Genomic DNA, 182,772 nt, shown 5'->3' with positions numbered 1-182,772 from the left:
GTCTGAATTAGTACAGCTTATGCATTTATGATACTAACTCTATTGTTTAGCTCTATAAGTTTATAGTTAAAAGATAATGCAGAAACGTGCTAATTCAAATATTAGTCTTCGTCACAGTAATATATCCAATCGTATAAGCCTGATGGTTTACCTTCTTCAAAAAATACCTTTGTAATGGAAACTAAATCATTCCAATTCCTACAAATTTGAAAATCGGACCAATACTCACCAGCTATATCAACCTTTGAACCATTTACTTCGGAGGCTTTAAATATATATTCTTCATCTTCATCGATAAAGATCCCGACATGGTAATTTCCCGGCTTCGCTAAAATAGCCATATGGGTAGATTCATTTTCGGGCCCAATTAAAGAAAGAAACTCAACTTTTCCCTCTTCTATATTTTTAAGATGTGTGAAGACCTCATCCCAACTAGGTGCATCAAAATACTGTTTTTTGGAATCTCCAATCATCCTGACTGATATTGCGTCCACATAAGAAACTAATTCGGCCATCTCAGCCCCCCTTTTTTTGTAGGTTTAAAGTCTTCAGGACCATCAAATACAACAGTATTTGATGGCTGACGAACTTCTAGACGTTGTAGCTCGAGCTGCTTTGACATCTTTTTCAAATCTGACTGACAAAATGAGCATGCATCCTTACCATGAATTGTAAGTACAGCTTCTCCTCCACGATTTCCTTCTGAGTATGATTGGGCAAGAGCTCCAATCTCTGCATGAGCATCTGAAGTGGTATTATTCGGCTTACCAGCTAATGCTCTTTTTTCACTATATATAGGTAAAGGTACGTTTGTTGCATTTGCAACATTCCTAGCTGTTTGGTTAGTATCGTAGAATACCTTTCCATTGTGCTCTAACACTGCTTCAACTTGTAAATTGGATTCGTTTACTTCGTGGGTTCTCCTTAACTTAGCCAAACCTTCTGGAGTATTCGGGTTTGTAACACTTTCAGTTAGCTTTTCAAGCTTATCTAACTTAGGTGTAACATTCAATGCTACATCCGTTGTTTTTGCAGTAGAAACAATACCTTTAGTATCACTGGCTGTATCAGCTAAATCTATAGCTTTATTAGCATATTTAGCCGCAGTTGCACCTTGCCCTACTATTGGAATCGCTGAAGTTAATGATAAGCCAGCGTTAAGTTTGTCTCCTTGAAGAGCATATAACCCAGCATTTAACCCATCAGCAAAAATCCCCACTGCTGGAATAAGTCCGAGACCATCAAGGGCAATATGAATAGCTTCTATCGCTGCATCAGTATTGGCATGTGAGTTTGTTGTATGAAGCTGATATGTTGGATTGTTTACCTTAGAAGTTGAAAGCAGATTACCCGACCCCATAGCATACACGACTCGTTTTTCTGGCTGTGAATCCGCTTCCCCAGCTTTTACTGCCGCATCTGGCTCTTCGCAACACAAACCTGATGGGTCTATCCACATGACTGGGTTGGGAGCATATTGGTAGTGATTGATTCCGCCAAGCAAGCCGATTGGGTCGGGTTGGATAAAGCGACCTGTGAGTGGGTCGTAGTATCTAGCTAGGTTGTAATGTAGCCCAGATTCTTGGTCGAAGTATTGCCCTTGGAAGCGGATTGGGTTCGCGACCTCTTCTACCTCAATGGATGCCTGCCCTTGTGGATTGTAGCTGGCTTGCCATACCACTTTGCCATTTAAATCGACCATTCGGATTGGGGTGCCTAAGTGGTCGTTTTGGTAGAAGTAGCATTGTTCATCCATCACCAGCATTAACGGCGCGTGGCTATTGGGTTGATAGAGGTACCAACGGTAGCTGCTCTGTGTGACTTCACCAATCAGTTTACTGCCTTGCCAGATAAACTGGGTGACGCCCGTTTCTGTCGTCTTTTTGCTTCGGCGACCTAGCGCATCGTATTCGTAGTGGGCAAGCTTCCCATTGTGGTTGACGGTCACCAGTTGATTCAGCGCGTTAAACTCACGCCTTTGCAAGTGGTCGCCACCTGCTACTTTTATTTGATTTCCTTGGTCGTCGTAGTGATAACGCAGACCTTCGAATTCCAGTATGCGGTCTTGCTCCACAGCGATGTCATCGCCCACAGGATTGCCAAAACTATCGAATTGATACTTATATACATCGTCGGGTGTTTTAACACGGGTCAGTTGAGTCAGCTTGTCGTAATGAAAATGGGTATGCCCTAGTTCATTGTCGACATAGCTAGCGAGGTTATGAGCTACATCGTAGCGGTATTGTCGGCTACGAGTGCCCCACTCCTGAGATTTAAGCCGCCCGATGCCATCGTACGCTCTGGTCTCGTTGAGATTATCGCCATAATTGAGAGAAGCCAACCGACCCATTTGGTCATATTGAATTTCGATGTTTGACGAGAACGCTACATCTCGGCTTTGGGCAGCACGAGCAATTGTGGTTAAGCGACCAAACTCATCGTAGCCAAAGTGCAGAAACTCACCGCTCGGTAACTCAAGCGCTTCACAAAGCCCTTTGCCATTGTATTGATACCTTACACAGGCAGTCGATTGCCATTCAGCGGTAAGGAGACCTCGCTCGTTATATTCAAAAGCTAGGCTCGTCGATTCATTTGATGCATGAAGAAGTTTACCTCCATGGCTATGCTGAAAATGACACTCATTGAAAGTATGCCCTGCTTTGGCTTTGAGCGACGCAATGTCACCATGGGCATTGTAGGTGATTTTTACAGCTCGATTGCCCGATTGTAATTCACTGATGCGACCAGAAACATCGTACTGGTAGTGCTGCTTTATCCCATCAAACCCTTGCGCTTGAGTTAACAATCCATCCGGTGACAACTCTAAGCGATAGTCTAGGTTATCACTTCGATGAATGGATTTGAGGTTGCGCTCTCCATCGTATTGAAAGTACAGCCCACTGCCATCACTGCGGTTTAGCCCTTCTGGTTGAGAAAGCTCTCCCCATTCAAACCCTGTTAAGCCACTTGGCGTTTGAATGGCTGTAATACGTCCTGCATTGTCGTAAGAATACGAATGTTCACGGCATACGCTTTTATCAAAATCGTGAAAAGTGCGCTGACGAATTAACTGACCTTTGTCATTCTGTTCTAAAGTGACAAACATCCCATCAGGGTATGCCATCCCGTTGATTTGATTAGATTGGTTGTGGCTGTATCGAATTAACGTGCCGTTCGTTTGTAAGCCCTGAAGTTGATTCTGTTCGTTCCACCACCAGCGCTCACGATTTCCATTTGATTGTGTTCGCTCTATCAAGCGACCTTTTTTGTCATAGTGATATTGGCTGGAGGTTTGGCTTTCATCAGCACTAGAAACGAGCTGACCAAGGCTGTTGAACTTGCGACGACTTGTTTGCCCGTCTGGCGTAACTATCGCTTCTGGTCTGCCTGATTCGTCGTAACGATACTGGGTAACAGCACCACTGCTACGTCGCTTCACTGCTAGCTGACCAAACTTGTTGTAAAAATGCTCAGTGAAGGTTCCATCAGGTTGAATTTCTTTGGCGAGCCGCCCTAACTCATCGTATTGCCATTCTTGAATACGCCCTTCTGGGCTGGTTTTCTTTAACAACTTACCATTATTATCGTGATTGAAAAGCCAGCGATTGCCTAAAGTATCGATGTAGCTGGATTCGCCATCGCCAAAGACAAAACGGTAGTCATAGGTATTATTGTCTCCGTAGTTTCGAATGCACTTGGCATTTTTCCCATCACCTTGCCATTCAAAGTAATGAGTGAACCCACTTGAACGCTTTCTTGTGAGAAGCAATGCATCATTACGGTAAGTATAGGTTTCAACTAGCCCAGACTGATTGCTAGCGGACGTTAGCTCCCCTTCTTCGACAGTATATTCTACAACGAGAACTTCGGTATTCGGACACCTTAGACCAATAAGCTGCCCTTCTTTATCGTATTGACAATACAAAGCAAGAACACTGTTTGAATGCAATTCAATCAGCCTCCCATTAGAAGAATACTTTAGATCAATTTGCTTAAGCGTAATATCCCGTATTTGAATCAGTTTCCATACGTCATTCAATAGGAAGAACTTGTATTGCGTTCCATCTGATAGCGTGACAATTCTGTAACCATTCGCATGATGTAAGCAAGAGGCACCTGCTCGTATCTGGTAACTGATAGCCCCTTTGCCTACAGGTAAGAACTCGATGGTATCGCCAAGATCATCGACAAAGCGCCAGCTTTCTACATTTTCTTCTTCATCTCTAATTTCTAAGAAGTCAAAACAATAACTATGCCGCCAACCAAGCCCCATCCCCTGGTCTTGCGGGCAAAGTGAAGAACGGTAATGGCGTACCCATTTCAAACCTTCTAGGTTTGTAAAGTCCTCAAGAGATAAGAGCTCTTCACCTGTCACCATTGAAACTGGGTCACCGCCCGTTTCGTGTTCTTTGGCACTCACAGGCGTCTCACTGTCGGATGAAGCACTTTCATTTTCTTGTGCCTCTTCCGATTTTCCATCTGAAGGCGCTTTTTCTTCTTTTGCTGCCTCTTCATATACGACTTCTTCAAGCTCAGGGCTAGAAAGAGAAGGGCTCGACACTTCGACGAAGCAAAACAGCTTTCCGTTAGCCAATGAGTTGGCTAACGCTTGAATTTGGGCATTTTGGCGCTCAAACACCTTAAGTGGTGCTGAAGTGTTCGTCGCACTAAAGGTAGATAATTGACTAAGCAAAGCCAAAGACTGTGAATCTGATTTTGCAAACAAGAAATGTGCAAAATTTAACGCTTCACGTTCGTCTTGGAACGACTTTAATTTCCCTTTTCCTTGCTTGGAGTTGGAAAAAGTATAAAGCTCAGATCCGCGTCGAATCGATTTACTGAAGTTATCCTTAATCATTAATTGCTAGCTCTTTATACACGCCATGTAAGTGCTGCTGCCGCCCTAAACTTGTTGTTAGACACATCAAGTTGAAAACAGTGAAAGCCATCCACCGGATTTGTTCTTTGCTCACGCTCTAGTTGGAGAATTTTCCAAAGACCGCTATTAGCCCCTAAATCACCGACTTCTGTTTCAGTGAAAGAATACTCGCTCTGTTCGTTCACATATTTGTGAATATGATGAATTTCGTTACTCCATTCTTCGACGACATTCTCTGGTGCACCAAACGGGAGGCAGATCTTTGTAAACGAAGTGCGAGCCGACTTTGCTCCAGCTCTCATGAGAAAACGAATACTGTCGCCACATTGTTTATCCAACGTCGATGCATCAATTTGTCCCCATTCAAAAACAAGGCCGTCTTTTGAGCTAACGGCTTTGACGAGGAAAAAACTGTCATTAATCGAGATTTCCGGCTCTGCCACTTCATCTTGAGTACAAAACGCCGAAGATGAATCTATGCCTAGCAACCAAACCCCTGAATCAGAGTACTGCTGAATTAACTTATCGAGTTTGACCAATGACATCAGAAACGAAGCTCGTCCATACGTATAAATCAACTTAGGCATAGAACTTCTTAATGGGTAAAAGTACTTTTTCAGTTCCTGATACAAAGGAGTGAAATCATCTGACGTTTGTTTTTCTGGCAAAAAAATAATACAAGGAGCAGGTTCAGATACCTTCTCCAAGTCTGTACGACACCTGTTAACAATACCGCAAAGCCGAGAAACTAAGCTTTCTGATTGACTTGAGATCATTCGGTTCGCAGGACCCGAAACATGCTGCGAACTCTCCATATTCATTTCGTACTTCGATGTTTTCATCAAAACACTGTTTAAATTTTGGTGACCAGCTTTCAGTGATGCCGGTCTAAGCGTAAAAGGCATTCGTATTCCAATTAAAATGAAGCCTTCACTCTCTTGCTAAACTAGTTGAGAGCGATCTTCCCTGCTTTTAAATCAATAGCCGACCCATTTATTGCAATTTGATTGCCTTTAATATTGATTTCGCCAGAGCTAGACATCGTTATCGATGCACCTCCAACTTTAATCTCAATATTCTTACCTGCGCTCAGGGATAATACCTCTCCTACGTCGATACTGAGGTTTTTCCCTACGTTATGCGCTTCATTGTTATTCACCGTTTCAACTTTGTCTTTTTCCACCAAGATATCGGCACTGTCTTCAACAACAGACTGAAAGTCTTTTTGTGAATGTAGGTAAACCAACTCTTTTCCTGGCTTATCATCAAATCTCAATTCATTAAAATCACTCGCACCACCTTTTACACTTCGGCTCTTAATGCCACTTTGCGTTTTTTTATCTGGAAGTGCATATGGGGTTGCATTGGCACCGTTATACAGCGCCCCCATAACAATAGGTTGGTCAGGATCTCCGTTAATAAATTCAACGATTACCTCCTGCCCTACACGAGGAATAAATGTACTGCCCCAACCGTTTCCGGCACTTTGCTGGGCAACACGGATCCAACAAGAGCTTTGTGCATCTCGCTTACCTTCACGATCCCAATGAAACTGAACCTTGATTCGACCATGTTTATCTACATGAATATCGCCTTCAGAAGGTCCTGTAACTATGGCCGTCTGGATACCTTGAACTCTCGGCTTTCCTAGAGGAATGGATGGTCTAAAGAGCTTTTTAACATCCATACAATAGAACTGAATTTCAACGCCCTGTGCAGAGTTACCATGGCTGCCAGTCTGATTAAAAACAGAAGCATTTATGGACACATGAGAAAGAACAAACTCTTTACCAACAAAGGCTTTATCTTCGTGATCTTCAAATTTGAATGTTTGCCCTGTAGTAAATGTGCGACAACTTGAGTTACCAGAAAAGACTTGGCTTTCTCTTTGCAACGACTCAAGGATATGTTGATTGCGAAACGCATACTTATCGGCAGTTTCTTCTTCACCCATGTACTCGTAATATTCACTCATGGGGGGAGTGTAAGACACAGGCTTCATTAATACATTGTGGCTCGGTAAACTATTTGGTTTGAGCATATCGAAGCCAGATAAACAGCTTGCTTTAGTCGTAATGGTTTGTGTTTCTTGCCAAGAAGATATGTGAGCTTGTTCTGAGCTCCCTGTAGTATGAATAACTTCAGCTTCGGTACTCGGTTGGTAAAAGCTCAAGTCATCAAATAGCTCTAACTTGTGACCCGATTCCTCATGAAGAAAGCTAAAACCAATCCCCTCTTCAGCCAAAAGTCTTAATATAAAATCGAGATCAGTTTCGTTATATTGAACTTTAAATGTGTACTTCGAGTATGACTTATTGAGCTTTAAATTAAACTCAACAGCATGTTCCCCCAATAATAAAGATACAATTTCTTTAATATCTTTATTTTGGAAAATTCGGTTATTTTTCCGATAAGAACAAAGTGCTAACCTAGGCTGAATTGTCAGCTCAATGTCTTTATAATTTTCACCGTCATTACTCGAAGATACTCGGCTACCTAAAATACGGGCACTAGTAACAACACCGTGGAAATATCTAGGCGTATCTGTTACTGCTATAGAGTTGTCCATAAGAATGACAGCTGGCTTACCAATTATTTGGCTAAGTTCACCTTGAGTGCCGTTAAAATAGGCTAAAGCTTGTAGTGAGAAAAGTTCTGAAAGCCCTTCATAATATTGAAAGCTATTCAGAATTATTGTGTCATACCCAAATGCGGTGGATATTTTTATAAAATTATTACTTTGTGTCGCTTTTTTCATTACAAACTTCTTACTAAGTTAAACAAGTGCGGGACAATAATGCCCCGCAACATGAATTACATTTGCTGACCTTTAACGCCGCTGTAACCGTAAACAAGAGGAGCAACAACGTTGTTCTTGTCATCAGTTGGAGTAACAGTCATCATCATTTCTGTGTAAGAAATAGTGATAGTCTCAACTGGACGGTCGTCTTGGATAGAAACAGCGTAGTTTGAAATCATTGCATCAGTAAGTTCGATCTTCATGATTTCTTCCACTTTTTCACCTTGCTTAGTGATGTGGAATACAGCTGGTTTACCTTTACCGATTGTCGCTTCTTTGAATAGATCTGGAGAAGCGCGGTCTTGCAGTTTAGTGATCGTCAAGTCGTACAAACGAGTAGAACTTGCTTCACGATCTTGAGCAGTACCTGTGTAAGAAGTAATTTCACGACCTACGCTCCAATCAACAGAAAGTAGAGTGATCAGATCCTTGTACTGCTCAGCAGTAGCTTCACCTTTAATATCCGCGTATTTAAGGTATGTATTTGCCTGCATGCTAATCTCCTATAGCATTGATAAATTCAACTCATATTTATGAGCAAGTAATTGCCCTCAACCAAATAAATTGGTGAAGGGTTGTTAATTATAAATTAGTCATTTACGACTGATTAAATACGCGTTTTTATAACTTATATTCAATCAATTTAATAGCTTAAATTAATAAAAAAGCACTTAATTTGAATTGCACCGCAATTAAATTTGCTATTGATAGTTCGCTTATTCGACATTTATAGAAATAGTATTTACATCACCTAAAACCGCCACTTTATTAATAGCTTTATCGTTAGAAATTGCTTTTAAAACTTCATCAGATATTTTTGGTAATAGGCTATTTTGAATAATGGTTTGGATTGCCCTAGCACCACTACCTTCTTCATTACAATTATCAATTAAGCTAGAAATCAACTCATCAGAATAATCAAATTCTGCGTTGTAGTTTGATGAAATACGCTTTCCAATTTTATTCAATTGAATTCCCGCAATACCTTGCAACACTTCTCGGTTAAGTGGGATATATGGAATCACATTAACGCGACCTAAGAAGGCTGGTTTAAAGCTTTCCAGCAAATCGTCTCGTAGTGCCGTCTTTAAACCATCAATGTCGGGGGCTAATTCAGGGTCTTGGAATAGCTCCATTGTTGTATCTGTTCCAGCATTGGACGTCATGATGATAATGGTATTTCTAAAATCAATATCACGCCCCTCTCCGTCTTTGATGGTTCCTTTATCAAACACTTGATAAAACACATCTTGGACGCCTGGGTGAGCTTTTTCCATTTCATCTAGAAGTATAACGCTATATGGTTTTCTTCTGACAGCTTCCGTGAGTACTCCGCCTTCACCATAGCCAACATACCCTGGAGGTGACCCCAGTAGTAATGAGACTTTGTGCTCTTCTTTAAACTCAGACATGTTGATGACAGTGACATTTTCCTCACTACCATAAACCTGTTCAGCAATTGCTAGCGCGGATTCGGTTTTACCTACGCCACTTGGTCCCGTAAGAAAAAATATACCATTAGGCTTAGTTTCTTCGTTAAGCTGAGCGCGTGCGGTTTTGATGACTTCAGACATCGTATGTAATGCATGATCTTGGCCAACCACACGTTCACACAACTTGTCTTTTAGTGATAAAAGGCTATTAATCTCATCGTTTTGAAGCTTTCCTAGCGGGATTCCCGTCCAGTCAGATACTATCTCAGAGACCAGCGCTTCGTTAACGTGTGAAAAGACCATTGGCGTCTTGTTTTCTGCCAGAGTTGCTTCGACTTCGACTAACCTTTCTAAAGCACCTTCTTTTTTCTCTTCAAGAACTTCAAGTTTCAACTGCTTGGATTCGTCTACCAAGTTGGACTCTGTTTCCCAGACCGTTTTCAGTTCAGCGATTTCGTTCGTTAGAGCGTCGCTTTCTTCGTTTAGCGCAGCCAAAACTTCGGTGTGTGCATGACCAAGCGCCTGCTCTTTTTCGAGCTGGGCGATTTGTGCTGTTTTTTGCTCTAATGTCTTCTCAAGAGACTCAAGCTGCCCCGGTGTCGCAGACTGGCTTAGTGCCACTCTTGAACACGCTGTATCGAGAACTGAAACGGCTTTGTCCGGTAGTTGACGTCCATTAATATAGCGATTAGATAAATACACTGCCGCTTTTAAGGCTTCATTTGTAATATGTACGCCGTGGTGTTCTTCCATAACAGGTACGAGTCCGCGCAACATTTCTACTGCGAGTTCAGGAGCGGGCTCATCCACTTGAACAACTTGGAATCGTCGGGTTAACGCGGCATCTTTCTCTACATATTTCTTGTATTCAGCCCACGTCGTCGCAGCAATGGTTCTCAATTCTCCTCGAGCCAAAGCTGGCTTAAGAATATTTGCAGCGTCGCTTTGACCTGCTTGCCCGCCACTTCCTATTAACCCGTGTGCTTCATCGATAAACATGATAATTGGTGTCGGTGATTCATTGACTTCTTTAACAACCGATTTCAGGCGATTCTCAAACTCACCCTTCATTCCTGCACCAGCTTGGAGTAATGCTAGGTCAAGTGACTTAATCGAAACACCTTGAAGCGCTGGAGGAACATCTCCTTGCACAACTTTGAGCGCAAGACCCTCAACTACCGCAGTTTTACCAACACCGGCTTCACCCGTTAAGATTGGGTTGTTTTGACGGCGTCTGAGTAAAATATCTATCATCAGTCGGATTTCGTTATCTCGACCTACGACAGGATCTATGTCTCCCTTCTTTGCCTGCTCAGTTAAATCAATGGTAAATTGGTCCAAAGATTTTGTAGATGCTTTCTGCGTTGGCGCTTTTTCTACAACACTTCGCTCTTCGCTTTTCCAAAACTGCAGTAACGTTTCTGGAGTAACTTTATCTAACTCATTGCCAAAGGCGGATGAAACCGCAAATAATGTATCGTCATTCAACAATGCATAAACTAGGTGCACAATATCGATCTGCTCATCTGAGAAGTCGATACTTGAAGCCATCCACGCACTTTTTAAGATAGTCACCGTGTGTGCAGATAAGCCTGGTACGGTTTGGCAGCCTGTTTTGAGTTTTTCCAAACTTTTTTGAATATCATCTTCTAACTTGAATACATTTAAGTTGAAATGATCAGATAGAGTCTGAATTGTAGAGCCTTGTTGTTGAAGTATCGAAACTAGCCAGTGTGTCATTTCAATACTATGGTGAGTTCGGCTGCTCGCTAGCGCTGCCGCTTGTTCTAATGAAGATTTCGCATCACTAGAAAGCCTCTCTACTAACGCGGTTAGAGATAAAGATGTCATTGATATTTCCTTATATATCGCCTAACTGATATTGCTTAAATTCGAATTGTGATGGTGCCGCTTTCTGAACGTTTGTGAGGTGCCAGTACGCTTCCCAATGCTAGCCTTCCTCCACCTTTTTTCAGTTGCACTTTAGGAAGGTGTTTGTATTGAGCGGTGAGGCTCCATTCAACCGAAGCGGTATTCCCAAGTAAGTCTTTGCACAACGCCTTAATTTCACGAATTCGTTCGCCATTGGGCATCATGCCGTGCACTTGTTCTTGCCCTTTAGCAACAAACTCAACCATGAATCCTGCATTGACATTCCATGCTTTTCTTCCGAGGCTCGCCCCACGCCCAAGTTCTGAATACTGCCCCTCAGGTAGGCGCTTAGAACACAAACGTGTTTGCTCACATTCCGTTAGATGCATCCACTTACCCTTAAAGTCGCGAATGATCACATCACAACCGGAAAGAGATTCCATGCATGCTTGGATAGATCCTCGGCTTTTCACCGGCTGGCTGAATAAGCCTCCCCAATGAATTGCTCTCTCTCCCAAGCCTCCTGTTAAGGATTCCAATATTTGATTCCATGAAGAAAATTCATTCACAGAAACTTTCCGGTGCTGCACCGCAGGTTGGAAGCTTTGCCAAGTTCGATAGAAAAGAGACAGAATTCGGTGGTTAAAGATGTCTAGAAAATCCTGAAGCGTAGGATCGCTATCCTTGAGCCTTTGTAAGATCAATTCACTGTAATGCTTAGGCAAAACACCATTTTCACCCGTTAAGCCAATCAGATTCGTCATTACGACTAAGCTTTGATTGCGCTTTGATTCCACTGTTGTGAATTCACCAACTTCGTATCCCAATTGTTGAGCAACTTTCAGCTCTATGGTTTCTTGGCTTGGTAAATGATCGGTCCCTAAATTCGCATTAGACTTCAGCAGAAACTGCTCAATTAAGTGTAAAGATTCAAAAAGCTGCTCTTTGTCTAGGGCCTCTATAAAGTTCTCTCGCTTCATAGCAGTACCTTTTCACCGCATAATGCTGGCCAGCAATGAAATACATCGCCCGACCCTTTCAAGGTAATACGCAGTTTTGTAAATGTGTTAATTTCTGCGAATTGAGCAAAGTATGTCGACAGAACATTTCCTAGAAGGAATATCTGCTCTTTTGATTGTGCACTTTCAGAAACTTCGAGCGTAATTTCGGTCCCGTGGCAAAAACCCACTCGCCCCTTTTGATTCACCCGACCGGTTGCTGGCTCTACTTTCATCGACACAATTGAGTCGATCATAGACTTAGACTCTGGCGACGCTTTGAAAGCGTACAGATTCAAAGTCTCTCTTAACGTTTGGAGCCCGCCTTCATCTGAAAAGTGTGACAACGTAAGTAACTTTGCGAATTGCCACCTTGAGCTTGAATCCATTGAAGGTCTTATGGTTTCTGTCGGGGCAACTAAACATCGTAGGCTGTCAAAATTATCTTTAACATCAGGCATATTGACGGTCGGCATGCCACCACCGAAAGGCAGTTTTTTTGGGAGATTTCGGTTACAACACCAAGCCTGAGCCGACATGACCCAATTATCACTCCCTTCAGGCGCGAAAATTTTATGATCTTTATCTATAAATGAAACGTAAACATCGCGCCCAGGTTCATCAAAGCCGCCCGCCCAACTTTTGTCTTCTCTTCGCATGGTCCAAAAAATCTCATGCTCAGAAAGGTAGTTTGTATGCTCACCGGCATAAAATGGTGGAAGACTTTGGTATTTCATTTGCCAACTTCGCACACCGATTTCTTGAATACTGACCACTTCTGTCGTGTCAGGTTCTAAATGTTCAGGGTGCAACGGAAACTCGTATTCCGACGCCACAACTCTTGTCGGCTCCATAGCATGGCTGAACATGTTGATGACAGGTGTACAGCCCAATAGAACGCTGTCTTTTGTGACCTGCTTTTCAAGCCAATCGCAGCTTTGATCGAAGTAAATCCAAACCTCAGCTTCATCATTGCTACCAAACCAAGCTGGATCGAGGCTAATAAGATCAGAAAAAAGAAACTTTTCAGGAAATAAGAAATATTCAACCAACAACCTACTTCCAACAAAGCTTCTCTTACTGTAAGGCACCACAGAAAATTCATCGGTATACCCGACAGGGCTAACGTGCCTCGGTGTAAGCTGACGCGTTGTTTCATCATCAACGACAACAGCCATACCAATCGAAGATTGTAGTAATAATTGCAGAAGGCGGTAGGAAACTTGAGGCTGACCATTAAAGAAAAGCCGTAATGAATCAAAACCCAACTGGTTCAATTCAATTTCTTTGCTCGCACCTTTTATAGTGAGTTTTAAAACTGACTTTGCTTCTTTTTCGATGTCTAATAGCTGCCCACGGAAAGGGGCATTTTCAAACGATGCTTCACTGATGTTTATTGGTAGCACATCTGTTTTGTAGCACGTCTTAAACTGACAGGACTTAAAACCTGGCGCTTCAAGTGATACAGCCTCACCTTGTTCGACAGTTACTTTTGACGTCGCCGATTCGTCGCTGTCAATTTTGATCACACTCATCGAAGGAATAGGTGCATGAAAATCGGGGAATAGCTGCCCGATCAAAGCTTCTGTCAACTGAGGAAAACTGTTATCTAAACTTTGCCTAATTTGGGCAGTCAGAAAGGCGCAACCTTCCAAAATCCTAGCTACATGTGGATCTTCTACTTGTTCTTCACTAAGTTTAAGTCTTGCTGCAATTTTGGGATAAGTGCTTCCAAACTCCTGACCTTTATGACGCAAGTAAGCAAGTTCGCGATTGTAATACTTGAGAAACTCATCACTCATGCTGTTTCACTCACTTTAATTCCTAAGCTCACTGGTTCTACTTCTGAATCCAGTACCAATTCATGATGTTTTTGACCGAGCTCAGAAACAGCACTTATTCGTAATCGCAACACTCGATCAACATCATCTTTGTCATTGATTATCGACACAGAAACATCCTTAAACCTTGGCTCAAACTCCAACAGCGTATCTTTTACAATTTTGCAGAGGTGCTGCTGCCCATCTTTGCTACTAAACGGCATAGATGAAAAGTCTGGTAGACCATAAGTAAGTAGAGATTGTCTAAGTTCGGGTAAAGAGTTATCCACTTTTACCCAACTTAGCCTTGTGTTTAATAACGCTTCCACATCTCTAATTAAGCCACGAACAATCTGCTGATTGTTAAGCGGAAAATGCACATCAGCGGTATTCCTCGGGTCATGATCAATGAGCTTGTCTAATAGAGAAACACCACTACTAACGTGAGCACGCTTTTCCATGATGCTTTACTACGCTTCAGTAGTTTGTGGTTCAGATTCAATTGACGTAACCGTCGCTAGCGGTAACGCTCCTTCTCCGGCTAACCAAACTTTTTGACCTAAGCCAGCAAATACCGACTCTCCTGACACAGGTTTCCAATCAGTTTCTTTTCCGAGTTTATTGCCGTCAGTTTCGCTACGAGCGTAGGTCAACGGAATGTGAGCTTCGCCTTCAATCACGCCCTTAATTTCAAACTCAACAGGACGCCAAACTGTCTCTAATAGGTTGGTAGCTGGTTTGATATTGAGGTAAACCAATTGATCTAGTGGTGCTAGGTAGTAGTTGCCTGTTGAGCTGAATAATTCAATAAAGCCGTTAAGAGAGTCATCTATATCGCGGACATCTTCGTACTGCGTGCCATTGATTAGCAGTGCGGTACTAGGGCGCAGCTCTTCAAGCGCCTTACTAATAGATTCAACGTCCTCTTCTTTTTGTTCATGGATCGCTAAATTCAGTTCAGTCAACTTTGCGTATTGCTCTTCATTAGAACCAAGGAAGTTCGCCGTCGCACCACCTTGGAAGAAATCTACTCGCGCCTGAGCCGCTTTAACTAAATGCCTAATCTGGCTAGCACCAGCCAAAAACTCTGGGAATAGCTTTATCGCTTGCATTAACTGCTCATCGGCTCTCTCTAACTGCCCGTCTATACATAAAAGCTCAATGAAATAGCTACGAAGGGCTGCATCTTTTGGATTTGATTTAATAGACTGAATTACAGAATCAATCGTTTCTTGTAACTTTGCTTGACGTAGTAGTTGCTGCCAATCTGACATGTGACTTTCCTTATTTATAACGCTTTATCTGGAGAGAGCTCTGTTATTAACCGAACACTTGAGACCATTTGATCAAGTTGAAAGTGCGGTCTTAAATGTAAAATTGAATAATAGTGTCCGGGACTGCCTTGTTTTTCTTTTACTTGAATTCGAGCCTCGTTGAGTGGGTACTTAGCCCTTAATTCATCTGACGCTTCATCTGACGCTGTTGTGTACTGATGCAGCCAACGTTGAAAATCACTTTCAATTGACACTGCATTTTGATAACTCCCGACTTTATCTCTTCCCATTACTTTTACGTAATGAGCAATGCGCGAAACACAAAGAGTGTATTGCAGCATTGAGGAAAGTCGCGAGTTGACGGTAATTCCTTTTTCTTCGAATAACTTGGGTTTATGCAAGGATGAATTCGAAGTAAATGCAATAAGTGGGCTATCTGATACGGGAGACAATGGTATAAAGCCACAATCTGAAAGTGCCAACTCTCTCGATTCAGAAACCTGATAATTGACTGGAGAACGATATCGCTTAGCCTTTCCTGGAAATTGAGTTTGACTATTTACAGGAGGCATAATGACGCCTTGCCCATAACTTCCCGCCTTAAGCCCCCGTATATGAGCAAACCAGCCTGATTCGCTATAAGCTCTTAAAACCGTAGCGGCAAAACAAAAAGAAGCACTTCCCCAAAGGAAGTCATTTTCTGAATCACTTACTTTTTCTTTGAATGCGAAAGCTTCCAATCGACTTCCATCATATTTATATGGCTGCCTCATCAAAACATAAGGTACGGTAACGGCGACAAATTTGGCATCTTCACTTGCCCTTACTGCGCGCCAGTTCTCATATTCCAACTGGTCGAATTGAGCTTGCACATCCAAGATCGTTGCCAGCTCGGAAAACGTGTCGACACCGAATAAACTCGGCGTTGCAGACACTAAAAATGGACAAAACGCAGCAGCCGCCGTTTGAGCAATCTTGCGGACTAATGTCATGTCTCTATCAAGTTTGTTTGTTCCCGCTTGATGTGAAATGCAATAGTCCCCAACAATCAACCCAAAAGGTTCTCCGCCGGGAGTAGAAAACTCGTTCTGATAGATAAGTTTGAACAGGCTACTTTGATCAAATTCAATTGCGCGCTGGCTATCACGCCGTAATTCTTCCCAACTGCATGACAATACTTTGATTTTTGATTCTTGCTCGGAACCAAAGCTTTCTTTTTGATTAACCAAATACTGCACGCCACGCCAACTTGATTCCAATTGCTGAAAACAATCATGGTGGAGAATCGCGTTTAATTGCTCATTCAAAATTTCATCGATTAAATCAATAACGCTCACTAGGCTTTGATTCATATCTTCAGAATTAGAAATATTGTTAGCATCACACCAAAAACGCAGCGAGTGCGAGTCGGACTGAATATCTAAGAATCGATCTATCCAAAGGGCATCTAACGTTGGTTCATTTGGCTTCTGTACGTCATGAACAAGCTGATCTGGATCTGCAAATTGAAATTCTGTCATAATTATTGTGGCTGACCCGAAGGTCAGCCATTTTCATCATTAGCTTCCTGACTCAGGAATTTTCGCAACTAAGCGCAATGATGCTGTCAGTTCTTCCATTTGCAGCCAAGGCTTCAACCATGCTACGGCATTGTATGAACCTGGACTTCCTGGAATTTCTTTCACTTCCACTTTTGCGTCTGCCAAAGGATATCTCGCGCGAATTTCCTGGCCACCACCTTCCGATGCATTCACATAAGTGAGGATCCAGCGGTTTAGCCAAGTTTCAACATCTTCAGCTTCCATAAAGCTACCAATCTTGTCTCGAGCCATCACCTTCAAGTAATGGGCAAAACGAGATGTCGCCATCATATATGGAAGACGTGCGGAGATAGCTGCGTTAGCCGTCGCATCTGGGTTATCGTATTTGGCAGGTTTTTGACAAGTTTGCGCCCCAAAGAATACCGCGTAGTTCGTATTCTTATAGTGACAAAGAGGCAAGAAACCCAATTTACCAAGTTCTGATTCACGGCGGTCTGTTATCCCAATTTCTGTTGGGCACTTCATGTCTGGATCGCCATCATCACTCTGGAAGAAGTGTGTCGGTAAGTTTTCAACACGACCACCACCTTCAGCACCACGAATAGCAGTACAGAATCCATATTTAGCGAAAGCATCGGTTAGTTTTGCGCCCATTACATACGAGGAATTCATCCAGCAGTAATCATTGTGCTGAGCGTTGATTGCAATACCGGATACTGGGTCTACATCAAACTCTTCGTAACCAAACTCTTCAACAGGTGCTGTTGCTTCACCATATGGAAGACGAGCAAGTACTTTAGGCATTGTTAGAGAAACAAAACGAGAATCATCACTTTCACGGAATGAACGCCACTGTGCATACTCTAAAGATTCAAATACTTTCTCTAGATCTCGCGGCTTAGACAGTTCTGTCCACTCATCAAAACCAAACAACGCTGGTGACGCGGCGGATAGGAAAGGCGCAAAACCTGCTGCAGCTACATTAGACATTAAGCCCAATGTCTCAATATCTTCAGGATGGTTAGTGAATTCGTAATCACCTATAATTGCACCATAAGGTTCACCACCAGCACTGCCAAACTCAGATTCATAAACTTTCTTGAAAATCTGGCTTTGATCGAACTCTACCGCTTTACTCAGATCTTTGTGCAGCTCTTTTTTAGTTAGACTCATCAATCGAATCTTAAGCGTTGAACTGGTTTCTGAGTTAGACGTAAGGTAATGCAAACCTCGCCAAGTACCTTCAAGCTTTTGAAGTTCAGGGTGATGCATCACTTCAGCAAGCTGTTTAGAAATCTTAGCATCTAATGCTGAAATGGCTTCACGGAACGTTACCGTTAAGTTCTTGTTCCATGTAACTGTACCTTTCATCGCTTCTTCAGTTAATGTTTTGATTAACTCTTCAGCGCGAGAAGCTTCGGTTTGCTTAGTTGCACCGATGGCTTGGTCTAAGAAAGATACGCTCTGTTCACCAGTAGTAGGATCTAACTGCTGCTCAGTTTGAGTGCTCATTTACTCACCTCCTTCTTTCTTATCACCAGAACCATCTTCGTTCAGGCTCAATTCACCCGCCAACTGGCTCAAGTTGTCGGTATTATTCAGAACAGACTCAAGGACATTTTCAAGCTCCTCTGAACGGTCCACTTTTGTCATAAGATCACGAAGCTTATTACGCGTTTCCATTAACTTACGTAGTGGGTCAACTTGGTTAACAATCGAAGCTGGCTCGAAATCCTTCATCGATTTGAACTGTAAATCAACAGTGAATGTTGAATCATCATCAGCTAACTTATTGTCAACCTTGAAAGAAAGGCTCGGGCTCATCTTTTTCAAAACATCATCAAAGTTGTCTCGATCAATTTGAATAAAGCGACGATCTTTCAGAGGCTTCAGAGCTTCTGTGTTATGACCTGCGAAATCACCCATAACACCTAGAACAAAAGGCAGCTCTTTTTTTAGTGAAGCATTTTCAGTTTCTACGTCGTACGTAATATGGACACGAGGCTTCCTTACTCGTGACAGTTTCGAGTGGATACTCGTCATAGGACTCTCCCTTTTTTGTTATTCACCATTTTGGTCTACTATGCCAACCAAACGGAAGTAGCCATTCTTGGCTTCTCCATCAGAAATAAGCTCTGCCAGTAGCTCCGGCAAAGGCATATCACACCACCTCACCACCTGTTCGATTGAGTACGAAACGGGAGAGTGTGGTTCAGTTTCTTTAAAAAATTCCGCTATCTTTTGTAGCTGTTCAATTGCGTGTTCCCTAGACGCTAAATTGGCAGCAAGTAGCTGCCCTGCTTGAACTGGAGCACTTGCTTCAACGGTGTTAGATTCTTCTGTATCCGTCGGTAAGTCTTCCAATACGGGGTCAGCTTCCGCCTTTAGCTTGTCGCCCGCCAAGTGATTAAGCGCAGATTGAATAGCTTCAAGCTTCTTTTGGATATGAGAGCTCGGCATAACCTCACCACAAGCCTCATCCATGGAATGGCTGTATCGATCAAATGCAGCAATTGCCTGCTCTAATTCACTGCCCAGCTGTAGGTAAAACTCTTTTGATGTTTGCGCTACGGCATCTTGAATTGATTTGAGATCAACGGCGCCTGAATCAATTTTTTGACGTTTCTTGTCTTCATCTAATCGCTCTAAATCGATGGCTTGCTGATATTCCCAGTAAGCATAGGACTGACCGGTATAAGTTTCTGTTAATGGAATGGATGAAATAGGAAACAGTAGCGTCCCTTCCTTTTCCATACCATTCAGACCAATAATTGGCGTAACACGTGTTTCTATTCCATCTTCGTCGGGCATTGGATGCAGTGTTTCCCAAAACCCTTCAATCAAACCTGCTGCCAGAGAATAACCTTCGGCAAAACCTTTGAATCCATACGCTCGGGTCATCGCTTCGATTAACCATGCTACGAGTTCTAAGTCTTTGGATTGCCCAGTAAGCTGTTCAGGTACTGTCTCTAAGAAACCGCTCCATAAATTTACATAACTCGACAAAGGCTCTTCTGAAATGACCGCATTTCGCTCTTCATTTCGGGCAACCATTCTCAAGTCTTTCAAGCGAAAATAGGCAGACTGAGGGCTGATATCTGACCTTGGATCATTACCTGATGGAAGCTCTGTTGAAATAGGCAAAAGTGCCTGCTCTATCCATTCAAAATCTGACGCTTCATACACCATGGTTAGCGACCTCTTGCAAAAATAGGAACGGTTGCATCATTCGATTGTGCGACTTCTGCGGAATACTCGGCTGCCATCGCCTTGATAAGCGCACATGTCACGTTATCTTGCGCACCGCGAACTAAAGCGGAATGCATTAAGGCTAACCCTGACTGGCTTACCGCATCAGCTTGTAACGTTCGTGATATTTCTGAGTTGTTAAGCTCTTTGGTTAATCCATCGCTACACAATAGAAACTGATCGCCCGGCACCAACTGACCTGATACTTGATCTATAACGACATCAGGTTCAACGCCGATAGCTCTCGTTATCACATTGGCAAGCGGGTGGCTCTCTGCATCATCGAAGTTCAATAACCCTTGATCAACCAAATCCATAACTTGGCTGTGATCACGCGTTTTTTGTACAAGTTGGTTGTCTCTCATCAAGTAAATTCGACTGTCTCCTACCCATAGGCAGTGATAGAAGCCATCTTGTATGTATAACAAAACCAATGTTGTTCCCATGGTTTTGCCGTCAAGGTTTGATTTCGCGTATTCATAAATTGACTGGTTAGCTTGAAGTACTGCACGTCTTAGATCGTCAATTGCAAAGTCTTGATGCTCATTTGCATACTTTTCAATTGTATCGACCAACATTTGACTCGCGATGTCACCAGCTTCATGCCCTCCCATACCATCTGCTACTACCCAAACCCTTTTAGCAGACAAATCAAGAAGTGAGTCTTCATTGTAAGGTCTCACTTTCCCCGGGTGGGTTTTTGAAAAGGTAAAGATATTCCAATTCATAACGTTTTACTCCTTACCAATTCCATTGGTCCCAATTGCCATCCAACATGGCTGAAAACTGCCCAACGGCTGGCAAGCCATCGGTAAAGGTCGAAATAGCCGGAATACTTTCCGATCCTTCCGTCCACCAGAAACACGTTCTTGGAAGTTGCGTTTTCAATAAATGCTGAAGGAGATGATCTCCTTCTAACGGAATTTGTTCTTCGTAAATGAGGTTTTGAAATTCACCACTCATTGGCGTCGCTTTTAAAACCGGATCGCGAGTTAGAACCGCTTCCCACGCTTCATTTAGCAACTGAGTATTCCATTGCTCTATCTGGAAATTATCCTCAAGCACAGCTAGCGCCTGTTCTTCAGCCCTCTCACTCCAAGCTCTATCCAACCAGTATGAAATTGCCGTTCCGTCTACAGGTCGTGCTAACGTAAAAAAGTAATAGCGACCTACCGAATCTACGCTGGGAATCATCGTGCCAATCATGGCTTTTTCACCACAAACATTGGCGGGTAATGCAAAATTCCAAATCGGCGCATTCATGTAATGGTTTGTCCAGCTTTCTTCTAACTGTTCACGACTAACCGCTAAAATCGCTTGCTGCCAATCTTGCCAAGTTTTTAGAAAATCCAATGGCAGGGACTCTTGGATAAAGTCCCCTTTTGCTGGAATTTTCCCAAAGTAGCCCCATTGCTCTGTTATAAGGTTTGAGGGCATGAGAAACGCTCCATATCGTTCGACCAAAATGGATTTATTGTGCTGGTTGGGATCAACTCCAACTGAACTTTATTGCCTTTAAGATCAATCATTACGATGTTGTCTTTTCTTGTTTCAGGACGTGCTTTTAGAGATTGATCTAGCATTTTATAAAGCCCCCACTGTCCTTCGTAGGTATGAGATATTTCTCGCGAGGAGTTCGGCGGTATAAATATAATGCGCGTTTCTGAACTGCTTGAAGGCCACGACAAACTTTGTGTCCTTTCAGGTCCATGGCTATAAACCAACTTTTGAGAACCCAGCTCAAGCTTAAATTTTGAAATGTGTTGATCGAGGTATTTCGGTCTCAACCCAAAGTCGATCTTGACTGAGTTATCTGATTCGAAAAACGTTTGGCGTATCTTTTCTGCGCGCTGGAATACAACAAGTGTTTCTTGGCTAACGCCGATTTCTTTCTCAAAACGCCAATTACGCCCAGATGTATCAACAAATGGTTCTAAGTAATCAGTGAAGAAACTGTCTAACGTTCCGCCGTAACCAAAGAAGCGTTTGAAGTCTTTCAGGTTCACTTCTCTTTTAGCCGCTGGGCTAAATGGATAGCGTCCCTTTATACTTCGCTCGTACGCCTTCACGACTTGTGATTTCCAAATCTGATTCAGGTGTACCTGCGAACCTTTTTCCGCCAAGCGTGTTGATTCATGAGACAAGCCCACTAACCATCGGTTGAATGGTGAAGGTAAGATGGCATTTGTGCGTTTAAGAGAGCGAGCGACGTCTTCAGTCACCGTGCCATCTAAAATGCTCTTGTAGGCTAATTTTTGATTGTTACCAGAACTGGAAAGATCAGCTAAGTACTCACGTAGACCAACTAAAGACTGGTTGATAAGCTCAAAGTCTTGCTGCTCAATCTTTACAATGCCTTCAAATGCCCTTTCTACTTCTTTACCCGGAAGCGAAATAGCAAGATTAGTATTCTCTGTAGGCATAAAGCGCCCAATGGCATTCTTCTTATTATGAAGAGCGACATCTGCAGCTTTCGTCGCGACTTCCGCGGCAACTTTCTCATTCTGGCTCAGTGAAACTTTTGTAAGCGATACTTCTTTTTGTACCGCTTTCAAGAAGGACTCAATGGGTCTTTCTGAGCTTGAAAGTATGCGGCTTTGAATCAGGCTTAACTCTAAGCTTGGGGTCGCTTTAAGAGAGATGTCATTAATTAGGGATTCCCACTCATAAATGTAATCTCGGTAGTATCTCTCGCGTACGCCCTTAACTGCCAAATCATGATCGACAGTATGAATATTAATGTTGTCTCCATACACCCAGTTGTCTTCCATTAAGTTCTTCACCGTACGGCTTATTTGCATTTGGAAAATACTGTGGAAACCATTGAACGTGTAGAAACCAGGAACACCTGCAGATAGGGGCTTTCCACTCTTTCTTTCAAATTGACTCAGACTCTGAGATCCCAATACATCGGTAAGTCTGAAAGATGGAACGTGGCTTTTAATAAACTGTAATTTCATACGCTGATAGGCGCGCTCTGCCAAAGGCAGCTGTGTAAGAACATTCCGCGCATCTCTTACCGCATCGTGGTTAACGTACAGCCCTATATCGTCATTTAGAAGTAGGTTTTTGGTGTGCTGCATGAGCGAAGCTCGCTTTTCTTCATTGAACTCCCCAGGGAAATTCTTTTCGAAATAAAGCTCAAACCAACTCTCTACATGAACAAGATCAAATCTCTCTGTATTGAACAGCATCAAATAGGTTTTTAGGGTTTCATACAGGTATTCACGGTGCGCTTGATTTTCATTCATTTCTTCAATCAACGCAGATTCTAAAAGCTTAGAAAAGTACCCCTTTAACGCTTGGTGATACGCCGCTTTTGCAGGCTGACCAATCTTGTCGCCTTGGTACAAACCAAACTTCTTGATTCCATCGACATCTTCGTAGTAACCCGCGTAACCCATTGGTAACTGCATGACTTTATCGAGTAATGCCAATGACTCAATTAGATTGTCTTCAAAGTTAAAATCAATGCGTTTCACTTGACTGTCGATTTCTGCAATCCTGCTGTCCGACTCATCAATAAGCTGCTGATTCCATTGGAAGCTTTGGAACCAAATCGCACCAAATGCCGCAACACTGGTCAGGCTCAGTGCCAACGCGCCATGTTTCACCCAACGGTTTTGTTTTTGGTGATGACGGTTAACACTGCCAAGGTACTGCTCTTTAAAAATGATGTCTTCAAACAGAGAGCGAATAAAGTAGCTTACCGACTCTTTAGAGCTTGTTTTAAGAGATAGCTGAGACAGTCCAAGACCCGATGAAGTTTCATTCATCACACGGTCTATAGGCATCCCCTCTTGCACCGAACTAACGACAAACACACCACGGATCATCGTGGACTCTTCAAATGCATTTTTGGCAAAAATGTCACCTAAAAACTCATCAGCATTGGCTTGAAGCATACGAAGTTGTTTGGGGAACTCAAAAATCAGCGCACGTTTATCTAGATCGGTTTCTTGCTCAAGACGCTTGTTCATGCGCTTATCTAGACTCTCGAGCATGTGGTGGAATTCTTTGTTGAAAAGAGAGATGACACCTTTTTCGTCATCACAAGATTCTGGGAACATGAACCCAAGTAACTGATCTCTTTCCTCATCTTCTAAATCGGCAAAGTACTCATTAAAGCCTGCAATTAAATCCGCTTTAGTAAATACAATGTAAATAGGAAATTGCATTCCTAACTGATTTTTTAGTTCCTGAATACGTGCTTTGATTGCTCGAGCATGCATTCCTCGCTCAGTACGAGTTTGACTCATCAAACTAACCAAACTAACGGCTACTATCGCTCCGTTGATCGGACGCTTGGTTCTGTACTTCTTAAGTAAACCTAAAAAGCCTAACCATGCTTTAGAGTCTTTTTCTGAATGACTGTCTTGAGTTGTATAACGACCCGCAGTGTCGATAAGTACCGCTTTGTTAGTAAACCACCAATCACAATGTCTCGTTCCGCCAATTCCAGAAAGAGGGTCTTGCCCTAAACTGTCAGACAGTGGAAACTCCAAACCAGAATTTGCTAACGCCGTAGTCTTACCCGTTCCTGGAGGGCCGATTAAAACGTACCACGGGAGCTTGTATATACTTTGTTTTCCGCGCTTGCCGGATTTGTTTAATACTTGGATCGCTTGGTCAATTCGACCTTTTAACAGATCAATCTCCGCGGCCGATTCTTCATCTTCTTGTGCGTTAACTTCAAGTAGCGACTGTATGCTTTCGTCTTCTTCTTTTTTCTCTTTCTTTTGTTGACGAATATTAACCACACCCCAGATGAACATAAGGCCAAGTAGGACTAGAAATCTCGATGTTTCACTCTTTAGAGGCTCATGACCCGCTACCGCGATCAGAGGTCCAACTAGCCAGATCATTAAAGAAAGGGCGATCAAACCGATTAAGCCAACAAACCACTTTTGGCTGACAAATTTACCTACCGCTTTCAAACTCACTGTTCTTCTCCTGCTGCTCTTTGAACCACCATTAAGTCAATCTCGACTCGTCGGTTTTTCGCACGATTTGCCTCTGTATCGTTCTCAACAAGAGGTCTTGCATCCCCCATTCCTTCAGGAATCAATCGGCCAACCAAGTTACTGCTCGACGCAAGGTGATTTGTAACTGATGTCGCTCGTGCAAGAGATAAATGCCAATTAGATGGGAATTTACTGGTAAAGATGGGTTTGTTGTCGGTATGCCCCACAATCATGATTCGACCCTTGGTCCCTTCAAGTGAGCGCCCTACTTTGGACAATACTGGGCGGATGTGCTGCACGAGTTCCGCGCTTCCAGAATCAAACAATTCATTGGCTGAGAAAGAAATTCTCACTCGATCTGGCAATTGTTGAATTTCAACCATCCCACGTTCTGTTTCTGTCGCTAAATAGTCTTGAATACGCTTAGCTACAGGCGCAACATCTGCCAAGGGTGTTGATTCAGTTATCTCTACTGAAGGGATAAGGTTAAGTAGGTTTGCAAATGTTTGATTCGACTCTTCGTTGATTTTGTAATTAAACCCCATATACGTTGCTGCCAATAGTGCGCCCGCAATTGATAAGGTTACCCATACAGGTGTGCTTTCCGTCGTCTCTTCACCGATACGAACCTTATCTTGCCAACCGTCACTAAGTACTTTTGGTGGGCGCTCGCTTACAGCAGTAATAACATCATGCACTCTTAGCCTAAGACTGCGGTGAGATTCGATTCCATTCTTTTCAAGACGGTAACGCCCAACGAACCCTAAGGACATACAAATATATTGAAGCTGAAGAATATCTAAACTTTCCGTAGGAGCAGACATGGCTTTGTCGAGGAAGTCATAGAATTGTTCTCCACCTTGCGTATTAGAGTAAAAAGTAGAGAGTAGTGAATTGTCCACCCAGATAGATTGACCACCCCAAACCGTATTCAAAACGGTTTCATCAATAAGGCAGCACAAACAAAATCGTGCCGTATCAATATCTTGGTTACGAGCATTTTGTAATCTTAAGCGCGTTTCATAATCACGGACTTTTTGCACAAATGCATCACGTAGTTGTTGCACATCACCATATTGAGCCGTCGCACGAATTTGCCCCACTAAAGACAACACAACATTGGCTTCAGCAAGGAGCAAGTTCTTTCCAAATGCAATTACGCTTGATGATTTTTCTTCACGAATTACCTTTGTAAGTAATACTGTGCTGTCGCCTTCTTGTGGAGTAGGCGGTGTTGGCGCTGCTGGTGCAGGTTTCGCACCACCTCTTCGCCCTGGAGTGGGCTTCATTACAGTGTCTTCCATCTCTCTACTTCAACTTTATTGGTTAATTGTCCACAACTCGATATCAATACCTGGGTAATTGCCAGATATATGAATAGCAAGACCACCGCTTTCTTTTAGGCGTTGCCAGTAAGGACCTTTCTTAGTCACTTCAAAATACTGGTACCCTGCTTGATAAGGAATTTGCCTAGGCACGACGGTTAACGGTGAAATGGCGATACCGTGTAGTTGGTTGTTGATGAGATCTCGAATATTCTCGACAGGGCCCAACTTAATTTGTGATGGTAGTTTTGCTCGCAATTCTTCACTAGCAACATCCGCTTTTATCGCCAAAACAAACTGACACTTAGACAAGATGTTTTTATCTGGAATACTGGATACACGGATACCATATTGTCTGATTTCAAGTGGTAACTTAGTTGCCGTTTGCTCCAGTACCACACTTAAATACTGGCTGAGCATTTGGTGAACCACGTGGAAGAGTTCAGCCATATCACCATGCTTGTATTTTGGGAGTACAGGAGGACGTTTTGACTTAGTGGAAAATGTCGCGAGTTCGCCAATCAAGCCATACAACGCGGTCGTCAATTGAAAAGGATGCAAGTCAGCACACTGGCTGAAATGTCGTAACGTTGTTTCGTGGCGATTTAGCATTTGTAACATGACAAAATCAACCGCAGATGCCGATGCCGATTTACCTTGCCCTAGTCTCTGGGCTAAAGCATCCGCACGTATCTTTATCATCGCGACAATATTGTTTAGATATTTATGAATAGTCTCGTTTTTATTAGCATTCAAAGAAGGCGGAATAAAATCTTGATCGAGAACAATTGCTCCTTCCGTCGTTACTTCCTTGATCTTTGCTACCCGAATAGAGTGATAGCCAGGTAACTTATCGTTAGTAACTTTTAGCTGGATGCGCAGAGATGCAAGCTGCAATATTTCTTCATCTTGCCCTGTGACTACATCAGTAACCGACTGATCCGCATAAATATAACGAGTGACCAGCTCCTCAGTATCAGAAGCAATGTTTTGTCCGCGCACTTTATCCGCTGGGATCGCAAGAACAATGAACACATCCTTCGCTTCCTGATCAACGTTTAGCGGATTAGGTGAATTATCCTTAACTGGAACGTTCACTAAAGTCATGTCTTGCATGATTGCCTGACAATGCTCTAAATGAAGTTGACCTTCTTTCAATAAGGCATGGTTAAATTTTATAGAAGAGACACCCCAAGAATAAGGGGAAAGCAATTGTTGAATTTCTTTCGCCTCAAAATTGATGGCTCTTTCTTGCTGCTGGAAGTGTTGAGGGCGCAAAAACATGCCCTCACACCACGCGATGGGAGAAAAATCACTCATTAAATTAGAAAACCTATTTGTACTTCAGAAATTACTCAACAGCGATTGAAAGTTCACCAATAATTAATTTGTGTTTGTCGTATCCCGTCTTATCTACAGGGATAATCTTACGCCAGTTTGCATTTTCAATATCGCGGTATGCTGCAATAACACCTACGTATTCAACTTCAGCATTCATGCTTACTTCATACTGCTCTACGCTTCCTGGTGCGAATGTAAATTCTTGCTTGTTAATTAAATCTGGACCAAGAACAACTTCAGGTTCTTCGTAAAGAGAAAAGAAATCTTGGCTTTCAAAAAGTGTATTTGAAGTCAGTTCATATACATGAATAACAACGGGAGAAGGACGCCCATTTAGATCTGGGTTCGCTTTATTACTCACTTCAAACTCTAACGTCGCATAAGCCGGAACAACATAATTTGCTACTGAGCAACCCGTAAGCAGAAATGCAAAAAATAAACTTACTATTGATAATTTTGTTTTAATATTCATGTCCTCACCCTTTTTTCAAAGCCATTTCGTATGATTTCGCAAAGTCTTCTAAATAAAATGGAATTGAATTTCCTTCCAGCTCATTTGTTAGATCTAAATACTGTTTTTCGTAATTCTTCCAAAAATTTGCTTGAGTCTTTCCTGGAATTATTTTTTCTAATACGCCATCACCGGCATTCATAGATGAAATGTAATCTGGATTAAGCAACCCCATAACACCTTTAACAGCGCCATCTACCCCTTGCATTAACGCTTTCTCGTGCTTTTCTATATCATCAAACGCTTCTTGTATTGCATTTTGTGGGCCGAGAAAACTTGAAGAGTTGCGGTTATATAAATTATGTATTGCGTCTTCTAAATTTGCGGAAAACTTAAGTGGGTTATTTTCATGACGCTGAAATGCAGTATGGTTCAATCGATTAGTTTGCTTAAATTCAGCACGATGATGAAGCGTGTCCATTAAGCCACCTAATAGCAATGAAAAGGACTCTCCTAATTGCTTGAACCACTCATCAGAATGCTGAGATGGAACCATATTTCGAGATATTCCAAGACCACTTAAAAATGCATCCAATTCATTGGAATTGGCTTGCGTGTTTGCTTGAATAGGTGAATCTGGCGCTCTCTGAGGCTGGCTTGGACGAGGAGCCGATCTACCCGGCATTGGTCGCTCAATTTCATTTCTCGGTGCTTGAGAAAGAGGCTGCGGATTTGATGGAGCTTGTAATACCGCCTCTTCTTTTTCAATGACCTTGTTCTGTACGGGTGAACTTTGAAGAGATGAACGGGCTTGCGTAGACTGCGCTTGCTGCACATTTTCAGCTACGGGCGTGTCTCCCACTAGTTCATTGGTTACATGAGTTTCAGACAAATTGAAGAAATCGTCTGTAAGACCAATATCACTTTCGAAAACTGGCTCATTAGACAAGCTATTTACAAAGTCATCTTGAAATTTGTTATTTGTCATCTCAGACTCGAATGGTTTTGATTGTTCAAAACTGCTTATGTCTGATTGACCAAAAATATCGTGGTTATCGGTGTCATTATGAAAATGAAGGGTATCTTGAGCGCTGGATTTAAGTTCTACTAATATTTCATATTCGCCAAACGTAATGATATCGTTATCATTAAGTTTTATTTCATTACCACTACCAACTGGAGTTACTGACCTATTAATAAATAAACCATTTGTTGATAGATCCCTTATTAAATAATCCTCACCAAATCGAATTAATTCGGCGTGAACACTAGAAACCACTCTTTCTGGGTCAGGTAATATCCAATCACAACTTTCTGCTCGCCCAAGCTTAATTGAATCTTTGACATTATTATCACTAAATTCAAATTCGCTCTGTATTTCAGATGTGAATTTATGAAAGCTGTTTATAGACAGCACTATTCCCATAATAACCTCAAACCAACATTCTATAAATTTTAGTTTTATAAAAAAGAATAAACAGTTACTCTCATTATCAATGATAGATATAACAATAACATGCCAATTAAATTAGCCTGAACTATGATTAAAATAACTATTAATTTGAAATATATTTTGCAACGGAAAATGATTTATACAGCGCAGTTCAAATTTTAAAAAATATTTCCTTCACCAATTTTCTTTTGACTGTTATCTAAGCCGAAACTTTCGTTCGTAGTAATTGTTTCGAAATTCTGGGTGCCTAACCTTACTGACATTCAACTTGGAGTTCGCTAGATGTCAAAAGATAAACTTCCCCCTAAAGAGCCGACAAAACCACAAGATGGTGATCGCACTCAAATTGTTAAAATGGACCGTAAACCTAATACTCCTTCGCCAAAAGCGAAAGAACCTTCAAAAACGTCGAGCAAGCCGGATCCGAAAAGCAAGGTAGAACCAACACCCAAACCTTCAGAAACAAAGACTACCCCTGCAGTCTCTAAACCAACTGATAAAGACGTAACAGTAAGCCCTGTATCCTCAAAATCACCAACTAAGCCACCGCAAAAAAAAGCAACAAACACCCAAAACGTTTCAAACGCTGAAAGCCTCGTTGGCACTCTAGTTAAAGGGCGCTACAAGCTAGAAGCCTTGATTGGTCATGGCGGGTTGTGTGATGTGTACCGTGCTAAAGACAAAGTATTGGAATCTTCGGGTTCTGAATCTCCTTACGTGGCTTTAAAGATTTTACAAAAAGAGTACACAAGCCAACCTGAAACGGCTCGAATGCTGATTCGAGAAGCACAAAATACGCAGAAATTAAGCCATCCCAATATCATCCGAGTGTTCGATTTTGGTGTCGATCAACAAATTTACTATCTCGTAATGGAATACCTTGATGGGGAAACATTAGAGCAGCTTATTCAGCGCTCTCGCCCATCGGGATTGCAATATGGAAAAGCGCTCGCGTTATTAGATCAAATTCTGGATGCACTTCATTACGCACATCACCAAGACATAGTGCATGCCGATCTTAAGCCGGCAAACATCATGCTTAACTCTGATGGTCAGATTAAAATATTTGATTTTGGCGTATCCAAAACATTTAAACTAAAGCAAGACCAATATGCCGCAGCTCGTAAAGAGACTAACGATAACGTCGGTGGATACACACCTAACTATGCTTCCATTAATCTTATAGATGGCAAAGATCCTAAGCATACTGATGATCTATTCGCTTTTGCCTGCATCGCCTACGAACTTCTAAGTTGCAAACACCCTTATGGTCGTAAACCTGCGAACGTTGCTTTGAAAGAAAACTTAAAAGCAAAAAAACCGGACAATATGCCGGTCACAAAGTGGAAAGCGATCAACGATTACCTTGATCTAGAGAGCGCTCCAAAACTCGACTCAGCTGAGAAAATAAAAAGTTTCTTGCATAAAAACCACACCCCAGCAATTGCAGCTGGAGTGGCAATAATCGGGCTCATTGGAATACTAGGCTATGGTTACGGTCAATTGACAACCGAAATCGAACTTCATAAAGCTCGTATTGGCCAATTAGAAACGAGTATCCAAGACCATAATAACCTGCTTGAAACATCGCATAGCGAAGTCATAAAACTGATAGACAGTAAGCCAAGCCATCATGACGTAATATCGCAAGGACTTTTGCGTCACCATAAAGACGCAATTATCTCTGAGTTTGAAACACAGATAGACGAAATATTAAACGATAGAGAAAGCTCGTATCCGAACTACTACTCCATAGAAAAGGTTTTGGTCGAGGCTAAAAAGTACTATCCAGACTCTCACGAACTGGAAACCATTGTCGCTGATATTCGCTCCAGCAAATTATCGACCCTCTCTGTATTGGCACAGCGAATTAATACTCACCTTGAAAAAGGCCGCTATAGTAAAGCGGATAAAAAAGACAATGTTTTCACCTTGTACCTAGATCTACAAACCATTAACTCGGATTACCAGTTCAAACCATCTTCACTCGCTAACGACGTTTACGGTTCAAAATTTGAGACCGCACTAAAAGATAAAGACACTGTCACCCTTTCCGAACTGATCGCGGTTGGCAACACTCTTTTTGAAAGTGTTGAACAACACAAACCGTTGCTTCAAAAAGGCAATGAAATGTCTGCTGCCATCGAAGCTCTAAGCGCCTATCAACTGAGTTTAGACTCGGGTAATACACTGCCGTATCCATACGAAGCAGCTCGTGTTCTATACGTAGAAGAATTAAGCACATTGCGTTCTTCACTTGATGCGTCCAACACCATTAAAGAATTGGATAACCTCGTCGGAAGCATCGACAACTTTGCAACCAAAGTGCCTAATGACTTTAGAGACGTTTCGAAGCTAAGATCCGATACAGCGAATCGCTACTTGGAGCTGTCTGATTTATTGCTGAATAAGAGGAAGGCTTCGCAGGCAAGAGCTGCAATGAAAAAGGCCAATGAATTATTGCAGAAAGTTGAGCAGTCTAAGCAAGGCGGTTAATTTTGGAAAACTTATTCAAATTAATCAACGAAGCAAAGCAGGCCAACACATTGGTAACGGATAGATACGGAAACCACTTTCTATTGCTTCCAAAAGAAGTAGTTCCTAGCGATGCTTCAGAATTTGCGGATAGAGTGAACTCGAAACAGTGGTTAAATCTGTCATCGATCAGGCGAGTTAACTATCACGCTCTGTTTAATCAGGTATCCACTTCAAACCAATTAACGGTCGGTGTTTTCGACTTGGAGTCTTCACTCAATCAACTGCACCTTAAATTGGACAGAGGCGATATTGTCGCTCTCAACTTAGGTAGAAATCACTAGGTCAATTCTCTTTCTTAACGTATGAGCCAGATGGTAAATCTGGCTCATTTTTCTTAGGCTTTTAATTCGCGTCCAATTTCTTCCACAGAAATGGCTAAGACAAAAGCTCTATATTCCCCTCGAAATTCTCAATAAAAGAACAGACTTTTATAAACCAGTGTCAAAAACCTGTTGCTCACCTGTATCAGTTCAAAAAATTGACCTTTCAAAATCCTCAGTTCTGTAATTTGTCATTATTTCTGAAATATTATCGACTAAAGTTAAGCCCTATCCTTAGGAAGAGGATGTCTTTGGCATGTAATTGCTCATTTTGTTTGTATCATTTTTAAGATCGATATATCTTACTGATGATCTAGTAAGCTAATCTTGAGCTAATAGAGTAATTTTTTATGACTTTCTAGATAATTCAATATTATTATAACTATCAATAAAATTTAACAACATAACGTAGTACAATAAAAGTCAATACTGTTGTGTTGTTTTTCTAAGCGAATTATGGAACGAGGAAAGCACTTGTTACGTGCTATTGCATTTCAATGATAAAAATAAAACCAAGGATGTTAGCGCGATTTTTAAGCATCTTCGCAATAGCTATGTTGCAATTATTACTTTCAGCTGGTGCATCCGCATCTGTATTCCCTATCGAAGTTACTGGGGAAGAAAATGGCAAACGCCTTACCGGCCGATACCTTCTTTGGCACGATGCTTCGGGCAAAGCGGACATTAAAGACGCTATTCAATCTTTTGAGAATCAAGAATTCAAGCCCCTTAGTACTAAGGGGTCTACTGGTTTGCAGCCAGGTGCCTTTTGGAGTATTTTTGCGCTGACCAATACAAGTGATAAAAAAGTCACTCTCAATTTAGAGTATATAGACCACCAACTCATCTACTTAGAAGCTTACCAACGCTCTGTTTCCAGTAATCATTACTCTATGATTGCAAACCAATTTTTAGGTAACTCATTCTCTGAACGATTAGTTCCGCACCTAAGGTTTGTCGTTCCCGTTACTTTGGAACCTAACCAAACATATCAATATATGTTCCGTTACGGATCCGATGGTCAAGGGTATGTTTTTCCAGATATGCGAATCTGGTCTTCAGATAACCTAAACTATAGTCAATCGGTTGAAATTGCGCTTATTTCAGTTGGTATTGGTAGCCTACTTCTTATGGCATTAACGTCATTTGTTGTTGGTGGCGCCTCTGGCGACAAAGTTTATATGGCGTATGGTATTTATGCCATCGCCAAAATATTAACTTGGCCAACCATTCTGGGCTTCACCCACATGTTCATCTTGCAAGACAATTTTCATTGGAGCTTGATGTCGTTAGGTGGCGCAATTTCAATCATGACTGGTATTATCTTTGTCCGTTCAATGCTTCAAACGAAAGAAAAAACCCCAAAGCTGGATTGGGTGCTTCGTTTTATGATTTTGAACGCATTCCTACTGGCTTTAGCAGCATTATTTAGGGAAACAACCTACTCCATAGTCCTTATTACTATCGCATTACTGCTCTACCCTTTTATGGCTGTTGCCGGCATTATTCGCTGGATCCAAGGGTCTCTAGTCTCTGCCATCTACACCGTTGCATGGGGTATTTTAGTTGCCGGGCTTTTTGCTCAGGCCATGAGAGATTTAGGGTACGTAGAGCATAACTTTGCGACGTATTATTGGCCCGTAATTGCCTCTTTCAGTGAAATGGGTGTCATCCTCGTTGCGATGGGTATTCGCTTACTACAACTCCGTAAACGAAAAGACAACGCTGAAACCTTATATCGTCGTCAGTTGGAGCGAGCTAAATATGAGCTGGAAATGCTGGTCTCTGAACGCACACAAGCATTAGAGCAAGAAAAGCAAAGAGCAGAAATTGAAGCTAGAACCGATCCTCTTACTGGTATTAGTAACCGTCGTAGCTTTATGAAACTCGCAGAAGAGTCATTTGATCGAAGTATGTTAGAATCGAAACCTTTGGCAGTCGTCATGTTTGATTTAGACCACTTCAAAGAAATCAATGATCGCTTTGGTCACTCTACGGGCGATAAAGCGCTCAAGCTTTTTGCCAGCACAATTTCAGGCAATATTCCCGACAACGCCATTTTTGGTCGATTGGGCGGCGAAGAATTTTGCATGGTATTCCATGGAGATCAAATGATGGCGATGGATATTTCAGAGTTTCTACGTAGTACGATTGAAAACATATCCATAGACAACGGTGAAAGACAAGTTCGCTTTACCACCAGCGTCGGTATTTCTGTTTTGGATAACGAAAAACACATCGATCAACTGATTACAAATGCAGATAAGGCGTTGTACAGGGCGAAATACTCAGGAAGGAATAAGGTCGTCGTTGATTAGAGTCTGTTAATCTAACGTTACTCAGCGCTCAAACCTCTACACATGCCCAAGCCCCTACACATATCAAATGCGTAGGGGCTATTTTTTTAAGCTCAGATTGAATCACTCATCTCTCTAATAGAAATCTTTATTTCCATCCAGTGGCTTGGCGAGGTAGTCAAAATCTCGCTTCCATGACCAGTCTGGCGTAGACGATATGATTCTTTCCATTTTACATTTCTCGGTTTGATTTTCTTTTAAGCACCACGATGTGGGTTCTGGCACGGTTGCCTTGTTCATCATATGACGGTAATCAGAAACCGCTTTGTAAACCAATCTTCGTGCTTTGTTTAAACTTCCAAGCGGCTCCCATTCACCCACGGCTCTCCAAGGATTCATAGAAACGTTTTCGCAAAACTCCGTTTGTTCTGGGCTGTTTATCAACTGAGGCGGAATATAAACCGTCGCAATTGGAATAAAGGGAGATGCCTTTTCAGACCAAATTACCGTCGCATCATCAATCGGCATGTAGTGGCCAGTAAGCTTCTCTTGCACCATGAATTCAAAGCACGCGTCTCCATTTAAAAGTTGATTTTGGAGTTGAGTGTTCAAATAGTTTTCAGGCGATTTATCCACCTTTGATGGAAACTCCATTCCTTGACACGGCCTTGTAGAAAACTTGATCGCATTACTTCCCAGTTGGTAAGGAAGCATAGAGAAATACTGAGCATCTAACGGGGTGTTAATTACCGTAGTTACGGTTTGAACGGCGCGATAAAACTGTTTGGGATGAAACCTAGGAGGGAAGAAACTGATAAACCACTTCGTACGCTCAAACTTCGCTAAAAAGAGCATGTCCTCTGCGTAATCAAATATATTGCGGTTAAAAAAAGCAGGAACGTTGGTCATAATAAAATCTTGATTCCCAGAATGCCCCAACTCTGGAGCAATTGGATCGCCTTCAACATTCATGACCTTGATTGCCATGCCTCGAGCATCGCCCTTTTTATCTGCCTGAACGAGCATGTCACCGTTAGAAAAACGGATCCAGCTTGGGTACTCGTGCCCTACCTTGCTAAATAAGCTTTGCTGGAATCTTTCTGGAATATCTGGGTTCACAGTAAATGTGGCTCGCACACACCCCGTCGCTTTCGCGTGAGCATCTCGCCTGTACGGCCTTCCATTATACTCTTCAGCACGGCGCGAAATCTCGCGCGCACTGATGATGGAGGATTGCACCGCATCAAATTCAGGTTGCGACATTCCCATTTCAGCCGACACTTCATCCATCGAAAAAGAGGAATAAGAAACCAAAGCCGCCGCCACACCTAAGTAAATTGACGTTAATTTAACCATTTAGTGCACCTCCAAAGGATGGCTTTTAGCCGATTCGAATCGCGCTTCACAGGCTCTTTGTTCAGATTCGAAATAAGGCGCTTCTACATACTGATTCCAATTTTGAGGATCGCCCTCTAACGCCAGATCATAATCCGGATTTCCAAGTACCTTTAAGTACTCAATCAGTTCCATTCTTTCTTTAACACTCAGTAATGTACCTATCCGACCAGTGACATCTGCATCGGTAAACAAGTGCCCCTTATTGCCATTACCATCGATTTTTGTGTCGTGTAAGAAGGCGCCTTGTTTGTTGTCTGTCACGTAACCTAAATGAATAGGATCGTACTCTCGGTTTCCAACATAGAACGCTTGAGGTCGTTCACTTTGCGGAGAAAGTAAGTGGTAAATAGACGGAACCGAACCATTATGCAGGAACGGAGGCGTTGCCCAAACACCATGAAGCGGTCTCGATTTATAGGCTCGCTTGTTCATTATTCGGAAAGGGATGTTTAAACCGTCGTACTCGGGGATCAGAGACTTATCAATATGGTCGTCTTGGTACAATTTCGGAATCAATTGATTCAGTAAAATCTGCAAGCCATCTCCTGCATTGACTGGGGCTGAATCAGGAATAATCTTACTCGCATCGTATTTGTGATCCATGTAGTTATTCGCCGCTGTAGCGTCTGTACCGATGATTTTGGTATCAATCCACGGTAACGCCCACACAACCTCACGCCAGTCCTGACGGATCGCTCTGCCCGCTTCATAGGTAATGTCGCCATCCATATCCCATTGCCAGTTCACATCATTTTGGTGAGCTGGATTCGCTCCTTCATGAGATGCTACTGGCCACTGATAGGATTCTGAACGGTGAGGGCCATGGCAAAACTCACAGCGCTCACTAAACAAATTCTTTCCTTGTGTCGCCATAGCAATATCGATATCGCCGAGGATCTCTTCTGGCCACCTAGGCGGTTCCAACGTTCTTAATTTACCTTCTATACAATGCATTCCCGGTAAATCAATGACCGTTTCGCCAAACTCGTCTGATGTAAGGAGTTCACCATTGTCATTCACCAATTTGATTGGCGCTAAAACCCCCAAACTCTCGCCAATATTTCGAGCCATCGGCTGGTTGGTAAATCCTGTGTATTGCACCCAATCAAATCGCCACATATCCCAGAGGAAAGGGTAACTTACGGGGGCATCTGCGATTCGTAGGTTGCTGGGTTCATCTAGGTCGTAACCAAACACAACATTCCCGATTCGGCCTACCGCATCTGTTCTTCCTCGGCCTTCTTCAACGGGATAGAACTTAGGGTTACCTGCTGTTTTAGCAAAACCATACCCTTTCACGAGAAAGGCTTTTAGATCCTTTCTTAGCTTCATTCGCTTATCCATATCTTCCCCGACAACGCGGTCGGCAAAGCGGTTAAACTTAAAAGGGTCGGCATAAGTAAGAAAGGCAGAAGCGCCCAAAGACAAGATAAACTCGCCTTGCTTTACATTTGAAATACTGTGAAGTGCTTGTCCACCATCGACACGAAGCGCCTTTCCTTGGTAATGCAACTCACCGGTGTGGCAAGCCGCACACGTAATGTCCAGTTTTTCACGCTGCGTTTTTGGATCGATGTGCCGCCCGAAACCGATGGGTAAATTTCCGGGGTTCATAACACTAGGCTGCTGACCAGGGTCCACGATAAACCCCCAACCTCTCATGTTATCGGTACTTGCTAGCATCCCTCTCGATAAAGGCATTTCGAGGTTCACTAACCAACTGTATTCTAAGCCAAGAAGTTCCGTTCCTTGAGGAGTAAAATAATAGGTTTCTCTATCATTTTCAGTCCACCCTTTGTTCAAATAATGAACTTCATTCACGGTCTCCACCGTCAAGTTAGGTGCTAAATACGCTTTAACCTGAAAATAGATAACAGCCAAAACGAAGATTGAAAATATCGAAACTCTTACCCATTTGGGGCCAATGGAAAGCCAGAGGTTCCATAACGCCTTTATAACCCCCAGCCCCCATTTGTATACTTTTAGTAAGAGCCTTAACACAACTCGGAACATCGCCTTTAGTGCTGTTAGTAGCGCTTTAAAAAGCCATTTGAACGGCAGAATAAGCCACTGAACTGTTTTTTCTAATTGCACATTGTCTTCCTGACATTGATAAATTGTCTGAAACAACAATGTTAATAAACATTAACAAAACACGCAGTAATTTAGCGCCAAAAGGAGATCTCACTATCGCTTTATGCCTTCTAATGCCTAATATTTACACATTTAGCTCAACCCTTTACCTCCCTAGCCAATCAATCCCAAAACACCCACTAGTAAAAGAAGAATCCATTGAGGAAGAGAAAATAGAAGGTTAGGCAAATGTAAACGCCACGCCACCCAGAGAAAAAGAAGCGCAAACAGAATGTATTGAACGGAAATAAACATAACGCCAATATCCATGTTGGGCTTGTACGCCGAGAAAATTAACCAGACACCGGATGAAAAGAGCACAATCGTCACCATGTGCCAACACGCATACATTGTACTTTTAACACTGGTTTTCATGTCTGTAAGTAGAAATGGACGTACTGGATCGTAATGCCCTGCTATTAAATGTACGAAAGCGCAAAAAATAGCCATGACTCCCGCCCCTAACCACCAGTAATTTGCAATATTCATATTCTTTCCCTTCTAAAGACTAAACCGAACCTTTGCTTGTGCCACTTGGCAAATTTGTAGGTAGCCATACAAAACTCGCTCATAAAACAGCACGTCCGCCCGAGGGTTAAACGGCATTTTTTCATTGTGATGCGCCTTGTATGCGATCTCGAAACCTTGCTCCATATAGTGGTCATGTTCAGCAAAATCGAACCCTTGCTCCGAGAAAATTTTAGATTTCCAGTTAACAAAATCTGGGAATAACGCATTAAACGCATCCAGTTCTGTTGGGCATGCATGCTGAACATAAAAATGGGCGCCTAGCGTTTTCACCATAGCGATGTCTTTATCACGGTAAGCTTTGAGTAACCGAAGAAAGTTATCTGCCACTTCCCTTTCTATTGGGTAGGTGCTGCCAAAATCGATCACGTGTACGGTGAGATCTTTCGAGATGAGGAAATTGCCAATGTTCGGATCGGCATGAAAACGTTGCCCGTTCTTTAAACTATGGATAAGCAAATCCGCCAGTTTTTGGCATACAACGTCCCTATCCGCTTTAGAGGGATCGGATTCCAACCACTTATCTAAATGAATGCCTTCAACATAATGGGTGGTAAACACTTTGGATGTACACAAATGCTCAACTGGCTTCGCGGTTTCTACACCTTCAATGTCGTCGGCTGAAAAAGCCTGTGTTTGTTCCAATTCATGTAAATAGTCCACCTCTTCAAGCAAACTCGCTTCAATGTGAGGCAAAAGCTCGCGAAAATCGTATTCCTTAGGCAGAAGTTTAATGAGGTGTTTGAGCGTAGCCATATCAGAGCGGATCGTTTCATCAATCCCAGGGTACTGTATTTTTACCGCAAGCTGATTCCCCTCTTTATCCGAAGCAAGGTGCACTTGCCCAAGGCTAGCAGCGGCAAAAGGAGCGGTAGAAAAGCTGGAGAAGATCTTTTCCGGATAGTCACCAAACTGGTCCTTAATCACCTTTCTCACCAAGGCTCTATTAATACCCGGCACTTGATAACAGGCTTTGGAAAGCTCCTTTCTGATCGATTCAGGAATATAGACCTGATTCATACAAAGCATTTGCGCCACTTTTAAGCCAGTACCGCGTAATTTCGTTAACGCACCAAACAGTATCTTCGCGACTTCTTCATCGACTATCTCTACGTCTTCACTAGACCTAGCCGATGCCAACCCCGCGAATTTCTTGGCTTTCTGTGTGAGCTTTTTGGCTCCTGCTTTCACAGCGGCTTCGACAACAACAGAGCTACGGCTCAATTTTCCAGTTGGAATATCTGTCATGTGGTTACCTCCGCTTAATGGTGCGAACGGTATTCATCGCTTTGGTTAAATAATCAAACCCAGAGAATAAGTGATGTCGGAATAGAAACGAGACCATGTCGCTCGCTTTACTCATCATGCCACTCTCTAGAACAGACATGGCAAGCGCGAGGCTCAAATCAATCAACTGTGTGGTTTGAGTAAACTCCTCGGAGTCATCTTTAAGCCAATAGACAAGAACACCTACGTAGTAGTCCCAGAATAAAGATGAAAGAAAGCTGCTGCCTGGCTGGGGAACCAACTCCTCATTTTCATAAGCAGCATGCAGATACCCTTCAAATGTTTCTGAAATTTGATTTTTAACTGGGGACATAGCGCCAAATTTGGCTAACGGAGAAAGAAACGCCAGCTCAAATGCTTCTTCCACAAACTCGCGATTAGAAAGCAGCAGGCTTAAATGGGTTTCAAGAAATAGCTGAACTTTTTCGTTTAGCTTGTACTCATGAAAATCAGGGGTTTGATTCAATTCTTCTATCGTGTCTTCCACGATGCATTCAAAGTACCCATATAGGATTTTTTCTTTATTGGGGAAGTAATTGTAAATAGTGGCGTCACCCACTTCTGCCGCCTTAGCAATTTTACGCATCGACACATTTTTAAAGCCATCGTCCGACATTAGCTCTACCGCTGCGTTGATGATCTTTCTTCTCACCTCAGCTTTCTTTTCTTTCATTTTCATCACAATCACCACAAAACCGAAAACACTATGGATAAAATATGATCAATAAGTAATTTTGTCTATAGTGTTTTCATTTTATTGTTTGTGACTTAAAAAAGAAAATGACACCGGCTTTAATTTACAACCCATAAACATTTGATTTTAAGACCTAACATAATGATGACATTAGACATTTGTCCCTATGCAACAATTCACACCATCACCAAACAGTTTGAATTAGTCACAAACTGTATTCATCCCTAATTGAGACTCAGAGCCCTTTGCTCTAGCCCGCTTTATGCGGGCTTTTCTTTATCTCCCCATTCCGCTTCTTCTTCTTTATCACGAATCCAAATCGAAAGCTGAAAACGCTCTAATTATTCCGCTCTGGTTTACCAGCCGCATTGCAATGGACTAACAAAAAAGAAATGCAACGTGTAAGAAACAAACCGGAACCATTAATGCCTATAGATATCCAGCCCTCTCTGCATTTCTTCGATAACAAACAGTAAAAGATAACCTATTGAATAATTTATAAATAACCAGAATGATACTTTTTGCAAATATAAATTGAATGCAGTGAGTCTTGTGGCATAATCACGTACATTTAAAAGGGTTTAAGAATTGAGTATTGGCACGTTAGGTGAATGCGAGCTGCAGAGATAGGTGAATTGTAGCGGTCTAATAAGTTGTTATGTCTCGTGAGGAATGATTGTATGGAATGGGAAACAGTTAATGGCATTACAGGATTAGTAAGTGCTATTTGCTCGATTCTTGGACTGGGATATTTTGGCACTAAAAGTAAATCTGAAATTGAAACTAATGATCACATCATTACACTTCCCAAATTTATGGCTTTCATTCTAGTTAGTGGAGCTTGGTCACTATTATGCCTTTGTGCTCTCTGGATATTTAACCCTTTTGGCGGCTATATGTATCGTGAAGACTTCCTCCTATTTTATGGCATAGTGCTAACTTTACCTTCTCTAATAATTTTTGGTTTTGGAGTAAGCGCACTGCGAGCACAACAACAAACGTAACAAGCTTCAAACTGATAACCAATGAGTGGCAGTTTTGGTTTACGGTGATTTTAGTGTGTAAGGCGTAATGCAGCGGCTTGTTTTATGCATTGTCAGCGTTTTATTCTGGCGTTAGCTATTTAAGGAAAGTTCGTGGAAAAACTGGGAATAACATTTTTTGATATAGCTCTTCTTATTCTTTGTCCGATCGGTGGAGTTATCGGAAGTTTTGCATATGCAATTATGGATTCTATAGACCCACTAAATTCACCAAAAGACGAGAGCAAAACAAAAGTAGCATCCGAAGCACTCCAAGAAAAAAGGGGGATTTGGTTGGGATTACGCTGTACGCTGGGTCTCATATTGGGGTTAGTTGTGTCTTTATATTTCATTGGTTCTATCCAAGAAAATATATCAACCGTGGCCAAAATAGTCGCTCTATCAATTGTTTCTGGCTATGCGGCACCAAAAATATGGGCTGCACAAGAAATTATTGTTGAAGCAAAAATGAAGAAATTAAGCAGCGATATAGAGAAAAGCTAGCAAAAGCTTCAATCCGACATCCAACGCATGGCATTTCGGGCATTATATTGCCCGAGAAGTCCATCCTAGAGAGCGTGATTTAATCGATTCACTGAATAAAGCGTTCTATGTCGCGGTCCAGACTCGAAAGGGATTAAAGTTGAAATTGAGTGAACTGAGAATTGACTCATAACATACACCTCAGGTTTTAATGCACTTTTTAAGTCTTCTACATGCGGCAGAGCAAGCCGCCTAACTCACTTACGTCCATAAGTAACTCACAAAGTCACAGTTGCTTTGTCCAAAAAGCTACTAGATAATCAGCAACGCTAAATTCTTTCTGCTACCCATGATCTGGTTCTGGTTTACCAGCCGCTTCCAATGTGTAGATACAGGAAGAAATACGAAGCGTAAGCAACAACAAATCGGAACTGCTAATACCTATAGATATCCAGCCCTCTCTGCATCTCTTCGATAACGAACTGTAAAACATAACCTGCTGAATACTTTATAAATAATCAAACTGATACTTTTTTGTACAAACGTGCTTAAGCCCGATAATTTTCGCATTTTTAAATTGAATGCAGTGTGCCCTGTGTCATAATCACACACATTCAGAAGGGTTTAAAAATTGAGTGCTAGCTCGTTAGGTAGATACGATCTTTAGAGATAGACGGAATGTATCGATCTATTAAGTTGTTATGTAAAAGGAGGTAGCTTTGGCACAAGAAGTAGATGAAAAGAGTTTTACAGAAAGGTTTGATTCTGACGACAAATTGATAGCTAAAGGAAAAGTACTAACAACGGTTTCGTTAGTTTTGTTAGCGCTTGAAGCTTCAGGTGCGACAATGAAAGAAGCCAATACATTTATATTCAAAATTGAATTTGCACACCAAGATCATATTGCATACCTGCTATTGACAGCAGTAGTTTATTTGACGGTAAGGTATCGAAACTATGCCAAGCTTTATCACAATGAACTGTTTCTTCTTTGGTCAGATCGCATGATGAAAAATAAAGATGTATTTCATTACAGTCATCGGGAGGAAGTAGTAAAAGGATTGTTAGGTGACGCCTTCGATGTCTGGGAAGGGGATGAACCAGGAATTCAACATTCAACGTATGCAATCAGTGGTTTCTTACGCAGAGGCATTAACTACCCAGCAGTTTGGCGCGGTGAAAGCGGGGATGGTGAATGGTTAGAAGAATATTACGATGAGTATTTCAGTTTACTATCTTTCAATAAGAACTGGACTGCTTTCAAGTATCTACGTTTATTGTTTACTGAATTTAAGTATCGTCTTAGTGCCTTTATAAATGACCGTGAGCATTTGGATGTTCTTAGTCCTTATATGTTTGCTGGATTAGCCGTTTTATCAATCCTCATCCCATGGGAGGTTTTTACATAACAAGCAATTCAATCAGACCCTCAACGCGTGGCATTTTCGGTTTGCAGGTATATCAGTGGTTATGGCGCTTTGCAGAAACTATCGTTGTGCGTTTGGGGTTATTTAATCGGGCGTTATACAAATAGAGGAACTGTATGGATTTTTACACATATTCGTTAGAAGAAAGCATCTCAAAAATAGAAAATAAACAAAGTCAGCGTCATTTTGAAGAAGTCATAAAATGCTACTCAACCGGCTGCTATAGATCGGCAACAGTTATGCTTTGGTCTGTTGTTGTTACAGATGCTCTATTTAAGTTACGTAAGCTATCAGATGTTTATGGCGACAAAAATGCAGAAAAGATCCTGTTAGAAATAGAGAAAGAGCAGCAAGATGAGCCCACTTCATCAAAGTGGGAAAAGAACATTCTAAAAATGTTATTCGAGCGAACTAAGCTCCTAAGTACAGCTGATCTACAAAAACTAGAAACGATACAAAAACATAGACACCTTTCTGCTCATCCAATTTTAACCGAAGAGTCTATTTTATTTGAGCCTACCCCAGAAATGGTTAGGAGTGACATTCGAAATGCACTCGATACACTATTGACTCGTACCGCTTTGCTCAACAAAAACATCGTTGGAAAAGTCTTGGAGGACCTAGAGTCAGTAAAGGAGCTTTTACCAAAGAAACGAGAACTAAGAACCTATTTAGATAGCAAATACTTGAAGTCAACGTCTGAGCCCATTATGGACCACATATTTAGGTCGCTTTGGAAATTCGTTTTTATAACAAAAGATGATCGTGCAATGGACAATCTAGATATCAACTTTCGGGCACTAGAAATTGTTTATGAAACAAACCCTAAACAGTTTTGTGAAAACATTAAGTCTGAGAATGACTATTACTCAAACTTAAATAATGATGTTGAACCTCTTGAAAAGCTGGTGCTTTTCTTATCAACGAAGAAAGTTGTTTATAGCTCGTTGAAAAAGGCAGCTAGATTACTGATAGATAAAACGATTGAAAAAGAGTTTTCATTAAAAGCAATCAGCTTTTTCAAGGCTGAGTCACCAGAAGAGCATATTGAAAAACTTGTCGAACTCATTGAGAGCGAGCACAAACACAACTACGGTGTTGAAGGTAACTATGTTACTAACTCTCACTATTTGATAATCAGAAAATACTTAAGGGATACTGATAATAAGGAACTGCATCACAGGTTCTGTATAGCTTGCTATGGGAATAGTGCTGACTTTGACAGAGCGGACATTTATTACGATAGATATATAAAGAAACAACTCAACTCATTCACTTTAGATGAAATTAAGGTACTGCTCGATAAATGTAATCAAAATAGCCAACTACATTGGTATCGAAAGCGAGCTGACAGAGAAATGTTGTCCATTATGCAGGCTGCTTACGAAATTGACTCTGACTTTGATTTTTCAGGCTTTGATAACCTTCCTAAAAAGAAATTTGAAGAGCAGTTTGAGTAATTTGTACAACAAACTGTTTAAGAATGATTCGTAACGCGTGACACTTTTACTATGCGTTGCTTTTAGTATTTAAGGTGTTATGCGGTGGCTTTTGTATTGCGTTGCCACCAGCTTCAGTGGGCGTTATTCAAATGAAGAAGTACAGAGAATGACTTTAGAAAGAAAAATTGAACGTCTAGAAGAAGATGTCAGCCTCTTGAGAAAAGAAGGTACAAAAGTGTCTGAAGACACACGAAAAGCTTTGATATTAGATATTAAAGAAAAAACTCAAGATGGAAGTTATAAAAGCTTGAGTCTGTTTGTTGGTCTAGCTGTTGCTATTTTATCTCTCGTTGGTTACATCGGATTTGAATCAGTAAAAAGTGAAGCCGCAGAGTATGTGGTTAAATCAGAGCTGAAAAAGCAAATTTCTAACGAATTTGAAACTAATAAAGATGAATCTGAAAAAATTCTTGCTAGTGCCAGAAAAGTACTGGAAGACATAAAAGAGGAAAAAAGAACACTTGAAGCTAAGCTCGCTTCATTGGTGAAAGCTATAGACGAGAAAGAATCAAATCTGCAAAAAATATCAAATGTAATCGCCAAGTATGGTGTTATGAATAAAGATATTAGCTTGATCGTGCCTGAGCAAATAATCAATGTAATTGATAATTCGGGGTTATTCTCTTTCCTAAAATCATTTGGTATCACAGAGTATTCAGTATTGAAGCTCCTTGCAACTGAAACTGAAGATTTCAATTTCCATAAAATTGATCGGAATTCTATTGAACATAGTGTAACTCAGATTCAAGAGCGTTATTCTCTTTCAGTAGATGGTCAGCTGGGTCCGTGCTCGTCTTTAGTCACTGGAGCTTTATTGCTCGAAATCTATGAAATGGAAACACGTAAGGAGCTACAACGTTCATCCTATGGCACCACAGATTGGTTAATTAAGTCATTTCAAACGTGTACAAACGAAGACAAAGATTATATAGCAAGAGCACTTGAATATCCCGAGTTACCATTACATGGTCAACTTAATCGCTTTATTTCAGCAGCACGTATACCCCGTAAAGATCTATTGGAAAGTTTGCGTGTTTCTAGCCCTCTTCCTGAGGCGTACAAGGCATTAGATTGGATAGGTTATGACAGCGAATAAAATTTTTTATAACAAATACTTAAAATTGATTCCAAAAACACTTGGTATTTTCAGTTCAAGGTAAGATTTCGTGTTTACGGAGCAAAAATTTAGGTCAGGTGGAAGTATTGCTCACTCCATAATAGGACGTTAGTTGTTTTTTAGTAAGGGGACATTTTGAAAGTAACAGTAGACCCGAAGTGGAGTTTTTTAACAACGTTAGAAAAAGCTAGAGAAGCATATATTGGCTGGGGGAAAACCAGCACAGGTTACAGAAACAGTGTTTTGAAGGTTTGGGGAAATACTGTCGGAAAAACTAGAGCTCTGAATGAGCTCAATGAACTAATCGAAATTTCCGGCTCAAAAAATCAGTTCGCAGAAGAACACTACCTTAGCCTGTATTCTCTAAAATCAATCGAAAAGTATTTCCGCTCATTATCTGATGACTTAGAGTTAACAAACCGTGCCGTCAAATACGACTTCACGGAAGGTTGCGTCTGTGGATTAGAAGAGGATCTCACAACAGAATTCAAAGAGGTTAAGGGGCTTAATCCCACTAAGTCGATTCAAAATCTTGTGGATGAATACATTCTAGCTTTTCTAAACAGTGAGGGTGGAAGTATATTTTGGGGCATCAATGATGCTGGTGTAGTGAAGAGCTTAAAGTTAACAGCAGAGTTAAGAGATGACATTAATAAAGTAATCAATCTAAAAATTAATACTATTCAACCTTCAATAGATCCTACTCAGATAAAAGTGATCTTTCACGATGTTATTAACTCTAACAATGGGTACGTGTTAGAGGTTAACATACCAAAATCAAACTCACTTGGTCTTCATTTCAATACGTCAGGTAATACATGGGTGCGCCTAAATGGATGTAAACAAAAACTTCAGGGTGTAGCATTACAACAATACATAATTCAGCGGGTGCAACAGAACAACTTACAAGTATTTTAAGTTTCAAGGCACCTTTTAAGTCTTCTACAGGCGACAGAGCAAGCTGCCTAATCCACTTATATCCAAAAGTAACTCACAACGTCACAGCCGCTTTGTGATACCCATGTGCTGGTTCCAGTGCAAGATTGTTGTGGTTATTCGCTCGATACGTTGTCACTAAGAATCAATTATTGAGACAAGACAGATGTTTACTCTAGCCCGCTTCATGCGGGCTTTTCTTTGTCTTTCCATTCCCTTTTGTTTCTTCTTTAACCGGATATTGGATTGAAATCCCCCATCTGCTTAACCGTGAATCCAAATCGCAGGGTGAAAATGCGCTAATTATGCGGTTCTGGTTTACCAGCCCGCTTTGCAATGGTCTAATACAGAAAGAAATACAATGCGTAAGCAACAACAAATCGGAACCATTAATGCCTCAAGATAATCAGCCCTCTCTGTTTTTCTTCGATTACGAAACCTGGGGAACCAGTCCAGCCAAAGATCGACCAAGTCAATTTGCAGGCGTAAGAACGGATATGGATTTAAATATCATTGGCGAGCCTTTGGTTATTTACTGCCAGCCACCCTCTGATTACCTCCCCTCTCCAGAAGCGGCGCTTATCACCGGCATCACTCCACAAACCGCAGTGTCTAAAGGGCTTCCTGAACCTGAATTTATTCGAAAAATTCATGATGAGCTCTCTACTCCAAACACAACGAGCCTTGGCTACAACAGCATTCGATTTGATGATGAAGTTTCTAGGTACACTCTTTACCGGAATTTCTTCGACCCTTACGCATGGAGTTGGCAAAATGGTAACTCTCGTTGGGATTTACTCGATGTGATGCGTGCTTGTCATGCCCTTAGACCTGAAGGCGTCAATTGGCCAAAACGCGAAGATGGGCACACCAGCTTTAAACTGGAGCATTTGTCTGTCGAAAATGGGATAGAACACGAAAATGCCCACGATGCGATGGCAGACGTTATCGCAACCATTGAAATGGCGAGAAAAGTTAAAGAAGCGCAGCCTAAGCTGTTTGATTACCTCTTTAGCATGCGCCACAAACGTAAACTCAATGAGTTGGTCGACATCGTTAACATGACACCACTAATGCATGTTTCTGGCATGTTTGGGGCGGAATGTGCTTATACCTCTTGGGTTGTTCCTTTGGCTTGGCACCCAACCAATCAAAACGCCGTAGCAATGGTTAACCTTGCCATGGACCCTACCCCACTTATTGAACTCAGTTCCGATGAATTAAGAACAAGGCTATACACACGCCGAGATCAACTGGAAGAAGGGCAATTGCCTGTTCCCGTTAAGCTTGTTCACCTGAATAAATGCCCTGTTCTCGCACCGGCGAAAACGTTAACGGCAGAAAATGCCCAATTTATCGGAATCGACAGAGAACAGTGCTTGAAAAATCTGGCTCTCATTAAACAACACCCAGAAATTAGAGAAAAGCTTATCGAGCTATACCAAAACAAAGATGAGTACGATGTCGATCCAAACGTGGATACTCAGCTTTATAATGGATTCTTTTCTCCGGCAGACAAAGCCACCATGGACATCATTCGAGAAAAAGCCCCAGAGCAATTAGCGGGGATGGAAATCAATGTTAAAGATGAACGTATTGCGCCACTTCTGTTCCGTTATCGTGCTAGGCACTACCCATGGACGCTCGATGAATCAGAGCAAGCTAAATGGGCTGCGCATTGTCGAGATTATTTCGAAAGTAATTTGCCCGACTACATGCAGAACCTTGAAAACTTAGTTCACGAACATGATGGTGATGAAAGAAAGGTATCGCTGTTAAAATCCGTATATCAATACGTAGAAAAACTGGTCTCATAAGGTTCGTTTGTAGATGTTGCAACGTGTTCTTGGTTACGTAATTTCCTTTCTTGTCATTATGGCTTGTCTGCTTGTTGGTTTGACTATCCAACACTTATTGGGGCTCGCGATACCCGGCAGTATTTTTGGAATGTTGATTCTCTTTACGTTGCTTGTACTTGGGCTCATTCCGGTTGAATGGGTGCGCCCTACTTCACAGCTGTTTATTCGCTATATGGTGCTGCTCTTTGTGCCCATCAGCGTTGGGTTAATGAACCACTTTGACATGCTTGTCGATAACGCGCTCCCGATTTTAGCGAGTGCAGTCGGCGGTACAGCCATTGTTCTTGTTTTACTCGGACTTGGATTAGACAAACTATTGAAGGAGCCAAAATGATGTGGGTGCTCCTGACTTTAGCGGCTTTTTTCTTTGCTCGTGCAGTTGCAAGAAAACTCAATAGCCCAATTGCGAACCCGCTTGTTATTAGCGTTTCAATCATCATCCCGACACTGGTATTCCTAGATGTTGATTTTGACACTTACTACTCGCAAAACGAATGGTTTAGCTTCTTACTACAACCTGCTGTTGTTGCCCTTGCTTACCCTCTTTACGAACAGCTACCAGAAATACGCGCTCGCTGGCGTATCATATTATTGGCTTGCGGAGTGGGTAGTATTATGTCGATGTTTTCGTCGGCTATGATCGCCTATTACTTAGGAACCGAATTGCACCTTATCGCCAGTTTACTTGGCAAATCGGTCACTACTCCCATCGCTATGGAAGTCTCCAGTTACTTAGGTGGCGAGCCCGCCGTTGCCGCTATACTCGTTTTGCTTGTTGGTGTATTTGGGGCAGTTTTCGCGTATCCGATTTATAACTTGATTGGTGTTAAACACCCAATAGCACGAGGTCTTACCATGGGTACTGTTTCTCATGCCCTTGGAACCGCTGCTTGCGCAGAGAAACACCCAAAAGACGCGGCATTTAGCTCGCTCGCGCTCGTTGCTTGTGGGGTGATCACGTCAATTCTCGCTCCGGCATTTTTTGCGTTGGTCGTGTGGTTAGGGTAATCAGCCCCTAACTTCACGCCTCCCCCTCCTATCTCCCCTTATCTCCCCTTATCTCCACTTATCTCCACTTATCTCTCCCTATATCGCCCTTTTCGCTAACTGCCACTTACTCCAATTCACTTTCACTTGCTCTCACTTTTGCTCAAATAACCGCTTAAAAAGTAATCTATTAATAAATTTGATGTCGGTCGCACGAAATTTCTATGTAATCAATTACAAGTTAGATGTCACTCACATAGTGAAACCAAATGACCTATTGCAGACATTTGTGTGATTTACATCACTGCGATGGCGTGTATATTTTCTAGAATGAAATTGAACGTACACCCAAAAGGACAAGAAATGAACGCTAGGATTTTAAAGGCGATTAAAGAGTTACCGACTCCACTCGCGGCTGCGATGGAGGCAATTGTTTCTAATCCGGATTTTAACGCGACCATATCACCGCAAGATTTTGATGAGCTTCTCACGGTTTCTGGCTTGAGCGATGAAGAATTGAGAGTCGCCCTGTTGCCTGTTGCTGCAACCTATTCTCACGCCCCAATATCCAACTTTTACGTTGGCGCTATTGCTCGCGGGGTTTCTGGGCGACTGTATTTTGGTGCAAATATTGAATTTCTAGATGTACAGCTAGGGCAAACCATCCACGCTGAACAATGTGCCATTTCCCGTGCTTGGATGATGCAAGAGCGTGGGATTAAAGATGTGACGGTGAATTTCAGCCCTTGTGGTCACTGCCGTCAGTTCATGAATGAATTAAACACCGCTTCTGAGCTGTCGGTTCAACTTCCAAATCGAAAAGCAAAGACTCTCCACGACTATCTGCCAGAAGCCTTTGGCCCTCAAGATATTGGAATCGAGTCTGCGTTGATGACCGAAGTCGACCATGGTAAAACCCTCGATTCTGATAACGATCTCGTCATCAGTGCGCTGGCGGCTCTAAATATTAGCCATGCTCCTTACTCTCATAACCTAAGTGGCGTAGCTTTACGCACCAAGTCTGGGTTCGTGTTTACGGGCGCATACGCAGAAAACGCGGCGTTCAACCCTAGCCTTCCTCCTCTGCAGGTCGCCATTATTCAGATGATGATGTTGGATATTTCACTGGATCAACTTGAAGAAGCCGTTTTGATCGAAATGCGTGATGCGACATCAAGCCACTTAGCGAATACTCAAGCAACTCTGGAAGCAATCAACCCAGACATTCCACTTGAATACATTTCACTATAAACCGTAACAACTTATACACATTAAGACCTTGAATTTACAAGGTCTTAATGTACTTGGTTGAGAATAACACAAAGCCTTAGCAAACGATTGCGCGCCAATGAAAAATGAGTATGATCCGCCTCATATCACTCAAGATAAGGTTGAACAATGTTTGGTACAGCAACAGGTAAAAAGGCAACACGCGTTCTTCTACTGGGATCAGGAGAGTTGGGTAAAGAAGTGGCTATCGAGTGCCAAAGACTTGGATTAGAGGTCATTGCTTGCGATCGTTATCCGAACGCCCCTGCAATGCAAGTCGCCCACCGTTTTCACGTTCTGGATATGCTTGATGGCGACGCTCTAGCGAATGTCATCGCCCAAGAACAGCCTGATTTTGTTGTTCCAGAAATAGAAGCTATTGCGACAGACAAACTGGTTGAGCTTGAGTCTCAGGGGTTAAATGTTGTTCCAACAGCGAATGCGACCAAGCTGACGATGAACCGTGAAGGCATTCGCCGTTTAGCGGCTGAAGAATTACACGTAAAAACGTCGCCTTATCGTTTTGCAGACAACTTTGCAGATTTCGTTAGTGCGGTTGAATTTGTCGGCACACCTTGTGTTGTAAAACCCATTATGAGTTCATCTGGTAAGGGTCAAAGTGTTATCAAATCCGAATCGGACATTCAGAAAGCATGGGACTACGCTCAAGAAGGCGGTCGCGCTGGCGCTGGTAGAGTGATTGTTGAAGGGTTCATTGATTTTGATTACGAAATTACTCAGCTTACCGTCAGAGCGATTGATGGCGTTCATTTTTGCGAACCCATTGGTCACAGGCAAGAAGATGGCGACTATCGCGAATCGTGGCAACCTCAACAGATGTCGGACACTGCCAAAGCCAATGCACAGGAAGTTGCAAGCAAGGTAGTCAATGCATTAGGTGGGCACGGAATCTTTGGTGTGGAGCTTTTTGTAAAAGGTGACGACATCATATTTAACGAAGTTTCCCCTCGCCCTCATGATACTGGGTTGGTTACGTTAATCTCGCAGGAGATGTCTGAATTCGCATTGCACGTAAGAGCGTTTACAGGTATGCCAATCAATCACATAACCCAATACGGTGCGTCTGCTTCAGCCGTGATCCTTGGTCAGGGTACATCGACTGATATTCAATTTAGTGGCATTGGTGATGCATTAAGCAGTGCTCAAACACAGTTGCGTCTTTTCGGTAAACCCGATATTGATGGACGTCGCAGGCTGGGCGTGACTTTGACTCGTCGTGATACTATCGAGCAAGCGGTTCAAGATGCAGTAGAAGCGGCTTCTAAGATAAAAATCGAATACTAAAAGTAAGACTTTGTGACTGCTCGATTTGGCTAGCTCAACTGAAAAGCCAGCATACAATTATGCTGGCTTTCTCTTAATTTGAATTTGGGCGAAGCCGACTCACTCTAGGCTTCCGGTTCTATCACCCAAACCTCTTCTGCAAATCGAGTCAATCCCTTTTGAATTCTAGGGTGGCTTTCATCAGCATCTTCACGAGATACTCGTGTGACTTTAAACCCAGAGAACAATTCATGTATTTCGGTTGCGGGAACGCTGAATGGTGGCCCTGTCATTTCTTTTTGGTCATAGTCCAATGAAACCAAAAGAATTTTGCCACCTGGAAGCAGTAGCGATTTCAGCCTTTCTACATAGTCGCGTCGTATTTCTTTAGGTAAAGCAATCAACGCAGCGCGATCATAAACCAAATCAACAGGTTGTATCGGCGCTGTAAAATAATCGCCCGTGTAAATACTTAGCTCATCAAATTGATAGAGTTCATGCTGACCAGAAATTGTTGTGACGGTGGGTGTATAAAACTGTTCGGCAAAAAAGGCTCTCACCGCAATATCACTAAGCTCTACACCTTGAACGTCTTCGTGGAATTTGGCTAACCACACAAGATCTTCAGACTTTCCACATAAAGGGACAAATACTTTCTTTTCACGGCTAGGTTCGAGTAATTTCCAATGTTCAATTAATACGGGGTTTACATCGGTTAAGTGAAACCCTATTTGGTTAGATGCCCATTTCTGATGCCAAATTTCTTGGTCTTGCATTACCATTCCTCAAGCTAATACCGTTTTGTAGAGAATATAGGATCGCCTCTTAAACGGAAAGAGATGATGCTGATTGGCGAAGAAATGATATACCCGAGTCACCTCAAGATACTAGGTTCAGCGAGAGTTAACTTGGGTATACAAGCTAATTGGAACTAAAGTGCTAATTATTTGTTTCACTCCCCACCAAGGCTAGCTACTCAAATTGGGTGAACATCACACTTTCATAAAGTTTTGCGTTAAACCTTAGTTTCTGTCATGGATTTAATGCACTAATCACCGTAATTTGTGCCGCATAAAACTACAAATACAAACGTCAGGTTTAAAAATGGCTAATCGCACACTTATATTTGGCAATATAGGCGCGGGAAAGTCTGCTTTAGCAATAAAAGTTTCGTCTATCACCGGGCAAAAACACATCGAGCTCGATGAATTAGCATGGCACGACGAACAGCATTCTATTGCAGAAAAAATGCAGTTTCTTTCTAGTGAGCTTCAACATCTAAACACTTCGGGTAACTGGGTAGCAGAGGGCGTATTCGGACAGTCGCTTTCAAAGCTTATGGTAAAAACCACACAAGTTATATTTCTGGATATGCCTTTGCTTGTTTGTCTGAATCAATTAGATAAACGATATAGAAATAAACTGCACGTTTCCGATCTAGAACGTCAAAAGCTATGGGCAAGATCATACTACCAAAGGGAAACTGCTAACTCTTATGCCTACCATAATGAGCTTTTCGATCGTTTTTCAGGGCATAAAATAAGGATATCCGACGCAAAATCGCTGAAGGAATTCTGCACCAAACTCGATCGCACAAAAAATGCGCACAACCTCACACTAATCGACTAAATATACCGCTAGGGGTTGGAACTTAACCCTTTCATCCCTATCTAATCTATATCTGCCAAATGCAGACTATTCAACTTCTTAACGCGTTTAGTACCCTTTTTGTACACAATTTACTGCGCTTAAACTAGGAGTATGAATGAACCTGTTTCTGAAAACTACGGCTTTGATGCTATTGCTTCTGAGTAAAGCACCTTTTGCTGCCGTAAACTCTCCAACGTATAACTCCGACTCTGCACGCTCTTCTGGCACTTCTCAAAACCAGCCAAATGCCAATGTATTTCGACGTAGCTTGAGCGGTCTGTATAGCATTCCTTCAACTAACGCTAAACCCATTCAACCTTATTCAGACTTTGATGTGTTGTATTCCAAAGCTCATCAAGCGCAATTTGAATTGGAGAACCTTTGTAAAACGGCTGGAATGTTGAGCGGAACGACCCCTTATTTCGCAGGTGTTAAGAGTGAATCCAGAGCAAAAGACAAAATTGAAAAAGAGTTAGATGGAAACGTATCAAGGATTACCGATTTAGCGCGAGCAACCTTAGTTGCTAAAGACATCCCAAGTTTGGTTACTGCCTACGAAATGCTTCATAAAAACGCAAAAATTCTGAAAGTGAAGAATCGCTTCAAATCCCCTACACCTTCCGGTTACAGAGATCTTAATGTCTTGTTGGAATTGCCCGGTACTAAGCTCATTGCAGAAGTACAGTTGCATTTAAGTGATATTGCAGAAGTGAAGAGTGGTGCAGAGCATAAAATTTATCAGAAGATTCAGTTTATTGAACGTACGGCTGCGATTGAATCTAGAGAAATGAATGATATTGAAATTCAAAACATAAAACAGTTAAGGTCGAAAGCCAAAACCTTGTATCAAAACGCTTGGCAACCTTACATTGCGCCTCAGGCTGCTTAAGGTCTGTTGATTGGAGTATTGGAGAACTAGCTGCGAAAAAGTAACGAACCGTAAAGCTAGAAACCAAGAGGCTACTAGAAGCCGAGAAGCTACTAGAAACCAAAAAGATGCTAGAAACCAAGAAGCTGCCAGACTTAAGATTTATACCTTAAGTCAAGCAGCTTCAAGCAGTTGAGTTTCCCACGCAGCAAAACGAATACGTCTAAAACCACCATAAACCAAAATGACCGCAAGCGAATGCGGTCAATTTGCTTAGGCTACTTTTCAACCTTGATGTTTTCGACCCGGGCTTTTAATTTTTGACCTGGACGGAACGTAACAACACGTCGAGCAGTAATTGGAATGTCTTCGCCCGTTTTAGGGTTACGACCCGGTCTCTGATTTTTATCGCGAAGATCGAAATTCCCGAAGCCTGACAGTTTTACCTGTTCGCCACTTTCTAGGGCTTTTCGAACTTCCTCGAAAAACACTTCAACCGTTTCCTTGGCATCCCGTTTACTGTATCCGAGCTTTTCAAACAGGTTCTCAGCCAAATCGGCCTTTGTGAGCGCCATAAAACTTCCCTCAAAGCTGTGTTAAACAATAGCTACAAAAACTGTAGCGCCAAAGCACTTTGTGGGACCTTTAAGGTAGCTGAAGACCCCACAAACAAAAGTGTATGCCAAGCTTATGATTTTCGCCAATTTTTTTCTAATGCCATATTAAGCACAAACTGTAAGTAGCTGATAATTTACTCAACAGAAGTAATGTTTTAAGGACAAATAAACCAACAAAACCACAAAACACAACATACAAACCCACTAAACATCGAAATAAAAGTGAATTAGACTAATGTAAATTTTGTGTACTTTTTACATGTTTTATTAGGTAATTCATAAAGTTGAGACAATATTTCCGAACTTTTGCGATTAGAGACACATCATTTATGAAACCAAAATCAGATGGTTCAAGTGCATAGCAACAAACAACCATCGGAGCCTGTTATAACTTTTAATGGATTAATTTAAACACCCAATACCACTATTCGCTTTCTGGCTCTGGTCGGCACACCCCAACTCAGAAACTCCACTTAATTTGAGCATAAATGGCAGTAGCGGATGTTTTACCGAATACGCTATTTTCTCTTCCATCAAAGCGCTGAATCACTCCGATCAGTTGCGCCTCATCTGAGATCGAGTAACTCGTGTTCGCGCCTAAAAAGAGGGAACCATCACCATATAATGTAGAACTGAATGTTAATCGCATGAGCGGGGATACATCGAACCCTAAGTCAACATAAGCGGTATGCTCATCGAAGCTCATGGTTCTCGGTGAAATTGGCTTGTTAAGATAATTAGAGCCGCTATTTGGCTCTTGTGGTTCAGAGATATAAAGCGTAGCGACTCTTCCCAACCAGTTTCTTCTCCCACCAAAGCTATAATCCACTTCGACACTGGCTATGATAGTGGCGGTGAGCTCTATCTCTTTCCATTTTTCTTTAGTTGGTGAAAAATAGCTTACCTCGCCTCTTACGCCAGCGCCTTTAATATCGCCTGCAAAACCCGCCCCTATTACCGAATCCAGTTTGGCTTTGCCTACCATTAATTGGTAATCCCAACCCGAGTCATTTCCTAGATACCGAGCCGAGTAACTGCTTTGGTCATCGTCTTCGCTGGGTGAATACACCACGTCAAAACTGCTCGCGTAACCCAAACTTCGGCTGAGTTGTAATGCGTCTGCTCCACCTTTCTCTTCATAATCAAAATCATAGATAGAATAGGTGTTGTAGATATCATTTGGGTTCCATATTGTGGTCATCGCCCAGTTAATGCGAAACCGCCCAGCTCTGGCTCGCCATTCACGTCCGGAATAGTCTAGATAGGCTCGGTCAAATTGTGTTGTTCCAATTTGCCTGCCGTTGTCATGCCAGTTGCTCGTTAAATCAAAGAACCCATCATCCTGACCGACTGCGCTTCCGTAATTGGGGTTGTTAGTGACGGAATCTCCCCAAATATAGCGGTTTCTCATGCTAACGTTGGCTCGGAGTGCCGAGCTAAAGCGATATTCAAAGTTAAACCGTTGGTGTAAGAGATGATCCGTTAAGTGAGTACTTGAAGAATCGGCTGCATTAAAAGTCGCCATATACTTAATATAGCCACCCAGATCCCAATTTTTTTCGGGTACTAACCCTGGAATCTGGGCAAAGCTAGAAAACGAAGCACAAGTTGCAATCAGATAACTCGCTGAAAACAGATAACTTATCGATTTCATACCAGTTCCACGTCAACTCGTTCGTTTTGTTGCTTGTCTTCTGTCAATTGACCGTCTTCAAAAACAATCACGCGCTTAGCGCGTTTGATGACCCTTGGGTCGTGAGTGGAGAATATGAATGTTGTTCCCTCTTCATTGTTCAAACGCTCCATAATATCTAACAGCTCCGCCGTGCTTTTTGCATCCAAATTTGCCGTTGGTTCATCTGCCATTACAAAACGAGGTCCGGGAGCAAGCGCTCTCGCCACCGCAACCCGTTGCTGCTGCCCACCGGATAGTTTGGCAGGTACTTTGTGCATTTGATCTTTCAAGCCAACGTTTTCGAGTAGTGCTGACGCTCTGCTTTCACACTCCTGAGTTGTTCGACCTTGCAACTGCATGACAAATTCAACATTTTCTAGAGCGGTCAATACTGGAAGTAAACTGTAGTCTTGGAAGATAAACCCAATATGATCCCGACGAAACGCTATCAGTTCTTTTTCTGGTAAATCACAAATATCGCAACCATCAATGCTGACCTTTCCTGCGGAAGGTGTATCGATTCCACCGAGCATGTTCAAGAGCGTGGTTTTTCCAGAGCCGGATGGCCCCATAACCGCGACGAATTCTCCTTGTTCAATCGTCAAATCTAGCGCTTTAACCGCATGCACGGGAAAGTCACTGTCTTGGTTATAGGTTTTGCGTAGCCCATTTATTTGAATAGTCATATTTAATGCTTCTCCGACATAGCTTGCACTGGTTGTTGCTTAAGAATTTGCCTTGCCGGATACAGTGCAGCAATGACACTGGCAAGAACGACCGTAAACACAATAAGTTGATACTCTGATAGCTGGATGCGCGGATACAACACAGTGTCTACACCATAAGCACCTAACGCATCTGACATGATGCGGAGATCAAGCCCTGTATGATTCAAAATGAGAATCAAGGTTACGCTGGCTAGCACACCCAAACATGCTCCTAATGCGCCTAAGAACGTTGCTTCGCATAGAATGAGCGTGAATATTCGATGTTTTTGCATCCCTACTGCCATGAGCACACCAAACTCTCGTGTACGCTCAAAAACAGACATTAGCAGAATATTGACAATCCCGAAGCCCATCGCGATAACAAACACACCCAAAATTAAGCCGTTACTCGTGGCCATTGAACTTTGCGCAGACGCAAGCATCGGCTGAATTTGACGCCAACCTCGCGCTTCACTGTCATTAGGCAATATGGTGTTTATTGATTCTAAAAATGCTTCTATTGATTCGACCGACGGATCTTTTAGTAGGATGGCCACTTCATGTGAACCTTCAATGCCTGCTAACTTCGTTAAATCGGATTTCCTTACATAGATATTGCCGTCGTCAAAACTGCTTGAAGGCGTTTTGAACACACCTCTTACTCGGAACGCTGCACCAGCAACCTCATTATTGGTGTCTGAAAAAGTGAGCACTACTTTTGATCCGACCCTCAAGTTAAGCCTTTGTGCTGTTTTTTCAGAAACGAGAACGGGGTTCCGACCTTCCTTGCTTAACCAGTCCCCTTTAACGATGTGAGATGACAATGGCGTTATTTTCCGCTCTGAGTCCAAATCCACTCCATTGATTTTTATGCCTCTATTGCTTCTCGCAGACGCAACCATTCCGTGGACAAGGAACCGGGCTGACATTTGCACCACATCGGAACGACTTTCGATTGCCTTCAACATCGCCTCCGAATCTGGAATAATCGCATTGAGATCTGGGTTGTCAGAATAAGATTTGTGATGAATTTGAACGTGGCTAGTTTGCCACGAGATGGCGTTACTCAGCATGCTATCCATTAAGCCATTCATAAAGCCCATGATGGAAACCACCCCAAGTAACCCAAATACCATGGCGCCTAGCATGATCCCTGTGCGAATTTTATTTCTCCACAAGTTGCGCCAAGCCAGTTTAATCAGCATGTGCGCCCCCTTTTAGTGCATTCACTAAATCCATCCGATACACCCTAAACATTGGGTAAAGCAGGCATAAAACTAACAGACCAATAATGATGGAAACCTGATTCACATATAGGCTTGCAGATAATGCAAAGGGAAGAATGGGCTCCATACCCGCTTCTAGCATAAGCGTTGCAGTGTCACCGGTTAGCTGGATAGGATTGAAGTAAAAGTAAATTAAGATTGGTGTTGCTAATAACATTCCAATAAAAGCGCCAAGCGCACCAATGAAAATAGACTCTATGCCAATCAATGCGAGTAAGCGGCTTCTGAGTAACCCTGTCGCTAGCATGACACCAAACTCACGTTGTCGCTCTAACGTCATCATGAGAATGGTGGCAAATAGCCCAAAGCCAACAACACCATAAAGCACTAACATCATAAAGATGCCCCCTGCTTTATCCATTTGAATGTTCTGGGCGGTTTCAGGAGAAAGGTCTCGCCAATCCCTCACTCGCACATCTGAACCAAAAGCGTCTTTTAACTCTTTTACCTTTCGGTCTAAGTCATTAAGATCTTCAACGTGTATAACCCAATTGGTGATTTGGTTATCTGTGCTGAACATTAGCTTTGCTTGCTCAAGCGGAATGTAAACCAGCTGGTTTTCCAATTGGGGAATAGGAAACGAAATTAGCCCTGCCACCTTAAACAACCCTGCCGCGGTTTGTCCTCTATAACCTTGCCCATAGAGCACCAACTCATCACCGACAGACAAATTCATATGGCGTGCTAGCGATTCACCCACCAGCACTTCCTGATCTTCTGGATTCAGATAGTGACCTTGAATTACCTTTTCACTTAGCTTTGCGTAGCTGTCTTCAAGCTCTGGGGCGATGCCAATAACCATGACACCTTTGGATTTTTCTTTCGCTGCTGCCAACGCAAATGATTCAATACGAGGGAGTATGTGAGTAAATTCAGGGTCTTTTGTTACAGGGGAAATAAACTCAGGGGATGCCGGAATCAAATCATCAATACTGTTGCTCTCACCAAAATTTGGATGCTGTAACTGAATTAACCCTGTAGAAAAGCGCGCGCTGTTTTCGATACTGTTGCTGTAGGTCCCTTCTTGTAACGAGCGCATAACGAGCGAAAGAAACAACGCTAATGCTAATGCAGAAGCTGTGAGTAGCGTTCTGCGCTTTTGCCGCCATAAGTTACGCCAAGCTAACGTAAATAGCATGATATGTCCTTAACGGAGTAAAGGCTGCCGATTCTGAGTTTAGGGTCTGTTGACCCTAGTCACGTAATGTTTTCATTTGTGATTGTGAGAAAAAGTCGTCACCTATCTCAAAATCAAACTGGGCTTCATGTGTGATCATTTCTGTTTTCTGACCCGGCTTATCTGCCGGAATCATTTCCATTCGGGTCGCGATATTTCGCCCACCGAGTTCTTTCACTTCGTAGGTACTAAGCGTGTTCACTAACTCATCAAATTCGTCATAAAACTCCACCTTTCTTTGGAGGTAGGTGCCTTGTGAAATCCACAATGTTACTTTGCTCCAGACAACAGGCGCATCTGGTTTGGCGGTTGCTTCAATCTTCCATGTTGATACCGAGTCAAACGTATCTTCTCCCACCAGTTCATGGGTATAGTCGACAACAATGGAAGACTGATTAATGAGATCATCATTGGTGAAGTCAGACCCCATCCAAGATTGTCCTAACATGGAAGGCGCAATTTTAATCACCCTCTCGATTCCGGGTATCCAGTTCCACATTTCTCGATATCTTTTTAATGAAGTAGAACCTTTATCCTTTGCAGGCGCCGTGACCAAAACCAAAGAAAGGTCTTGCCCTTTACTCCAAGATTTCATGCTCATGGAACGAGTCCAATCAGGACGGACAATGTTCATTGTAGAAACGGTGTAACTAGAGTCTCCACGCATTTGCTTATCTGACTTGATTATGATGTCTTTAGCGGTGAGAGACGATGCCGAGGCATCCCCCAAAAAAGGTAGAGCGATGATAAGAATTAGTAGCCAACGTTTCATGTTTTCTCCAAAACCTAAGTTATATGAACATGATGATATATTTTGGATTAACGATGCGTTAAGGAAGATCAAATTGCCAGACGATTTACAACTCTCTGAATAAAAGCGGGATGACAGGTACAAAAAAAGCAGGCTAATTCGCCTGCTTTTTGTCTATTTGGTAAGAATCAACTAGTCACGTAGTGAAGCACCAAACTTCTCAGAGACGTGAGCGACGATCGCATCAACCGCACCCGCGATGTCTGCATCTTCTAGCGTGCGCTCTACTGATTGTAATGTTAGCGCGATAGCTAGGCTCTTCTTGCCTTCTTCAACGCCTTTACCTACGTAAACGTCAAATAGCTTGGCACCTTTCAAGAACTCACCACCTTGTGCTAAACATGCAGCAACGATGTCGCCAGAAGCGACAGCTTCATCAACAACAACGGCAATGTCACGACGGTTTGATGGGAACTTAGAAAGCTGTACTGCTTCAGGAATCACTTTCGTGTTGATCGCTGACCATTCAACTTCGAATACGATAGTACGACCGTTTAGACCGAACTTACGCTCAAGTTCTGGGTGTACCGTACCGATTACACCTACCTGCTTCCCACTGACAATTAGTGCTGCAGATTGACCAGGGTGAAGCGCTGGGTTCGCTGCTTTATCTTCAGCAGAAAGCGCTGCGAAAGAGTAAGCAACTTCGTTTGCAGTTAACTCAAGAACGGCTTCTAGATCGCCTTTAAGGTCGAAGAAGTCCACTGTGTTTGTCTCGATATCCCAGTGCTCTTCACCGCGAGTACCTGCGATAACACCTGCAAGCATCGGCTCTTGACGCATACCGTTTTCGGCTGATTCACACGGAATGAAACGTAAACCGTATTCGAATAGACGAACACGTGGCTGTTGACGTTTCTGGTTATGAACTACTGTGTTTAATAGACCTTGGATAAGACCTAAACGCATCGCTGACATATCCGCAGAAATTGGGAATGGCAGGATTAGCGGTTCAACACTTGGAACAACGAGCTTTTGCTGCTCTGGTTCAACGAAGCTGTACGTAATCGCTTCTTGGTAACCGCGGTCAACAAGTAGGTTACGAACGCGTTTTAGCGGGATATTCGCTTCAACGTGGTTGTGCATCTGAAGTGCAGCAACTGGACGTTGGTTAGGAATATTATCGTAACCGTAGATACGACCCACTTCTTCAATTAAGTCTTGCTCGATAGCTATATCGAAACGCCAAGTTGGGGCTGTTGCTGTCCAACCTTCGTTCGTGCTTTCTACCGATAGACCAAGACGCTCTAGGATTTCAGCCACATCGCTATCTGCAATATGGTGACCTAGTAAGCTATCTAGTTTAGTGCGACGCAGTGCAACTGTGTTTGCTTTTGGCAGGTCTGCTTCGGACTCAGCACCCACTACTGGCGCAACTTCACCACCACAGATCTCAACGAGAAGTTCTGTCGCGCGTTCCATTGCGTTTGCTTGTAGTGCGAAGTCCACACCACGCTCAAAACGCATTGAAGAATCAGTGTGCAAGCCATAACTACGAGCGCGACCACGGATGTGATCCGGTGCGAAGAACGCACACTCAAGTAGAACGTCTTTAGTCTCAGTCGTTACACCAGACTCTTCACCACCAAAAATACCCGCGATTGCTAGCGCTTTGCTGTGGTCTGCGACAACCAAAGTGTCGGAGTTTAGTTCAGCTTCATTGCCATCTAGAAGAGTCAGCTTCTCGCCCTGCTCTGCTAGACGAACCACGATACCACCTTCGATCTTCGCGAGATCGAATGCATGCATTGGTTGGCCTTGCTCTAGAAGAATAAAGTTGGTGATGTCTACCACTGGATCGATAGAACGAATACCACAACGGCGAAGTTTCTCTTGCATCCAAAGTGGTGTTTCAGCTTGAACGTTAACGTTCTTAACTACACGACCAAGGTAACGAGGACATGCATCTGTCGCTTTTACGTCGATAGAAATCGTGTCATCGATAGAAGGTGCAACTGCATTTACTGCTGGCTCTGTAACGTCTGCACGGTTCAAAACACCAACTTCACGTGCCATACCACGAATGCTGAAACAGTCAGCACGGTTAGCCGTTAGGTCTACGTCTACTGTTACGTCATCAAGACCTAGGAATTCGCGGAAATCAGTACCGATAACAGCGTCTTCAGATAACTCTAGAATGCCATCAGATTCTACATCGATACCTAGCTCAGAGAATGAACAAAGCATGCCGTGAGATGGTTGACCACGCAGTTTTGCTTTTTTGATTTTGAAATCGCCTGGTAGCACAGCACCAACTGTTGCTACAGCAACTTTGATACCTAAGCGACAGTTAGATGCGCCACAAACGATGTCGAGTAGTTCTTCAGCGCCAACATCTACTTTTGTTACACGTAGCTTGTCTGCATCTGGGTGTTGACCACACTCAACCACTTTACCTACTTTAACGCCAGTGAAGGAACCAGCAACAGGCAGTACGTCGTCTACTTCTAGACCCGCCATCGTAATTTGGTGTGTAAGTTCGTCAGTCGATACCGCAGGGTTTACCCACTCACGAAGCCATGATTCGCTAAATTTCATAGTGATGTATCCCCTGGATTACTTGAACTGTTTTAGGAAACGAAGGTCGTTCTCGAAGAACGCACGAAGATCGTTTACGCCGTAACGAAGCATTGTTAGACGCTCAACGCCCATACCAAATGCAAAGCCAGAGTACTTCTCAGGGTCGATGCCTACGGCACGCAATACGTTCGGGTGAACCATGCCACAACCTAGAACTTCAAGCCATTTGCCATTCTTACCTTTCACGTCAACTTCTGCTGAAGGCTCTGTAAATGGGAAGTAAGAAGGACGGAAGCGAACTTCTACTTCTTCTTCAAAGAAGTTACATAGGAAATCATGCAGGATGCCTTTTAGCTGTGCGAAGTTTACGTTCTCGTCGACTAGCATGCCTTCCACTTGGTGGAACATTGGCGTATGCGTTTGGTCGTAATCGTTACGGTAAACACGGCCCGGTGCGATGAAACGGAATGGTGGTTTACCATTTTCCATCGTACGGATCTGAACGCCAGACGTGTGAGTACGTAGCATAAGATCTGGGTTAAAGAAGAACGTATCGTGGTCAGTACGCGCTGGGTGATCTTCTGCGATGTTTAGTGCATCAAAGTTATGGAATGCATCTTCAATCTCAGGACCAGACTCAGTGTTAAAGCCTAGCTCACCAAAAAACTGCTCAATACGCTCAACTGTACGCGTAACTGGGTGCAAACCACCGTTCTCGATACGGCGACCTGGTAGCGTTACATCAATAGTTTCAGCAGCCAGCTTTGCTTCAAGTTCTGCACGTTGTAGTGCATCTTTACGTGCTGCGATAGCTTGTTGAACTACGCCTTTCGCTTTGTTGATTTCTTGACCAGCAGTACGGCGCTCTTCTGGTGGTAGTTTACCTAGGCTTTGAAGCTGAGCGGTAAGCTCACCTTTTTTGCCTAGATACTGAACACGCACTTCATCAAGTGCAACTAACGAATCCGCCGCTTCAATCGCTGCGTTCGCATTAGCAATGATCTCTTCTAGATGTTGCATCGTTTCCTCATCTACCTATGTAAAGAACATAAGTGGTAGTGTCTATAAGGTTTCCCTGATGGGATTCTTGGGTATTTTTAAATAGCTTTACATAGTAATCAAAGCGATGGGTAAATCCAAACCCAATTCCACTTTCATGCGCTTTACGGGTGAAAAAACATCAAAAAATTGCGTTTGATACCCATTGTTAGCAAAAAGCGCTGCTTTCACAGGTTTGATCTACTTTATTTGGGTTTGTGAAATCCATATCACCTCATCCCAAAAATCAAGGCGATCAAATATGAGAAAGCACGACATCGGAAACAAATAAACTTTAATATGCTCACAAAATAATGAATAAAAATTAAGTCTTTATTTAGGGGCTCAGGAATGAAGGAAAATTTACTTATTTTTGTTTGAAATACTGAGGGTTTAAACTAGGATTACTTATGTGGCGCAAGCTACAGTCTTACTCGCAAAACACTTTAAAGCCGGGCATTGCCCGGCTTTGTTTTTTAGGTCGATTTACGTATTTACAGCATGGAAGCGACTTTTCTGAATTACTGGGTTTTAGCTCTAAAAATAATACTCCAATGACAGCTCTACAAAGTCATCTTGCCGACCAAAATACAGCAAGTCTGTCGGTGTATCATTTTGCAGTAACCAAGCATCTACTCGCCACTTCCATTGATTATTGATTCGGCTAGATGCTTCCACTCTTCCGTTAAAAACATCGCTGTTATCTAAGTCTTGCGTTACTCCAACAAGAAACTCTGTTCCTTCTGCGTCATTAGCGACAAGACGAGCACCAAAAAACACATCATTTTGCCCTATATTTTGTGCATTGTTTCCTCGGGAATCGTAAAGATACTCGGCAATCATTCCTACGTCCCAATCGGATTCAGCAAAGCCCACGAGGGTATATTCAAACCCAGCGACAACCCCTGTGTGGTTATCAAAACTGTCACGGTAAATCGTTTCGAGTTTCCATAACCAGTCGCCTACAATCCCTTGAAGGTCGAAACCAACTTGAGACATCTGGGCGTAATACGGTTTTACTTCACCATTGTCCATTCGAAAGTATGGATCACGGTTTGTGCCATTAAAGTAAGAAAGCCCGACATCCCAATCCCCAAGCATTTGGCTGTATCGAAAAGCGAAATCAACGTGTTGTTCTTCTTGCGACGACTCATACAACGCATCATCAGAAACGGGGAGTCTCAGCCTTCCATCTTCCCCAGCAAACGTTCGTTCACGGAAATACGGCAGAACCAATGCATCAACAATGCCCCATTCACGATCCATTGTTACCTGCACCATGGGCTGACCCAGCTTTTGCTCCCCATCCAAAGACTCAACCGAATCTGATTGGTTTACCACATCCACTAAGTGCGCCGATTCTGTTACTCCCCAGAACACTTTGCCAATACCTGCGCGCACTTCGTAGCTGTCAAACACATGCAAATATTGAAGCTCTCGAATGTCTGCGTGTGTTCTTTCTTTATCTAAGCTGTCTAACCGAGCAAATGGCATAAAGCTCCACTCACCATTGCCAGACTCAGTCGTCCAATACCATTGAGGCTTTAGAACCAAAGAAGATTGCTCTTTCCCTTGTCCATCCAAACCGGATTGAAAAAACTGCCTGTGTTCCAAATTTACCTGACCACTAAATTCTGCTGCTGCAGGCAGTGCAATTAAAGCCGCTAAAGCAGTTGCTATTCGTAATGTCATCGCACTTCCCTATCGCACTCGTTTCAACGTGTTTTTGCTAAAATCACTGTCGCTTAACCCATTTTTGAAAGCGAGTTCTTCGGTGCTTAGAACCGTACTTTTTCCTGATTGGTGATTCACCATTTTCATTGTGTGAGCACGCCAGTATTTATCCTCGTATACGCGATAGTCTGAAAATGTCAGTGTTTTTAATAGAGAACGCTTTCTATCGTAAAACTCGACTTTCAATGGGCGGTAATGCATTTGGTCAAGCCAGACAAGCTGTTTGGTGTAACCCGAGTTTTTGTCCGTCGGGATTTGCTCAAGCAGGAAGACAGGTTCTCCTTCTACGACATCATCTTGGATATAACTAAATTGATACTTTTCTATTTCAAACGAACTTAGGTCTTCATAAGCGAACTCACTGCCCATAAAGGGACCAGATTTGTTACGCGAAGATATGCGCTTCACTCGTTTTAACGCAGGGAGGTAAAGCCATTGGTCATCCGGTTCAGTTGCGTGTGAATGGTTAAGAAACGCCGTTCCTTTTACATCGCGGGGCTCGTCAAAAATCGTTAACCCTTTATCACCATCCCCATCGATTTCTAAAGATTTCAATCGCATTAGTCTTGAGCTGCTTTCACCCTGCGCATTTTGTAATACCATGCTCATGGTCGCGATTGAATCTTGCCAGCCTGTATCTCTGGCTTTTCTTTCACTTGCAATTTCAAGCCCTTTGGCACTATCAGCAAAGACCTGTCCAGAGAACAAAGCACTAGCCAGTAAAACAGAGGTATATTTAAATTTCATGGTGTAATCCTTTAATTCAAAGCAGGCGGCATCACCACCTGCACAAATGTTATTGAGAGACGGTTCCAGGTTTGTTCAAGGAAACAGTGCGTTCGGTTTTTTCTTCTTCCACTTTGTCTTTATCAAACAGCATCAAAAGCGTCGGCAAGAATAAGAAATCGACAACCAACGCTAGGAATATGACAAGTGCACTCAACTGCCCCATATCTGAGTTCAGACGGAAACTCGACATTGCCAAAATTGAAAATCCAACAACTAAAACGACAGTAGTAATACCTAACGCTCTTCCAACGGTGTTAAACGCATATCGAACCGCTTGCTCAGCGTCCTTACCTTCCTTACGGGCACGTTGATACTTGCTGAGGAAATGAACCGCATCATCCACGACGATTCCCAACGTTAAAGTAACCACAACAGACAAGCCTAAGTTGATCTCGCCTGAATACAGCGCCCACATTCCAAATCCAATAACTGCTGGAGCCATATTAGGCACGATGCTGATCACCCCTAATCGAACCGAACGGAGTGCGAATATCATCAGTGCTGAAATCAAAATCAAAGTGATTGGAAGCGTTGCCAGCATGCTTGCCATGTTCGTTTCCCCAATATGGGCAAACATTAAGGTCGGGCTAGAGGCAGAAATTTCATATTGTGGCGCATTCGTTGCGAACCAGTTGTAGATACGGTTTTCGATATCAACCAGCTCTTTACTTCCAAGGTTCTGAGTAGTAAGAACCAACTTCACTGAAGATTTGTCCACATTGACTTGGTTGTTGAGATCTAAGCCATAAGGCAACGACATTTCATACATCAACAAATACTGAGCCGCGAGTTCTCTGTCTTGAGGAAGCGTGTAATAGAACTCATCGTCGCCATGCATGTTTTTATTCAATCGCTTGTAAACGTCTGCAAGAGAAGCAACATGATCGGTTTCTGGCTGAGCACGAAGCCAATCGGTGAAGCTTCCTAACGTTTCTAAGAAGGCTGGTGCTGCGATACCCTGAGATTCTCCGGTTTTAATCGCAATGTTGATGTTCGTCATACCTGAAACATTGGCTTCCATGAAATCTGCCGCTTGGCGAAACTCACTGGTATGGTCGAAATACTTCACGGATTCATCGTTGATTTCGTTTTGAGGAATCAATACTGCAGAAACAACAATCACAACGACAGATAGTGGGAGTAGGATTTTTCTTTGGTTTACAACGAAGCTACCAAAACGATCCATGTAGCTCGTTTTGCCTTCTTCTTGTGGCTTAACTTTAATTGGCAGTACTTTTAAGAGAGCAGGAAGAAGCGTTACTGAAAGCACGCACGCAATCATGACACCTAAAGCCGCAAGGTTACCGAAATCTCTCAGTACTGGAGAGTCGGACATGTTCATCATCAGGAAGCCAAGAGCGGTTGTTACTGACGTGATCAAAATAGGTGTAAAATTCAGCCAGACACTATGCGAAATTGCTTCATTTTTGCTTTTTCCTTCAAGCATGGACTGGCGCATGGTTGCAATAACGTGAACACAATCCGCAACGGCCAGTGTCAAAACCAATGTAGGAATATTGACGGTAGCAGTACTAAGGAACATACCCGCCCAACCTGATAACCCCATGGTTGCGGCGACAGAACCAATGATAACGACGAGAGTTGCAACAACGCTTAAGAATGAACGTAACATGATGGTTAAGAAAACCAAGATGGCACCCAGCATTGCAGGTACGAGGGTTGAACTGTCTTTCTGAGCAGAGACCATAAAGGCATCATTCAGCGCCACAATCCCCGCTTTATAGAAATCTACATTTGGGTATTGGGCTTCATATTTTGCAATTAACTCGTCTGCAAACGCCACAACTTCAATGAGCTCTGCCGTTTCATCTTTTTTAGGCAGTTGAAGCGTTACGTTAACAATCGTTACGTGACCATTATCTGAAACAGCAGACTTTACGAGTACTGGCTCTGAAAGTGCTATCTCTTTAATTTTATTAATTCTTGCTGGTGTTAGTTCATAATCTTCGAACAGAAGATCTTCCACCAAGAGGTCGTCTTCAAACGCTTCAGTATGTTGATAATTTGAAAGTGAATCCACGCGGCTTGAGAAAGGAACTTGCCATGCGTCTTCAGTCAGCGCTTTAACTAATCCTAAGGTCTCTTTGCTAAAGACATTTCCATCGTCAGGGGCTAGAACAATAGCGAGATTGTCGGTTTTATTGAATGTGGCTTGAATTTCTTCAAAAGCCTGAAGTTGTGGGTTACTACCATCAAAGAAAATGTTGTAGTCGCCACGGAAATAAAGATTTTTACCGCCTATAATCGCTGCAATCAATAAGACGGTGGTTATCAGTAGAACCCATGGCGTATGGCTAATAGGGCTTCTCAATAACCTAGTGAAAAGGTTTTGTTCAACTTTCATCACACTCTCCGTTTGTGACGTTTCGTCATTTATATGCAATTTAAAACCAGCTCATGCTGGTTAAAATTACTCTACTAGATCGATCCGAGGTATTATCCCTCGATATCATGTAAAATATGACGAATCGTCACCGAAGAGCCTAAATAATCCCGCCTAAGCGGGTTTATTAGAAAGCTTATCTTAGCGCCCTACAGACTCAAGGTAAGCAATTTCTTCAGCAAATATCTCTTGCTCAACCTTTTGACAGGTCTTGCGATAATCCCATTCCGTAGACAGCGGCTTCCATTGAAGCCCATCCAAAACAATATTGGAGTTTTGTAACACTGAGAAAGGGTCTTGCAAGCGATTTATACAGTAGCTGTTTGTCGAGTTTTTAGCGAGTGCGTTTGAACCAAACGCAACAGACCAATTTGCAAATACGATGGCATCAGAGCTTAGACCTGGGCTGTACTTTAAGTCCCCAACTTCAACCGCTTGTTGCACCAACTTGTCTGCTTGATCAATGACTTGTTCTTCTAAGTCATTCAACTCTTTTACTCTTTCAGGAGAAGCCTTCTCCAAAACCCAAGGCGTTTTCGACGTTATCACACAATCAGATAAAACAGGCTCTAACCGTACATAAATTCTATACGCGGTATGCATTGCCATGACTTTCTCGCGTGTTGTACCTTCGTAAGCCATTGAACGCCCGAACATCATGGCTTCTTTTTTCAAAGAATGAATACAAAGTGCAAGTACAACGTCTTCTTTACTGCAAAAGTGGTTATAGATAGTACCTTTAGAGTATGGGCTGCGAGACGTTAGCTTATCCATAGTGAAATTGGCAAAACCTTGCTCTTTCACTAATTCTTGAGCTAGCTCAATCAGTTCCATTTCTCTGTTTGCAATAGCTTGCTGCTTCTTAGTCATCGATAAAGAGCACTTTTGCTTTGCGTACCTACTGTCTTTGCTACAACCAAATCCAAACATGGGTCGATCACCGTATAAATATAAACTTGCTCCTATCTCATTGTAACACGTCCACTATTTCTGTATAGGATGATACTTTAGTGACGATGCGTCATTTTTGACACTTCGTCATAATAGATGATCAATTGAACATATCAAGCAGTTTTTGTGATTTAATGATATTTAGTATCAATACTGTGAATGTAAGAGGTCTGCGTAATGTTTGGAAAAACCAATTTACTTATGTTGTTTTTGTTGGCGACGATCAGCTCTCACTCCTTTGCTCAAACCTCTTATTCTCTTGAGAAAGTAGGTGAAGTAAAAGGTGTGCCTTGGGGGCTGACATTTGTTGACGACGGTTTAGCGTTTGTGACAACCCGTGAAGGGAATGGCTATCTATTGAATGTTAAAACGAGCGACTTAACCCGTGTATCTGGGCTACCCGACGTTTATGCGCGGGGACAAGGGGGATTAATGGATGTCGCAATTTCCCCACAAAGCCTTGAGTCAGATAACTCGGCTATAACAAACAAGAATGGCAAACAGCTCTATTTCACCTACAGCAAACCTGCTAAAGGAGGCTCTGCAACTGCGTTGGCAACCGCAAAGTTGGTGGGCGCAACTCTAAAAGATTGGAAAGATCTTATCGTCACCCAATCAATCACTGACACAAGCCGCCACTATGGAAGCAGAATCGCGTTTGATGATAATGAGCATCTGTTTTTCAGTATTGGCGATCGAGGTGAAAGACCCAATGGTCAGGATTTGACGACACATGCGGGTTCCATACTTCGATTAACCCTCAATGGAGCACAACCAGCCAGTAACCCAGATTTAGGTGGGCATGCACTTCCAGAGATTTGGAGCTACGGTCACCGTAACCCTCAAGGCCTATTTTTTGATAAACAATCTCAGCAACTTTGGTCTGTCGAGCATGGGCCTCGCGGCGGAGATGAAATCAACCTCATTTTGAAAGGCAAAAACTACGGTTGGCCTATCACCTCTCATGGAAAAGAGTATTGGGGACCAATTTCTGTCGGTGAGTCTGCAGAAAAAGCCGGAATAGAATCGCCGAAGAAAGTTTATGTACCTTCGATTGCACCGAGTAGCTTAGTGCTTTATCGAGGAAAGCATTACCCAGAGCTCAACGGAAAAATTCTTATCGGTGCTTTGAAGCTGACTCACATAAACGTGGTCGACCCACAGTCGTTTGCTGAAACTCGATTGTTTGCCGATCTGGGTGAGCGAATCCGCTCAATAGCGATATCACCGAGCGAACACCTTTACTTCAGTACAGATAATGGAAATATCTACCAAATTTCAACAGCTAAAATTGAATAGAGAGTTGATGCGACAAATACTGCCAAACTATCTTGAGGTGCAGGCTTTATGTAGACTGGCTTGTAACCTCAAGAAAGGAACATGATGTAAATGAAACAACTGATAGAATTTATTCCTCTCATTATTTTCTTCGTGCTTTACAAAATGTACGACATCTATGTGGCTACTGGCGCGCTTATTGTCGCGACTGCCATTCAAATTGTGTTGACCTTCATCGTCTATAGAAAATTTGAGAAAATGCAGTTGATCACATTTGTTATGGTCGCGGTATTTGGCGGTATGACGTTGTTTCTGCAAGATGAAAGTTTCATCAAATGGAAAGTCACTATTGTCTATTTGGTGTTTGCGATTGGTTTGTTTGTCACTCAACTAATGGGTAAACCTCTTATTAAAGGTATGCTAGCCAAAGAAATCAGCCTACCTGATTCTGCATGGAGCAAAATCAATTACGCTTGGATTGTTTTTTTCTCATTTTGTGCCGCTTTAAATGTATATGTTGCCTTTACAATGTCTTTAGATATTTGGGTAAACTTCAAAGTATTCGGCTTACTAGCAGCCACCTTTGGATTTATGATCCTTACCGGCATCTACATCTATAAACAGATGCCTAAAGACCAGCAGAAAGATAGCCAAGATTAATTTATACACTCAAGCGATTTAGAAAGCCTCAAACGTTGTTTGAGGTCTTTTGTCTTGGTAGTATCCCCTCCCCCTAATTAACCCGACTTCTTTATGAGGCAATTTGCCTCTGCTGTTTTGGAAAAATAGATGCGTTATTACCTAACAAAAATAATGGGTGGCTATATATGAGCACACCAAAAGGGCAACTCCTTACTCGAACTTTGGCAATGCCAGGCGACTGCAATGCCAATGGCGATATTTTTGGCGGCTGGATTATGTCTCAGCTGGATTTGGCCGGTGGGATTTTAGCTAAAGAAATTTCAGGAGGACGAATTGTTACGGTCTCCGTCTCCAGTATTACATTCAAGAAACCAGTAAAGGTAGGCGATGTGGTGTGCTGTTATGGGGAATGTACCAAAATCGGGCGCACCTCAATGAGCATTGAGCTGGAGGTATGGGTAAAACCCGTCAAAGAAGATGGTGTTAAAGACCGATTTCAAGTATGTGAGGCGACGTTCAATTATGTAGCCATCGACAGTGATGGAAAACCACGACCAATCCCAACGAACTAACGAAGCAAGGTGTCAGATGATTCATTTTCGACAAGGACAGTCTCGATTCAACTTCAGGAGTGCAGCCATCATTATTGATGAAGGGCATATCCTCCTGCATACCAGCAAGAACGACGATTTTTGGTCTTTACCTGGTGGTAGGGTCGAATTTTTTGAACACTCTGACGACACCCTTGTTAGGGAAATTGAAGAGGAAACAGGTCTCAAAGCTGCAGTACAAAGGCACCTGTGGTACATCGAAAATTTCTTTGAATACGACGGAAGTAAATACCACGAAATATCCAACTGCTTTCTCATGAACTTGGACACACCGCAAGCAATACCCAAAGATAAAGAGTTCTTTGGCGTTGAGGAAGACAGCCCATTAATTTTCAAATGGTTTCCAATAGAAGATGCCAAACAGCTCTCTATCTATCTAGAGTTTCTGAAAGAACGCTTGAGTGACCTTCCAAATCACTTAGAGTTCATCAAAGAAGATAAACTACAAAAGTGATAAAGCTTTTCTAGTTGAAACTCACATTTTTAAGCCATTTAAAAGTAAATATCTTTTGCAGAACAAGATCTTTGCTTTGAATCGGTTTAGTATCTCTCTAACTAATCAATTTGAACAGGAAGTCTTATCTATGTGGTACGTGATTTTTTCTCAGGATGTTGAGAATTCCCTAGAAAAACGCCTAAGTGTTCGTGAGCGACACCTTGCTCGATTGCAAACACTCCAAGATGAAGGTCGTTTACTTACAGCAGGACCAATGCCAGCAGTAGACAGTAACGACCCTGGTGCAGCGGGCTTCACAGGTTCAACCGTGATTGCAGAATTTGATTCTCTAGAAGATGCAAAAAGCTGGGCAGACGCAGACCCATATATAGAAGCTGGTGTATACGAAAACGTCATCGTAAAACCTTTCAAGAAAGTGTTCTAACTTTATGTCGAAATATTCTTTAGCCAAAGTGATTGGCACCACGTTGCTGTCTGTTGGGCTACTTGCAGGGTGTGCTTCTTCTGACAGCAAGCAAAAGCAAATAGAGCTTATTGCGCAGCATAGAGCAAGTGTTCTTTCTGCTGGTCTACCAACTGAAGTTGGTGCACTCAATATCATGAAAGCAAGAGCCAAGTCTGGCGTGGTTGAACTGCTCATGATTTACAATCAAGATCAGGGAAAAATTGCTCCACAGGAGCTTATGCATAACGCCATCAAATATTACTGTTCAAGCAATGAAGTGAAAGCTGCCTTAGAACAAGGCGTGCGCTATCGCTTAATGTTGCGAAATACTCGAGGGCAGTTAATCGTCGATCAGGCAGTTGCTATTGAGCACTGCGACAAAAAATAGATTAGGGTCTGTGAATTGGCTTAGACATATCGCTCTATCCGTTCACTTGGCACTGCTCGTATACACGACACTGCTCCTATAAACGCGCCTAACTCGGCGCGTTTTTTATTACTATGACTAGGCTTCACACCTTGCGGCGCGATTACAAGGCATAGAACTCGAACAAAATTCGACCACGAAAGTTCAACAGAATCTAAAGAACTTTAGAGAAAGTCCTCCGCATTAGACGATTAATTCACCCAATCAATCAAAAATGACCCTCTTTCATGGTCTTAAAGTTAAATTTTTGAAAAATTAAGCCATAATTGAAAGGAAACAAGCGTGAATGAGGTCTGATATTGCGATGGAATAATTCACTGTCTCGATGTTGTTTTCACTTTTCAGGGGATTCGTTTTACAACGAAATTGGATGTTCGCAGTCACTGCTTTCTTGAAGACGTTTAAGGATTAAAGTCAAATCAGGAACTAAGTGATTGCGCATTGTATTTATACATTTAAAAGGATAATCATGAAAAAGCTCATTTCTTCATTGTGTATTGCATTGCTTTCACTGCCAGCAGCGGCTGCAGAGCAATGGAAAGACATTGAATTAAAAGCCCGAGGTCAAACCGTATTTTTCCATGCTTGGGGTGGCAGCCAACAAATCAACAACTATTTACGCTGGGCCGACAAGGAATTGCAACGCCGATACGGTGTTGAATTGAAACACGTAAAAGTCACTGATATTGCAGAAACCAGCTCTCGTCTATTGGCCGAGAAAACGGCTGGAAAAAATAGTGACGGCAGCGTTGACATGGTTTGGATTAATGGTGAAAACTTCAAGTCGATGAAAACCAATGAGCTGTTACATGGTCCATTTGTGGAAGGGTTACCTAGTTGGCAATATGTCGATAAGTCGTTACCTGTCGATAGCGATTTCTCAGAGCCAACTCTTGGGCTAGAAGCACCATGGGGCGTTGGACAACTTGTTTTCATCCACGACTCTAAAAAGTTGAATAACCCACCAGCGACATTTACTGAACTATTAAGTTATGCACAAGCTTACCCTAATCGTATTAGTTACCCTAAGCCACCGCAATTTCACGGTACAAGCTTTTTAAAAGCGCTGCTTATCGAGCTAACAAATAACGACTCTCGCCTGATGAAGCCTGTGTCGGATGCCGAATTTGCACAAATAACTCAACCACTTTGGGCTTACTTAGACAAGCTACACCCAAATAGCTGGAAACAAGGTAAGCAGTTCCCATCGGGTTCACAGCAAACGATGCAGCTATTGGATGACAGCCAGTTGGATTTAGCCATTACATTCAACCCTAACGCTGTCTTTTCTGCTCAAGCAGATGGGACGTTATCGGAAAGCACCAAAGCTTATGCAATGGACTCTGGCGCACTATCGAATATCCATTTCCTAGCCATTCCGTGGAACGCACGTGCGAAAGAGGGAGCAAAAGTTGCCATCAACTTTTTGCTTAGCCCAGAAGCACAATCTCGCAAAGGCGACTTAGAAATATGGGGCGACCCAGCTGTACTGGAATCTAAGCATTTAACAGGCAGTGCAAAGAACACTAAATTGTTTAAATCCGTTGCCGAGCCACACCCAAGCTGGCAGATCGCGTTAGAGCAAGAATGGCTTAAGCGCTACGGTCAATAAACCTATTCCTCCCTCTTTTAAGGGGGAGGTTCAACACAGAAAGTCATGATGTTAAGACTCCTATATTTTTTGATGATCGCTGTATGTATCGCCCCAACAATCCCCGGATTTGTAGGTGTGGTTCTGTCATCGATAAATTACATTCCGCCGCTTGGCTATACCCAACCATCAATAAACGGTTTTAACGCCGTATTTGCTTGGAGCGGAGTATGGGAGTCTATCTCTCTAACGGTTTTCACAACATTAGTAAGTACGTTTTTAGCGTGCATACTAACGTTTTTCATTCTGCAAGCGTGTTGGCGATCTACTTTTTGGCAGAAGGTAGAACTCACTCTTTCTCCCCTACTCGCCTTGCCCCATGTTGCCTTCGCTATCGGCTTTTCATTTCTGTTTGCTCCAACGGGAATGATCGTAAGAGCGCTGCACCCTATTCTGGACATGATGCCTATTTTTGGCGATACCGTTTGGGATTTTAATATTGTTCACAATCAAGTAGGTTGGGGACTAATCGCAGTACTGACTCTAAAAGAAATTCCTTTTTTGCTGCTCATGAGCATTCCTATTTTGCAGCAGCTAAAAATCAACCAAACCACGCAAGTCGCGCATAGCCTTGGATATAACGATGCGCAAATGTGGTGGAAATGTATTTTCCCCCAATGGCTGCCTAAACTCCGGTTTCCGTTGCTTGCCGTATTGGCATATGGTGCCTCAGTCGTTGATTTAGCCTTAATTGTAGGCCCAACTAACCCACCGACGTTTGCGGTTTTGGTTTGGCAATGGTTTAACGATCCCGATCTTTCTTTGCTTCCTCGCGCAGCAGCAGGAGCCGTTATTTTATTCTTCGTCTGCGCTTTGTTAATCGCAGCCTTGCGTGGCGTGGAGACACTTTCAGTTAGAAAATGCCGAGCTTGGCAGGTTGGTGGTCGATTCGGCATCAAAATGCCCGGTAAAACACTATTCTTGGCCACAACGTTAATTGCATTTCTCACGTTGCCGTTAATGGTCATTTGGAGTTTTGCCCAGCGCTGGCGTTTTCCCGACTTGTTCCCAACACGTTTAAGTGAACGTTTTTGGTCAAACGAATGGCAAGGTATCATTCCAACGGTGCTTGATAGCCTGTCGATAGCCATTATTTCATCGACTATTGCCCTTATTCTTGCTTTGGTTGGTCACGAATACCGTATTCGACATCGCGTGCATGTTCCAGGGTTCATTATTGCGATTCCGATGTTAGTGCCTCAGCTCTCTATATTATTTGGGCTCCAGATTACTACGCTGCTTTTTTCATCGGACGCTTATTATTTCTGGGTTTGTTGGGCGCATGTATTCTTCGCATTCCCATACGTATTTTTGTCGTTAGATGGTCCTTGGCGCAGCTACGACAATCGCTTGACCCAAGCCGCGCTCAGCTTGGGGAAATCCCCGTTCCGAGCATGGTGGTCGGTTAAAGCGCACATTCTCTTCCCTGCCATCATTTATGCTTGGGCTGTGGGAATTAGCGTGAGCTTAGCTCAATACCTACCTACGCTAATGCTTGGTGCAGGAAGGATCGCGACTATAACAACAGAAGCCGTCGCATTAACCAGTGGGCACGATAGACGAGTCACCGCTATTTATGCTCTTTGGCAGGCACTTTTGCCACTGATATTCTTTACCTTTGCGATGCTCACCAATCAGTTACAAAACAGACGTTTACGTCGTACACAATCAGTAAGGACAGAAAGCCTTCATGACGCTTCAGCTAAAAAACCTCGTCATCCATGATCGAGAAAACAAAGCCCTTTTCAATCCGATTTCTTTTGAGGTCGGAGACGGCGAAGTCTTTACTTTGATGGGACCAAGTGGATGCGGTAAATCGTCATTACTCAGTACCATTGCAGGGCACCTTTCCGACGATTTCAAATATTCAGGCAATATCTTGATTGAAGATAAAGAGGTCGGCGACATTAGCCCCCACAAACGTAAAGTTGGGTTTCTATTCCAAGATGACTTGCTGTTCCCTCATCTAAATATTTGGGAAAATTTGGCATTTGCTTTGCCTAACTCAGTGAAAGGCCAAGAACGAAATCAACAAGCGATGTTGGCATTAGAAAAAGTTGGGTTGGAGAAACTGGCAAACTCGTTCCCTAACCAAGTATCTGGCGGGCAAAGAGCCCGTGTAAGTTTGCTTCGCATGTTACTTGCTCAACCAAGAGTCGCCTTGCTTGACGAACCATTCAGTAAGTTAGATAAAGATCTACGCGTCCAGTTTAGAGAATGGGTATTCCAACAGTTAAAGGATGCAAACATACCCGCTTTAATGGTCACACACGATGAAGCCGACGTTCCAGCCGACAGTGCCTGCTTGAGCTGGCCATGGGAGAAAGCCCATGCTTGATAGATTCAGTATTAAGGTAATTCGCGCTCCACTCAATTTGGTGGCTCAATCGCTGGATAAGTTAAACGTGACTGCCAATCAAGCGACATTTGTGGGGTTTCTTATTGGCTGTTTGGCATTTCCAGCATTGATTCTTCAAGAATACAGCTGGGCACTGCTATTTATTGTATTAAATAGGATTGGGGATGGCATTGATGGTGCTCTAGCCAGAAGGCACGGCATCACCGATTCCGGCGGCTTTCTCGACATCAGCTTGGATTTTCTCTTCTACTCGTTAATCCCCTTTGGATTCGTTGTTGCCAACCCAGAAGCCAACGCTATCGCAGGTGCCTTTTTGATCTTTTCATTTATCGGTACTGGGTGCAGCTTTTTGGCATTTGCGGTGATGGCGGGTAAACACAACATTGACAACCCGGTTTACACCAACAAATCCCTCTATTACATGAGTGGCATTACCGAAGGAACCGAAACCATAGCGTGTTTTGTGCTGTTCTGCTTATTCCCACAATACTTCTCAGTTATTGCCTTTGTGTTTGGCTCTCTATGCTGGATAACCACATTTACTCGAATCTGGTCTGGTTTCCATACTTTGAAGAATATTGAAAACAAAACCAATAAAGATTCAACTAATGAAGAGTGTCAAAAAACTAATACTTAAGTGCTAAGTATCAAAAGTGTAATAGAAAGAACCTTATTAAAGCTTGCTAAGTTTTATTACTTTTAATGGAATTCCTGTCCATAATACTTTGTAGCTGTTACTATTTTTACGAATTGGAACTTTATAAAAAGCAGAAGACTAAGTGCTCTAAAATCTTTACTTTATGTCAATACTTTGAGTAACCATAATTTATCCATACGTCTATGCCCAAAAGGGTAACCTTAAAATTACCAATATGAATAGAACATGCATTCTTGGCTCATTATTACTAGTTATAACTGGTTGTGCTGCCAAACAAGATGTCGCCCTTACAATCTCGTGTGCTGAAAATGCTATTGGCGATGTTATTTACCACAAAAATAAGAGCTATTTAGTTGTAGATAATCAAACAATTAGATTTGAAGAAAATCTCGCTAAACTTAAGGCTGGCGAGATTCGGTTCTGTACCTCACATGTAACCAATATGACAGCACTGTTTTATAAAGATCACACATTTAATCAAGATATTAGTGATTGGGATACATCAACCGTCACACGTATGTCGAATATGTTTTACGAAGCCTTCAAATTCAATCAAAACATAAGTCAATGGAACACTTCAAAAGTAGAAACCATGAAAGGAATGTTCCGTAGTGCCCGAGAATTTAATCAAGATATTGGCAACTGGAATACATCCTCAGTAGAAAATATGCGAATGATGTTTTTTTTGGCCTCTACATTCAACAAACCTATTGGCGAATGGGATACATCACAAGTGACGAGTATGTCGGGAATGTTTGGTGGCAATGAATCATTTAATCAAAGTATTGGTAAATGGAACACTTCTCAAATGAGTAACATGAGCAGTATGTTTGCTGGCGCTATAAAATTTAACCAAGACATAGGTAATTGGGATACCTCACAAGTGACTGATATGTGGGGAATGTTTAGTTATGCCATATCGTTTAATAAGGATATCAGTCAGTGGGATACTTCAAATGTACTTAACATGGCGGATATGTTCATCGGCGCCAAGGCATTCGATCAAAATATCAGTGGATGGAATGTGTCTAAAGTAGATACTTACCTTCGGTTTTCACACGAAAGTGGACTCCAAGAAAAGCACCGCCCCAAAATCCCTTACTTTTTTGATTTTTAGAGATAATTATAATACGGCAATTTCTAATCCTAATATTAGACTGAATAACGTTCGGATAGTAACTAGCGTAGAAGCTGATACAGGATTCCAAACGTTACCTTCAAAACCCACCTTTTTACTAGCAGGCAATCCTAAACCGCCGTAGGCTGTTTCTCTCGGTTACTAATTTTCTTAGCGCGGCGAATCGCGGACTTTTTAGACACTTTTTTCTGTGCCACTTGAAAAGATTGCGCTTGCTTGAGTTCTTTCTTTGCTTTCTTTAATTTATCTTTTGCAGCAATAGCGGCAACCTCTGCTTTTTCAGCTTGCTCCATGGCGCGCTTGGCTTCTTCTGCTGCTTGTTTGGCAAGTTGAACCGTTTTTTCGACTTCCTTTTCGCTCTTCTCAAACAGTTTCTTTAGTTTTTTTAGATCGTTTACTGGCATAGTGTTTTCTCCTTTTCTCATTCAGCCTGCTGGTCTTATCCTGCTTTTGTCATGTCTCTCGGGCTTCCAACAACCTTCGGATCGAGCCTATTAACCACATCGTGATCTTTCCCTGGGTAATCAATCAGGCTTAAGAAGTGGCGCATACAATTGATCCGTCCTCGCTTTTTGTCGTCGGAGCGAATTACAGTCCACGGCGCGTCTTTGGTATCGGTGTGAAACATCATGGCGTCTTTGGCACGGCTGTAATCATCCCACTTGGCAAGAGAAGCCATATCTACGGGGCTTAACTTCCATTGCTTAAGAGGATCGTTCTGGCGAGATTTAAAGCGGCGAAATTGCTCGGTTCGGCTTACAGAAAACCAATACTTAAATAAGCGGATACCCGAATTGGCGAGCATGCGCTCTAGTTCGGGGGTTTGTCTCAAGAACTCTAAGTACTCGTCGTCTTCGCAAAACCCCATTACCTTTTCAACGCCTGCTCGGTTGTACCAAGAACGGTCGAATAAAATGATTTCACCTTTGGTTGGTAAATGCTGAATATACCGTTGGAAATACCACTGATTTCTTTCTCGTGCGTTGGGTTTTTCAAGCGCGATAACGTGTGCACCACGCGGATTTAGGTGCTCCATAAATCGCTTGATGGTTCCGCCCTTACCCGCTGCGTCTCGCCCTTCGAAAAGAATGACAATACGCTCGTTGTTTTCTTTAACCCACCCTTGCAATTTGAGTAGCTCAATTTGCAGTTCGTGCTTGTGGCGTTCGTATTCCACAACATCCATTTTTGTTTTATATGGGTATTTGCCGTCTGCATTCCACGGAATCTTGCCGTTTTTCGCGTTGAGATCGAATAAGATTTCTGCCGATTTTTGCTTTTTAGCGGTCTGAATTACAGACACAGGATTTGAATTAGTTTGACTCATATACTGCGCTTTCCTTTTCATACGGACTTGCTTTCGGGGCTAAAGCCGGTGAGCTTCACAAAGATGTCTATTTCTTTACCTCAATTATGCTATGGTTATTCATGTAAATTAAATGTTATTATTCTATAACTTCTATAACTTATAATTATCACCATGAACTTAATACAACTTAAGCTTTTCAGTGATTTAGCTCGTGAACAGAGTTTTGTTAAAGTGGCTAAGTTGAACCACATAAGCCAGCCTGCCGTAAGTGTCCATGTTAAAAAGCTTGAAGACGCACTTGGGCAGCAGCTACTTTCTCGTACTTCTCAAACGACTCAGTTAACCCCTGAGGGTTTGCTTATTTTGGAAGATGTGCGGGAAATTCTGCGCTTATGCGAGAACATCAAAATAAAATCAAATTACAGCACTGGTGTTTTAGAAGGGCATATTCGGATCGCCGCTATACATAGTGTAGGCATGTATGAGCTGGGGGACTTTCTTTCTGGTTTTATGAAGGCATTTCCTAAAGTCTGTGTTCATTTAGAATACGAGCACAGCGAGGCGATTTATGAAGCGGTTCGAAAGGAAAAAATCGACATTGGTATTGTGGCTTACCCAAAGCCAAACCATCTCATAGAATCGATTCCATTTTCAGAAGATGAGTTGGTATTGGTCACGGGAAACAAACACAGGCTCAGCGGTAAAAAATCCATTTCCATTCAACAGCTAAAAAATGAGCCTTTTGTAGCATTTGGAGAAGGTATTCCAACACGCGTTGTTATAGATAAGCTTTTGCAAGATAGTAACGTCGATGTGAACATCCGAATGACACACAATAATGTATACACGCTTAAAAAAGCGGTTGAAGCGGAGATTGGGGTTTCTATTTTGCCAAATGAAACAGTTAAAGAAGAAGTTTCAAAAGGGACGCTTCACCGCATCCGTGTAACCGACATCGATTCCAAACGCCCTCTTTCGATTATCCGCCTTGCCGCTAAAGACATATCGACGCCATTAGAAGTGTTTATCAAAGAGCTGCTCAATTTTGCTGATAAAACATAAAGTTGATATAAGGCGCTGTTGATCAATCAAGATGTTTTTGGCGGTGATTTAACTCTCCCTTTTGAAACCCTCAACCTGTGATATATTGTCGAAACGCGATTCCGCCGATTTTTGTATTGCTTGCTACGCAAGGAATCGCGCCAATCAAAATACATCGAATCTAATAAAAACTCGAAAGGTAAACTCATGGTAAAACATGCCATCATCACAGGTGCTAGCCGTGGTATTGGAAAAGCGCTTGCACTTTATTTCGCAGGGCAAGGATATTCACTCAACCTAATGGCAAAAAGCAGAGATAACTTGGTTACTGCCCGCACCGAAATGCTGGAGCTGAACCCAAAGATCGATATAGATATTTTCCCAGTGGACTTTGCGCAGCCAGAAAAAGTAGAGCAAACACTGACGCAGATCTTGAATGTGCACCCACGCGTTGATGTATTGGTAAACAGTGCTGGTATTTTAACCGCTGGTAACATTGATGTTTCTTTGGAAGCACTGTCTACACTGATAAACGTCAACCTTGTGTCTACAATTCAAGTGACGAACCAAATTGCACAACAAATGAAAAAGCAAGGACACGGGCATATCTTTAACCTTGGCTCAACGGCTGGGTTGTCTCCTGTGAGTAAGATTGCCGCATACTCTGCTTCAAAAGCCGCAATCGTTAGCTACACCGAGTCGCTCTACACAGAAATGTTGTCTTGTGGAGTGCAAGTTTGCTGCTTATGCCCGAGTGTGGTCGATACGGATATGACAAACGATGGTCGCATTGATAATGCAGAAAAAATTGAAATCGACGATCTGTCGAAAGCGGTCGACTTTGTTATGAATCTTTCTTCGGGAGCGGCAATGGCAATGCTCCCCATTCGATGCAAAGTCATTGATTTAGAAAAAGCCTAATCGATATAAACATAGGTGGAACTGACCTTAAAAATATAAAGGTGATATTTCAAAACACAAAGGGTGAACAGATTGTCTGTTCACCCTTTTTTGTTTCGTCAATCGAGTACGTTAACAAGCCACCTTGTTCAGCCCGGTAACCAGCCGTTTTACGGCTTCGACCAATTCTTCTTCATTGGCGTTGGTAAAATTCAGTCGAATTGCGGACTTTTGCCCTTCACTGCTTGGATAAAAAACAGGGCTTGGTACAACCGCCACACCATTGTCTAATAAACTTTTCGCAAGCTCGTAGCTATCGCATTCAGGTAGCGTGACCCAGATGAACATCCCACCCTGAACAGCTTGCACATGACAACTTGATGGAAGATGTGTATCCAACGCCTCTTTTAAACACAGGTAACGTTGGCGGTATAAATGTCGAATCGCTGTTAAGTGTTGCTCGAAATCATTGTGAGTGAGCAAACCCAGAAGCACCGCTTGCATGGGGACACTAGAATGCAGATCTGCACCCTGTTTAATTTTGATAAGCGGTTCTAGATATTCATGTTTTCCGGTCACAACGCCCATACGTAAACCTGGAGAGGCAATTTTAGAAAATGATCTTAAAACAATGGAATGTTGCGGACAAAAGTCTGAAACCATAGGTAAAGCGTCACCTTCAAACCTGAGCTCTCGGTATGGGGCATCTTCGATAAACGCCACATTATGTTGCTTACAGAGTTCAGCGACACTTTTACGCACCTCTAACGACCAGCAAACTCCGGTTGGGTTGTGGAAATCGGGCACCGCATAAAACATTTTGGGCTGCTCGGATGCAAAGCACGCTTCAAGTTCTTGAAGGTTTGGCCCATCCTCACCTTGTGACACCGTCACTATATTGGCTTGCACAAACCCAAAAACTTGCATAGCACCAAGGTAACTAGGCGCTTCCATGACGACTTTGTCGCCTGGGTTAACATAGGCTCTCGCAATCAAGTCAAGACCTTGTTGTGACCCTGTACACACCATAGCTTGGTGCGTCTCTGGCAATTCATAAGCAGAGGATAAGTAATCCAGCAACGGTGGATAGCCTGCCGTTAATCCATATTGAAACACATTGGGATGATCAGAAAGCTGTTCCAAAACGGGCTTCATCAATGAAATGGGAAACGTCGATTCGTCGGGCAAACCACCGGCAAGCGATATCACGCTTTTATCACTCGCCGCACTTAAAATTTCTCGAATATACGATGATTGGACTTGTTTTAGCGATTGAGCGACTTCCATTTTTTTTCCGTTTCAGTATTGGGTACTGTCATTGATATTACGCACAGTTGTAAATATTTGTTTGTCCATTTATGCTTATCATTATATCCATTTATGCTAATTGTTATTTCTGAAGAGAGCACCAAGTTATGAACTCACAGCATGTCTCACGCATCAACGATGTTCTCTTTCATATACATCAAGACATTAGTGAAACCCTCAGTGTCAAAGAGCTTATGTCAATTGCCGCATACTCTGAGCAGCACTTTCACCGCGTGTTTAAAAATGTTGTCGGGGAATCCATTCACCAATACATACGACGAACGAGAATGGAATACGCAGCAAACCAATTGATGTTCGATACAAACTCGCCCATTCTGGATATAGCCACACACTGTGGGTTTGCCTCTCTCTCTTCTTTCAGCCGCGCATTTAAGGCCACGTTTGATATGTCACCCGGAGAATGGCGCAAGCACGACTTAAAAGTATCGGATAAGCCTTACCTAAAAGATCCGGAAATCGCACAAGGCTATAATCGGGTTGCACAGCGTGAGTTACCCACCCCAAAAATAGTCGAAGTTCAGGAAAGAATGGCGGCCTATGTGCGCCATAATGGATACAGTCGCTCCATTAGGAATGCGTGGCTAACTCTTCGTGCGTGGGCGAACAGTGAAGGCGTCACTTTCACCCATCAATATGGTCTGCATCACTCTAACCCTGCTTGGGTCGAACTAGATCAATGTCGATACGTCGCCTGCGTTGGTATAACGGAACCACTAAAATATCGTGGGGTGGTTAACCAAATGGTGATTCCCGGAGGGTTACACGCCGTATTTCGTTTAACGGGAATTTATGGTGAACTGCTCCCTCAAATCAGCGCCGTGTTAGAAAACTGGCTACCAAAATCAGGCTTTAAACTTCGCTCGACACCAGCTTATGTGCATTATCACAAAAACCATTTTCTCAATGATGATGAAGCATTCGAACTCGACTTTTATCTACCAGTACGTTTCTTTTAGCCCTAAAGATACGCATGAAAATGCATTTACTACGTCATTAACCTCTCAACCCTTAATAACAATTAGCTCAATTATTAGACATGTGAACCATACTGAGGATCAATTCGTTGCCCTTTTAACGAGAATTGATATCATCGCGAAATAAATAGTCGGGGAGCCTTTGGGCTGAGATCGCATAGCGAGACCCGTTGAACCTGATTCAGTTAACACTGACGTAGGGAACTATACCTCTCACTTTCGATGGATCGATCTCGGCACCAATCCACTCTCAAGTTAGAACAGTTCTCGCACGTCGGTATGCGGGAGCTTTATATGACACTTTCTAATCAAGCAAGCAAAAGCCTTACTGGTGATACGCCCATCGTTTTGACCATTGCGGGTTCGGACAGTGGCGGCGGCGCAGGTATTCAAGCCGATATCAAAGCCATTTCGGCGACAGGCAGCTTTGCTTGCTCGGCTATTACTGCCATTACCTCACAAAATACCTGTGGTGTTTCCGCTATTTTCCCTATTCCTTTGGATCACGTTGCGAGCCAGCTCGATGCAGTGTTTTCAGATCTCAATGTGATTGCAGTAAAGGTCGGAATGCTGGCCGATTCAGGCATCATAAAAGTCGTTGCTGACAAAATTAAGCAATATCAACCTAAGCATTTGGTCGTCGACCCTGTAATGGTTGCCACCAGCGGAGATTTACTGCTTAAAGAAAGTGCCATCAGCACTCTAAAAACAGAGCTCCTTCCACTTGCCGATGTCATTACGCCAAACTTACCTGAAAGCGCTACGTTAACAGGGTCTCCGGTGCCAACAACATCGTCAGAAATGGATCAAATGGTCGCAAAGCTTAGAGTACTTGGTTGTTCCTCTGTTTTGCTTAAAGGTGGTCATTTGGAAAACGACAATGACAGTGATGACTTGCTTATTTTTGCGGAGTCCGTAGAAACGCTATCCGCAAAACGAGTCGATACAAAAAATACTCACGGTACGGGCTGCACGTTATCTTCCGCTATCGCTTCTTACCTTGCCCAAGGTCACGACCTTATTTCTGCTGCCACTTTGGCAAAATCTTATATTTCTCAAGCCATCAAGCATTCTGATGAGTTAGATATTGGTAAAGGACACGGACCGGTTCATCACTTCTTTAGTGGGCATGCAGATGTACGGTGACAAACCGGATTTTTCCACCATGACTGGAAAGGGCTACACCTTAAACGTCGAAAAAGGTCACCTCCAGTATATCGATGCGGAAGCTCCGACGCTTTCGGGTATCAACATGACCATTCCTATTGGAGAATGGACATGCCTTCTCGGAAGAAGTGGTTGTGGGAAAAGCACGTTGTTGCGCTACCTAGCAGGGTTGCTTAATGACAAAGCAAATTGGGATGGTCAGATTGTGCTGGAGTCGATGGGGAACCGGAAAGTGGTTTTCATTGGCGACCAAATAGCCTATATGGGACAGCAAGATTTATTGATGCCTTGGTTATCGGCATTGGATAACGTTTTGCTCAGCACTCGCTTTGCTGGATTTGGTTCAACGAGTACTGCAAGTATTGGTAAACGTGAACAAAGAGAAAAAGCACTCCACCTACTTGATCAAGTTGGGTTGCTCGATAAGCAATCTCTTCTTCCACAGAAGATGTCTGGAGGAATGCGACAACGTGTCGCTATTGCCCGAACTTTAATGCAAGACAAGCCAATCGTGCTTATGGACGAACCCTTCTCCGCTCTCGATGCGGTAAACCGACATAAGCTACAAAATCTTGCTTGCGAACTACTAAAAGACAAAACCGTGTTACTCATTACTCACGATCCTCAAGAAGCCATTCGACTAGCTTCCAAGCTTTACATTATGCATAACACCCCCACTGAAGCGCAGTCACTACCCTTACCCATTACGGCGGTGCCCAGAAAGCTCGACGCCGAATGCGCTGCGCTACAACAAAGCATTATTGAAAGGTTGGAAAAAGATTATGAATAGCTCCAACCAAACCGATGCATCACAAACCAAGGCATTATCAAAAGCCTCAACGTTATCGAGAGCATTGTCTTCATCCAAAACCCTGTCTTTATCGAAAACCATTACGCATAGCGATAACGTCACGTATCCGATTATCCGCGCAATCATTAGCGTTGGAGTGATGTTCGGGATTTGGCAGGCGATTGTCGTCATTTTCGACATGCCGTCATTCATTCTTCCAGCACCGTTAGACGTATTTGAGCGACTAATAGAAAGACAAGATGTTCTACTCAAACACACTTGGGTTACCGCGCAAGAAATCTTACTCGGGTTACTACTCGGGCTTTCAATGGGGTTGGTTTTTGCACTGCAAATGTTGATGTTCAACCCATTAAAGCGTTGGTTGCTTCCGATTCTCGTCGCAAGCCAAGCCGTACCTGTATTTGCCATTGCACCAGTTTTAATGCTTTGGCTCGGCTACGGGATCACATCCAAAGTCGTGATGGCTGCCATCATCATTTTCTTCCCTGTCACCACTTGTTGCTATGACGGTCTGAGAAACACACCTACTGGGTATTTGGATTTGGCCAAAACCATGGGCGCATCAAAATGGCAAACACTGCGCCACATCCAACTGCCCGCATCGTTACCTACCCTTGCATCTGGAATACGCGTGGCGGTTGTGGTTGCGCCAATCGGCGCGGTGTGTGGAGAGTGGGTTGGGTCTAGTGAAGGCTTGGGTTATCTCATGTTGCAAGCCAATGCTCGAATGATGATTGATGAAATGTTTGCAGCGCTCTTTATTTTGTCTGCTTTGTCTGTGTCTTTGTATTTCATTGCCGACGAAGCACTTAAAAAGCTTATCCCTTGGGAAGGGTAATCTATCCAACAATTTTAATGCCTGATTTGGGCATAGCTAAGAAGGAAAATAGTTTGAAAAAAAATAAATTTATCAGTGCAATAGCACTTGCTGCCTCTGCTTTTACATTTAACGTAAGCGCTGAAGAAAAAAACCTCACTTTAATGCTTGATTGGTTTGTAAACCCTAATCATGGTCCTATTGTTATCGCTAAAGAACGCGGTTATTTCAAAGAAGAAGGCTTAAAAGTGGAGGTTCAAGAACCCGCGGATCCAAGTACACCACCTAAGCTGGTTGCAGCAAACAAAGTGGATCTTGCCATTTCTTACCAACCCAACCTTACGATTGATGTAGCAGCAGGTCTGCCTTTGATTCGCTCAGCAACATTGGTGGCGACACCGTTAAATACACTCACGGTTTTGAAAGACAAAAGCGTTAAAAATTTAAGCGACCTTAAAGGTAAAAAAATCGGCATCGCGATAGCGGGTAATGAAGAGGCCACAATAGGCACCATGCTCGAAACTGGTAATGTAAAATACAGCGACGTAGAAATCATCAATGTAGGTTGGGCACTCTCTTCCTCTTTAGCTTCTGGAAAAGTAGATGCTATTTGGGGTGGATTCCGCAACTTTGAAAGCAACCAGTTAGCACTTGAAGGCTATGAAGCGAAAGCGTTTTTCCCAGAAGAACATGGCGTACCCACTTACGACGAGCTGGTTTTTGTTGCCAACGCAAAAACACACGATAAAGAGGCAATCAAGGCGTTTAACCGTGCGTTAGAAAAAGCCACCACGTACATCGTGAACCACCCTAAACAGTCTTGGAATGAGTTTGTGGCATATTCGCCAGACACACTCAACAACGAACTGAACAAACGCGCTTGGAACGACACGCTAACACGCTTTGCCCTTCGCCCATCAGCAGTCGATCACAAACGATACGACGATTACGCCCAGTTCATGTTTGACAAGAAAATCATTCAATCACTACCTAAAGCTGAAGACTACGTCCCAAGCTTCAACTGATTGAGGGATCACTATGAATCATCAAGACTTGATCCAAGCATGCCGCAGTGACTGGGAAGAATACACCCAGCATTCATTTGTTCAGCAGCTAGCAAGCGGTTCGCTTGAACAACCTTGCTATTTGCACTATTTGAAGCAAGATTTTCTCTTCCTAAAACAATATGCTCGCGCGTACGCATTGGCTATTTACAAAGCGAGAACCTTAGAAGACATGCGTGATGCACTACCCAGTGTTCACGCCCTTCTGGACTCAGAGATAGCTCATCATGTCTCGTACTGTAAGGAGTGGGGGCTAAGCGAAACCGACTTGGAAGCAGAAGCGGAAGATTTCGGCACCGTCGCCTACACTCGTTATGTGTTAGATGCAGGAATGACAGGCGATCTCATCGATTTGTATGCGGCTCTTGCACCTTGCTCAATTGGATATGCAGAAATTGGTCGTCAATTGCTCTCTGACCCTGAAACAAAACTTGATGGAAACCCTTACGCGAGCTGGATTCAGCTATATGGCGGTGAAGAATTCCAACAAAGTGTCGCACAAGGAACGAAGACCATTGATAAGCTTCTGGCTGAAGTAGAGCTCGATAGCCCTCGTGGTAAAAACCTGATTCAGGTGTTTAAGACTGCAACCCGTATGGAAGTGGCATTCTGGCAACAAGGACTGAATGCGATCAAGGACGGAAAGATATGAATACTCAAGACATAGCAAAGGCACTCAGTGCCGTTAGAGATAATAAGCCTCTCGTCGTGAATATCACTAACTATGTGGTGATGAACAATACGGCAAACGCACTGCTCGCCATTGGTGCGTCGCCAATAATGGCGCATTCCCGTGAAGAACTAGCAGAAATGATGACGTTCTGTGGCGCACTCGTCATCAATATCGGCACGCTAGACAGCGTTTGGATTCCGCGTATGCAGTATGCGGTGGAGCAAGCAAACAAAAACGGCAAAATCGTCATACTTGATCCAGTAGGATGTGGTGCAAGCACCATTCGAACGGCAACCGCTCGCGAACTAGCTCAATCGGCTGAAAAACTGATCATACGTGGCAATGCTTCAGAGATCATCGCCATGGCTGGAGAGCAGGCTCAGAGCAAAGGTGTCGATGCATTGGATAGCAGTGACACTGCCGTTGGTGCAGCAAATCACTTAGCTAAGGCGTTAAACTGCAATGTTGTGGTATCGGGAGAGGTCGACTACATTGTCACACCATCGAAGATCTACAAGCTATCGAATGGTCATGCAATGATGCCGTACGTTACAGGAATGGGGTGTACCATGAGCGCATTAACGGGTGCTTTTGCAGCAATTGGCGATGAAACTGGGTTATCAGCGGCTGCCGTCTTAGGTGTTGCAGGTGAAATAGCAGCTGAAAACGCTGCAGGTCCTGGCAGTTTGCAAGTTTCATTACTGGATACGCTTTATCAACTTGATGAAGAAACTTTGATTGAACGGCTTAAGTTGTCATAACTAAATGGTGTAGATCCACTAAAGAGCGCTGTTTTGGCAGCGCTCTTTTTAACACCTCTTCTACTCCCCCCCACTCATCGAGGATACGACATGAGCCCTTACACACTCTACCTAGTCACAGACGATAAACAGGACATCGATACATTTTCATCAGTGCTTACTGAAGCCGTGAAAGGTGGTGTCACTATGGTACAAGTCCGTGAGAAACATGGAGATGTCCGCGCTTTTATCGAAAGAGCCTTGTGCGCTAAGTCGATACTTGCTGGTACGGGAGTTCCACTCATTATAAATGATCGAGTGGATGTCGCACTTGCGATCGACGCAGATGGAGTTCACCTCGGTCAATCCGATATGCCAGCTACCCTTGCCCGAAATCTACTTGGTGAAGACAAAATCTTAGGTCTATCAGTGGAAAGCAACTCACAGCTCGAAGAAGCAAAAATGTTGCCTGTCGATTATCTCGGAATCAGTGCCATTTTTTCAACACCAACAAAATCCGACGTAAAGTACGAATGGGGAATTGAAGGATTGATTCATGCAGTAAAAGGCAGCCCATTTCCAACCGTTGCGATTGGCGGGATCAATGAATCCAATCTAGTGGATGTTGTGACCACTGGGGTCCACGGCATTGCTTTAGTCTCTGCGATATGTCATGCACCAAGCCCAAAAATTGCTGCTGAGAATCTTCTTTCCAACATTCTTTCTGCACAAAAATAAGAAGACAGATGAGAATTGAGTCAAATTTGAGCTTCAAGAGAACATTCAATCTAGAGAGAACACACATACCGTTCATAATGTTGTAAGTGCATGGTTGGCATAGTAACATTTCAACGCTTTGGTCACTTGGAAACTGAGCTTAAATGAAAAAAGGCGTATTGTTCTTCATATCCTGTTCGGGTTTAATGCTACTAAGTGTGCTCACTGTATACGTGATATTTTTCGAACCAAGTATTCAAAATCTATCTAATACACAGCTCAAGGTCTATCACCCTAAAAATGAGCTCGCTAAAACCGAGACAGGTCGTAGAATAGTAGAAATAACTAACCTGTTGGAATCTCGCCCGAAAGAAGGGCAACAAGCGTTATTGGCTTTTGAAAAAACAATAGAAAATGAGATTTCGGCGCTAGAGTCCACATACTTTACTCTTGCTCAGCGTATCAACGCGATTAATAACAAAGATTCCGCACTAACAAAGTCAATTAATTTGCGATTAGAAGAGTTGTCAAATAATAGAAATTTATACTGGCTCAAGATCCAGCTATTGATAGAAAAAAGCAGTGAAATCAGTAGGCAGGGTAACTTAGCAACAGCATCTAAGCTAATTAGGCAAGCAATTTCAGAATCCAAGCGTCATCACTTTTTATTTTTACTGCCGAGCGCTTACAACGTCGCTGGTTACATCAGTAACGCAGAAAATCTATTAATGGATGCGCAAACTTACTTCATGAAAGGAATTGAGGTGTCGAATAGAATCGGTGATACCAGTTATCTCATTCGATTTTATAACAATATTGGCATACTTTACCTACACATTGAAAAGTGGACCAAAGCACTAGAGTATTTAGATAAAGCTCAACACTCCCCAATTCCTTACGGGTTAGAAGCCAATCGCGTTCTTCAGGTGATTCATCTAAACAAAGCCTTCATTTACTCCAAATTAAATGACCTAGAAAACATGACGGCTTCTTACGAAGAATCACTCAAGTATTATGATGACAGACATGCCAACCCTAATTTGAAAACTCTGAAATTAAAAGGCGATACGCAATACTACGTTTTCTCGAAACAATATAAGCAAGCAATCAATGCAGCAAACACCTGTTCTCAGTATTCAGAGTCCTTTAAATATCCACTGCAATTGGGACAATGTCAGATTCAAAAAGCTGAAGCTCAACTCAAATTAGGCGACTATCAGGAAGCTCTGTACACCATTGAGGATACTATTGTCACATTCTCATCTATCAACCATAAACGTTGGTTGATTAAGGCCTATGAAAAGAAAGCCGACATTCTTGAAGCGCTAGGAGAAACGGGCAAAGCGCTGCTCATGTATAAACAGTACTACGAACAAGATAAAAATCACCTATTGAGTAAAGTTTATGACCTTGAACATGCTTTTGTGACTCAACATATGAGGCAAGAACAGGACCTGCTGAATGTTCAAAACCAGCTGGGAGCTGCACAATTGGCCAAAGAGAAACTGCGATTTCAAATCGCCTGTACTTGGATTTTTATTGCTTTAATCTTCATCATTTTCGCCTTGCGAAAAGCTTCTCTTATCAAGAATGAAAACAAAGAACTGCATGATCTATCGTACATCGATGAACTGACCAAGCTTCATAATCGGCGACATTACCAACGTCAACTAACTAGCGACGACATTTTAAGCCGAGAGCAACATTATCAAATCGCCTTATTTGACCTAGATAACTTTAAATCGGTTAATGATACCTTCGGGCACGACGTTGGAGACGAAGTACTCATTGAAACGGCTAAACGCTTGAGCGGTCTTGTATCCGGTGCGGAACTGCTTATCCGCTGGGGAGGTGAAGAGTTTTTGGTACTAATGCGATCCGATGATCACTTAGAAACTCGCATCAATGCCATGTTGAAATGCATCAACAGTGAAGCGTTTCTTACGCAAGCTGGAGCGCTCGATATTACTGTCTCCATTGGAGTTAGCAAACCAGCTGTCCCAAATGAGCTTTGCGACAGCGATGATAGCTTTCGCAAAGCAGATCAAAACCTTTATGAAGCTAAACGCTCAGGGAAAAACAGAGCCGTTTTCCCCAAAAGTGAGTAATTCTGCATTCCCTATCTAGACGCCCACTATTCGATGATTTAAGAAAACACCATGGCTTTTAAGCTCGAATTTTCATCTTTATCTTTAAACTCAGGTGGATTTTCTAGTCGGTATTGGTAAGTCAATGCAGGCGCTTCGCTCTTCATCCCTTCAATTAAGAAGTCGGGGCTTACGCTGGGTGAATTGACGCACGCGAGTACTTCCCCACTCTCTGTGAGTAAATCGGGTAAACGGCGCAAAATCTTTTGATAGTCTTTGGTGAGCGCAAAACTGCCCTTTTGAAATGACGGCGGGTCAATAACGACGATATCATAAGGTCCATACTTCTTTATTTTCCCCCATGATTTAAAAATATCATGCCCCATAAAACTGACTGAATTCAGGTTATGCCCATTTAATTTGTGATTGTCCCTGCCTCGGCTCAAGCTCGATTTCGCCATATCAACGTTAACCACTTGATCGGCTCCGCCCTCAATCGCTGCCACTGAAAAACCGCAAGTATAGGCAAATAGGTTTAATACCTTTTTGTGCTTTGCACGCTCACGCACCCAGTCTCTACCCAAACGCATATCTAGGAATAAGCCAAAATTCTGGTTTTTACCCAGCTCCAATTGATACTTTAGCCCCGATTCCATCACAACCGGTTTCAGGTCTGGTTCGCCCCAAATCACCTCAAAAGGTGCACCATCTTGGTAACGATGCTGGAGTAAAATGGCATTCAGTCCGCGTTGCAGGTATGCTTTCTTGTTTGTTAATCCCAGTAATCCATCTTTAAGTTCATTTAGAAAATCAGGCTCTACAGATTTGAATAGATGAACAACAAGCTGACCTTGTAGCCAATCTACGGTAAGTTGTTCTAGCCCATCCCAACATAGACCGCGACCATGAAACAAACGTCTTACCTCATCGGGCGTTTGCTCAATAGCTGAGTCTAGTACAGCCCATAACTGGGTTAGAGAATCTGTTTTCATTTTGTTTTCACTGTTGGCCATATTAGGTTCCAAGGAGTTGTCCACGCCTCTAGGGCTTCTTTTATTACTGGTGACTGCCATTTTTCGCCACAGTGAGCATGTTCGGCAGGATTACAGAGAAATTCGAAAAGATGGCCATCATACGTAAACCTGAGCGCATACGCATGAAGATACCCGCGGTCCGAAACGGAAGACGGATGGTAAATATCATCACCAACAATCGGAGAGCCAACCGATTTTAATGCGACTCTGATTTGATGAGTTTTACCTGTATGAGGTTTACATAAAAATAACCGCTCTCCCACTTCTCCAGCTGATGAAAAGAACTGTGTAATAGCAGGGTTAGTTTTACTGCCCATCAATTTCCAACTGGATCGGCGAGAACGTTCCATATCACCCACAATCGTACCTTGCTTCTTTTTAGGCTTTTTTGCCCCAATCGCTAGGTAAAATTTTTCTATTTCACGCTTCGCAAACAGTGATGAGAGTTTATTGGCTGCTTTGGCATGCCTCGCCAGAATGAGCATTCCTGAGGTCATTTTATCTAAGCGGTGCACCAGATAGAGCTGTTCATCCCCTGATACTTTTGCAACCTCAATAGGCAAGCTAACGTCATCGTCATCTTTATGCACACTGACACCGAAGTGTTTATTAATAATGAGGAAATCGGGATGGGTATAGAGGATATCAAACATAAATGGCTCCTTCGCAGGCGCTGAATTATAGCGATTCCTACAGAAGAAGCCATTAAATACAGTAAGCTCTTACAAACTTACTTGGTTTACAAACTTAGAAAAATTACCAGCCTAGGTTATAGGAGAGCCTAATCTATTAGAAAACCCAAGTTATTGGAGAAACAAAGCTATTGGAAAACCTAAGGCTACTTAGGAAATTTTAAACTTCGATACTAAACCCTTAAGTTCATTCACACGCTCGCTTAAGCCTGTTACGTCGTGCGCACTGCGATCGACTAATTGCAATGAGCTCGCAGAAATATCATTAATGGTGCTGATATCGTTGGCAATTTCCTGAGTTACAGCCGTTTGTTCTTCTGTCGCGGTTGCAATTGCAGCGATCATTCCCTGTACCTGATTCGCACTTGCAACTATCTGATCGAGAGCCGCTCCTGCACCTGCGCTTTGCTCGACACCCTTCTCAACCAATTCAACACTATCAGAAGTAGAAGACATCACCTTCTGTGTACCCTGCTGGATAGCCTGGATGATTTCTGAAACTTCTTGAGTTGCTTGTGTAGTACGCTCAGCAAGAGCACGAACTTCGTCCGCTACTACAGCAAAGCCTCTACCTGACTCACCTGCGCGAGCAGCCTCAATCGCGGCATTCAGCGCAAGCAAGTTAGTTTGCTCTGCAATACCTTCGATCACTTTGATAACACTGCCAATTTGCTCACCGTGATCGTTCAACTCGCGCATGCTCACAGACATTTCAGCCATTTGAGTTGACGCTTTCTCGATGCTACCAACCATTTCTAAAATAACATTACGCCCACTTTCCGCTGCATCGCCAGATTGCGAAGCACTGTCTGCCGTTGCAACGCTTTGCTGCGCAACTTCACCAATCGTTAGGGTGAGCTCCTCAGACGCGGTAGAGATCAAATTCGCCTTATCGGCTTGTTCTGTCGCACCCTGAGAAATAGACGTGGTGACCTGAGAAAGATCCGTTGTAACGGTTTCCACTTGCTCACTAACCTGCGAAATGGAAGTCAAAAGTGTTTTCAGCGAACCCTGCATCGCATTGATGGATTCAGCGAGATTTGATAACTCATCGCCGCTATTGTCTACAATCTCATCCGATGTAAGATCACCATTCGCAATGCTCTTTGCAACCACTTCCAGTTTCTCAATACGACCGGTTAAAGAAGAAGACAAACGATAGGCTATAACCAAAGCAATCAATGAACCCACCACCAGTAACGTCATCATCGTATTGCTCATGGATGACAAAGAATCATTTAGTGTATTTAGACCATTTTCCACGTCGCTTTTTTCAGCCGCTGATTCACGGTCTAGAAGTTTTTCCATAGGAACCATGGTTTTCGATTCTATTGCCATTTTCTTGGCATACAGCTCTTTCATTTGCTCTGCTGTATTCCCTTCGCGACTTACTAAAGGAAACAGAGATTCTATTGAGCGTTTGTACTCAGAGCCAAAATTTCTAATTTGATTAACGGTATTTTTCGCTTGGGAGCTCGTTTCAATTTGCGCTAGGCTGTTCAGTGCACTTTCAAATTGACGGTAATTATCAATAAAGTCTGATTGCGCCGAGCTATCGCCTAGAATGACTCTCAAAGCATCACGCTGCATGTCTCCAGATTCATCTATCAAGGTAAGATAAAGCTCCATTCCCGGAACATCGTCTGTGCGGATAGCATTTTCTAAATCGTGAGCCGATTTCACCTGGAAAAAGACGACCGTAACGGATATAGCCATTAAAAATATTATGCTGCCAAAAGCGGCAGACAGCTTTTGCTTGACTGAAAGATTCATAGAACGTCCTTAAAAAGCCCAGTGTAAGAGCCTAAAAAATAAAACTAAAAAGAATAAAAATGGCAGAGCTCATATCATATGTAAGAAGAAGTGTTTCAATAAGCGTTGTTGATGTACAAAAGCCCGTCTACGTTTAGAAATGTACCTTACATCATTAACAATATGACATTCGATTTATATTCGAACACAAAAAGGCCCTAGAAACTAGGGCGTGAGTGTTTTTTAATATTCTTATAATTAAGCTGTGATCTTCTACGCAAAGAACACCACAAGCATTAATACAGGGCAAACTACTCGTACGTAGACAGGCCAAATTTTCCAAAACACTGAGTTTTCAACTTCTGGGTAACCCTGACGTATCTCTTCAAGTACTTTGTTTCTATGCCAAATCCAACCAACAAGCAGTGCCCAAACTAGACCCAATATAGGCTGAGCGTACACCGTTGTTGCCTGTACGACTAAACCAAATAGCGAACCAAAGTTTAGAACGATAATCGCTGAGATTAACGTAATCACTCCACCTATCCATATAACGGCAGCAGTACGGGTTTGCTTTAATTCTTCTATCGCACAAGCAACTGGAACTTCCAACATGGAAATGGATGATGTTAGTGCTGCGATCATCATAAGTGCAAAAAACATCATGCTGGCTGCGATGCCGAAGCTGCCCATAGTATCGAACATTGCGGGTAGTACAGTGAACACCAATGTGTCTGAACTCAGTAGAGCGCCCGTTTCATCGAAAATTTGAACGCCATGCTGTTTTGCTACGAACATCGCGGGCAAAACAAGCAAGCCGGCACAAATGGCGATGCCTGTATCGACAAGGGAAACCTGAACAGCTGTTTTAGGAATGTTGGTATCTTTCTTTAGGTAAGAGCCGTACACCATCATAGTTGCAACACCCAAAGACAATGAGAAAAACGCTTGCCCCATCGCACTCACCACTAAATCAGAGTTAAAGTGCGAGAAGTCAGGAACTAGGTACATTTTGAGCCCTTCAGAAGCGCCTTCTTGCGTAAGAATGTAGCCTATCATCACGACAAACAAGACAAGCAGCACAGGCATTAACCGGGTAGACCAACGCTCAATACCATTAGCGACACCGCTTCTTACTACATACATGGTTGCAATCATAAACATGATCATTAGAAACAGGTTTCGGCTATCACCGAAGCTTGTTAGCCATGTAGAGACCTCATTTAGTCCCACAATTTCCAACGCACTTCCAGCAAACTCACCAAACAACCACCCTGCAATAATGGCGTAAAAACTGAGAATAAGGGACGCCGCCATCATCGCTACAACACCTAAAAGTGCTGCACCCATTTTACCGTTTGGCCAAACGGCTTTAAGAGATCGAATGGGGCTGGACTGACCATACCGACCAATAGTGAGTTCTGCTATCAGCATTGGACACGCCAACACAAAAACCATCACAAGATAAGTAATTAAAAACACCGCGCCACCATTACTGGCCGCTTGAGTTGGGAACCCCCAGATATTACCTAAACCGACAGCACTGCCCGCAGCTGCCATAATGAAGCCCAATTTAGAAGAAAATTGAGCACGAGATGTTGATGCCATAAATACCGCCTGATTAGACTTATCACTGTAAAATTTAGTTTACAGTGATTAATTTTCTTAATTTCAACTGAATAATGGCAAGTAAAACAGTTTAAGATTAGAATTGGAAGCGCCCACAGTCTATTTAATCATTAAAGACTCAAAACCAAGTATTGTTCGCTTCTTTTTTAATCAAATTCAGATGTAAATCTTAATTGAAGTTAAATACTCAATATTAATTACCGCAACAAATCCGTACATTTTATTCACATCGTAGTTCAATAAAAAGCGCTAATATTCGGGCTATTCCACCCATTTCTCATTCTTAATAGGGATATGCGAGTAGTTGTTGTTTCTTCTTAAGCTCCTTCTGCTTATAGTGTTAGAATAAATTCGTTACTATCCTGATTTGTCGAGGAAAATGGAAAAGTTTTATCAGTTTGTCGCTCTGTTCGGTCTGGTTGCCTATTGGGTACTCGTTGCAGGGGTTACCATCCGCGTAGTGCTTAAGCGCAGAGCTGTTAGCGTTTCTTTGGCTTGGTTGATGATCATCTACATCATCCCAATCCTTGGCGTTGCATGTTACTTTCTGTTTGGCGAACTGAACCTCGGAAGAAAACGAGCTGAACGCGCTCAACGTATGTTTTCCCCCTACGAATATTGGTTCAATCAGTTGCACGATTGCCAAGCTCATCTTCCAGAATTAATGGAAGGTCAAATTTCCCAAATTCACGATCTGTGCTCAAATCGCACTGGTATCCCTGCTCTTTGTGGCAATACACTTTCATTACAAACTTCGCCTGTAAAAATCCTTCAGTCTGTTATTGAAGACATTAAGTCGGCAAAACACCATATACGAATGGAATTCTATATTTGGCACCCTGGTGGGCTGGCAGACTCCGTTGCATCCGCTTTGATACAAGCATCAAAGCGAGGAGTTAAAGTTCAAGTACTTCTCGATTCCGCTGGTAGCCATCGATTTTTTAAAAGTCACTGGAAAGCCATGATGGAAACAGCGGGCATTGAAGTCATTCATGCGCTTGCCGTATCTCCAATGCGTGTATTCCTGCGTCGGCTAGATTTACGTCAGCATCGAAAAATCATTGTGGTGGATGACGAAATTGCTTACACCGGCTCAATGAACATGGTTGATCCTGCGCATTTCAAACAAGGTGCGGGGGTTGGTCAATGGATAGACGTCATGGTTCGAATTTCAGGGCCAACTGTTAATGTTTTGTCGGCCATTCATGCATGGGATTGGGAAGTAGAAACAGGTAAACGAGAGTTTCCTACATTCCCTCACTGTCCTGTTGATCAAGAAAACGGTCTGCACCCAGTTCAAGTTGTACCATCGGGACCTGGGATGCCTGAAAACCTCATTCAGCAGGTTATGATTCTTTCTATCAATCAGGCGAAAGAATCCGTCAGAATCACTACCCCCTATTTTGTCCCGAGTGATCAGTTGCTAGAAACACTCAAAATGACAGCACAACGCGGTGTTAAAGTGCAACTTATCATTCCTCATCGCAATGATTCCATTATGGTGAAGTGGGCATCTAAGGCGTTCTATAGCGAATTGTTAAATTCAGGCATTGAAATCTATGAGTTCCGCGGCGGTTTGTTACACACCAAATCGGTCGTCATCGATCAACACCAATGTTTGATTGGTACGGTAAACCTAGATATGCGCAGCCTTTGGCTGAACTTCGAAGTAACTTTAGCTGTAGATGACGCTTCTTTCACAAAAGAGCTTTACTGGCTTCAAGAATCCTACATAGAAAATGCGCATAAAATCGAGTCGGCTACATGGTCGGAGCGAGGAATTGTCCATCGAATTTTTGAACGTGCCTATTTCTTACTCAGCCCCCTTCTTTAAAGGGAAATAACACTTGCGTTCCCCCCTCTTAAAATGGTTTAAATAGAATCAAATCTTTAGGGTCTGTTGACCTTTCGAGATGATTTTTGTAGCAATTTGTGGGTGATTTATACAAGGCAACGCTCATTCGGTGTAGTCGCTCTACATCAATGAGCGATAACGCAGTAGAAATAAGCCACAAATTCTGCCCGAAGGGTTCGTTTCTATGCCTTTTACTCTTTGTTGCAAGGTATTTGCTTAGAATGACTAAGAGATACACCTTGCGCCGCGATTAAAAGGCATAGAAATCGAACAAAATTTAACCACGAAAGGTCAACAGACCCTAGTAGGACAAGGAAAAAGAATGTCTGAGAAATACCAGACCAAGCTGGTCACAGCAGGACGCAGTAAGAAATGGACAAATGGCGTAGTTAACCCTCCAGTTCAGCGTGCATCAACGGTCGTTTTCAATACGGTTGCAGAAAAACATAAAGCCACTTCGGAGCGCCAAGGGCACACTCTTTTTTATGGACGAAGAGGCACTCAGACACATTTTGCTTTCCAAGAAGCTATGGTTGAAATCGAAGGTGGCGCTGGCTGTGCACTGTACCCTTGTGGCACAGCAGCGATTACCAGCGCTATTCTTTCCTTTGTTGAGTCTGGTGATCATATATTGATGGTCGACACCTGCTACGAGCCAACACGTGATTTCTGCAACGTGATGCTAAAAAAAATGGGTGTCGAGACAACCTATTACGACCCAATGATCGGAGAGGGAATTCGCGACCTCATTCAACCAAACACTAAAATTTTATTTACCGAATCCCCTGGCTCTATCACCATGGAAGTGCAGGATTTGCCTACTTTGTCCAAAATTGCTCACGAAAGCGACATTATTGTTATGTTGGACAACACATGGGGCGCAGGCGTTAACCTTTCTCCTTTTGAGCACGGTGTGGACATTTCGATTCAAGCGGCCACAAAGTACATCGTTGGTCATTCAGACGTGATGCTAGGTACAGCAGTCGCTTCGGAGAAATATTGGGATCAACTTCGTGAGCAAAGCTACCTACTTGGACAATGCGTTTCGCCGGATGATGCTTATTTAGGTTTACGTGGTATTCGTACACTGGATGTTCGTTTACGCCAGCACCACGAAAACAGCCTTAAGGTAGCCAAATGGCTAGAGTCTCGCCCTGAGGTCGACCATGTAAGACATCCAGCGCTAGAATCTTGCCCTGGTCATGAGTTCTATAAGCGTGATTTCAAAGGTTCAAATGGCTTATTTTCATTCGTACTGAAATCTTCATACCCTCGTGCCACAACAGCGCTATTGGACGGCATGAAACACTTTAGTATGGGCTATTCATGGGGTGGTTTTGAAAGCTTGATTTTGGCAAATGAGCCTAAAAGCTTTAACTACCTTAGAACGGTAGCCAACCCTAATTTCGAAGGGACACTGATCCGCCTACATATTGGCTTAGAAGATACGGATGATTTGATCGCCGATCTAGAAGCAGGATTAGAGCGCTACAATGCCATCATTCTTGAAAAAGCATCGTTAGAACAATAGAACTCAATCAAAAGAAAACCCCCAGCACAGACGCTGGGGGTTTTCATATAAAGCAGTTTTTGCTAGACGCAAATTTAGGTCACTTTGTACTTAGGGCAATCCACGGTATGATCATTGACCATCCCAACCGCTTGCATAAATGCGTAGCAGATAGTTTCACCAACAAACTTAAAGCCACGTTTTTTTAAGAACTTACTCATCTCTTTTGACTGTTCTGTTGACGCTGGTACTTGATCCGCTGACGTCCAACTATTCACTTTTGGTTTACCGTCCACAAATTGCCAAAGCGCATTCGACAAGGAACCAAATTCCTTTTGAAGTTCTATGGTTGCACGTGCATTACTGTATACAGAGGCGACCTTTCCCTTATGCCTAACGACGTCATAATTTTCTATAACGTGCGTTACTCTAAGTTCATCGTATGTCGCTAGCTTTTCAATGTCGTAATTTTCAAATGCGCTTCTATACCCTTCACGCTTTTTCAAAATGGTTATCCAACTTAAGCCAGCTTGCGCCCCTTCAAGAGTGATAAACTCAAATAAAACTTGATCATCATAGACAGGAATTCCCCACTCAGCATCGTGATATTCCCTTTCCAATTCATGATCCGTTGCCCATGCACATGTAGTGTCTGCCATGTCTTTTCCTTAACATTCAACATCTATCTAACAGTTTAATACTCTATAACCAAGTAACCTAAAAATACAATTAGCCCGCCGAGCGGCGGGCTAAGTTAACGCTAGTTAGCTAGTTAGCTAGTTAGCTAGTTAGCTTTCCACTTTCACTCTATGAAATAGACGATACAACACAGGTACGACAATAAGTGTCAGTACTGTTGCAAAACCCAATCCAAACATGATTGTGACTGCCATTGGCTTAAAGAAGATATCTGGCAGAAGTGGTACAAGACCTAAGATGGTCGTAATTGCTGCCATACATACTGGCCTAACACGGCTTAACGCTGCATCAACCACCGCAATATATGGGTCTTTACCCGACTTCATCTCAATCTCAATTTGATCCAGAAGAACAATACCATTTTTCAACAACATGCCAGATAAGCTTAAGAAGCCCAAGAGCGCCATAAAGCCAAATGGCGTATCGAACAGCAACAAACCACACGTAACACCAATAACGGCTAATGGAACAGTTAGCCATACGATCAATGGCTCTTTCACTGAATTGAACAAGAAAACCGTAATCAAGAACATGAATAAATAGCCAAGAGGCATCGTCTTAAACAAGGATTCCTGAGCATCACGAGATGATTCGTACTCACCGCCCCATTCAAGATAATAACCGGACGGCATTTCAATGGCTTCAATCTGGGACATTAATCGTTTCTGTAGTGTCGAGGCAGTTTCATCTCCTAATGGATCTGGGTCTGCCATTACCGTAAGCATGCGCTTGCGATCTTTTCTTACAATCAACGGGTCTTCCCAGCGAATGTCGTAGCCCAATGTGACTTGCTGTAACGGAATAAATTCACTTAGAGCCGGGCTCCAGATTTTCATCCCCTCAATGTTTCTCAAGTCAACGCGCTCTTCTTCTGGCAGGCGAGAGACAATAGGCATTAACGTTGTACCATCTCGATACACACCAATATTTTTGCCGGAGAAGGACATCATAAGAAGTTCATCAACATCTGACTTGGTGATACCGTAACGACGTGCTTGGCTTTCATTGAAGACAGGTTCTAGCACTTTGGTTCTTTCACGCCAGTCATGGCGAATATTGTGCGTTCCTTTATCGGCATTCATTATGTCGATAACTTCTGCGGCAATACCACGAAGTACTGTTGGATCGGAGCCCACTATTCTCGCTTCAATCTTCGCACCGCCACCAGGACCGAGCTCAATGCGTTTTAGCTTGTAGTTAATCTCAGGGAAGTTAGCCTCGATGTATTCGCGCAGAGCTCCCATCAACGGTTCAAGCTTTTCGTGGCTGGTCACTCGGGTGGTAATTTCACCATAAGCGGCATATGCCTTTTCAGGGGCATAGGTCAACATAAAGCGCTGTAAGCCTTGTCCGGCTGTAGTGGTGATATGTTCGACACCGTCTTTATTCTCTAACCAGTCCGCAATCACTTTCAGCTTCGTGTTTGTCGCCCGTATATCCGTTCCTTCTGGCATCCAAACATCAACCATAAACATCGGTGTAGTCGATGATGGGAAGAACGACTGCTTAATTTTAGTGAACCCGTATAACGAAGCCATCAACGCAACGATAAGTACCACAACGGTCAACCAAGCACGCTTCATGCAGAACTCTAAGAAACCGCGGTAAAGCACAAATACCATACCGTTGTATGGGTCTGATGGTTCTTCATTCTTATCGGACTTTTTCTCTTTAAAGAACAAGTCTGCAAAGAAAGGCGTCAGTGAAATTGCGGTAAACCAACTCAGCATCAAAGAAATCAGTAGAACGGTAAACAAGGTTCCACAATATTCACCTGTCGCATCGTCAGACAAGCCGATTGGTGCAAAAGCGGTAACAGCAATTACCGTCGCACCAAGAAGTGGCCATTTGGTTTGGGTTACAATATCGGTCGCTGCCTGCAATCTCGTTCGACCTTTTTGGGTGCCGATGAGTATCCCTTCTACAACCACAATCGCATTGTCCACCAGCATCCCTAACGCGATGACCAGAGCACCCAGTGAAATACGCTGTAAATCTATTGCTAGGTACTTCATAAATATGAATGTACCAAATACCGTCAGCAGCAGAATCAAACCAATGAGTAAGCCAGAGCGCAGACCCATAAAGAACAGAAGTACGATAATTACAATCGCAACAGCTTGCCCTAGGCTAACCACAAACCCACTTACCGATTTATCAACTTCCTTCGGCTGGCTGTAAATTTCTGATATTTCGATTCCGATGGGTTGCTGATATTTCAGCTCAGCTAAGCGACGGTCAAACCTTTCGCCAACCTCAACGACGTTTACCCCTTGGCTAAATGACACGCCCAAATTCAGCGCAACTTGACCATTGTAGTTGATGATATTTTTAGGGACGTCTACGTAACCACGCTTTATCTCGGCAACATCCCGCAAGAAGATTAGTCCTTGAGCGCCCCCTTCCGTCAAAATCAAATCACCAAGTTTATCAACATTCTCGAACTCACCTGTTGGCTGAATACGAATGTATTCATCACCTATTCGGATGGCACCCGCATCACTGACGGTGTTTTGGGTGGATAGAAGGTTGAATACCGTGCTTGGCGAGATACCTAATGTACTCATACGCTTCATTGAGATCTCAATGAATACTTGCTCTTGCTGTTGCCCCGATACATTCACTTTACCGACACCATCAACAAGTTCTAAATCTCGGCGAAGGTAGTCAACATAGTCCAGCAATTCTTTGTATGTGTAACCATCCCCAGTAACGGCAAGTAGAATTCCGTATACATCCCCAAAGTCATCAATAACTTGAGTAGGGTTAACACCAGGAGGCAGTTGAGACTGGGTATCGTTCACCTTGCGACGAAGTTCATCCCATATTTGTGGTAAATCGTCGGGACCATAGTTACTTTTCATGGTCACACTGATTTGCGATAAACCACGTGAAGATGTCGAATTAACTTCATCGACATAAGTTAACTGCTGGATGGCTTTTTCAAGCGGATAAGTAACTTCCTCTTCAACCTGAAGCGGTGTAGCCCCCGGATAAGACGTTATGATCATGGCATCTTTGATTGTAAATGCCGGGTCTTCCAAACGACCTAATCCAAAGAAAGCCGATACACCACCAATCAAAAAGATAAGTGATACCATCCAGCTGATCACGCGGTTTTTAATGAAATACGCAGCGACGCCTTTCTCTTCAGGGTTTAGTGGCTGGTTTGCATTACTCATTGACCTGCCTCCTGCTCGACTAATTCTACTTTCATACCATTACGCAATCTCGCAACACCAGCGGTTACAATTCGCTGTCCGTGCTCTAATCCCTCGACTATTTGAACTTCACTCAAATTCACTTTTCCAGTTACGATCGGTGTTTTTTGCGCGATGTTATTTTCGTCTATTACCCAAACAAACTTGTTGTCTCGATCCAAATTATCACCGTCGCTATTGAAAATCGCTTCAATGGGAGCGCTAATTCCTAGACGGAAGTTAAGCCCCTGATTTTGACCTTGCGCCGCTACTTCAACAGCCATACCGTCCAGAATAATTGTGTCGTCCGGCATTGGCATGGTAAACGTTACGTTGTAAGTCGCCGTTTTAGGGTCAGGCTCGGTGGTGTATTCCTTAATTACCGCTGGGTATTCCACCCCTTCTTTCAAACGCACCACAACTTGAATGTTTTCAATATCCAAATCTTTGGGCTGTGCAACAAACAATCTGTCTGGTATCTGCACCAACACATCTACCTGTTCGGTACTGTGTATGTTCACGATATGCTGACCAACTTGAATATTTTCAAACTGATCGACGTTAACACGGGAAATGATACCCGACATCGGAGCAAGCAGCTTGGTAAAGGAAAGATGAAGTTTGGCGAGTTCAAGTTCGGCTAATGCAATTTCTCTTTGAGCAGCAAGTTCATCAAATTGCGACTGAGCAAGCAGCCCCTTTTTCACCAAAGGTTCTGAACGGCGATATTGGCTATCAGCGACCGAGAACTTTGCTTGCGCATTATTGACTTTCAGTTGGTAGTCGGTAGGGTCGAGCTGCGCGATAACCTGCCCTTTTTTGACGCGATCGCCTTCTTTTGCAGTCAATTTACTGATTTCGCCAGACACTCGAAAACTCAACGCAGATTTGTCTGCTGCCTCCGCGACTGCAGGGAAAAACATTTGCTCTTTTTGAGTGGACTCTCCAAGCTCAACGACTTTCACTCTCGGTAATGGCTTGTCTTCCACCACGGCAACTTGACCGCAACCCGACAAAACAGATAGCGCAAGTAATGTTAAAGGTACTTTAATATTCATATTACAGACCTCTCTCCTTGATCCACTCGCGCACTTTCATGCCTTCTTCCAGCTTTGAAACACCGGAAATAACAATCTGGTCGCCATCTTCGAGGCCACTGATAATGTGGTAGTTATCGTCCAAGCTCACAGAAATATTCTCAACAGAGCCATCGCTGTTTCTTTTCCATACAAAGGATTGCCCTTCACGGACCATGACAGCGCTTGAAGGAATCGTTGTTTCTCTCCCCTCCGGAATTTCAACACGCACAATACCTGACATACCAGGCAGTAAACCGACGTCTTCGGGTCTTTCCATCACCATGGTCACTTTATAACTGTTGGTTTTTGGATCAGCTTCCGTATCTATTTCTTGAAAAGTAAGAGGGAACGTACGATCAAGGTATGTATCAAATTTCATTTCTGCCGAAACAACATCACCGATTGAAAAGCGACGGAATACATGCTCTGGAAGCTGGAAAACAACTTTCAAAATCCGATCGGTTTGGATGTTCATAACCCCTTGTTGAGCGCCTACAAATTCAAAATTTTGGGCATTAACGATGGAAATTGTTCCACTGTAAGGCGCTTTAAGCGAAGCATAACTCACGTTCGCTTTTGCTTGGTCTAAGCTAGCAAGCGCTGAACTATGATTTGCAGCGGCTTTATCGAAATCTTGCTCTGAAACCACCTTGTCTTTACGAAGTTTTTTAAATCGTAAATATTGAACTTCAGCCAAGTTAAAATTCGCTTGTGCTTGTTTCAACAATTGTTGGTATTCATCAGGGTTAAGTGTCGCAAGGATATCGCCTTTATTGACTTGCTTACCCGCTGTGGCAGGAATTGATTGAAGTTGCCCTGGCACGCGAAACGCCAGAACCGCTTTATCTCCGGCTTCAGAAGTAGCAGGGAACTCACGAAAAAGTTGTTTCTCGCTAAGGGAAATGGTGAGGAGTTTTGCAGGTCGGGATTCTGGCTCGGGTACTGGAGGTAACTCTCGTCCACAACCAGCTAACGTTGCTACAGATAGGGCGAGTATATGAAATTTGAAACGCATAGCGTGTTCATCCATGTTTTGAAACTTCGTTATAACATAGATGAAAACGGATATGCGTTCCAGTGCAATTCAGAGATAAATGTATGAAATCTAACTTCTTGTTTCATGCTCCCTGAAACAGTTACAGAATGTTAGAGATTCTTGAACTCTCGATTGACTTTGAATGCGTCTGACGTTACGTACGCTTCCATATTTTGTATCGAAGCTTCGAGATCAGACAGTTCACGTTCGAGGTTATGAATCACTTGGCTAGGAGTACCTCCTGATTGCCAAGGCTTGCTTTTCAATTTGTGCTCAAATTGAGGCGCACTACTTTGTTTAATACTTTTCGGTTTCTTCTCTAGCATTAATGCTAACGCGATGTATGCGACAATAACAAAAAAGCCAAAACCTAGTAACGCTGCTGACACGACCAAAATCCTAACTAACCAGATCTCGGCACCAAAGTACTGTGCTACGCCGGCACAAATGCCGGCGATTTTTCCATTTTCAGGGTCTTTATATAAGCTCTTCTTTTGGCTCATTGATTTTGCCTCCAGTTTGGCGATTCAGCATCGAGAATACGCTCTAGCGTTTGAACTCGTTGCTGCATCGACTCTGCGTGGCGAGTGATGGATTGCAGCTTTTCAAAGTCTTCGTCTGACAATCCCTGCGCCGTTTTTCGTTTGCTGCGGTAGTGCAGCACTAGCCATATTGGTGCCACAAAGATTAGAAATACAATCAGTGGGGCTGTGATAAACGCTGCTGACATACAGAGACTCCGTTAGTTAATTACTTGTCTTCTTTATTTTGACTCATTTGCTCTTTCATTTTTGCGAGCTCTTTTTCAATCTCGTCTTGTGCTTGCAACTCTGCAAACTCTTGATCCAGAGAGCGTCCTGTCGATGTAAAGCTGTCTGCTTCCGCTTCTAATTCATCTATTTTACGCTCGTACTGCTCAAATTTGGACATCGCTTCTGCGGTGCGGCTAGTGTGCAGGTGCTTTTGCACATCACGGCGGTTACCAGCAGCTTGACGACGAATCACAAGCGCTTGTTGCTTGGCACGAGTTTCGTTGATCTTGGCTTCAAGCTTACCAATCTCACCAGTTAACTTGGTAATGGTTTCATCAACTAGCGTTTGCTCTGTATGTAAGCCACGCGCCATTTCTTCCAGTTTTTGCTTTTCGATTAGCGCAGAGCGAGCCAAATCTTCACGCTGTTTGGTAAGTGCAAGTGTTGCCTTCTCTTGCCATTCTTCGATTTGACGCTCTACTGTATCAACGCGGCGAGACAATTCTTTTTTGTCCGCAATGGCGCGAGCAGAGTTTGTGCGTACCTCAACCAACGTGTCTTCCATTTCCTGAATGATAAGACGAATCATTTTTTCAGGATCTTCAGCTTTGTCGAGAAGTGAGCTGATGTTTGAATTCACGATGTCCGCAAAGCGAGAAAAAATACCCATAATTGATCTCCTGTTTATGACTGTTCAACTTGGTATGGTTTCTATAATACACAATGCGTGCCAACTTTTATTTACCATACAATACAATAAGATAGATAAAAATATCATTTTTTACTTTCTATGTTATGATTAATTGCACCAACACTTGGTAAATTTCGCCACCAGCTTAAGGAACGCATCGTGAAACAGCAAAATCTTATAGGGGAATCCCCTTCTTTTCTCTCTGTTCTCGATAAAGTATCAAGGCTAGCGCCTATTGAACGACCTGTTCTCGTCATTGGAGAACGGGGCACGGGTAAAGAACTGATCGCCCAGCGTTTACATTACCTTTCAAAGCGATGGGATCAACCACTTGTCTCAATGAACTGCTCAACATTAAGTGAAGGCTTAATCGACTCAGAGCTATTTGGGCATGAGGCTGGATCATTTACCGGTTCAAAAGGCAAACACCAAGGTCGTTTCGAGCGTGCAGAAAATGGTTCTCTTTTTATGGATGAACTCGCTACTGCTCCCCTATCTGTGCAGGAAAAGCTCTTGAGGGTAATCGAATATGGTGAATATGAGCGAGTGGGTGGCAGCCGAACGCTTTCTGCCGATGTGAGATTGATTTGTGCAACCAATGCTGATCTGCCAGAAATGGCAGAAAATGGAGACTTCAGAGCAGACTTACTTGATCGCTTAGCATTCGACGTCATTCACATCCCACCACTGCGTCACAGGAAAGAAGACATCCTTTTACTCGCCGAGCAATACGCCATTAAAATGTGCCGAGAGCTATCTCTGCCCGTCTTTGTCGGTTTCACGGATCATGCAATACAATCTCTGCTTGATTATCAATGGCCAGGCAACGTACGAGAGTTAAAAAACGTCATAGAACGCGCTATTTATCAGCAAGGCGCAGGGGAATTCCCTATTGATGAATTGGTATTCAACCCCTTTGGCACCGATTGGCAAACTGAGCTGGTTCCAAGCAAGGAAGCCCCTTCTCCCGACGACACGACGGGCGATATTTCTCGTATGCAATTCCCTATCGACTACAAAAGATGGCAAGAAGACCAAGATCTCGCTTTACTGCACAAAGTCCTCGACGAATCCAAACATAATCAAAGACAAGCAGCGAAAATGCTCGGTTTGAGCTACCATCAGTTAAGGGGCATGTTGAGAAAATACAATCTCGTTGGTCAACAATCTGAGTAAAGTTTCATTTCAGCTTTATCCTTTGTGAAAAAGGGTGTGCGATGATTCTCATTTGCCCATTCGAAATCAGACTAATCATTTGGTCTGTCAGGTAAAAAATGTTAAATTAGCCAGATCGAGAGGTACTAATGAGCAGATACATTATTACCTCGTTAAGTGCCAGAATTCTCGTCTCTATGAAAGCGTTCATACAATTGTCTTTAACCGTCGCCAGTGCATGGCTTCTCAGTGCATGCGGCGATGATATTGATCACAGCATCGTAAAAAAACAAGGCTTTGTTTATTGTGGTCAAAGCTCACCTGTTTCATTTAACCCTCAACAAGTAGATAGCGGATTAACTGCGGAGGCACTTAGCCAGCAAGTGTTTAATACGCTTTTAACACTTGAGCCTGAAACACATGAACCAATATCCAGCTTAGCGACAAGTTGGGACGTCAATGAAGATGGAACCGAGTATCTTTTTAATCTGAGAGAGAATGTGGAGTTTCAAACCGCGCCTTGGTTCACTCCATCCAAACCTTTTTCAGCTCATGATGTCGTCTTCAGTTTCGAACGCATTCTTAAAAGTTCACACCCGTTTCACTATTTAGGACAAGGTCGCTACCCTTGGTTTGAAAGTATCGATTTTAGTGGATTGGTAAAATCGGTCGAAGCGATTAGCGACCATCAAGTTAAATTTACGCTCACTCGTGCAGACAATACGTTTCTCCCTAACATTGCGACCCCCTATGCAGTCATCCACTCCAGTGAATACGCGGATAAGTTGATCAAACAAGGTAATAAACATCATATTGATACCCAACCAATCGGAACTGGTCCCTTTTATTTAGATGACTACCAAACTGGTGACTTAATTCGAGTAAAGAAGCACGCAAACTATTGGCAAGGTGAACCCGCGATGGAGCAAGTGGTATTTGATATATCAACGCGCGGCACCGGTACGTTGGCAAAATTGCTGCGTAATGAATGTGACGTGTTGTCTTCGCCTGTTTCGAGCCAGCTACCTATTATTATTGAAAATGACGAATTGGTTTTGCATGCAAAGCCGGCAATGAATGTGGCGTTTATTGCATTGAACACGTCACACCCTGCATTAAAAGACCGTCGCGTACGTAAGGCTCTTAACCTTGCAATCAACCGACAAGTAATCTTAGATTCCGTCTATTACGGTACTGGGTCAATTGCGTATACTCTTTTGCCACCAAGCTCATGGGCTTATCAAAAAGACAGTATCCAGATTCGCTATGATCGCAACTATGCATTGGCGTTGTTAGAAGAAGCTGGCTTGTCTAAAGGGTTAACTCTATCCATGTGGGTTCCATTAGAACCTCGTCCGTACAACCCTAGCCCGCGTAAAACAGCAGAACAAATACAAGCAAGCTTTGCTGATATTGGAGTAACGCTGAATTTGCTGACTGACGATAGATTTAGCCGCGCAGAGCTAAATAAAAATTTACCCAATGTCGATATGTTACTAACAGGCTGGACGGCTAGCACGGGCGACCCAGATAACTTCCTGCGTCCACTTTTATCTTGTAACGCTGAAAAAGCAGGGTTGAATGTCTCTATGTGGTGTAATCCAGATTTCGATTTCTTGTTGGACTTGTCCCGAGAAACCAACCAACCAAGGTATCGACTAAACCTATATCGTCAGGCACAAAACCTACTGAACCAAGAAATGCCCGTCATCCCACTTGCACATGGTATTCAATACCAAGCCAACCACAATTCATTGAGCGGATTTCAAATGAGCCCGTTTAATGTTCGTTCATTTCATACCGTCGAAAGGAGCGAATAATGTTTCTGTATACCATTCGACGACTGAACTTATTCATTATCACTTTACTGGTCCTCACGTTTGTTGGGTTCAGTATTCTTAGGCTTGACCCAAATTCACCAGCGGCGCTGGATGACCTAATTCCTGGCTGGTTTCAGTACATTGGTGAGATCAGCCAACTTGATTTCGGTCTAAACGCGCAAGGAACACCTATTTGGGACGATTTGATGGTGGTTTTTCCGGCCACATTAGAATTGTGCTTCTTTGCCTTTCTTATTGCTTTAATGATCGGGTTGCCCATTGGTACTGTCGCTGGCACTCGACAAGGCAAATGGATTGATACCGTCATTTCATTTACTTCTATGTCTGGCTTTGCTGCCCCACTATTTTGGGTAGCACTGATGCTGATTCTGGTGTTCTCGTTAAATTGGGAGCTTTTCCCAGTGGAAGGACGTTATGACCTCCTCTACGAAATCGACCACGTAACTGGGTTCGCCATTATTGACGCCATGTTGTCTGAAAGCCCACTGAGAGCACACGCGCTTCATAGTGTACTGCAACACCTAATATTGCCGTGTATCGTTCTCGCACTCGCGCCTACCACACAAATCATTAGCTTAATGAGAGCTTCGGTAGCAGAAGTAATGCAGCAGAATTATATACGAGCTGCCAAAATTAACGGTCTGTCCAAGTACGAGATTGTTATCGAGCACGTTATTCGAAATGCACTGCCACCTATTATCCCAAAATTTGGCGTTCAGCTTTCTAGTATGCTGACTTTTGCCATTATTACGGAGTCCATATTCAACTGGCCAGGTATTGGACGTTGGTTGCTTGATGCACTCTCAAATCAAGATTACGTCGCGATTTCTGCGGGCGTTATGGTTGTTGCAACCTTTGTTTTGATTGCAAATATTCTATCGGATTTGATCGGAGCATTTGCGAATCCTCTGGTAAGAAAGGAATGGTATGCTGACAAATAATGTTTATCAGGAAGAACGCGTTCCTACACAGTTTGAGCATTTCTGGAATAGCTACCGGAGTAACACCTTGGCGATGTTTGGGCTTTGGTGCTTTATCATTTTGCTGGTTATTACGCTACTTTCACCGTGGTTAACGCCCCATGATCCACAAGCTCAAACCGCAAACTTAAGACTCCCTCCTTCTTGGAATGCTGAAGGTACCGTCGAGTTTTTCTTAGGAACAGACGATTTAGGAAGGGATATTCTTTCTCGGTTGATTGAAGGCTCTCAGCTCACTTTAGGTGCTGGGATTCTGATTACTTTAATCGCTGGCATTATAGGCTGTGCCATTGGTATTTTGGCAGGTATGACCAAAGGGTTAATATCCAGTACGTTAAACCACCTCCTCGACACGGTGATGTCCATTCCCTCGCTTTTGCTGGCGATCATCTTCGTCGCCTTTCTAGGGTTTGGTGAATTCAATATTTTATTGGCTATTTGTTTAGCCTTGATTCCTCGATTCATCCGTTCTGTCTATGTCGCTGTTCACAATGAAGTGGAAAAAGACTACGTCATTGCCGCACGTTTGGATGGAGCGAGAAATGTTCACCTGCTTTGGAACTCTATTTTTCCAAATGTGTTGCCCGTGATCGCCGCTGAATTCACTATGGCGTTATCGGTCGCCATACTCGACATTACCGCATTAGGATTTTTAGGGCTCGGCGCTCAAGCCCCGAGTACCGAATGGGGAGCGATTCTTGGTGATTCTGTAGAGCTGATTTATTCCGCACCATGGACAGTCACCCTACCCGGCTTGGTGATCATGTTTACTATTGTTGTTATCAATCTAGTTGGTGAAGGAACCCGACGCGCATTAAATGCGGGGACAGAATAATGCCACTACTCGATATCAGACACTTAACAATAGAAATTGAGACGCCGCAAGGTAAAGTGAAAGCCGTGGATCGCATGAGCCTAACCATGAATGAGGGTGAAATTCGCGGTCTAGTAGGGGAATCTGGGTCTGGTAAAAGTTTGGTGGCGAAAGCAGTACTTGGTATCGCCAAAGACAACATGACCGTCACCGCAGACAGGCTTCGTCTAGGCAGCATTGATTTGTTGCAACTGACACCGCGAGAAAGAAGGCGCGTCATTGCTCGCGATATCGCCATGATTTTTCAGGAGCCTTCAACGTGTCTCGATCCCTCTGAGCGCGTTGGACGTCAGTTAGCCGAGTCCATTCCACGTGACTCTTTCGAAGGTCGATGGTGGCAATCTTGGAAGTGGCGAAAAAAACAGGCTATGGCACTGCTCCACAAAGTGGGCATTAAAGATCATAAACGCATCATGCGCAGTTACCCCTACGAATTAACCGATGGGGAATGTCAGAAAATCATGATAGCAATGGCGATTGCAACCAAGCCAAGAGTGCTAATAGCGGATGAGCCGACTAATGATTTAGATCCCATTACACAATCCCAAATTCTAAGATTGCTCAGCCGAATGAATCAAGTAAATAACACCACGATTCTCCTTATTGGGCATGATCTGACGACCATTACGCAATGGGCAGACAGAATCACCGTAATGTACTGTGGGCAGTCGGTGGAATCTGCCGCAACAAAACAAATATTAAATGCTCCAAAGCACCCTTATACCGTTGCTCTTTTGCAGGCCATGCCAGATTTCAATGATTGGATCCCACACAAGTCCAAATTACAATCTTTGCCGGGCTCGATTCCACCACTTCAACATTTACCTATTGGATGTCGTCTTGGTCCGCGCTGCCCTCACGCACAGCGCCAATGCGTAGAAATTCCGCGAACTCAAAAAGTCAAAAACCATAAGTTTAGCTGTCATTTCCCTCTGAATATGGAGAAACGCACATGAGCGCGTTGTTAGAAGTTCGTGATCTCAGAAAAACCTTTATCAGTCGCTCTGGTTTATTCTCTAAAAAAGAACAAGAAGCAGTGAAACCCGTAAGTTTCACTCTGGAGGCAGGGCAAACACTCGGTTTTATTGGTCAAAATGGTTCAGGGAAATCAACATTGGCTAAGATGTTAGCGGGTGTGGTAGAACCAACTTCAGGAGAAATTCGCGTAATGGGGGAAAGATTGGAGCACCGTGATTACTCCACTCGTTGTAAACTCATTCGCATGATTTTCCAAGATCCTAATACATCTCTGAACCCCAGATTGCAAATTGGGACCATTCTTGAAGGCCCGTTGAAACGAAATACAAATATGTCGTCAGAAGCTCGAAAGATGAGAGTGAAAGACACATTAATCCGTGTTGGATTGCTGCCTGAACATGCCTATTTTTACCCTCAAATGCTGGCTACAGGTCAGAAGCAGCGGATCAACCTTGCCCGTGCACTTATTCTTCAACCGTCTATAATTGTTGCTGATGAAGCTCTAAATGGTCTTGATATGGCCATGCGGTCTCAGATAATAAACTTACTATTGGAATTGCAAGACGAAATGGGCGTGTCTTTTGTTTATGTGTCGCAGCATATTGGCATAATCAAACACATCACCGATAAAATAATGGTGATGCATGAAGGGGATGTAGTCGAATCGGGATCGACTCATGACGTGATTGCCAACCCATCTCACCAGATTACGCAACGTTTGATAGAAAGCCATTTCAATAAAGCTCCCGCACATTAGGGTTCATTATGTCGAAAAGCACAAAATTTGCGTCTTATCTTATCGGCTACTTGGTGCTTTTCTTTTACCCAATTTATTCTTATTCGCAAACCAGTCATCGCTGGTTAGATACCGCTTACCTAGAAGAAGCGTTTTACGAAGTTGCATTAAAAAACGAATACGACTCTGAAAAACAGAACGTCAGAAAATGGCGAGAGCCTATTAAGATTTTTATTGAGCATAAAGTACCGGATGAAGACATTCATACGGAGCTTGCACAAATGCATATAAAGCACCTCTCCTACCTCACGAATCACCCAATAAGCCTGACGAATGACTTAGAAGAAGCCAATATTATTTGGGTTTATACGCGTTTAAGTATTTGGGAAGACGATATCGTCAGAGTGCTGGGAAAGCCTTCATTACAGCATTCCGGTAAAGCCATCTGTATGGCGAATTTTAAAACCGATGTAGGTGGAGAACTGATTAGAGGTGGAATAATTATTCCCGTTGATCAAGCGCGTTCTAAAGGGAAACTGCTCGGCTGTGTGGTTGAAGAAATCACGCAGCTACTCGGATTACCAAACGACTCTGATAAGGTATACCCTTCAATTTTTAACGATGCGTCACCAGAGGATTTGCTTTCCCCTCTTGATGGATTACTGCTAAAAATCCTCTACCACCCTTCTCTAAAAGTAGGTATGAGCAGAGAAGAAGCAGAGCCTATCGTGAAGCAGATTATCGCTGATTTCAAAAACGACGGTACGTTAGAAAGCGCTATTCGCGAAGTTAGGAAGGGAGAATTATACCCGCTTATGGGGTTTTAATTGGGACCACTAGTACGTCTCGCCGAGGGATTGAATTTATGAGAATGGTGAGATGGAAAATATACCCAAGCATCTTAAAAACGCTTGGGTACTTCTTTTGGCATAGCTAAATTTTAAACAGCCAGGTTTTAAACAGCTAGGTTTTAAACAGCTATGTTTTAAACAACTAGGCTTAAACAGACATGTTTTAAGTAGCTGTGTTTAAGATAGAACTGTTTTACAAAGCTCTATTTTTTGTTCGCTTGCTTCTTCAATTCAAAATCAAATTCATCGGGGAATAAAATCACCCCTTCTTCATTTTCATTTGGAAAAACAACCACAGAAAGTTCGTCATCCGCTAAGCCATGTGTCCATCTGCTGTGCCATTTATTCAAAGAAATAGGCTCTGGCTTACATTCTTCCCAATCACCATTCGCCCATGCTTGAGCAAACTCTTTGTTTGGCCAAACTGGTACACAATCCTCGTCCTCAGTGTTTAGCATGACACAACCATGCTCATCGGTCAGAATCCAGATCTCTTTGTTTGCTACGACCTCTTTCACACAGTATTTCAGGCGCTTTTCAGTATCGTAACGATTAATGGTGTCAATTTGTTCTTGGTCAAGTTGCTTAGACATGAAGGGTGCTCATTCAGGACTGGAATGCGGGAATTCTTTAGTATTCTCCTCATCGAGTCAAACAAAATTCATCGGGTCATACAAACTTTTTAAATAATTTAGCTTTATCCAACAAAACTTCTAAATCTTTCATTCGGTTACTGGTTTCAGACCACGTTGCAGACTGTATAGCCTCGACAATGGCTTCCACTAAAAACGTAATAGCAACGGTCGAATCCCAAGCAGATGGCGCTTCAATTCGAGCATGAAACACATGCTGCGCCAATTTAACAACAGGTGAACCCCATTGATCGGTAAACAAAATCAATTCGACATCTCGACTTCGAGCGATTTCTGCCAACGTTAAAATGTCATTTTCATATCGCCTAATATCAAACACCACTAAGGTATCGCCCGGTTTCATGTTGATCACATAATGCGACCAGCTGTTTGCGTTCGGTTCAATCATGGTGACATTGGCACGAATGACCTGCATGTGCGTAAACATGTATTCGGCAATGGAGTGGCTAATACGCCCTCCAACTATGTATAACGGGCTATCCGGCTTACTTAGCAATTCCACCACTTTGCTAAAAGTAGCTTCATCCACCTGCGCAACTGTCTGCCTGATATTGTTCATCACGGTGTCTGCAAACCTATCCAAAAGGTGCGACTTTTCGTCCATGCTTGGAATAGAGGCGTGCTTTTCAATTGGGCTTTTCAGCGTATCCCCAATTTCCTCATGAATACTACGCTGCATGTCAGGAAACCCAGTAAAGTCGAGCTTTTTCGCTAGGCGTACCACAGTAGGCGTCGAAACTTTTGCAGCTTCCGACAGTGAAACAACCGTTCCGAGACTCGAAGCTGGGTAGTTTTCTAGCATCACATTGGCAAGCTGCCTTTCTGCTCGCGTTAACTTCGCAAATCTTGCCTTTATCCTTTCTGAAACGGTCAAATCTTACTCCATGAAGTAGTGGCTCTATCAATTATGTCGGCTCACCTAATTGATAACATTGTAACAAACATAACACGAGATCAAAAACTGAAAAAATAATTTCTGTAAATATATTGACAGCAATTAATTTTCTGTAAATATAGATACAAATAGATCAATATTTAAACACATTTAACAAATTAGTTATCTCTTGAAGATTGAAACGGAATTCATATCTTCTGGTGATATTGGTTAATTATCAGATAGTTAATTGATATTAGCAGTAAGACCATATGGAACAATGGAGTCATTAATGGATCAGGATCCAGTCGCATCTTTACCTACACCCATTCGGTCATTTGTCCGCATAGTGGAAACAATAAATCGAAGAATTGGTCGGTTCGCCATGTACCTCGTCTTTGTGATGATAGGCATTTTACTTTACTCATCTATTTCAAAGACCTTCTTTTTCCCTTCCCTTTGGACATTGGAAATGGCTCAGTTTGTTATGGTGGCTTTCTATATGCTTGGCGGTCCTTACTCCATGCAACTAAATAGCCACGTAAGAATGGATTTGATCTACGGTAGCTGGAGTCCGAAAAAGAAAGCCATTATTGATAGCATCACTATCATCATGCTGCTGGTCTACCTTTCAATACTGTTGTACGGCGGAATATCGAGCACCAGTTACGCACTTGAATACGGTGAACGAAGCTATTCCGCTTGGCGCCCCTATATGTCTCCCATAAAGATCATTATGTGTCTCAGTATCGTGTTAATGCTTTTACAAGCCATTGCAGTCTGGTTCAGAGACATCGCCACCATTATGTATGGTGACAACTCTGAAAATGCGGAGGCGCAATCATGAGTTACGAAATGATCGCCCTGCTGATGTTCTCCGCCATGATGTTAATGCTGCTAACTGGTCAACGTGTTTTTGCCGTTATCGGATCCATTGCGGTTATCGCTGCCCTTCTCCTTTGGGGAGATGGCGGATCTGAAATAGCCTTTAGCTCTGCCATTAAACTGATGAAATGGTACCCATTGTTGACCCTTCCGCTTTTCATATACATGGGCTACATGCTGTCAGAATCAGGAATTGCGGAAGATCTATATCGAATGTTCCATGTATGGATGGGACCACTCAATGGCGGTTTGGCCATCGGCACGATTGGATTAATGGTCGTGATATCTGCTATGAACGGATTGAGCGTAGCGGGGATGGCAATTGGCGCAAGTATCGCCCTGCCAGAACTGCTAAGACGTGGTTACGACAAGATCATGGTCACTGGCGTCATCCAGGCGGGGAGCTCTCTGGGCATTCTTGTTCCCCCAAGCGTCGTTTTGGTCCTTTATGGCATGATCGCTCGGCAACCTGTTGGGCAACTTTGGCTCGCTGGCGTTTTTCCAGGGCTCTTAATGGCCACGCTGTTCATCATTTATATTGTCATTCGTTGCAAAATTCAGCCAAACCTCGGTCCTGCGTTACCCGAAGAAGAACGCAACGTCAGCTTTAAAGAAAAGTTACTCTTACTACGCGCAGGTATTACCCCACTTCTGATTTTTGTTTCCATGACTGGGCTGTTTTTGATGGGCGTAACAAGCTTAGTCGAAAGCTCCGCCGTCGGAGCAACCGCAGCGACGATTGCCGCGATTGCAAAAAAACGATTAAACCGTTCTGTAATGGAAGAAACACTGCGTAAAACGCTCGCGATTAGCTGCATGTTTATGTGGATTATCTTGGCAGCACTTTGCTTTGGGGCCGTTTTCGATGGAATTGGTGCCGTAAAAGCCATCGAAGGCTTCTTTATTGACCGCCTCAACCTAACCCCTTGGCAAGTGTTGATTTTAATGCAGCTCTCTTACCTTCTAATGGGAACATTTTTAGACGACACCGCCATGTTGGTCATCGTCGCTCCATTGTATGTTCCTTTAGTTGGCGCATTAGGGTTCGATTTGCTCTGGTATGGTGTGCTTTACACCATCACATGCCAAATCGCGTACATGACGCCCCCCTTTGGCTACAACTTATTCTTAATGCGAGCCATGGCTCCACCTGAAGTTTCCTTGAAGGATATCTACCTCTCAATCATTCCTTTTGTCTTGATTATGATTTTTGGATTGATTCTGGTGATGGCCTTCCCACAACTGGCTTTGTGGCTACCTGAGTACCACTACAGCCGATGAAACATAACCTTAAGTGACACCCTTACACTTGGACAAGGACACCCATTCCATGGAGGAATAAAACATGTCTAGTAGAAGAGATTTCCTTAAAAAAGCAGGTGCGGTATCTGCTGCGGGTGCGACGGCGATTGTCGGCGCTCCTGCCATCGCAAACAGCAAAAAAACCATTAAATGGCGTTTGCAAACCTACGCTGGACCAGCATTGGGCGAGCACGTTATCAAACCAGCCGTCGATGCTTTTAACAAAGCCGCAAATGGCGAAATGGTTATCGAGCTGTTTTATGCCGATCAGCTAGTACCTACTGGTGAGCTTTTCCGTGCGATGCAAAGAGGAACCATCGACGCAGTACAAAGTGATGATGACTCTATCGCTGCGCCTGTGGATGTGTCCGTATTCGGAGGTTACTTCCCATTTGCTACCCGTTACAGCCTAGATGTCCCCGTACTCTTTGAGCAGTACGGGTTGAAAGAGATATGGCAAGAGGCGTATGGCGAGGTAAAAGGCGTGACATGGCTATCTGCTGGCGCATGGGATCCTTGTCATTTCGCGACTGTAGAACCCATTAAAAGCCTCGCTGACTTAAAAGGTAAACGCGTATTTACCTTCCCTACCGCTGGGCGGTTCTTGTCTCGCTTCGGTGTCATTCCCGTCACTCTCCCTTGGGAAGACGTGGAAGTCGCGATTCAAACAGGCGAGCTTGATGGCATTGCTTGGTCAGGAATTACAGAAGACTACACCGTAGGTTGGGCAGACGTGACCAAGTACTTCTTAACCAACAACATCTCTGGCGCGTGGTGCGGATCCTTCTTTGCCAATAGCGAACGTTGGGACGCCCTACCTGAACACCTCAAAACACTGTGGAGACTTTGTATGGACAGTTCCCACTACTACCGACAGCACTGGTATTGGGGTGGAGAAGCTAAACTTCGTGTAGAAGGCGACAAACTTGCGCTCACCACCATTCCAGATGAAGAGTGGAAAACCGTCGAGCAGGAAGCGCTTAAATTCTGGGATGAAATCGCGAAAACCAGCCCTAGAACTAAGCGTGTGGTGGAGATATTTAAGAAATACGCCGCAGATATGGAGAAAGCAGGAAAGCCATATCGCTACAGCTAACAGGGTATAGCACCGGCTTGATTTAGCCGGTGCTTAGAGGATTGTAAAATGGATGCAAGATCAGTTAAAACCATCGAAGACGCCAAAAAAATTGTTGAAGAACGTGGTCTTACTCACGTCAAAGTTGGGCTGTTCGATAACGATGGGATTATGCGTGGGAAGTACATGTCAAAAGGCAAGTTCTTTTCATCTCTCGATAAAGGCTTTGCTTTTTGTGATGTCGTTCTGGGTTGGGATTCAAAAGACCAACTCTACGACAACACCACATTTACTGGGTGGCACACAGGATACCCAGATGCACCGGTTAAAATTCTGCCAGAGACATGTCGAGACGTATTGGATGAAGACGGCATGCTTCTATTTATCGCAGAGTTCGACGAGAAAGCTGCCAACGTTTGCCCAAGAGGCACACTGGAGCGCATCCTTAAAAAGTTCGATGATTTAGGTTTAAACGCCTTTGCCGCGTTTGAATATGAGTTTTTCGTTTTTAACGAAACGTCCAAATCCGTCCGAGAAAAAAACTACAACAATTTGGAACCTATAACACCAGATTGGTTCGGTTACTCCATGATCCGAAACTCCACCTATCTAGAGTTATATCAGCAATTGATCGACCTTGGTGAAACGATGGATTTTCCTATTGAAGGGATCCATTCAGAAACGGGGCCTGGAGTATTGGAAGCAGCGCTTGAAGTCGATAAAGCGATGGAATCCGCTGACAAAGCGGCGTTATTCAAGACTTACACAAAAGTTCTCGCCCAGAGAAATGACCTAATGGCGACCTTTATGGCGAAATGGAGCAACGACTACCCTGGTCAAAGTGGGCATATCCACATTTCGCTGCAAAACAAAGACGGCAGTTCCGCTTTTTACGACCCAAAAGGCGAACACAATATGAGTACGCTACAACGTCACTTCGTGGCAGGTTTACAGCGCTTAATGCCTGACTTTTTATGCATGGTCGCCCCTACGATCAACAGCTATCGCAGAATGATTCCCGGCTTTTGGGCACCCACCCACTCCACATGGGCAGTAGAAAACCGAACCACGTCTTTACGCGTTATTCCCGGCTCGCCGAGCAGTCAAAGAGTGGAATACCGAATTGGAGCCGCCGACGGTAACCCCTACCTCGCGCTGGCTGCTGCTTTGGCTTCCGGACTGTGCGGAATCATGAATAAGTGGGAACCCGGTGAACCCATCGTTGGAAACGCTTACGAACAGGATATTCCTGAAGACTTAAAGCTCCCTGCAACACTCTGGGATGCTGCTCAACGCTTGAAGGGTTCTCAGCACGCGCGGGATATGTTTGGCGATGAGTTTGTGGACCACTTTGCCGCCTCTCGTGAATGGGAAGAACGGGAATTCAGAAAAGCGGTAACGGATTGGGAAATGAAGCGCTACTTCGAAATTATTTAAGCTTATTCCGTCGATATTGAAAAGAGCGAACACAAAAGAAGGTATAGGAAAACATGGAACAGAAAACCCTATCGCCGATCAATGGCAATGTCTGCGTCACACGCACATTAGCATGCGAAGAAGACATCGCACTTGCCATTGATAAAGCCAACAAAGCCCAAAAGGAATGGCAGGCAACACCTCTAAAGACAAGAAAAGCGATTTGCAAACAAGCCATCGAAAATTTTGTTGCAAACAAAGCGGTCCTTGCGGAAGAAATTACCATGATGATGGGCAGACCCATTTCGTACACGCAAGGCGAGATCATGGGCGTTGAAGAGCGTGCGCTCTCAATGATCGAACAATCCGACAAAGCCCTTGAAACCATCACGCTACCTGAGAAAAAAGGATTCTCCCGCTACATCAAGCGTGTCCCAGTTGGAAACGTTTTGATCATCGCACCATGGAATTATCCGTATTTGACAGCCATCAACGCTGTGATTCCGGCCTTACTTGCTGGGAATACCGTGATCTTGAAACATTCCGCTCAAACCCCTTTGTGCTCAGAACGGTTAGTGGAAGCATTTAAAGGGACTGGTATACCTATTGGCACCTTTCAATATTTACATACAGACCATGCTTCCACTGAAAAACTCATTCAAAACCCCAGTATTCATTACGTTGCGTTTACGGGTTCTGTTGCTGGTGGTGAAATGGTGGAACGTAATGCCGCAGGTCGGTTCATTGGTGTTGGGTTAGAACTTGGCGGCAAAGACCCCGCCTATGTAAGAGCTGACGCCAACCTAGACGACGCGGCTGAAACCTTAGTCGATGGTGCGTTTTTTAATTCTGGTCAATCTTGTTGCGGAATAGAGCGAATCTATGTTCATGAATCGGTTCACGATGCATTCGTTGAAAAAGCCGTCGCTCTGGCTAAATCGTATCAGCTCGATGATCCTAATCATTCAGATACAACGCTTGGTCCAATGGTGCGTACTGCGGCTGCCGATTTTGTGCGAGAACAAGTTAATGATGCTTTGTCTAAAGGGGCGATCCCACACATTGATGAATCACACTTCCCAATGAGTCAGGAAGGCACCCCCTATCTCGCCCCACAGATTTTAACCAATGTCGACCACTCTATGAGTGTTATGACAGAAGAATCCTTTGGACCCGTTGTTGGCGTTCAATCGGTAGGCAGCGATGAAGAAGCCATTCAATTGATGAACGACAGTGACTTTGGGCTCACCGCTTCCATATTTTCTACTGATGAAGAAACCGCAAGCCAACTCGGTGAAGACGTTCAAACTGGCACTTTTTTTGTCAATCGCTGTGACTATCTTGATCCACAGCTGGCATGGACAGGTGTTAAAAATTCCGGTCGGGGGTGCACCTTATCTCCAATAGGTTTTGAAATGCTAACGAGACCGAAATCTTTCAACATTAAATCTTTGGGAGAGAAATAATGACACATGCAAACTGGAACTACCCAACCGCAATTAGCGTTGGAGAAGGCTGTTTGGACTCACTGGCCGAACACTGTAAACGCCTTAACATGTCGTCTCCCTTATTGGTCACCGATCCATTCTTAGCGGACTTAGACATCGTGAGAAATGCGATATCAAACTGCCAATCACACGGTGTTTCAGTGGGTTTATTTGCCGACATTCAAGGCAACCCAACCGATACCAATGTCAATCGTGGAATTGAGGCTTTCAATAACGGAAAACACGATGGCATTGTTGCGTTTGGAGGTGGTTCTAGCCTAGACGCAGCCAAAGCTATCGCACTTTGCGCCAAACAAAGTCTTCCACTATGGTGCTTTGAGGATGTCGGTGACAATTGGATGCAAGCCGATGAAAGCAAAATAGTCCCAGTAATAGCGATTCCTACCACAGCGGGTACAGGGTCTGAAGTGGGCAGAGCATCTGTGATTACCGACTCTCAAACTCACGTAAAAAAAATCATCTTTCACCCGAAAATGATGCCCGTGCAGGTGTTGCTCGACCCCAACGTTACTGTAGGGCTACCAAATCACATTACAGCGGCAACAGGTATGGATGCGCTCTCGCACAGCTTAGAAGCTTATTGCGCTCCCGGTTATCACCCAATGGCTGATGGCATCGCGGTTGAGTCAATAAAACTCGTAAAGCACTACTTGTATCGAGCATATCTAGATGGAGCGGACATCGAAGCGAGAACTCAACTCCTCGTCGCCTCAAGCATGGGAGCGACGGCATTTCAAAAAGGGTTAGGTGCAATGCATGCCTTAGCGCATACCCTAGGCGGGTTATACGATAAACATCACGGACTGCTAAATGCCATTCTGATGCCCTACGTTCTGGAAGCCAATCGCGACAAGATCGAAGATAAAATGTTGGTGCTCGCAAGATCGCTTTCTCTCCAATCCCCCAGCTTCGACGCCGTACTTGGGTGGGTTTTGGGAATGCGTAAAACGCTAAACATCCCACACACTTTAGCGGAAATAGAGCTAGACGGAAGCGATGCAAAGCGAATTGGCGAGCTCGCCGTCCTTGATGCTGCGGCAGGTGGAAATCCGATTTTATTCAGCGCTGAAGAGTATTCGAATCTGTTTATGCACGCTCTGACAGGTCAACCCATGAATCAACCAACCTCGTAGCGGTGAAGACTATGAAAATCGGTATACTGATCTGTGATGACGTCAATCCTAAGTTAGAGCCAGATCATGGCAGCTATAAAGATATGTTTACACGACTTCTGCATGCTGTAGATGAAACACTTCAGCTTCGGTTCTATTGGGTCAATCATTCCGAATTTCCTGACGATATTTCCGAATGTGATGCCTATATTACTTCCGGTAGTAAATCTGGTGTCATGGATAGCGATCAATGGATCCAAGAGCTAGAGAATCTGGTTCGTCAGATCCACCAGAATCATATACCTTTCATTGGGATATGTTTTGGTCATCAATTATTGGCTAAAGCGCTGGGAGGGCAAGTTGACAGGGCCGAGGTCGGCTGGGGAGTCGGTACGGCAATTGCTAAAATCGTCGCCCCCTACCCTTGGATGCACCCATACCAAGACACGGTAAACCTACTGGTTAGCCACCAAGATCAAGTTATATCAATGCCAGACGATGGTCAGGTTGTCGCGGGGAACGATTTCTGCCCCGTGTCCATTATGGTGGTGGGGAAAAGCTCACTTGGGATTCAGGCACATCCAGAATTTTGCGCGCCCTATTCAAAAGCCTTAATAGAGGTACGAAAAGACGCGATTCCAAAGCCTGTTCAAGACAAAGGCTTAGCGTCTTTAAAACTGCCGACAGACGGCTTGCTGGTTACTCAGTGGATGCTGAATTTCATTAAGCATGCCAGCCCCAAGTGAGGATGTTTGGCTAAGAATACTGGAAAGGTACGCTATCAGATTAACGAGTGTTTTCTAGAGAAGACTGCAAAATAGTCAGCTCCGACTGCACTAAGAAATCCTCGCTATCGACTTCTAGCTTAGTGGTTAGCTCTTTGGCATCAGCATGTTGGCCCGAGTGAATCTTCCAGTAAATCAAATCGAGAAGAATACTCGTCTCTGCGCGGCGCGATCCTACCATTTCATTGATCGCCAATGCTTCTTCCAAAGCAGTGATACGCACCTTAGTCTCTAGATTTTGACTTCGACTAAAGCGAAGCAATGCCATCATCTTTTGAGGGAAACTGGTTTGATTTGTATGGTTACTTACCGTTAACTCCGCTCCCGCGACTGGCGTGTGCCAAGGTGGTGCTCCTACGCTCGGAATTGCATCAGAACCTAACGGAGAGTGCTCAAGACGCTGCCGATTCAACAAATAACCCAAGTAGTAATCAATTTCCTTGCCTTGTTCCAACCAAAAGTAGTTGGCACCTATCACTTCAGAATAATGGCTTTGGGATAAATGCATCTCTGCTTTATCTAACTCACCTTTTCTCATCCACATTTCCGCTAGCCACAAATGCGACATTGCAATAACAATAGGATCGGGTGAGCTCTCTAATAGAGACTGCAGGTTTATTTGTGCTTCTTCTCTATTCCCGAGTTCCAATTGGCAAATGGCGTATTGAAGTACACTCCACTCGTGAGACAAATCAATCGTATACGAGGCAGCGAAATAATGCTGAGCAAGTTTGCATCCTCGCTGACTTAACGCGTGCTGCCCTTTCGCATACTCGTGCATCGCATTCACTTCAAACTCATATTCAGGTAACACAGCAACGTTCTTTGCAGGGCGCAGCAAGTGCACAATACTAGACGCTATGCTCGGCATGCTAAGTGCCAAGTCTTGTTTTTCTATTTCGCCAGATGTTTGATTTAGCTGCTCATCCAAAATGGTATAGGAAATTATCTGTCTTCCCTGCTTTAACGATACGGAAGCAAAGATCGCAACATTTACGCTGGAAGAGGAAAAATCATTACTTCGCCAATCTTCAAGGGCTTTACGCTTTGCTTTGACTTGGTTAGGTGGATAAACCTGAACATCTGGATACAGCATAAGATCGGTGGCAAGCATGTCGCTTAAGCCATATTCAATCCAATGATAGGAATCAAGCTGGGTGGCATTTTCAAAGGGCAACACCGCTACTCTGATTTTTCTGTCAGAGAAATCCATCGAGCCCTCTTGGTTGAACACCCAAAGTAGCGTCGCAAGAATTAAGAGTACAACAGACAGTGCGGCAAAGCTGTTTCTCCGCCAGTGTGATGGTTGTTCATCCACTGGTGTAATGGCCGCAATCCATTTGTAGCCTTGATTAGGAATCGTTCGAACAAACCTAGGGCTAGAAGCCGAATCCCCCAGTAGCTTTCTCAGCTCCAATACGCTCTGAGATAAGGACCGCTCTCGATAATCTCCATTGGTCCAAAGCGCAGCTAAGAGCTCTTCTTTAGAGATAATGCGTTCAGGGTTTTCAAGAAAATAGCAGAGAAGTTGGTGGACTTTATTGCGAACAGCGACGGGTTCATCATTAAGTATTAGGCACTCTTTCTCAGCATCAAACCTGTATTCCCCAAACTGAATCATAAATCCCTTTCTATATTTCATCGAATAGCTCAGAAGGTAAGAAGACTATCGCGAGCGAACTGTTCTTTCAATCAAGAATCAAAGAATAAGCTGATCACTCTAATTGACAATCAATGCACCTTATTTTGAAGAAGATAAATCTAAATTTGACATCTTTTGTAATCTCTTGCTTTTGAATTGATATCATTTTTAGTCATTTTAATTGAACAAGAAGCCTAGGCAATGCACCTTGAAAATCACATAAAACAAGGAGTTTAAAATGAAAAAGACGGTTTTTATATGCACTGGATTATTGTTCTCAGCAGCCACTTTTACCACCAAAGTATTCGCAACGGAGAACTTGGTTTTTGTGCATGGAGCTCACTTCAATGCCGAATCTTGGAAACAGGTATCGGGTTCCTTATCTTCTAATATCCAACCAGTCTTCGTGGATCTGCCAGGACGAATGGAATCGGAAAATGCCGAAATCATCACACTCAGTTCATCTGCAAAATCATTGTGTAGGGAAATCAAAGCACTGGAGGGTAACATCCATTTTGCTGCACACAGCCAAGGGGGCGCAATCGTCAACCAAGCCGTGGGATTATGCCCTTCGAATCAATTCCAATCCATCACCTACATAACGGCAGTTGCTCCTCAACAGGGGGAAACGGCATTCGGTTCGCTGAGTAAACAAGACGAAGCGAATTATTTTGAAGGTGTTCGTTACAACGAAACAAGCCACCGAATGGTCATCGGAGATAGCACCAAGTTTGCAGAAACCTTCGCACAGGACGCGAACGAAAAGCAAAAGGACATACTCCAACGCCTTTCCCTTTCTGAGCCCGCACATATAGCAGAAGAAAAGGTGGCATTTGAACCTTCTAATATGGAACGCATCAAGAAGCATTACGTCTTCGCTAGTAACGACAAAATCATTTCACTGGAATCTCAGCTTAAGATAGCCAAAAACGCACAAATCAAAAGTGTGTACGCCATGCAGACAGGGCATCTCCCCATGCTTACAGACAGCGAAGGACTCGCCCGGATATTGAATTCAATTGTTCTATACCCAAGTCAAAAATAATCGGAGCTAATTTATTACGAACGTAATGTGAGTGCGGAGCTAAAAGTAAAACGAGGATAAAAGTAAAAGAAGATAGCAGTACATCGGACGTAAAAGAAAAAAACCGAGCGTAAAGCACGCTCGGTTTTAAAAAGGTTTTGTTCGGCAAACGGTGACTAATCGTAATTCAAGTAACTTAGGGGGAACTCTAGCCGAACAAAATTCTTATGCGTTTAGGTTTTTCATTGCCGCGGCAACTTTATCAACCTTACCAACACCAACGATAACTTGGATAGATGTTTTACCCAGTTTAACCACACCAGCGGCACCTAGTGCTTTCAATGCTTCGTCGCTGATATTTTCTGTGCTCTTCACTTCAAGACGTAGGCGTGTAATACAGTTGTCGATCGTCACCAGGTTTTCTTTACCACCTAGCTCTGAAATGTATTTAGCCGCCAACTGATCGATGTTCTCTGCACCTTCTTCAGCCATTTCTTCACCACGGCCAAGTGTCTTAAGGTTGAACTTAGCGATAGCAACTCTGAATAGCACGTAGTAAAGCAAACCAAAGACTAAGCCCTGAGGGATCAGCATGTACCATTGGGTTGCTAGAGGGTTTTGGCTACTAAGAACGAAGTCGACAAGACCAGCGGAGAAACCGAATCCGGCCATCCACTCCATCGAAGCTGCGATGAACAAGCTGATGCCCGTTAGGACAGCGTGAATCAAAAACAGTACAGGTGCAAGGAACATGAATGAGAATTCAAGCGGTTCGGTAATACCTGTGAAGAAAGAAGCAGCACCTGCCGCCAACATAACAGAGAATACTTTGCCTTTGTTTTTCTTATCTGCGCTGTGGTAAATCGCCAACGCTGCCGCAGGTAGACCAAACATCATGATAGGGAAGAAACCCGCTTGATACATACCAGTAACACCAGGAGTCGCCGTGCCATTTGCAATAGATTGAGCACCACCTAGGAAGTTAGGAATATCATTGATGCCAACTACGTCAAACCAAAATACTGGGTACAACGCGTGGTGCATACCAACTGAAAGGAAAAGACGGTTTAGGAAACCGAACAAGCCAGCGCCTAGAGGGCCGAGATCTTGCAGTGCCGTGCCAAGAGAAAGTAGCGCATTAAAAATAACAGGCCATACCGTCATTAGGATAAACGACAGAACCATACCAGCGATGGACGTTAGGATAGGAACCAAACGCTTACCACTAAAGAACGCAAGGAACTTAGGCAATTCTACGTGTGAGAATCGGTTGTATATTTCAGCAGATATAATACCTACAACAATACCTACAAACTGGTTAGCAACGCGGTCAAATGCCATGTTGACATCGTCAGCTGAGATTCCTTGAAGCTGAGCTAACGTCGCAGGAGAGAGCAACGTAGTCACTACCAACCACATAACAAAACCCGACAAAGCTGCCGAGCCATCTTTATCTTTAGACAAACCGAACGCAACACCAACCGCAAACAATACTGCCATGTTGTCGATGATGGCGGCACCCGATTTAATTAAAAAGGCAGCAAGTACACTTTCACTGCCCCAACCAACTGGGTCTAACCAGTAACCTACACCCATCAAAATTGCAGCAGCAGGCAAAGTCGCTACCGGCACCATAAGTGCCTTACCAACTTTCTGCATATAACCTAATACGCTCATTTAAATCCTCAAGAAGTATTTCAAAATCTTTGGCGGATTTTACAAACGTAATTTTACGACGCAAAAAAACTCATCACTATTGTGCCTAATGTCACTATTATCAATAAAAACAACTCTTACCATAGGGTTTTTATTGATATTTTTATCTGCTAAAAGTATAATAGCCAGGTTTAACATCCAGTTAAAATCATATTAACAGTATTATAAATACCACTCAGGTATAGATATTTCGCAGCATGTAATTTCATTTAAGAATTCAAATTGATCGTTCAAACCCTCAGGTAAAACGTCATATGTAAAAACGCCAAAGGTATTAACTTTGGCGTCATAGTGAAAAATAAAGTGTTTAAGCTAATCGCCTAAACTCAAGAAAAATATTAAGCCAACTTAAATCGATTGATCATCCTCATCATGTCTTCAGAGACTTGGCTTAACTCTTCACTTGCCGCTGCCATCTGAGTCGACTCGCTGGCTAAAGAGTTTGACCCATCATTCAAACTGGACACATTTTGGTTAATGCTGTTTACCGTGACGGTTTGCTCTTCTGTAGCTGCGGATATTTGCTGATTCATTCCTTGGATAGCATGAACTTCTTGCGCAATTTCATTCAGCGCATCACCAGCTGAAGAAGAAATCTCTGACGTATTGGTTGCCTTTTTAGCCCCCTTACTCATGACACCTACCGCCTGTTCTGCACCTTCTTGCAACTTCTCGATGATGGTTTGAATTTCAATCGTGGATTCCTGAGTTCGTAAGGAGAGCGTTCTCACTTCATCAGCTACCACGGCGAAACCTCGCCCAGCTTCACCTGCACGCGCAGCCTCTATCGCCGCGTTCAATGCAAGTAAGTTCGTTTGCTCCGCGATACCCCTGATCACTTCAAGAACGGTATCAACATTTCGGCTGTCAGTAGCAAGCTGAGTGATGACCTGACTGGCTTCTCCGATGTCCTCTGCTAATAGCTGTGATTCACGGATGTTACGTTGGATTATCACCAAACTCTGTTCCGTTTGTTTTGCCGCCTTCACACTGTAATCTGAAGCGTCTACAGTACGCCCAGCCACTTCCTCAACTGCTGTAAGCATTTCACTCATTGCACCTGCCAGTTGGGAAGTATCACTTTGCTGTTGATTCAAATTTACATCAACCGACGACACCGACGAAGAAAGCTGATTGGCAGATGCAGCCAATTGTGTACCCGCATCGCTAACACTTCTCATGATCTCCTGAATTGAGCTAACAAAACGGTTAAAGTACTGCGCAAGCTCGATAAGCTCCTGACTTCCCTCTTCCTTCAAACGTTGCGTTAAATCACCTTCACCGCTTGATAAATCGCGCATAGCAGCAACGGTTTTATTAATTGGTGTAGTAATGGTCTTCACGAAATACGCGATCAGTGCAGAAAGCACAATCAGAATCATACCTGCATTGGTCATGGATATGATTTGCGACTGCTGAATATCTCGCTCAAGTGAGCTCATGTTAATGCCAGTACCAATCATCCATCCCCACTCATGGAAATAGTCGGCATAACTTGTTTTTGGAGAAAGCTCTGTCGCATCTGGTGATGTTTTCCACATGTAATCGACAAACCCGCCTCCTTGTTTACCTGTCGAGTAGAGCTCTTCTACGAACAGTTTGCCATTCCCGTCTTTCAGTGGAAGGATATTGGTACCAAGCAATCGCTTCAGTCCCGACGCCAACTGAATGCCGTCTTTGTCTGCAACAAATATGTAGTTTCCGTTATCAAATCGCATTGCGGATATCGACTCTAACGACAACCTCTGCGCTTCTTCTGTCGACATTGAGCCATTCAAGCTTTGTGCATGGTAATAGTTAAGAACGCCTACCGCCCCTTCGACTATTTGCTGAACACCGCGCTCGTAGTTTGCGCGCATATGCTTTTTCGTTGCTGATGCATCCAACAGCGAATTTGCGATTAACCCAACAGCAAACAGAACCAAAATCATCCATGCACGCATACTTATGGGTGCGTTTTTTAGAGAAAAGTTCATAGTGTCTCCTCGTTACTCATGCGGACCAGTGACATTCTCACTGGCGTAGCAAAACTCATGGCTCTCATACAGCTGACGCAGTGCATCTCTGCATTTTTTTTCATCTTTTGCATTGTCTTCAAAATGCTGAATGACGGTTTGAAACTGCTGCAAAATTTGACGAGAGCTTTCTTCCGATTTTTGGCAGACACCATGAGCGTCTTGTAACTTTTTATGCGACAGCTTTTTTCCCTGCGCACGTTTAAAAACACTATTCATAGCTAACCCCTGACGTTGTTTTTGTACGGTTCACTGTGTGTATACTCAACCCATGGTCCAGTCATAGCGGTATACAGGTGACGTTAATTATCAAATTTATAAACATTAACTCTATTCAGTGCGCAATCGGGTAAATAGACTTTGCTATTTTTCACATGGAGCAAGTAAGGCAGCCATAGTTGGCCTTTTTCTCTATCGGCTCCAAAACCACTGAATGATTCGACATACTCTCCAGAACACTTGAAGATTTTTATTGCTCGGTTCACGAGATCGGAAACAAACAGGTATCCGTTTTCGTGGTCAATACTGGTAGGAAGCAAGAAGTTATCGTTGTTCGTTCCATACCCTTCTTTACCGAAGCTACGCACCCACTTTCCACTCTGATCGTATACTTCGATTCGGTTGTTATTCTGATCGGTTATAAAACTGATTCCGTTTGCATCGACAGTGATGTCAGATGGCGTATGGAATTCTCCATGCTCATCCCCAAGCTGCCCATAGGTATGAACTAAACCAGCTGCACCAGTTTCCGATAAGCGCCAACGGCAAATTCGATTATTGCCAGAATCTGCAATCAGAATGTCGTTGTTCGTTGGATCAACGGCGATACCTTGAGGTTTATTTAACTGCTCAGGGCTAGCGCCTAATCCACCAAAAACGGTATAAGGAACCAATTCACCTATTACATCGTTATATTGCAACACGGTGACAATTCCACTTAGGTAATTGCTGACTACAAGCAGTGGTACTTCAGGATCCAATTGACCTGGTAACGGCGTGCTAGGCGTTAATGCAGCGATGCCAAGCGAGCCCGGCAACATGGGTAAGCTTATCGGTCTCGCGGAATTGCTCTTTCCATCTTCAGTGGCTTGAAGTTGGTAATTTCCTGCGTCAACCATCCAGAGCAAATCCTCTGGATCATCAAATTTATCGTTTAAGAAAATTCGGATCATGGTTTGCTGCCATCGCTGAACCCATTCAGTTTGAGCAGACAACGCAATACTTAACCATGATGGAATACCAGCAGGCTGCATGGCTTTAAGCACTTGATCTTGTATCGAAAGCTGATGTTCTAACCAGTTTTGAATCGCAGGTGCGTCTCCTGTTTGCCCGCCGCCTTGCGCGGATGTCACGTCTCCAACAACAGAAGTTACAAAGTGAAGTTGTCCAGGATTGTCTCGTTCATCACCAACAGATTTCAGGACTTTTGTTGCCCGCGTTTTGCCTCCTTTCAAAGTGGCAAGATTGACTTTGTGCTTTTGGAGAGACGCAAGGAATGGTTCGGTAATCAGCATGGTTTGAGGTTCAGTCGATTCAGTGATCTGAACGGGTGCGAAAAATCCGTCCAGCTGCCCCATAAATTGACCATCGAGATTATATATTGAAATGACGTTTGGTCCCCCACCGGGAATCAATACGCGATTCTGAATGACTGAAACGCCACGAGATAAATCAAGACCATCGATATAGCATTTTCCGCGTTCACTAAAAACAATGCCTTTGCCTTGCCAATCACAGCGTACGACGGTTGCAAACCCTGTATTAGCAATATAGATATTACCCTGCTTATCCAAGCTTAACCCTTGAGGCCAGAGTAAATGAACGGGATCTCCTCCGTTTTCTGGGGTAATTTCATCGATCGTGTATTCAAAGTTGCCATCTTCGCTAAAAACCACAAGACGAGACTGGCTATCTGGTCCCTCATAAAATTCATCAGCGACACAGACTTTGCCTTCATGGACAACAATGCCATTCGGCCCTTTTAAGTCCACCTCGGGTTCATCACCAAATACTTTGATGGATTGAATATCGAGTTCTTCATTGTATTCAAGAATATGGACACGGAAGTTTCCAATGTCTGTAACGTATACCCAATTCTTTTCGGGGTGTGATAACAGCCTAAATGGCATGTTAAATTGCTGTGAGCCTTTACCTACAGTCCCAAAGCCGGCGAGAATTTGATCCATTTCTGAATCAAACACAAGGACACGATTGTGCGCGGTATCGGCTAACCAGATCCGACCGAAACGATCTACGCAACTACCGACAGGCGTGTTAAGCGAAAGGTGTCCAGAAGATGAACACGGCAGTTCTGGCAACTGATCGACTGTTGTGCCGATATAGCTGTGATATGCAATTCCCATAATACCTAGCCTATTTTAGTTTTTCTGTTCACGTTCTACCTAAAAAGAAGAATTCTCAGGTATACAATGATTTATATTTTTATGTGTACTGACACATAAAAAAGTAGCAGGTGATAGGTAACTCGCCAGTCGATGAAGCAGGAAATATCGAAATAATTATAGATTTAATACATATGTCATAGTTTGCACTTAAAAAAAGACATAAAAAAAGCCAGAGCAAATGCTCTGGCTTCTAATAACACTTTAATAAATAAAGAGTTAAGCAAGCTCACCTTGAAGCCAAGGCCAGCCTTGTTTTTTACGGCTTAATGTGTTTTCCATCATTAAAATACCGTCTTTTTCATGCTTAACTAGCTTCTCTGCCCACTCACCTTTGTACAGAAGACGAGTTTGAGAAGTCGTGATGTCAGTTAACATAACAGCAGCGAATGCTAGACCTTCTTCAGAGCAGCGACGCTCTAGATCTGCTTCTAGACCTTCAATCATGCCATCTACTTGCTCTAGAGTTGCAAGCTCAACCTGACCAACGACCACATCGCGACCGTTAAATGGGTAAGCTTTTAAGTCTTTCTCTACAAGTTCTGCCGCAGACAAACCTTCGATGTTTGTTTTTGCAATCAGAAGATCTTTGATGAATGTATCGACATCATCTACACCAGCAATTTCAGCCAGCGCGTAGACCGCATCTTTGTCTTTTTGTGTACAAGTAGGAGAAGCAAATCCAACCGTATCAGACAAAATTGCAGACATCATCATGATGGCTAATGGCTTGGTGATTTCAGTATCTTCCATCTTGAATAGCGCGAATAGAATTGTACAAGTACAACCTACAGGCCAAATCCAAGCTTCTAGAGGGTTTACTGTCATCACATCACCAAGACGGTGGTGATCGACAATACCTAGAATTTCAGCTTCACCAATATCATCAGGAGCTTGAGCTAAGTCTGTGTAGTCAACCAACCAAATGTTTTCACCTGCTACTGAAGTACGTAGCTCAGGTTGATCTGCGCCAGCAACTTCTAGAACGTGCTGAGTTTCACGGTTAATTTCGCCTTGGCGAATGCCTTTTGCTTCAAGTCCACGTGCTTTCAATAGCTCAGCGGTAACGATAGCACTACAGATGCTGTCTGTGTCTGGGTTTTTATGACCAACTACTAGAATCATTTTGCTTCCTAATTACTTTTAAATTTTGCCGACAATCACACAAAAAACCATACAAGAATCTTGGTGCCTGTGACGGTAGCTTTTTCAAAAGTCGTTACTTTACCTGATTTCAAAAAAAAGTCATTCCTGATCCGAGTTAAAAGTACGGTTTCGTCGCTATTAGCTGTGTATATTTGATATGTTTATAAATGATAATCATTTGCATTCGTATTATCATTTAATTAGAGTGAGTAACATACCAAGGCAACTTGGTTACAAAAGAAAGTACCCTCTATGTTTTGGGGTTGTTGCGAAATCTGATGGTTTTCGCAGTGAACCTGTTTCAATTGAAGGGACATAAAAAGTCAACCAATAACAAGGATAGAAAGTCATGAGCTTCCTAATCGGCGTGAGAAACCTCGTTCTAAGAGTGTTCTATCGCATCGTTCGCCCACTAATATTTCTTATGGAACCAGAACAAGCCCACTCTGTTTTGAAAAAAATTGGCGTTGCATTGGGTTCAAATGCCCTTACTCGCGGGCTAACTAGCTTACTCTTCAACTACGAAAATCAGACACTGAATACAAAGGTAGATGGCGTTACTTACCGTAACCCTGTCGGTCTGTCCGCAGGTTTCGATAAAGACGGTGAGCTAACAAAGATCTACCCTTCACTAGGATTTGGGCTCGCAGAGCTGGGGTCATTTACTGGTGAAGTTTGCCCCGGCAACCCTGGCAGAAGACTTTTCCGCATGGTGAAATCTAAAGCCATTGTCGTTTGGTATGGTTTAAATAACCAAGGCGCTGAAAAAATCGCGAAGCGATTGGCTAACGTTGACTTTGGCTCACTAAGAGTGGGCATCAATGCAGCCAAATCAAACATCACACCAGAATTTGTTTTAGAAGATTCTATTCAGGATTACCTAAAAACAATGCATGCGTTTAAGGATATTGGTGACTACTTCACCATCAATATCAGCTGTCCGAACACACAAGATGGTGAACCGTTTGTCGACAGAGGTAATCTAGACGCATTGCTCAATGCCGTTAATGATGAAATCCGCCCTCTCACCGACCGTCCAATTTACGTTAAGTTAGCTGCCGATATGACATTGGAAGAAATTAACATCATCGTTGACGCGTGTGTGGAACACAAAATGGATGGCGTGGTTCTAACCAACCTTGCCAAACCTGAAGGAAATGAAGAGCACGTACCTGAAGAGTACCCATCGGCACAAGGTAAACTTCCAAAAGGCAAAGGTGCGATGAGTGGCTTGCCACTTCAACGTATCTCTACTAACGTTATTCGTCATGTTTACCGCCGTACTCGTGGTGAGATCACCATAATTGGTGTTGGTGGTGTATTCAGTGCAAAAGACGCTTACGAGAAGATCACATCTGGTGCCAATTTACTGCATATGATCACAACAATGATTTTCGATGGACCGCAAAATATCAACGAGATAAACCGCGGATTAGTACAGCTTCTTAAGCAGGATGGTTTTAATTCAATTGAAGAGGCCGTTGGTTCAAGAAACCCACTGCCAGCTTTGAAACCAACTGAATTGCAGAATCAGGAAGACAAGGCAGCATAAAACATGAACGGCAATAGCTTTAATCTTATTGTACACGGTCTACCTGACGAACTTTATTCTGAATTTAAACGTGCCTTAAGAAAAGGCTATTGGCGTAATGGAATGCTAATGACGGAAAAGCAACGCGAAGCATGCCAACGAGCTATTCTGGTTCGTGAAACCCAACATTCCGTTGCACTGCAGTAATTAGATCCTAATGAAAGACTTCAAGGTTCGGCATCAATGCCGAACCTTTTGTTTGTTAGCGATTATTGCTATTAGTTAGTTGCCAATGAATAGTTGGTTACCAATAAATAGTTGGTTACCAATAAATAGTTAGTTGCCAATATCTTGGAATAGGCTTGGTAGCGAATTGATTAAGTAAGTTACTTTAAACCACAAAATGTCCAACTCATCCCAAGTCCAATCAATGAAATATGGGTTAATAATGTAATTTAGCTCTTCACGAATTGGAGATATAAAATGACGCGTTAAAGGTGTATCCCAAATAAATTTTGGAAAAGGTGCAAAATGTGCGTCACTTAAATAATAGATATCACCATATTGCTTGGCATTTATGCCTATCACATCCGCATCTTGCTGCCAGTCGCCATCTGAAACAAACTCACCAACGAAATTGTAGTTGTCTATAGCCGCAGCATGCAGGGTGAGCACAAACTCACTGCCAAGCTTCTCTGTGATGTGCGATTTGAGGGCATCATTAATTCCCGTAGCATCGAAAGCCACCGTAGATCTTCCCGTTACTAATGCGGCCACTGTACTTAAACCACCGCCTAAGCTGTGCCCCGTGTATCGAATGGTGTGATTTGGATAATCTCGCTCAACTTTTTCAGCCAAATTGATCGCTTGAAGAAACTGCTTGGGCACTTCGTCGTTGGACAGCATACCGTCAGTCACCCAGTCTGAAGTCCCTAATTCACTTCCTCGATAGGCTAAGACAACATTATTCCCTTTTGTAAACACACTCGCATTGAAACCAGATTTGCGAGACACATCTTTTACCCTTGCCCAGCCATTAGGTGTCCCTGATTGACTGTAAACTTGCTCCGCAAATTCCAACAGTTCCAGCGCTTCTCGCGCTTTGGTTTCAGATGGGGGATTGCTTGGTGAATGGATAGTGCCAGAATCGCTTTGTGTGTAAGCCATATTAGGGCTAACAACGTTATTGTAAAAATCCTCTAGGCTTTCTAGATCACTCGGTGAAACGGTAGCATGTGCGGAATATGAGCAACTCAGTACAGCAGATAAAACTAAAGTTTTCTTTAAAGACATAGTATTCCCTTACTTCTATTGGTTTTCAAATCCAGTGCCAGACTTTTATACCCCCTTGAAAGAAAATGAACCTTGTTACTTTAGTCTATTGTTAACTTTCAACTTATAATTCAGATTGTTAACAAAGTGTTAATTAAAAGTGTTTACTTTTAAGCTCATTCCTTCTTTCTAAACCCGTGACTTTACGCATCACTATCACACAAATAAAGATCAACAAGATGCATAGTAAATTAGAGAATTCGAATGTTTTTTGAGCATTTTTAAGACTTTAGTCTAAAAAAAAGCCAACCATAAATGGCTGGCTTTCTCAAAATTAAGACAACAATTAGATTTAGCTTAAAGCTACATCACCTCAATAGGTCCGCCAAAGGATGTAACAGGTGGTACGTTTCCTGAGAACTTCTCAAAATCCACAATACACGTATTAGCGGAGGTTGCTTGAGCCAATTCCGATGTTGGAATGTCCTGAGTTAAGGTATTTGGATCACCATAAGTACAGATCGCGCCTTCTTTTTCATTCAGCGGCCCATACCATGCCCCCTCTTCAATACGAATAACGCCTTGTGGATAGCTGTCCGTTACCACCGCCCCAGCCATTAACTGACCACGGTCGTTGAATACACGTACTAAGTCGCCATCTTTAATGCCTTTCGCTTTAGCATCAACAGGGTTGATGTAAACTGGCTCACGACCTTGTACCGCATACGTTGAACGAAACTCTTCGGATTCACACATTTGAGAGTGTAAACGCTTATCTGGGTGGCAAGATTGCAGCCAGTACGGATGCTTGTCCGATCCCGGTCCGCCATGAGAACGTTCTGTTTTCTCAAACCACATTGGGTGATCTTGGCAATGTTCGTAACCCATACGGCCAATGGTGCGGCTTGAAATTTCAATGAATCCAGACGGTGTCCCCAATGCATTGATTTCTGGGTCTTTACGGAAATCAGCGTGGCGCACCCAAGGTTTACCTGTACCAAAGTCCAGAACGCCTTTCTCCCAGAATTCATCAAACTCAGGCATGTCGAACTTACCTTTGTTTGCGTTGCGACAGTCTTCATAAAGAGAGCGTACCCACTCCATCTCATCCATACCACGTGTGTATTCTTTATGGCGACCAAAACGACGAGTTAGCTCTGTAAAAATATCGAAGTCAGTACGCGACTGGAACAATGGATCCACCAACTTCTGCATCGCCACTAAACCGCGACCAGAATACGAACCGTACACATCGATGTCGTTACGTTCCCATTGCGTACAGGCAGGCAGTACGATATCGGAGAAACGACACGTTGCTGTCCACGCGAACTCGATGGTGACAACGGTCTGAAGTTTACGGAACGCTTTCTTCATACGGTTGCGATCCTGATGGTGGTGCCAAGGGTTGTTCCCAGAGATCACCATCATTTTGTAGTCAGGCAGTTTTACTTTGGATCCGTTGTAACGAATCTCTTTGCCCGGCTCGAGCAAACAGTCGATCCAGCGAGCAACCGGAATGGTGCGGCTGTATCCGTTGTAATCTTTGTTGTCCCATTTCGGTTTCATGCCTTGGTCTAGGTTACGCGGGAAGCCACCCGGAGCAGCAAAGCCAGTAGAAGGCACACCGATACCAGAGTAATGGTGACCATAAGAAACCCCGCCGCCTGGCAGGCCAATTTGCCCAACCATGGCAGCAACAACAGCTCCAGCCCAGTAAGGCTGTTCACCATGTTCTTGGCGTTGAATACACCAGCCAAATAGAATCTGTGTACGACCGCTAACCAGCATGCGAGCAAATTCACGAATCTTATCCGCTTCTACGCCACAAATTTCTGCTGCCCATTCTGGTGTTTTTTCAACTTTGTCTTTGGTTTCTCCAAGAACATATTGAATGAATGGGTCAAAACCTAAGCAGTAAGTTTTAATGAACTCTTTATCGTGCAAATCTTCTTTGTAAAGAACGTGCGCGACGGCCAGCATAAACGCCACATCAGTCATCGGGTTGATGTACATGTGATCATTTTGCAAGTAACGCTGTGTCTTGTTCTTCACAGGATCAACAGACAGAACGTTGATCTCACCTTTCGCAACTTTCTCTTTTAGCTGTTCAAGGTATGGGAACGATTCGTGTGTTTCACAGTTCCAACCAACTTGAAGGTTTTTCACTGGATCGTTCGCCCACAGAATAATGTTGTCACTGTGCTCTAAGATTTCAGACCAAGACGTGCCTTGAGCATATACTTCGGTCGATCCCAATACGTAAGGCATGATGGTTTGACCCGCCCCCGTAGAGTAATCCCCTACTTTGGTAATGAAGTTACCGTGCATGCCCACCGCGCGTTGCATGTGACTGGTACAGCTGTGGAATTGCCCCGTCTGACGCCAGCCAGTTTGCCCAGCATGAAGTGCCCATGGACCATAATCTTTCTGCACACGCTCAAGCTCACGGTAGAAAAGATCCAGAGCTTCATCCCAAGTTACACGGATAAAACGATTGTTACCGCGTGTATCCGCGCTGTATTTGTGCTTCTTGAGCCAATCGAGACGAACCATCGGATAACGGACACGAGATGGGCTGTAAATAATGCCTTTAATGCCGTTAATCATATCCGTTGGGTGCGAGTCCATCTCCAGCGGCTTGATTTCTTGAACCTTACCGCCGTAGATGTGGGCGCGAAATGCGCCCCAGTGAGAACCGGACACTTTCCACGTTCCAGTTGTTTCCGCTGCATTTGCTGAAGCCGATGCCAATAAGCTAGGGCCAATGACAGACGCTGCGCTCGTTGTCGCTACACCTTTAAGAAAACTTCTTCGTGTAATTGCCATTTCTTGTACTCCGTCTGACGCTTAGTGGTGACCTTCAGCAAAATCTGAAGAGTGTTTCTGTAGGTATTTCAATACTAGGGCTTCGCTGTCTTTATCAAAGTTTACGAATGCAAGCATTCCATTGAACATGCCCGGCCAGCCGTTTGCCGTGAAGTGCGCTTCGTCTGGCTGTGTGTGACACACTGAACAGTTAGTTTGATAAGCTTCTTTTGCTTTGTCCCAGATTGGTGTTACGTCACCCAGCATGGCGGTTTTTTTCATCCACAGTTTCGTTTCTACACGTTGCCATGGAAGACCCGTCAGCTCGTCTTCTTTGGTTTCAAATGTTTTCACTAGATCTTCATTAACAGCGGTCTCTTTAAGAAGAGAACCAATAGCGATGTTCAAGCCAAAGTCTTCCTGAATAACACGCCCAAAGCCTTTCGCTTTACGCCAACCAGAAATTTCCACCAGTACTGCATCGCCTTTATCATCTACCACTTTTACCGTCGAAGCTGGGTTCAATAAGCCCGCTTCCTTGGTCATTCCTGCATCTTCATACATAGGCAAGTGACGGACACTTGTTACGCTATTACCTGTGGAGTAATCAGTGTTAGAAGCCAGTTGTTCCAATTCACCAATCATGCCGCCTGAGCTGTCCATATTTTTAGGCAAGTTGTGAGCGATGCCTTTGTGACAATCGATACAGCTTTGGTCTCGCTCCGCCGCATTTTTCATTTGAATGCGTGCGGCTGGCTTCATTTTCTCGAAGTCCATTGAGTCGTAGTTGTGGCAGTTTTTACATTCCAGTGACTTGTTCGCAGAGAAACGGTCCCACTCGTGTTTAGCAAGCTCTATGCGGCGTTCTTCAAATTTCTCAGGCGTGCCTAAGTCGCCGAAGATCTGCGCAAACACTTCTTTGGAAGCCTGCATTTTACGGGCAATTTTTGCCGTCCATTCATGCGGAACGTGGCAGTCAGGGCAAGTTGCGCGAACACCTGAACGGTTTTGCCAGTGGATGGTTTCTTGCAGTTCTTGATACACATTGTCGCGCATGGTGTGACAGCTGACGCAGAACTCTTCTGTATTCGTCGCTTCCAACGCGGTGTTAAAGCCACCCCAAAAGATTACACCAGCAATAAACCCGCCCATTGTAAGCACACCCAAGCTGATGTGAACGGCCGGGCGAGTCATCGTGTGCCAGATTTTTACGATAAACGATTTCATGATCTGTTCTCTTTAAAAAATTCGCTCAAAAAATGGAGAGGGGTTTAACCGTGTACGCCCGGAGGACCTAAGAAAAAGACCTGCAGCATCCACACGATAAAACCGTATCCACCAACAAACATGACGCTTAATACGGGAAAGAGAACGACGGTAATTAGGAGAAAAGATTTCCACTCAAATGAGCGAACTTCTTTTGGTTCCACTTTATTAACATTACTCATACATTGCCTGCTTATAGTATTGATAATTTCATCTGCACTAAGCCCAGCGACCCAGTACACCTACAACTTATAATGAGAAATTTTAGAACGATCGAATCTTATGATTCAATGGTTTGATTCCTTATATAGCAAGCTATTCGACACTTTTTTGAGCTCATACAGAGATGTGTTTAATTAACATTTTATGTGTAAATTAATGAACAGATATGACAATTTAATATTGTTGCATATCTGTGTAATTTGATGATTTATTGTTACCAAACACCCTTTGCTAGCGTTCAAGAAACCGAGAAAAGCCGCTTCATTTCCTAACCTATTCAGAAATAAATGTAGAATATTTGTTAAATGCAATCGCTTCATTTGTGAGAATTTGAAGCGAAATAACATGCCTATCCTCAAGCAATTCACTATCGCTAAAAACTTGAATCAGTTGGCCTAACAAGATGTGGGGATTTAAGTATAAGATAGGGAGAAAACAATCGAGGTTTCTATGCAGGAATCAATTGATATTGGCTGGGCTTTCCTACTGCTTTTTTCTCTCACGCTATGTATCCCGCTCTACATTAACCGTCACTTTCAGCTTGGGCTAGCAAAAGACACATTGATCAGCGTGTCGAGAATGTGTCTTCAGCTAATTTTGGTGGGTGCTTATTTAGAGTTTGTTTTTGAACTCAATAGCCTACTATTGAATATTTTTTGGGTATTGGTCATGGCAGGCATAGGGACAAGTGCCATCATCGACAAAGCCAAACTTCCGTTAAAACCTCTCTTTTTACCAGTCATGTCAGGGTTGTTGATTGGTCTTTCACCTATCATCATCGTGCTTTGTGTTGTGATTGTTCAACCCACACCAGTATACAGTTCTCAATATGTTATTCCGCTTTGTGGAATGCTCATTGGTAACAGTATGAATGCCAATATCATCATGCTTCAAAACTTGTTCAGTGCCTTTAAAGAACGAGAGGGTGAATACCATGCCGCGCTTTCATTGGGTGCCTCTCCGACCTATGCTTCTTTACCTTTCGTTCGAACCGCGATGCAAAAAGCGTGGTCACCTATTCTCGCCTCCATGGCAACCATCGGTTTAGTTACCCTACCCGGTATGATGACAGGGCAAATTTTAGGTGGAACATCCCCCTTGGTCGCAATCAAATATCAGTTGATCATTATGATTGCGATATTTGTCATGATGACCATATCTTTGTCTCTTTCAACCAAGCTGGGGTTACGTAGCGTTCTTTCAAAAGAAGGGCGGGTTTTGGTTTCTACAAAGAACTAAAACGATGCATTAGATTGGATTGGCTGTATCTTAAGGCTATCGGGCAATTAGCCTTGAATAACCTGCGATTGGAACGAGGGCTGCTGAGAATTCGAATGTAGCTGGCTAATGATGGTGGTTTTTAACCGAACAGGAGAAACGGGCTTATTGACCAATAAGTAGCCACTTTCTCTTACTTGTTGCTTGAGTGTTTCGCTTCGATTTGCACTTAGCACAATGGTTGGCACTGAGTGGGGGCGATTAAGGTGTACATGTTCAGCAACTTCCAAACCTGTTTTACCCTCATCTAAATGGTAATCCACAATCAGCAGTTCAACCGAATCCGATGAAACATCACATTGCACCTGCAATGCCGCTAAAGACTCTGCCGTTACCACGTCACATCCCCACTGACTAAGTAATTCCTTCATTGCCATGCAGATATTATTATCGTTATCCACGACCCAAATTCGGCACCCTTGTAAAGCAGCGCTTGCATCTAACTCTTTTGGCTTCAGAACTGGCATGGCGGTTGTTTTCACCGTGCCATAAGGTACTAAAACCGAAAAACGCGATCCTTTGTGAAGTTCGGACTCCAATGAAATATGGTGTCCTAACACCCCTGAAATCTTATCAACAATGGCTAACCCAAGCCCCAACTGGGTTCGGTTTTCTGCTTTTCTAGGGCTCAGACGTTTGAATTCTTGGAATACCTCTTTTTGCTTGTCTTTAGGTATGCCGTCTCCTGTATCCAGCACATCAATTCTCACGCCACTTTCAGTGCGGCGGCAACCCAGTAAAACTTTGCCCGACTCGGTATACCTTAATGCATTGGTCATTAGATTCCTGATGATTCTGGCAAGCAATACGGAATCACTGTAAATCACAACTTTACTGGGGACGTACCTCACTTCCGTTTCAGACTCAAACGCTATTTGATGGAACTCATTGGCGATGTTGTCTAGTAATTCGTTTAGAGCGAAAGGTTGCTTGTCTGCACGAATAGTTCCTGCATCCAACTTTGAAATATCAACCAACATAGTGATAAGCGATTCGACATCAGAAAGGGAGTGATCCAATGAATCCACCAACCTACGGGCGGGCGGTCCTAGCCTTTGCGCGCGTAAAGATCCTAAAAATAGCTGCGCAGCATTCAATGGCTGCAATAAATCGTGGCTGATGGCCGCAAGAAATTTGGTTTTTGACAGATTTGCCAATTCGGCTTCTTGCTTCGCCTCTAGCAGCCTGCCTTGGATTTCCCGCCGCTCAGTGACTTCTTTACTTAACTGGTTGTTCAGATCTTCCAGCTGAGCGGTTCTAAGCTGTACGCGTTTTTCTAGTGTTTGATAAGACTGGCGTAACTTTTCACTAATGGCGGCTTCATACCTTGCCGATTCGGCTTCTTTGAGAAGAGTAATATCGGTGTACAGCATCACTAACCCACCATCAGCCGTTCGGCGCTCACTCACTTGCACCCAGCGATTGTCTCGTTGCTGAAAAACTCTTCCACCATGCAAGTCAGAATACGGCAATTCTTTTACAATAAGTCCTCTGCTATGCGCGAGCCTCTTTACTTCCGCTAGCGTGATGCTCGACATATCGAGGGAGATATCATGATCAAGCCAATATTGTTGAAATCGGCTATTGGAGTGCACTAAATGTCTGTCTTTATCATACAAAGCAAACCCATCTGAAATGGATTCGATTGCATCAACAAATCGCTGTTGGGCGCGCTCGACTTTTTGGTTGGCAAGCGAAAGCGCTCGGTTGATGCTTTCCAGTTCATGAAGGGTGTTGTTAAGCTCTTCTGTTTTTTCACGAACCTGATCAGCCAAGACAACGGAATGCTGAAAAGCAGCGTATGGGTCTACGCGATGGCTGTTGTCTTGCTCTACACGACGCACCAAAGAATCGATGATTTTTTTCTGGCGTTCATTTTCTAACAACGCCTCTTCAAGTTGGCGCTTCAACGCTTCATCCGACATTTAGCCCACCTTTTCACGCACTTCCGTCATATCAGAAGAGAGTGGATAAACATTGGGCTGACGACCTATTGCTACGCCTGTTAGCGTCTGGTTCATATGCACGCCACCGAGCTGCTCTCCATAGGTATTAAACCCAACCATACGGAAGTCGCTGAAGATGCTTTTGATGGTTTCTAACCCGTTAGTTTGCTCTATTTCCTTGCGCCGCAGAAAACAATCGCACCCGATAATGATTTCTAACTCTCCAACTCTTTCAGACACTTCGCTGAGCTTTTGCTTCGCATTGGCGTAAATGTCGCCCGGTTTCATCGCAGTAACGACAATGCCGTCATCAACCGCGCAGTAAAAATCCAAACTCAGATCATCATTTACTTTCTGAATAGACCGAATATAAAACTCACCGCCCACTTTCACCGCTAATGGATGCAGAGCGTATATTTCTGGTCTGAGATCGTTGAGTAAAATACCCACTTCTCTCGCATACACCAGTGCAGCAGGCTCAGCATTGAATTCATAAACTCGACGGCATTCACTGTCGGCTTTCGTCACCACCAATTTACTTCCTAAGCTTTGAATGTGGTGCGTCGTGAAGACTTCAAATGGGCAGGTAGTGTTGAACATCACCACAATGGCGGAATCGGCATAGAATTTACCGTCAAAATACACATGAGTATTTGCCAAGTTTTCATCGTCTCCGGCCGACCCTCCAAAATGCGGAATTCGGCCCAGAGCCGTATCTAAAGTGACAAGGAAGTTTTCTTCTTGTGGCGACAACCCATCTATTAACGTAAGCACAAAACTACTGTGCTTTATGGGCGCTTTTAGGTGGCTTCGGCAATTATCAAAAAGGGTTTCGACGCACTGCTGCGCAACACTTAACTCAAAATTTTCTAGCGGTATCACCATGCCAGATACCGTAAACGCGCTTTGGGTAAAGCCAATCGCACTGATACTGCTTTTCGCATAACCGCTGCTGGTAATTTCCCCCGCCGAAGTGCACCCCATCACTTTGCAATGAGTAAATGCGCGATCCATTTCTGATTCAAGTTCTTTTAAATCGTAGGCAGCGGAGCAGAAGAATAAAACAAACCCAATGTTTGGGGTGTTCAAACGTGCAGAAAGCTCTCGTACCGCCTTAACGGCTTCAAGCTGATAGGATTCAGCCGTCACCACGGCAGCTTGGTCTGGTATTGGACTGGCAGAAAACATCCCTCTTCCTTGTTCAGTATCTTTGGATCTATCTTTGATTAAAGAAACATGTATACATTCAGTCTAGCTTGGTCTGAGGCAACGTTAATCCTACTTAAGGAGGATATTTGTCGTTCATCTTCTCCTCATATAGTCGATGTCTCATTATTAGAACAAGCATTATAAATTGAGCTGATTACACTAAAAGGAACTACTAAAAATAGGGTTATTTACTTAGGTATCCGTAACCCAATGAAAATTAAACATAACGTCAGTAGGTACGAAGAATGATAAGAAAACCTTAAGGAAGAGGGATTCGCATGTACAAATTCTTGATTGCCGATGATCATCCGCTGTTTCGAGACGCCTTGGTCTCCGTCATTAGAGGACGATTTTTAGACTGCTCCATCCATCAAACGGAAGATGTTGCTACAACGTTGGAATACGTAAATGAGCATTCTGATACCGACCTAATCCTACTAGACCTAAACATGCCCGGCATGGGGGGACTTAACGGGCTACTTGAGCTTAGAAATCAAGCACCTTCTGTGCCTGTCGCCATCATTTCGGCTGAAACAAATAAGCAAACCATTCTTCAAACTATCGCGTATGGCGCAATTGGCTTTATTTCTAAATCCTCTTCTCGCGAAGAAATGACGAATGCATTTTCTCAAATAATTAACGGGAATGTGTATTTGCCAGCCAACATCATTCGAGCAACGGACGATACCAAATTTTCTGGGCAACGAAACAAAGAACCTGCCTTTTCTGCTGATATGTTAAGCACCTTAACTCGTCGGCAATTACTGGTATTGAAATCCATGTCTCAAGGCAGTGCGAATAAGCAAATCGCTTACGACCTTAATATCTCTGAGACCACGGTGAAATCGCATGTCTCTGCGATATTGAAAAAGCTTGGTGTTCATAACCGAATTCAAGCCGTTGTTGGTGTTACCAATATCGACTTTGATCGCTACTTAAGGCGTTGAGCGGTATCCATGAGATAAGCACAACAACAAATATGTAAAGACGAAATCGGCTATTTTTCCTTTTTCGCCTTTAAGTACGGAGCGAGTGCGGTTTTCCACATAGCAAATGTGAATGCGAGATCCGACGAACCCATTGCATCTGGCATTTCCAGTGATATACCCAGTAACCGATAGGCTGTTTTGTAGAACTCGGGTTGAGACTTGCTCAATTGCGATGCCATTAAGCCACGTGCGCCTTGAAAAACACCCTGTAATTCAGAAGGAGAAAGAGACTTAAGCCTAAAGGCTTGAATTTCTTCACACAATATTCTGCGTGTATGGTGAGGGTTTTTATCGAAATGACTGCAAATTTCCAATGCATTCAACTCCGGTTTTATTGAACTGCTGATACTGTACAGCTGCCCGTTGAGGCGCATATCGATTATAGGCTTTCGCTGCATTAACCATTGCACCGCGACGCACTGGTGAAAAATCGACACGGTTCTGGGCAGGCGAAACTTGATTCTAACGCTGTCGTGGTTTTGCTCAATGCAGACAAGCGGTTCACGATGTGAGCGATCAGCATCGCTATGAGGCATATGCTCAGGCATAAAGATCACCTGTTCAGACTTTAGTAAGTTGAGCATAAAGCCCGGGGGCTCATGTTGGCGAAAGTGATCATCAAAATGTTGCCAAAAGATAAGTGCAGAACAAGATAAATGAATAAACAAGCCGTGAATATCGCGGTGAACCCCATGGATGGTTTGTTCATGAAAAGCCACAGAATGTCGTGTCGATTTAAAATGTTGGGTCACGTAATGGATAAGCTCATGAATCCATGTTTGATACGCAGAGCATAAGTTTGTATCGGCTTTGGGTAGCCGAGCTAAAATTGTCACTGTTTGATGGTGAACTGGCTCTGGCAACCAGTCCCCTATTGGTTCCGTTTGGCTTTTGGGCGTATGCATTTCATGCGTTAAAGGCTGGTTAGAAAGATAAAGCGCCGTCAGACTCTCCCCCCATTTTTTCACTGTGTCTCGACGCTGCTCCATACAGTACCGAAACCACATGTTTTGCGCCTCTTGGCTTTGAGTCCACTGGCTAGCCAACATGCTGAGATAGCGTGCAATCAGTTCATCAAATTCTCCTTTTGCACTTTTCATCCTTATGGTTGGCTTTGGATCAAGTAGGGTCGTCAGAGGCTGCAATTGGTAGCCGAGCGTGTGTAAGGTCGATTGAATATGCCCTTCACTAAGCATTTTGTAGATCTGGACCGCTTTTTTGTCCGACATTTTCAATGTCAACGCACAGTCACACTCATCGGTTTGAGCGCTCTTGATCCAACGAGTCGTTAACGGTAGCTTTTCAGGTTCATGCTTTTTTCGGTAAGCCAGTGCGGTAATAATGCTTTGCCAAATGTGAGTCAGATTCCAGTTCCCTGCCGTTACAACACAGAAGTATTCTGGGCGGTAGTGATACCAATAGTATTGGCGTATTTCCGGTAACGACAAACGAGATATGCATTTTGCACTCCCCGAATACAGGGGATAATTGAATTCCTTGACGACTCGACATGCCTGTTGGAATTGTTCATTGTTTTCATACCCCTGCAGCTCCTGATACAAGGCACTTAGCTCTCCCCTTTGAATATAAGTACCTTCACGAATCTCGGCTTGCCATTCCTGTTCATTTAAAAGTGGACAAAGCGTGGATTGAACAAAGTAATCCAACCCTAAAAAGGCATTGTCTTTGTGGCTGCCAGACAAGTGAAAGCGTGTATTCCCTCGGCGAGTTGTGGCATTAAACTCTTCCAATTCCAGGCTCGAACGCAGTTGCCAAAAGCGACGAGAATCAGGGTATTTATAGCACCCGCGTAAAACCATATGCTCTACAGCATGGGTAACACCGCTGTCGTCATACGAAGGCGTTTTGACCATAACAGAGGCAGAAAACTGCGGCTCCGGATTACTTCGATATAGGTTTGGGCAGTGCCAATGCCTCAAGCCCGAAGGATGCTCCCAACAAAACCAAACGTCTCCTTTGGACGTGACCTTTTCTTGAGTTTGCTTAAATGGCGGAACACCTAAATCACTCATAGCGGTATCGACTCAAAATCAGGGTTTTGACATTAAAATGGTTTGGCTGTTTCTCATATGTCGCATAACCAGTTCATTGTGACAGCCAGAAGAAGCTTGGATAATTGCATCGGTTATCTTGTGATGATGAGGCGATTTACTGCACACGGGATCCGTTGCTGTGGCACTGCCCGTGAGTAACATGGCCTGACAGCGGCATCCACCGAAATCCGATTCCTTTTCATCGCAACTTTTACAGGGCTCTTCCATCCACTCAAACCCTCTAAAAGCATTGAAGCTCTCAGATTCATACCAAATGTGTTTTAAGCTTCGATTTTTAACATTAAGGAAAGGCAGATCCAGTACCGCTGCGCTGTGGCAGGGTAGAACTTTCCCATCAGGGGCAACACAGGTAAAAATACTCCCCCAGCCACTCATGCAAGGTTTGGGGCGTTCTTCATAATAGTCTGGGGTAACAAATATAAACTTGGGACCATTTTTGTCGCAGGCGTCTCTGAATGCATTCACTTCGTATTCCGCTTGCTCAATTTCGGCTTTAGACGGCAGTAACGATGCGCGATTTTCGAGTGCCCAGCCATAATATTGCGACGTAGCCAGTTCTACGTAGTCGGCATTCAGCTCACAACTCAATGCCATAATGCTTTCTATATTGTGAATATTCTGGCGAGTGATAACCGCATTCAGCACCATTGGAAATCCAGCCTCCTTCACGGCTTTTGCCATGTTCACTTTGTGCTCAAAAGCATTTTTCTTCCCTGCAATGGCATCGCTCATTTCAGGGTCTGCTGCTTGAAGGCTTATCTGAATATGATCCAACCCTGCTTGCTTTAAGCCATCAATGCGCGATTGAGTCAAACCTATCCCCGAAGTGATCAAGTTAATGTAATAACCAAGATCGTGAGCATGCGCAACGATATCGGTGAGGTCTTTACGCATTAATGGCTCACCACCAGAAAGCCCCAACTGTACGGCACCAAGCTCCCTTCCCTGCTCTAAAACATCGAACCATTGCTCAGTAGAAAGTTCTTGGTCTTTACTCCCCAAATCAATGGGGTTAGAGCAATATGGGCAATGAAGCGGACATTCATACGTCAGCTCAAGTAACAACCAAAACGGTGGTTTAATAGGGTTGGAGCCATTGTTTGTCATACGCTACATCCAGAAATTCGATGATGTCACTCTCAATATCTTCGTTCGGGTACCGAGCACATAGCCGAGTGATGGCAATACTCGGCGTCGTTTCTTGTTCGAACATCGCAAGCACTTCCGCTGCGCTGTCGCTTAACGTGACCATCCCCTCAGGAAACAGCAGCACATGACTTTTCTGAGCTTGTTCATACTGCATTCGAAAGGTCGGGTTTCGTTTCCATTTTTCGTTGAAGTTTTTCTTGGTATGCATGGCATCTCCTTATTCCTGAAAAAGGTTTCGGTGCCAGACAGCTTCGCTAGCGGTAAGATTTTGATATGGCGCTCGATTGAATTCATGCGCCATGCTGATGGCATCAAGCATTGACCACAAAATGTCGAGTTTGAACTGCAAAATATTCAGCGCATGTTGCTGTTTCTCTGCGGTATCAAAATGTTCTAAAGTGATCGCCAAACCCTGTTCTACATCTCGGCGAGCCTGAGACAACCGTTGCTGAAAATACGTTAAACCTTGTGCTTCGATCCACGGGTAGTGTTGTGGCCAAGACTCCAAACGGGATTGGTGTATCTCTGGTGCAAATAGCTCCGTTAACGATGAGCAAGCTGCCTCTTGCCACGTTGCTCTGCGCGCAAAATTGACATAGGCATCCACTGCAAATCTGACCCCGGGGAGCACCCATTTTTCAGCTAACACCTCTTCGCGCGTCAGCCCCACCGCTACAGCAAGTTGTAGCCAAGCCTCAATCCCACCCCATTTTTCTTCCTGCTCAGCATGACCATCGTGATCCAAAATGCGCTGCACCCATTGCCGACGAATCTCTGGATGTCGACAGTTCGAGAGTATCGCTGCGTCTTTTATTGGTATCGAAATCTGATAATAAAACCGGTTCGCAACCCAAGCTCGTATTTGTTCTGGGCTGCATTTCCCTTGGTACATGGCTTTGTGAAATGGGTGATGAATATGGTAAAGCGATCCTTTGCTTAACAATGCTTCACGGAATTGCTCTGGCGTCATCGCAGCCGTAGCTTTGTCTCGATGACGCATGGCTTTATCTTGGTAACGCATGGCTCGATCTTGATGGTTCATCCCTTAACTTCTCCAAGTTTTCGTGCGCTTCCGAGTTCACCCGTGTTGAGATTGAGTGAACCCTAAACCTCAAATTTCATTCCATCAAAGCCGACTTCAACTCCTGACCTGACCACTTGTGATCGCTCGAAGCCACGTTCATCTAAGATCGGATTGGTATTGTTGATATGGACCAGTATTTTCCGAGGTTTAAGGAACTGGCTAAGAAGCGCCAGCATGCCGTGTTTCCCACTTATGGGAAGGTGTCCCATTGATGTGCCCAAATCGCTCCCGACCCCTTCTAGGATCATCTCGTCATCTGTCCACAATGTGCCATCGGCTAAAATACAGTCGGCATTGCTCATCGCCATTTCAATGTGAGAACTTGGCTTTTCAAGCCCAGGTGCATACACCAAATTTCGACGCGTCCTTGTATCGGTCACGCGAATAGCAATGTTGTCGCCAGGGTGAGGGTCATTTCGATGAGACGAATAAGGTGGTGCTTTCGACTCCAAGTTAATGGCTTCAAACCTTAAATGAGGGACCGAAGGGATATGCCAAGATTGCTCGTTTATCGTATGCTGCTGGTAACCACCATGCCAATGTGAAAGCACATTTAATAAAGGGAACGAGTCGGTTAATTCTGAACGGACTTGCTCTGTACAGTACAAATCCATGGGTAACCCTTCACGGAGGATCAATAACCCACTGGTGTGATCAACCTGAGCATCCGTTAAAACCACGGCTGCAATAGACGAACCACGTTTGCCCGTACACTCATGAATATCCGGATTTTGATTGATTTGCTGGCGAATATCAGGCGACGCATTAATGATGACCCAATGTTCACCATCGTCACTGACTGCTATAGAAGATTGGGTGCGAGGTTCTGCAACGATCTTTCCGTTTCTTAAACCGCTGCACATAGTGCAATGGCAATTCCATTGCGGATAACCACCTCCTGCTGCTGAACCCAGTATGATGACATGCATACCACTCTCCTTGTCCCTGGATTTTAACCGTGTTGCTCGTCGACCCTGTTCAAAGACGCTATTCAAAGTAAGAAAACACAGGACATGCCCAAGGTCTATTGACCTTAACTACTCATCCATAGAAGCAAGCCCTGTCTTCTCATATCGCGTCTAGAATCTGTCGACCTAGCGGTTACTGATGTATAACGTCACTTCCATACCCAAGCGAAGTTCCTTGTAAGCGGGTTTTTTCCACATGTGCACTGCTCCTTTGCTGTTATTCCTGAACTCCAGATTACGGGTTAGCCATAAAGTGGACTATCCTACTTTGTGATGATTTCTTTCCTACTTTTCAGAGCAGGTCCGATACGTAAACGTATACCTATATGTGGTATACGTTTACGTATCGGAAACAGCATTGACTGGGATCCGTCTTTGCTTGCGGCGTTTCTTTGCCCCGTATTTTTCTACTACACAACGATCTTTGTCTGCAGCAATAACCACACACTCCAAACACTGCACACATTCGTCGTAGTCGATACTGCCATTGAGCTTAATCGCGTCTATATCACAGGCTTTATGGCACAGCTGGCAAGGGCTGCCACACTCCTTTTTCCGATTGAGCCAACTGAATGCCCTAAACTTCCCTAGAACAGCCAACCCAGCCCCTAACGGGCACAAATAACGGCAGTACACCTTGTTGATCTTAAGAGCAATAAACAGAAGCAAAACCGCGTAAGCCACGAAATACCAATCGCGCACAAACACCAATGTAATGGCGGTTTTAAAAGGTTCTAGCTCTGCTAGGTTTTCAGCCAAAGTGAGTGAAGAGAAACTGGTCATAACCAAGAGCATCAAAACTGGGTATTTGATTCGCTGGAGCCAGTGGTGCACTTTTGGTTGAATTTTCCACTGCTTAACTTTCAGCTTCTTCGCAGCTAGCCCTATCAGTTCTTGCATGGCACCAAACGGACAAAGCCAACCACAAAATACGCCTCTTCCCCATAAGAAAAGAGAGACAAACACAAACAGCCAAAGAATAAAGATAACGGGATCAAGCAAGAAGACGGTAATTTCAAACCCATTCCAAACTGAAAGCAACAAGGTGTAAATATTCACGACCGAGAGCTGCCCCTGCGCATAGAAACCGAGAAAAAACAAAGTAAAAATCAAACACGCAAGACGAAATTGATGAAACCTATCAGGAAACGTTATCCAGTATTTTTGCCTTACAAACAGACACGTCACCGTTGCAAGGTATAAAATAACAATCGCAGTTTCGAACCGTCGCTGCTGCCAAATCTGTTGCCAAAGAGGTATTGGTATTTCTTCTACAATGTCGGGGTAGCGCCATAAAGCGTTGGGGATTTGATAGCTTTTCGTCACTTGCTTGATGTCGTATTCCAAAAAGCTTTTTTTTACGGGTACATTGAGTTGGAACGTAACGGGAAGCGCCGGATCAAATCCACTGCTGCTTTTAAAGCGGAATACTTTGATCAGGTCAAATTCTGGAAATCCTTTCTCCAGCTTCGGCTCGTAAAAGCTATAGAAATCCTGATCTCGAATGTCGATGCTCACGTTCTGCTGGGTCACGCTGAATCTTGCAGGGGTGGTACCCGCTACAAAATCAGCGGCCAAAGGTGAAAAACCACCACTGGACGATAGCAATAAGGCAATTTCTCCAGGTTCCAGTTCTTCCATAAGCCGCTGATATTCAGAATCCCCCAACAGGCTTTCGCCGATTTGAGGCGGGTTGAGAAACGCCAGTTGGTAGTTGATCGCATAGTGTGGCTCTGGGTTTTCTAACAAATCCTGTGCACGGTTTTCAGATAACCCTAATTGCTGCGAAAATTCGCTTAGCGTCGCTTGCCAATGTAACACCAAGTTTTCGCTTATTAACTGCTGAAACTCATATCGATTAGGCGAATCCATTTCAAACTGGGCGACGGCGTTCGCACTGCCAAACCCATCCAGTTTATGGCGTGCCACTTTTCGAGCAGAGTTTAAAATCGTGTCATTTATCACCATTACCGAAACGGTGGCTTTGGTTACACCATCAAAATATTGGGTTTTCCCATCGTTAGTACGGCTTTGTCTGCTACCCACCAAAAAACGATGCTGGATATTGTGATTAAGGTATTGAGCGATAAACGCCAACATGGGCTCTTCGCCCAACCCATGCAAAAAGATAGGCTCGTGATGTCGTTGCACCTTAATGCCTCGAATCACCCCTTTCACATCCAATCCAATTTTTAGATTGACGGTTTCGCCAGAGAATCCAGGGAAATGCGTTAAGTCATCGGATTCAAATACATAGCCCAACAGCGAATTGAGTTGATAAACAGGCGTAATGGCGAGGTCTTTTTCTTCTGGCAGTGTGCGAGTAGCAGTAGGGAAAAAGGTGAGAATATCTTGGCTTGGATCCTGCCAGTCGTTCGCTAGACTATTAAAGCTGGAAGCCCACAAAAACAGAGCCACCAGCCATATTTGAAGGAAAAGCGATAAGCGCTTTTCCTTCATTTCTTTAGATGAGCCTGAGTACTCAGAAGAGCTCAAGCGATTAGAAAAACCCGAGAGGATTGACATCATAGCTGACCAAAAGGTTTTTGGTTTGCTGATAATGTTCAAGCATCATCTTATGGGTTTCACGCCCGATGCCCGACTTCTTATAGCCGCCAAACGCAGCATGTGCTGGGTACAAGTGGTAGCAGTTTGTCCAGACTCGACCAGCCTGAATCGCGCGCCCAACTCGATACGCTTTGTTCACATCACGTGTCCAAACCCCTGCCCCCAATCCATACTCAGTATCGTTGGCAATCGCCACGGCCTCGGCTTCATCTTTAAACGTGGTTACGCCAATAACCGGACCAAAGATTTCTTCTTGGAAGACGCGCATTGAGTTCTCACCTTTAAAAATCGTTGGCTGGATGTAGTAACCGCCGCCGAAATCTTCCGCGTTACCACCCATGACCACTTGAGCCCCTTCCGTACGACCAATCTCTAGATACTTCTTGATCTTGTCGAACTGCTCGTCGGACGCCTGCGCGCCGACTTGGGTATCGGTGTCTAGTGGATTGCCATGTTTGATCGCTTTTGCTTTCGCCAAGACTCGATCCATAAATGCATCGTAAATACTTTCTTGGATAAGCAATCTGGAGGGACACGTACACACTTCACCCTGATTGAAAAACGCTAGAACAGCGCCTTCTGCCGCTTTCTCAATAAACGCTTCTTCTTGCTCCATGATGTCGGCAAAGTAGACGTTTGGCGACTTGCCCCCTAGCTCGACTGTCGAAGGAATCAAGTTATCTGCCGCACAGCGCAGCACATGGTTACCAATAGCGGTGGACCCCGTAAACGCGATTTTTGCAATTCGCTTAGACGTTGCCAGCGCTTGCCCTGCTTCTGGTCCCATACCGTTGACGATGTTCAATACGCCAGGTGGTAATAAATCGCCGACTAATTCCATCAATAACAGGATCGTCGTCGGTGTTTGTTCAGCGGGTTTTAAGACAATGCAATTACCAGCCGCTAACGCAGGTGCTAATTTCCAAGTGGCCATTAATAACGGGAAATTCCATGGAATGATTTGCCCGACAACACCGAGCGGTTCGTGGATATGATAGGCAACGGTTTTGGAATCGATCTCTGCCGCGCTGCCTTCTTGTGCGCGAATACAGCCTGCAAAGTAGCGAAAGTGATCAACACACAGCGGAATATCTGCATTCAATGTCTCGCGTACCGCTTTCCCATTTTCCCATGTTTCAGCCACTGCGAGCATTTCGAGGTTGGCTTCAATGCGATCGGCAATTTGAAGTAAAATATTCGAGCGCTCTGTAGCCGAAGTGGCACCCCACGCATCTTTCGCCTTATGCGCTGCATCCAATGCAAGTTCTATGTCGGCTGCATCTGAACGAGGGATTTCAGCAATCACATCACCTGTACAAGGTGAGGTATTGGTAAAATACTGCCCTTTCGCTGGCTCGACCCATTGACCGCCAATGTAATTCTGATATCGGGATTTGAAGCTAACAACCGCACCTTCCGTCCCTGGTTTTGCGTAAATCATAAGCACCTCTCTATTGGTATATGTCAAGACTGCAATGGGGGCTTTTGATTGTGAATGCCGCACCAATCAGCAGATAGACCTATTTTCTCAACACACCGCAATGGGCTCTATCCGCTGTTGGTTGGCAAAAGATCATCCTTTGGGATGAAGGCAGATTTCGCAGATAAAAAAAGCGCTACTCAGAGAGCAGCGCGAATAGGGGCGTAAATTGCCTTTGTTTTGAAAAAGCCCAAGTCATCTGGGCTGATTAAAAGCGATTATTTCTTGGCAATTTCCATGGATTTAGGCAATTTGAACGTCCATACCATGCCGCCCTGATTGAAGTTTTTCACCCGTTTGGCCACATCGCCGCCCCACAGTGGTACAGCGCCACCCCAACCTGAGAGTACGGATATGTATTGTTCGCCATCCATTTCCCAAGTAACTGGGCTTCCGACAATCCCTGAACCGGTGTTGAATTTGTACAGCATTTCACCCGTTTTATCGTCAAACGCCATCAAGTAACCTTCTGGATTGCCGGTAAAAACCAAGCCACCAGCGGTCGTCAGCACCCCGCCCCACAGTGGCGCGTAGTTTTTGAACTCCCAAACAATATCACCAGATTTGGGGTCGACCGCTCGCAATACACCAATGTAATCTTCATGATGTGCCTGAATCGTAAAACCAGCCCCTAAATATGCCGCGCCTTTTTTGTAGGCAGTGGGCTCATTCCATATGTCCATTTTCCATTCGTTCGCTGGCACATAAAACAGCCCAGTATTTTGGCTGTAGGCCATTGGCATCCAGTTTTTACCCCCAAGAAAAGAAGGAGCAGCGACCACTGTTTGCCCTTGCTTGCCATCTGCCGATTCTTGCGGATTACCCGGTCTGTTTTCATCAACGTAAATTGGACGCCCTTTTTTATCTAACCCTTTTGCCCAAGAAATGGTTTCAACGAAAGGAAATCCTCTGATGAATTCACCATTGGTTCGATTGAGTACATAAAAGAATCCGTTTCTGTCTGCGGTTGCGGCAGCTTTTACTGTATTACCGCTGTTTTGATAGTCGAACGCAATGAGCTCATTCACCCCATCAAAATCCCAACCATCGTGAGGTGTGGTTTGAAAATGCCACACTATTTTTCCATCATCAGGGTCGATCGCCAATCGTGATGAAGAGTACAGGTTGTCACCCGGTCTCATATGAGAATTCCACGGCGCGGGGTTACCTGTCCCGAAGAAGAGCAAATCCGTGTCTTGATCGTAGGTACCGCCTAGCCACGGCGCTGCACCACCGGATTTCCAGAGATCGGCCGGCCATGTTTTTCCTGCCTGACCTCCTGAGATGCCATTTTCGACTTTCTTTCCGTCTTTCCAGACATACCCCATGTGCCCTTCAACGGTAGGGCGTTCCCAAACGATAGCACCGGTTTTTGCATCATATGCTCTTACTTTTCCTACAATCCCAAACTCACCGCCAGATACCCCAGTAATCACATTCCCTCTCACAATAATGGGGGCTGCGGTAATGGAGTAACCAGCGCGATAATCTTCTACCGTTTTCTTCCAACGCACTTTCCCTGTTTTAGCATCCAGCGCCACCAACTTAGCGTCGAGCGTTCCGAAAATGACGAGATCATCGTACAAGGCGACACCACGATTAATCACATCACAGCAAGGCATGATGCCGTCGGGCAATCGAGCATCATATTGCCAAATCTCGTCGCCTGTTCTTGCGTTAATGGCATACACTCGTGAATACGACCCAGTGACAAACATCACCCCATCTTTGACCATGGGTTGGGATTCTTGCCCGCGCTGTTTCTCCCCACCAAGCGAAAACGCCCATACTGGTCTGATTTCTTCAACGGTCTCTCTATTAACTTTATCGAGTGAACTGAATCGTTGAGCGCGAAGCCCTAACCCATAACTCACTATATCTTCAGGTGTTTCCTGATCTTTTAGGATATCTGCATCGGTTACACCTTGAGCGGCGCTGCTCGTAGATATCAACCCAGACATACCTAAAGCAAGCGACCAAATGCACCACTTCCCTTTCGATAACATCGTATTGCTCCTTTGCTTACTTTCTTTAGCTGATCATGTAGAACGCACTTTCTTGAAGAACGGAATCTTTTCTAGGTCATACTCTTAAGGTCATCGCTTTGTATAGCTATCGCTAGACCAGGCAATGGCTTTGCAAGACACTAGATTTGCGAGAGTCCAGCTTCAAAGATCATTCGTTCTTATTCAGTGTGCGCGCGTTTAAAAATGAGGAAAATTGGACTCTGGATGAAGTTTTCTCATCCCTTAGTTGGAGGGAAAGTCTCCACCCTAGGGCGGAGAGGAATTGGGCTACTCGGTTACAAGGGTCTGTTGACCTTTCGCGGTTAAATTTTGTTCGAATTCTATGTGGTTTAATCGCGGCACAAGGTCTTTAGCCCATTCTTTAAGAACAAAAGCATTTCTAAGTAAATACCTTGCAACAAAGAGTAAAGGGTATAGACCGGGGGCGCCTATTCGAACCCTTCGGGCAGCATTTGTGGCTCCTTTCTACTGCGTTACCGCTTATTGATGTAGAGCGACTACACCGAATAAGCGTTGCCTTGTATAAATAACCCACAAATTGCTGCAAAAATCATCTCGAAAGGTCAACAGACCCTAGTTCTTTGTATAGTTCAGGAATAGGACAATCAATGGTCATTGCAAGACACCAAGCCTGCATTCGCCCATCAGAAAGCGTGGCAATAACCACATCTTCTAAAGCATACGATAGCTGACGGTAATCGGCTTGAACTGCCATACCAATGTCCCACCGGAGAATACCTAACGTGGGAAAATGCGTATCCGAGAGTTTGATCGATTCACCAGACCGATTTTTCATCCACTGAACTTGCCCGCCTAACCCCATTACCGCGTGTACCTCTCCGGTGTTAAGTGCACCAAATGCTAGCTGCAGGCTATTGTATGTTTTGGTGTTTTGACGAAATCGCCCACCAAATGCTGTCGCAAAATAGAACTGAGGGACAGTATCTATCTCCACACCCACAGGAATGTATTGAAACATCGCAACCGTTTCTATTTGGGCATTCTTGGAGGCATCAAATGCCACTCGCCATCGCTCTGTTTGGTAAGGGGCAAACATGTACACGCGTTCATGTGCGGGTAAGCCAAGGTCGTCCCTTTTAAGTTGCCATTTCCTGTCATAGGGAACACGCATCATGACATCGGCTTTTACTCGCGTTCCGTCGTTTGTATGCAGATTTAACCCTTTCCATAAGTAGTTACGCATATCATCTTCAGCGGTTTCGTCTGCCGTCATCCACAAGAATCTCAACTCGACATCGAGCGCCTCTGCAAAAGCTCGGGCGAGTTCAACGTCAATGCCTTTCTCCGTTTCACCTTCAATGAATGAGTACGGTGGAAAATCACGATAAAACGCGACTTTGATGTAACCGCTATCGACAATGTCGTCCATCGAACGGGCTGAAGCCAGCATAGAAGGCAGCCATAACATCGCCGCCGCTAAGCAAATGTAGATGATCGCTTTCATATCAACTTTCTGGTGCAACAGATTCAAGCCAAGTTCTTATTGCCCATAGTGCTTCTTGGTTTAGATGTTCCGTCATTTTTGGCATGTAAACAGCGCCGTTTCTGACTGCCCCATTCTGAACGCGGTAGACATACCATTCATCACCATCAAAGTCGGGCTCAAGAAAACGAAGATCTGGAGCTATGCCGCCAGATATACCCTCTAAACCATGGCATCGAGCGCAATTTTGGTTGTAAGCAGAAGCACCAATTCGTTCTATTTCAGCGCGTTCACTGGCTTGTAGTTCGCGATATGGGTTGGTGTCTTGCCAATCTTCCCCTAGTTGAGGAATAGACGATGTGTCTATCGATTGGGGGGTGACATTTCCGTGTGCTGCCACTGGCTCGGATAAGAAAATCAGGCTTGGCACAACAGCAGCAACTGGCACCAGAAATCCACCTAAAATGGTTACAACGGCTTTTCTCGGTTGCCATTTTTTACGTAACTTCCATATAAAACTTTTCATGATTCGTACTCCTTCACTTCACTATTTTTCTAGCTTCAGTGTATGGGTACATGGCATCGAACAAAATCATCCAAAAGCTTCGTATTTTGTCATCCTTTAGGAGGAAATCGCCTGTTTTACTGGGTTACAGCGTGGTCAAAACCAAACTTTGTTGATTAGAGTAGTCAGCAATAGGAAACAGAATCGGAGGCAGAATGCTTCATTTTTTTAGGCGAAGACCGCAGATAAAGCGAAGTTGGATGAAGGTCGTTTTGATCGGTATTTCTCTGTCAACTTGTTCACATTACGCCTTTGCTCTAGACGTGAACGTTGCGTATTTGAAGCTGGCTCAAGACGCGATAACAGCGACTCCTATTTACCTAAGACCTCACTCCGACAGTGGCATAGCTGGAGCCGAATTATCCATAGAAGACAGTAACGGAGCAGGAAAATTCTTGGGTCATCAATACACGCTATCTTCAGTAAGAGAAACCAGCCAAGACGCACTCGTTTCCCGCGCTAAATCGCTTAATCAATCAGGAACGAAGCTTTACTTAGTGGATAGTGACGCCGCGACGTTGAAACGCGTTCAAGCGGCTTTACCTTCTGAGACACTGATATTTAATGTCAACTCAGCCCATCAGGCATTACGAACCGAGGCGTGCCTCGCCAATGTTTTACACACTTCGCCAAGCTATCGCATGTTGTCCGATGCCATTGCCCAATGGCTCCGGTACAAAAAGCTCACAAAGGTTCTGCTGATTACCGGTTCAACAGAGCAAGATTTGGAAATGGCAGACAATGTTCGAGCCAGTATCAAACGCCTTGGATTAAAGATCATCGCAGATAAGCCATGGACATTTGATGCCGATTTAAGGCGCAGCACCGCCAAAGAGATCCCACTATTCACTCAATACAAAAACTACGACGCTGTTTGGGTAGTGGATATGCACAACGTATTTGGTCAGTACCTCCCTTTTAATACCTGGCTACCAAGACCCGTTGTGGGAACACATGGGTTACGAGCAGACAATTGGCATAAAGCGATTGAGCAATGGGCCGCCATACAACTTCAGCATCGATTTTTTGAGCAATCGGATCGATTTATGAATGCTCATGACTACTCGGCTTGGGTTGCCATTCGTGCTCTCAACGCGGCAGTCACTCAAACAAATTCAGTGGAACCTCATTTGATTCATGAGCATTTGCTCAGCTCAACATTTGAATTTGGTGCTTACAAAGGTAGAAAACTGAGCTTCAGACCGTGGAGCGGTCAGCTACGTCAGCCCATTCCACTTGCACACCCAAGTGCGCTTGTGGCATCCGCCCCATTAGATGGTTACTTACACCCTTTTAATGACTTAGACACATTAGGGGCAGACAAGCAGGATTCGAAGTGCGATTTAACGGATTAAAAAGGTATATAAATTTAAAAGGACAAGAAGATGAATCGGTATTTAACACGTTTAACCCTTTATTTGGTTTGCACATTACCGTGGGTAGCTGCTGCCTCTTTTGCGTCAGAGGTCGCCTATGTTTCTAATGAAAAAGACGACTCAATTAGTTTGATTGATATGGGCAGCTTAGAGGTGTTCAAAACGATCACCGTGGGCGACCGGCCACGAGGGGTTTTACTGAGCAAAGACAAGACACAACTCTATATCTGCGCCAGTGAATCGGATACTGTTCAGATATTGGATTTAGCCACGCAAGACATCATCGGAGAACTGCCTTCTGGAGAGGACCCAGAGCAATTTGCTTTGCATCCGAATGGCGAAGTTTTGTATGTGGCCAATGAAGATGACGCCCTTCTTACTGTTATCGATATTCCATCCAAAAGCGTGATTACCCAAATTGATGTCGGCGTAGAGCCTGAAGGTGTCGCTGTGAGCCCGGATGGCTCGACCGTTATCGTTACCTCGGAAACCTCAAACATGGCGCACTGGATAGATTCTAAAACTAACCAAGTCGTTCATAATACGTTGGTTGATGAGCGACCAAGACATGCTGAATTTACCAAAAGTGGCGAAAGGCTTTGGATCAGCTCCGAGATTGGTGGCACTGTAAAAGTGATTGATACTGAATCAAGGCAAGTATTAAAGACACTCAGCTTCAAACCAAAAGGCATCCATTCCCATAAAATTCAGCCAGTGGGCATTCAGCTTTCGAGCGATGGAAAATTCGCATTTGTCGCCCTTGGCCCTGCAAACCATATAGCGATTGTTGATCAGCAATCTTTGGAAATTCTCGATTATCTCTTAGTTGGAAGACGTGTCTGGCACATGGCATTTAACGCGGCAGAAGACAAACTCCTTACTACAAATGGAGTCAGTGGCGACGTATCGATCATTGATGTCCCCAATCTAAAGGTTCTGAAATCCATCAAAGTTGGTCGCTACCCTTGGGGAGCCGTCATCAAAGAGACACCACAATGATTCCGGTTAGTGTTAAGAACCTCACATTTCAACGTAGCAATAGAATGACGCTCAAAAATGTCTCTTTCGAGCTCTCTGGTGGCATCACAATATTGCTTGGCCCTAATGGCTCTGGCAAAACCACTCTATTTTCATTGCTTACTCGCCTTCTTCCTCAGCAGGAAGGTGAGATTTTGATGTTTGGTCAAAGTTTGATTGAACAGCCTCAGTACAGCGCAAAAAATACAGGCGTGGTTTTTCAACAAAGTGCTTTGGATTTAGATTTAACCGGAGAGCAAAACCTTTTTTACTACGGTGGGTTACGAGGGTTAAGCATAACAGAAACCGTCACTGCGTTTTTGCCTTTGGTTAAAGAGTTTGAATTGGAGAACACTTTAAAAAAGAAGGTAAGAGAACTGAATGGCGGGCACCGGCGGCGGTTGGAGATTGTGAGAGCTATGTTGCACTCTCCACGTCTACTGCTATTGGATGAACCAAGCTCTGGGTTAGATCCTGAAGTAAGGAAAGTGCTCGTACGCTTAATACGAAAAACCGCCACACAAAGTGAAACATGCGTGCTTTGGGCAACGCACCTTATTGATGAAGTAGAGCCCAACGATAACGTGTTAATGCTTTTAGAGGGAAACTTGATTGAGCAAGGTAGCGTGAGTGAACTATGCCAAAAATACCGCTGTGACTCTGCTCAGCAATTGTATCAAACGTGTCTAGGGGCTGTTGAGCCCAAGTAAGGATGCAACGTGAACTATTGGTTTGGTTTTTCTAGCATTGTGTACCGTGAGTTTTTAAAGTTCACTCAGCAAAAAACACGCTTCGCCAGTAGCTTAGTGCGCCCCCTGCTCTGGCTAATCGTATTTGCAGCCGGTTTTAGAGCCGCACTGGGGATTTCGATAATAGAGCCGTACGCCACGTACATTAATTATGAAGAGTACATATTGCCTGGGCTGTGCGCGATGGTCTTGCTTTTTAATAGTATGCAAAGCGCACTCTCCATTGTGTATGACCGAGAAATGGGTTCTATAAAGCTACTTCTGACTAGCCCCCTCCCACGATGGTTCCTCATATTATCTAAGCAAATTGCCAGTTCGTTAGTTTCATTACTTCAGGTTTATGCCTTCTTAGGTATTGCCTATTTATATGGGATTGAGCCACCAAGCGTAGGTTTCTTCTACGCGTTACCGGCTTGCTTCATAACGGCAATGATGCTCTCGGGTCTCGGCATCGTAATCGCATCCTACATTCATCAGTTAGAAAACTTCGCTGGGGTAATGAACTTCGTCATTTTCCCTATGTTCTTTATGTCGTCAGCCCTTTATCCTTTATGGAAAATGCAGGAATCCAGTGAATGGTTATACCAAATCTGCCGCTTTAACCCATTTACCTATTGTGTCGAGCTGATTAGGTACGCTCTCTATTCCCAATTTAATCAAATGGGAACAATAGTGATAGTGACTCTTGCTGTATTATTTTCTTTATTGGCTTCCTATCAGTTTAATTTAAAAAAACAGTAGCCATGAGTTTTTATTATGATATAACATATCAACATTAAAAATAATTAAATCTACCTTGGTTCAAAAATTACGTAATATTAGTAATCTCAATTTCAAAACCCTAGCACTGTAATCAAAATTCACAGATCAATGTTAAATATTCTCTTTTCTTATTTACGAAACTTCTTTTAATTACTTATCAGTAATTGATAAATAAGCTCATTGCATAAACAATTAAACCAACTTTTTGTTTCAATATAATTTCAACGGTAGATTTATTATAGCTTACAGGTAACCTTTAGATTGTTCAGCGTTTAAACCCCAAGCTCAGAATAATATTCTATCGATGCCTTTTTTGAAGCAATACCACACTTTAGCCTGATTATTTATTTAACAGAAAGTGTCAGAATTGGAATTTTTATGCACTTAGATAGATTGAAATGCAAGCTTTTGATTTTCATTGCATTTAGCTCCACTTTCACACTTTATTTATTTTCCCTGTGAAAGATTATAATTATATTTGATATGCCCATTTTTCAATTACTACCATGGGTGGTCTCCTTTATATTCGAGAAACCTAATAAGTGTGCAAGCGCTCATTGCACATTTTACTTAATTGACGTTATTTAAATAGAACTTTCTTGGATATAGAAACGGAACACTTAAAGTCAACTTCAAAGGAAATGAATAATGAAAATGGCGAACACTAAATTATCTTTGATCGCGATCTCGGTCGCGTCAGTCATGCTCTCTGGCTGTACACCTGAATTATACGCAAAATATGTAAGCGACCAGATTGAGAAAGACGCGGTAGTAAAGCATCTCGATAAATTAGAAAAGCGTGCCGTGCCCACTCCGGATGGTAGTGCTCTTACTCGTGCCGCTGGCACAAAAGGCTATAAACGTTCACTGAAATATATCGCTAAGAAATTAAGAAAAGCCGGATATAAGGTGACTAAGCAAGGGTTTGATTTTAGAAGCTGGCAAGAATTACCAAACACCTCTGTTATGGTTGATGGTAAAACTCTACTTTCAACTAAAGATGTAGGAGAAGGCGAAGTCGCAGATTACGCAACCATGTCATACTCCGGTTCATCGAATGGAACCGTTGACGGTAATATCGTTTTTGTCACACCTGACTTCCGTTTTGATCAACCAGACTATGATGATACTGATGGCTGTGAGGCAACCGATTTTGATGGCAAAGATGTCACTGGCAAAGTAGCGGTGATTCAACGTGGAGGTTGCTCGTTCAACGCGAAAGCGACAAATGCTCAAGCAGCCGGAGCTACTGGCGTCATCATCTTTAACCAAGGTAACTCAGAAGGACGTAAAGGCGTAGTAGCAGGTACATTAAGCCGCGACAGCACCGTCACTATCCCGACATTTGGTTTGCGTTATGACCTAGGTAAACAATGGTTCGACGACCTTGCCAATGGTGCGATCAACGCTTCGTTAAACGTTACTGTTATGAACCGAATTGTGAAAACACATAACTTGATTGCAGAAACTCGCCGCGGCGATGATGATCAGGTTGTTATGCTAGGCGCACACTTAGATTCTGTTCCTGAAGGCCCAGGCATCAACGATAATGGCTCCGGTTCCGCAGGCTTACTTGAGTACGCGTTAACTCTTGCTGATACGGGTATCAAGCCTCGAAACAAAATCCGCTTCGCATGGTGGGCAGCGGAAGAAGCTGGATTAATCGGTTCAAACTACTACACCGAAGAACTGTTCAAACCTATTCTTGATGAAGCGCGTAAGCAAATCATGGAAGAACTAGGCATTGAAGATCCAGCCGATCTTACTGAAGAACAAAACAAACTGGTTGAAGCTCGTTACAACGAAATGAACAACGTGAAGTTGTATCTAAACTTCGACATGATCGGTTCGCCTAACTACATTTACGGTGTTATGGATGGCGATTTGTCAGACACGAAAGATAGCCCAGATAACGCCTATACTGGCGACTTCGAGCCTCCATTTGGTACATCAGACATTGAAACTCAGTTTATCAATTTCTTTGGTGACAATGGCGAGACAACTGTCCCTCAAGCACTTTCTAAACGTTCTGATTATGCAGGATTTGCAGATTGGGGAGTCGCATTCGGCGGATTATTTACTGGTGCAGAGAAACTTAAGTCGGCTGAAGAAGTCGGTGAATTTGGTGGTGATATCGATGTCGCGTACGACAAGTGTTATCACCGTGCCTGTGACGATTCAACTAACGTCAGTCACAAAGCACTGTTCATGAACACCAAAGCTCTGACCTATGTCACGACCTACTATGCGATGAGTGAAGACTTATTCCCAGAACCTGCTGAACCTAAAGCAGCAGCACGACATGCTCGTAGCTTCTCTGCGGAATCCGCTCCGAAAGACACACTGCGCATTGGTGAACGTCTGAAAGCAGCAGATAGCGTATCTGACCACGATCACTTCCATGGTGATTTTGACCAAGATTTCGAATAACACGCTCTAAATCCCAGCCAGTAATATGGCTGGGATTTTTTTCTTGCTCTAACTTTGCCATCACACTTTTAAGGGATTTTGCGATTCGAGTGTAATTTGTTGACGAGACCGCCTAATCTCACATGAAGGTTTGTGCAGCAAATATGACCCATTGTGGCTTTAAACGCATTTAGTCTCTTATTGATAACCTTGTGGAAAAATATGTGCTACGACGCATTTTTTCGAGGGTTTTCCACAAGCCAAAAACCCTACAACCCCGTTAAAATAGGACAACATCATTACATTGGTTACTTCTGCACCACCTGATTTGCTAACAAAACTTGCAGCTAGATCACGTTGATTAGAGCAGCTTATGGAACTAGGCATAACGTAGTAAAAGGTAGCTTACACAATAAAACTTTTAGGTGTTCACATCCGTTTAATCGAGAGTAAAAACATTTAAATTCAATAAGTAAATATAATTTCACTTACCAACCTTCAGCGCCATTTTATACTGATTCCAACAACGATTTCCCTCAGTACCATTGCGCAAGTGACGTGCAGTTAACTCGCATTTTTGTTCGGATTCGCACTCTCGAAAACGAAAATCATAGGAATATCATACGCTGGTAACGAGTGTTAACCGAGTTATCCACAGAAAATGTGGATAACATTCTGAAAACGTTGCCAGATCACAAAACAGTAATAAAAAAACACATTATTCAGATTTTTTACTACTGTCATTAAAGTGAAAACTGTATGCGCCATATTTCACAACAGTAAACTCAAGTGGTTTTAAGATACAAGGATTGAACTTTGCGTATGGAAATTCAAAATCACCTAGCTAGACCATCAGTAAAAAGTAATTTGGGCTCAGAGCCTTCTAGCGATAGTAAGAATTGGCTTAAAGAGCCCGTAAAAGCCATTGTTAAACCTGCTTTGCGCGTTAACCCAGAAGAAGGGGTCACCACAGGCTTTGTTGGTAGTGCAACAGAAACAATTGCTGGTGTCATGACACCGGAAAGTATGGTCTGGTACTAAATCGCTGCAATATCGACTCTAACCATATAGATTCGTTAACTGTATTCTAGCGTTTCCCCTATAACGCCAGAGGTAAAGAGCTCCTTCGCGAGCTCTTCTGCTTACTTGCCGCTAGCCTAATCAAATTCGAACAGTACTCATTTATCTATATACCCAAGTTTTATCTATATACCCAAGAGGTCTCAAGGTGCAGGATTCAGGTCTTCGTTTTCTGGTCTTATTTAAGGAAAAGAACACAGCGGAATAAACTACCTCGCTAACAAAACATGTACAAAGAATGTGTCTACATTACGACCAATTTGATTCAACCTAACAGATCTTTATTCCCATGGTTGTACATGCCTAATCAGCGTTTTAAGGTGAGAACAGATTAATCGCTAAGAGGTAGTTCCATGAAATACACACAAGATCATCTCGACGAATTGAACCTTCTTCTTCAATTCGATATCAGTAGCTCAGCCACTGGCATTAAAGTCCATCAAGACGCATCAGAGTCGGCACAAGGGGCGGTTCAGCGATTGTTTGAAAAAGGTCTATGTACACAAGCCGATGGTGGCTATTTAACGGATGAAGGCATCGAAGTGGCTGAACACGCCGACAAAGTCCTTCGCGTTTTAAGCACTTCAGGTGCTTAAGCATGAAGAAAATCGCCATTGTAGGCGCAGGCTGGCTAGGACTTCCCCTAGCCAAATTGCTGAAAGAAGCTGGTCATAAGGTTATTGCTAGTAAAACAACCCTTGAAGGTTGTGAGCAACTTAAACAGGAAGGCATTGAGGCTTTTCTATTCCGCTTATCTGAAAATGAACAAGAGTGTGCTAACCAGCTCATCCAACATCTGAAAAACCATGACATTGACGTTTTGATAGGTGCATTTCCACCTGGTTTTCGCAAAGGAGGCGGTCTGCATTATTTGAATCACTGGCAAGCTATGGTGAAAGCCGCAACCGACGCTGGTGTTAAGAAAATAGTAAAAGTCAGCTCCACGACCGTTTATCCTGAACAACCAACCAAAATGAACGAAGCGTGCGCTTCTCTTTCCCTTGCACTTGAAAATAACGCATTTTCTGAAAAAGCTGTCATCATGTTGAAAGCTGAACAAGCCATTATTGATTCTGGCTTGGACTACGTTGTGGTTCGATGCAGTGGTTTGGTTGGCGCAGACAGACACCCATCTCGTTTTGCCGCGAGGTTAAAATCGGTCAGTTCTTCTGCTCCCGCCAATATGCTGCATCAGGATGATGCTGTTGGCGTCGTCGCTTTCGCTGTGACCAATCTCCAAAATACCGTTGTCAACGCAACCAGCCCGTCAACCGTGAGTAAAGCGGAATACTATCAACGAGCCATTGAATCCGTGAGTTCAGATAGTGTCCTTTCATTACCGCCCGTGGTAGACCAACCCGGTAAAATGATCGTGACGGACAAATTGATTTCTTTGGGCTATCAGTACCTCTATCCGAGTACTTTAGACGCGCTATAGGAGAGTTTATGGCAACCCGGTTATATCAAGATATAGAAACTGTTTGGCATTACATGCAAATGCACCAACGTATTGAAAATGCAGATTGCATATTTTGTATGTGCAGCAATGATGAAAGAGTGGCGGAATACGCTGCTAGCCTCTACTTGAAAGGCATCGCACCAAAATTGGTGTTTTCCGGCGCACAAGGTCGCCTAACTGAAGGCTTATTTGATCTAAGTGAAGCAGAACATTTTGCAGAAATTGCAAAACAAATGGGCGTTCCATCAGAACACATATTGCTAGAAACACACGCGACCAATTCAGGTGAAAATGTGGTTTTCACTGCCAACTTGTTTAGAGAAATTGATTTTACCCCAGACCGGGTTTTGTTGGTTCAAAAGCCTTACATGGAAAGGCGCGCATACGCAACGTTCAAGAAACAATGGGATTTGCCATACGTAGAGGTGAATGTCACATCGTCTGGAGGCAAATTTTCAGACTACTTCACCGATTCGATACCCTCTAATTTAGTTATCGAAACCATGCTCGGAGATTTTGAGCGTTTGCAAACTTATCCTGAAAAGGGATACCAGATCGAACAAGACATCCCAGACGGGGTGATGCTTGCTTATCAGAATATAAAAGCGCAACCTTCTTTTTCTTAATAAAAAAGTGATAATCACAACTCAGCCCAAACCTCATTTGAGGCTTGGGCTGAGTATAAAAGAAGTGAACTCATAAAGAAGGCACATAGCAGGAGAAATTTAATGGAAGTCTTGAATCAAGCTGTCGGCTTTCTTGCAGAAAATAAACTCATATCAAGTGCACTGCTGATTTTGCTCATTGTACTGGTTAGAAGAATCGTCATATCTTTGATCCGCGGTGACGTCAATTTCCTCACCGAAGACCAAAGAAAATGGATCTCTCGCACCAAAAACAGTGCGTTTTCAGTCATTATTATTACGCTATTTTTATTATGGCAATCCGAAATCAGTGAATTTGCACTGTCGCTCACCGCAATTGCTGTAGCTGTTGTAGTCGCATCTAAAGAAATTATTCTGTGCTTCACAGGCTCGATTCAAAGGGCGAGCTCTCGTTCATTTAGAATTGGTGATTGGATTGAGGTTGGTAACCTTTGTGGGGAAGTGATTGAGCACAATTTGATGGCAACAGTGATTCAAGAAATTGATTTGCACCACGGTAACTATAACTACACAGGAAAAACAGCAACTCTACCAAACAGTATGTTTTTCAGTGTTCCCGTGAAAAACCTAAACTTTATGAAACGCTACGTTTACCACAGTTTCAATATTGTTGTAGGGGAATTTCGTAATCTTTACCCTATGTTCCCTAGCCTCTTGGCAAAAATTGATGACCACTGCGAAGACTTTATTGATGTCGCTAAACGATACAACGTTGTCATTGAACGTCATGCTGGGGTCGATTTACCTGGTGCAGAACCGCATATCTCCGTTTCTAGCGCGAATACTGGCGAACAAATTGTTCATTTCATGCTTTTTTGCCCAACAGATCGTGCATTTGAAATTGAACAGCTGATTCGTGAAGATTTTATGGCTATGTATCAACGTCATTTCGGTCAGAAGAACCCAGCTTCACTCACCTAAAATCAGGTTAATAATCTGCACTGCACTCCGCGTGCTACATATAAGAAACCAAGCGACTGGCTTGGTTTTTTTAATTGTATTGACTCTTAAAAGTTTGGGTGGTTAAAAACGAAAAAATCTCGACATTTCTGTCGAGATTTCAGAATTTTGGAGCGACACACGAGGTTCCCGATCTTCAAGGCGTAAGCGTGACCTCAATCTTGACAAGGTTGTGCTTGCTTTGAGTTTGATAAAGGAATTCAGAGTGAAAAATTGGAGCAACACACGAGGTTCCCGATCTTCAAGGCGTAAGCGTGACCTCAACCTTGACAAGGTTGTGCTTGCTTTGAGTTTGATAAAGGAATTCAGAGTGAAAAATTGGAGCAACACACGAGGTTCCCGATCTTCAAGGCGTAGGCGTGACCTCAACCTTGACAAGGTTGTGCTTGCTTTGAGTTTGATAAAGGAATTCAGAGTGAAAAATTGGAGCGACACACGAGGTTCGAACTCGTGACCTCAACCTTGGCAAGGTTGCGCTCTACCAGCTGAGCTAGTGTCGCATAATATTCGAGAGATGGTGCCCCGGGCCGGACTTGAACCGGCACAGCGCGAACGCCGAGGGATTTTAAATCCCTTGTGTCTACCAATTCCACCACCAGGGCACACAATATTCATTGTGATGGAGACACCATCTTGATATCGCAATGAAGCCATATCATTTTAATTTGGAGCGACACACGAGGTTCCCGATCTTCAAGGCTTAGGCGTGACCTCAACCTTGGCAAGGGAACACCTTGCATCACAATTTGATGAAGTATCATCAAACAAAATTTGGAGCGACACACGAGGTTCGAACTCGTGACCTCAACCTTGGCAAGGTTGCGCTCTACCAGCTGAGCTAGTGTCGCAAATGGAGGCGCGTCCCGGAGTCGAACCGAGGTCCACGGATTTGCAATCCGCTGCATAGCCACTCTGCCAACACGCCTTCAACTCAATTCGAAAACTTGAATCAGTTCCTCTTGAGTACGGGGAGGCATTCTACGCATTCCCGCGAGAGCGTCAACTGTATTTTTTAGTTTTTTGATTCGTTTGGCTATTTTCCGGTCAAAACACGCAAAACAGTTCTTTTAATCATCGCATAGCTAGTCTCTATAGACCTTTCGAGATTATTCTTCAAACAGTTTATAACCCATTACCGAAGGCAAAGAGATAAGCTTTACACTGGGTATAAAGGCGCGCAATACCGACAAGTATAAGAACAGAAACAAGAGCCTTCTCTCCGTTAATAATGTTGATTTCATCAATCAGCTCATAAGCCAAGTATTAATTGTGAGTTTTTCGACCGATTCTATATTTTTAAAAGTACGAGGTGCTATAATCTGCGCCTCATTATGATAGGGACCGTCAATGAATAACTCGCAATGGCAAACGGATCTGCTGCAACGCGTGCGCAATGTGTTCACCTCTGCCTCGGCAGAAGAAGTGATAGAGCGGCAGCAAAAAATTCGCGAGTTATCAGAAAAGTACGGTCATTCTATTCCTGTAGAGTTTCAATCTTTTTTTAGTGCTTACACACTTTATCGAGGTGGTAAATTAATTCCTGCGCTAAAGGAATTCTTTGATTGTGTTTCTCTCTGCCAAACCCATCAACAGCATTACCTTCTTCTTATTGCCTACTTCAATATTGGGACCATTTTCGGGTTGTTAGGTGATCACTCTCATGCCAGTGAATTTCTGACAAAAGCAGAAAGGATTAATAAATACGGTGACAAGCGCCTAGTATCTCTAGTTAAAAATAACATTGGTGATCTATTTGCTGCGGTAGGACAACACCAGAATGCAATTAAATATTTTACTGATGCCATTAAAGGCCTGAAAGAGGACGAATTTCAATTTTCACTGATTTCCTACATTAATTTGGCGGGATCTCATATCGAATTGAAGCAATACGAAGAAGCTAAATCCATTTTCGATATCATTGAAACTCATGCTTCTGGAAATGTTCGATACCTCAGTTTTTACTATCAAAGAAAAGCAAAGTACTACATTTCAATTAATGAAGTTGAACTCGCGAAGCAGCAACTAGATCTTGCAATAGAAGCCATCAGGCAATGCAAAAACGATTACTATTTGTCTGAGATGACTTTAGATTATTGTGAGCTTTTACTTGCACAATCCAATTGGGATGAACTAGACAATCATCTAGAAAACGGGCTTTCATTAGCAAGAGAGATTGGTGCCAACAAGCTAATTGATAAATTCAATCACATCTTGTTGTCTCGAGTTGAACAAATGCCCTCTGGCGAAGAACGAGATCAGCACTATCAATTAATGTTTGCATCGCTTCAAAAATCTCGCGAATCCGCGATATCACGAGAACGTGACTATTTAAGCCAGATCTATCAGCTAAATATGGACAGGCTGGCATTAGAATCGGCACAAGACATCAATAAAAATCTTCGTTTAATCAATAGAATTGGGCAATACCTCAGTACATGCGACAATTTCAAAGATGTTATCTTTCAACTGGTAGCAGACCTAAAAGGCTTGTTTAAAGTCGGCACTTTAGCCATTGGCTTTTATCAACCAAAACGCAATCGTATTTTCGTCGAGCATTACTATGAAGATAGCGAAATAAAAGACTCGCATTACATCGACTTCTCTGCGCAGGCAACATTCTTCGAGTACTGCGGGAAAAACAAGTGCCCTCTCTACTTCAATGATATGACCGTAGATAAAAAAGTCGCCATGTTAGGCAGCTCGGCAAAACACGGAAACAAAAACTCGCTGTTATTCGCCCCAATTACAATAAATGGTGAAGTAAACGCGATATTTACCATTCAAGCCGGTGATTGTTATGCTTATCAAACTTATCAGTATGAGCTATTTCTCCAGCTAACAAACTATCTTTCAATTGCACTTGAGAACCAGATAAACCGAAGAAAGCTGACGTTACTTTCTCAGACGGATCACTTAACAAGGCTTTGGAATCGCCAATCGCTTGATGCCCATTACCTTGATCTTCAAAAGCAGAATATCTCTGAGTACAGCATCGTGATGATCGACATTGATTGTTATAAACAGCTAAATGATTACTACGGTCATGTTGAAGGGGATAAGGTCTTGGTGGCGATCACGCAGTTGATAAAGGGAAATTGTGAGCTACTCGATGCCAAATGTTATCGCTATGGCGGCGATGAATTTGTTGCCGTTATTCCGAATCAAAACGTCGACTCTGTGACTCAAACGGTTCAGAACATACAACATTCATTGTATGAATTGAAAATACCAAATAAACATTCCTACTGCGCTGATCGTGTTTCGCTCTCTATTGGTGTAGCACACTTTTTTCACAGCGCTTCAGACGTAAGCCTCTCTGATTCATTACATCACGCCGACACGGCTCTCTATCACGCCAAACGTAGTGGAAGAAATCAGTTTGCAGTATCACAAATTAAAAAAGCGGATTAATCATCCGCTTTTTCTTTGAATCTTTTTATAGCCCAACTTTCAGTCATCAATAATACAATTGAACTCTATTGATGCTTCTCGTCTAGTAAGTCGTCTTTTGCTGCAGCTAAATACTGCATCATTGACCAATAGGTTAGGATTGTCGCAAGGTACAAAGCAGCATAACCTAGCCATACCATCCAGTCGTCATAGCGCCAAATGAGAACCCATAGAGCAAACATTTGCGCTAACGTTTTCACTTTACCAACCCAAGAAACAGCCACACTTGAACGTTTACCTATTTCTGCCATCCACTCGCGTAGCGCTGAAATGATAATTTCTCGAGCAATCATGGTAATAGCCGGAATAGTGATCCACCACGTTGCGTAATGCTCTGTGATGAGAATGAGCGCGGTCGCTACCATCACTTTGTCGGCAACAGGATCTAAGAACGCTCCAAAACGCGAAGTTTGCCCTAGCTTACGAGCCAGCATGCCATCGAGCCAATCGGTGAACCCAGCAACCCAAAACACCATTGCCGCAGCAAAAGGAGCCCACGATGCGGGGATATAAAACACAATGACAAATACAGGAATCAGTACTAATCGAAGTAAGGTAAGAATGTTCGGTATGGTAAAACGCATATATATTTTAGGCTCTTAGACATTGCGCGCTTAATGGTGCGTCAAAACGGTTATTGTTTCAATGCTTGATGAATGTTTTCTGCCAAAGAAAGGCTAATACCAGGAACTTTGGCTATTTCTTCAACACTTGCACGCTTGAGCTCCTGTAATCCACCCATGTATTTGAGCAGTGCTTGGCGTCGTTTGGGTCCAACACCTTCAATTCCTTCAAGTGCACTGGTTCTTCTGGTTTTTCCACGCTTGGCTCTGTGACCAGCAATGGCATGGTTGTGGCTTTCGTCTCGTATGTGTTGAATAAGGTGTAACGCTGGTTCATCCGTCGCCATGTTAAATTCATCGCCATCGGTTGTAATCATGGTTTCTAAACCTGGTTTACGCGTTATCCCCTTTGCTATACCAATGAGCCTTGGGCGCTTAGGCCAATCTCCCCAATGTTGCGAAATAATTTCGTGTGCACGATTAAGCTGCCCCTTACCACCATCGATAAAAATGATGTCAGGGATTTTTTCCACATCCAGTTGCTTTGAGTAACGGCGATCTAGTACCTGCCCCATTGCTGCGTAATCATCACCGCCAGTTATCCCTTCAATGTTATAACGACGGTATTCTTGCTTCACAGGTCCTTCTCGGTTGAAGACAACGCAAGATGCAATGGTACTCTCCCCCATTGTATGGCTGATATCAAAACACTCCATACGTTGAATAGAATCCATGCCAAAATGTTCTTGCAGCGCTTTAACACGCTGGTTGATGGTCATCTTGTGGTTGATTTTGGTCGTAATTGCTGTGAGTGCATTGGTATTCGCCAACTTCAAGTAACGAGCTCTCGTCCCTTTTGGGTTGGTTTGAATGGTAATTTTTCTGCCTGCAATCTCCGACAATATGTCTTGGAAAGGCTCTGCATCTTCAAATAAATCTTGATCCAAGATAAGACGTGACGGGATGGTTCTCGCCTCGTTATGGCTCAAGTAATATTGGCTCAAAAAGCTATGGAAAACTTCATGCCTGTCGGTATTGTTCGGGATTTTTGGAAAATGACTACGACTCCCCAACACCTTGCCTTGGCGCACCATTAAAATGTGAATACACGCAACACCATTCTCTTGTGCAAAACCAAGTATATCCAAATCATCCATTGAGCCTTCCGACACAAATTGTTGCTCTTGCACGCGTCGGATAGCTTGGATCTGGTCACGTAGTGTCGCTGCATCTTCAAACCGCAATTCCATACTGGCTTTTTCCATTTTGGAAACAAGGGTTTCGACAACTTGCTTATCTTTTCCATGCAAGAACAGGCGCACATAGTTGACTATCTCTGCGTATTCTTCGTCGGAGATGATGCTTGAAACACAAGGCGCAGCACAACGACCGATTTGGTACATCAAGCACGGTCTTGTTCGATTGCTGTATACCGTATCTTCACATTGCCTAACAGGGAAAATCTTTTGGATCAGGTGTAATGTTTCTCGAACGGCACCAGAATCTGGGTAAGGACCAAAATACTCGCCTTTTCGCTTTTTAGATCCTCGGTGCATTGATATGCGAGAGTGCTTATGCCCACTCAAAAAGATGTATGGATAGGACTTATCATCCCTGAGTAGCACGTTGTACTTGGGAAGATACTGCTTTATATAGTTGTGCTCTAAGATGAGCGCTTCAGTCTCAGTGTGAGTAACTGTGACGTCTATTTTGTCAATGTGACTGACTAACGCACGCGTCTTTTCGTTATCGACTTTTTTACGAAAATAACTTGAAAGGCGTTTCTTAAGATCTTTGGCTTTACCGACATAAATTACCGTCGACTCGGCGTTATACATTCTGTATACGCCGGGTTGACTGGTAACGGTATTAAGAAAGGAACCGGAATCGAACGTCTGAGACACTACAACGTCTCAGTGTCGATCATTCCGTGACGAATGGCTAAGTGGGTCAATTCAACATCACCGCTAATATCCAGCTTGCTGAAGAGACGGTATCGGTAACTGTTCACCGTTTTAGGGCTCAGACTTAATTGCTCTGAAATGTCAGTTACTTTTTGCCCCTTAGTAATCATCATCATGATTTGAAGCTCTCGTTCCGAAAGGTCTTTAAAAGGGTTTTCAGATGCGGAAGAGAATTGGCTTAACGCCATTTGCTGCGCTATTTCAGGTGAAATATAACGCTGGCCAGAATGCACCATTCGAATGGCATTCACCATTTCGTCTGGTCCTGCTCCTTTTGTCAGATAACCTGCAGCTCCCGCCTGCATTACTTTCGTTGGGAAAGGATTCTCTGTATGCACTGTTAGTACAATGATTTTTACATCGGGGTTAAATCGAAGCACTTTTTTTGTGGCTTCTAAACCGCCAATGCCTGGCATGTTCATATCCATTAAAACAACGTCAGCATGGTTATTTCTACACCACTTGACGGCTTCTTCACCGCTGTCAGCTTCCCCTGCTACGTTCATACCACGGACGTCTTCAATAATACGTCGTATCCCTGTGCGAACCAGCTCGTGATCATCTACAAGGAAAACATTAATCAAACTTGTATCTCCACACTAATTTTTGGTTCTCGCTATGTTTTCAATTCACCATCCAGTGAACCAATCACATAAATATCAGATGAACTCATCATATCGCAATTCTGGCTTAAAAATTACAACGAATATGCGTACTAACGCAAACTTTAGTCATAACTTATAATCAGACTCGTTAAGTCGCCCTCCATTTGAACCAAATTCCACCGTTTGTTGTAGGAATTTTAGTCACCTATAGAAAAGAATGCGAATTAACACTTTATTGATATTTCAGTAATACCAACTTAACGTCTTAAATTCCATTAAATAATCCGACGCAGACCTCATAAATAAAAATTCTAACTTATAACCAAACTACTAAAAATGGACAGCTCTAGTGTTGTATCGGCTAAATAAATGCAACCATGCTCTTACCTATTTCTCGGGAAAAATCTCATGGGTGGCGCACCTTTGGCGGACTCGGGTATACTCCTTCAGTATCTGTATAGCCATTTACAAAGGCACAAAGTTTGACCGTTCAAGATGGGTTCGTTTTAACAAGGCAAGCACGTGATGTGTCTGGAAAGGCACAAGTTGATTTATGGCTAAATACAGAAGGTGGCCCCGTTCATGTCGTCGTCCCCAACCAGAAGCCTGTCTTTTTTATTGAGACAGAACAGAGCGAATTGGCTTCAGACCTTATCAACGATGCTCATATTGAACACCAAATTAAGCCATTGCCACTCAAAACGTTCGATCAAACATCTACATCTGGCGTTTACTTTTCATCCATCAAAAATGCCAATGCCGCTTCTCAAATTCTTGCTAGCAATGAGCTGATTACGTACGAATCGGACGTACGACTTGCCGACCGATACCTGATGGAGCGATTCATCCAAGGCAGCATTCAATTTCAAGGTAACTTAGTACCGAAGCGAGATCACAACCAATACCTGAGTGCTCAATGTAAAAACGGAACCTATCACCCTACCCTGACTCAAGTATCACTCGATCTAGAATGCAGTGAGAAAGGCATACTCTATTCCATTGGATTGGATAGCGAAATGGATAGCCGAGTCATTATGATTGGGGCTCCGGAACCCTGTGACACAGCCGTTCAATGGGTAGAAAATGAATTTCAGCTACTTCAAGCGATGTGTGACTGGTTTACGCAGTTTGACCCAGACATCATAGTCGGTTGGAGTGTGATCGATTTTGATTTTCGATTACTCCATAAACGGTGCGAATGGCATAACTTGCCTTTAAAAATCGGTCGGGGTGGGCAAAACGCGCATTTTCGTCAGTCGAATACTACCAACCAAAGCTTCATCCGCATTCCCGGTCGCGTTGTTCTCGATGGAATCGACACCCTGAAAACCGCAACCTATCACTTTCGATCTTGGTCTTTAGAGTCCGTATCACAAGAATTGCTTGGCGAAGGAAAAGACATTCACAACGTCCATGATCGTATGGATGAAATCAATAGAATGTTCAGAGAAGATAAACCGTCGCTGGCCAAATATAATTTGCAAGACTGTAAGCTGGTCAATCGAATTTTTGAACATACCCATTTACTCGAATTCGTAATAGAACGCTCAAAGCTAACGGGTGTCGAGCTAGATAGGGTGGGTGGTTCGGTCGCAGCGTTTACAAACTTATACCTACCTCGGCTTCATCGTGCTAACTATACCGCCCCTAACCTTCAGCCCGAAAACTGGCTTGCGAGTCCAGGTGGTTATGTCATGGATTCGGTTCCGGGGCTATACGATTCTGTACTGGTTCTCGATTTTAAAAGCCTATACCCATCCATTATTCGAAGTTTTCTCATCGACCCATTGGGATTAATTGAGGGGCTTAAACTCGATATTGGTAACACTCAAGATTCTGCCGTTGAAGGGTTTCGTGGTGGGCAATTTCACCGCGAAAAGCACTTTTTACCTAAAATGATCGAGCAATTGTGGGCAGCTAGAGACGTAGCCAAAAAGAATAATGAGAAAGCATTCTCGCAAGCCATTAAAATTATTATGAACTCCTTTTACGGAGTGCTTGGCTCTTCTGGCTGTCGTTTCTTTGATACGCGTCTTGCATCCTCTATTACCATGCGTGGGCATGAGATCATGAAACAAACTCGCACGCTAATTGAAGAAAAAGGTTATCAAGTTATCTATGGCGACACTGACTCTACATTTGTCGCGTTAAACAAACCGCACTCTCAGCAAGATGCTGACGCCATTGGGCACGTTCTCGTTAGCCATATCAACGAATGGTGGACGTCTCATCTCACCTCTGAATACGGTGTCACCTCCCACCTCGAACTTGAATACGAAACGCACTACCGGAAATTTCTAATGCCCACTATTCGAGGTTCAGAAGCCGGCTCTAAAAAGCGTTATGCTGGTTTAATTGGGGAAGGAAACGAAGAAGAAATCATCTTTAAAGGTCTAGAAAGTGCCAGAACCGACTGGACGCCACTTTCTCAAGAATTCCAGCAAACTTTGTACGATATGGTTTTCCACGACAAGGATCCGAAAGACTATATTCGCGAGTACGTTGAAAAAACCAAAAACGGAGCTTTCGACCATCAGCTTGTATACCAAAAAAGGTTACGTCGTAAACTAGCAGATTATCAAAAAAACATTCCTCCTCAGGTTCGAGCGGCTCGGTTAGCTGATGAAAAAAATGCAGCCCTTGGTCGACCACTACAATATCAAAACAAAGGCAGAATAGAATACGTCATTACTTTAAATGGTCCCGAGCCAAATGAGTATTTACAAAGCCCTATCGACTATCAACACTACATAGATAAACAACTAAAACCTGTAGCAGACGCTATTCTCCCCTTTATTGGATTAGACTTTGAAAGCTTGAACGCGCCGCAGCTTGGGCTTTTTTAGTCTTTTTCCAACAAGAACATAAAACATATTTTCATCTTATAAAAAAGAGCCAGACAATGTCTGGCTCTTCAGACTGCTGACAAAGGT

Annotated in this window: 152 protein-coding genes, 4 tRNA genes and 1 riboswitch; of the genes, 71 read left to right on the top strand and 85 right to left on the bottom strand. The window is 43.4% G+C overall.

From position 1 onward, the window contains the following. Window positions 1–101 precede the first annotated feature (101 nt). The 21 genes from CW749_RS26135 to tagH all read right to left on the bottom strand — a co-directional run bounded on the left by CW749_RS26135 (window position 102) and on the right by tagH (window position 29,373). A complete protein-coding gene (locus CW749_RS26135; protein WP_101115397.1) occupies window positions 102–515 on the bottom strand; it encodes a hypothetical protein in 414 nt (137 codons plus the stop codon). Continuing rightward, complete coding sequence (locus tag CW749_RS26130; RefSeq protein WP_101115396.1) at window positions 503–4,858, bottom strand: RHS repeat-associated core domain-containing protein; 4,356 nt, start codon at window positions 4,856–4,858, stop codon at window positions 503–505. The genes CW749_RS26135 and CW749_RS26130 overlap by 13 nt, the downstream gene beginning before the upstream one ends. A 14-nt stretch (window positions 4,859–4,872) precedes the next feature. Beyond that, the gene (locus tag CW749_RS26125; RefSeq protein ID WP_101115395.1) at window positions 4,873–5,784 is read right to left on the bottom strand and encodes a hypothetical protein; all 912 of its coding nucleotides are present in this window, start codon (window positions 5,782–5,784) and stop codon (window positions 4,873–4,875) included. 41 nt (window positions 5,785–5,825) lie between these two features. Beyond that, entirely contained in the window at window positions 5,826–7,637 is a 1,812-nt protein-coding gene (tssI, locus tag CW749_RS26120; RefSeq protein WP_101115394.1) for a type VI secretion system tip protein TssI/VgrG, read from the bottom strand. Window positions 7,638–7,693: 56 nt separating this feature from the next. Continuing rightward, window positions 7,694–8,173 carry a type VI secretion system tube protein Hcp gene (locus tag CW749_RS26115; RefSeq protein ID WP_101115393.1) on the bottom strand — a complete coding sequence of 160 codons (480 nt, stop codon included), beginning with the start codon at window positions 8,171–8,173 and terminating at the stop codon, window positions 7,694–7,696. 222 nt (window positions 8,174–8,395) lie between these two features. Continuing rightward, complete coding sequence (gene tssH / locus CW749_RS26110; protein ID WP_101115392.1) at window positions 8,396–10,963, bottom strand: type VI secretion system ATPase TssH; 2,568 nt, start codon at window positions 10,961–10,963, stop codon at window positions 8,396–8,398. Between the two features lie 35 nt (window positions 10,964–10,998). After that, window positions 10,999–11,964, bottom strand: a complete 966-nt coding sequence (tssG, locus tag CW749_RS26105) for a type VI secretion system baseplate subunit TssG (protein ID WP_101115391.1) — start codon at window positions 11,962–11,964, stop codon at window positions 10,999–11,001. After that, window positions 11,961–13,784, bottom strand: coding sequence for a type VI secretion system baseplate subunit TssF (gene tssF / locus CW749_RS26100; RefSeq protein WP_101115390.1), 1,824 nt, complete (start codon window positions 13,782–13,784; stop codon window positions 11,961–11,963). Before tssF ends, tssG begins: the two co-directional genes overlap by 4 nt. Beyond that, the gene (tssE, locus tag CW749_RS26095) at window positions 13,781–14,263 is read right to left on the bottom strand and encodes a type VI secretion system baseplate subunit TssE (RefSeq protein WP_101115389.1); all 483 of its coding nucleotides are present in this window, start codon (window positions 14,261–14,263) and stop codon (window positions 13,781–13,783) included. Before tssE ends, tssF begins: the two co-directional genes overlap by 4 nt. Before the next feature lie 9 nt (window positions 14,264–14,272). Beyond that, on the bottom strand, window positions 14,273–15,076 hold the full coding sequence (locus CW749_RS26090; protein ID WP_101115388.1) for a type VI secretion system accessory protein TagJ: 804 nt from the start codon (window positions 15,074–15,076) through the stop codon (window positions 14,273–14,275). A gap of 14 nt (window positions 15,077–15,090) precedes the next feature. After that, window positions 15,091–16,596 carry a type VI secretion system contractile sheath large subunit gene (tssC, locus tag CW749_RS26085; RefSeq protein WP_101115387.1) on the bottom strand — a complete coding sequence of 502 codons (1,506 nt, stop codon included), beginning with the start codon at window positions 16,594–16,596 and terminating at the stop codon, window positions 15,091–15,093. 39 nt (window positions 16,597–16,635) lie between these two features. Continuing rightward, window positions 16,636–18,129 carry a type VI secretion system contractile sheath large subunit gene (gene tssC / locus CW749_RS26080; protein WP_101115386.1) on the bottom strand — a complete coding sequence of 498 codons (1,494 nt, stop codon included), beginning with the start codon at window positions 18,127–18,129 and terminating at the stop codon, window positions 16,636–16,638. Further along, on the bottom strand, window positions 18,130–18,660 hold the full coding sequence (tssB, locus tag CW749_RS26075) for a type VI secretion system contractile sheath small subunit (protein ID WP_101115385.1): 531 nt from the start codon (window positions 18,658–18,660) through the stop codon (window positions 18,130–18,132). A gap of 18 nt (window positions 18,661–18,678) precedes the next feature. Then, window positions 18,679–19,806 carry a type VI secretion system protein TssA gene (gene tssA / locus CW749_RS26070; protein ID WP_101115384.1) on the bottom strand — a complete coding sequence of 376 codons (1,128 nt, stop codon included), beginning with the start codon at window positions 19,804–19,806 and terminating at the stop codon, window positions 18,679–18,681. A gap of 2 nt (window positions 19,807–19,808) precedes the next feature. Further along, window positions 19,809–20,594, bottom strand: a complete 786-nt coding sequence (locus CW749_RS26065) for a protein phosphatase 2C domain-containing protein (protein ID WP_101115383.1) — start codon at window positions 20,592–20,594, stop codon at window positions 19,809–19,811. A gap of 13 nt (window positions 20,595–20,607) precedes the next feature. After that, window positions 20,608–21,303, bottom strand: coding sequence for a type VI secretion system-associated protein TagF (tagF, locus tag CW749_RS26060; protein ID WP_101115382.1), 696 nt, complete (start codon window positions 21,301–21,303; stop codon window positions 20,608–20,610). Further along, window positions 21,285–24,809: a type VI secretion system membrane subunit TssM gene (tssM, locus tag CW749_RS26055; protein ID WP_101115381.1), complete on the bottom strand. Its 3,525-nt coding sequence runs from the start codon at window positions 24,807–24,809 to the stop codon at window positions 21,285–21,287. The genes tagF and tssM overlap by 19 nt, the downstream gene beginning before the upstream one ends. Further along, complete coding sequence (gene tssL, locus CW749_RS26050) at window positions 24,806–26,134, bottom strand: type VI secretion system protein TssL, long form (RefSeq protein ID WP_101115380.1); 1,329 nt, start codon at window positions 26,132–26,134, stop codon at window positions 24,806–24,808. Before tssL ends, tssM begins: the two co-directional genes overlap by 4 nt. Before the next feature lie 15 nt (window positions 26,135–26,149). Beyond that, a complete protein-coding gene (gene tssK / locus CW749_RS26045; RefSeq protein ID WP_101115379.1) occupies window positions 26,150–27,475 on the bottom strand; it encodes a type VI secretion system baseplate subunit TssK in 1,326 nt (441 codons plus the stop codon). Window positions 27,476–27,506: 31 nt separating this feature from the next. Further along, window positions 27,507–27,968, bottom strand: coding sequence for a type VI secretion system lipoprotein TssJ (gene tssJ / locus CW749_RS26040; RefSeq protein ID WP_101115378.1), 462 nt, complete (start codon window positions 27,966–27,968; stop codon window positions 27,507–27,509). Window positions 27,969–27,972: 4 nt separating this feature from the next. Next, window positions 27,973–29,373 carry a type VI secretion system-associated FHA domain protein TagH gene (tagH, locus tag CW749_RS26035; protein ID WP_101115377.1) on the bottom strand — a complete coding sequence of 467 codons (1,401 nt, stop codon included), beginning with the start codon at window positions 29,371–29,373 and terminating at the stop codon, window positions 27,973–27,975. Window positions 29,374–29,682: 309 nt separating this feature from the next. Here tagH and CW749_RS26030 point away from each other — a divergent pair, with 309 nt between their 5' ends. The 3 genes from CW749_RS26030 (at window position 29,683) to CW749_RS26020 (ending at window position 34,576) form a co-directional block, all read left to right on the top strand. Next, on the top strand, window positions 29,683–31,896 hold the full coding sequence (locus CW749_RS26030) for a protein kinase (protein WP_101115376.1): 2,214 nt from the start codon (window positions 29,683–29,685) through the stop codon (window positions 31,894–31,896). Between the two features lie 2 nt (window positions 31,897–31,898). Next, window positions 31,899–32,219 (top strand): hypothetical protein, encoded by a 321-nt coding sequence (locus CW749_RS26025; protein WP_101115375.1) that lies wholly within the window; start codon window positions 31,899–31,901, stop codon window positions 32,217–32,219. A 593-nt stretch (window positions 32,220–32,812) separates the two neighbouring features. Further along, window positions 32,813–34,576: a diguanylate cyclase gene (locus CW749_RS26020; protein ID WP_237322587.1), complete on the top strand. Its 1,764-nt coding sequence runs from the start codon at window positions 32,813–32,815 to the stop codon at window positions 34,574–34,576. 114 nt (window positions 34,577–34,690) lie between these two features. Here the strand turns inward: CW749_RS26020 and CW749_RS26015 are convergent, their stop codons facing one another. The 5 genes from CW749_RS26015 to CW749_RS25995 all read right to left on the bottom strand — a co-directional run bounded on the left by CW749_RS26015 (window position 34,691) and on the right by CW749_RS25995 (window position 40,580). After that, complete coding sequence (locus CW749_RS26015; RefSeq protein ID WP_101115373.1) at window positions 34,691–35,911, bottom strand: catalase family protein; 1,221 nt, start codon at window positions 35,909–35,911, stop codon at window positions 34,691–34,693. Beyond that, on the bottom strand, window positions 35,912–38,047 hold the full coding sequence (locus CW749_RS26010) for a di-heme-cytochrome C peroxidase (protein WP_101115372.1): 2,136 nt from the start codon (window positions 38,045–38,047) through the stop codon (window positions 35,912–35,914). It abuts the gene before it with no gap. Window positions 38,048–38,200: 153 nt separating this feature from the next. Next, complete coding sequence (locus CW749_RS26005; RefSeq protein WP_101115371.1) at window positions 38,201–38,575, bottom strand: hypothetical protein; 375 nt, start codon at window positions 38,573–38,575, stop codon at window positions 38,201–38,203. A gap of 12 nt (window positions 38,576–38,587) precedes the next feature. Continuing rightward, window positions 38,588–39,862: an AarF/ABC1/UbiB kinase family protein gene (locus CW749_RS26000; protein WP_101115370.1), complete on the bottom strand. Its 1,275-nt coding sequence runs from the start codon at window positions 39,860–39,862 to the stop codon at window positions 38,588–38,590. Between the two features lie 4 nt (window positions 39,863–39,866). Then, on the bottom strand, window positions 39,867–40,580 hold the full coding sequence (locus CW749_RS25995; RefSeq protein ID WP_101115369.1) for a TetR family transcriptional regulator: 714 nt from the start codon (window positions 40,578–40,580) through the stop codon (window positions 39,867–39,869). Window positions 40,581–41,275: 695 nt separating this feature from the next. Here CW749_RS25995 and CW749_RS25990 point away from each other — a divergent pair. From CW749_RS25990 to purT, 11 genes are all read left to right on the top strand, one after another. Further along, the gene (locus CW749_RS25990) at window positions 41,276–41,599 is read left to right on the top strand and encodes a hypothetical protein (RefSeq protein ID WP_101115368.1); all 324 of its coding nucleotides are present in this window, start codon (window positions 41,276–41,278) and stop codon (window positions 41,597–41,599) included. A gap of 132 nt (window positions 41,600–41,731) precedes the next feature. Further along, complete coding sequence (locus tag CW749_RS25985) at window positions 41,732–42,121, top strand: hypothetical protein (RefSeq protein ID WP_101115367.1); 390 nt, start codon at window positions 41,732–41,734, stop codon at window positions 42,119–42,121. 698 nt (window positions 42,122–42,819) lie between these two features. After that, window positions 42,820–43,509 (top strand): hypothetical protein, encoded by a 690-nt coding sequence (locus CW749_RS25980; RefSeq protein WP_101115366.1) that lies wholly within the window; start codon window positions 42,820–42,822, stop codon window positions 43,507–43,509. Between the two features lie 134 nt (window positions 43,510–43,643). Further along, window positions 43,644–44,987 (top strand): hypothetical protein, encoded by a 1,344-nt coding sequence (locus tag CW749_RS25975; RefSeq protein WP_101115365.1) that lies wholly within the window; start codon window positions 43,644–43,646, stop codon window positions 44,985–44,987. A gap of 148 nt (window positions 44,988–45,135) precedes the next feature. Then, window positions 45,136–46,125, top strand: a complete 990-nt coding sequence (locus CW749_RS25965; RefSeq protein WP_101115364.1) for a hypothetical protein — start codon at window positions 45,136–45,138, stop codon at window positions 46,123–46,125. 156 nt (window positions 46,126–46,281) lie between these two features. Continuing rightward, a complete protein-coding gene (locus CW749_RS25960) occupies window positions 46,282–47,064 on the top strand; it encodes an ATP-binding protein (RefSeq protein ID WP_180958498.1) in 783 nt (260 codons plus the stop codon). A 410-nt stretch (window positions 47,065–47,474) separates the two neighbouring features. Then, window positions 47,475–48,899, top strand: coding sequence for an exodeoxyribonuclease I (gene sbcB, locus CW749_RS25955; protein WP_101115363.1), 1,425 nt, complete (start codon window positions 47,475–47,477; stop codon window positions 48,897–48,899). Between the two features lie 13 nt (window positions 48,900–48,912). Then, window positions 48,913–49,275, top strand: coding sequence for a CidA/LrgA family protein (locus tag CW749_RS25950; RefSeq protein WP_101115362.1), 363 nt, complete (start codon window positions 48,913–48,915; stop codon window positions 49,273–49,275). After that, window positions 49,275–49,949: an LrgB family protein gene (locus tag CW749_RS25945; RefSeq protein ID WP_101115406.1), complete on the top strand. Its 675-nt coding sequence runs from the start codon at window positions 49,275–49,277 to the stop codon at window positions 49,947–49,949. Before CW749_RS25950 ends, CW749_RS25945 begins: the two co-directional genes overlap by 1 nt. A 342-nt stretch (window positions 49,950–50,291) precedes the next feature. After that, window positions 50,292–51,179, top strand: a complete 888-nt coding sequence (gene cdd / locus CW749_RS25940; RefSeq protein WP_101115361.1) for a cytidine deaminase — start codon at window positions 50,292–50,294, stop codon at window positions 51,177–51,179. Between the two features lie 147 nt (window positions 51,180–51,326). Next, window positions 51,327–52,502, top strand: a complete 1,176-nt coding sequence (gene purT / locus CW749_RS25935; RefSeq protein WP_101115360.1) for a formate-dependent phosphoribosylglycinamide formyltransferase — start codon at window positions 51,327–51,329, stop codon at window positions 52,500–52,502. Between the two features lie 104 nt (window positions 52,503–52,606). Here the strand turns inward: purT and CW749_RS25930 are convergent, their stop codons facing one another. Further along, a complete protein-coding gene (locus CW749_RS25930; RefSeq protein WP_101115359.1) occupies window positions 52,607–53,257 on the bottom strand; it encodes a thiopurine S-methyltransferase in 651 nt (216 codons plus the stop codon). A gap of 328 nt (window positions 53,258–53,585) precedes the next feature. Here CW749_RS25930 and CW749_RS25925 point away from each other — a divergent pair, with 328 nt between their 5' ends. Beyond that, window positions 53,586–54,110, top strand: coding sequence for a hypothetical protein (locus CW749_RS25925; RefSeq protein ID WP_101115358.1), 525 nt, complete (start codon window positions 53,586–53,588; stop codon window positions 54,108–54,110). Between the two features lie 136 nt (window positions 54,111–54,246). Then, entirely contained in the window at window positions 54,247–55,020 is a 774-nt protein-coding gene (locus tag CW749_RS25920; RefSeq protein ID WP_101115357.1) for a RelA/SpoT domain-containing protein, read from the top strand. A 257-nt stretch (window positions 55,021–55,277) separates the two neighbouring features. On the opposite strand, the gene ihfA is transcribed toward CW749_RS25920, so the two are convergent. From ihfA to CW749_RS25860, 12 genes are all read right to left on the bottom strand, one after another. After that, window positions 55,278–55,574, bottom strand: coding sequence for an integration host factor subunit alpha (gene ihfA, locus CW749_RS25915; RefSeq protein WP_101115356.1), 297 nt, complete (start codon window positions 55,572–55,574; stop codon window positions 55,278–55,280). Between the two features lie 502 nt (window positions 55,575–56,076). Continuing rightward, a complete protein-coding gene (locus CW749_RS25910; RefSeq protein ID WP_101115355.1) occupies window positions 56,077–57,270 on the bottom strand; it encodes a hypothetical protein in 1,194 nt (397 codons plus the stop codon). Then, complete coding sequence (locus CW749_RS25905) at window positions 57,267–57,977, bottom strand: ABC transporter ATP-binding protein (RefSeq protein ID WP_101115354.1); 711 nt, start codon at window positions 57,975–57,977, stop codon at window positions 57,267–57,269. The genes CW749_RS25910 and CW749_RS25905 overlap by 4 nt, the downstream gene beginning before the upstream one ends. Before the next feature lie 2 nt (window positions 57,978–57,979). Continuing rightward, window positions 57,980–59,203: an FtsX-like permease family protein gene (locus CW749_RS25900; protein ID WP_101115353.1), complete on the bottom strand. Its 1,224-nt coding sequence runs from the start codon at window positions 59,201–59,203 to the stop codon at window positions 57,980–57,982. Continuing rightward, the gene (locus CW749_RS25895; RefSeq protein ID WP_101115352.1) at window positions 59,193–60,422 is read right to left on the bottom strand and encodes an ABC transporter permease; all 1,230 of its coding nucleotides are present in this window, start codon (window positions 60,420–60,422) and stop codon (window positions 59,193–59,195) included. The genes CW749_RS25900 and CW749_RS25895 overlap by 11 nt, the downstream gene beginning before the upstream one ends. Before the next feature lie 55 nt (window positions 60,423–60,477). Next, window positions 60,478–61,233, bottom strand: coding sequence for an outer membrane lipoprotein-sorting protein (locus tag CW749_RS25890; RefSeq protein ID WP_101115351.1), 756 nt, complete (start codon window positions 61,231–61,233; stop codon window positions 60,478–60,480). Between the two features lie 171 nt (window positions 61,234–61,404). Continuing rightward, window positions 61,405–63,810 (bottom strand): phenylalanine--tRNA ligase subunit beta, encoded by a 2,406-nt coding sequence (gene pheT, locus CW749_RS25885; RefSeq protein ID WP_101115350.1) that lies wholly within the window; start codon window positions 63,808–63,810, stop codon window positions 61,405–61,407. Window positions 63,811–63,828: 18 nt separating this feature from the next. Next, on the bottom strand, window positions 63,829–64,812 hold the full coding sequence (gene pheS / locus CW749_RS25880) for a phenylalanine--tRNA ligase subunit alpha (RefSeq protein ID WP_101115349.1): 984 nt from the start codon (window positions 64,810–64,812) through the stop codon (window positions 63,829–63,831). A gap of 555 nt (window positions 64,813–65,367) precedes the next feature. Next, a complete protein-coding gene (locus CW749_RS25875; protein WP_101115348.1) occupies window positions 65,368–66,522 on the bottom strand; it encodes a hypothetical protein in 1,155 nt (384 codons plus the stop codon). A gap of 9 nt (window positions 66,523–66,531) precedes the next feature. Then, a complete protein-coding gene (locus tag CW749_RS25870) occupies window positions 66,532–67,311 on the bottom strand; it encodes an outer membrane lipoprotein-sorting protein (RefSeq protein ID WP_101115347.1) in 780 nt (259 codons plus the stop codon). Between the two features lie 49 nt (window positions 67,312–67,360). Further along, window positions 67,361–69,718, bottom strand: a complete 2,358-nt coding sequence (locus tag CW749_RS25865; protein ID WP_101115346.1) for an MMPL family transporter — start codon at window positions 69,716–69,718, stop codon at window positions 67,361–67,363. Window positions 69,719–69,898: 180 nt separating this feature from the next. Next, complete coding sequence (locus CW749_RS25860) at window positions 69,899–70,687, bottom strand: TetR/AcrR family transcriptional regulator (protein ID WP_101115345.1); 789 nt, start codon at window positions 70,685–70,687, stop codon at window positions 69,899–69,901. A 198-nt stretch (window positions 70,688–70,885) separates the two neighbouring features. Between CW749_RS25860 and CW749_RS25855 the strand changes: the two genes are divergently transcribed. From CW749_RS25855 to CW749_RS25805, 11 genes are all read left to right on the top strand, one after another. Further along, complete coding sequence (locus CW749_RS25855; RefSeq protein ID WP_101115344.1) at window positions 70,886–72,007, top strand: PQQ-dependent sugar dehydrogenase; 1,122 nt, start codon at window positions 70,886–70,888, stop codon at window positions 72,005–72,007. Window positions 72,008–72,097: 90 nt separating this feature from the next. Further along, window positions 72,098–72,646 carry a septation protein A gene (locus CW749_RS25850; protein WP_101115343.1) on the top strand — a complete coding sequence of 183 codons (549 nt, stop codon included), beginning with the start codon at window positions 72,098–72,100 and terminating at the stop codon, window positions 72,644–72,646. 167 nt (window positions 72,647–72,813) lie between these two features. Continuing rightward, the gene (yciA, locus tag CW749_RS25845) at window positions 72,814–73,200 is read left to right on the top strand and encodes an acyl-CoA thioester hydrolase YciA (RefSeq protein ID WP_101115342.1); all 387 of its coding nucleotides are present in this window, start codon (window positions 72,814–72,816) and stop codon (window positions 73,198–73,200) included. Between the two features lie 16 nt (window positions 73,201–73,216). Beyond that, window positions 73,217–73,693 carry an NUDIX hydrolase gene (locus CW749_RS25840; RefSeq protein ID WP_101115341.1) on the top strand — a complete coding sequence of 159 codons (477 nt, stop codon included), beginning with the start codon at window positions 73,217–73,219 and terminating at the stop codon, window positions 73,691–73,693. A 130-nt stretch (window positions 73,694–73,823) separates the two neighbouring features. Beyond that, complete coding sequence (locus CW749_RS25835) at window positions 73,824–74,120, top strand: YciI family protein (protein WP_101115340.1); 297 nt, start codon at window positions 73,824–73,826, stop codon at window positions 74,118–74,120. A gap of 4 nt (window positions 74,121–74,124) precedes the next feature. After that, on the top strand, window positions 74,125–74,529 hold the full coding sequence (locus CW749_RS25830) for a GspS/AspS pilotin family protein (protein ID WP_101115339.1): 405 nt from the start codon (window positions 74,125–74,127) through the stop codon (window positions 74,527–74,529). Window positions 74,530–75,037: 508 nt separating this feature from the next. Then, complete coding sequence (locus CW749_RS25825; RefSeq protein ID WP_101115338.1) at window positions 75,038–76,180, top strand: ABC transporter substrate-binding protein; 1,143 nt, start codon at window positions 75,038–75,040, stop codon at window positions 76,178–76,180. 48 nt (window positions 76,181–76,228) lie between these two features. Beyond that, window positions 76,229–77,944, top strand: a complete 1,716-nt coding sequence (locus CW749_RS25820) for a thiamine ABC transporter permease (protein WP_101115337.1) — start codon at window positions 76,229–76,231, stop codon at window positions 77,942–77,944. Then, window positions 77,910–78,557 carry an ATP-binding cassette domain-containing protein gene (locus CW749_RS25815; RefSeq protein ID WP_101115336.1) on the top strand — a complete coding sequence of 216 codons (648 nt, stop codon included), beginning with the start codon at window positions 77,910–77,912 and terminating at the stop codon, window positions 78,555–78,557. Before CW749_RS25820 ends, CW749_RS25815 begins: the two co-directional genes overlap by 35 nt. Further along, window positions 78,550–79,215, top strand: coding sequence for a CDP-alcohol phosphatidyltransferase family protein (locus CW749_RS25810; RefSeq protein WP_101115335.1), 666 nt, complete (start codon window positions 78,550–78,552; stop codon window positions 79,213–79,215). The genes CW749_RS25815 and CW749_RS25810 overlap by 8 nt, the downstream gene beginning before the upstream one ends. 235 nt (window positions 79,216–79,450) lie before the next feature. After that, window positions 79,451–80,353, top strand: a complete 903-nt coding sequence (locus CW749_RS25805; protein ID WP_101115334.1) for a BspA family leucine-rich repeat surface protein — start codon at window positions 79,451–79,453, stop codon at window positions 80,351–80,353. A gap of 131 nt (window positions 80,354–80,484) precedes the next feature. Here the strand turns inward: CW749_RS25805 and CW749_RS25800 are convergent, their stop codons facing one another. After that, a complete protein-coding gene (locus CW749_RS25800; protein WP_101115333.1) occupies window positions 80,485–80,778 on the bottom strand; it encodes a hypothetical protein in 294 nt (97 codons plus the stop codon). Window positions 80,779–80,813: 35 nt separating this feature from the next. Then, window positions 80,814–81,560, bottom strand: coding sequence for a polyphosphate kinase 2 (gene ppk2, locus CW749_RS25795; RefSeq protein ID WP_224055442.1), 747 nt, complete (start codon window positions 81,558–81,560; stop codon window positions 80,814–80,816). Between the two features lie 294 nt (window positions 81,561–81,854). Here ppk2 and CW749_RS25790 point away from each other — a divergent pair, with 294 nt between their 5' ends. Both CW749_RS25790 and CW749_RS25785 read left to right on the top strand, forming a co-directional pair. Beyond that, window positions 81,855–82,745, top strand: a complete 891-nt coding sequence (locus CW749_RS25790) for a LysR family transcriptional regulator (RefSeq protein ID WP_101115331.1) — start codon at window positions 81,855–81,857, stop codon at window positions 82,743–82,745. A gap of 186 nt (window positions 82,746–82,931) precedes the next feature. Beyond that, a complete protein-coding gene (locus CW749_RS25785; protein ID WP_101115330.1) occupies window positions 82,932–83,645 on the top strand; it encodes an SDR family NAD(P)-dependent oxidoreductase in 714 nt (237 codons plus the stop codon). Window positions 83,646–83,756: 111 nt separating this feature from the next. On the opposite strand, the gene CW749_RS25780 is transcribed toward CW749_RS25785, so the two are convergent. Further along, complete coding sequence (locus CW749_RS25780) at window positions 83,757–84,911, bottom strand: PLP-dependent aminotransferase family protein (protein WP_101115329.1); 1,155 nt, start codon at window positions 84,909–84,911, stop codon at window positions 83,757–83,759. A gap of 128 nt (window positions 84,912–85,039) precedes the next feature. On the opposite strand from CW749_RS25780, the gene CW749_RS25775 reads away from it, so the two are divergent. From CW749_RS25775 to CW749_RS25735, 9 genes are all read left to right on the top strand, one after another. Continuing rightward, on the top strand, window positions 85,040–85,909 hold the full coding sequence (locus CW749_RS25775; protein WP_101115328.1) for a GyrI-like domain-containing protein: 870 nt from the start codon (window positions 85,040–85,042) through the stop codon (window positions 85,907–85,909). Window positions 85,910–86,049: 140 nt separating this feature from the next. Then, a riboswitch (TPP riboswitch) is annotated at window positions 86,050–86,147 on the top strand. A 74-nt stretch (window positions 86,148–86,221) separates the two neighbouring features. Then, on the top strand, window positions 86,222–87,073 hold the full coding sequence (gene thiD / locus CW749_RS25770; protein ID WP_101115327.1) for a bifunctional hydroxymethylpyrimidine kinase/phosphomethylpyrimidine kinase: 852 nt from the start codon (window positions 86,222–86,224) through the stop codon (window positions 87,071–87,073). Between the two features lie 19 nt (window positions 87,074–87,092). Then, complete coding sequence (locus tag CW749_RS25765) at window positions 87,093–87,884, top strand: ABC transporter ATP-binding protein (RefSeq protein ID WP_101115405.1); 792 nt, start codon at window positions 87,093–87,095, stop codon at window positions 87,882–87,884. Then, on the top strand, window positions 87,877–88,743 hold the full coding sequence (locus tag CW749_RS25760; protein WP_101115326.1) for an ABC transporter permease: 867 nt from the start codon (window positions 87,877–87,879) through the stop codon (window positions 88,741–88,743). The genes CW749_RS25765 and CW749_RS25760 overlap by 8 nt, the downstream gene beginning before the upstream one ends. Window positions 88,744–88,796: 53 nt before the next feature. Continuing rightward, window positions 88,797–89,747 (top strand): ABC transporter substrate-binding protein, encoded by a 951-nt coding sequence (locus CW749_RS25755; protein ID WP_101115325.1) that lies wholly within the window; start codon window positions 88,797–88,799, stop codon window positions 89,745–89,747. A gap of 13 nt (window positions 89,748–89,760) precedes the next feature. Beyond that, complete coding sequence (tenA, locus tag CW749_RS25750) at window positions 89,761–90,438, top strand: thiaminase II (protein WP_101115324.1); 678 nt, start codon at window positions 89,761–89,763, stop codon at window positions 90,436–90,438. Then, window positions 90,435–91,220, top strand: a complete 786-nt coding sequence (gene thiM / locus CW749_RS25745) for a hydroxyethylthiazole kinase (RefSeq protein ID WP_101115323.1) — start codon at window positions 90,435–90,437, stop codon at window positions 91,218–91,220. Before tenA ends, thiM begins: the two co-directional genes overlap by 4 nt. Window positions 91,221–91,310: 90 nt before the next feature. After that, window positions 91,311–91,937, top strand: a complete 627-nt coding sequence (thiE, locus tag CW749_RS25740; RefSeq protein WP_101115322.1) for a thiamine phosphate synthase — start codon at window positions 91,311–91,313, stop codon at window positions 91,935–91,937. 143 nt (window positions 91,938–92,080) lie between these two features. Continuing rightward, complete coding sequence (locus tag CW749_RS25735; RefSeq protein WP_101115321.1) at window positions 92,081–94,024, top strand: GGDEF domain-containing protein; 1,944 nt, start codon at window positions 92,081–92,083, stop codon at window positions 94,022–94,024. A 38-nt stretch (window positions 94,025–94,062) separates the two neighbouring features. Here CW749_RS25735 and CW749_RS25730 read toward each other — a convergent pair whose 3' ends face one another. The 4 genes from CW749_RS25730 to CW749_RS25715 all read right to left on the bottom strand — a co-directional run bounded on the left by CW749_RS25730 (window position 94,063) and on the right by CW749_RS25715 (window position 99,089). After that, entirely contained in the window at window positions 94,063–94,995 is a 933-nt protein-coding gene (locus CW749_RS25730; protein WP_101115404.1) for a class I SAM-dependent methyltransferase, read from the bottom strand. After that, window positions 94,992–95,690, bottom strand: coding sequence for a TIGR01621 family pseudouridine synthase (locus CW749_RS25725; RefSeq protein ID WP_101115320.1), 699 nt, complete (start codon window positions 95,688–95,690; stop codon window positions 94,992–94,994). Before CW749_RS25725 ends, CW749_RS25730 begins: the two co-directional genes overlap by 4 nt. A 189-nt stretch (window positions 95,691–95,879) precedes the next feature. Continuing rightward, window positions 95,880–97,502, bottom strand: a complete 1,623-nt coding sequence (locus CW749_RS25720) for a methyl-accepting chemotaxis protein (protein ID WP_101115319.1) — start codon at window positions 97,500–97,502, stop codon at window positions 95,880–95,882. A 252-nt stretch (window positions 97,503–97,754) separates the two neighbouring features. Continuing rightward, window positions 97,755–99,089, bottom strand: coding sequence for a sodium-dependent transporter (locus CW749_RS25715; protein ID WP_101115318.1), 1,335 nt, complete (start codon window positions 99,087–99,089; stop codon window positions 97,755–97,757). Window positions 99,090–99,489: 400 nt separating this feature from the next. Here CW749_RS25715 and cls point away from each other — a divergent pair, with 400 nt between their 5' ends. Next, window positions 99,490–100,944, top strand: a complete 1,455-nt coding sequence (gene cls, locus CW749_RS25710; RefSeq protein ID WP_101115317.1) for a cardiolipin synthase — start codon at window positions 99,490–99,492, stop codon at window positions 100,942–100,944. A gap of 343 nt (window positions 100,945–101,287) precedes the next feature. Continuing rightward, the gene (locus tag CW749_RS25700) at window positions 101,288–102,496 is read left to right on the top strand and encodes a cystathionine beta-lyase (RefSeq protein WP_101115315.1); all 1,209 of its coding nucleotides are present in this window, start codon (window positions 101,288–101,290) and stop codon (window positions 102,494–102,496) included. Between the two features lie 74 nt (window positions 102,497–102,570). Here CW749_RS25700 and CW749_RS25695 read toward each other — a convergent pair whose 3' ends face one another. The 7 genes from CW749_RS25695 to pspA form a co-directional block, all read right to left on the bottom strand. After that, complete coding sequence (locus tag CW749_RS25695) at window positions 102,571–103,134, bottom strand: DNA-3-methyladenine glycosylase I (protein WP_101115314.1); 564 nt, start codon at window positions 103,132–103,134, stop codon at window positions 102,571–102,573. A gap of 129 nt (window positions 103,135–103,263) precedes the next feature. After that, entirely contained in the window at window positions 103,264–106,356 is a 3,093-nt protein-coding gene (locus CW749_RS25690) for an efflux RND transporter permease subunit (RefSeq protein WP_101115313.1), read from the bottom strand. After that, window positions 106,353–107,432, bottom strand: coding sequence for an efflux RND transporter periplasmic adaptor subunit (locus tag CW749_RS25685; protein ID WP_101115312.1), 1,080 nt, complete (start codon window positions 107,430–107,432; stop codon window positions 106,353–106,355). Before CW749_RS25685 ends, CW749_RS25690 begins: the two co-directional genes overlap by 4 nt. A 1-nt stretch (window position 107,433) precedes the next feature. Continuing rightward, on the bottom strand, window positions 107,434–108,468 hold the full coding sequence (locus CW749_RS25680) for an efflux RND transporter periplasmic adaptor subunit (RefSeq protein ID WP_101115403.1): 1,035 nt from the start codon (window positions 108,466–108,468) through the stop codon (window positions 107,434–107,436). Between the two features lie 131 nt (window positions 108,469–108,599). Beyond that, a complete protein-coding gene (pspC, locus tag CW749_RS25675; RefSeq protein WP_101115311.1) occupies window positions 108,600–108,992 on the bottom strand; it encodes an envelope stress response membrane protein PspC in 393 nt (130 codons plus the stop codon). Continuing rightward, a complete protein-coding gene (gene pspB / locus CW749_RS25670) occupies window positions 108,989–109,219 on the bottom strand; it encodes an envelope stress response membrane protein PspB (protein ID WP_101115310.1) in 231 nt (76 codons plus the stop codon). The genes pspC and pspB overlap by 4 nt, the downstream gene beginning before the upstream one ends. A gap of 20 nt (window positions 109,220–109,239) precedes the next feature. Further along, entirely contained in the window at window positions 109,240–109,911 is a 672-nt protein-coding gene (gene pspA, locus CW749_RS25665) for a phage shock protein PspA (protein WP_101115309.1), read from the bottom strand. Between the two features lie 180 nt (window positions 109,912–110,091). Between pspA and pspF the strand changes: the two genes are divergently transcribed. The 7 genes from pspF (at window position 110,092) to CW749_RS25630 (ending at window position 117,323) form a co-directional block, all read left to right on the top strand. After that, window positions 110,092–111,108: a phage shock protein operon transcriptional activator gene (gene pspF, locus CW749_RS25660; protein WP_101115308.1), complete on the top strand. Its 1,017-nt coding sequence runs from the start codon at window positions 110,092–110,094 to the stop codon at window positions 111,106–111,108. 176 nt (window positions 111,109–111,284) lie between these two features. Then, on the top strand, window positions 111,285–112,907 hold the full coding sequence (locus tag CW749_RS25655) for an ABC transporter substrate-binding protein (protein WP_101115402.1): 1,623 nt from the start codon (window positions 111,285–111,287) through the stop codon (window positions 112,905–112,907). Further along, window positions 112,907–113,869, top strand: coding sequence for an ABC transporter permease subunit (locus CW749_RS25650; protein ID WP_101115307.1), 963 nt, complete (start codon window positions 112,907–112,909; stop codon window positions 113,867–113,869). Before CW749_RS25655 ends, CW749_RS25650 begins: the two co-directional genes overlap by 1 nt. Further along, window positions 113,856–114,743 carry a putrescine export ABC transporter permease SapC gene (gene sapC, locus CW749_RS25645; protein WP_101115306.1) on the top strand — a complete coding sequence of 296 codons (888 nt, stop codon included), beginning with the start codon at window positions 113,856–113,858 and terminating at the stop codon, window positions 114,741–114,743. The genes CW749_RS25650 and sapC overlap by 14 nt, the downstream gene beginning before the upstream one ends. Next, window positions 114,743–115,738 carry an oligopeptide/dipeptide ABC transporter ATP-binding protein gene (locus CW749_RS25640; RefSeq protein ID WP_101115305.1) on the top strand — a complete coding sequence of 332 codons (996 nt, stop codon included), beginning with the start codon at window positions 114,743–114,745 and terminating at the stop codon, window positions 115,736–115,738. Before sapC ends, CW749_RS25640 begins: the two co-directional genes overlap by 1 nt. After that, window positions 115,735–116,517, top strand: a complete 783-nt coding sequence (locus CW749_RS25635) for an ATP-binding cassette domain-containing protein (protein WP_101115304.1) — start codon at window positions 115,735–115,737, stop codon at window positions 116,515–116,517. The genes CW749_RS25640 and CW749_RS25635 overlap by 4 nt, the downstream gene beginning before the upstream one ends. 8 nt (window positions 116,518–116,525) lie before the next feature. Further along, window positions 116,526–117,323 (top strand): DUF2927 domain-containing protein, encoded by a 798-nt coding sequence (locus tag CW749_RS25630; protein WP_101115303.1) that lies wholly within the window; start codon window positions 116,526–116,528, stop codon window positions 117,321–117,323. Window positions 117,324–117,550: 227 nt separating this feature from the next. On the opposite strand, the gene CW749_RS25625 is transcribed toward CW749_RS25630, so the two are convergent. Further along, window positions 117,551–117,940: a DUF2750 domain-containing protein gene (locus CW749_RS25625; protein WP_101115302.1), complete on the bottom strand. Its 390-nt coding sequence runs from the start codon at window positions 117,938–117,940 to the stop codon at window positions 117,551–117,553. A 76-nt stretch (window positions 117,941–118,016) separates the two neighbouring features. Then, window positions 118,017–118,874, bottom strand: coding sequence for a MurR/RpiR family transcriptional regulator (locus tag CW749_RS25620; RefSeq protein ID WP_201797037.1), 858 nt, complete (start codon window positions 118,872–118,874; stop codon window positions 118,017–118,019). A 292-nt stretch (window positions 118,875–119,166) separates the two neighbouring features. Between CW749_RS25620 and CW749_RS25615 the strand changes: the two genes are divergently transcribed. From CW749_RS25615 to CW749_RS25585, 7 genes are all read left to right on the top strand, one after another. Then, window positions 119,167–119,721 carry a TRAP transporter small permease subunit gene (locus CW749_RS25615; protein WP_237322585.1) on the top strand — a complete coding sequence of 185 codons (555 nt, stop codon included), beginning with the start codon at window positions 119,167–119,169 and terminating at the stop codon, window positions 119,719–119,721. Next, window positions 119,718–121,040: a TRAP transporter large permease subunit gene (locus CW749_RS25610; RefSeq protein ID WP_101115300.1), complete on the top strand. Its 1,323-nt coding sequence runs from the start codon at window positions 119,718–119,720 to the stop codon at window positions 121,038–121,040. The genes CW749_RS25615 and CW749_RS25610 overlap by 4 nt, the downstream gene beginning before the upstream one ends. Window positions 121,041–121,104: 64 nt before the next feature. Then, window positions 121,105–122,157: a TRAP transporter substrate-binding protein DctP gene (dctP, locus tag CW749_RS25605; RefSeq protein WP_101115299.1), complete on the top strand. Its 1,053-nt coding sequence runs from the start codon at window positions 121,105–121,107 to the stop codon at window positions 122,155–122,157. Window positions 122,158–122,205: 48 nt separating this feature from the next. Then, window positions 122,206–123,573, top strand: a complete 1,368-nt coding sequence (locus CW749_RS25600; protein ID WP_101115298.1) for a glutamine synthetase — start codon at window positions 122,206–122,208, stop codon at window positions 123,571–123,573. A gap of 53 nt (window positions 123,574–123,626) precedes the next feature. After that, window positions 123,627–125,018 (top strand): aldehyde dehydrogenase family protein, encoded by a 1,392-nt coding sequence (locus tag CW749_RS25595; RefSeq protein ID WP_101115297.1) that lies wholly within the window; start codon window positions 123,627–123,629, stop codon window positions 125,016–125,018. Next, window positions 125,018–126,193, top strand: a complete 1,176-nt coding sequence (locus CW749_RS25590) for an iron-containing alcohol dehydrogenase (RefSeq protein WP_101115296.1) — start codon at window positions 125,018–125,020, stop codon at window positions 126,191–126,193. Before CW749_RS25595 ends, CW749_RS25590 begins: the two co-directional genes overlap by 1 nt. A gap of 11 nt (window positions 126,194–126,204) precedes the next feature. Next, entirely contained in the window at window positions 126,205–126,918 is a 714-nt protein-coding gene (locus CW749_RS25585; RefSeq protein ID WP_101115295.1) for a gamma-glutamyl-gamma-aminobutyrate hydrolase family protein, read from the top strand. 40 nt (window positions 126,919–126,958) lie between these two features. Here the strand turns inward: CW749_RS25585 and CW749_RS25580 are convergent, their stop codons facing one another. Next, a complete protein-coding gene (locus tag CW749_RS25580; protein ID WP_180958496.1) occupies window positions 126,959–128,578 on the bottom strand; it encodes a winged helix-turn-helix domain-containing protein in 1,620 nt (539 codons plus the stop codon). A gap of 259 nt (window positions 128,579–128,837) precedes the next feature. On the opposite strand from CW749_RS25580, the gene CW749_RS25575 reads away from it, so the two are divergent. Further along, window positions 128,838–129,644 (top strand): alpha/beta hydrolase, encoded by an 807-nt coding sequence (locus CW749_RS25575; RefSeq protein ID WP_101115293.1) that lies wholly within the window; start codon window positions 128,838–128,840, stop codon window positions 129,642–129,644. 204 nt (window positions 129,645–129,848) lie between these two features. On the opposite strand, the gene nagE is transcribed toward CW749_RS25575, so the two are convergent. The 5 genes from nagE to CW749_RS25550 all read right to left on the bottom strand — a co-directional run bounded on the left by nagE (window position 129,849) and on the right by CW749_RS25550 (window position 136,881). Further along, complete coding sequence (gene nagE / locus CW749_RS25570; protein WP_101115292.1) at window positions 129,849–131,300, bottom strand: N-acetylglucosamine-specific PTS transporter subunit IIBC; 1,452 nt, start codon at window positions 131,298–131,300, stop codon at window positions 129,849–129,851. A gap of 377 nt (window positions 131,301–131,677) precedes the next feature. Further along, entirely contained in the window at window positions 131,678–133,315 is a 1,638-nt protein-coding gene (locus CW749_RS25565) for a methyl-accepting chemotaxis protein (RefSeq protein ID WP_101115291.1), read from the bottom strand. Between the two features lie 12 nt (window positions 133,316–133,327). Next, entirely contained in the window at window positions 133,328–133,573 is a 246-nt protein-coding gene (locus CW749_RS25560) for a hypothetical protein (protein ID WP_101115290.1), read from the bottom strand. Between the two features lie 83 nt (window positions 133,574–133,656). Beyond that, window positions 133,657–135,717 carry a beta-propeller fold lactonase family protein gene (locus CW749_RS25555; protein ID WP_101115289.1) on the bottom strand — a complete coding sequence of 687 codons (2,061 nt, stop codon included), beginning with the start codon at window positions 135,715–135,717 and terminating at the stop codon, window positions 133,657–133,659. A gap of 258 nt (window positions 135,718–135,975) precedes the next feature. After that, window positions 135,976–136,881, bottom strand: a complete 906-nt coding sequence (locus CW749_RS25550; protein ID WP_101115288.1) for a manganese-dependent inorganic pyrophosphatase — start codon at window positions 136,879–136,881, stop codon at window positions 135,976–135,978. 370 nt (window positions 136,882–137,251) lie between these two features. Between CW749_RS25550 and CW749_RS25545 the strand changes: the two genes are divergently transcribed. Both CW749_RS25545 and CW749_RS25540 read left to right on the top strand, forming a co-directional pair. After that, window positions 137,252–138,454 carry a quinone-dependent dihydroorotate dehydrogenase gene (locus CW749_RS25545; RefSeq protein WP_101115287.1) on the top strand — a complete coding sequence of 401 codons (1,203 nt, stop codon included), beginning with the start codon at window positions 137,252–137,254 and terminating at the stop codon, window positions 138,452–138,454. A 3-nt stretch (window positions 138,455–138,457) separates the two neighbouring features. Beyond that, on the top strand, window positions 138,458–138,640 hold the full coding sequence (locus CW749_RS25540) for a DUF1315 family protein (protein ID WP_101115286.1): 183 nt from the start codon (window positions 138,458–138,460) through the stop codon (window positions 138,638–138,640). A 129-nt stretch (window positions 138,641–138,769) separates the two neighbouring features. Here the strand turns inward: CW749_RS25540 and CW749_RS25535 are convergent, their stop codons facing one another. The 4 genes from CW749_RS25535 to torE all read right to left on the bottom strand — a co-directional run bounded on the left by CW749_RS25535 (window position 138,770) and on the right by torE (window position 143,958). Further along, entirely contained in the window at window positions 138,770–139,726 is a 957-nt protein-coding gene (locus tag CW749_RS25535) for an Mbeg1-like protein (RefSeq protein WP_101115285.1), read from the bottom strand. Between the two features lie 342 nt (window positions 139,727–140,068). After that, window positions 140,069–142,531: a trimethylamine-N-oxide reductase TorA gene (torA, locus tag CW749_RS25530; protein WP_101115284.1), complete on the bottom strand. Its 2,463-nt coding sequence runs from the start codon at window positions 142,529–142,531 to the stop codon at window positions 140,069–140,071. 21 nt (window positions 142,532–142,552) lie between these two features. After that, entirely contained in the window at window positions 142,553–143,737 is a 1,185-nt protein-coding gene (gene torC, locus CW749_RS25525; protein WP_101115283.1) for a pentaheme c-type cytochrome TorC, read from the bottom strand. A gap of 44 nt (window positions 143,738–143,781) precedes the next feature. Further along, the gene (gene torE, locus CW749_RS25520; protein WP_101115282.1) at window positions 143,782–143,958 is read right to left on the bottom strand and encodes a trimethylamine N-oxide reductase system protein TorE; all 177 of its coding nucleotides are present in this window, start codon (window positions 143,956–143,958) and stop codon (window positions 143,782–143,784) included. Between the two features lie 490 nt (window positions 143,959–144,448). Here torE and CW749_RS25515 point away from each other — a divergent pair, with 490 nt between their 5' ends. Next, window positions 144,449–145,237, top strand: coding sequence for an ABC transporter permease (locus CW749_RS25515; RefSeq protein WP_101115281.1), 789 nt, complete (start codon window positions 144,449–144,451; stop codon window positions 145,235–145,237). Between the two features lie 47 nt (window positions 145,238–145,284). On the opposite strand, the gene CW749_RS25510 is transcribed toward CW749_RS25515, so the two are convergent. Together CW749_RS25510 and nosP are read right to left on the bottom strand one after the other, a co-directional pair. After that, window positions 145,285–147,201, bottom strand: coding sequence for a NahK/ErcS family hybrid sensor histidine kinase/response regulator (locus CW749_RS25510; RefSeq protein ID WP_101115280.1), 1,917 nt, complete (start codon window positions 147,199–147,201; stop codon window positions 145,285–145,287). After that, the gene (nosP, locus tag CW749_RS25505) at window positions 147,202–148,410 is read right to left on the bottom strand and encodes a nitric oxide-sensing protein NosP (RefSeq protein ID WP_101115279.1); all 1,209 of its coding nucleotides are present in this window, start codon (window positions 148,408–148,410) and stop codon (window positions 147,202–147,204) included. It lies immediately after the preceding gene. 299 nt (window positions 148,411–148,709) lie between these two features. Between nosP and CW749_RS25500 the strand changes: the two genes are divergently transcribed. Then, window positions 148,710–149,378, top strand: coding sequence for a response regulator transcription factor (locus tag CW749_RS25500; RefSeq protein WP_101115278.1), 669 nt, complete (start codon window positions 148,710–148,712; stop codon window positions 149,376–149,378). A 50-nt stretch (window positions 149,379–149,428) separates the two neighbouring features. On the opposite strand, the gene CW749_RS25495 is transcribed toward CW749_RS25500, so the two are convergent. From CW749_RS25495 to pedF, 11 genes are all read right to left on the bottom strand, one after another. Continuing rightward, window positions 149,429–151,453, bottom strand: coding sequence for an insulinase family protein (locus CW749_RS25495; protein WP_101115277.1), 2,025 nt, complete (start codon window positions 151,451–151,453; stop codon window positions 149,429–149,431). 18 nt (window positions 151,454–151,471) lie between these two features. After that, window positions 151,472–152,602 (bottom strand): pyrroloquinoline quinone biosynthesis protein PqqE, encoded by a 1,131-nt coding sequence (pqqE, locus tag CW749_RS25490; protein WP_101115276.1) that lies wholly within the window; start codon window positions 152,600–152,602, stop codon window positions 151,472–151,474. After that, window positions 152,574–152,852 carry a pyrroloquinoline quinone biosynthesis peptide chaperone PqqD gene (gene pqqD, locus CW749_RS25485; RefSeq protein WP_224055110.1) on the bottom strand — a complete coding sequence of 93 codons (279 nt, stop codon included), beginning with the start codon at window positions 152,850–152,852 and terminating at the stop codon, window positions 152,574–152,576. The genes pqqE and pqqD overlap by 29 nt, the downstream gene beginning before the upstream one ends. A 9-nt stretch (window positions 152,853–152,861) precedes the next feature. After that, window positions 152,862–153,644 carry a pyrroloquinoline-quinone synthase PqqC gene (gene pqqC / locus CW749_RS25480; protein ID WP_101115400.1) on the bottom strand — a complete coding sequence of 261 codons (783 nt, stop codon included), beginning with the start codon at window positions 153,642–153,644 and terminating at the stop codon, window positions 152,862–152,864. 104 nt (window positions 153,645–153,748) lie between these two features. Continuing rightward, window positions 153,749–154,657 (bottom strand): pyrroloquinoline quinone biosynthesis protein PqqB, encoded by a 909-nt coding sequence (pqqB, locus tag CW749_RS25475; RefSeq protein ID WP_101115275.1) that lies wholly within the window; start codon window positions 154,655–154,657, stop codon window positions 153,749–153,751. A gap of 165 nt (window positions 154,658–154,822) precedes the next feature. Further along, on the bottom strand, window positions 154,823–154,894 hold the full coding sequence (gene pqqA, locus CW749_RS25470) for a pyrroloquinoline quinone precursor peptide PqqA (protein WP_101115399.1): 72 nt from the start codon (window positions 154,892–154,894) through the stop codon (window positions 154,823–154,825). 141 nt (window positions 154,895–155,035) lie between these two features. Then, the gene (locus CW749_RS25465; RefSeq protein WP_237322583.1) at window positions 155,036–157,225 is read right to left on the bottom strand and encodes a 4Fe-4S binding protein; all 2,190 of its coding nucleotides are present in this window, start codon (window positions 157,223–157,225) and stop codon (window positions 155,036–155,038) included. Then, on the bottom strand, window positions 157,197–158,705 hold the full coding sequence (locus CW749_RS25460; RefSeq protein WP_101115274.1) for an aldehyde dehydrogenase family protein: 1,509 nt from the start codon (window positions 158,703–158,705) through the stop codon (window positions 157,197–157,199). The genes CW749_RS25465 and CW749_RS25460 overlap by 29 nt, the downstream gene beginning before the upstream one ends. 257 nt (window positions 158,706–158,962) lie before the next feature. Further along, window positions 158,963–160,705, bottom strand: coding sequence for a PQQ-dependent methanol/ethanol family dehydrogenase (locus CW749_RS25455; protein ID WP_272897879.1), 1,743 nt, complete (start codon window positions 160,703–160,705; stop codon window positions 158,963–158,965). Window positions 160,706–161,321: 616 nt separating this feature from the next. After that, window positions 161,322–162,236 (bottom strand): ABC transporter substrate-binding protein, encoded by a 915-nt coding sequence (locus tag CW749_RS25450; protein WP_145997885.1) that lies wholly within the window; start codon window positions 162,234–162,236, stop codon window positions 161,322–161,324. A 1-nt stretch (window position 162,237) separates the two neighbouring features. Continuing rightward, on the bottom strand, window positions 162,238–162,741 hold the full coding sequence (gene pedF, locus CW749_RS25445; RefSeq protein WP_101115272.1) for a cytochrome c-550 PedF: 504 nt from the start codon (window positions 162,739–162,741) through the stop codon (window positions 162,238–162,240). Between the two features lie 194 nt (window positions 162,742–162,935). Between pedF and CW749_RS25440 the strand changes: the two genes are divergently transcribed. The 10 genes from CW749_RS25440 to CW749_RS25395 all read left to right on the top strand — a co-directional run bounded on the left by CW749_RS25440 (window position 162,936) and on the right by CW749_RS25395 (window position 173,218). Next, a complete protein-coding gene (locus CW749_RS25440; protein WP_237322581.1) occupies window positions 162,936–164,135 on the top strand; it encodes an ABC transporter substrate-binding protein in 1,200 nt (399 codons plus the stop codon). A 30-nt stretch (window positions 164,136–164,165) separates the two neighbouring features. Further along, complete coding sequence (locus tag CW749_RS25435) at window positions 164,166–165,155, top strand: YVTN family beta-propeller repeat protein (protein ID WP_101115270.1); 990 nt, start codon at window positions 164,166–164,168, stop codon at window positions 165,153–165,155. A 44-nt stretch (window positions 165,156–165,199) separates the two neighbouring features. Next, a complete protein-coding gene (locus tag CW749_RS25430; protein ID WP_201797036.1) occupies window positions 165,200–165,883 on the top strand; it encodes an ATP-binding cassette domain-containing protein in 684 nt (227 codons plus the stop codon). Between the two features lie 9 nt (window positions 165,884–165,892). Further along, the gene (locus CW749_RS25425) at window positions 165,893–166,663 is read left to right on the top strand and encodes an ABC transporter permease (RefSeq protein WP_101115268.1); all 771 of its coding nucleotides are present in this window, start codon (window positions 165,893–165,895) and stop codon (window positions 166,661–166,663) included. Window positions 166,664–167,332: 669 nt separating this feature from the next. Next, window positions 167,333–169,114 (top strand): M28 family metallopeptidase, encoded by a 1,782-nt coding sequence (locus CW749_RS25420; protein WP_101115267.1) that lies wholly within the window; start codon window positions 167,333–167,335, stop codon window positions 169,112–169,114. A gap of 801 nt (window positions 169,115–169,915) precedes the next feature. Next, window positions 169,916–170,134, top strand: coding sequence for a hypothetical protein (locus CW749_RS25415; protein WP_101115266.1), 219 nt, complete (start codon window positions 169,916–169,918; stop codon window positions 170,132–170,134). Window positions 170,135–170,526: 392 nt separating this feature from the next. Then, the gene (locus CW749_RS25410) at window positions 170,527–170,769 is read left to right on the top strand and encodes a TIGR02647 family protein (RefSeq protein ID WP_101115265.1); all 243 of its coding nucleotides are present in this window, start codon (window positions 170,527–170,529) and stop codon (window positions 170,767–170,769) included. A gap of 2 nt (window positions 170,770–170,771) precedes the next feature. Further along, complete coding sequence (locus CW749_RS25405) at window positions 170,772–171,611, top strand: NAD(P)H-binding protein (protein ID WP_101115264.1); 840 nt, start codon at window positions 170,772–170,774, stop codon at window positions 171,609–171,611. A gap of 8 nt (window positions 171,612–171,619) precedes the next feature. Beyond that, window positions 171,620–172,258 carry a YdcF family protein gene (locus CW749_RS25400; protein ID WP_101115263.1) on the top strand — a complete coding sequence of 213 codons (639 nt, stop codon included), beginning with the start codon at window positions 171,620–171,622 and terminating at the stop codon, window positions 172,256–172,258. A gap of 102 nt (window positions 172,259–172,360) precedes the next feature. Then, a complete protein-coding gene (locus CW749_RS25395) occupies window positions 172,361–173,218 on the top strand; it encodes a mechanosensitive ion channel family protein (protein WP_101115262.1) in 858 nt (285 codons plus the stop codon). A gap of 463 nt (window positions 173,219–173,681) precedes the next feature. On the opposite strand, the gene CW749_RS25390 is transcribed toward CW749_RS25395, so the two are convergent. The 4 genes from CW749_RS25390 to CW749_RS25375 all read right to left on the bottom strand — a co-directional run bounded on the left by CW749_RS25390 (window position 173,682) and on the right by CW749_RS25375 (window position 174,182). Beyond that, window positions 173,682–173,757, bottom strand: a tRNA-Gly gene (locus CW749_RS25390). A 15-nt stretch (window positions 173,758–173,772) separates the two neighbouring features. Further along, window positions 173,773–173,859: transfer RNA gene (locus tag CW749_RS25385), tRNA-Leu, on the bottom strand. A gap of 170 nt (window positions 173,860–174,029) precedes the next feature. Continuing rightward, window positions 174,030–174,105: transfer RNA gene (locus tag CW749_RS25380), tRNA-Gly, on the bottom strand. Window positions 174,106–174,108: 3 nt separating this feature from the next. After that, window positions 174,109–174,182, bottom strand: a tRNA-Cys gene (locus CW749_RS25375). A gap of 422 nt (window positions 174,183–174,604) precedes the next feature. Between CW749_RS25375 and CW749_RS25370 the strand changes: the two genes are divergently transcribed. Further along, window positions 174,605–176,668, top strand: a complete 2,064-nt coding sequence (locus CW749_RS25370) for a GGDEF domain-containing protein (RefSeq protein ID WP_101115261.1) — start codon at window positions 174,605–174,607, stop codon at window positions 176,666–176,668. Between the two features lie 65 nt (window positions 176,669–176,733). Here CW749_RS25370 and pgsA read toward each other — a convergent pair whose 3' ends face one another. From pgsA to uvrY, 3 genes are read right to left on the bottom strand one after another with little or no spacing between them, the layout of a single operon-like run. After that, window positions 176,734–177,291, bottom strand: a complete 558-nt coding sequence (gene pgsA, locus CW749_RS25365; RefSeq protein WP_101115260.1) for a CDP-diacylglycerol--glycerol-3-phosphate 3-phosphatidyltransferase — start codon at window positions 177,289–177,291, stop codon at window positions 176,734–176,736. Window positions 177,292–177,341: 50 nt separating this feature from the next. Next, window positions 177,342–179,174, bottom strand: coding sequence for an excinuclease ABC subunit UvrC (gene uvrC, locus CW749_RS25360; protein WP_101115259.1), 1,833 nt, complete (start codon window positions 179,172–179,174; stop codon window positions 177,342–177,344). Further along, the gene (gene uvrY, locus CW749_RS25355; RefSeq protein WP_101115258.1) at window positions 179,174–179,818 is read right to left on the bottom strand and encodes a UvrY/SirA/GacA family response regulator transcription factor; all 645 of its coding nucleotides are present in this window, start codon (window positions 179,816–179,818) and stop codon (window positions 179,174–179,176) included. The genes uvrC and uvrY overlap by 1 nt, the downstream gene beginning before the upstream one ends. A 503-nt stretch (window positions 179,819–180,321) precedes the next feature. On the opposite strand from uvrY, the gene CW749_RS25350 reads away from it, so the two are divergent. Next, entirely contained in the window at window positions 180,322–182,685 is a 2,364-nt protein-coding gene (locus CW749_RS25350; protein WP_101115257.1) for a DNA polymerase II, read from the top strand. The last annotated feature ends 87 nt before the right edge of the window (window positions 182,686–182,772 follow it).

This window comes from Vibrio sp. vnigr-6D03 (genome assembly GCF_002835515.1).
GTDB classification, from domain to species: domain Bacteria; phylum Pseudomonadota; class Gammaproteobacteria; order Enterobacterales; family Vibrionaceae; genus Vibrio; species Vibrio penaeicida.
Note: the sequence above shows the minus strand (reverse complement) of the source record. Positions and strands in the feature narration are given on the sequence as shown.

Coding starts and splice junctions, on each gene's coding strand:
- CW749_RS26135 (WP_101115397.1), bottom strand. CDS start 515: ATGGCCGAATTAGTTTCTTATGTGGACGCAATATCAGTCAGGATGATT.
- CW749_RS26130 (WP_101115396.1), bottom strand. CDS start 4,858: ATGATTAAGGATAACTTCAGTAAATCGATTCGACGCGGATCTGAGCTT.
- CW749_RS26125 (WP_101115395.1), bottom strand. CDS start 5,784: ATGCCTTTTACGCTTAGACCGGCATCACTGAAAGCTGGTCACCAAAAT.
- tssI (WP_101115394.1), bottom strand. CDS start 7,637: ATGAAAAAAGCGACACAAAGTAATAATTTTATAAAAATATCCACCGCA.
- CW749_RS26115 (WP_101115393.1), bottom strand. CDS start 8,173: ATGCAGGCAAATACATACCTTAAATACGCGGATATTAAAGGTGAAGCT.
- tssH (WP_101115392.1), bottom strand. CDS start 10,963: ATGACATCTTTATCTCTAACCGCGTTAGTAGAGAGGCTTTCTAGTGAT.
- tssG (WP_101115391.1), bottom strand. CDS start 11,964: ATGAAGCGAGAGAACTTTATAGAGGCCCTAGACAAAGAGCAGCTTTTT.
- tssF (WP_101115390.1), bottom strand. CDS start 13,784: ATGAGTGATGAGTTTCTCAAGTATTACAATCGCGAACTTGCTTACTTG.
- tssE (WP_101115389.1), bottom strand. CDS start 14,263: ATGGAAAAGCGTGCTCACGTTAGTAGTGGTGTTTCTCTATTAGACAAG.
- CW749_RS26090 (WP_101115388.1), bottom strand. CDS start 15,076: ATGTCAGATTGGCAGCAACTACTACGTCAAGCAAAGTTACAAGAAACG.
- tssC (WP_101115387.1), bottom strand. CDS start 16,596: ATGACAGAATTTCAATTTGCAGATCCAGATCAGCTTGTTCATGACGTA.
- tssC (WP_101115386.1), bottom strand. CDS start 18,129: ATGAGCACTCAAACTGAGCAGCAGTTAGATCCTACTACTGGTGAACAG.
- tssB (WP_101115385.1), bottom strand. CDS start 18,660: ATGACGAGTATCCACTCGAAACTGTCACGAGTAAGGAAGCCTCGTGTC.
- tssA (WP_101115384.1), bottom strand. CDS start 19,806: ATGGTGTATGAAGCGTCAGATTTTGAATGGATAGAGCAGGCACTTTTG.
- CW749_RS26065 (WP_101115383.1), bottom strand. CDS start 20,594: ATGAATTGGAATATCTTTACCTTTTCAAAAACCCACCCGGGGAAAGTG.
- tagF (WP_101115382.1), bottom strand. CDS start 21,303: ATGCCCTCAAACCTTATAACAGAGCAATGGGGCTACTTTGGGAAAATT.
- tssL (WP_101115380.1), bottom strand. CDS start 26,134: ATGGAAGACACTGTAATGAAGCCCACTCCAGGGCGAAGAGGTGGTGCG.
- tssK (WP_101115379.1), bottom strand. CDS start 27,475: ATGAGTGATTTTTCTCCCATCGCGTGGTGTGAGGGCATGTTTTTGCGC.
- tssJ (WP_101115378.1), bottom strand. CDS start 27,968: ATGAATATTAAAACAAAATTATCAATAGTAAGTTTATTTTTTGCATTT.
- tagH (WP_101115377.1), bottom strand. CDS start 29,373: ATGGGAATAGTGCTGTCTATAAACAGCTTTCATAAATTCACATCTGAA.
- CW749_RS26030 (WP_101115376.1), top strand. CDS start 29,683: ATGTCAAAAGATAAACTTCCCCCTAAAGAGCCGACAAAACCACAAGAT.
- CW749_RS26020 (WP_237322587.1), top strand. CDS start 32,813: ATGTTGCAATTATTACTTTCAGCTGGTGCATCCGCATCTGTATTCCCT.
- CW749_RS26015 (WP_101115373.1), bottom strand. CDS start 35,911: ATGGTTAAATTAACGTCAATTTACTTAGGTGTGGCGGCGGCTTTGGTT.
- CW749_RS26005 (WP_101115371.1), bottom strand. CDS start 38,575: ATGAATATTGCAAATTACTGGTGGTTAGGGGCGGGAGTCATGGCTATT.
- CW749_RS26000 (WP_101115370.1), bottom strand. CDS start 39,862: ATGACAGATATTCCAACTGGAAAATTGAGCCGTAGCTCTGTTGTTGTC.
- CW749_RS25995 (WP_101115369.1), bottom strand. CDS start 40,580: ATGAAAATGAAAGAAAAGAAAGCTGAGGTGAGAAGAAAGATCATCAAC.
- CW749_RS25990 (WP_101115368.1), top strand. CDS start 41,276: ATGGAATGGGAAACAGTTAATGGCATTACAGGATTAGTAAGTGCTATT.
- CW749_RS25975 (WP_101115365.1), top strand. CDS start 43,644: ATGGATTTTTACACATATTCGTTAGAAGAAAGCATCTCAAAAATAGAA.
- CW749_RS25965 (WP_101115364.1), top strand. CDS start 45,136: ATGACTTTAGAAAGAAAAATTGAACGTCTAGAAGAAGATGTCAGCCTC.
- sbcB (WP_101115363.1), top strand. CDS start 47,475: ATGCCTCAAGATAATCAGCCCTCTCTGTTTTTCTTCGATTACGAAACC.
- CW749_RS25950 (WP_101115362.1), top strand. CDS start 48,913: ATGTTGCAACGTGTTCTTGGTTACGTAATTTCCTTTCTTGTCATTATG.
- CW749_RS25945 (WP_101115406.1), top strand. CDS start 49,275: ATGTGGGTGCTCCTGACTTTAGCGGCTTTTTTCTTTGCTCGTGCAGTT.
- cdd (WP_101115361.1), top strand. CDS start 50,292: ATGAACGCTAGGATTTTAAAGGCGATTAAAGAGTTACCGACTCCACTC.
- purT (WP_101115360.1), top strand. CDS start 51,327: ATGTTTGGTACAGCAACAGGTAAAAAGGCAACACGCGTTCTTCTACTG.
- CW749_RS25930 (WP_101115359.1), bottom strand. CDS start 53,257: ATGCAAGACCAAGAAATTTGGCATCAGAAATGGGCATCTAACCAAATA.
- CW749_RS25925 (WP_101115358.1), top strand. CDS start 53,586: ATGGCTAATCGCACACTTATATTTGGCAATATAGGCGCGGGAAAGTCT.
- CW749_RS25920 (WP_101115357.1), top strand. CDS start 54,247: ATGAACCTGTTTCTGAAAACTACGGCTTTGATGCTATTGCTTCTGAGT.
- ihfA (WP_101115356.1), bottom strand. CDS start 55,574: ATGGCGCTCACAAAGGCCGATTTGGCTGAGAACCTGTTTGAAAAGCTC.
- CW749_RS25910 (WP_101115355.1), bottom strand. CDS start 57,270: ATGAAATCGATAAGTTATCTGTTTTCAGCGAGTTATCTGATTGCAACT.
- CW749_RS25905 (WP_101115354.1), bottom strand. CDS start 57,977: ATGACTATTCAAATAAATGGGCTACGCAAAACCTATAACCAAGACAGT.
- CW749_RS25900 (WP_101115353.1), bottom strand. CDS start 59,203: ATGCTGATTAAACTGGCTTGGCGCAACTTGTGGAGAAATAAAATTCGC.
- CW749_RS25895 (WP_101115352.1), bottom strand. CDS start 60,422: ATGCTATTTACGTTAGCTTGGCGTAACTTATGGCGGCAAAAGCGCAGA.
- CW749_RS25890 (WP_101115351.1), bottom strand. CDS start 61,233: ATGAAACGTTGGCTACTAATTCTTATCATCGCTCTACCTTTTTTGGGG.
- pheT (WP_101115350.1), bottom strand. CDS start 63,810: ATGAAATTTAGCGAATCATGGCTTCGTGAGTGGGTAAACCCTGCGGTA.
- pheS (WP_101115349.1), bottom strand. CDS start 64,812: ATGCAACATCTAGAAGAGATCATTGCTAATGCGAACGCAGCGATTGAA.
- CW749_RS25875 (WP_101115348.1), bottom strand. CDS start 66,522: ATGACATTACGAATAGCAACTGCTTTAGCGGCTTTAATTGCACTGCCT.
- CW749_RS25870 (WP_101115347.1), bottom strand. CDS start 67,311: ATGAAATTTAAATATACCTCTGTTTTACTGGCTAGTGCTTTGTTCTCT.
- CW749_RS25865 (WP_101115346.1), bottom strand. CDS start 69,718: ATGAAAGTTGAACAAAACCTTTTCACTAGGTTATTGAGAAGCCCTATT.
- CW749_RS25860 (WP_101115345.1), bottom strand. CDS start 70,687: ATGTTTGGATTTGGTTGTAGCAAAGACAGTAGGTACGCAAAGCAAAAG.
- CW749_RS25855 (WP_101115344.1), top strand. CDS start 70,886: ATGTTTGGAAAAACCAATTTACTTATGTTGTTTTTGTTGGCGACGATC.
- CW749_RS25850 (WP_101115343.1), top strand. CDS start 72,098: ATGAAACAACTGATAGAATTTATTCCTCTCATTATTTTCTTCGTGCTT.
- yciA (WP_101115342.1), top strand. CDS start 72,814: ATGAGCACACCAAAAGGGCAACTCCTTACTCGAACTTTGGCAATGCCA.
- CW749_RS25840 (WP_101115341.1), top strand. CDS start 73,217: ATGATTCATTTTCGACAAGGACAGTCTCGATTCAACTTCAGGAGTGCA.
- CW749_RS25835 (WP_101115340.1), top strand. CDS start 73,824: ATGTGGTACGTGATTTTTTCTCAGGATGTTGAGAATTCCCTAGAAAAA.
- CW749_RS25830 (WP_101115339.1), top strand. CDS start 74,125: ATGTCGAAATATTCTTTAGCCAAAGTGATTGGCACCACGTTGCTGTCT.
- CW749_RS25825 (WP_101115338.1), top strand. CDS start 75,038: ATGAAAAAGCTCATTTCTTCATTGTGTATTGCATTGCTTTCACTGCCA.
- CW749_RS25820 (WP_101115337.1), top strand. CDS start 76,229: ATGTTAAGACTCCTATATTTTTTGATGATCGCTGTATGTATCGCCCCA.
- CW749_RS25815 (WP_101115336.1), top strand. CDS start 77,910: ATGACGCTTCAGCTAAAAAACCTCGTCATCCATGATCGAGAAAACAAA.
- CW749_RS25810 (WP_101115335.1), top strand. CDS start 78,550: ATGCTTGATAGATTCAGTATTAAGGTAATTCGCGCTCCACTCAATTTG.
- CW749_RS25805 (WP_101115334.1), top strand. CDS start 79,451: ATGAATAGAACATGCATTCTTGGCTCATTATTACTAGTTATAACTGGT.
- CW749_RS25800 (WP_101115333.1), bottom strand. CDS start 80,778: ATGCCAGTAAACGATCTAAAAAAACTAAAGAAACTGTTTGAGAAGAGC.
- ppk2 (WP_224055442.1), bottom strand. CDS start 81,560: ATGGATGTTGTGGAATACGAACGCCACAAGCACGAACTGCAAATTGAG.
- CW749_RS25790 (WP_101115331.1), top strand. CDS start 81,855: ATGAACTTAATACAACTTAAGCTTTTCAGTGATTTAGCTCGTGAACAG.
- CW749_RS25785 (WP_101115330.1), top strand. CDS start 82,932: ATGGTAAAACATGCCATCATCACAGGTGCTAGCCGTGGTATTGGAAAA.
- CW749_RS25780 (WP_101115329.1), bottom strand. CDS start 84,911: ATGGAAGTCGCTCAATCGCTAAAACAAGTCCAATCATCGTATATTCGA.
- CW749_RS25775 (WP_101115328.1), top strand. CDS start 85,040: ATGAACTCACAGCATGTCTCACGCATCAACGATGTTCTCTTTCATATA.
- thiD (WP_101115327.1), top strand. CDS start 86,222: ATGACACTTTCTAATCAAGCAAGCAAAAGCCTTACTGGTGATACGCCC.
- CW749_RS25765 (WP_101115405.1), top strand. CDS start 87,093: ATGACTGGAAAGGGCTACACCTTAAACGTCGAAAAAGGTCACCTCCAG.
- CW749_RS25760 (WP_101115326.1), top strand. CDS start 87,877: ATGAATAGCTCCAACCAAACCGATGCATCACAAACCAAGGCATTATCA.
- tenA (WP_101115324.1), top strand. CDS start 89,761: ATGAATCATCAAGACTTGATCCAAGCATGCCGCAGTGACTGGGAAGAA.
- thiM (WP_101115323.1), top strand. CDS start 90,435: ATGAATACTCAAGACATAGCAAAGGCACTCAGTGCCGTTAGAGATAAT.
- thiE (WP_101115322.1), top strand. CDS start 91,311: ATGAGCCCTTACACACTCTACCTAGTCACAGACGATAAACAGGACATC.
- CW749_RS25735 (WP_101115321.1), top strand. CDS start 92,081: ATGAAAAAAGGCGTATTGTTCTTCATATCCTGTTCGGGTTTAATGCTA.
- CW749_RS25730 (WP_101115404.1), bottom strand. CDS start 94,995: ATGAAAACAGATTCTCTAACCCAGTTATGGGCTGTACTAGACTCAGCT.
- CW749_RS25725 (WP_101115320.1), bottom strand. CDS start 95,690: ATGTTTGATATCCTCTATACCCATCCCGATTTCCTCATTATTAATAAA.
- CW749_RS25720 (WP_101115319.1), bottom strand. CDS start 97,502: ATGAATCTTTCAGTCAAGCAAAAGCTGTCTGCCGCTTTTGGCAGCATA.
- CW749_RS25715 (WP_101115318.1), bottom strand. CDS start 99,089: ATGGCATCAACATCTCGTGCTCAATTTTCTTCTAAATTGGGCTTCATT.
- cls (WP_101115317.1), top strand. CDS start 99,490: ATGGAAAAGTTTTATCAGTTTGTCGCTCTGTTCGGTCTGGTTGCCTAT.
- CW749_RS25700 (WP_101115315.1), top strand. CDS start 101,288: ATGTCTGAGAAATACCAGACCAAGCTGGTCACAGCAGGACGCAGTAAG.
- CW749_RS25695 (WP_101115314.1), bottom strand. CDS start 103,134: ATGGCAGACACTACATGTGCATGGGCAACGGATCATGAATTGGAAAGG.
- CW749_RS25690 (WP_101115313.1), bottom strand. CDS start 106,356: ATGAGTAATGCAAACCAGCCACTAAACCCTGAAGAGAAAGGCGTCGCT.
- CW749_RS25685 (WP_101115312.1), bottom strand. CDS start 107,432: ATGAATATTAAAGTACCTTTAACATTACTTGCGCTATCTGTTTTGTCG.
- CW749_RS25680 (WP_101115403.1), bottom strand. CDS start 108,468: ATGCGTTTCAAATTTCATATACTCGCCCTATCTGTAGCAACGTTAGCT.
- pspC (WP_101115311.1), bottom strand. CDS start 108,992: ATGAGCCAAAAGAAGAGCTTATATAAAGACCCTGAAAATGGAAAAATC.
- pspB (WP_101115310.1), bottom strand. CDS start 109,219: ATGTCAGCAGCGTTTATCACAGCCCCACTGATTGTATTTCTAATCTTT.
- pspA (WP_101115309.1), bottom strand. CDS start 109,911: ATGGGTATTTTTTCTCGCTTTGCGGACATCGTGAATTCAAACATCAGC.
- CW749_RS25655 (WP_101115402.1), top strand. CDS start 111,285: ATGAAAGCGTTCATACAATTGTCTTTAACCGTCGCCAGTGCATGGCTT.
- CW749_RS25650 (WP_101115307.1), top strand. CDS start 112,907: ATGTTTCTGTATACCATTCGACGACTGAACTTATTCATTATCACTTTA.
- sapC (WP_101115306.1), top strand. CDS start 113,856: ATGCTGACAAATAATGTTTATCAGGAAGAACGCGTTCCTACACAGTTT.
- CW749_RS25640 (WP_101115305.1), top strand. CDS start 114,743: ATGCCACTACTCGATATCAGACACTTAACAATAGAAATTGAGACGCCG.
- CW749_RS25635 (WP_101115304.1), top strand. CDS start 115,735: ATGAGCGCGTTGTTAGAAGTTCGTGATCTCAGAAAAACCTTTATCAGT.
- CW749_RS25630 (WP_101115303.1), top strand. CDS start 116,526: ATGTCGAAAAGCACAAAATTTGCGTCTTATCTTATCGGCTACTTGGTG.
- CW749_RS25625 (WP_101115302.1), bottom strand. CDS start 117,940: ATGTCTAAGCAACTTGACCAAGAACAAATTGACACCATTAATCGTTAC.
- CW749_RS25615 (WP_237322585.1), top strand. CDS start 119,167: ATGGATCAGGATCCAGTCGCATCTTTACCTACACCCATTCGGTCATTT.
- CW749_RS25610 (WP_101115300.1), top strand. CDS start 119,718: ATGAGTTACGAAATGATCGCCCTGCTGATGTTCTCCGCCATGATGTTA.
- dctP (WP_101115299.1), top strand. CDS start 121,105: ATGTCTAGTAGAAGAGATTTCCTTAAAAAAGCAGGTGCGGTATCTGCT.
- CW749_RS25600 (WP_101115298.1), top strand. CDS start 122,206: ATGGATGCAAGATCAGTTAAAACCATCGAAGACGCCAAAAAAATTGTT.
- CW749_RS25595 (WP_101115297.1), top strand. CDS start 123,627: ATGGAACAGAAAACCCTATCGCCGATCAATGGCAATGTCTGCGTCACA.
- CW749_RS25590 (WP_101115296.1), top strand. CDS start 125,018: ATGACACATGCAAACTGGAACTACCCAACCGCAATTAGCGTTGGAGAA.
- CW749_RS25585 (WP_101115295.1), top strand. CDS start 126,205: ATGAAAATCGGTATACTGATCTGTGATGACGTCAATCCTAAGTTAGAG.
- CW749_RS25580 (WP_180958496.1), bottom strand. CDS start 128,578: ATGATTCAGTTTGGGGAATACAGGTTTGATGCTGAGAAAGAGTGCCTA.
- CW749_RS25575 (WP_101115293.1), top strand. CDS start 128,838: ATGAAAAAGACGGTTTTTATATGCACTGGATTATTGTTCTCAGCAGCC.
- nagE (WP_101115292.1), bottom strand. CDS start 131,300: ATGAGCGTATTAGGTTATATGCAGAAAGTTGGTAAGGCACTTATGGTG.
- CW749_RS25565 (WP_101115291.1), bottom strand. CDS start 133,315: ATGAACTTTTCTCTAAAAAACGCACCCATAAGTATGCGTGCATGGATG.
- CW749_RS25560 (WP_101115290.1), bottom strand. CDS start 133,573: ATGAATAGTGTTTTTAAACGTGCGCAGGGAAAAAAGCTGTCGCATAAA.
- CW749_RS25555 (WP_101115289.1), bottom strand. CDS start 135,717: ATGGGAATTGCATATCACAGCTATATCGGCACAACAGTCGATCAGTTG.
- CW749_RS25550 (WP_101115288.1), bottom strand. CDS start 136,881: ATGATTCTAGTAGTTGGTCATAAAAACCCAGACACAGACAGCATCTGT.
- CW749_RS25545 (WP_101115287.1), top strand. CDS start 137,252: ATGAGCTTCCTAATCGGCGTGAGAAACCTCGTTCTAAGAGTGTTCTAT.
- CW749_RS25540 (WP_101115286.1), top strand. CDS start 138,458: ATGAACGGCAATAGCTTTAATCTTATTGTACACGGTCTACCTGACGAA.
- CW749_RS25535 (WP_101115285.1), bottom strand. CDS start 139,726: ATGTCTTTAAAGAAAACTTTAGTTTTATCTGCTGTACTGAGTTGCTCA.
- torA (WP_101115284.1), bottom strand. CDS start 142,531: ATGGCAATTACACGAAGAAGTTTTCTTAAAGGTGTAGCGACAACGAGC.
- torC (WP_101115283.1), bottom strand. CDS start 143,737: ATGAAATCGTTTATCGTAAAAATCTGGCACACGATGACTCGCCCGGCC.
- torE (WP_101115282.1), bottom strand. CDS start 143,958: ATGAGTAATGTTAATAAAGTGGAACCAAAAGAAGTTCGCTCATTTGAG.
- CW749_RS25515 (WP_101115281.1), top strand. CDS start 144,449: ATGCAGGAATCAATTGATATTGGCTGGGCTTTCCTACTGCTTTTTTCT.
- CW749_RS25510 (WP_101115280.1), bottom strand. CDS start 147,201: ATGTCGGATGAAGCGTTGAAGCGCCAACTTGAAGAGGCGTTGTTAGAA.
- nosP (WP_101115279.1), bottom strand. CDS start 148,410: ATGTTTTCTGCCAGTCCAATACCAGACCAAGCTGCCGTGGTGACGGCT.
- CW749_RS25500 (WP_101115278.1), top strand. CDS start 148,710: ATGTACAAATTCTTGATTGCCGATGATCATCCGCTGTTTCGAGACGCC.
- CW749_RS25495 (WP_101115277.1), bottom strand. CDS start 151,453: ATGAGTGATTTAGGTGTTCCGCCATTTAAGCAAACTCAAGAAAAGGTC.
- pqqE (WP_101115276.1), bottom strand. CDS start 152,602: ATGACAAACAATGGCTCCAACCCTATTAAACCACCGTTTTGGTTGTTA.
- pqqD (WP_224055110.1), bottom strand. CDS start 152,852: ATGCATACCAAGAAAAACTTCAACGAAAAATGGAAACGAAACCCGACC.
- pqqC (WP_101115400.1), bottom strand. CDS start 153,644: ATGCGTCATCGAGACAAAGCTACGGCTGCGATGACGCCAGAGCAATTC.
- pqqB (WP_101115275.1), bottom strand. CDS start 154,657: ATGCATGTCATCATACTGGGTTCAGCAGCAGGAGGTGGTTATCCGCAA.
- CW749_RS25465 (WP_237322583.1), bottom strand. CDS start 157,225: ATGATGTCAATCCTCTCGGGTTTTTCTAATCGCTTGAGCTCTTCTGAG.
- CW749_RS25460 (WP_101115274.1), bottom strand. CDS start 158,705: ATGATTTACGCAAAACCAGGGACGGAAGGTGCGGTTGTTAGCTTCAAA.
- CW749_RS25455 (WP_272897879.1), bottom strand. CDS start 160,705: ATGTCTGGGTTGATATCTACGAGCAGCGCCGCTCAAGGTGTAACCGAT.
- CW749_RS25450 (WP_145997885.1), bottom strand. CDS start 162,236: ATGAAAGCGATCATCTACATTTGCTTAGCGGCGGCGATGTTATGGCTG.
- pedF (WP_101115272.1), bottom strand. CDS start 162,741: ATGAAAAGTTTTATATGGAAGTTACGTAAAAAATGGCAACCGAGAAAA.
- CW749_RS25440 (WP_237322581.1), top strand. CDS start 162,936: ATGCTTCATTTTTTTAGGCGAAGACCGCAGATAAAGCGAAGTTGGATG.
- CW749_RS25435 (WP_101115270.1), top strand. CDS start 164,166: ATGAATCGGTATTTAACACGTTTAACCCTTTATTTGGTTTGCACATTA.
- CW749_RS25430 (WP_201797036.1), top strand. CDS start 165,200: ATGACGCTCAAAAATGTCTCTTTCGAGCTCTCTGGTGGCATCACAATA.
- CW749_RS25420 (WP_101115267.1), top strand. CDS start 167,333: ATGAAAATGGCGAACACTAAATTATCTTTGATCGCGATCTCGGTCGCG.
- CW749_RS25415 (WP_101115266.1), top strand. CDS start 169,916: ATGGAAATTCAAAATCACCTAGCTAGACCATCAGTAAAAAGTAATTTG.
- CW749_RS25410 (WP_101115265.1), top strand. CDS start 170,527: ATGAAATACACACAAGATCATCTCGACGAATTGAACCTTCTTCTTCAA.
- CW749_RS25405 (WP_101115264.1), top strand. CDS start 170,772: ATGAAGAAAATCGCCATTGTAGGCGCAGGCTGGCTAGGACTTCCCCTA.
- CW749_RS25400 (WP_101115263.1), top strand. CDS start 171,620: ATGGCAACCCGGTTATATCAAGATATAGAAACTGTTTGGCATTACATG.
- CW749_RS25395 (WP_101115262.1), top strand. CDS start 172,361: ATGGAAGTCTTGAATCAAGCTGTCGGCTTTCTTGCAGAAAATAAACTC.
- CW749_RS25370 (WP_101115261.1), top strand. CDS start 174,605: ATGAATAACTCGCAATGGCAAACGGATCTGCTGCAACGCGTGCGCAAT.
- pgsA (WP_101115260.1), bottom strand. CDS start 177,291: ATGCGTTTTACCATACCGAACATTCTTACCTTACTTCGATTAGTACTG.